This is a genomic window from Acinetobacter sp. SWBY1 (assembly GCF_002946595.1).
Lineage (GTDB): Bacteria > Pseudomonadota > Gammaproteobacteria > Pseudomonadales > Moraxellaceae > Acinetobacter > Acinetobacter towneri.
In genome coordinates, this window is sequence record NZ_CP026616.1 from 1,844,216 (window position 1) to 2,074,901 (window position 230,686).

Below are 230,686 nucleotides of genomic sequence, written 5' to 3' on the forward strand. Positions count from 1 at the left end.
GACCTTGGGCGGCTCGGAACAGCAGATCGCTATGCCGATTTGGCACTCATGATTGCTAACGCCGAAGAGAACTGGGCAGCGCCAGATGAAGCAGAGCGCGCCTTCGCTGTCCTATTCAATGTATTGGGGATCGAAGCCCCCGACCGCGAACGCCTTGCCTTCTATCTGCGATTGGACCCTCTGACTTGGGGTTGATGTTCATGCCGCCTGTTTTTCCTGCTCATTGGCACGTTTCGCAACCTGTTCTCATTGCGGACACCTTTTCCAGCCTCGTTTGGAAAGTTTCATTGCCAGACGGGACTCCTGCAATCGTCAAGGGATTGAAACCTATAGAAGACATTGCTGATGAACTGCGCGGGGCCGACTATCTGGTATGGCGCAATGGGAGGGGAGCAGTCCGGTTGCTCGGTCGTGAGAACAATCTGATGTTGCTCGAATATGCCGGGGAGCGAATGCTCTCTCACATCGTTGCCGAGCACGGCGACTACCAGGCGACCGAAATTGCAGCGGAACTAATGGCGAAGCTGTATGCCGCATCTGAGGAACCCCTGCCTTCTGCCCTTCTCCCGATCCGGGATCGCTTTGCAGCTTTGTTTCAGCGGGCGCGCGATGATCAAAACGCAGGTTGTCAAACTGACTACGTCCACGCGGCGATTATAGCCGATCAAATGATGAGCAATGCCTCGGAACTGCGTGGGCTACATGGCGATCTGCATCATGAAAACATCATGTTCTCCAGTCGCGGCTGGCTGGTGATAGATCCCGTCGGTCTGGTCGGTGAAGTGGGCTTTGGCGCCGCCAATATGTTCTACGATCCGGCTGACAGAGACGACCTTTGTCTCGATCCTAGACGCATTGCACAGATGGCGGACGCATTCTCTCGTGCGCTGGACGTCGATCCGCGTCGCCTGCTCGACCAGGCGTACGCTTATGGGTGCCTTTCCGCAGCTTGGAACGCGGATGGAGAAGAGGAGCAACGCGATCTAGCTATCGCGGCCGCGATCAAGCAGGTGCGACAGACGTCATACTAGATATCAAGCGACTTCTCCTATCCCCTGGGAACACATCAATCTCACCGGAGAATATCGCTGGCCAAAGCCTTAGCGTAGGATTCCGCCCCTTCCCGCAAACGACCCCCACCATACCAACAGCCCAAAACGCGATTTTTCTTTCCATGGTCATGCACTCCCACTTCATCGGAAAAAGGGCGGCCAGTTGGCCGCCCGTTGATCACATCGAGGCACCGTGCCCTTTCGACGCGGTGCGCGCCGGGGCGACGTTCGCCGCCTGCGCGTTGGTGGCCACGCCCCTGCCGTTGGCGTAAGCCACCGTGTAGGTGCGCCCGTCTACGATTTTCTCGCCCTTGGCTTCCAGCTCGGCGAAGGCCGAGCGCGGGTGTTCGACCACGCCCTTGCCGGAAAGCTGGTAGACCGCCTTGCTGTCACTGAACAGCACCTGCCCGGTGAAAGACGCATCTTTGCCGCTGCTGGCCTTGGTGGCCTCGCCGAGCTGGTAGATGCCCTTGGACAGACCGCTTTCCGGCAGCACTTTGAGCGTCGTCCACTCGCCTTTGATGACCTGATCTATCTGGCGGCTGCCGTTGAGCACGCACACCTTGCGCGAACCCTCGGGCATCATCTTGACCCCCGGCGCAGGGGTCGGGTTTTTCCAGCTCGGGGCTTGGTTATTCGCCATTACGTTGTTCTCCTTACGTCAGAAAAGAATACGGCCGCGAACGGCCGCGCCCTCAGTTGCAGCCTTTGCCGGACTGACCGGCCATCGGGTGCCCTTCCCACGTCGGCAGGATGATGTCCTTGGTCACCATGATGTTGAACTCGTAACCCGGACGGATTTCGAGCGTCGGCTGAATATTCATGTTGCGCTGTGCCATCTGCATACCGATCTGGCCCATCTGCTGGCCCAGCGAACCGGCGATGATTTGCGAACTGCTGTAGTTCTCGCCGTTGCTGGCTTGCGGCTGCGAGAGCTGGATACCGGCCGAGAAGACCGACAACAGCAAACCACTGCCGAAGATGCGGGCATAGTGGTTGTTCACCTTGTCGTTGAAACCAGCATAGCCACCCATGTCGGTGCCCGGCATGTTGTCAATCGAGATTGACGGGCACTGTTGCAAATAGGCTGACATGATAAGCTAAATATCTTATTTATTTCGAGATACAGCAGATGAATCCCTTCCATGGTCGGCACTTTCAAGGTGAAATCATTCTTTGGGCTGTTCGTTGGTATTGTAAATATGGCATCAGCTATCGTGAACTTCAAGAAATGCTCGCTGAACGGGGTGTGAATGTTGACCACACCACAATTTATCGTTGGGTTCAGCGTTATGCTCCAGAAATGGAAAAACGCTTACGCTGGTATTGGCGTAATCCTACAGATTTACATTCATGGCATATGGATGAGACTTATATCAAAGTGAAGGGGCGATGGACTTACCTGTATCGTGCAGTTGATCAACGTGGTCATACGATTGACTTTTACCTTTCCGCTAGACGGAACAGTAAATCAGCCTATTGTTTTTTAGGAAAAATCTTCAATACGGTGAAAAAATGGCAAATTCCACGGGTCATCAATACAGATAAAGCAGCGACCTATGGCCATGCTTTATCACGGTTAAAGCGAGAAGGAAAATGTCCAGTAGATATTGAGCACAGGCAGATTAAGTATAAAAATAATGTCATTGAATGTGATCATGGTAAGTTAAAGCGGATCATCAGGGCCACATTAGGATTCAAATCTATGAAGACGGCTTATGCCACAATTAAAGGTATTGAAGTCATGCGTGCACTACGTAAAGGACAAGCATCGTCATTTTATTATGGTCAGCCTCAAGGTGAAGTGTGTCTAATCAACAGGGTTTTCGGTCTCTAAGCACTTTTAAAAAGGAACTTCATCGACTCAAATCTCTATTTGCAACAGTGCCCGCTATTCCACGATAAACGATTGCGAGCATCAGGATATTAATATTTCGTTTTCCCCATTTCCAATTGGTTCTATCTAAAGTCAGTTGCACTTGGTCGAATGAAAACATATTGAAAATCAACTGAGAAATTTGACGATAATCAAAATACTGACCTGCAAAGAAGCGCTGCATACGTCGATAAAATGATTGTGGTAAACACTTGATGGGCAAGGCTTTAGATGCAGAAGAAAGATTACATGTTTGCTTTAAAATAATCACAAGCATGATGAGCGCAAAGCACTTTAAATGTGACTTGTTCCATTTTAGAGATTTGTTTAAGATAAGATATAACTCATTGAGATGTGTCATAGTATTCGTCGTTAGAAAACAATTATTGTGACATTATTTCAATGAGTTATCTATTTTTGTCGTGTACAGAGATTATTATAGAAGCCCCCATGAATAAATCGCTCATCATTTTCGGCATCGTCAACATAACCTCGGACAGTTTCTCCGATGGAGGCCGGTATCTGGCGCCAGACGCAGCCATTGCGCAGGCGCGTAAGCTGATGGCCGAGGGGGCAGATGTGATCGACCTCGGTCCGGCATCCAGCAATCCCGACGCCGCGCCTGTTTCGTCCGACACAGAAATCGCGCGTATCGCGCCGGTGCTGGACGCGCTCAAGGCAGATGGCATTCCCGTCTCGCTCGACAGTTATCAACCCGCGACGCAAGCCTATGCCTTGTCGCGTGGTGTGGCCTATCTCAATGATATTCGCGGTTTTCCAGACGCTGCGTTCTATCCGCAATTGGCGAAATCATCTGCCAAACTCGTCGTTATGCATTCGGTGCAAGACGGGCAGGCAGATCGGCGCGAGGCACCCGCTGGCGACATCATGGATCACATTGCGGCGTTCTTTGACGCGCGCATCGCGGCGCTGACGGGTGCCGGTATCAAACGCAACCGCCTTGTCCTTGATCCCGGCATGGGGTTTTTTCTGGGGGCTGCTCCCGAAACCTCGCTCTCGGTGCTGGCGCGGTTCGATGAATTGCGGCTGCGCTTCGATTTGCCGGTGCTTCTGTCTGTTTCGCGCAAATCCTTTCTGCGCGCGCTCACAGGCCGTGGTCCGGGGGATGTCGGGGCCGCGACACTCGCTGCAGAGCTTGCCGCCGCCGCAGGTGGAGCTGACTTCATCCGCACACACGAGCCGCGCCCCTTGCGCGACGGGCTGGCGGTATTGGCGGCGCTGAAAGAAACCGCAAGAATTCGTTAACTGCACATTCGGGATATTTCTCTATATTCGCGGTTCAGCAGGCATGTCCCCTTTGAGGGCGACCCGACGACAGGATAATCGACCTTATGGTGCGCAAATATTTCGGCACAGACGGTATTCGTGGCAAAGCCAACGAAGGCGCGATGACGGCGGAAACCGCCTTGCGCGTCGGCATGGCGGCTGGCCGTGTCTTTCGTCGCGGTGACCACCGCCATCGTGTCGTGATCGGCAAGGATACGCGCCTGTCGGGCTATATGCTTGAACCCGCGCTCACAGCCGGTTTCACCTCGATGGGCATGGACGTATTCCTTTTTGGCCCGCTGCCGACAACGTATAGGAAGAATAAACGCCCTTTTCACCCAAGTCCAACAGCTTTGGACCGCAGTTGACTCTTTCGACACCCCTGCGATGCAACCCAATCCGGCTGACGGGGAGCCAGCAACGCTGAAAATTTACCCTCCTCTTTCCCACTAGCGGCTCCTTTTCCGACAACCAGCACGGCGGATCCCTGCCGCGGCGCTGTGAACGCAGCATTTTGATTGGTATCGTTGGCCTTCAGGCTCGTCAGTCAAACAGACCCAGGAGCAGCTCAGCCGGTGGCGCCCGGCTTTCGGGTAACGCCCTGGTCCCGCTGGTTTCGGCTTTGTGCTTCAGGTGATCAAGGATCTGCTTGATCACTATAGGGTCTTCAATGCAGGCGATGACTTTCATGGCGCCGCCGCAGCCGCTGCAGGTCTCGATGTCGATATTGAAAACACGCTTGAGCCGTTGCGCCCATGTCATCGACGCTCGCCGTTGTGCTGGTGTTGCCGGTTCATCAGCCACCCTGACCTTGTTGCCCCTGCCCCGTTTTGCCGGCGTGACCAACGCCCGGTGCCGACTGTTGGGTGCGAACACCCCGTGGAAGCGGGTTAGGTTGACTCTGGGCTTCGGTACCAGGGCGGCCAGCCTTGCAATGAAATCCAATGGTTCGAAAATGACGTGCGTGGTGCCGTCCCGGTACGGCTGTTAGCGGCAATGTAAAAATGACCCCCCAACAGCATTTGAAAATTGACCCCCTTGGTTAATATAGTGGTCTTTTTGGACTGCTCAACATGTTAACTTTGGAGCAAGCAGTGACAATCCAAATACTTCATCAACAAGGTCAATCTATTAAGGCAATTAGCAGCGAACTCGGTATTTCTAGAAATACTGTGCGTAAATATTTACGATCTCAAGTAACACCTAAATATCAACGAACACAATCTAAAGTGAGTATTCTTGAGCCTTATAAACCGTATTTAATCAAACGTGTAAATGCCGCCGATCCAGAATGGATACCGGCTGTAGTGTTGTATCAAGAAATCTTGCAAAAAGGCTACACGGGGAAAATTAGAACTCTACAAAATTATCTCAATACATTAAAGCCAACTAAACAACCAGAGCCGATTAAGCGATTTGAGACTCAACCAGGTCAACAAATGCAGGTTGATTTCACAACAATTCGACGTCATCACACCACATTAAAAGCATTTGTTGCAACTTTGGGATACTCTAGAGCAACCTTTGTTAAGTTTTATGATCATGAACGTTCTGATGCATGGATTGATGGCTTAGAAAGTGCTTTTCAGTTCTTTGGTGGTGTTCCTAAAGATGTATTATTTGATAATGCTAAGGCCATTATCATTGAACGTGATGCTTATCAAGATGGTCAACATCGCTGGAATGCTAAATTACTTGATTGTGCTAAGAAATATAACTTCCGACCACGTGTTTGTAAGCCATATCGTGCGCAAACAAAAGGTAAAGTAGAACGCTTTAATAGTTATTTGAAATCAAGTTTTATCGTGCCATTAAAAGCAAGTTTAAAGGTGGTTGACCTTAGCTTAGATGTTGATATGGCAAATGCCTATATTGGTCGATGGCTTAGTGAAACAGCAAATCAACGCATTCATGCAACAACTAAAGAAAAACCAAGTACTCGTTTGCTTGAAGAACAACAATATTTTTCTTCATTACCTTTATTTAATGATGGTTCTAAAAAATCTGTAATTGATGATGTTAGCCCATCATCACTCATACCTCATGAGAGTGTTCAACACCCCTTATCAATCTATGATGAATTACTGGAGGTTTCTTAATGAATTTACAGTATGAGCGTATTGAACAGCTTTGCCGTCAGCTTGGTCTACAAACAGTGGCATCACAATGGTCACATCATGCACAACAAACCTTAGCAAAGGATAGCAGTTATGCAGATTTCGTTGAAGCTATGCTATTACATGAATACACAGCCAAGCAGCAACGTAGTCAACAGATTCTTTTACAACTTTCAGGTCTTACTCAAATCAAAACGTTGGAGGCTTATGATTTTAATTATGCTTTAGGTGCTCCAAAGTCGCAGTTGCTTGAACTATTTAATTTAAGCTTTATTCCAAGAGCTGAAAATGTTGTATTTATTGGTGCAAGTGGTGTTGGGAAAACACATCTATCAATGGCTTTAGGCTATAAGGCAATTATGAATAATATTAAGACTAAGTTTATTACTGCAGCTGATTTAATGTTGCAACTTAGCCTAGCTTATCAACAAGGTAAATTAAAAAACTACATGCAACGTGTTGTACTTGCTCCAAAGTTATTGATTATCGATGAAATAGGATATTTACCATTTGGTCGTGAAGAAGCAAATTTATTTTTTAATGTTATTGCCAAGCGCTATGAAAAAGGCAGTACGATTTTGACCAGTAATTTACCATTTAGCCAGTGGTCTAAATCATTCGCAGATGATGTTACTTTGACAGCAGCAATGTTGGATCGTTTATTACATCATTGTCATGTTGTACAAATATCTGGGGAAAGTTATCGTCTAAAAGATAAAAAGAGAGTAGGAATTCAACCACAAATTGAGTCTTAATAAATCATCAAAGGGGTCAATTTTACTTTGCTGTTTTTAAGGTAAAAGGGGTCAGTTTTAAATTGCCGTTGACACGGCGTCTTGAGCTGGTAGCGCACGTTGCCGCCTCGTGTTAACGACAGCCGCTTCTCGGATACCGCCGGGCGGCTGATGTACCGGCACAGCCGTTCGAGCTTCTTGCGTTCATCGGCCCTGGCCGCCACGCCGGCGTGCAGGCTGGACCCGGCTACCTTGCCAATCCCGTCACCGAACGGATCACCACTGGTCGGCAGAGTTTGCAAAGTGAACACCTTTCGCCCCGCCTGTGAACCGACAGCGATACGGTAAGTGATCGAGTGCCCCAGCAGGGGTGTCATCGGGTCGTCATCCACCGCATCCGAGGCCAGATAGCTGTTTTCGACATCCCGTTCCAGCAGGCCTTGCCGTTCCAGATAGCGACCCACCCGGTGGGCGATGGTGTGCGTCAGCTGGGTGAGCTCTGGGCTGGTCGGCGCCTTGACCCAGCGGAAACGCGCTGAGCCGTGGGATTGCTCGACATACACACCGTCGAGAAACAGCATGTGGAAGTGAACATTCAGATTGAGCGCCGATCCAAAACGCTGGATCAGGGTGACCGCGCCCGTCTTGGCCACTTGGTGGGTATGGCCCGCTTTCTTGACCAGGTGCGTGGCAATGACGCGGTAAACGATGCCCAGCACCCACCCCATGATCTCGGGCCGGCTGGCAAACAGGAAACGCAGCTGAAACGGGAAGCTCAACACCCACTGACGCATGGGTTGTTCAGGCAGTACTTCATCAACCAGCAAGGCGGCACTTTCGGCCATCCGCCGCGCCCCACAGCTCGGGCAGAAACCGCGACGCTTACAGCTGAAAGCGACCAGGTGCTCGGCGTGGCAAGACTCGCAGCGAACCCGTAGAAAGCCATGCTCCAGCCGCCCGCATTGGAGAAATTCTTCAAATTCCCGTTGCACATAGCCCGGCAATTCCTTTCCCTGCTCTGCCATAAGCGCAGCGAATGCCGGGTAATACTCGTCAACGATCTGATAGAGAAGGGTTTGCTCGGGTCGGTGGCTCTGGTAACGACCAGTATCCCGATCCCGGCTGGCCGTCCTGGCCGCCACATGAGGCATGTTCCGCGTCCTTGCAATACTGTGTTTACATACAGTCTATCGCTTAGCGGAAAGTTCTTTTACCCTCAGCCGAAATGCCTGCCGTTGCTAGACATTGCCAGCCAGTGCCCGTCACTCCGCGGTCTTCACTGCGTGATCGAGTTGATCGACACCCGCCGTGACACGCTCCATGAAGTGCCTGCCTGCGTCTGTTAGCCGAACGCCCCGCGCATGGCGCTCAAATAGCAGGACACCAAGGTTATCCTCCAGCGCTTTCACACGCGCGCTGACGCTCGACTGGCTGATACCAAGTGCCTTGGCCGCATGCCGAAAATTCAGATGCTCGGCGACGGCGATGAACTGAACAAGGGAAATGAGCGGTATCCTGCCAGACAGGATACCGACATTCACGAGGTTTCGATGGTTAGTGCGCCGCATCGGAGCGGGCCTGCTACCAGTCGTCGGTTAGACGACTGGCGACTTCTCGGTGGCAGCCCCACGGAGCCGAAGGAGCACCAGCCCCAACGAAACCAGTACCGCCATCGCCGTGGCGTAACAGATCACGGGCCACGCTGTGTCACCGTTTAAAAGTGCCACCGCCAATGTCCCGACAATGCTGACTATCAGGCTTTGAACGCAGAAGTAGAACGCGACCGCTGATCCCGCGATGTCGTCGAACTCTGCCAAAGCGCCGTTCGCGGTAACGGACACCGTGAAGACAATACCGACCGCGACAACCCACATCGGTAGGATGAAGGTGAGGAATGACGGCGAGCCGTAAAGTTCGCCGATCCCCAACAGGACCGCTCCGCAAACAAGCAACGCCATCCCACGCGCCACGCATCCTGCGATGCCCCATCTGGCGACAAAGGACTTCGCGAAACGGGTTGTCACGATCATTACAAGCGCGACAGTGGCGAAGGCAAAGCTGAATCCGATCTCGGAATATTCCGCTTGGCCTATGAGCACACGGGGAGCCGTCGAGAAGAAGACGAAGAAGGTGCCCATACCGGCGCTAAAGCCGACAGTGTAAACCCAAAAAGCCGGACTCGCGAAGATCGGCAAGACAGATCGGCGCGTCTTGACTTGATCCAGAGGGCGGGTTTCGTGCCACCTGAAACCCGCATTTAGGAGTGCGAGCATCGCCAGTATAGCCAAAGTAATGAATATCGCCTGCCATCCCAAGAACTCGCCGATCAATGCTCCGGCGATAGGGCCGAGCGCAGGCACGAACGCCAGCATCGAACTGAAAAGGCCGTAGATGACGACACCCTCAGGACGGTTGGCATAAACGTCGCGAACCGTCGCGAACGTCGCCACCAGCATGGCCGACGCGCCCACTGCTTGAAGTAGACGGAAAGCGACAAAGGCCGGTGCAGTTGAAGACCAAGCTGCTCCCAGAGACGCAATGACGAAAGCCGTTGCGCCCGCAAGTAGAATTGGCCGTCGCCCGATTCTGTCTGAGAGCGGACCAAAAATCACCTGGCCCACGCCGAGCATCACCATATAGAGGCTCAACGTGAGTTGGATCATAGCGGGCGTCGTGTTCAGGATGCCGGGCATCGCTGGAACGACAGGGAGATAAATATCCATCGCCAGTGAAGCGAGGATGTCGAAAGGAGCCATCAGCAGCAGTGCTGCCGGCAGCGTATAGGCCCACGCGGGGCGTGTGGTGGTCATGACGAATCAACCCTCGATTAAGGAATACCGGGCGACGTCTGCTCGTCAGCAATCAGATGAGACTAGCCTTACAGAGCGCCGCAACAACAATACTGGTTGTTGCGGCTTACTTGTCTGCTGACTTGGAATTTCCCATCTGATTACTCCACGCTTACGAATATGAATTGCTACATTTTATCCGATTATCTTTTGCTTCGCAATGCGGCATGGGCGCACTCAGCGTTCCAGCCCCCTCTGCCGCCCTAACTGCCACGACACCGACCCGCCCTGCACGATGCCCATAACCTCGCGGCCGAGTTGGCGGTCGATGATCGGCCGCCACGGGACAAGGGTGAACTCATGGGATTTCTCGACCACGGCGAACTTGCCGCTCGATAGATGCACGGTTCCGGTAAACTTGCCGCTGACGCTCTCGCCGTCCGTGGCGGCGCGGAACGGCAGGCCCTTACTCAAAGCCATATCCGATCCGACGCCGGCTACCTCGCGCTCCCGCAGGATGGCGAGAAGGTTGCGCCGGTAGAAGACGCGGCTGTCCCGGCTGCGGGTGGCGTCGCCCTGTTCGATATGGTGCTCGCGGCGCTGGTCCATGGCTTCGCGGACTTGTTGCCCGAAGCCGGTTGGCGCAAGGTCGGCCGTCTCGCCGTGGATCAGCCGCCGGTCCAGCCAGGTCGCGCCGTCCGATCCGATCTGTTTGTTCAGATCGACCGGGGAAAGGACGCGAACGCTGGCCTGACTGTCTCGGCCGGCGTCATGGGCGGCGGCACGGCTGACCAGATCATCGGGGATGCGCCATTGGTCGGCGTCGATCCGCTCGACGATACCGGCCCGGCGTAGCGCCTCCAGCCGGCGCACATGGGCATCGACATAGCCCTCATAGTCGCCGCCTGGAACGCGGCACGTATAGGAAGAATAAACGCCCTTTTCACCCAAGTCCAACAGCTTTGGACCGCAGTTGACTCTTTCGACACCCCTGCGATGCAACCCAATCCGGCTGACGGGGAGCCAGCAACGCTGAAAATTTACCCTCCTCTTTCCCACTAGCGGCTCCTTTTCCGACAACCAGCACGGCGGATCCCTGCCGCGGCGCTGTGAACGCAGCATTTTGATTGGTATCGTTGGCCTTCAGGCTCGTCAGTCAAACAGACCCAGGAGCAGCTCAGCCGGTGGCGCCCGGCTTTCGGGTAACGCCCTGGTCCCGCTGGTTTCGGCTTTGTGCTTCAGGTGATCAAGGATCTGCTTGATCACTATAGGGTCTTCAATGCAGGCGATGACTTTCATGGCGCCGCCGCAGCCGCTGCAGGTCTCGATGTCGATATTGAAAACACGCTTGAGCCGTTGCGCCCATGTCATCGACGCTCGCCGTTGTGCTGGTGTTGCCGGTTCATCAGCCACCCTGACCTTGTTGCCCCTGCCCCGTTTTGCCGGCGTGACCAACGCCCGGTGCCGACTGTTGGGTGCGAACACCCCGTGGAAGCGGGTTAGGTTGACTCTGGGCTTCGGTACCAGGGCGGCCAGCCTTGCAATGAAATCCAATGGTTCGAAAATGACGTGCGTGGTGCCGTCCCGGTACGGCGTCTTGAGCTGGTAGCGCACGTTGCCGCCTCGTGTTAACGACAGCCGCTTCTCGGATACCGCCGGGCGGCTGATGTACCGGCACAGCCGTTCGAGCTTCTTGCGTTCATCGGCCCTGGCCGCCACGCCGGCGTGCAGGCTGGACCCGGCTACCTTGCCAATCCCGTCACCGAACGGATCACCACTGGTCGGCAGAGTTTGCAAAGTGAACACCTTTCGCCCCGCCTGTGAACCGACAGCGATACGGTAAGTGATCGAGTGCCCCAGCAGGGGTGTCATCGGGTCGTCATCCACCGCATCCGAGGCCAGATAGCTGTTTTCGACATCCCGTTCCAGCAGGCCTTGCCGTTCCAGATAGCGACCCACCCGGTGGGCGATGGTGTGCGTCAGCGGCACTGTTGCAAATAACCACGAATGGTAAGCTGAAGACTGTTTTAGCTAAAGGTGCAGCATATGAATCCTTTCCATGGTCGGCATTTTCAGGGCGAAATCATTCTTTGGGCTGTGCGCTGGTATTGTAAATATGGCATTAGCTATCGTGAACTGCAGGAAATGCTGGCCGAACGGGGTGTGAATGTTGATCACACGACTATTTACCGTTGGGTTCAACGTTATGCTCCTGAAATAGAAAAACGTTTACGCTGGTATTGGCGTAATCCTACAGATCTGAGCTCGTGGCATATTGATGAAACCTATGTAAAAGTGAATGGACGATGGTCTTATCTGTATCGTGCAGTCGATCAACGTGGCGATACCATTGATTTTTATCTTTCTTCTAGACGTAATACCAAATCAGCATATTGTTTTCTTGGAAAAATTTTAAATAATGTGAAGAAGTGGCAAATTCCACAAGTGATCAACACGGATAAAGCACCCACATATGGACGTGCTTTATCACGGTTAAAACGGGAAGGTAAATGTCCACCAGACCTTGAGCACAGGCAGATTAAGTATAAAAATAACGTGATTGAATGTGATCATGGCAAGCTAAAGCGGATCATCAGGGCCACATTAGGATTCAAATCTATGAAGACGGCTTATGCCACAATTAAAGGTATTGAAGTCATGCGTGCACTACGTAAAGGACAAGCATCGTCATTTTATTATGGTCAGCCTCAGGGTGAAGTGTGTCTAATCAACAGGGTTTTCGGTCTCTAAGTACTTTTTAAAGGGAACATCATCGACTCAAATCTCTATTTGCAACAGTGCCCAGCTATGTCCGTGAAGGTGACATGATTGTTGTGCACTCTATGGATCGCTTCGCTAGGAGTCTTAAAGATTTAGTGACTGAGGTTGATCAGCTTGTAAAAAGGGGAGTGGCTATTCAGTTTGTGAAAGAGAATATTACATTTACGGCTCAGGCCACCCCGATGGATAATTTGATGTTGCAACTTGCAGATTATTGGATAAATCAGCCACTAATTCCTGTAAGCAGTTTACCAGTCACTCCTATTGCTAGTAGACCACTTTCAATTGAAACTAGGTATTTCACTCACTGGGTATATTAATGTTAATGGATTTGATGTTAATGAAATAAAGCCGAAACGCTGATAAAACTCCATCGCTTTTTTATCTTTAGCATGTATTACAACAAAATTAACACCAATAATTTGAGCAACTGTTGAAACTTGTTTAAGAGCATGGGCTAAAAGCACTTTCCCAATTCCTCGCCCCTGAACGGTTTGATCAACGGCAAAGCGACCTACAACTACACAAGGGAGCGGATAACGAGGTAATCGTTTAGTAAGCACAGTATCAACTACATCAAATCCTATGGATGTGCTGGATAAACAATAAAACCCTCTCACTTGTAGATCATCATCAATAGCAACATACGTTTTACTTGTTCCTGATTTCTGATGTTGGGATGCATACTGTTTTATGAATTTATTTAAATCATCTTGCCCGCAATTAAATGATTTTTTCTGATGATGGGCTTGTAAAACCTCAATTTTCATCTAATAAACTCATTAATTTTTTCATCTCATCATTTGCAGGGCGTGGGTTCTCAAGTATGTTCATTAACATATCTCGATCAGCATTATTTACTTTTAACTCATAATTAGATTTAAGTAATTCTTTTGCTCTTTCAAATGAGGATTGAAGCATAAAGGAACTTACACTGAGTCCCAATAAATTCGCAGCTTGTTCAATTACATTTTTTGCATCTACTGTTGAACGAATATTAATTCGTTCCGTTGCTAAGTTAGTCATATCCCACCCAACAAGTACATCAATTTGATGTACAAATTATAGCAGATTAAGATTGTGCTTCAAGATTCAAATTTGGATATTTTGTTTTGAATTATTTGAATAGAAAATCAATGGCCTACTACTATCCAAAATGAGTGGCAGGATTTGAATAAGAATAACTGGTAGGTTTACATAAGAATACTCAGCAACTTATGGGGGCTTTTGCCCAATTTGAACGAGAGATTATTTTAGAGCGCCAAAAAGAAGGGATTAAGATTGCAGCGGCTCAAGGTAAATATAAAGGTCGAGTCCATAAGTTAAATCAAGAGCAGGCTGAAGCTTTACGACACGCCTGGAAAGAAGGGAAATATCCATCGAAAGTCGATTTAGCTAAAGCTTTTGGTATTAGCAGACAGGCTGTCTATCGCTATTTGAAAAATGAAAATGTCATCGATAGACTTTATATTTGAAGCAACAGAAGACCTAAAGGGCTTTACTGGTATCCATTGATTGTTCAGCAACATTAAATAAAACCGTGGAACATTGATCAAAGAATAGGCGTGGAACGTGAACAATCATAAAAAAAGCCCATTCGAGGGTGAGTGGGCTATAAAACTGAAATCAACACATTGAATTATAACACAATTTAAAAAGTATTGCGTATAAGGTGTATTATGTTAATTTAGTTTTTCTAATTTAATCGATCTTTTGACCCATCTTTAATTCTTCAAGACCCGCCATACAACCAATATATGATTTTTGTTGATTTTCATAGAATTTATTAAAATCATCCAAACTAGAATCATCATCAAGATTGTTTTTTTTCACCCATTCTTTATAAGAAGAAAAATTCTGAATCACAAAATCTAATAAATTTATTCTAGTTTTGGTTAAGTCACACCACTTACTTTTAGATTCTATTTTTTCTGACAATGGAATTTTTTTATCATCATAATCCTTCGAATAGATCATATTATTAATTACGGCTTTATTGAGTTCACCATTTAAATTTTGATACTGTTTATCAAATTCTTCACTAGATAAAGCAAAACAACTACAACTAACGAATAACAGTATAAAGCTTAGTAATTTCATTATATTAAATGCCCTAAATTTTCATTTATTATAAAAGAAATTTCAACAAAGTCTTAGTCTATTTAACATAATGGTGGTTATACGCAGTCAAAAACTAAAAAGGTTGGCTGCTTATTTTTAAGTTTTGTTAAAATCTCTATCTCTGTTAGACGTTCATAGATCTTGATTAGATTACCATCAGGATTTTAATGCACAAGTCACATAAACACTCATCATACTAATGTCATCGAATAAGGTTAATAAACTAGCTCATGCCATCTACGCTCCTTTGCGCCTATTTGCGTAAATTAATAAATAGATTTCTATTGAGCTTTTTTTAATGTTTTTTAGTATCACCAACAATCTTGTCCATCAAGGCAAACAATAGGCCTGAAAGTACAAACGTCATATGAATAATCACTTTCCACATCAATCTATCAGCATCACCCTCGCTCATATCTTTGGGTATATCCATAAATGATTTAAGAAGATCGATAGCAGAAATGGCAACAATAGCACCAATGACTTTAAGTTTTAGGCCAGAGAAATTAGTTTTTCCCATCCATTCAGGACGATCCTCATGCCCCCCTGTATCAATTTTTGAGACAAAAATTTCGTAACCACTGAATATAATGATGAGTAACAAACTTGCGACCAATGCCATGTCGATAAGAGCTAACGCACCAACGATCACATCGGCTTCAGACGCACTGAGCACATGGGTGATCATATGCCACATTTCTTGGAAAAACTTGATAAATAATAAAATAATACCGAGCACTAATCCCAAATAAAATGGGGCTAGTAGCCAACGGCTATTAAATATGATTTTCTCTAATCTTTGCTCAGTTTTCTTTAGCATATGGATATCTTAAGGTTTTTGATGGTATTAATTATAAGGCTTAATATGATGAAAATCACATCATTGGTAATCGCAAATGCACTAATCATGCTTTCAAGACTGAATGAGACATTAAGGACTTCAAAGTATAAAAAACAATAATACCTTTCCTCATAATTGCGCTGGTTGCTTATGCTACTATAAAACTGAGCCTTCTATTGCTCAATTTTTTATGCCCATTTTTCTTAACGATTACTCTAATTTTTATAAGGAAACGCACTGATGTGGTTAGCAATGCTAGCAGTAGTAGTAGTAGGTCTAGCAATCTTGGTTTGGAGTGCTGATGTTTTTATTGATGGTGCCGTCGCTTTAGCTAATAAGCTGAATGTACCCAGCTTTTTGATTGGTGTCATCATTCTAGGTTTAGGCACTTCAGCACCAGAGATGATAGTGTCCATGTTAGCTGCTTTAGAAGGTAGCCCTGGGCTGGCATTGGGTAATGCTTATGGTTCTAACATTGTTAATATCGCCTTAGTATTAGGCGCAACGGTATTAATAAGTCCAATTATTATCCGAAAAAGTATTATCAATCGTGATATGCCTTTACTACTGTTGGTGACGGCAGTAGCTGCTTGGCAATTAAGCGATGGTGTCTTAGGTAATACCGACGGTATAGTATTGATAGTGCTTCTAGTCGTTGTCTTAGGCATACAAATCATCTTGAGCCTGCGTGAAGGCAACCACGAACATGAAGACGATACTGTAGAAGAAACTGCAAAGGCTGAACACAGTATGGCACAAGGTTTAGGTAGGTTATTTCTTGGTTTGTTCGTATTAATACTAAGCTCGCGCGCTATCGTTTGGGGCGCTACTGAACTTGCTACTTTATGGGGCTTGAGTGAGCTTATCATTGGTCTCACTATCGTCGCTATCGGTACGTCACTGCCTGAATTAGTTGCGAGCTTGTCGGCCGCACGTAAAGGTGAGCATGATATGGCTTTGGGTAATATTATAGGCTCTAACGTTTTTAATACTTTAGGAGTCGTAGGTATAGCAGCACTCATTGCGCCTATTACTCCGAGTAGCATTATTCTGTCGCGTGATATATTAGCGATGAGTCTCTTAACCTTACTACTGTTTGTGATGTGTCTATTTGCATTTAAAACCAAGCGTGTATTCGGTCGTACTTCTGGCACTACTTTAGTACTATTTTTCGTCGGCTATACTGTCTGGTTAATTCAGACGGTCAGTCTGTAGCAAGTTACTAATAATGGCACTGTTGCAAATAGAGATTTGAGTCGATGATGTTCCCTTTAAAAAGTACTTAGAGACCGAAAACCCTGTTGATTAGACACACTTCACCCTGAGGCTGACCATAATAAAATGACGATGCTTGTCCTTTACGTAGTGCACGCATGACTTCAATACCTTTAATTGTGGCATAAGCCGTCTTCATAGATTTGAATCCTAATGTGGCCCTGATGATCCGCTTTAGCTTGCCATGATCACATTCAATCACGTTATTTTTATACTTAATCTGCCTGTGCTCAAGGTCTGGTGGACATTTACCTTCCCGTTTTAACCGTGATAAAGCACGTCCATATGTGGGTGCTTTATCCGTGTTGATCACTTGTGGAATTTGCCACTTCTTCACATTATTTAAAATTTTTCCAAGAAAACAATATGCTGATTTGGTATTACGTCTAGAAGAAAGATAAAAATCAATGGTATCGCCACGTTGATCGACTGCACGATACAGATAAGACCATCGTCCATTCACTTTTACATAGGTTTCATCAATATGCCACGAGCTCAGATCTGTAGGATTACGCCAATACCAGCGTAAACGTTTTTCTATTTCAGGAGCATAACGTTGAACCCAACGGTAAATAGTCGTGTGATCAACATTCACACCCCGTTCGGCCAGCATTTCCTGCAGTTCACGATAGCTAATGCCATATTTACAATACCAGCGCACAGCCCAAAGAATGATTTCGCCCTGAAAATGCCGACCATGGAAAGGATTCATATGCTGCACCTTTAGCTAAAACAGTCTTCAGCTTACCATTCGTGGTTATTTGCAACAGTGCCCTTACTTCAAAGCCAAAATTTTTCGGGCACCATTAAGTACGAATAAAGAAACCAGTATGCCAATGATTAAGTCTGGATAAGCTGATCCCGTCCACGCCACGAGTACACCGGCAAATATAACGCCCATATTTACGACAACGTCATTCGCCGAGAAAATCCAACTGGCTTTCATATGTGCGCCATCTTCTCGATGACCAGAAATAAGATATAAGCATGTCACGTTAGCTATAAGTGCGAGCAGGCCAATAACAATCATGAGCGTTGATTCTGGCTCGCTTCCAAACATGAATCGTCTAATGACATCAATAATCACGATGACAGCAAGTAATAACTGAATCCAACCTGCGAAATGGGCTGCTTTCACTTGATATTTCGCAGCTTTTCCGACGGCATATAGCGCAATACCATAAACGGCTGCATCGGCAAACATATCTAGAGAATCAGCAATCAATCCTGTAGACGCAGCAATAATTCCGCTGATGAATTCTATAAAGAAAAGTAGAGCATTAATGCCTAATAACAGTTTAAGTACTTTAGCTTGTCTCACAGGATCAGGTTCATTAGGTATATCGCCTGAAGAAAGCTGTGTTTCATCAAGTTTCGCCCCAAAACCCAGTCCTTCAAGTTTGGCCGTAATTTGCTGACTCCCTTCATTATGGAAGACTTTCAGTTTTCGATTGGGAAGATCAAAAGTAAGACCTTTAACTGCTTCAATATCTGCAAGAGCCATACGGACCATTTGCTCTTCAGCAGAGCAATCCATTTTAGGAATGGTATAGGTACTTGTTTGCTTAGCCTGTTGATTGCTTATATAAGTTTCAGTCTTCACAAGCTTTGCACCAAAACCCAAAGCTTCAAGTTTGGTAGTTATATTTTCATCTTTTTGATTATGTAGAACCTTTAAAGACCGGTTAGGTAAATCAAAGATGAGTTTTTGAACACCATCAATTGAAGATAGCGCCATACGAACCATCTGTTCTTCCGCAGAACAATCCATTTTGGGAACTAAGTATTCACTCATGTAGTGCGAATTTTTTAAAACGTCTTCAGTGCTTAAATTTTCTTTGGGATCAGAACCACAACAGGATTGAGCGGTATCTTCACAACTGTTTGAAGTGTTACAGCAAGGAGATGAAGATTTTTCTTCTTCCTCTTCACCACAACAGCTAAGCGTATTATTACAATTCTTTGAATTGTTTGCTTCTGCAATTGATGGATGATTTTCTTGTTGAGATTTCTTATCTTTGCATGGTGTTTCTTTACTACATCCACAACCACTCATAATTATACCCATTAAAAAAATTTATAAACTTTGAATATTAGAATCCCTATAGTTACTATAGAGTCAAGATTTTTTGGAAATACCAACTCAATGCATTTAAAAATTGGTGAACTCTCTAAAAAAACCTCATGTTCAGTATTAACAATTAGGTTTTATGAAAAGGAAGGTTTAATTCCGGAACCCGAAAGAACGGAAGGAAATTACCGCCTTTACGATATAGGCTATGTTGAGCGAATTAAGTTTATTTTGAATTGCCGAACTTTAAATATGAGTTTGAATGAAATTCGTCAATTACTCACCTATAAAGATAATCCCAAGAAAAATTGTTCAGATGTGAATGAATTAATTGACTTACATGTCAGTGCTATCAGAGAAAATATAATCAAGCAACAAAAGATTATTGAACAATTATCTGATTTAAGAGGTACTTGTGATGGCTTATGTACAATTGACCAATGTGGAGTTCTAAAAAATCTAGCTTGATTATCTAGACGGCACTGTTGCAAATAACCACGACTGGTAAGCTGAAGACTGTTTTAGCTAAAGGTGCAGCATATGAATCCTTTCCATGGTCGGCATTTTCAGGGCGAAATCATTCTTTGGGCTGTGCGCTGGTATTGTAAATATGGCATTAGCTATCGTGAACTGCAGGAAATGCTGGCCGAACGGGGTGTGAATGTTGATCACACGACTATTTACCGTTGGGTTCAACGTTATACGAATCTAAAAATGGGAGCCTATAGCTCCCATTTTTATTGTTAAACGTTGAATCCTATATGTTTTCCTGTTGGAAGCTCTACATCAATACGGAGCTTCCCTCCCATTGCCTCAACATACTTTTTCAAGGTTGAAATCTTAAGATCATTGCCACGATTTTCTATTGCTGAAAGCGATGGCTGTTTTATTCCCAAAGTTTCAGCAAGCTCTTTTTGAGAAATTTCGAGTTCTTCACGAATAAGATGAAGCTGATTTTCTAGCAGTAATTCATCAGCCATTTTTTGAATACGGGCTTGGCTCTCTGGAGAGCGGCTAGCTAACAATTCTTGCAGAGTCTTAGCCATTAGATTTATCTCCTAGGGTAGTGAGATGAAGTTGGTATTGTTCATCTGCAATATCCAGCATGTCTTTATAAAAACGCTTTTTACCGCCTTTATCAGCAATACATAGAACAATAGCCTGTCGTAAGGGATCAAATGCGAAGAAAGCTCTTAAGGGTCTACCGCGATGTTGAACACGCAGTTCTTTCATATTGGTAAATTTAGACTCATACACAGTATCTACTAAAGGACGGCCTAAACTCGGTCCCTGCTGCTGTAGAACAACCAGGGCAGCTAGGACCTTCTCTTGTGTAGGTTCATCTTGCTGTTCAAGCCACTGATTAAATAGATCTGTCGTAATGACTGTCCACATACCACAACCAGAATATAGATTATAGTCTATATTTTAGGGGCATTATGTTTGTTTTGCAAATGAGAAAGGATAGGCAATAAAAAACCCCGGCATCCTGCCGGGGTTTTTCGTATTGGTTCGCTCGGTATAACTCCTGTCGTACCTTACAGTCCTTGTGCTTATCTATTGTTATTCTTGTATGGAACTTCCTGTTCCCGATGAGTTCATCATAGGAAAATTCACCTTTCCTGGACAGCCGTAAAGAACCGGAATTTACGTAAGCCCAGGCGTACAAAATAGCCTAAATTTTATCCACAAAAAATGTGGATAATTTTGGACATTGAGGCATTGATAAAATTTGAAAAACCTCAAAACTGACTATTTTTTAGTCAAATTTATTGGCAAGAAGTATCAAAACCGCTCATAAAAAAAGCCGACTTGTTTCAAAATCGGCTTTTTGGTCATTTTTGGATTTTTCTATTTTTATTAAGTGGTTGATATTTAGATTAATATACAAGTGTACTTCGCGTAACGCCCATTATGTTAAATAGAGGGAAAATCTATTTTTAAAGTGATAAAATTATTGCAGTTATTTTAAGAATAGCTGCTTTTGATACTTGATCATCTATCCTAATTAAAAACTGTTTTTTAATAATTTGGAATATAAATAAGATTTAGTTAAAATTAACATTATTCATATAAATTAACATTATGTATTACATTTACTAATAATTTAAAATAATTAGTAGAAAAAAATTATGTTTTAATTATTTCTTTGATTATATAAGTTGAGAGTAAAAAATGATTAATACGGAATTTTCAAAGTGTATTTCTGCATGTACAAACTGTTCACTTATTTGTACTGAATGTGCAACTTCTTGTTTAAAAGAAAAAGATTTAGAGATGATGCGTGAATGTATTCAACGTTGTCTAGAATGTGCAGATATTTGTCAGTTATGTGTGCGTATGCAACAACATAACTCACCTTTCCTCAAAGAGATTTGTGAGCTTTGTGCTAAGATCTGTGAATATTGTGCGGAAGAGTGTGAAAAACATTCACATGATTATTGTAAAAAATGTGCTGAGGCTTGCCGTCAGTGTGCAGAAGAATGTCGAAAAATTGCCATGTAAAATACTTCAATAATGTTAATTATATGGCTCTAGACTAACATAATCATTCTGCTAGTCTAGAGCCTTTCCTAAAATTAACATAATACACCTTATACGAAGGCAAAAATGGGAGCTATAAGCTCACTGCTGTCCCATAGTTTGCTTTAAATAAAAAAACCTGAGTCCTAACAGTTAAAATATGAGTGCAAACAAACACTTTAACGACCAGGATTCAGGTTTTGTCCCATCAGAATACCGTATTTCATGAGCTAATTAAACCTGTTGTGCGACAGGATTTTGAACAACTTGCTAAAGTACACCATGTTGGACAGAAATTTAGAGCGGCTTCCCGGTGGGATCAGTTTATTGCCATATTGATGTCTCAATTCTCTTGTAGGCAAAGTCTGAGAGATATTCAATCCAATTTGGAGTGCCAACAGGAAAAGCTAAGTCATCTCGGAGCAAAGTCTATTCCCCGAAGCACGCTGGCACGAATCAATGAGCAGCAGCCTGCTGCCTTGTATCAACAGCTATTTTACAAGTTGCTTAAATACTATGAACACTCAAAAGTAGCTCATAAATTTCGCTTTAAGAATCCCTTGTATTCCTTGGATGCCAGTCATATTGACCTGTCGCTTTCCTTATGTGAATGGGCCAAAGTTCACGACTCAAAAGCCAGCATGAAACTCAGTATAGGATTGAATCACAGCAATGATATTCCTGAGTTTGTTGCAGTTGAAAATGGCAAAGAAAATGACATGGTACAAGGCCGCAAATTCCAGTTTCCTGCTGGCAGCATTGTAGTTTTTGATAAAGGCTATGTCGATTACCAATGGTATGCAAATCTGACTGCTCAAAACATTGGATTTGTCACACGTTTTAGGCCTAAATCTGTGTATCAGGTGATCCAGCAACATCCAGTGCTTGAATCCAAAGGTATTCTAAAAGATGAAACCATTCAGCTGAATAGCGCACATGCCCTAAAAAGAAAAGCCCCAGTGTTAAGAAGAATTGAATATAGAGATCAGCAAAGTGGCAAGCACTTTAGCTTTCTCAGCAATAACTTTCATTTAGCCGCCTCCACCATTGCGGCGATTTATAAAGATCGTTGGAAAGTTGAGCTGTTCTTTAAGGCGATTAAGCAGAATCTCAAATTAAAAGCGTTTCTAGGCCGCAGCAGGAACGCAATTCAGACACAAATCTGGATTGCGATGATCGCCTATTTATTGGTGAGTTTCGCTCAACATTTAGGAAAAACAGGTTGGACAGTTCAACGTTTACTCAGAATAATTCAAGTGAACTTGTTTGAAAGAAGAACTTTAAAAGCTTTATTTTCACCCGATAAAATACCCATAAAACAAGAGGAAGCTCATTTGAGCTTCCTCTTGTGAAAAATTGTGGGACAGCAATGGCTATAAGCTCCCATTTTTAGTCTTTAATTCGCTTTTTCGCTTCGTCATAAACTATGCTATCAGCTCGTTTTCCGACGGTAATGAGCAGGATAACTACCTGATCATCTTTAACTTGATAGACAAGTCGGACACCAGCTTTTAATAATTTGATTTTATAGCAACCTGCAAGATCGCCTCTAAGCATATTCTTTGGAATATGTGGCTGCTCTATGACTTTGGCTAGTTTCTTTTTAAATTGATCTCGTATAGCAACAGGGAGTTTTTCCCATTCTGCTGTAAAGTCCTTGTGACGTAAAAGCTTATAAGTCATCTAATGTGACTTCCTCAAACATCTCTTTAGGATCATTAATGCGCTTACGGACAAGAGCTAATAATTCTTCATCTTCTTCCGAAAGCAAAGCTTTTTTGACAGGCAGTTTCCCAGTCGTAGCAACATACTCAAGAATACTAGTGAAGAAATCAGTAGGTGCAATACCTTGCTCTTTAAGGATTGAATAAGATTTTTCTTTAAGGGCTTCATCGATCCTGAAGTTAACAGTAGCCATCATATTTCCCAAGTATTTAATGTACTAGGAATATTGTAATGCAAATTGCATTACAAGTCGACTTCGCATAACAGCCATTATGTTAAATGGAAGGAAGCAAAATAAGTTAACATTTTGCTTCCGGCCACATTAAGCTAGAGTTTTATTTAAATAAAGCTATTTAGTAATCATTAAATTAATTAAAATCTAAATCTAACACCAGCTCCATATAACCAACCTTTCTCAGAGTTTGATTCTATTTGCCACGACGTTTCATCATTACCTTTTGAATACTCATAGGCAATGTCGATATACGGCATGATCTTTTTACTGATTTCATAGCGAGTTTCAAACCCTGCGGTTGCACTGCTTAAACCAGTTTTTTTCGCATATTTAGAGTCATCACTAAAGATAGCATCCAACTCTAAATAAGGTTGAATAATCAACTTTTGCGTAATCAGAAAATCACGTTCCGTTTCTAGGCTAAAGCCCGCATAATTGTCTTCTCCCGCATAGAGATAAGCATCAGTTTCAAAGAAATATGGCGCCATACCATGTAAGCCAATCACCGCATCAACATTTTCTTCGGTGTCTTTGCGATGATCATTGAGTTCAACTTTTTCACTACGATAACGTGCACCAATCTGTGCATCCCAAAAGTCTGAAATCATACGGCTATATAAAAGTTTGGCATCATAATGTGCATCATGCGATTCTTCTTTATCGGCATGAATTTTAATAAAAACCTTATTTTCATCTGTGCCAATACGGGTTTCAAACTCTGACTTTAAATCACCTGTGCCATCTTCATTGACAAGCCACTTATTGTCCACTGTCGTAATCGCATAAATTTGCGCACCGTGTTCTGAGCGATGATCATAATGCGAACTCTGCTGAGCATTCGCATCTGGTACATGATGTAAATGATTAACCGTAGATGTTGCCTGATGTTGTGCCTGATTCATTTGGCTATGGTTCATTTGAGAGCGATCCATTTGCATCGGCTGATTTTGACTAGAAGATGTAGCAACTGTCATTTTTTCAGGCGCACTATGATCTTCACCATTATGTGCCAAACCCACTGCACTGACCATCAACAAAGAGCTTGCTAAAACAGTTTTAGAAAAAAGATTAATGGTGCGCATGTTGATCTCCTTTCTGTACTTTTTGATCTTGCTGTTTCTCTGTTGATTTGTGATGCATTGGCTGATGACCTGCATGTTGATGGTTCATCGGTGCTGAATGTGCAGCATGATTCATTTTCCCCATCATCTGCATGTGTTGTGCATGCTCTTGTGGAGAATGCTGTGAATGATCCATCTCAGACATCGCTTGATGATTCATTGATGGTACATTTTTTCCATCAGTCTGAGCAGTTGAATGATGCCCTTCGTGCGCCAAACTTAAGCTTGTTAAACTCAATACCGCAACAGAAAAAAACGCTTTAAATACAAAATTAGTGATGTGCATGTCCAGCTCCTTTTTGCTCAGTTACTTGGTGAGTTTGAGTCGAATTTGTACCTTGAATTGGCGTTGTAGACACTTGTTCATCGCTAACATTTGCCACGATCAACTTGTTCATCATTCCTGCACTCATGTGATACAACAAATGACAATGGATTGCCCATTCGCCCAACTCATCCGCAGTTAATAAAGCAGTCACTGTTTTACCCGGTGGTACAATCAATGTGTGTTTATTCGGCATATCTACCGACTCTTGACCATTCTCCAACTGCATAAACATGCCATGTAAATGCATGGGGTGCGCCATCATACTGTCATTAATAAATTTGATACGGATACGCTCGCCATACTTCACTTTTAATGGCTCAGCATCGCTGAATTTTTTACCGTTAATCGTCCAAATATAACGCTCCATAGTACCGCCCAAACGCACTACTAATTCACTGCTAGCTTCACGAGTATCTTTTTGCGGTTCTAAAGATTTTAAATCACTATATTGCAAGGCTTTATTGCCCGCAGGTGTAGATGCATTTGCCCAACCATAAACCACTTGATCATTTTCTTGTGGTTTTGCTGTGCCATGCTGTGAATGATCCATTTTCGAGTGATCCATGCCTTGCATATCGCCATGGTTCATTTTTGAATGATCCATTTTCGAGTGATCCATGCCTTGCATATTGCCGTGGTTCATTTTCGAATGATCCATTCCTGCATGATCACCGCCACCATGTCCCATATCTTCCATGGTCAAAAGTGAGCGTGGACGTGGTGCAGGCATATGAATGCCATGTGTCATAGGATTTAATTCATTGTGCAGTGTACCAATCGCATAGCCTGCACGGTCAATTGACTCAGCTTCAATTTGATAATGTCCGCCTTTTGGCTCCACAATCACATCATAAGTTTCAGCTGTGCCAATACGAAACTCATCCACAGCAACAGGTTTTACAGGCTGACCATCAGCACTGACCACAGTCATTTTCAAGTTAGGAATACGGACATCGTAGAAAGACATCGCAGATGCATTCACAAAACGTAGGCGAATTTTTTCATTCGGTTTAAACATTCCTGTCCAATTTTGTTCAGGTGTTTTGCCATTAATGAGGAAGGTATAACCTGTAACATCCGACATGTCGGTTTTTAGCATACGCATCTGATTCCACATTTTGCGGTCAGACCATGTCGCTTTTATGCCATCACGTTTAACCTGCTTCCAAACATCACCCAAGGTTTCACGCTGATCTTGATAATATTCAGCTGAAATTTTAAGATCTTTCTGAATTTGATCACTGGTTTTTTCATGAAAATCTGACAACATCACCACATAGTCACGTTCAGCTTTTTCATGTGCTGCCAATGGTGTTTTACCTTTTGGATAAATCACAAAAGAACCATATAAGCCGTCCTGTTCCTGTCCTTTAGAATGAGCGTGATACCAATAAGTCCCGCTTTGGCGAATCTTGAATTTATAAACATACTCGCTTTGAGGCTTAATACCGTTAAAACCATTAAATCCCGGTACACCATCCATAATGCCCGGCAACAACAGTCCGTGCCAATGAATAGAAGAATCTTGGTTTTTTAAATTATTTTTCACGCGAATGATGGCTTCATCACCCTCTTCAAACTCAAGCAAAGGCGCAGGAAATTGACCATTTACGGTAATGCGCTTTACAGGCTTTCCAGTTGGGCTGACCACTGCTTCATCAATAACAAGCTGATATTCACGCACTTCGGCAAAAACCAAAGGCGACGATGCAAAACAAATACCTGCTAATAGGTACGAACTAATTTTATGAGACATAACTTAACCTTAATTTTTGAAAAATAAATAAATTTTAAAAAAATTGGTTAAGCTTTAGGGGGACGTAAAATTTCTTGCCAATACCCATTTAGATATTGGTTGGGGTAATAAAAATTAGGCTGATCTATAGAATAGAAGGTATCTAGGGGATCTAGCGAGCTTTGCAAAGAATGAAGACATGAGATCTGTGTCTGGCAGGATAAGCTAGAACATTCCTGACACTTTTTGTGATCTATATTCTGATTAAGAGCTAAATGATTATGGCAATCGGTATTCGTCTGTACTTCGTGATTAATACCATGTTGAGTGACTTGCTGTGCTTGATCTAAACAATGATCTTGGCTCATTTCAGTTTGCATATTGATATGCATTATCTTTACTGATGCAACAGACACACTACTCCATCCTATGGCAAAAACCATAAGAAAACAAAACCAAAGTTTTTTGGAGAGATGAGTCAACACGAATGCTATCTAGGAATAGAATTTAATCCAAAATATCTTAACGGAATTTCAAATATTTACAACTCAATATAATTTAGTAGTTTCTCTAAAATTAACATAATACACCTTATATGAAACACTTTATATTTATCATTAAATTTCAGTATATTAGATTAAGCCGCTCTAGGAAGTAAGGCACCAGAGCAGCTTTTTATTGATTATTCATGTTCCACGCTTAAAATTCGAACAGTGTTTCATGATTTTTATAAGTTAAACTAAATTTAGTTGCTAATCCCAATAGGCACTGTTGCAAATAGGCTGACATGATAAGCTAAATATCTTATTTATTTCGAGATACAGCAGATGAATCCCTTCCATGGTCGGCACTTTCAAGGTGAAATCATTCTTTGGGCTGTTCGTTGGTATTGTAAATATGGCATCAGCTATCGTGAACTTCAAGAAATGCTCGCTGAACGAGGTGTGAATGTTGACCACACCACAATTTATCGTTGGGTTCAGCGTTATGCTCCAGAAATGGAAAAACGCTTACGCAGGTATTGGCGTAATCCTACAGATTTACATTCATGGCATATGGATGAGACTTATATCAAAGTGAAGGGGCGATGGACTTACCTGTATCGTGCAGTTGATCAACGTGGTCATACGATTGACTTTTACCTTTCCGCTAGACGGAACAGTAAATCAGCCTATTGTTTTTTAGGAAAGATCTTCAATACGGTGAAAAAATGGCAAATTCCACGGGTCATCAATACAGATAAAGCAGCGACCTATGGCCATGCTTTATCACGGTTAAAGCGAGAAGGAAAATGTCCAGTAGATATTGAGCACAGGCAGATTAAGTATAAAAATAATGTCATTGAATGTGATCATGGTAAGTTAAAGCGGATCATCAGGGCCACATTAGGATTCAAATCTATGAAGACGGCTTATGCCACAATTAAAGGTATTGAAGTCATGCGTGCACTACGTAAAGGACAAGCATCGTCATTTTATTATGGTCAGCCTCAAGGTGAAGTGTGTCTAATCAACAGGGTTTTCGGTCTCTAAGCACTTTTAAAAAGGAACTTCATCGACTCAAATCTCTATTTGCAACAGTGCCCGGATAATTGGCGTAATTTCATAACGCCCTTCTTCACCACGCAGTCCCGTTAATACTTTTTTCTCAATAAATTTTTCTAATGCTGCATTTAGCTTTTTACGATCTTTGCTGTCATGATTCGTTAAAGGAATAAATGGAATTAAACTGCTCTGGATTCGCTCAACATCAATAATAATTTTTTGCTCACCCGCAGTTTCCCGCTCCTGATAATACTTCCGCAAAATAAGTAAAATTAAGGTGTCATATACAGTCAAAGTTCGTTTTCGTATCAGTACAGGAAAATCATCTAAAGGCTGGTTCTCATCTTCCTGTTCATCCTCAATACTTTCGAGATTGATGATATAAGCTACACCTTTCTTGGCATCCAAAACCAACTGGATATAAACCTCTGCCAAATGTCTACGAATTTCCGCTTCATATCGGCACAATAAATCAAAAAGTTTTAAGTTTTCTGCTGCAAGAATAACCCCTTGACGCATGAGATAGACCAATACGCGTCGGGCTGCATGTGGCATAAGCGCATCTGTATCACGATCCTGAGCATGCTCCATCTCTGTTTGATTATCTGCATGTTGTTCCTCTGCCCCAGTTGTAGGAAACGAATCTTCTACAGGCTGATTAGCTTGGATTTCTATATTTTTCTCTGAATTTGAAGATGGTCTGCGTACCATTTCAAAGAAGTTGTCATGTTGTTGTATCTTATTTTCTGATTGCATCTCGATCTCCTTAAAGTGCCAGCTCATCTATATTTTTGGGAAATAAATCTGCACTCAAGTAATACACTGGAATACTGGCCTGCAAATGCACACCTGAACGATCCTTAAGTTCAACTTGCTCGGTATGCTGCATTTGTGGTGCTTTAATGGCTTTTGCTATACGCAAATAAGCAACAAGTTCTTCAAGCCCCGCTTGTAAAGGATGTTCATGTGTTAAGTGGGCAATACTCATCACCCCTTTCTGTGCGAGCGTTTGATATACTTTTTCAGCAACAGCACGAACCCGTACATTGTCTAAGTACTTCAGCATCTGATCACTAGGTTCAGTCTTGTTTTGTTGCTCTTCGACCTCACGTGTATCCATATGTTCTGTGGGACTTTTTAAAGCAAGACTTTCAGGCGAATTCAGCTGGATGGAACCCACGGCTAAATCCACTTGTACTTCTGTTTTTAAATCACACTCCGATTCCAACAATGCCACTGCATTTTTTTCTAATTCCGACAACAACTGATCAATCAAACGGTTTTCCAATGCTGCACCACTTTCAATATAAGCTCTCAAACCTTCTTCTGTACGACGTCGGACTTGGAAAACTCGGCTACTTTCGCGTCCTAACTCACGCATTAACTGACCTAAATATTTACGTTGAGATTCGCTTAATTGTTGTGCAATAGGATGATTCAAAATACTGCGTAACTGCTCTCTAAACTCAGTAGAACGATCTTGATCCTGAAGTAATTGACAAAACCCATCAAAAGCACTGCCTGCATCACTTTGGGCAAGCAACTGCTCTTTTTCCATTAAGCTCAGCAATACTTCTCCACGTGAATAAGCACCACTAATCATATCTAGACGCAACTCTTTATCTCGTAGACGAATCTCATCTTCGACCCGTCTAAAATCGCCTGTAAGAATGGAAGCAAGTTGATAAATTTCTCGTATTCTTTCTTTTTGTTCTGATTCTTCTAATTGTGTAACAACACCCGCCAACAAAGCATCTATTTCATTTTGAATCACTAATTTTTTTTGTTCGAGCAACTCCACTCGTTCTTCAATATTTTCACTCAATGCGACCACAAAATCACGAACCGCATCCAGCACAATTCTTAAATGTGATGCTGTGGTATGGGTTGCTCGCTCATCCAAGCCCTGACAAAAACGTAATACGGTTTCGCTAATATCCGTTTTACTCAGCTTGCCATCTATTTCTCTGAGCCAGCCTGAATGAATCCAATGATTTAAATAATGCGCTGCATTATTTTCTGTCTGCCAAATACCCTGCTCACGACTAGATTTAATCAACTCATCCAAGACATTTCTTGCACGGCCATAAGGGACTTCATTTTGTTCTGCAAATAAGTCAACAATGAACGCTAAAATATGTGGTGCGTTATCTGCTCTTAATAATTTCCAAATTGAGTTTTCATGATATAAACGCCGATACTTGGCCTGTAACCCTAGAATATTCATGCCATTCCACATCATCTGTATGATGGTTATTTATTCTACAGTTATTTTTTAATCACCCAAGCAAATTACCAAGCAAGACGACACGAGTTGTCGCATAAAGTAAGATGATATAAACAATCACCTTACTTCATCGAAAAAAATAAAAAAACAAACCTTATCTAACTTCTTTGTGTACAGTGACAGTAACCTTAACCTACCTCTCCCCATACACCGTTGCAATCAAATGCTCCACCACTTGCGGCTCAGCCAAAGTCGAAGTATCTCCTAAACTATCCAATTCATTCGCTGCAATTTTCCGCAAAATACGGCGCATGATTTTACCTGAGCGGGTTTTAGGTAAAGCAGGTGCCCAATGCAGCGCATCAGGCGTTGCCACAGGCCCCAAAATTTTGCGAACCCAATTGACTAATTCTTCACGCAATTCCTCTGACTCGGGTGTACCAACTTGCAAAGTTACAAAGGTGCAAATCCCCTGTCCTTTAATCTCATGGGGCATACCCACCACTGCCGCTTCAGCCACAGCTTCATGCGCTACTAGGGCACTTTCAATTTCCGCAGTACCTAAACGGTGCCCCGAAATATTCAAGACATCATCCACACGCCCTGTAATCCAGTAATAGCCATCTTCATCACGGCGTGCACCATCTCCTGTAAAATACGCACCCGGATAGGTCGAAAAATACGCTTCAATAAAACGTGCAGGGTCGCCCCAAATACCGCGCATTTGCCCTGGCCATGAATCTTTCATAATTAAATTGCCTTCGGTCGCGCCTTCCAGTTCATTACCTTCGGCATCGACAATAGCAGGTTGCACGCCAAATAATGGGCGGGTTGCCGAACCGGGTTTCAGTGGCGTTGCACCCGGCAATGCTGAAATTAATATGCCCCCAGTTTCGGTTTGCCACCATGTATCTACAATTGGGCAACGTCCTTCACCTACTACGTTGTAATACCAGTTCCATGCTTCAGGATTAATCGGCTCACCGACTGAACCAAGTAAACGCAAGCTGCTGCGGTCACTTTCACGTACAAAACGATCTCCCTCTCGCATCATGGCGCGAATGGCAGTCGGCGCGGTATATAAAATGGTGATGTTGTGTTTATCGACAATATGCCCTGTGCGCGCCCAGCTTGGATAGTTCGGCACCCCTTCAAACATCACGGTAGATGTACCATTCGACAATGGCCCGTATAAGACATAAGAATGCCCTGTAATCCAGCCTACATCTGCGGTACACCAAAACACATCATCCTGTTTCAGGTCAAAGACTTCTCGAAACGTGCTATTCACATAGGTCAAATAACCGCCTGTGGTATGCAAAACACCTTTGGGTTTTCCAGTCGAACCCGAGGTATATAAAATAAATAGTGGATCTTCGGCATTCATCGGCTCGGGTGGGCAGATATCATTCACCGACATAATTTCCATGTGATACCACAAGTCGCGTTCAGGCAACATCTCAATCGGATTGCCTGTACGATGCACCACAATCACATTTTGCACACAGTCAGTACCTGCTACTTTTAGAGCGGCATCAACATTGGCTTTTAAATAAATTGGCTTACCACCACGCATGGCCGAGTCGGCAGTGACAATTAACTTGGCCTGACAATCTTCAATTCGGCTAGCCAAAGCATCGGGAGAAAAACCACCAAAAACCACACAATGCACTGCACCAATCCGCGCGCAGGCCAGCATGGCAATCGCAGCTTCGGAAACCATCGGCATGTACAGCACCACCCGATCTCCTTTTTGCACCCCGTTCTTTTTCAGTACGTTGGCAAAACGGCAGGTTTCATCATGCAAAGAAGCAAAAGAAACCACTTTATGTCGAGAAGGATGATCTCCTTCCCAAATAATTGCAGGTTTATGCGGATGTTCTTTTAAATGACGGTCTAAGCAATTGGCACTGACATTCAGTTGCCCATCGGCAAACCATTCAATTTTAAAATGCTCGGGGTCAAAGTTGGTATTTTTGACTTGAGTAAAAGGTTTAATCCAATCTAAGCGTTGGGCTTGCTCTGCCCAATAAGTATCAGGGTCATCTATAGATTGTTGATAGCGTTGAAAATATTCTGCCTCAGTGGTGCGGGCAGTCTTTTTAAATTCATCTGGAACAGGATATACGTCTTTCATCTGCTACTTCCTTGATGTTCTTGCATCTCTCACGAGATGTATGCCACGTTATTGATTATTATTTCTGCACATTTACAGTATGAACTTTCTTTTTTATGGCTCACCATTCGGCTTTAGTCGCATAAATTTTGTACAAACAAGAGCATGCCAAATCGTTGATCGAATGCCATGTCCTTGCATTCATACTTTTCAGGTTTACATTCCACTGTACTGCGCATTGCATTATTTTTAAAGAAAATATCGTCCAATAATCGCGAGTATTAACATTTTTTTACGCAGCCAATCATCCATGCCAACGACCCTGTCTTACAGATAAAACCACATACAACTAGCATTTTAAGCGCCAAAAAATAGTACGCTCATCACTTCTCTCCAAGTTGTCTAAAATACTCGCAAATAAGCATTGCTTCATTAACTAAATTGAGTTTTTCAGGCAAAATAGTCACTTCATTTTGAATTCGGAATTATCGTGGCAGAATCCAAACCCTCACTCAGTGAAGTTTCTGAAAACACCAGCCAGCTGTTGCAGGAAGCCACTGAAAAAACCACGCAAACCGTGATCAATCATACGGCCAAGTACAATGACGCCTACTCCACCATCGACAAAATTATGGAAGGATTTTGGGAGCGTGTGCCGTATTTAATGATTGCAGCCGTGGTGCTGATTCTGTTTTGGCTGCTTGCCCGTGTGTTTAAATGGTTTGTCCGCAAGACCCTAAACAATCGTTCCTATACCCGACAAAATCTGGTTTTGGTGCTGAATCGGGTCGGTAGTTCCGCAATTATTTTCTTTGGTTTTCTGATTGCGATGGTGATTGCAATTCCGGGTTTTACCCCAAGCCAACTGATGAGTGCTTTGGGTCTAGGCTCTGTTGCAATTGGTTTTGCTTTTAAAGATATTTTCCAGAATTTATTATCGGGTGTGCTGATTTTGATTGGCGAGCCATTTAAAATTGGTGATGACATTATCGTAAATAATATGGAAGGTACGGTAGAAGATATTCAGATTCGTGCCACCTTCCTGCGCTCTCCCGATGGACGTCGCATCGTGATTCCAAATGCTACGGTGTATACCAGTGCCGTGACGGTCAATACGGCTTATACCCGTCGTCGTTGCGAGTTTGTGGTCGGTATTGGTTATGAAGATGACGTACAAAAAGCCAAAGATATTATTTTGGCCATTTTAGACCGTGACATAAAAATCTTGAGCCAACCTGCATTTAGCGTCAATGTCACTGCCTTGGCCGATTTTTCGATTAATTTAAATGTGCGTTGGTGGGTAAATACGACGGAAACCACCACTTCAGCATCCATCAGTGAAGTGCAAGAACGGGTAATTGCCGCTTTTGCCGAACATCACATTTCGATTCCTTATCCTGTGCAGGAAGTGAAAGTTTATCGTGGTGATGCAGCAGTCAATGAAGATGATTCAGCCCGCACTAAACAAACGCCCTAAAACATAAGCAATCACAGTTTCAGTACGAATAATACGGTTGCCCAAGTGCCGCGCTTGGCAGCCGTTTTTTTCGAGCAAATCAATTTCGTAGGGAATAAATCCACCTTCTGGGCCAATCACAATACTGCATGGATGTTGGATGGCATGTGGCATAGCTTGATCGGTATAAGGATGCGCCACATAAGCAGAACAATCGGCAGAAATCAAACCGGGCAAAACATCTTCCACAAAGGGTTTAAAGCGTTTATAAAGTTGGATCTCAGGTGCAATGGTATCGCCTGCTTGTTCCAAGCCCAAAGTTACATATTGATCGAGCTGCTGCAAAAATGGCGTTTGCCAATAGCTTTTATCAACCCGATAGCTGTGCAGTAAAATAATTTTTTCCACACCTAACGTCACGCTATCCATAATTAAACGACGCAATACTTTGGGGCGCGGCAAAGCCACAATCAGGGTCACAGGCAGTTTTTTTGGGACAGCTTCTTCATGCAGGGCTTTGACTTGAATTCGCTGCTCGCTGACTTCCACCACTTCGGTCAAATAACGCTTGCCACCACGAATCCCGACTTTCAAGCTGTCACCGACTTGCACACCAACATGCGTATGCAAATGCTGCACTTGCCGCTGGGTGCTAATAGACCACACTTCATTTGTGGTCTGTCGCGGGTCAAGCAAAACGATATTCATATTTAAAGATACTGATTCATCACGTGAATATGCTCAGTTAAAGAGCCACGATTTTTATACATAATCACTTGAGCATTTTGATTCAGCTGTGCACGTAACGCAGGTTCAAACAACAATTGCGTTAACGTATTTACAGCTTGTTCAGCATCTTCGACCACATACACGGCTTCTGCTGCAACAAACTCATCCACAATACTTTGAAAGTTAAAATAATTTTTGCCCAATACCGTGGCGACATTTAAGGCCAAAGGCTCTAAAATATTATGCCCACCGCCAGGTTCATTCAGCGAACCACCGACATAACAGGCCTGACTTAAGGCGTACCACAACCACATTTCACCCATGCTATCGGCTAAATACACTTGTGTTTCGGGTTGAATCGCTTCAGCCAAACTACGGCGCTGCATATTAAGTTGCAGTTTTTTCACCTGCATAGCCACTTCATCAAAACGCTCTGGATGGCGCGGCACAACAATACATAACAGTTCAGGATGCTGTGCGAAATAAGGTTTCAGTGCAGTCAATAATTGCTGTTCTTCAGGCGCATGGGTACTGGCAAGGGTAATAATTTTGCGATGTACCAATTGCCATGTCTGTTGCAACTGCGCGGCTTGCTCTACAAAATCTTCTGGTGCAGTAATATCAAATTTAATATTACCCACCACTTTTGTACGCTCGGCAGGCATCCCCAATGCAATAAAACGCTGCTGTGTGGCAGGGTCTTGCGCCAAAAGTTGCTGCAATTTTTGCAACATGCCGCGAGTTAATCCTTTAACTTTGGCATAACCTTTGGCCGATTTTTCCGAAAGCCGCGCATTAATCAACAAACACGGGACTTGAAAATGCTGCGCCTGATCAATCAAGTTTGGCCATAACTCTGTTTCGACCAGTGCCAATAATTTAGGCTGATATTTCTGATAAAACTCACGAATTAAATGCACCTGATCGGCAGGTAAATACACAGCTTGAAATAAATCTAAATACGGTGCTTTTAAAAATAATGATTTGGCGCGTGCCTGCCCCGTTTTGGTGGTATTGGTGACTAAAACGGGATGTCCCACTTTTAAATAATGTTCAATTAAAGGTTGTGCGGCATTAGTTTCCCCCACCGACACCACATGAAACCAAATGGCATGTAAATTTTTAGCAGGCTGAAATGGGCCAAAACGCTCAAGCAGTTCTTGTTGTAATTGCTCAGGATGTTCGGCACGTTTACGAATACGTGACTGATAAATCGGTTTTAACAGCGCCAAGGCTGCGTTATACCAAAATGGAGTAGCCAAAAGATGCGCCCCAAAGAAAGATTATCGGCAAAATATAACAGAGCCACACGCGCATGTTAATTGCATGTGGCGCTATACTGGCTTTTATTCTACAGCGTGTTGTGTTTCCGCCAAAGTTGGATAATCGATATAGCCTTCTGCAACGGCTGTACCAATCATGTTTTCCAGCTTGAGTTCGTTTAAAGGTACATCTGCCAATAAACGCTCATACAAGTCTGGATTGGCAATATACGCCTTACCAAATGACACCGCATCGGCCTTGCCCGAAGCCAATAATTCCACGGCATCAGCACGACTTAAACGCATGTTCGCGATATATGGCACACCGCCTGAACGTACTTTCATTTCTTGGGAAATGCTGTCTTCGGCTAAATATTCGCGGGTAAAGAAAAAGGCGATTTTACGCTGCCCCAATTGCTGCATGACATAGCCAAAGGTTTCACGTGGATCATCATCTCCCATGTCGTGCTCATCGCCACGTGGTGCTAAATGCACACCGACTCGACCTGCGCCCCAGACTTCAATTAAGGCGTCCATCACTTCTAACAAGAAACGCGCACGATTTTCAACCGAACCACCGTATTCATCGTCACGTTGGTTGGTTTTGCTTTGCAGGAATTGATCAATCAAATAACCATTGGCTGCATGCAACTCTACCCCATCAAATCCTGCTTCTTTGGCACGGATGGCGGCTTGTTTATATTGCTCGGTAATGGTGTGGATTTCTGCAATTTCTAAGGCACGTGGCAACACATATTCACGTTTAGGACGCAACAAACTGACATAACCTGCTTGTTGTACCGCACTTGCCGATACTGGTGTTGCACCATTGAGTAAATCTGGATGTGAAACACGACCTACATGCCACAGTTGCGCCACAATCAAACCACCTTTGGCATGCACGGCATCGGTAACGAGTTTCCAACCCTGCACTTGAGCATCGGTAAACAATCCTGGGGTATTTAAATAACCATTGGCTTCTTCAGAAATTACCGTTGCTTCTGAAAGAATCAAACCTGCACTGGCACGCTGTGCATAATATTCTGCCATCATTGGCGTTGGAACACGGTCATCGCTGGCGCGGCTACGGGTTAAAGGTGCCATCACCACACGGTTTTTTAGATGCAGATCACCCAAAACTAAAGGAGAGTCTAATTCAGCCATTTTTGCCTCTAATCTCACAGTTAAAGTGAGTGTTTTAAATATTCGACATATTGCTGAATGAGTGCTTCATTACGAGAAAAATACGACCATTGTCCATATTTTTCTGCACGAATAAGACCTGCCTGTTGCAGTACCGATAAATGATTTGACATGGTCGATTGCGACACGTTGCCCAAACGCTCAATGTGTCCTGCACATACGCCACGCTTAAAGTCGCCACACTCATCTACCGACAAAAATTGTTCTGGTGCTTTTAACCATTCTAAAATTTGCCGACGGGTAGGATTGGCTAAGGCTTTAAAGATTAAATCGACATCCATCATTCAGACACATATTCGTAAATATAAGCCCAATTCAGCAGCTGCTTTTAATATATCGTATTTTTTCGATATTAATATCGTTTTTTTACGATTTATATAAATTTTTAAGCAACTCAACTGAATTGGGCAGGCTCATTATGATCTTACAGACCCTAACTTATAGACCCTGTTTTAAACTGGCTTCAATAAACTTATCTAAATCACCATCTAAAACTGCACCTGTATTTGAAGTTTCCACGCCTGTACGCAAGTCTTTAATACGTGAATCATCCAATACATAAGAGCGAATTTGGCTTCCCCAACCAATATCAGACTTCGAGTCTTCCAGTGCTTGAGCCGCCTCATTACGTTTACTCATTTCCAGTTCATACAACTTGGCACGTAACTGTTTCCACGCATGGTCACGGTTGGCGTGTTGCGAACGTTGGTTCTGACAAGCAACCACAATACCTGTAGGTGCGTGGGTTAAACGTACCGCAGAGTCAGTTTTGTTAATGTGCTGACCACCCGCACCCGATGCACGATACGTATCGGTACGAACATCGGCAGGGTTAATATCAATTTCAATATTGTCATCCACTTCTGGTGAAACAAACACTGCAGAAAATGACGTATGACGACGGTTACCTGAGTCAAATGGCGATTTACGCACTAAACGATGCACACCCGATTCAGTGCGCAACCAACCATAGGCATATTCGCCTTCTACGCGAATGGTCGCAGATTTAATCCCTGCCACATCACCATCCGATTCTTCCATCAATTCTGCTTTAAAGCCGTGACGTTCAATCCAGCGCATATACATACGCAACAGCATCGATGCCCAGTCTTGCGCTTCTGTACCACCCGAACCTGCCTGAATTTCGACATAGCATGGGTTTGGATCCATTGGATTGCTGAACATACGGCGGAATTCTAATTTCGCCAGTTCTTCTTCAGCAGAAGTCAATTCAGACTGCACATCCACCAATAAATCTTCATCATCGGCTTCAACGGCTAAGTCCAACATGGCTTGGGCATCTTCTAACTGTGTCGCCAAACCTTCTAGGACATGAATCACGTTTTCAAGCTCGCCCTTTTCTTTGGCCATGGCTTGCGCACGACTTTGATCATTCCAGATTGCAGGATCTTCTAACTCGCGGAGAACCTCTTCTAAACGCTCTTTTTTCAGATCGTAGTCAAAGATACCCCCGTAGTGTTTGACCACGTTCGTTCAAGTCTTTTAATTGGTTTAGATAAGGATTAATTTCCACGTAAATTCTCTCAATTAACAATGAAGCTCAATAGCCGATAATTGTAGCACAGACCTGTTCTGGCATTTCTACCCTGCTGCAAATTCCAGCATAACTTTTCAGCTTTTATAAGTTGAATGCTAAATATGGTTAAAAATAAAGATCGCTTTAAACTTTTAAAGTGAAAGCCTGATGATATCCAACCTAAAATAGCATGCACGATTAACACGGATATTTATCTTAATGGCCGATCTATCGCCCTGATTTTTTGCCTGACACATTCAGCTGAAAACATGCTTAAAAGTGGTGTATGGTAATTGCTTCAACCCGCCAAAATAAAACAAAGATGAAACAAGTTTGATTATTTAATGATCAACTTTAGTAAAATTCACAAAATACACATAGTTTTAATAAAACAAAACATTTAATTATTTCATTTATATTTCAATCACTTAAACTCAAAATATTACACAAATTTACGCTTGTAACAAAGCGGCAACTTTCCTGTGATTGACGCTGATTTTTTTTCGCCTAGACTGAAAGTTGTAACAAAAAATTTAACTGTTAACCAGATTTCAGAGGGGTACTTTCCATGAAAAAATTAGCAATCGCATCAGCCCTACTTTCAGCTTTGGCTATCACTGGTACTGCGAACGCATACCAAGCTGAAATTGGTGCATCAGCAGGACTGATTGATCCAGACAACGGCAGCTCAAGTGGTTCATTCGGTGTAGATGGTACTTATTACTTTAACCCTGTACAAACCCGTAATGCACCTTTGGCAGAAGCAGCGTTCCTTGATCGTGCTAGCAACGTAAATGCCAAATACCAATATGACGAAGTTGGCGACAATGAAGCGCATACTTATGGCGTAGGTGCAGAGTACTTTGTACCGAACTCAGACTTTTACTTAAGTGGTAATGTGAGCGGTCATGACTTGAAAGACAATGATGACCTAAACAATGATTTAACCACCTATGGTGCAGAAGTGGGTTATTTACCAGCACCGGGCTTGTTAATCGCAGCAGGTCTTAAAGGTTGGGATAATGACCGTGATGATGGTGTAGACCCGACTTTACGTGCTAAATACGTAACTACACTTTCAAATGGTAAAGACATCAACCTTGAAGCAGGTGCTGCTTTTGGTGATCTCGATGAATACAATCTTGCTGCAGATTACTTCATTGATAAAACGCTAAGTGTAGGTGTCGATTATTACAGCAACGATATCAACGATAATGATGAGTTTGGTGTGAGTGCACGTAAATTCTTTACACCACAAGTCAGCTTGGAAGGTCGTGTAGGCTTTGGTGAAGTTGGTAATGCTGACTACAACCGCTTTGGTGTCGCAGCTAAATATCGCTTCTAATCCCTCACATTAAAAGAAAAAAAATCCGCTCAAATTTGAGCGGATTTTTTTATTTGGATTACTGCTCCAAATGCACAATCTGCAACTGCAAACTCACATTGCCATTAAACACATTGCGCTCTAACTCATAAACCAAACGCACATCATCCCGCATCGGGTTAAATTCAAATTTATCTTTAGCACCAAACGCAATCGCATCAACCACTTGCCCATTGTCCAATGCCAAACGCAATTTTAAATGACTGTCCTTCAACCATCTAAAATCAACCACTTTAAACCGTCCCTCAAACACAGGCTGCGGAAACTTTTGTCCCCACGGTGCTAAATGCTGCAATAAATCTACCGTGTGTAAATCAAAAGCTTCTTGCGGCAATTCACCATCTGTCCACAGCACGGCATGAAATAAATCTGCATCCATTTGCGCAATGATCTGTTCAAAGACCTGTTTAAATTCTGCAAAGTGCGCCTTTTTAATGGTCAAACCTGCCGCAGCCGCATGTCCACCAAAATGACTGACCAAATATGGATATTGCTCTGCAACCAATTCAATGGTGTCACGTATGTGAATCCCCTCAATTGAACGGGCAGAGCCTTTAATATGCTCACCATCTTCATCGGCAGCAAATACAATCGCAGGGCGATGAAACTGTTCTTTTAAACGTCCTGCGACAATTCCAATCACACCTTGGTGCCAATGTTCTTCAAACATGATCAAGGCATGCGGTAAATCACTTTGATCTAACTGCAGCTTTTCCAATTCTGCCAGCGCATCTTGTTTAATTTGCCCTTCAACCTGACGACGTTCCTGATTCAAAGCATTTAACTGACGCGCCAAAGCATAGGCACTTTGCATATCCGCTGCCAGTAAACACTCAATTCCAATGTCCATGGTTTCCATGCGCCCTGCAGCATTAATGCGTGGCCCCAAGACAAAACCCAAATCCTGCGCTTTAAGCTGTGCGGGTTCACGTCCTGCCAAATCCAGCAATGCGCTAATCCCAGGACGACATAAATTCTGCTGTATCCGTTTTAAGCCTGCATCCACCAAAATACGGTTGTTATAATCCAGACTAGCGACATCGGCATAGGTGCCCAAGGCCACCAAATCTAAATATTGCGTTAAATTTGCAGCAGATTTACCCTGTTTTTTACGCTGACTGGATAAGTTCGCCAACACATAAAATGCCACGCCCACACCTGCCAAAGCTTTACTTGGAAAATCACAACCCAATTGATTCGGATTCACCACAGCCTCTGCATTTGGAGTGGCTTTTGTAGTGAGGTGGTGATCGGTGATGATGACCTGCATCCCCAAAGCTTGCGCACGCTCCACACCTGCATGACTGGAAATGCCGTTATCTACCGTAATTAATAAATCAGGTGCATAACGCTCAAAAGCCAAATCGGCAATGGCGGGGGTTAAGCCATAACCATATTTAAAACGGTCAGGTACTAAATACTGCACGTGTGCGCCCATTTCGCGCAATGCCAAAATCATGAGTGTGGTACTGGTCGCGCCATCGGCATCGTAATCGCCCACAATTACAATTTTTTTCTGCTGATCAATCGCCTGATCCATCAGCTGAATTGCTTCTGGTAGACCTTTCATGCTTGGAGCAAGCAAGTGCTTCAGTTTAAGTTCCAGCTCCTGCTCAGACGCAACGCCACGGCGCGCTAAAATTTGAGCAACAAATGTAGAGACGCCCTGAAAGTTTTCAGGGCGTGTAAGTAAAGGTCTTTGTTTTATTAGAATTTTTGACATAGTTTCCAGTGATTTAAGGCATCAAGCGTTGTAGTTTCCAGTCACCTTCAATTTTTTCATAAGCTAAGCGGTCATGCAAACGGTTCGGACGGCCTTGCCAAAATTCGTAATAATCAGGCTGCAAGCGGTAGCCACCCCAAAATACGGGTTTTTGCAATTCAGATTGATCACCCACTCGGGCATGCAAGTCTTGGAAACGCGCCTGTAGTTCTTCACGGCTGGCAATCACACCACTTTGCGGAGTGCTAATATGCGCAGCGATTTGGTTGTCACGTGGGCGTTTGTGATAATACGCTGTCGATTCTTGCTCATCAATTTTTTCGACATAACCGCTGACACGAATCTGACGTTCCAGTTCAGGCCAGTAAAATAACAATTCAGCATAAGGATTGGCCGCTAAATCCAACCCTTTTTGACTGTCATAATTGGTATAAAAGTCATAGCCTGCTTCGGTAGCTCCACGCAGCAACACAGTACGCACATGCGGACGACCTTGCGCATTGGCAGTCGCCAATGACATCGCATACGGTTCATGCAGCTTGGCTTCTAAGGCATGGTTAAACCAATTCAAAAACTGAATATGCGGATTGGCACTGACCTGTGCTTCTAGCAATTCACCTTTTTGGTAACTTAAACGCAGCTCACTTAAATCTTTAATTAAATCACTCACGATTTACCCCCCTTTTAGACGGCATGACGACGTACAGCATCGGCTAAATCTTTCGCCATTGCCTTCACTTCAGCCAAATCATCACCTTCCACCATGACACGAATCACAGGTTCAGTGCCCGATTTACGAATCAATAAGCGTCCACGACCTTTCAGCTGTTCCGTAGCACGGTCAAACTCTTCCACCAAGGCAGGAACAGTATACGGGTCAAACATATTTGCTAAGCGCACATTTTCCAGCACGTTTGGCAACAGTTTAAAATCTGCCACCAATTCATGCAGGGCTTTATTTTGTTCGACCATCACCGTTAACACTTGCAAAGCCGCAATAATTGCATCACCTGTAGTGCTCTTATCCAAAGTCAAAATATGCCCCGATGGCTCACCACCAATCACCCAGCCATTTTCTTCCAGACCTTGTAGCACGTAACGGTCACCGACATTGGCACGCAGTAATGGTACTTGGGCTTTTTCCAACGCTAATTCCAATGCCATATTGCTCATTAACGTCCCGACAATACCTGCAGGTTTTTTCGAGCCTTGTGTAGCAAGAATATATAAAATGTGGTCGCCATCAATTTGCTTGCCTTGACTGTCCACCAAAATCACACGGTCTGCATCACCATCAAATGCAACACCCAAGTCCGCCTGATGTTCAAGCACTGCTTTTTGCAAACTTTCAGGATGGGTTGAGCCGCAATTTTCGTTGATGTTTAAACCATTCGGCTCATTGTGAATAGCAATCACTTTCGCGCCTAATTCACGGAATACCGCAGGACCAACATTGTAGGCCGCACCATTGGCGCAATCGACCACAATGGTGAGGTCATTTAAATCTAAATGATATGGAAAGGTCGATTTACAAAACTCGATGTAACGCCCATTGGCATCTTTAACACGAACACTTTTACCCAAGTTGGCTGTATCTTCAATTTTTAATTCTTGCTGCAATTCTTGGTTAATTTCTTCTTGCAAGGCATCTGGTAGCTTTTTACCTTCGCCCGAGAAAAATTTAATCCCGTTATCAAAATATGGATTATGCGATGCTGAAATCACAATGCCTAAACTGGCATGCAGGGCACGGGTTAAGTGCGCAATAGCAGGCGTAGGCAATGGACCGAGCAAATGCACATAGACACCTGCGGCATTTAAACCCGCCTGTAATGCTGCTTCTAAAATATAGCCTGAAAGACGTGTATCTTTACCCAATACCACAATAGGTTTATTTTTTTTGGTGTGTTTTTTTAAAACTTTACCTGCTGCAAAACCTAGTTTTAATGCAAAATCAGGTGTAATTGGTAACTCTCCAAACTTCCCTCGAATGCCGTCTGTACCAAAATAACTCATATTGTTCTCACTTCTTAGGGGTGATCTTTATCATCACTTTTTTACTGCGAGTTACTTTACACCAAAAATGAAAAAGCCGTCACATTGATGACGGCTTTTATTTGAAAATGCTACTAAATATCAACCAACGCGATAGTTCATATTAACCAACGCGATAGTTCGGCGCTTCTTTAGTAATCGTCACATCATGCACGTGAGATTCCTGCATACCTGCTGCAGTAATTTTCACGAATTTAGCATTTTGGCGTAGATCTTCAATAGTTGAAGAACCTGTATAACCCATAGATGAACGTAAACCACCCATCATTTGATGCACGATGTTGCCCATTGGGCCTTTGTACGGTACACGACCTTCAATACCTTCTGGTACAAGTTTTTCTGCACCTGCTTTCGAGTCTTGGAAATAACGGTCTGCAGAACCTGTTGCACCTGCCATTGCACCCAATGAACCCATACCACGGTATGCTTTGTAGTAACGACCTTGGAAGAATTCAACTTCGCCCGGTGCTTCTTCAGTACCTGCAAGCAATGAACCGACCATAATGGTACTTGCACCTGCACCAATTGCTTTGGCCATATCACCAGAGAAGCGAATACCACCATCGGCAATTAATGGAATCTGTTCTTTCAATGCATTGGCAACAGCGTCAATTGCAGAGATTTGCGGCATACCAATACCTGCCACAATACGTGTGGTACAGATTGAACCTGGGCCAATCCCCACTTTCACTGCGTCTGCGCCTGCATCTAACAATGCCAAAGCAGCATCGCCAGTTGCAATGTTACCGCCAATTACTTGAACTTGTGGATAGTTAGCTTTTACCCAACGTACACGCTCAATTACGCCTGCAGAGTGACCGTGTGCAGTATCAACCACAATCGCATCGACACCTGCTTCAACCAATGCTTCTACACGGCTTGGTGTTTCTGCGCCTGTACCCACTGCAGCACCCACACGTAAACGACCTAAGTCATCTTTACAGCTGTTTGGATACAATTCTGCTTTACGGAAATCAGTGACCGTAATTAAGCCTTTTAATTCCTGCTGGTCATTCACCACCAAGACTTTTTCAATACGATGCTGTTGCAATAAAGCTTGAATGTTTTCTTTAGATTCGTCTTCGCGTACTGTCACTAAACGATCTTGACCTGTCATGATATTGCTGACAGGTTGTTCAAGGTTGGTTTCAAAACGTGTATCACGTCCTGTCACAATACCGACAACTTTGCCATCTTTCACCACAGGCACACCGCTGATGTTGTTGGCTTGAGTCAGCGCAATCAATTCACGTACTGTGGTTTCTGGGGTTACGGTAATTGGATCTTTCACCATACCCGCTTCAAATTTTTTCACACGGCGCACTTCGGCTGCTTGCGCAACGATGTCCATGTTTTTATGCAAAATACCAATACCACCGTTTTGCGCCATCGCAATTGCCATACGAGATTCAGTCACCGTATCCATTGCTGCTGAAACCAAAGGAATATTCAGGTCAATGCCGCGCGTAAAACGTGTCTTTAAGGAGACATCTTTTGGGAGAACAGTAGAATAGGCAGGGAGTAATAAGACATCATCGAAGGTTAACGCTTCTTGAACGATGGTCAGCATAACAGTCTCACTGGTAATTTCCGTGAGCCATTATAAACAAATCTGGGCACAAATTTCATTTGTTCTCTAAGAAATATTTTTTATTCTGCCCTTCTGGGGGATGCGACATGAAAAAATCGGTAATTTTCATCTAAAAATTGAAGTTTTCATCCTTAGTTTGCTTTTTAGCCGTGCAGGTTTAAAACTTGTGATGTTTCATTTTTCAGGCAGATAAAGCCGCTTCAATGTGAACCATGATTGGCTATTTATCCAAAATTAGCCGTAAAAAAAAGCAAAGCCGCAGCTTTGCTTTTTCAATCTGGATTGCGATCAACAACTTAAAGCACCATTAAACCACTTGATCGAAGTCATCATCATTCACAGAAATGGCTGGATCGACTTGCACAAATGGAATCATGTTATGCGCACGACGTGCTTTATTGCATTGATCATCGGCAATTTGCACTTCTTTACAAGAGCTGCTGCGTAATTCATAAATCCCGCAGCTCACTTGCTGTCCAACTTCACCTTCTAAAGCGACACAACGCGGCTGACTCTGATTGGTACCACACATGCATGAATAGACTGCTGTTACTGGTTCCGTGTAGTGCTCAGGCATATTCATGCCTTCAGCCCAATAAAATGAAACACGGAAATAAGCGCAACACGCGCCGCAGCTTAAGCAGGCATCTGCTGTAGGTACTTGAGACAACATTCGTTAAGTTCTCGTCATCAAAAAAATCGTTTTTGGGCGAAAATCTTAAAAAAAGTTGTTTTTGCACTCAAGTTTTTTTTACAGTTTTTTCAGCTTTTTTTGTCGCTTATTCAGGGCAGCTAAAAACGTGTTCGTCCATCAAATCGACGCCACATTCCAGTGTTTCAATCCAGTCTAAGAATTGATTCACCTGTTCTTTGCCCACAAATGGCGTACCGTGTTGCGGCACAATCATTTCAACGTCCATGGTGCGTACCATATTCACCCAGAGGCGAATCACTTTATTGGAACACATATAGCGCTGATGGAAGCCTTTCATCGCAGGAATATGCGCAGCAAAATCAGTCAATGGAATTGAAGCATCTTCCACCATTGACGCACCCATATCACCAGAAAATAAAATTTTGGCGATAGGATCATAAAACTGGAAATTACCAACAGAGTGTAAGAAATGCGCAGGCACAGCAATAATTTTAGACTCGCCCAAAGGAATTGCCTGACCTTCATCTGGCAGTTCCACCAAACGATCTAACCAGTTACCTTTCATACGGTCGCTCATAAAAGATGAGCTTAAGTGCGGCAAGAAACGCGCCCACAATTTTGATGCTACGATTTTTGCTTCGGTATAGACCAACCAACGCGGCATTGAAGTGATGATGTCTGGGTCTTGGTGCGATGCCATGACATAGTCAAGATTGGTCAAACGGGTATATTTGTTTAATTCCATGGTCAGTGGTACATAGGTCAGGTCGCCACCTGGGTCTAGCACTGCGGCACGGTTATTATCAATGATCAGAAATTGGTTGGCCTGAACACCTTCACCTTTGACCAAACTGGTAAAACTAATACATTTATGTGTCCCATTATCAAATAAGACCTGCGATGTTGTACGGTCAAATGCCATAACCAATCCCCAATTTTTTCATTTTAAAAATAGATTTTCTATCACTGAATAACATATAGCTATTTATGGAAAGTTACAATAAATAAAATGGCTCAGATTATCTGAAATATCAGTGAATTGCAGTACCATTCACATAAATAAATCCTGAGCAGTTTGCTCAGGATTTATGCATTTTAATGAATAATTTAGAATAAATAATGTTGCGCCAAAGTCGACACACCAATAATTAGGAAAATCAGTGCACCAATTTTATGAATTAAAGCAATTGGCAATCGGGTCGCTAATTTATTGCCAATAAATACCGCAGGTGCATTGGCCAGCATCATCCCCAAAGTGGTTCCAAGCATGACCCAAAACACGCTGTCATAACGTGCGGCTAAAGCCACTGTGGCAATTTGAGTTTTATCGCCAATTTCTGCCAAAAAGAACAATACAAAGGTCGCGCCAAATACACCGTATTTTTGCCACTTGTTGATGCTTTCAGTTTCATCATCTAGCTGGTCTGGAATAAGCATCCAAATCGCCATGCCAATAAAACCTAAAGACAAAATCCACAATAAAATTTCTGGGCTAAGTACCGTGGTAATCCACTGCCCTAAAACTGCAGAAAGTCCGTGGTTAATGAGTGTTGCCAGTAAAATAGCAACCAAGATTGGAGCAGGTTTACGAAAACGTGCCGCGAGTAATAAAGCCAATAGTTGGGTTTTATCACCCATTTCGGCTAAGGCGACAATGGCAGTCGAGATGAGGAATTCATACATGATGTTTTTCTCTGGCTAGCACACATACCAATGACCTATCCCTCCTGCTAGCCAAAATCTGCAGAGTGATAAATCAAAGGTCTTGCCAACAAAAGAAAGCTTGAAAAAGCAGACTTGGTTCTTTGCTATGATGACCATGTTCTGTGGAACAAATATGTTGACCATCACCTTTTTACTGCATTCAGTTGAAACAGAAATTAGTAAAAAGCGGCTACTCCCCAATGAAGTACAGCTATTCTAAACGGAATACTGCGGTTAAGCAAATTTAGCCGAATAACGGCAGTGACAAAAAACCCTGCCGCAGCAGGGTTTTATAAAGCTTTTCTGAGTTTAGAGCAGCAAGCTACGAATATCTGCCAACAACTGGGTCAGTTTATGGGTAAAACGTGCTGCATCTGCGCCATTAATTACCCGATGGTCATACGACAATGACAATGGCAACATCAAGCGCGGATCAAAGCCTTCACCATTCCAGACAGGCTGCATGGTCGCTGGTGAAATACCCAAAATCGCAACCTGCGGCCAGTTCACCAACGGCGTAAATGCCGTACCGCCAATCGAACCTAAACTGGTGATGGTAAAGTTTGCACCTTGTAAATCTTTAGGCGACAACTTTTTATCACGCGCTTTTTGACTCAACTCACCCAGTTCAATCGCAATTTGTTTAATCGATTTCTGATCTGGATTGCGTAGCACAGGCACGGTTAAACCATCAGGGGTTGCCACGGCAATGCCCATGTGGATTTCTTTACGCAGCAGCACAGACTTTTGATCATCTGCCAAATGCGCAGCGAAATATGGCTCATCTTTCAGCAAATGCGCTACAGCTTTGGCAATGAACGCCAAAATGGTCAGGCTGACACCTTCTTTTTTGAAGTTGGCTTTCAATTCACCGCGCCACGCTTCTAGCTCAGTAATATCGGCCAAATCAAATTGCGTGACTTGTGGGATGTAATTGTTCAGGGACAATTGCGGAATTGACACTTGTTGTAAGCGCGTCAAACCTTTTTCTTCCACGCCACCAAATGCAGTAAAGTCAGGCAGCTTTGGCAAACCTGTAACTTGCTGTGTTGTAGCAGCGACAGGAGCCGTCTGCGGCGCAGTAAGACGCGCTTTAACATAAGCCTTCAAGTCTTCTTTGAGTACACGTGCATGTGGGCCAGTGGCGTTTACATCGGCTAAAACGACACCCAACTCACGTGCCAGTTTACGCACAGCAGGACCTGCATACACTTTTGCATTGGCTTCATGTTGTGCCTTGCTCAGTTTATCTACATTCGTTTGCACGCTTGCTGCAACTGTCGTGGTTTGTGCTGTAGATGCAGCGCTGACTGCTGCCGATGCACTTGGTGCAGAGGCAACTTGGGCTGCTGCAACTGCGGTTGGTGCAGCTGCATCTGCAGTCACTATCGTCACTATGGCATTGCCCTGCGCAACACTTTGTCCTAATTCCACGTGGATGGCTTGAATCATGCCTGCAGTAGTACTTGGCACTTCAACTGTGGCTTTGTCCGACTCCACCACAATCAAACTTTGGTCAGCGGCAACTGTATCGCCTACGTGTACCAAAATTTCAGCAACTGTGGCTTTATCGACCCCTAAATCAGGTACTGCAACTTCAACCTGAGCTGATGCTGTAGTTGTTTGTGGTGGAGATGCAGTTGCTGCGCTCACTGTCGCGGCAGCCGCTTCTGCTGGTGCTGATTGAGGTGTTTCCACCTGTGTAACTGCGCTAGATGTGGCGGTTTTCACTTTCAGAATTACCACACCTTCTTTTACGGTATCACCCGTATTGATTTGGATGGCAGTGACTGTACCCGACACCGTACTCGGCACTTCTACCGTGGCTTTGTCTGACTCCACCACAATAAGGCTTTGATCAACATCAATCACATCGCCGACTTTTACGAGAATTTCCCCAACAACAGCTTTTTCCACACCAATGTCAGGTACTTGTACATCTACTTCTTGCGCAGTGTTTGATGTCGCTGAGCTTGGTTCTGCAGCGATCACTGGTTCAGCATCTTGCTTCGGTGCAGCATCTACTTGGGCTTGCGGTGCAGCAACTTCTGTAGCAGCTGCCGTTTGAGCTTCAGTTTCCAACTCAATCAGCACCGCACCTTCAGTCACTTCATCGCCTTGTTGTACCAAAATACTTTTCACCACCCCTGCAACGGTGCTGGGTACTTCAACAGAGGCTTTGTCTGATTCCAATAGGACAATGCTGTCATCAACTGCAATCGTGTCGCCAACTTTGACAAGAATATCTGCAACAGTGGCTTTATCGACACCAATATCAGGCGTTTGAATTTGCATGATCAGTGCTCCTCTTTGTAGTCAGCAACCGCTTGTACTTCAGGAACCGCTTGCGGTGCCCACGCGACAGGACGATCTGTATCTAACTCAAATGTCGAGATTGCATCTTTGACCAAACGCGCATCGACTTCGCCTTCATCAGCCAGTTTTTTCAAGGTGGCTACCACAATGTGTGCAGCATCGACCCCAAAGTAGCTACGCAAGTTACCGCGGGTATCGGAACGACCATAACCATCGGTACCTAAGGCAACAAATGGACGATTGTCTGGCAAGTAACCGCGAATTTGCTCGCTATAGGCGCGCATGTGATCGGTAGCAGACACGACAATGCCATCTTTGCCACGTAACTGTTGTGAGATCCACGGCTCTTTGCTTTCTTCAGCCAATGGATGCAAACGGTTGTATTCTTCACACGCCATACCATCACGCGCCAATTCATTAAAACTGGTCACACTGTAGACATTCGAGTGGATTTGATACTCTTCACGCAAGATTTTCGCCGCTTTGATGACTTCACGCAAAATCACACCTGAACCTAGCAATTGAACCGTGGCTTTTTCATCTTCCTGCAGTAAATACATGCCGCGCTTAATGCCTTCTTCCACACCTTGTGGCATTTCAGGATGCTCGTAGTTTTCATTCATTACGGTGAGGTAATAGAACACGCGCTCCTGATTGACATACATGCGTTGCAAACCATCATGCACAATCACGGCAAGCTCATAACCAAAGCATGGGTCATAGGACACACAGTTTGGAATAGTATTGGCTAAAATATGCGAGTGACCATCTTGGTGTTGCAAGCCTTCACCATTGAGTGTGGTACGTCCTGCAGTGGCACCCAACAAGAAACCTTGCGCCTGTGCATCACCTGCCGCCCATGCAATATCCCCAATACGTTGGAAACCAAACATGGAGTAATACATATACATTGGGATCATTGGTAAGTTATTGGTCGAATAACTGGTACCCAAAGCTGCCCAAGCACTCATTGCACCTGCTTCGTTAATGCCTTCTTGCAGCATGTGACCGTCTTTGGCTTCACGATAATGCATCAATTGTTCTTGGTCTTCAGGGGTGTATTTTTGCCCATGTGCGGCATAAATACCCAGTTGACGGAACATGCCTTCTAAACCGAAAGTACGTGCTTCATCGGGTACAATGGGTACCACACGGTCTTTAATGGCTTTTTCTTTGAGCAGGGCAGAAATCAAACGCACCATCACCATCGTGGTCGATTGTTCTTTGCCACCTGAACCTGCCAAGACTGAATCGAAAACTGATAATTCAGGAATTTGTAAAGCTTCGCTGTCTTTACGACGCGCAGGCAAATAACCACCCAACGCTTCGCGACGCGCTTTCATATATTTCAATTCAGGCGAATTTTCACTTGGACGATAGAACGGCACTTCTTCAAGTTGCTCATCGCTAAATGGCAAGTTAAAGCGGTCACGTACATATTTTAAAGAATCCAACTGCATTTTTTTGATTTGGTGGGTTTTGTTCACCGCTTCAATTTCATCAGACAAACCATAACCTTTGACAGTTTTGGCTAAAATGACCGTTGGCTGACCTTTAGCTTTGGTCGCTTCTGCATACGCCGCAAATACTTTGTACGGGTCGTGACCACCACGGTTCAGATTATCAATATCTTCATCGCTTAAATCTTTGACTAATTCTTTGGCTTCAGGATATTTACCAAAGAATTTCTCACGGGCGTATGCACCGCCTTTCACTTGCAAGCGCTGATAATCGCCATCCACCGCTTCTTCCATGATGGCTCTTAATGCACCTGTGTCGTCTTTGTCCAATAAAGCATCCCAATGACGCCCCCAGACCACTTTAATCACGCGCCAACCTGCGCCACGGAATAACGACTCAAGTTCTTGAATGATTTTACCGTTACCGCGTACAGGGCCATCTAAACGCTGTAAGTTACAGTTCACCACCCAAATCAGGTTATCTAGCTTTTCACGACCTGCCAGTGAAATTGCACCCAAACTTTCTGGCTCATCCATTTCACCATCGCCTAGATATGCCCAGACTTTACGGTCTTCTTCTTTAATTAAACCGCGGTTCATTAAATATTTTTGAATATGTGCCTGATAAATTGACATGATTGGACCCAGACCCATCGATACCGTTGGGAACTGCCAATAGTCAGGCATTAAATAAGGATGTGGATAGCTAGGTAAACCGTTACCGCCCACTTCACGGCGGAAATTATTCAATTGATCTTCGGTTAAACGCCCTTCTAAAAATGAACGGGCATAAATACCGGGTGCACAGTGACCTTGGTAGTAGATCATATCACCGCCAAAATGATCACTATTGGCACGGAAGAAATGGTTAAAACCAACATCATATAATGTGGCTGAAGATGCGAAACTTGCAAGGTGACCACCTAAATCATCACCTGTTTTATTGGCACGCAATACCATTGCCAACGCATTCCAGCGAATCAGGGCGCGAATACGACGCTCCATATCCTGATCGCCCGGCATGGCAGGTTGTTCTTCCACTGAAATGGTATTGAGGTAAGGAGTATTTAATCGCTGAATGGGTACATGCTTTGCAATTGCACGTTGGTACAGTTTTTCGAGTAAAAATGCTGCCCGTTCAGTACCCATATGTTGTAACACAGCATCAAAGGCGTCTTGCCATTCTTGGGTTTCTTGTGAGTCCGTATCACCGTAAAACGCCATAATTCACTATTCCTAAGCCTAATCGTATGCTTTATATGTATCATAATTTAGACTTTAGTAGATATGGCTAATCTTAAATGCGTATCCTGCATACTATTTAGAAAATAAATAGTGATTGACACTTTCTTACAGCAAATAACAAAAAACCGCCAATTTAGGCGGTTTTTTATACAATAAAGCAGATACTGCGTGTTATTATTTTTTTAGGTGATAAGTTGATGTCTGAAATGTCTCACTAGATTTCGCTAAAAGCTAAAACGTGAGTATAAAGAAAAGCGACCTTTGCCGCTTTAATTTCATGTTTTAATTTGTAGTTCGCGTGTAGTTTACAGTGAGTGTGGCTAGAGCATGAATTTCTAGCCAAAACATTACGGCAACATTGCTAAATAGGTAGAAGGGTTCTTACGTTGACCATCTTTCACTACTTCATAATGTAAGTGAGGACCTGTACAACGACCTGTACAACCTACGTTGGCAATATGTTCACCTGCTTCAACGCGGTCACCTACACGTGCGATTAAGCGTGAAGCGTGTGCATAGCGCGTGATATAACCATTGCCATGGTTAATTTCTACATATTGACCATAACCTGTGCCCCAACCTGACTTAGTCACAATACCTGGGCCAGTCGCATAAATTGGTGTACCGCTTGGTGCAGCAAGGTCTAAGCCTGAATGGTTTTCAGCACGACCACTCATGACACGACCGCCATAGTTCGAGCTAATACGTGCATTTGGTAATGGATGTGACACTAACCAAGCATAAGGATTTGAAGAAGCAAAACGGGTGCTGGTATTGGTACCGTATTTTTTTGCTAAAGACGCATTGTTTAATTCTGTAGTCTTTTCACGAAGCTTAACGGTCATCTGCGTTTGTGCAGGAACATCAATGTCTTGTGTTTCTGTATAAGAACCTTGTGACAAGGTGCGGGTTAATTGCTCAATACGATCAGTCGATGAATTTTGAGAATCTAACTCAACTAAATCAGCAAATGCGACAGATGCTGCCGAAGCTGCCAGTGAAAACGCTAATAAAATACGGCGCGAATGCATAAAAAAACCTCTTAACTGTTCTTACTTGAAGTTCCTTGTGATCTCTTCCTTGATATCTACTGAAAGGAGCGCATAAGATTAGGGCATAAACATGAAGGAATGATGTATGTCCGAACCTGTGAATCTCTTTCAACAAACAAGAAAACACATAAAAACAGGAAACCTAACGTTTCTCTCAACCCAAGTTGCTGCATGGCAGAAACTTGGCAAACTTATTCAACCTTTACTGCCGCAACCAGAGCAATGGCAGGTGGTTTGTTATCAACAAGGTGTCTTAACCATTACTGGAACGAATCAAGCGATGGTCAGTCAACTTGCTTATTTGCAAAAGCAATACATTACTCAACTGTCACAACTGCATGAACTGAAAGACATACAAAAAATTCAAGTTCGTTTAAGAGTTGAATCTCAAACGCCCCCAAAAAGCGAAAAGCCTTTAAGAACACTTAGTCCAGAAACTCAAGATATGTTACGAGGTGCTGCTGACTTTGTGAGCGACCCTAAGCTTAGCCAAGCTTTGTTACGTTTGGCAAGCAAAAAAAAATAATTGTTTGCAGAAAACACCAAAAACTCGTGCTCAAATTTGTGATGAAATTCACATATTATTGTTGTTACATTATAACGTAGTAAGAAAAGACAATGACTTATGTCACATGCACAAAAGTGATCGGGCAAGAATTTATGTCATCAAATGTTACAATTTCATAACTGCTTGGATCGCTCTGAACATTGCGTAATAACTGATTATTTAAGGCATGTCCTGATTTATAACCATCAAACTTGGCAATAATTTGATGTCCAAGCAAGTACAAATCCCCCACAGCATCTAAAATTTTATGCCGTACAAACTCGTCCGAGAAGCGCAAACCTTCTTCATTGACCACGCCTGTATCATCTACCCCAATGGCATTATCTAAACTCGCACCCAAAGCCAAATTATTGGCTTTTAAATAGTCCAAATCTTTCATAAAGCCAAAAGTACGTGCGCCACTGACTTCATAGACAAAGGTTTCTGTAGAAAAATCGATGGTGGCAGACTGATATTCTTTTTTAAAGGCAGGATGATCAAAGTCGATGGTGAAATTGAGCTGAAAACCTTCGTGTGGACTGAACACCGCACGTTTATCGTCAATTAATGCTTCTACAGGTTTTAAAATTTTGATGAACTTTTTCGCAGCATCCTGTTCTTTTAAACCGCCCTGCATCAACAAATAAATAAAAGGTCCTGCACTACCGTCCATAATTGGCACTTCAGAGGCAGACACTTCAATAATCAAGTTATCAATGCCCAACCCTGCAATTGCACTCATGACATGCTCGATGGTGCCAACTTTGGCATCATCCTGAACCAAATTCGAGCACATAAATGCTTCTTGAATCAGCATGGCATCGGCTGGAATATCGACAGGCGGATTTAAATCGATACGACGAAACACAATTCCCCCATCGGCATGATGCGGCACAAAGTTGATCAATACTTTTTGACCACTGTGCAGACCAATACCGCTCGCCTTGACGACACGTTGTAGGGTACGTTGTTTCAGCATGTTCTCAATTCATCTAAATTTTAAAACCGCTATACGTTAGCATATTTAGCCATTGATAAAAAACAAAAAAGGCAGTTTAAAACTGCCTTTTCCCGATCACACAATGAAATTGAGGATCTTGGCTTATTTACGCTGCTGATTTTTCAAATAGTCTTGAATACTCATCGGCGTTGGACGCGCAGAGCCTGATGTTGTTGTCGCACTAATTGCAGGCGCAGTTTCTGCCTGCTGACGCTGAATTGCAGGCACATCATCTTCTTCTACTGCCGCTGTTGGTGCTGCAGAAGTGGTTTGTGTCACGGTGCGTTTTGCAGGCTCTGGTGTATCGCCTGTGTTACGCGCTAAACCAGTAGCAATAACAGTCACGCTAATTTCGTCACGCGCTTCAGGATCAAATACCGTACCGTAGAATACTTGGGTTTGTTCGGTATCTGAAAGTTGATGAATCACGTCCATGATCTCTTCGATTTCACCGAAGGTCACATCATCACCACCCGTTACGTTAATCAACAAGCCTTTGGCATTGGCAATGGTTACGCTATCGAGCAATGGGCTACGAATCGCTTGTTCAGCCGCTTGACGCGCACGGTTTTCGCCACGACCTGAACCAACACCCATCATCGCATAACCACGCGTGCTCATTGCCGTTTTCAAGTCAGCAAAGTCAAGGTTGATGTGACCCGGACGCACCACCAAATCAAAAATACTGCGTACACCGTTCAACAAAACGTCATCGGCTTTTTTATACGCATCTTTCATTGAAATATCGCGGTAAACTTTCATTAAACGCTGGTTTGGAATAATGATTAAAGAGTCTACATGCTGCTCTAATGCCGCAATTCCTTTTTCCGCAGAAAGTAAGCGACGCTTACCTTCAAAGTTAAATGGCGTAGTCACCACACCAACGGTCAAAATACCCATTTCTTTGGCAATTTCAGCAACTACTGGCGCAGCACCTGTACCTGTGCCACCACCCATCCCTGCAGTCACAAACACCATGTCTGTACCTTCAAGTTGCTGACAAATTAGCTCGCGGCTTTCTTCTGCTGCAGTTTGACCCACTTGAGGATCGCCACCCGCGCCTAAACCACGTGTGCTTTGCTCACCTAGCTGGATTTTGAATTGCGAATTCATGCGATCCAATGCTTGTTTGTCCGTATTGGCACAAACAAATTTTACACCCTGAATATCCGACTCAAGCATGTGCTGCACAGCGTTACCACCTGCACCACCCACACCAAACACAGTGAAACGGGCTTGACCGTTGCTATCGGTTTGATCATCTATAAATTCAAATGAGGCCATGACCTTTAGATTTCCTAATACGTTATTGGCAGTCACTTAAGCCCGTATACTGCCTTGATCTTCATAAAAATTATTTTTAAGAATGCTGTTCAACTTCTGGCTTGTCAAGTACCAGTGATGATCCGTACAACTTCCTAACAATATTCCCAAAAAACTCAACTAAAAAATAGATTTTAACTTTTCGTTCAAGCCAGACCATGCCCGTCCGACACGCCCCCAAACCGATAAGGTTTCAGGGTCTTCATGTTCTACAATCGTGTCTTGAGTATAGTTTTGACTATAAAGCAATAAGCCTGAAGCTGTTGCATATTGTGAACGGCGTAAGGCGGCCTGATGCGGTTCATCGGCATAAACTTGTGAAGGATGATTCCCCAAGTGTGCCGAAACACCCAACATACGACGTACCAAGCTGATCATGCCTTCAATTTGTGAGGCATCACCCGCCAAAACCACACCATGATATAAACCATGAATGGCACCGCTCTTTTCGAGTTCCTGACGAATTTGTGCAAAAATTTCTTCATAACGCGCAATAATAATTTCCGCCAGTTCAATACGGCTAATGGTTTGCGGCCCATCAATGCCCTGAATCTGAATCATGTGATCAGGTTTGACCACTTTCATATCTACACAGCCATACAATAGCTTAATCCGTTCAGCTTCTTCAGTTGTGGTTTGTAACACCGCTGCAATATCGCGGGTGACATGCTCACCACCACGCTGCAAAGTGTGTGCCAAGGCCAAACGTCCATCTAAATAAACTGCAATACTGGTCGTACCTGCGCCAATATCTACCAGACACACACCGTATTCTTTTTCATCTTTAAGCAGACTGGCTTCTGCAGTGGCTAAATTTGACACCACCATTTTTTCGACACCAATATTGGCACCTTTTAAAGCACGGTCTAAATTCTGCATGGTGCTAATAGGCAACATCATCAATTGATAATGCCCCGTCATGCTATGTGCTGACATACGAATTGGGTTTTGTACCCATTCACCCGAATCATCTAAATCGAAACCGAGTGGTACTGCGCTCACCAAATAATGGTCTGAGGTGAGGTGACTGGCTTTGGCCAAGTCCAATGCGCGTACCACTTCACTGGTGGTAATGGTGTGATCACTACTTTCAATAGGTGTGCGACCTGAAGCATAAAAGCTTTTTAGCTCTGCACTAGGAATAGAAATCCATGCCGAATGCACACGGCATTCCGCCATATCTTCTGCTTCTTGCACGGCATTTTTAATTGCAGTAATCACTTTATCGAGACTGACAATTTTTCCTTTACTCATGCCTCGATTACGTGCGGTGGCCATACCAATGACTTGGATATTGTCTGGCGCATGGACCTTAGCAATCAAAACTGAAACTTTGTGCGTCCCAATGTCAATCGCAACAACCGAGGGAACAGCTTCACTCATTTATTCACTACCATTACCAGTATGTTTAATTTATGGCTTAATGCCTCTATTTTTTTAAAGCCCAATATTATGGCTTTGCTCTTATTCCCTCTGCAATGCTTGTGTCATCAATCGTTACAACAAAGTGACCATTTGCAATTTTTGGCGGAATTGAGTTTTTCCATTGAATGGCTAAACCATTGCGATAACGCAAATCGATGGCGGATATTTTAGACCATACAGGTTTCAAATCACTTTGTGCAAGATGCCCCAAGCGCTGCAGCTTACTCATGGTTTGATCTTTATCTACAATAACACGTAGACCTGAATCAAACTGCATAAACCACGTCATACGTTCTGTTAAATATAGTTCTTTTAAACGATCGTTGACGGGTAAGAATAATTGGTTAATTTCATTATAACGACGCATCATCATTTTAGATTGATGCGTTGGCCCGTGTAATAACGGTAAATGTTGATTATTTTGTGGCGTGACCTCGGTAAAGACTTCACCGCTGTCACTGAGCAAACGACCTGTCCCCCAACGTGCAATTGGATGACGCGGCATAACCCGCACACGAATAGCATTCGGCCACGCACGTGAAACCACCACTCGATCTACCCAAGACAACTCCAAAGCGGTATCGCGGATTTGCTCTAGGTCAGAGGTGAAATAGTTCTTGGTCATTACAGGGTTCACATGCGTCATCACTTGGCGGTATTCCGCATCTGAACGTGTACCCACTACATCTAGCTTGGCAATTTGTGCATCGGTCATGACTTTGTATAGCCCGTACGCACCCACTGCCAACACGAGCACCGCAACGCACAGCATTACCCAACCGCCAAAATGAATCAGCTTTTCTTTGGCTGTTGGCGGTTTGTCATGAATCGAGGTAATCGCTGCCCGTTTACGGCGCAAGGATGCAGGAAGTTGAGCCATATTTAGTGTGCTTCACCTGTAAGGGTTTGTGCCAAAATTGCCACACACAGCTCATCAAAACTATAGCCGACTGCATTTGCCGCTTTCGGAACTAAAGAGTGGCTGGTCATTCCCGGCACGGTATTCACTTCCAATAGCCAGAAATTGCCGTTCTCATCTTGCATGGCATCAATACGACCCCAGCCACTTGCACCCACGGCTTGGAAGGCACGTAATGCCAAAGCTTGTAACTGTTGCTCTTCGGCAGTGCTTAAACCACACGGAATACCGTATTGCACATCATTACGTTGATATTTGGCTTCATAATCATAGAACGCCACATCTTTCGGTGGTTCTAAACGAATAATCGGTAAAGCCTGACCATTTAACAGCACGATGGTAAATTCACGTCCTGTAATCCATTTTTCAGCCATAACAATAGCGTCATGTGCAGTTGCTTTCGCTACAGCATCGGCAAAGTCTTCTACTTTTTCGACTTTGCTCATGCCAATACTTGAACCTTCATGTACAGGCTTGATGATGAGTGGTAAACCCAATTCGACAACCACGTCTTCAATATTGGAATCTTTGCTAACAATACGATATGGCGCAGTTGGCAAGTCAGAACCTTGCCAAATTTGCTTGGTCTTCACTTTGTCCATGCCAATGGCTGAACCTTGCACGCCCGTACCGGTGTATGGAATATTCAACCATTCCAAAACACCTTGAATTTGACCATCTTCACCACCGCGCCCGTGTAACACAATAAAGGCACGATCATAATTGACCAATTCGGTCACGCTACGTGTTTGTGGATCAAATGCTTCTGCATTGACCCCAGAACGTAGCAGTGCTTCGAGTACTGCTTGACCGCTGTCTAGAGAAACCTCACGCTCAGCAGATTTTCCACCCAATAACACGGCAACTTTGCCGAACTTTGAAGCATTTGACACGTTTATATCCTTAAACTTTAAACTGGTCGATCAAATTCAAACATCACAGGTTGTGATTATTTTAAATATAAATGGTTTTGTGCAAGCTCGATTGAAATCGCCCCCACATTACCTGCACCTTGGGTCAATAACAAGTCATTGGCCTGTAACACTTGTTTCACAATATTCGGTAGATTGCCGTCATTTGGATCGACCAAAATTGGCTCAACCTGACCACGCAAACGAATACTGCGTGCCAAAGTACGGCTATCTGCGCCAACAATTGGTTTTTCACCCGCAGGATAAACATCGAGCAATAACAATTGATCGACTTGTGACAACACTTCCACAAAGTCATCAAAACAGTCACGGGTGCGACTAAAACGGTGTGGTTGGAACAACATCACCAAACGGCGATCAGGATGACTTTGACGCGCAGCTTTAATGGTGGCTTCCACTTCTTTCGGGTGATGTCCGTAGTCATCTACCAATTTCACATTGCCGTCTGCTACCTCAAACTCACCTTGTACTTGGAAACGACGACCGACACCGCTAAAGCCTTCTAAAGCACGGCAAATTGCACCATCAGAAACGCCTTCATCGGTGGCAATTCCAATTGCAGCCAAGGCATTCAATACGTTATGCAGCCCCGGTTGATTCACCGTCACGCGTAACGGTTCGCGGTCTTTACGCAGTACAGTAAAGTGTGTGCGCATGCCGTCTTGATCGACATCAATGGCACGAATATCGTTGTCTTCATTAAAACCATAGGTCAATACAGGGCGCCCGATACGCGGCATGATTTCACGAATATTGGCATCATCACCACACACCACAGCCAAACCGTAGAATGGCAGTTTGTGCAAAAATTGAATAAAGGTATCTTTTAAGGTATCGAAACTACCACCATAGGTGTCCATATGGTCGGCATCAATATTAGTCACCACAGCCGCCATGGGCTCTAAGAATAAAAACGATGCATCAGATTCATCGGCTTCTGCCACGATATAACGGCTCGCACCCAATGCTGCATTGACCCCAGTACGGTTTAGCAAGCCACCAATCACATAAGTTGGATCCATGTTTTCTTCGGCCAACATACAGGTAATTAAACTGGTGGTGGTGGTTTTACCATGCGTACCCGCCACTGCAATACCATGACGATAACGCATCAACTCGCCCAGCATTTCAGCACGACGCACCACAGGAATACGGGTGTCAATTGCTGCTTTAATTTCTGGGTTTTCTGGGTCAATTGCAGTAGACACCACCAAAACATTTGCGCCTTTAATATGGTCTGCCGCATGCCCAATATAAACCTTGATGCCGTTTTCTTCTAATTGCGCTGTGGTTTTTGAGGCTTTGATGTCTGAACCCGATACTTTATAGCCCTGGTTTTTCAAGACTTCGGCAATACCACACATCCCCGCGCCACCAATACCCACAAAATGAATGTGTTTGATACGGCGCATTTCAGGCACTTTGATTAATTTTTTCGCTTGATCAGCGGGTGTAGATGGAGACATATTTTACTCGAACAATGCTTGAATAAGACGAACCACGTGCTGAGTTGCATCTGGCTGTGCCTGCTGACGGGCTTTGACCGCCATTTCAGACAACAATTGACGATTCATTAACGGGGTTAATAATGTTGTTAAACTTTCGGGAGTCATACTGGCTTGCGGACAGATTTTTGCTGCACCCAAATCGGCTAAAAATTTGGCATTGGCAGTTTGGTGATCATCCACCGCACTAGGCAATGGTACAAATACTGCTGCAACACCTGCAGTCGCGACCTCGGTTACCGTGAGTGCGCCCGCACGACAAATAATTAAATCGGCATCACTATAGGCTTTGGCCATATCTTCAATAAAAGGCTGTACCTCAACCTGTAAATGGTCAGGCTTGTGTGCATAACGTGCCTGCGTCGCATCGGCATGGTTTTGCCCACATTGATGATAAACATCTAAAGCGACATTTAGTTGCTTTAACGCTTCAGGTACACATTCATTTAAGGCTTGTGCACCTAGTGAACCACCCACAATTAAAATACGAATTGGCAAGCCTGCTTTTTCACGTTCCTGATAGCGCCATGCAGGGCTTAAGGTCGCAGTGATTTCTTCACGAACAGGGTTGCCTGTGGTGACAATTTTGTTACTGTTTGGAAAGGTATTTGGGAAAGCCTGACACACGGTTTTTGCCACACGTGACAATTGAGTGTTGGTAAAACCCGCAACTGCATTTTGTTCGTGAATCAGCACAGGAATACCCAAAGCACGTGCTGCCAAGCCACCCGGCCCTGCCACATAACCACCAAAACCTGCAACAGCATCAACTTTTAATTGCTTCATGTAACGCACAGCACTGAGCGTTGCGCCTAAAATTTTAAATGGTGCAGCCAGTTTACGGATCAAACCGTTGCCACGTACACCTTGAATATTAATTTGGTAAATTGGGATATTATGATTTTTAAGCAGACGATTTTCCATGCCCGTTGGGGTCGCCAACCATGACACTTGAATCCCTTGTTGCTGTAATTGTTTTGCGACGGCCAAAGCGGGAAAAACATGTCCACCTGTACCTGCGGCCATCATCATGACATGTTTAGGCTGTTGTTGCTGTGCGTCAGTCACGGTTTAATTCTTCAACTCAAAATAAGGCAAATAAAAATCTTGTATAAGCTATCAATTGTAATCACAAACGCATGGGCTTGAAAGGTTATTTACTTTTTTTCACCAAGTGCTTGATTGTTTTTTTCTACAGATTTTCAAGTTTAAACTAGTTTTATTATTAATCTACGGAAAATGTTAAGTTTGATTCAATTTTACCTGCTTTGCTTGACCTATTTTGCAAAGTGTTTAAGTTGTTTTTTGTATCCACTTCTCTAAAAACAAAGCCGCCTTCAAATAGAAAACGGCTTTTGCATTGATACAGTAAGCATAAAGCCCAAACTTAGTTTGGACGACCTGCTTCAAGTACGGTAAATAAATCATCGGCAATCGATGTACCAAACTGCGCGTCAATTTCACGAATACACGTTGGACTGGTCACGTTGATTTCAGTGACATAGTTGCCAATCACATCCAATCCGACAAAAATCAAGCCTTTTTCACGTAAAAATGGTCCGACTTTGGCGGCAATGGCTTTGTCATTTTCAGTCAATGGACGTGCTTCGCCTAAACCACCTGCAGCTAAGTTGCCACGCACTTCGCCATTTTGTGGAATTCGTGCCAAACAATAAGGCACAGGCTCACCATTAACCATGAGGATGCGTTTATCACCATCTACAATTTCTGGAATATAGCGCTGCGCCATGATTGGCTGAGTGCCGTTGTTGGTCAGAATTTCAATGGTTGAGCCAATATTGACCCCATCTTGGTACAAACGGAAAATTCCCATGCCGCCCATGCCATCGAGCGGTTTAACGATCACATCACCATGTTGCTGAATAAATTCACGAATCAGGCTTTGTTGTGAAGTGACCAATGTCGGAACTTGTAGTTCTGGGAATTGAGTCGCAAACAGCTTTTCATTACAGTCACGCAGGCTTTGCGGCTTGTTGATGATCCATGCGCCTTCGCGTTCAGCTTGCTCTAAAATATATGTGGTATAAACGAAATTCATGTCAAAAGGCGGGTCTTTACGCATGAGAATGACATCATAATCAGCTAAGGATTCTTTGCGTTTTTCGCCCAATTCGTAATAATGGTTATAATCTTCAAAGACTTTGAGCGATGCAATCAGACCAAATGCCTTGCCCTGATCAATATATAAGTCTTGCTGTAATGCATAGCCCAAGGTATGCCCACGACGGCTTGCCGCCCATAACATCGCCATGGTTGAGTCTTTTTTCAAATTGACACTTTCGATGGGATCCATCACAACAAGTACGCGCATATTTCGGTGCTCTTTTGAAGAATTGAATAAGCAAAAGTATAGCGGAGTTTGGCTTTGGTTTTGCTGCAATTTTCGTAACGCTTTATCCACGATCATCATGCACTTAGGAGTATGCGATGCAACAAGCGATTATTGGTTTTCATTTAGATGAAGAAAATGATTGGGTCGCAGATTTGGCCTGCGGTCACGGGCAGCATGTGCGGCATAATCCGCCGTGGCAAAACCGCCCGTGGGTAATCACAGAGCAAGGGCGCAAGGAAAAGTTGGGGGTGATGCTCGAGTGTAAGAAGTGTGAGGAGGAGACACCAATCTAAATCACTGTCTCCTTAGTGTCTCCGATACAATAATATTTCTCAATTAAATTTGTTACATCCAAAACAATTTAAAGGGGAAACTGAAATGCCAAAATTAACTAAAGAACTCGTAGTAAACTGGCATATTACAGAAGCATGCAACTACAAGTGTGATTATTGCTTCGCAAAATGGGATAGCGATAGTAAAGAGGTTTTGCACTCTCAAATAAAAATTGAAACTCTAATTGAGCAAATTGAAAACATTAGACATATATTAAACAAATCAAGTCAAACCGTTTATTTTGATCAATTACGTCTCAATTTAGTCGGAGGCGAGACTTTTCTTTATATGAAACAATTGAAAAATATTATCAATTTATCAAAAAAGTATAATTTCAGGCTTTCTGCGATTACTAATGGCAGTCTATTCAATGAAATTGATATGAAGTTTATTGCTCAGAATTTTTCGTCATTAGGTATTAGTGTAGATTCTATAAATGAATACACCAATTTAGCTATTGGACGTACATCTAAGCAAAATACCTTTAATCCGTCTCAAGTTTTAACAGCTATCAATAAAATTAAAAAGTATAACCCTATGATAGAAATAAAAATTAATACTGTCGTCAATAAGCTCAACGCATCTGAGGATTTAAGCTACTTTATTTCTCAAATCCAACCTAATAAATGGAAAATTTTTAAACTTTTACCTGTTTATTCAAATAAATTAGATATCACAGAGCAAGAGTTTCATCAATTTATTGAAAAACACTCAAGCTTCAAGTCTATTATCAGTTCAGAGAATAATAATGACATGACTGAATCATATTTAATGATTGATCCACTAGGACGTTTTTTTCAAAATGGTTACACGAGTGGGTATAAATATAGTTCTCCATTATGGCAAGTTTCAGCAGAAACTGCATTAAAGCAAATAAAATTTGATTCTCAAAAATTTGTCAATCGTTATAAAAAAATCTTTTAATTAAAAAGTTAGAAGAAGCTCTTAAACTCCATAAGAGCTTTTTTTTCATCCCAAGAACACTCTTGTTCTAATAACTTAAATTCCATAAATACAATATATTTTTTAAACTCATCAATTGTTTCCTGACTGATACTCTGATTCATCATGCGATGTCTAGCTTTTTGTACTCTTTTGTAAAAACTTTCCCCTCGATTTTTCACATCAAATTCAGAACAAAATTCTCTTAAATTACCTTTATAACATTGCTCTAGAAGAGTATTAAATTTATCGGTAACCTCTGTACTGCTGCCTACCACTTCGGCATTCCCCCTGTGATCGATTCATATAATATTGTGTAGATTTCACCACTTTGTCATAATCAATTTGAATAAGCTTATTTATCACACATTCACAATACTGTTCTGTTTCTAACAAGCTTAAATTGGATGTTTGGAATATTCTAGCCTCACATGCTTTTTCAAATTTTTGAATATTTTTATCCGTCCATGAATTATTATCTACCAAACTTTTATATCCCATAAAAGCTACTGGCAACCCTATTAATGTAGCCCAAATCCAATTTTTATACTTATGCTGTTTTTCTGTACCATAAAACATTAAATGAGATTGACAACCGCCACATTGGTAAAGACCTGTTTTTCGAGAGTCGATGATTAACCTGTTATCACGTCCACATTTCGGGCAACGTATATACGCATACTTTTCTAATTCAGACATAATAAAAATAAAAAAAGGGTGATAAAACACCCTATTTTATATAAAAAATAATGATTTAGATACCATACTTCACACGGTACGCTTCCATTTTCGCCAAGGCATCTTTTTCACCTTTAGCATCCAAATAATTCATTAAATCTTTCATGGTAATTAAAGCATGCACAGGAATTTCCAACTCTTTTTGCACTTCCTGAATAGCAGACAAATCGCCCTGACCTTTTTCTTGACGGTCTAAAGCCACCAATACGCCCGCAATTTGTGCGCCTGCATTTTTCAAAATAGTCACCACTTCACGAATAGCCGTACCCGCAGTAATCACATCATCAATAATCCAAACTTTTTTGCCCTCAACCGCAGCACCCACCAACACACCGCCTTCGCCATGATCTTTGGCTTCTTTACGGTTAAACCCCCACGGCACACTTACGCCATGATTTTGCGATAAAGCCACTGCTGTAGCTGCCACAAATGGAATACCTTTATAGGCAGGCCCGAAAATAACATCTACATTTTTGCATTGCATGAGTTGATCTGCATAGCCCGAAGCCAATAGCGATAAAGCTTCGCCATCATTCAACAAACCTGCGTTAAAAAAATAAGGACTCACACGACCCGATTTTAAAGTAAACTCACCAAATTTAAGCACACCACGTGATAAGGCGAGTTCGATAAAAGCTTGCGGGTTAAATTGAGCTGGCGATGTCATGAGGTGCTCCAAATTAATACATTGAGGTAAGACCTGAGCATGATACCAAAGAGTAGCTATCCGAGTGATCAAAAAATTCTTCGAGTGGTTTCAATTAACGTCAATGGGTTGCGTTCATCGGTAAGCAAAGGCTTACTCGAATGGTTGGAAAAGTCTGAAGCAGACGTGATTTGCATGCAGGAAAGCCGCATCACACACGCCCAATGGACCGATAAATTTAAGCCAGAAGGCTGGCACACGCATCTTTTCCCTGCAGAACGCGCAGGCTACGCAGGGACAGCTATTTATAGCCGTTTGCCGTTTGTTTCTGTGCAAAATGGTTTAGGCTTTGAATTGGCCGATTCTCAGGGTCGCTTTATCAGTGCTGAATTTGATGTAGGACTGGATCACCCAATTTACATCTGTTCACTGTATTTGCCTTCTGGCTCTTCAGGTGAAGAAGCCCAAATGCGGAAAGATCACTTTTTAGAAGAGTATCAAAAAATTCTAAAACAGTGGCGTGAAGACAATAAATCGATCATTGTCTGTGGCGATTACAACATTGTGCATAAGCGCATTGATATTAAAAACTGGTCAGGTAACCAAAAGTCTTCAGGTTGCTTACCGCATGAACGTGCATGGTTAGATCATATTTATAATGACTTGGGCTATGTCGATACCTTCCGTGAAGTACGCCATGAAGCAGAGTTGTATTCTTGGTGGTCAAATCGCGGGCAAGCCCGTGCCAAGAACGTTGGTTGGCGGATTGATTATCATGCCTGTTCACCCGACTGGAAAGCACGCACTGTCAATGCTTGGGTGTATAAAGAAGAATGGTTTAGTGACCATGCTCCCGTGATTATTGATTATAAGATTTAGGGTCTATTGACATTTCATAAATGGTTTGCGCTGTAGGCTAAAACTGAGCAGATCAGGCATGAAACGCAGGGAATAGTGGGTCTATTGCCAAGTTTCATAACGCAATCTGAGAAAGTTTTAGCCACAGCCTGAGCAAAAACAAGCACTGCTTTGTTTGCAGCGCAAGGCGCAGCGAAGGACGAGCATATTTTTTTGCTGCTATTGCGTTATGTGCCAGTCATTTAGAATGGCTAAATTTCCTGTCCCATGCCTTATATCAGCTAAAAATATGCGTCGTCGCAAACATAGACGAATTGTCAATAGTCCCTTATTCACACAAATTTCACAGCCTACACGAGTGAACAGTTGTTCACTCAACTGAGGTTCAATTCGCACATAATCTGTCGACTTTGTGTATTTATCTTCAAGTCGATTCAGCGCATTATTGCATCACGGCAAAGGGACAGTCAGGATGACACAAAAGGATTGGAAGCCGAAGGATGGAAAGTAAACTAACTGGTTTTGGTTAGTTTCAAGGATGTAACAATGGACGTTAAAATGAGACCCGCATAATCAGGATGATTAAATGCGGGTTTTCTCTTTTTATCATCTTATTTTCTGTTTTGCGCTATTACTGTTGTTCTTCACTGTATTTTTTATTTTCACTTGAGTCTATTTTTATCAAGTTTTTCATTTTATTCTGTTTATGCGTCCCATTTTAGAGCGATCAAGTGTCAATTTGGTGACATCGGTATGACGTATTGATGACACATACCATTTAAACAGCCAATCATTGTTCACTGCAAGTTTCTAGCACTTAGCGCTGTTTTGGGCTAGGCTATAGCCAGTTTGATGATATTAACGTGAAAAAAATATGTTAAAAATTTATGGGATTAAGAACTGCAATTCAATGAAAAAAGCCTTCGATTTACTCAATGAATTGGGGCTAAGTTATGAGTTTCACGATTATAAAAAACAAGGGATCGATGCCGACACTGTCAAAAGTTGGTTAGATGCGCTTGGGCAAGATGTAGTACTGAATAAAAAAGGCACCACTTGGCGCAAACTCAGCGAAGCAGAACAGCAAGCTGCTTTGGCCAGTGAAGCCAACTTAATTGAAGCACTTTGCACTCACACCAGTTTAATTAAACGTCCTGTCTTAAAAACTGAATCAGGCTTTATTGCGGGTTTTGATGAAGCGGCTTATCGTGCTTTAGGTTAAGTTTAAAAAAATACCAATAAAAAACCTGCTCACATGGAGCAGGTTTTTTTATATCCTGTGCAATATGATTTCAACTGCACAGGTGGAATACATGCTTAGTTCGCACGAATCCATGTTTGGTTACGACCCAATGCCGCTACACCAATGAAACCACGCAATTCCAGTTTCTTACCACCATCGGCAAGTTTACCTTTTAGCTTGTAGGTTTTACCTGTTTGCGGGTCAAGAATTGAACCACCATCGTAGCTCGTGCCGCCTGTATTTTTCAGACCGCGAACAATGGTCAAACCTTTGAGTGATTTGTTGTGATACGGACCTTCACATTTTGTACAGGCATTTTCTTCACCAGGCGTTAAAATTGACTGAATGCTTGCGGTTAAAGTTCCATTTTTTTGCTCAGTAAATCTTACCGTGGCTTTGGGTTGTTTGGTTTTGTCGTCAATTGTTTTCCAAACTGTGCCGTTAAGCGGATCTGCAGCATTGGCCAAAGCGCTTAAACCTAACAGCCCGAATGCAAGTGCAATTTTTTTCATTGTTTTGTTTCCCTGGTCTACTATCAGACAACTTTATTATTAAAAAGTCACAACAAATTTGCAATTTTTGAATGTGACCGTTTAGTGTACCCTTGTAAATTATGTTGGTAAATACACAAATATCCGATCAAATAAAGAACAAGATGGAAAAATCATGAAGATTAACCCCATGTGGAAACAAATTATTACAGAGCAGTTTTTAAAAACCACCATTCGCAAACCAAGCCAATTTAATTTACCCCCCAATTCTGTACGTTTTGCACTAGAACAAATGTGCCGTTTATTTCCCATGCAAAAGTCGGTGCAGGTACGCGCGCTGCGTTTAGCAGGTCTGCATGCCGAAGAATTAAAACCACAGAATGCTGCAACACAGCTCATTTTTCATATTCATGGCGGGGCTTTTTTTCTGGGTTCGTTAAATACCCATCGAGCATTTTTGAGTCAAGTTGCGGCACGCACCCAAATGCAAGTGATTCATGTCGATTATCCGCTTGCACCTGAGCATCCTTTTCCACATGCTTTGGAAGCCGTGTTTGATGTCTATCAAAGTCTGTTGGCGCAAGGTATACACGCCAAAGATATTATTTTGTCAGGAGATTCTTGCGGTGCAAATTTAGCGTTGGCGCTAGCTTTAAAAATACGTGATGAGCAATTGCCGCAAGTGAGTGGCTTAATGCTGCTGTCACCATTTTTAGATTTAACCCTCACCAGTGAATCCTTGCGTTATAACAGCAAGCATGATGCCCTGCTGTCAATTGAAATGCTGGAAACAGGCATTGATTACTATGTACCGCCTGAACTTGATCGGGCAGACCCGCAAATTTCGCCATTGTTTGATGATTTACATGAATTACCACCAGTTTTAGTACAAATTGGCTCTAAAGAAATTTTGCTGGATGATGCAACACGTTTTAAAGAAAAAGCCGAACAGGCAGGCGTAGAAGTGCATTACAAACTCTACACGGGTATGTGGCACAATTTTCAAATGTTTTCACCGTGGTTTGAAGAAGCCAAACGTGCATTGGCAGATTTAGCAGAGTTTGCACATCGGCAAGATCAGAGCTAAGTTCAACCATAACAAGGCTTTGCTAACCAACCCTTTTAGCCGATCCATCTATATAAAAAAAGCTCAGCACCCTCAAGGCACTGAGCTTTTTTTATTGAAATAGTGGGTTAAATCGCCTGAATTTTTTGCATCGCATTGGCAACAGCTTGGTCTTTAAATTCCGACATACTCACCCCTTCAGCGCGAATAATTTCTACATCATTCACCCCTGTAAAGTTGAAGATGGTTTTCAAGAAATCTTCCTGAAAATCAGCAGGGCTATTATCACCATACACACCGCCACGGCTGCTGGCGATATAGGCTTTTTTCTCACCCGCCAAACCTACAGGCCCTTGCTCGGTATATTTAAAGGTTCTTCCCGCCACGCTAATGCGGTCAATCCATGCTTTTAAGGTTGAAGTCAAACCAAAGTTATACATGGCTGCACCCACCACCACGACATCGGCATCAATATATTGCTGGATGATTTTTTCACCTAAAGCCGCTTGTTCTGCATCCTGCCCCATTAAAATTTCGGCAGTTAAGTGCGGAATCGGCTGTTGTGCCAAATCTAAATAATCGACCTGTGCATTGCTATTTTTTGCAGTCAATTGTTGCACAATCGCTTGGCTTAACTGACGTGAAACTGAGTTTTCACCTAAAATACTCGAGTCGATGTGTAAAATTTTCATGGGGATGTTCCAATCTTGTATTCATTTAATAACGCTATTTTAATCGTGCAGCGTAAATAGAATAATTGGCAAAACTAAGACACTATGTTTTATTTTTGGAACAAAAAAGACCACTTTACCGCACAAAAACTTCCGCAGTATTTTTCCTAATCCTGCTTTTTCCAAGTCATTTTGCTGGTTTTTGATAAGGCTCTAAATAATTGACCCACATTGCTTCTTGTGATGCGGCGTGTACCCAAGCGCGCATAGCAGGATGCTGCATCACCCGCTGCATATAGTGTTGGCTGTTGGCACTTACAGGCAAGGCATAAGTCATAAAACGCGTCACCACAGGAGCATAAAACGCATCGGCAATGCTAAATTCACCACACAAGAAACCATCTGCTGCAGGACGTGCCGACCAAATGTGTTCAATGCGTGCCACATCCTGCCTTAAACCCGAATGTTCTTGCCATAATTTTGTACCCACTTCTGCTAAATTGGCGCGAATATTCATGCCACATAAACTGCGTAAATCGGTAAAACCGCTGTGCATTTCTGCGCTGATGCTACGCGCCCAAGCGCGTTGCTGTGCATCACGTGGCCAAAGTGCCTGTTCAGGATATTGCTCTGCCAAGTATTCGCAAATGGCGAGAGAATCCCAAATCAACATGCCCTGATCTAATAAGGCAGGCACTTTACCATTGGGGTTAATTTCTAGGACACGTTGTTTAAAATCGCCCTCGCCACGCTCGCATGGAAAGTTCAGTTGTATTTCTTCAAAAGCCAAATCAAACGCCTTCAGTACCAACCACGGGCGCATCGACCAGCTCGAATAGTTTTTATTGGCAATGTAGAGCTGCATCATGGCGATGATTCCTGTGTGGTTTGAAGTTGCTGCAGTTGATTTAACAAAGTGCTTTCGTTAAATGCACCCGTTAAACGTAGGCTGCGAATTTCTTGTTGTTGTGCATCCAAAAATAAAAAAGTAGGTGGCCCTAAAATTTCCCATTTATTCAGCAAAGCTTGATGACTGGCATCGTAATGGCTTAAATCGAGTTTAATTAAATAAAATTCTGCAAGTGCCTGTTTTACAGTGGAAGATGTCAATACCTGTTGCTCAATCGGACGGCACGCCACACACCAATCGGCATAGACATCTATAATCATGCGCTGATTTTTCGGAGCTTGGGCAAGTAACTGTTGTAATTCCGTTGCAGTCGTTGCACGGTGCCATTCTAAAACCGCATCGTTTTCCTGCTGCCAAAAACGCTGGCTGTGTTGATATTGGTTATAAATCAGATACGGCACCACCACCAATAACGCACTCAGATAAATCGCCCGCAGCGTACCATGATAGCCACTCAAACGATGCAGCACATAGCCGACAAAACCCACTCCAAGTGCCAAACTAAGCCATTGCATCCATGCTTCACCCAATAACGGACGAATAAAATACAATGCCAATGCCAACATAATAAAGGCAAACAGCACTTTGACTTGATGCATCCACAAACCTGCGCGTGGCAAAGCTTTTGCCCCAAGCACACTGGCCAACAATAACGGCGTACCCATGCCAAACCCGAGCGTAAATAGCAGCAACGCCCCCTGCATCTGACTTTGGGTTTGTGAAATAAACAATAACGCCCCTGCCAATGGCGCAGTCATGCATGGGCCGACCAAAAGTGCCGACAACATGCCCATGAGTGCAGCACCTGCCAAATTGCCGCCTTTTTGCATAGATTGCGCCTGATCGAGTCGATTGACCCAAGCACGTGGTAACTTGATCTCAAACAGTCCAAACAAATTTAAGGCAAACAACACAAACAGTAAACTAAAGGCAATTAAAGTAGCAGGTTGTTGTAACCAACGCTGAAAATTCAAACCTGCGGATGACGCAATTAAACCCAATATGGCATAAACCATTGCCATGCTACAGACAAAAACCAGAGTAATCGTCCACGCTTTGACACCTTTATGTTCACGCACCAACAAGGAGGTCAAAATGGGCAACATCGGCAAAGAACATGGAGTAAAGGCCAATAAAACCCCTAAACCAAAAAACAGTAGCAAGCCATAAGCAAATGAACTCTGTGCCAGTTTTTCTGACCACATTTGATCTTGTGCAGTGATGGGTTGCGCTGTCGCAACACTTGTTGAGGATGCTAGCGTGGAGTTGGCAGGTGTTGTCGAAAACACATTCTGGGTTGGGTTACTGTGTCCACCCCACAGATTTTTTTGTGCTGCGCTTTGATTGTCTAAAATCACCAAACCAGTGCTGTCTGTCTGAAATTCAATGCGCTGTGGTGGATAACAAAGTCGATCTTGCGCACAACCTTGCCAGCTCACTTGATAGCGCTGTGCAGCCTGCGTGGGAATTTTAAAACTGACTTTTTGATAATAAACCTGAGTATGTCCATAGTTTTCATCATAAACATCTTCTGCGGGAGGCAACTCTAAAGCCAGTATTTGCTGTCCATGCTCAACCTTAAATTGATGCTGATACAAATAATACTGTTCAGGCATGTTCCAGCGCAGTTCGGCTTGTTGGGGATTGACCGATTCAACGCTAAACTGAAAGGCTTGTTCGGGTGGGAGTAAAGGTGCTTCTGCGTGTAGGCTTAGCGAACACAATAAAAGTAGACTTGCGAGCAGACAAGATAAGCCCCTATTCATATAGCGAAAAATATCAGCCATTAGATCAACAGCAGCTTGCCAAAAGGTCTGAAATAAGGACTGCTTCATGTTCTGCTCGCCTCGGCATGAACTTTATTAGGATGAAAACGAATCTGCAGCAAGCTTGATGAGTTTAGCCTGCTGCAACATACAACGTATTTTAAAGCTTTAAATGGTTTAAATGGCTTAGAACAAGAACGCCATACCTAAACCTGCATGGTAACTTTTATCTGCACCGTCTAAATCTACACCGACACTGGCATCCAGCTGAGTGCGTTCATTCAGTGCGTAAATCACCCCCGAAGTTAAACCATATTCATTGTCCTGACTTTCTGCTTTACGATAGACCAATTCTGAAAAACCTGACCATTGATCGCTTAAACGATACTGAATATTGGGAATTGCTGTAACCGCCCAATCGCTATTTTGTACATCGTAACGCATGTTGATGCCTGTTTTTAACAGCTCACTGTATTGATAGCTGACTGCCGTACCCAAGCTATAAATATCATCTTCTTCGCTAAAGCCATCATTGCCTGTGGCAATTAGCGCTTGCAACAACACGGCCATAGAAAGTTTGTCATCATTTAAGTCAATGGCTTGTTTTAAACCAATGCTGACATCACCCAAACCATCATCTTCAACCGATTGACCTGCAGTTTTGCTTTTGCTCCATGCAGGCCCTTGCCAGCCCAGCTGTAACTCTAAATCTTGCGCCAAACCTGTACGTAACAGCATGTCAGCATTAAGGCGAGTAGTTTTAACTTTTTCGCCCGAAGCATCGTTACTTTCTTGATAACTTGCACTTGGCAAAGCCTGTTCCCAAGCCAGTTTCCCTACAGGTGTAATACCCGTACTCATTCCTGCACCAGGACGATCAAACTCAAAATCTGCCGCGCTCACCTGCATGCTGATGCCTGCCGCCACGATTAACCCAACTGTTTTTAATGCTGACATATTTTTATCTCTGCTCTTAGGCCAATTCTTTGCTCATTTTTGCGCCATAACGACGCAACAATTCTAAAGTCTGCTGTTCTTCTAGCAAAGCATCCGACCACTGAATTTCATCAAAATCACAATCAAACAATAAATCACTAATTGAAGATAAAATCGTTAAACCATCTTCATCTTTGCTGTTCGGATCGACTTTTTCATCTAATAAACGCTGTACCGCAGGAACACATGCTGCAGAAGCCGCATCCCACAATGGGCCGTAAATTTCTTCGGCATCCCATAAATGCAAATTCACTTTGGCTTGAATCAAGGCCTCTAAAATATCTAAATGCACTTGCAAATCTTGCTGTTTTTGCTGCTCTGTGAGTGGCTGACCTGCTTCATATGCTTCGCAGACTTTTTCCCACCATTGAAATAAACCATCTGACCAGACTGAAATTACAGGGCCTTTTTCGGCATCCATAAAGTTAGGGTCTAAACCGTCTGCCAATAGGCGTTGCACTTGGGCAAGGTCTAATTCTTCTATTGCTTGCACCAAGACTTGTTGTTGCGCAGTTAACATGCAGAGAGCTCTCTTATTCAATGTTTAATTTAGAACTATTATGCCCAATAAAGCGACATTTGTATGAGATAAATGTCAGCAAATCGTGAATTTAGTGCATTGGCTGCATGCAAACACAAAAAAGCCCCGCAAAATTTGCGAGGCTCTTGGAATCTGTCTGATCCTTATTCGTCGTCGCCACCAACATCTGTATCTACAAATTCTGGGCGAGCACCACGAGGATTCTCATTTTTCTCAAACGCATGTTCTAGGCTGCGTTTTAAACGGTCAATCGCACCGTGAATGGCTGTATCAATATTATGACCACGATGATTCACAACCACTGGTTTTAAACCTGCTGGACGTGCTTCAATCATACAACGAATGTCGTCATCACCGCCTTTTTCACCATTTTCATCACTAAAATGCACTGAAAAATGGGTAATACGCTCACTGTGGCGTTGGAATTCATTATTCAGTTCTTCACGAACGTAACTAATTAATCGATCACTGTTTTGAATGTTTTTATCGGTACGGATTTCAATGTTCATGATTTCATCCTCTTGCGTTCGTTATTTCTGAATCTTGTTGTGCCAAAATCTTACATATAATTTTATACATATACGTTTTAGCGTGTTTATAATGTGCTGTTTTTACAGCATAAAGTACATCTTCAACTTAGTTTGGAATAACTTCCTCCCGTTTGAATGATGAACACTTTTAATTCTGCAGAACTGTGTCCCTATACCTTGAATATCGGGCCTATCTAAAAAATATGCAAGCAATATTTATAGAAAAGCAGCAAAAGAATAACCCTTTTATCACCAATTTCAGCTTAGATGTTCAATAAGCGATCAATTTGGATAGCACTACGTTGTTCAATCTATTGCCAATAAGAAACTTGATGCTTTTAAAGGGTTTAGTTACATCTGCAATATTCGCCTTTGCATTTTGACCATTGGTTTTAAATCGTTTAAAAAACACTCAACCCAAAAACTGATAAAAAACACCCAAAAATGACCCGTCAATAATCGAATTTTGCTTTATTTTTGCTTAAGAATCTGTATCCTTGAAACGCTTTTCTTGGGGTCTTATTTTATGAAATTTACACATATTGCTGCGCTATGCGCTCTCTCTACTGCTGCCACATTCACACAAGCTGCGCCAGTTTGGCAAGATTTTAGCATTACAGGTTTATATGGTGAGAATTATGCTCATCCTGTTGGCATGGTTGATGATTTAGAGCAAACCACTATTACTGCTGAATATGCTGCTGGATTGAAATACGGTGATTTTTTTGCCTTTGCTGACCGTACCAATAATGATCTAAGTGGCAACGAAACTTATTTTGAAGTTGCACCACGTTTAAGCTTGGGTGCTGTTTCAGGCCAAAAACTGGCAGTCGGCCCAATTAAAGACGTTTTGATTGCAACGACTTGGGAAGGTGGTGAAGGCTTTAACAATTACCTATACGGTATTGGTTTTGATCTTGAGCTTCCATATTTCAAATATGCGCAATTGAACTTCTACAAAGCAGATAATGATAAAGATATCTCTCAAGATGATTATCAAATGACGTTTGCTTACGGTCTTCCATTTAAAGTCGGTGCTGAAGACTTTTTAGTAGATGGTTTCCTTGATTGGTCTACGGCTGAAAAAAATAATCATGCAAGTGAATTGAACTGGACATCTCAGTACAAATGGAATGTGGGTAAACACATTTCACCTGATACCAAACTATACGTGGGTATTGAACATTCTGTTTGGAACAACAAATACGCCATTAAAGGTTTAGACGAACACAATGTTAGCGCATTAGTCAAATATCACTTCTAAGCCAGTTTCATCTCTATTCAAAAAAGCAAGACTTCGGTCTTGCTTTTTTATTGGTCGTTAAAATTTTTCTATTGATATTTGCGTATAAAATTAGCATGCGACTCATTTGTACTTTACTCAAAACTCCGCTACATTTACTTTAAATTTCAAATAAAAAGCAATGTGACTTCACATGCAAAAAACCGATTTCATTATTCTGCTGTTTTGTGCGATTGCTGCAATTTTGCATGGCATGAGCGGTTTTGGTTTTCCTATGCTCAGTACGGCTGCGGTGGCGATGTTATATCCACTCAGTACTGCGGTTGCTTTGGTTCTGATTCCCTGTTTGCTTCTCAATATCTACATGCTGCGGGGCGATGCCACACAATCTATATTCAGCAGTTTATATGGCTACTGCAAAAAATATTGGGGTTTAATCTTCAGTGCGCTGATTGGCAGCTATTTGGGCGTCAGTTTGCTGCTCATTCTGAACGAAGGTTATTTAAAATTGGCAATGGGCGTACTGATTTTATTGTACGTGGCCGATCAATTTCGACAACGTCCTTTGCAAATTTCTGCCTCACTCAAAAATATGCTGATTTTTGGTTTTCTAGCAGGTGTGATTGGTGGAGCCACCAATGCCATGGCACCGTTTTTAATGATGTATTTGCTCAGCACCCAACACAGTAAAACCGATATTGTGGTGATTAGTAATCTTAATTTTATTGTCTCTAAACTCATTCAACTGGCAGTGTTATATCCAGTAATTCAACAATTTAGCAGCACACAATTTAAGGTTTTGGCGCTAATTTGCCTAATTTCTGTAGCAATGGTTTATGAGGGCAGTCTGATTCGTAAAAATATTTCTCAGGCTGTATTTAAGCACATTGTTTTTACTTTACTTAGTTTCATGGCTATTTACGCAATTGCTCAAGGATTAGCCATCATCACAAAACAGCCTGCATTGTTGATATAAATCAATAAAATGAACATAACAAATGGAAAATTATTTAGATTTTTTTTGGCTTAAATAATTTTTTACACCTATAATTAAGACTAGCTTAAAAAACAGTCTGTTAAGACTGCTTCGGTCGTTTGCACCGACCAATCTTCCAACTTTTCCTTTTATTCCATTTTTACGGAGCGAACTTCTATGGAAAATAACCATATAGAAGTGCCAGCCAGTATTAAGCGAAAAGAACTGATCAAGACTTGGGCCATTGTTATTCTTGCGACCCTGCTCTCTTTCGGTTTGTATAACGTCTTACCCTATGATGAAAACGCCAATAAGGGTCTAAGTCTGTTGCTTTTTATTGGTATTTTATGGCTCACCGAAGCGGTACACATTACCATTACAGCACTGTTAGTACCTGTGCTTGCTGTGGCTTTAGGTATGCCACTTGAAAATGCCAGCAAAGAACTTGTACCAATTTCAACCAAGCAAGCATTAGCAACTTTTGCAGACCCTGTCATTTTCTTATTCTTTGGTGGTTTTGCCTTAGCAACTGCGCTGCATATCCAAAAACTGGATCGTAAAATTGCGATGTGGATTATTTCCATGTCGGGCGGTCACTTGGGGATTTCGGTTTTATCTATTTTTGCGGTCACTGCTGCACTGTCAATGTGGATTTCCAACACCGCGACTGCAGCGATGATGTTACCACTGGCATTGGGCTTGTTGTCACACCTCGATGCCACTAAAGAACGTAAAACCTTCATTTTCATTTTATTGGGGATTGCCTACTCTGCCAGTTTAGGTGGTTTGGGTACTTTGGTCGGCTCTCCGCCAAACGCCATTGCAGCCAAAGCTTTAGACTATGACTTTGCTGACTGGATGAAAATTGGTCTACCAATGGTGCTGATTTTACTGCCAGCCATGTTGGTCAGCTTATATTTGGTATTGCGTCCAAATTTAAACCAGAAAATTCGTTTTGAAACTGAAGTCATTCCATGGACCAAAACCCGTGTTGCAACGATGATTTTATTCGCATGTACTGCAGTGGCATGGATTTTTGGTAAAAAACTTAGCGAAACCTTTGGTATTAGCCAACCCGATACATGGACTGCATTAGCTGCTGCATGTTTGGTGGTCATGCTCGGTACTGCAACGTGGAAGCAAGTATCTGACAATACCGATTGGGGCGTGTTATTACTGTTCGGTGGTGGTTTAACCTTAAGTGCGATCTTAAAAGATTCAGGCGCATCTTTGGTATTGGGTCAAACCCTTGCCAATACCTTTGGTGATACTTCGCCATTGGTAGTGATTTTTGCGGTGACCATCTTCATTATTTTCTTAACTGAATTTACCAGTAATACAGCGTCTGCTGCGTTATTGGTTCCTGTATTTGCTGCAATTGCAGACCAAATGGGTATTCCAAAAGAAATTTTAGTGGTGATTATTGGTATTGGTGCATCGTGTGCCTTTATGTTACCTGTGGCAACGCCACCAAATGCGATTGTATTTGGTACAGGTCAAATTAAACAAAGTGAAATGATGAGTGTGGGCATGGTGTTGAACGTCATGTGCGTATTTATTATTTCATTATTTGTATATTGGTTCTTTAGTTAAGGATCAATAAAAAATGGAGCACAAGATGCTCCATTTTTTTCGCCTCAATTTTAGAATATTTTTAATCATCAAATCATTACCTAAATAAATTCGCTATACTCAGGACATAATAATTTAGACACAATGAGGAGGGTTAAATGGCTAAGTTTTTAAATACGAGCGCGACCAATTTTTTCTTAGAAGAACTGATAAAAAATGCCAAAGAAAGGTTAATTTTAATTAGCCCATATTTACGTTTAAATGACCGTATTAAAGAGTTACTTGAAGATAAAGATCGACTCAAAATTGATATTCGAATCGTTTATGGAAAAAGTGATTTACATCCTGATGAAATAAAATGGATGCAAAAACTTGATTTTGTTCGGCTCAGTTTTTGTAAAAACTTACATGCTAAATGCTATCTCAATGAATCTGAATGTATTATTTCTAGTCTAAATCTTTATGAATTTAGCCAAATTAATAATAACGAAATGGGCATTTTGATTCGCAAATATGAAGATCAAGATGTCTTTAAAGATGCTTATGAAGAAGCACAACGTATTATTCGTATTAGTGATGAAGTTAGAATTAGTTTAGATGAAGTGAAAGCCGAACCAACCAATGAATCTGTTGAAGAAACCAATGACAATAATGTTGGTAAATTAACATCATCTAAACTTGCAGCAAAACATAAAATGAAAACCAATGAATTGTTGGCTCATTTTACCGAAAAAGGCTTATTAAATATCAATGATGCTGGAAAGCACATACTCACTCAACAAGGCAAAGACGTAGGTGCAGAATTTAAAACCAGTCAATATGGTGGATATTTTTTATGGCCTGAAAATATTGAATTATAAACACCAATCAAAATTACAATAAAAAGCATCCATTACTTTTTTGAAATAATGGATGCTTTTTCTAAATTAAATCAGCTTAAACCGCCAAATCGGCTAAATTACCTTTCTGCTCTAACCATACTTTACGGTCTGCAGAACGCTTTTTGGCCAGCAATTTATCTAATAAACCTGCAGTAAAATGACTGTCATCTAAATCAAGTTGCACCAAACGGCGTGTATTTGGATCCATCGTGGTTTCGCGTAGTTGACTGGCATTCATTTCACCCAAACCTTTAAATCGGGTAATTTGCGGATTTTTGGTTTTGGCTTTTTTAAGCGTATTTTCCAACTCATCTTCATCTAGCGCATAATGCACATCTTTACCGTCATCAATACGGAATAATGGCGGCATGGCGACGTATAAATGCCCATCTTCCACCAAGCTTGGGAAATGTTTCACGAATAAAGCACACAGCAAGGTAGCAATGTGTAAACCATCTGAGTCGGCATCGGCCAAAATACAAACCTTGCCGTAACGTAATTCAGACAAGTCATCACTGCCTGGGTCAACCCCAATCGCAATTGCAATATCGTGTACTACCTGTGAAGCCAAAACCTCGTCCGAAGATACTTCCCACGTATTTAAAATTTTTCCGCGAATTGGCATGATCGCCTGAAAGTTTTTATCGCGCGCTTGTTTGGCAGACCCCCCTGCAGAATCACCTTCTACAATAAACAGTTCCGATTCTTCACGGGTTTGCCCCACGCAGTCGGCCAGTTTACCTGGCAAGGCTGGGCCTGAAACAATTTTTTTACGTTCTACTTTTTTCGCCGCTTTTAAACGACGACCTGCTTTGGAAATAGCCATTTCTGCCAGTTGCATGGCAATGTCAGAGTTTTGGTTCAACCACAAGGCAAAGGCATCTTTGGCGATATTCTGCATAATACTTGCTGCTTCACGGCTCGATAAACGCTCTTTGGTTTGCCCTGAAAACTGCGGTTCTTGGAACTTTAACGATAAAATGTAGTTGACCCCATCCCAGACATCTTCGGCAGACAGTTTTAAATTGCGCGGCAATAAATTGCGTAATTCACAAAACTCGCGTAAAGCATCGGTCACACCAGAACGCAGACCATTGACATGCGTACCGCCTTGCGCAGTCGGAATCAAGTTGACATAACTTTCCTGAATTTGCTCGCCGCCTTCTACATTCCAGCAAATTGCAAATTCGGCACTGGCACGTTCTGCCTCGCCTGTCGCCACAAAAGCAGGGGCAGGTACAATCTCTCGATCTTCCAACTCATCCATCAAATAGTCGACTAGACCATTTTCAAACTGCCAGACAATTTCTTCATCGTTAATTTCATCAATGTAATGAATTTCTAAACCAGCAGCCAGTACAGCTTTGGCTTTTAAATTGTGTTTTAAGGCTTTAAGCGCAAATTTAGGCGAATCAAAATATTTAGCTTCAGGCCAGAAATGTACCAACGTACCCGAAGCACGTTTTGGCGCTTTGCCTTCCAAGACTTCTAAAGGTGCAGCGGCTTCGCCCTGATCAAAAGCCATTTTATACAGGTTGCCCTGACGCTGTACGGTCACTTCAACCCGACTGGACAAGGCATTCACTACAGAAATACCGACCCCGTGCAAACCACCCGAAAATTGGTAGTTGTCGGTGCTGAACTTACCGCCTGCATGCAGCTTGGTCAGAATAATTTCGATCCCGCTTTGCCCGTATTCTGGGTGAATATCGACAGGCATACCACGGCCATTGTCTTCTACCGACAAAGAGCCATCTTTATAGACTTTTACGGTAATTTTATTGGCATGCCCTGCAAGTGCTTCATCCACCGCATTATCAATAACTTCTTGCGCCAAATGGTTCGGACGTGTGGTGTCGGTATACATGCCCGGGCGACGACGTACTGGATCTAGACCAGATAAAACTTCAAGAGATTGAGCGGTATATTGAGACACGTTGTACTGTTTCCTTAAGCTAGGGAATCCGATAAAAATTGCAGTAACATCGGAATTTTGTCTGCAAAATCATCCATGGCATGATTGCCGTGCGCTTCAGTCATGATCATGGCCGAAGGTGAGGCAGCACTATAATAACGCTGCGCTTCACGATAATCCAAAACTTCATCGCCTTGTTGCAATAACACCAATATTTTGTCTGCATCTTGCGCAACTGGCAACGCAATGTCTGCTAAGTCATCCAATTGCGCTGCAGTTAAGCTCCAGTTCGGATGTACCACATAGGGCAGCACATCGCCAAACAAGTCCTGAAACAATTGCCATGGTCGCATAGCAGGGTTAATCACAACAGCAGGCACATGATGCTGTGCGACCAGTTGTGTCGCATAAAAGCCGCCTAGACTGCTGCCCACCAATGCCACATTGGGCAAACGTCGAATCAATGCCGATACGTTTGCCAAAACCGCTAAAGGTGGAGCATTTAAATCGGGCAAATGCATCTGAATATCAGGGCGATGCTGCTGCACATAGGCATACAATAGCTGCCCTTTCATGGACAAAGGACTGCTCTGAAAACCATGTAAATAAATTAAATTCATGCGTGACATTTCTAAGTAACACCATTCAATTTTTGGCTGATACAGCACTTATTTTGCGTTTTTAATTTAATTTTCATGGAAAAATGCAATTGTTAGACAAAAAGATGCGAACATCTTGGCATTCATCGGTATTTTACAAGGAGTTCAAGATGAACACGATAAAATAAAAGTATCGGGTTTGGTGACAATTCATCTAAAAATTTACAGTCCTGTAAATTCATGAAATGCCAACAGACCCTTGAGTTTATACCGCGAACCCAAGTAAAAATAAAGCGTTCGGTATATGGGAACACAAGGGGCAACACAGTATGCCAAGTTTAACACCGCTGCATGAAACCTATTGTAGATGGGACCGTACACCTCCAAGTCAGGCCGATATCTTAGAAGGCTTGGCACAGTTGGTCAGCACGCGCCTGAATGCCGTGATGAGCGAAGTGATTCAAACCATTCAGCGTGAAGTTTTGCTCAGCGTATTTGGCATGAGCGAACAACGCTCTCAAAAGTTTCAAAAAACTGCGACTTTTCAAAAGTTGTATAAGTTTACATTCCACAGCTTACAACAATACGGCTATCACTTTATTGCGCCTGGTTTACGTAAAATTATTGCACAATTTCCCAACTTACATGACAAGGCACTTACACCAAGCCTGCATTTTTTAGTCGGCGCACTGAATGGCATACTGGGAGATTATCTACTCGAACAGCAAAATCCGCTCGCCTTACCCATGGTGCTCTATGACCATTATGGCGAAGTTCAACAGGGCGATTTGTCTGGGCGTGTGGTAATTTTTGTGCACGGTTTATGCCGTAATCACCTCGATTGGACTACACATCAATTTGGTGGCTTTGGTGAAAAATTACTGGCTCAACGTGACCATAACACCATGCTATATCTAAATTACAATACAGGGCGTCGCATTTCTGCCAATGGCCGCAGTCTTGCCAATACCTTAGATGATTTAATTCAGCGTCATCCTCAAATTACCAGTATTGATTTAATTGGGCACAGCATGGGTGGCTTGGTGTCGCGCAGTGCGCTGTTTTACGGTAAGCAAAATTTGCAGCACTGGATTCACTTGGTCGAAAATCTGGTCTGCTTGGGTTCACCACATCATGGGGCTGTTTTGGAGCGTTTTGGTTTCCATTTACAGGAAAAATTAGGTCGCTTTCCTATTGTGAAAATTGTCGGGCATTTGGTCAACATTCGCAGCAACGGCATTTTAGATTTGCGCTATGGCAGTGTGCGAGATGATGACTGGGAACATAATCAGGCACGAATTGGACAGGTCGATGACAACCGCAAACCTGCACCTTTGCCGACCCATATTAATGCTTATTTCGTGGCAGGCAGCATTGAGTTTGAGAAAAAGCAGAACCTGACCCGCAAAGTCATTGGCGATTATTTAGTCAGTATAAAAAGTGCTTTGGGGGAACATCCTAACCCACGTTTTCAATTAAAACTGCCTGAATCGCACAAAGCTGTGTTCTATGGTCTGAACCACTTTCAGTTACAATATCATCCAAGTGTGGCAGAGCAATTGGTGAAATGGTTTTATCCTGCGCATGAAGAAGTACCAGAGCAGCAAATTCATGAATTTATTGGCGATTGGTCAAGTTTAGAAGGCATTGCCCTGACTTAAAATTTAAGACTCACCAACTAAAAATATAAAAAAAGCGCCATCTCAGTTTTGTAGATGGCGCTTTTTTAAATCCAATACCAGATAGACTGAACTTATTTTTTCTTGATTTTGCCAAATGAAGCAGGCGCAACAAAAGGATAGTTACGCAGTAATTGCCATAAACTGACCAAGGCCAACACACTAAAAAACAGCAATGACCATACTGGTAAAGACTGCCCCAAGAACGTCCAATCAATTACCGCACATTCGCCTGAACCCGACAGCACTTGCTGCAACACAGACTTCATTGGCAAAGCCTCAACCAAGTAATCCAGTCCCGGACCACAGCTTGGAACTTGATCGGGTGGCAGGTTTTGCAACCATACATGCCGTGCTGCCACACCCACTGACCATAAAATGCCAATACTGCCCAACAAGGCATATATGCGTTTGACCACATTGGAGCGTGGGTTATGCACAAAGGCAATCAACGACATTACACCCAAGGCAATTAAACCAACACGCTGAAACACACACAATGGACACGGTGCCAAACCTTGCACATGCTCCAAATACAATGCAAATGCCATCCCCACGACACTGGCTAAAAATAAAAAACCACTTAGCAGACGATAACTAATTTGCATGCTCGAGCCTCGGAATGATTAGCGATATTTTGCTAAATAGTCTGTAAAACTCAGACTATGTTCTTGTTCAAGTTGTTGTTGTTGCTGAATTGATTGTAGCGCAGCAGCATCAAAATAAGCCTGTGTTTCTGGGCTGAGTTGATGCTGTTCATATACATGCGCATGTTGCTGCGCCATATAGCTACCAAAGCCCCACGTTCCGCCATGACGAATGGTATCTGTAATCATGTGCGCAGACAGCGTTTCATCTACCTCATGTAAACGCACCATCATGTGTGTTAAGGCGTTCGAGTACAATTGGGTGTCATAACTTTGGTCAAGTAAAGCAGCCAAAGGTTGCATGGCAGTGACATAGTGCTGCCCCCACGCTTCAATTGGAGTTTTGACTTCACCTTCCTGAATTTGTGCATTTGGCGCACGACCACGATTAACCACTTCGGCCTGATTTTGCTCAATAATCGTTTGTTCTGCATCAAACAAGGCTGGGCTATCGCTCAGTAAACAATACAGCGCCAAGACTTCCAAAAAGCCTGCGGTATGTTCATCTATCCCAATTGGGCTATACGGATTAACATCTACCGCGCGTAATTCGACATAACCAATACCACGATTGGCAAGTGCTTGAGCTGGGGTTTCACCCTCTTGTGGCACTTGTTTTGGGCGCACTAAACTATAGTACTCATTTTCAATTTGCAGCACATGGTCATTAATTTGAATTGGCTCACCCGTGGCATCATCTAAACCTAAGCGGCTAAATGGCAAGTACGGGGTTTTTACGGCTTTTTGCAAACCATCCAAATAACCCGTTAAATCATTGTAATGAATACCAAGTTTTTTCTGCGCCGAGTTTTGATAGCCAAAGTTACCCATACGCAATGCAGTCGCATACGGTAAATACAACGTGCCTCTTAACAACGGCAGCAAATGATGTTCACGCCCCGTCATAAAACACTGACAAACCGATGGACTTGCACCGACTAAAAACATCACCAATGGTGTTAAACGAATAAAGTTACGAATTAAACCTAAATAACGATGACTACGATAATCTTGCAAACTCAGTGCTTTGAGCTGCTCATCACTTTCATGTTGTTGCAAGGCGGCAAATAAATGTTCAGGGAAGGATAAATTATAATGCACCCCTGAAATAGTCTGCATACGGCGACCATAGCGCACACCTAAACCACGGCGATACAAAGTTTTAAAGCGCCCAATATTGGAGCTGCCATATTGCGCCAGTGGAATACCGTCATCGGTTTCATCAAGCATACATGGCATCGACAGCGGCCAAAGTTTTTCACCTTCGCCTAAGTGCTGATGCACCACGCTATGAATATCTCGCAAATAATCAAGCGCGTGTTGAATGCTGCTTTGCGGTGGAGTAATGAACTCCATCAACGCTTCGGAATAGTCCGTAGTAATATGCGGATGTATGAGTGCCGAACCCAAGGCTTGAGGATGTGCTTGCTGCGACAAGAAGCCATCGCTTTGCATACGCAGACTTTCGCGTTCAATCCCGCGCAACATCCCTTGAAGCAACGCAGCGTCTACCCATGTTGGTAGAACATCTTGCGCATTTGGTTCGGGTTGACTCATTACACTCTCGCTTAATCCAATACACTACAAATACGACATAAACCACAGGCTGATTTTGGGTCGGTGGCAATTTTCTCTATCATGCAGATGATCTGAGATGAAATTGCTACCGTTCAAGTATAACTTGATTTGGCATCAGCACATGCGCTTGGGCTGTTTTTTCTAACAAAATGATGATTTTGGGGCATGCTGACATTTTATAAAGTGGTCAACGTCAATAAATTTTAATTTGGCAATTTTTTATCACAAAGTTGCACTATAAGACATGCTAAATTTGTGATTTTATAATCAAAAGAACAGAGGTAAATAATAAAGCGTATGAATTATCAAGATTTTTTAGATTTTTGGTTTTCTCCTGCTGCAGAACCGAACTGGTTTGTCAAAAGCGCAGAATTTGATGCCCTGCTCGCAGAAAAATTTACCGATGTACTGCAACAAGCGGCACAAGGAGAATTATGGACATGGCGCGAAACACCTGCAGGTCGTTTGGCTGAAATCATTGTTTTAGATCAATTATCACGTAATTTATACCGTAATGACTCGCGTGCCTTTGCCCAAGATGGAATGGCCTTGGTGTTGGCACAAGAAATGATTCACTTAAAATTGGATCAGGACTTAAACCCAACCGAACGTCGTTTTCTATATATGCCGTTTATGCACAGTGAATCCAAACATATTCACGAAGTCGCATTAACGTTGTTTGAAAGTTTGAATGACCCCACCGTGTTGGGCTATGAACTGAAACATAAAGTGATTATTGACCGTTTTGGACGTTATCCACATCGGAATCAGGTGTTGGGACGTCCTTCGAGTGCAGAAGAACTTGAGTTTTTAACCCAACCCAATAGCAGTTTCTAACTGGCGAGCTTGTCTTGGCTGGTTGATGTGTACAGGAGCTTTCACATGAAATATTCCCTACTCGGTCTTGCCCTTGCCAGCAGTTTGCTGTTTACAGGCTGTGCCACGACATCCTCTAAACCGCTCAGCTTTGAGCAGTTGGGGCAATACAGCACCACACCACTGAATGCGCAAACCTATCGGATTAGTTTTTTAGCGGGTCATAACATGAGTTTTGGCACTGCAGAAGAAATTACTTTGGTGAAAGCAGCACAAACCACGCTGCAACACGGTTTTCGCTTTTTTAAAGTTTTAGATGATCCGAGTAACCGTAGCCAGAAACCACCTAGACAAGCCGTGGTTTACCCTGCACCAAGTTACTATCCGTATAGCTATTCGCCGTATGGATATTATCATCGTCGCGCACCATTCTGGCCTGACCCATTCTATGATATGCCGCAAGTGGTGACCCTCGATCCGACTCAAGTGTCTTACACCATTCAGTGTTTTAAAGATCAAAAATCTGCACCTGAAGATGCCTTTGATGCGAGCCTAATTTTACAATCACTGGGGGCAAAATATGGTTTAAGTCCCACAGGACAACCATTACCCCCACCAACCTCTGCCCCTGCCGCGCCCTAATGAGATAAGGATGCCTGCATGAATACAGCGTCTGACCACACTTTTGCGAGCAGCTCGCAGCATAGCTCTCCGAGCCTGCAACGCAGTAAACGCTTTGCCACCATTGCTTTAGTGATTGCCGTGCTGGCATGGCTGGCATTAATGCTGACCGCAAAATTACTGCCTGAATATACGTGGTTGATTCACATTCTAATGCTGTCTGCCGAAGCAGGCGTGGTGGGTGGGCTAGCAGACTGGTATGCGATTACGGTGCTGTTTCGCAATCCTTTTGGCAAAATGCCAATTCCTAAATTCTTACGTGATCACACCGAAATTATTCCACGCAACAAAGACCGTATTGCCGAGTCGATGGGGCGCTTTGTGCAGGAAAACTTTTTATCGCCCCAAGTGGTACAAAAAAGCCTGCATAGCACTGACTTATCCTTAGCCGTGGGTAAATGGTTGGCGAATCCGCAAAATAATGCGCAAGTGACCCAAGTCATTCAGCAAACTGTACCGAAAATTTTTGAATTTGTCGGGCAAGAACAAATTGGGCGCTTTATTCAAAGCAACAGTGTGCAATGGGTTCGCAATACTCAGGTCAACCACTTGGCCAGTGAAATGCTGCGTGCGGTTTTGGAAAATGACTTCCATCAGGATGTGCTGCAACACGGTTTAGACCTTGCCCATGACTGGATGCTGAAACATCCTGAAAAAAGCCGTGAATTGACCCGTCAATTATTTAAAGAACTTGGCGTGTGGAAACTGGCCAAAGGTGCGAGCTGGATTGGAATTGATGTGCAGCAACGCACTATAGATTCTTTACTGCAACGGGTCGAATCCATGCTGGCAGACCCTGAACATCCTTGGCGACAAAAAATTGAAGAGGCTGGGCAGCAACTCATGTTACAACTGGCAGATAACAACAGCAGTGCCAGTCTGCGCCTAAATGACACTAAAAATGCCCTGTTAGACAGCCCACAAGTCTTGAGTTTTATCAGTGGTGCCGTGGTCATTCTCTGCAATGCGATTAAGGAAGATTTACAAAAACCTGATTCAGGAATTGCGCAAAACCTGCGTGTTGCAATTCAGCAAGTCGGTGAAAATATTATTGCCAATACCGCAGTACGTCAGTTACTGAATGAAAAAATGAGTACGATTGCGGTGAATTTGTCTGATCAATATAGTGAAAAAGTGATTCGTTTTATTAGTGAGCGTATTCATGAATGGGACTCACGCGAAATGATTGGCAAAATTGAAAACGAAGTGGGTGGTGATTTACACATGATTCGAGTCAATGGTGTGGTCGTAGGTGCATTTATTGGTCTAGGATTGGGGGTTATTCGGGCATTGGTGGAGTTGATTTGAGGCGAGTCTTTTATTTCACCCCATTACTTTGGCTTGAGCAAACGATCTGGTTGCTGAGTTAATGGCAGCTAAACTTTGTTATTTTCTATTTTTCGGGTTGTAAATTTAGGCAAAATTTATTATCTTAAAAATAAGGTCGCCTACCATACTTACGCATGAGTAGAAAAGGGATTTAAACTATAAATTTATAGTCATCAAATTATGTCTGAAATTTAATTTTCTTAAGTATCAACTCGTTTGGTTCTTAGCATTTAAACATGCGTTGCTAAAAGTCTTAAGACACCAAAAAATTCTTTGAATAAGAGTTTAGAGTTGAAGATAGAGAAAATTATGTCTATTCAAGAATTCGCATTTCAATTATCTAAAAAAGTTCAAGAACAACATGCTGTTAAGATTGGTCGTTCACATATTTATGAATTAATAGCATTAGATCAAGGCTATAAAACTTACAACGCATTTATTGCTCAAAACCTTTTACTCGGATCTGAATACGATGATTCTGAAGATTATTATCAACATGAATTAATTGATGCTCTAACTTTAGAAATATTGAACAATCCCCCTAAAACAGATTATTCAAATTATAACGAAGATGAACTGCATTGGGACGATTATGAAGGCCGTTCATTACTCGAGCATATTACAGAAATTATCATAAAACTTAAGAATCTCTTGAAAATCGATATTTCAGAAGAACTTTATTTATCAATTTCTAAAACTATCTATCGAGAACTTTTATGGCTAAATTTAGAAGCCATTAACTTTAGAAGCTTAAGAGAAGGGTTAAGCTATATCAATTTTGAAAATGGGCCTGTAACTGATCTAGAATTTGAAGACGAGTATATTGAGTTTTCACAAATAGAAGAACATTTCGAAAAAATACTTTCTTATGCAAAAGAACGAAACAATGTAGATGCTCATGCTTTAATCGGATCTTATTACCGATATTTAGCTAATCAGATTGCACCTTATGGTCGTTCTGGCTCAAATTTTGGAAGCCAATGGGACAACAATAAACAAAAATATATCCATTCTGACGAAACTAAGAAAAATAAGGTGGTGTTTCAACTATGTTCCCAGATAGTTGGTCTGCTGATAGGCTTAAGGTTGAGGTAGATGCTGCCTATAAGAATCGTCAGCCTGTTCCTAATAAACCTAATATGTGGCAAGGAAAAACACCAAGTGGGGTTGAAGTTACTGGTTATTTACAACCTAAAACTACTGTTTATCCAAAACCGCCGATGCAATAGAAGATTGGAGCGATATATGAAGATAAAGTTTTATTGGTATTTTGATGGTGTAGAACAACATAAATTAATGCCTGCAGTTGAAATTAAATGTGTAGATGAAAAGACCATTAATTGTTTGCATGGTGTATTAACTGATGATGCAGGAATAAATTCAATCGCATGGCTAGAAAAAGGGGTTGAAATATTTAAGGAAGGTGGAAATAGTTGTAATTCTACAATATGGGATCGTGATGCTTGGGGGAGTGAATATGTTGATGGTAGAGTTAAGCTATATTCACTCTATGACGATGAATACTATGTTTATTTATCTTTAGATTGTTTTATGGAAATTTTAAATGCATGGGTTGATTTTAATAAATCATCCCCAGATTTGGAAAATTATATTTATTTGGAAATATAATTTTTAATAAAATTTGAGTGGGTAAATAAGCCTGTGCTATCTAAAACCGAGTTAACTTTAGCTCGGTTTTTTCTACGAATATTCGACCAAACTAATTGAAAATTGACTATAGTAACCCGAATCGCGGATAAGAACTTGACTTGAAAAATAAAGGAACTAGAGCCTTTTTATGAGGTTCATTCTTCTTGTAATTCTATTGTTGAATAAAGCCCTAAGTGGCAGACTTGCAACAGGAATTAGTGGTAGGGAACGAATAGGAATAGGTGGTAGGTTTATGCAGGAATATGCACTCAGTATGAAGAATATATAAAACAAGCTGAATATTTTGAATCTTATAATCAAAACTCACCACTAAATCTAGATGAAATTAATTGGGATGCCGATACAGAAACAGTCTATAAACAAGTTCTATACTTGTGTAATCGTGGTGATATTGATGCAATTGAATATTTTCTTTACGAAAAAATGTTCAAAACTGATGAAGAAGCATGGCTATACATCTATATAGCACAACATTGTGATGTTGATTTTACTCAAGATGACTTCAGAGCTTACAATGCCTACACTGGAGAAGATTATGACGACTATGGGCCTATAGCAATTTCAGGTCGTGAAGCAATTCAGTATGCTATAAATTTGCCTGAGTTAAATAAAGAAAAAGACGATTTAGCTCGAAAGCTTGCCCAAGAGTTATTTGAAGAAATTTAATTTAGTATCTCAATTTATAATATCTAGGCAGAGTAAAACTTGAAGTGCGACATAAACCACCTAATTAATTTAAAGGGTTTATGGAGTATATAAAATTGTCATACCATCATCTTAACTTTGAAGATCGTACTGCATTAATGCTTGAGTCAAGAAAAGAAGGCTTTTCACCCAGAAAATTTGCTGAACTTATTAAAAGACATCCTAGTACGATCTATCGTGAACTTAAAAGAAATAGCATCAATGACGTTTATCAAGCTCGATATGCTTCTGATAACACCTTCGCTAGACGTAGACGTGGTCACAGAAAACTCAAAATCGACTCAATCCTTTGGAGATTTATTGTTGAAGCGATCCGTTGTTTATGGTCTCCTCAGCAAATATCGAAGCGTTTAAAGACATTTCCTGATTTGGATCAAACAATGAATGTAAGCCATACAACGATTTACTCAACTATACGAGCATTACCAAAGGGTGAGTTGAAAAAAGACTTATTATCCTGTCTGCGTCATGAAAATAAAAAGCGAAAAGCTAACGGTGAACCTAAAAAAGATTCTATATTACAGGATATTAAAACTATTCATGAGCGCCCAGCCGAAGTTCAAGAAAGAAAAATACCGGGTCATTGGGAGGCCGATTTAATTAAAGGTAAAGACAATAAAAGTTCGATAGCAACACTTATTGAACGAAATACACGGCTCTGTATCTTGGCAACATTACCTGATGCAAAGGCAGAATCAGTGCGCAAGGCTTTAACTGAAGCTCTGAAATATTTACCTGCAGAACTGCGTAAAACGTTGACCTATGACCGTGGACGTGAGATGTCAGAACATAAAATACTCGAAGAAGATTTAGGCATAGATGTATATTTCTGTGACCCACATTCACCCTGGCAAAAAGGCACATGCGAAAATATGAATGGTTTAATTAGGCAATATTTACCTAAAGGGATTGATTTAAATCAGGCAGATCAGCATTATTTAAATCAAGTTGCCATGTCACTGAACACTCGTCCTAGAAAAGCGTTAGATTGGCTTACACCATTAGAGAAGTTTGCTCAGCTTGTTGATTATCATAAGGCTTTTGAAACTGTCGCACCTCATGTTTGAATTCGCCCTAAAATGGGAGTTATTGCACTCCCATTTTTAGTTCTTGCAGATAATATCTCTGGGTATTTAACAAACTGGTCTATGAATCTTTAAATCCCTAAAATACCTATCCCCCATTTGCATTCACTCCTGAAAACGCTACGATGTAAAACAAGCTGCTGCCACAACCAGAACCCCACTATGCTCGATATTCACGCGAAACTGCCTGCTCAAGGTCTGAGTATTTTTAGTACCATGTCTAACTTGGCACAACAACTGAATGCCTTAAATTTATCGCAGGGTTTTCCCGACTTTCCCCCACCTGCAGCATTACTGGATGCTTTAAGCCAAGCCACACACGCAGGCTTCAATCAATATCCTTCGGGCGATGGTTACTTGCCACTACGCGAACAACTGGCACAGCAATTTTTACAGCGTGATCAGCTAATGCTTGACCCGATCAGTGAAATTACCATCACCCCAGGGGCAACACTGGCTATTTTTAGCATCATGCAAACCGTGCTGCAGGCAGGCGATGAAGTCATTATTTTTGATCCAAGTTATGACAGTTATGCACCCTGTGTAAAATTGTTGGGTGCAAAAGCCGTTCATATTCCGCTGCAGGCTCCACATTTTCAGGTGGACTGGAATATGGTCAAAGATGCGATTCATGCCAAAACCCGCATGATCATCATCAACACACCACATAACCCCACAGGCACAGTATGGTCAGCGCAAGATTGGCAGCATTTAATTGATGTTATTCAGGAACATAATATTGTGGTGCTGTCCGATGAAGTCTATGAACATTTGGTCTTTGATGCGCATCAACACCGCTCTGCACTGTCTTTTCCTGAGCTTAGGGAACGCAGTTTTGTCGTGGGTTCCTTTGGTAAAACTTTTCATGTCACAGGCTGGAAAACAGGCTACTGTGCGGCTGCACCTGCCTTAATGCAGCTCTTTCGCCAAGCCTATCAATTTATTAATTTCTGCGGAGTTAGCGCTGTGCAAGTGGCTTTGGCAAATTATATGCAGCAGCACCCTGAACATATTGCAGAACTGGCAAAGTTTTATCAGGACAAACGTGATTTGTTTAATCAAGGCATTGCCAATTCACGCTTTCAATTCAGCCCTGCACAAGGCACTTATTTTCAAAATTTAGATTACAGCAATATCCGTCCCGGCTTAAATGCTGTCGATATGTGCCATTTTCTAGCCGAGCAGCACGGCATTGTCGGTATTCCTGTGTCTGCATTTTATCAAACCCCACCCGATGATTTACGTTTAATCCGTTTCTGCTTTGCTAAAAAAACCGAAACCCTGTTGCGTGCAGGTGAAATTTTATCGGCAATTTAAGCGATGAAGCTCCACTGAAATGTCACTGAGTTACTGAAAAGCTAAGGCTTTTTATGACCAAATCATGCTAGGGTGAAATTTCAAACAACCGCATATTGAAGCGCAGGATTTGGCATGGCAAGACCTCAGGCACTGGTCGATCACCCTCAGCTTTGGAAAACCTTTTTGGTGTTTCTATTGCCACTGATTGCCACCAATATTTTGCAAAATCTTTCGGGCACCATTAACACGATTTTTGTCGGGCAAATGCTCGGTGTGGAAGCCATTGCTGCGGTGTCGGTATTTTTTCCCATTATTTTTTGCCTGATGGCCTTTGTGATTGGGCTTTCGGCAGGATCGACCGTGTTGGTCGGGCAAGCGTGGGGCGCACAAAATGTCGAAAAAGTGCGTTGTATTGTCGGTTCGACTTTATTTATGACCCTAATTGGCGGCAGTTTCATTGCCTGTTTGGGGGTGATTTTTGCCGAACAAATTTTAATATTATTAGGCACAGACCCTAAAGTGATGCATCTATCCCTGCCGTATGTGCAATGGATGTTGGCAGGCAGCCCACTGCTGTTTGTTTATATTATTTATACCTCTATTTTACGTGGAGTGGGCGATAGCCTTACGCCACTCATTGCCCTGAGTTTGACTAGTTTAATGGGATTGGTGATTACCCCCATCCTGATTGCAGGTTATTTTGGCTTTCCTCGCTTGGGCATTATTGCCCCTGCAATTGCCACCATTCTGGGCTATCTGGCTGTTTTAATTTTTTTGGTGATTTACCTGAATAAAAAGAATCATCCCTTAAAAATGGATGTGCATCTACTACGTCAAATTCGGCATCAACCCAATTTAAGCAAGGTGATTTTACGCTTAGGGATTCCCACAGGCTTACAAATGGTCACTACCTCTATGGCAGGTTTGGTGATTGTCGGTTTGGTCAATCGGCATGGTGCTGCGGCCACTGCCGCCTATGGTGCTGTCAATCAGGTGTTGAACTATATTCAATTTCCTGCGCTATCGATTGCCATAGCTGCTTCAATTTTTGCAGCACAAGCCATTGGTGCAGGCAAAGCCGAATTACTGGCTAAAGTTACCCGCACAGCCTTGGGCATGAATCTGCTAATTACAGGTATTTTAGTCACCTTGGGTTATTTATTTTCTAAATATCTGATGGCGCTGTTTATTACCGATCCTGCAGTGGTGGTACTGGGTCAGCAACTCTTATTTATTGTGTTATGGGCCATTTTATTTTTTGGTGCCAGTGCAATTTTTGCCTCTATTATGCGCGCCAGTGGCACAGTCAATGTGCCAATGATCATCAATATTTTAGCGATTGTTTTAATTGAAGTACCGTGTGCTTATTTCTTCAGTCAGTGGTGGGGTTTGCAAGGAATTTGGTATGCCTATGCCTTGGCATTTGTGAGTCTGTGCATCGGTCAAGGTGCGTATTATCAATTTGTCTGGAAGAAAAAAACCATTCAGGTTTTGGTCTGAATGGTCTGTTATATTTGTAAGTTAGATTAACCGCGTTTCTTGCCCAACTTAGTCGCCCATGCGGTAACTTTCTGATAACCCGTTGGAACAATACGCTGGATTAAATCCAAAGTTTTGGCATCATTACCAATCAATAAACGGCGCTTGTCTTTTTGTACCGCTTCTAAAATTTGGCGCGCCGCTTCTTCAGGCGGGCAACGCAATAATTTATTAAAAGCACGTGCCGATTTTTCAGGATTCATGCCCAAAGTGCGCATGCTGTCGTTCATTTTAGCATTGTTGGCAATATTGGTACGAATCCCGCCTGGATGCACGCTCAACGCACTCACACCACAATTTTCCAAATCCAATTCCTGACGCAAAGACTCGGTAAAACCGCGCACCGCAAATTTGGTTGCGTTATAAGCCGACTGCGTTGGCTGTGCAGTTAAACCAAATAAACTGGAAATGTTAATGATATGACCATCTCCCGTTTGTTTGATTAAAGGCAAAAATTCTTTGGTGCCATAGACCACACCCCAGAAATTAATACCAACAATCCACTCCAACTCTTCGTAACTTGCACCTTCTACGGTAGAACCCAACGCCACGCCTGCATTATTAAAAATCATATTGACCGAGCCGTGGTCTCGCACAGTTTCAGCTGCCCATTCGCGCATTTGTTCTAATTTAGAAACATCCACCTTTTTAATGGTCACGCGCACATTACTGTCTTTGAGCAAATCTACCGTCTGTGTCAAACCTTGTTCATTCACATCACTGAGCGATAAATGACAGCCTTGCTTCGCCAATAGAACAGCCAATTGCTGCCCAATACCCGAGCCTGCGCCTGTAATTGCGGCAACTTTATTTTTAAAATTTTTCATGTGATTTCCTTGAGTATGTGGCGTGCACAGTTCAGACCTGCTTGTTGTTTTGTAGGGCTGTGCGATGCGCTGTGGTTTAAATATAATTTTGACAATAAGTATTGTCAATATAAGCCAGTACGAATATCGCAAATGAATCTGAAAACATAGGTTTAACAGATAATTATTGCTAGTATAAAGCCTAATTACGGTTCTTATTTGGCTTAACTGAACATGACAGAACAACTGCCCGTGACTGCAGAAACAGAAAAAACCACCCAGAAACAACAAAAAGAACGTCAGTTTAAAGGCTTGTCTTTAACTGAGCGCAAACAGGCGCGTCGTGAAAAACTGATTGAGGCAGGTATTCAAGCCTATGGCACGCATGGTTTTTTTGCCGTGACCGTAAAAGATATTTGTACCGAAGCCAAACTAACCGAGCGCTATTTCTACGAATCCTTTAAAAAAAGCGAAGAACTGTTTCAGACCATTTTTTTAAAATTGATTGATGAATTACAGCAAAATGTCATGCAAGCCATTATGCAAGCCTCGGCTGATCCTAAAAAAATGATTGATGCAGGACTGACTGCTTTACTGACCACGCTAAAAAATAACCCGCAAATGGCACGTATTATTTATATTGATGCCATGCTGGTGCAAGAACTACATAACCAAGCCACCATTCACGAAACTATGTCGCGTTTTGACCGCATGATTCAGGCCTTTGTCATGCTGATGATGCCGCATTTAGACCGCCCCAACCGAGAAATTTCACTGGTAGCGACAGGCTTAAATGGTTATGTCACCCAAATTGCGATTCGCTGGGTGATGAGCGATTTCAAACAATCCATGGAAGATGTCTTGTCTTCTTGCCGTATTGTATTTTTATCGTTATTACAGACCTTTTCGGAAAAAGAGCAAGCTTTTGTGAAAGATTCTTCGACATTGTCATAAAATCGAAAAATATTCATAATATTTTTCAAATTCAGAGGGGTCTGCTGACATTTCATAAATGGCTTGCGCTGTAGACTAAAACTGAGCAGATCAGGCAGGGAATAGTGGGTCTATTGCCAAGTTTCATAACGCAATCTGAGAAAGTTTTAGCTACAGTCCTTCGGAACGAGCATGTTTTTTTTTGCCGCTATTGCATTATGAGTCAGTCACTTAGAATAACTAAATTTCCTGCCTCATGCCTTATATCAGCTAAAAAATCTTGCGAGATATATCTCTCACGTCGCAAACATAGACGAAGTGTCAGCAGACCCTATTTACTTTGACTGAATCTGTTCAGTTTTTTCATCAAATCGACACTACTTTGTCACAAATTATTGCAAAAATAGCCCATTCAACCCTTTCTGCAATGATACTGTCATAATTAATCTTTGTAATAAGCCTGTCATAAATAAAACGGCCCACCGTTAACATCTATAGGATATTGCGTTGTGAAAGATGACTACATTTTAATCGTCGATGACGAACTTCCAATTCGGGAGATGATCCATACCTCTTTAGATATGGCAGGCTTTCAGTGCTTACAAGCAGAAGATGCAAAACAAGCTCATCAGATGATTGTCGATCAACGTCCAGCGCTTATCTTGCTTGATTGGATGATGCCAGGCGGTGTCAGCGGTGTAGACTTGTGCCGTCGCCTAAAACGCGATGACAACCTTGCCGAAATTCCTGTGATTATGCTCACTGCACGTGGCGAAGAAGATCACAAAGTTCAAGGTTTAGATGCTGGCGCGGACGACTACATGACTAAGCCGTTCTCGACCCGTGAACTGGTGTCACGTATTAAAGCGGTCTTACGTCGTGCCAATGCCTTAAGCGGTGAAAAAACTATTGATGCCAACGGTTTAATTTTGGACCCAGTCAGCCAGCGTGTCAGTTTTGGTGACAATATTTTAGAAATGGGCCCAACCGAATATCGTCTATTGGCGTTCTTTATGACGCACCCAGAGCGCGCTTACACCCGAGCGCAATTGCTTGACCAAGTCTGGGGCGGCAATGTATATATTGAAGACCGAACTATTGATGTGCATATTCGTCGTTTACGTAAAGTTTTAGAACCGTATGGCGTAGACCGTTTTGTACAAACGGTACGTGGTACAGGCTATCGCTTCTCGACACGTGCGGATGTTGCTTTAGGCTAAAATTATTTTATGTACGAACCTTACCCAGTCCCTGAACTCGCCCGTGACCTCAAACAAGTTCGTTACAGCAGTTTATGGACTTTTGCCAAACAAGATTTTCGTTTATTGGCCTTTTTCCTAATTATTGCAAGCTTGATTGGTTTTGGGATTGGGTATTTTTGGATTTGTATTAGCCTCGCCTTTTTGCTGTTTTTTCTTCAGCAAATGCGCTCCCTCTATTTAGTTAATGATTGGATTTCCAATCGTCCTTATGATGTGCCGCCAAATCTGCATGGTATTTGGGGTGCATTACTGTTCAATGTTTATCGTTCACAACGTCAGGAACGTATCGTTCAGGCCGAAATGGTCGGGTTGATTGATCGCGCCCAGTCTTCATTGGTGGCGTTGGATGAAGCCGTGATGCTGATTGATGAAAATCATCAAATTGAATGGTGGAACCCTGCTGCTGAAAAGCTATTGGGTATTCAGCCTTTAGACCGTGGACGCAACATCCTCACTATTTTGCGCCAACCTAGTTTTATTGAATATTTTAATCATATTGATCAAGCACCTGACGGTTTAAAAATGAAATCTAGCGTGCATGAAGGGCAATATGTGCAAGTCAAAATGACCCAATTTGGTGGCGATAGCCGTTTGTTATTTGCCTACGACATGACCCGTATGCATAACCTTGAGCAAATGCGTAAAGACTTTGTCGATAACATTTCGCACGAATTGCGCACCCCACTAACTGTGCTGAGTGGTTATATCGAAACCTTTACCGATCAGGATGATATTAACCCGCGTTGGAAACGTGCTTTTGAGCAAATGCAGTCACAAACCCGACGCATGAACGCTTTGGTAAATGACCTGCTGCTGCTGTCACGTCTGGAAAATGAAAAAACCATCGCCAAAAATCAAATCATTGAAATGCCAAGTTTAATGAATCAATTATTTGACGATGCACATGCCTATAACGTCGATTATGGACATACACTCAACTTAAATATTGACAGTCATTATGATCTGATTGGTTCAGATGTAGAATTGGCCAGCGCCTTTAGCAACCTAATCACCAATGCAATTAAATACACCCCAAAAGGCGGGACGATTACCATTGGCTGGCATGATAATGGCAATCAAGGCTATTTTACTGTAGAAGATACTGGCATCGGGATTGATCCGAAACACTTACCACGCTTAACTGAACGCTTTTATCGTGTAGACAGCGCGCGTAGCCGACAAACAGGCGGCACAGGTTTAGGTTTAGCAATTGTGAAGCACGTTTTGATGCAGCATAATGCACACTTAGAAGTCGAATCTAAAGAAAATCAAGGCTCTATATTCAAAGCTGTGTTCCCGAAAGAGCGTTTGTATTACGAGATTTAATAGGAAAACTCTCCCCTCTTATAATAGAAGGGAGAGTCTATTTAAGTTAAATATCACGTTGTTGTAATTGCAGTGTTGGTTGTGTATGAAGCGTAGTCCATTCTTCAAAGCTCATCCACTGTTCTGTCCCGACTTCTGATAAACGGACTTGTTCAACCCAATTTGGATCTTCAGCCAACATAATAATTTCTTCTATTTTTACAGGACCTTTTGGTGTCGAATCAGATAATAAATAGAAGAATTTAGTTGTACTTGGCTTCCCCATATAAACATTTGCTTTATCTACAATTCCTTGTACTTGTTCACTAGACGCAATTTTTTTGCTTGTATCTGCTGCTTTATCCAATACAACTTTAGAGGTTGAGGCTAAGGCTTTAGAACCATCTACAATATTATCTTTTGCTGATTTAAATAAAGCATTCAAACGCTCTCCATCATCCATTTTAAAATCTTTTAAAATAGTTTGTTCTGCATTTTCTATTGTTAAATCAAGATATGGTGCTTCAGAAAAACCCATCCCGTTAGCAACAAAAATCGTAGGGATAGATGAACGATGTGAGTTATAAGCTTTCACGCGAGCATTATATTCATTGCGCCATTGAGAAATTTCATGTTCACATTGCTCAATATTTGTAATTAAGCGATGGTATTGTTGGTCTGCCTTTAAATCAGGGTATCTCTCAGCCATACCCTGTAAGTTCGTTAACATCATATTACTATCTTGATAACTAGAATAGATAGCATTCATTCCTGTTTCTTTAACTACTGTTAAATGTGTCAATTGCTCACTTTCTTGATAACCTCGAACAACATCCATAAGCTGATTAATTAAATTAACTTTTTTACTAATTGAGACAGAAATATTGGATAAAGACTCTTTAATATCATGCGCCTTACGCTGCAGCGAATTATAAGAAGTAAGAACCAAATAAATAATCGCTGCAATTAAGGCAAGTAAAATCCATAACCACATAAATAAAACCCTCACTTTATAATGCATCTGCCTACAAAATAGGCAGATATTTAATATTGAGGGATAATTGTAACGTTATAAATTGAAAATTAAAGCAAAAAGCCTAACTTTTTCCCCATTTCCACCACAGAGTTGGCTTTGAATTCGGCATCCCACTGCATTTTATTTTCTTCAAACAAAACAATCGCGGTTGAACCCAAATAAAAACGTCCTAATTCTGCACCTTTTTCAAGGAATAATTGGTGTTGATTCAGTTCCAAACGCCCCGATGGTTTGACCTTGCCTGTCGCCACGGTTTCAATGCCCGCTACAATCATGGCACCCACCAAAACAACCGCCATACGACCCAATTCGGTATCAAACAAACACACCATGCGCTCATTGCGGGCAAATAAACCCGGAATATTTTCGGCTGTGGTTTGATTGACAGAAAACAACTCACCTGGCACATATAAAGTTTCGGTGAGTGTGCCTGCAAAAGGCATGTGTACACGGTGATAATCGCGCGGAGATAAATACACGGTTGCAAATTGACCATTTTTAAATGGTTCAGCCAATTGCGGGTCGGCAATTAAGTTTTCAACAGTAAATTGCTGACCTTTGGCCTGAAAAATTGCCCCATCTTCAATTTTACCCAACTGTGAAATCGCCCCATCTGCAGGCGATACAATGCTGTTCGGATTGCTGTCAATTTCCCGCACACCCTGCTTTAAAGAACGGGTAAAAAATTCATTAAAAGATTTATATTTCAAGGCATTGCTTTGTTCTGCCAAAGACATATCAATGCCGTATTGCGCCTTGAATGCAGTGATCACCGCATTTTTGAGCACAGGATGCTCACTGGCTGCAAGTTTACCCACAACACGTGATAATTGATGTTGTGGCACAACGCGTTGTGCCTGAATGAAAATTTGTTTTTTTAAACGTGATGTGAGGCTCAAGACGGCAACTCTCCAGTAATAACAGGACTGTCAGGGCGGTTGCCCCATTCACTCCACGCACCATCGTAGGCCTGAATTTGCCAACCCAGTAATCTTCCTAAAATATAGGCCAGACCTGAACGGTGATGTGACTGACAATACACCACTACAGGCTCTTTGAGATTAAATCCGAGTTGTTCCAGACGCTGTCGTGTGCGTTCTAAGGGGTGCAATTTTAAATGATTTTCACGATTAAGGGCAGTACTCCATTCAAAATGCAATGCCCCAGGTATGTGACCACCGCGTCGTGCAGCCAAACGCAGCCCTGTATATTCATCTATAGTACGGCAATCCCACAGTTGTACCGACTGGTTTTGGCATTTCTGCAACAATTCATCATATTGAATACGATACTGATTTTGCGCTACAACAGGAGCAAGTGTACTGACAGGTTTCAGTGATTCAACTTCAGAAGTGGTCGGAAAACCTGCGGCCAACCAAGCATGAATACCGCCATTGAGCAAACTGGTATTTTCAAAGCCCAAACAGTGCAAGTTCCAAATCAGACGCCCTGCCCATGCACCGCCTTCATCATCATAAGCCACCACATGATGCTCAGGCGAGATATTCAAATACTGAATCAGCTCCTGCAAGGCTTCAGGTTCAGGCAATAGACCTGAAGCATCTTCATCCTGACGTAACAACATGCTCGGTTTGACCTGTAAGGCATGCGGCAGATGCAATTGCTCATACACCGAATTACGGCTTAAATCGACAATGCGTAATTTGTCATGTCCTAAAACGGGGACTAAATCTTCTGCTTCAATCAGCAGTCCAAAATCGAATGGTGAAGCGTTCATTTTTATGCTGTTCAGTCTGGTTGGCAATCCACTTTAACTTAGTATAGGTCATTTTTGGGCGCATGCTGTTTTTTTCATAACTTTCTCAGAATTTTAACAATCGCATGCTTTAATCTAGAAAAAAACCGAAGATTTTCTTCGGTCTTTTTTTCAGTTTTTTAGGCTTGTTGGTCTTTAAACTGGTGCCTGAATATCAAAAACTTGGCGCAAATATGCCAAGAAGGTGTCATTATCGGTCATGGTTTTACCAGGACTATCTGACAATTTCGCCACCGACTGACCATTACACTCGACCAGCTTCAACACAATATTCAGTGCCGTTTGCCCCATGTCATTGGTCAAATTGGTACCAATCCCAAAACTGACCTGAAAACGGTCTTTAAAGTACTGATGCAAGGCCCATGCTTTTTCAACACTCAATCCATCACTAAAGGTCAGCATTTTAGTTTTGCTGTCAATTTTCAGCTTTTTATAATGTGCATAGGCTTTATCGCCCCACGCATACGGGTCACCACTGTCATGTCGCAAACCATCAAATAACTTGGCAAAATACAAATCAAAGTCACGCAGGAAAGCATCCATCCCGACCACATCAGTCAAGGCAATGCCTAAATCACCCCGATATTCTTGCACCCAAGTTTCTAGTGCGGCTTTTTGGAAGTCACGTAAACGTACATCTAGCGCCTGAAATGCCTGTAAAAACTCATGTGCCATTGTCCCAATTGGGGTAATGCCTAATTCTTTAGCCAACAGTACATTACTAGTACCACGAAACACTTCAGGTACAGCTTGATGAAAAGCCGCAATCACGTGCTTTTGCCATGCAAAACTATAACGGCGGCGCGTACCAAAATCTGAAACCAAAAATGGTGGATCTTCAGGCAGTTGCTGCTGTTGGTAACTTTGAATCAGGGCAATTTTTTGCTGTAAACGGCGCTCACCTTCTGCCCAAACCTCATCATTACGGATGCGCTGAAAATACAGTTCATTGACAATTGCCAGGACAAAAATCTCGAACATCATGGCCTGTACCATCGGGCCTTCTACCCGAATATCCAAACGACCTTGCGCATCAATACTGGCGTGAATAAAACGACGCTTGAGCTGAAATAATTCTAAATAATCGACAAAGTCACTTTTAATAAAGCGTAAATTACGCAAATACTGCAATTCATCTTCTTTAAATTTCAACTGACACAAATGATCAAGCTGCGCATTCAACTCAGCTAAAATATCGCTCAGTGGATACGCGGTATCTTCAAGATTACGGCAGCGGAATTGATACACACTGTGCGTTTGCGGAAATTTATGCAGCACCACCTGTAACATGGTGAATTTATATAAATCAGTATCGAGCAGAGATTGAATAATGGGGGTCATAGGGATCATCATTTCGCGGTACTTCTTGCATTAAAGCATACTTTATTCAGCAAAAAAGGGCTTTTATCGACAATCTTGTTACAACTTTGCTGAAGTGTAGCCTTCCCAAGATATTTTACCTCTCTGCGGGCAGCTACCGTTCTGATGCTTTCGTGATTGATGTTAATGCACGCCAAAGTGCCTAAGTTTGCTACAATCTGCAGCCATCCCCCACACTGAGAAAATTAGTCCCCCATGCGCGCATTATTACAACGAGTTCTTGAAGCCAAAGTCGTGGTCGATGGTGAAATCACTGGCGAGATTCAACAGGGTATTTTGGTATTTTTGGGCTTAGGCAAAGACGATAATTTTGAGAAAGGCAAAAAGCTGATTGATAAAATTTTAAAATATCGTTTTTTTGATGATGAACAAGGCAAAATGGGTTGGAATGTCAGTCAGGCCAACGGCGGTGTGTTATTGGTTTCACAATTTACCCTCATGGCACAGACTCAAAAAGGTTTACGTCCTGATTTTGGCCCTGCGATGCCCCCAAACGATGCCAAAGCGCTGTATGAACAATTGGTGGACTATGCCAAAAGTCAGTTTGACAGGGTGGAAACAGGTATTTTCTCTGCCGATATGAAAGTGCATTTGGTAAATGACGGGCCTGTGACTTTTTGTTTGGAAGTCGAATAAATCACATATAAAAAAACCTCTGTCAAAAATTGATCAGAGGTTTTTGTTTGGGTCTGAGCAGCTTATTTACCCGTTTTTTGTTTAATAAACTGGCGTGCCATTTTAATTTTTTCTTTTACAGGTTTTGGTAGTTTAGGTGGAATCAATTTCGCTGCTTGGTTAAACCACACCAATAAGCCAAAATCACCTTCCATTTTAATGCTGCCATTTTGCATGCCTGTCATAAATGCAGTTGGATCACCTTTCATTAAGGTTTTTACGCCTTGCTCGCTGTCTGCAAACTGCAAAATAAAATCGGCTTTTTCTGCATCGCCTGCCACAGTGTCAATATGTCCATTGTTGACAATAATTTGACGCGCCATACCCAAGTCTGTGCCAATTTGAATACGGAACTGGCGTTCATGCACCAACTCAATAAATTTTGGACTGGTACGTGCCAGTTGTTTCATACGCAATGCCAAACCTGCCACGAGAAGGTCAAGTGGATCGGTGCTGACATCAACCAAAGGAAGTTTGACCACAGGAATTGCAGAAAGTTTCATGACAGTGAAGCCTATTGTAATTGTTGGATAATGAACAGACTCATCCTATCACAACTCCCGCTTTTTGCTGCAAGGCTTTGTATAACAATCTTTAGGAGGGTGTTAAAATTTTGTCGCTGTTTGGATGGCGCAAACTGCCGTACAGATAAAGCAAAAAAGATGCAAACCAGTTGCATCTTTTTAAAGTTTTTGAATTTAGTCTGTACGATTTAGCGGCTTGAGCACTGCTGCTGATCGTCTTCATAGACTGGGGTATGTTCGATATAGCGACGTTTTGCCAAAGCACGCTCTGCCCGACGGTCTTCTCGTAATAATAATAAAGTCACCAAAGTCATCGCCAAGAAAATTGCCGACAAGTAACTGTAGGTAATTGGCAGTTCAAATACGCTTTGCACACTGTAGCGCACCACTTCCAATAAACCCCAAAACACCATACCTGCCAACATAAAGTTTAACCAGCGACGATAAGGCGAAAAGAAAACAGCAATCAACGCAGCTGCGACGAGGCTTAAGCCTACAATGGTCGCTAAATTCGCTGTTAGCATAAAAACCTCCGTCTAAAGATGCAGCCTCTTTTTGAATTGGTCTGCGACTTCAAATACCGTTTAAATAAATAATGGATGTCGATTTAAATTCTATGTCTGCATTATGCTGCGTTTTCTAGATAAAAAAAGACTTGTATTTTTATAAAGCGACACACCTTGTCGCAATATTATATTGTCATTACATTTTTTAAATTTTGTAGTTTTCGGGAAGCTAAGCTAGCTCTTTATTCGCGTGTCATTACAAAAAAACACCTTATTTTTTTGCCTTAAAAAATATTTTTTTCATTCAATGCTGTTGCGGTTTTTATCGACAGTTTTTGTTTACCGTTCATCGTTATCTGCTGATTATACAAACAAAAAACGCAGCATGACTGCTGCGTTTTTTTCATTGAATTGTCATATTAGGCACGGTTCAAGTCTTTGTCATGCACGCCCAATAAGTACAGCACACCATCTAAGCCCACGCTTGAAATGGCTTGATTGGCGTTTTGACGTACCAACGGTTTAGCACGGAACGCCACACCTAAACCTGCAATAGAAAGCATTGGTAAGTCGTTCGCACCATCACCCACCGCAATGGCTTGTTCCAAAGAAATCCCCATTTTGTCTGCCAGTTCACGTAGCAATAATGCCTTACGCGCACCATCCACAATGTGACCTTTTACTTCGCCTGTAACCATGCCATTTTCCACATCTAGAATGTTGGCATGCACTTCATCAATCCCCAATTTTTCCTGCAGATATTCTGCGAAATATTGGAAACCGCCCGACAAAATAGCGGTGCGATAACCCAAAGATTTCAAGGTTGAAATCAGGCGTTCAGCACCTTCGGTCACGGTCAGACGTTCGGCAATTTTAGGCAACACAGCAGCATCTAAACCTTTGAGCAATGCTACGCGCGCGCGGAAACTTTGCTGAAAATCCAGTTCACCCTGCATGGCACGTTCGGTAATGTCCGCCACCTGATCGCCCACACCTGCCTCAATCGCCAACTCATCAATCACTTCTTGTTCAATGAGCGTTGAGTCCATGTCAAAACACACCAAACGGCGGTTACGACGGTAGGCATTGTCTTCTTGTACCGCGACATCCACACTCAGTTCATTCGACAGGCTTAAACACGCAGCACGCATGGCAACTGCATCTAGCATTTGTCCACTTAATCCAAACTGAATGCAAGCACGTTTAGGTTCATCTTCGGCTACATTAAGCTGTGGGCGACCCGACAAACGGGTTACAGTTTCAATGTTAAAACCTTGGCTAGATACAATATGCGTGACCGCCTGTAAATGTGAGGCATTCAGCTCTGGTGCCAGTGCAGTCACGATATAACGGGTACGACCGCCTTCTTTGACCCATTGCTCATATTCAGTTGCAGAGATTGGTTTAAAACGCACAGTTAAGCCAATATCATGTGCTAAAATCAGAATCTCCTTCATGGCTAAAGCAGTTGCAGTCTGGTCTTCTGATGCAACAACAATACCTAAAGTCAGTTGATTATGAATAACAGCTTGGCCAACATCTAAGATTTGTAAGGAATGAGCGGACAATACCTGCATTAATCGAGTAAACTGATTAGGTTGGTCAGGTCCTAAAAATGATATAAGAATGATTTCTCGCATGAATTGACTCGGGTCTGAGCTACAACTATTGTGAGAATCATAATCTAAATTGAATATAAATGCCTTGGAAGTTTTACCTTGAATGCGCCTAGACAAGGGCTATTTGCTAGCCTATTGATTGTAAGTTTTGCTTTTCACACCTTTTTATTGGTGCTTGCAACAACACACCAATTAAATGAAAACCGCGCCAATCAGGGGCAGTTAATGACCAGCCAACTGGTCACAGACAGCCTTTCTGAGTTGGAACCTGCCAATACAGTATCACTGGCATTATTGGTGAATCGTTATGCCACCAATCCAAGCATTGCTTCTATTCGTATTTTAGATGCGCAAAATCAGGTTTTGGCGACAGGTGGACAGTCACGTACCCGTGAAGGTGAAGTCTTTGTCCGCGATGCAATCATCAATGAAAAGAAAGTCGGCAGCATTGAAATTACCTTAATTCAGCCAAGTATTGGTGAAATTCTGCGTACCCAATGGTTAGCGACACTTTTATCATTATTGGTCCATGGCTTGTTATGGTTGGCTTATCGCGCGATTGCCCGTCCAAGTCGTAGTGAATATTTAGCACGCATTAATAATGAATCTCGCCTTAAACACGAATTACAATTATTGACGCAAGCCCTTGAACAAGAAAAACATCAAACGGCTTTGGCACTTGCGCAGGCACAGCAACAGCCTAAACCTGTGATGACGCCTAAAGCAAACAAAGCCATTGAGCAAAGCCAAGAGCAAAACAACATTGCGCTGAATATTCAGTTTTATGACCCGAAACAATTATTAGACACGGTCACGCAAAGTGTGTCTGTGCCTTATTTTAGCTTATGTCAGATTTTCCTGAACAAAAGCATTGAACTGTGCGTACAACACTACAAGTTAAACCGTTCCGACATTCAAACAGTACAACCATTCCATGAAGATGGCGCAACACTCAGTATTGCAGCCAATACACCAAATGCAGCAGCCTGTATGGCCATGATTGGCACGGTGTTCCAGTTATTGTCTGAAGTGCTGTATAAGCGTTATCGTGAAGAAAAGCGTTTTGTGTTGCAAACTCGCAGTGGTTTATCAACCGCAGTCGAAGCCATGCAGTTATCTGCAGTGCAGGCAGCAGAGCGTTTGGTGCATCAATTATCTGCTCGTGAAAATGCAGTGCATTTACCGAATGAATTACTAGATGAACTGTCTACGCATTATGAATTGGTGAGTATGCCAAATCCGACCAATGTGCTGATGCGCCATGCCTTTATGGTTAATGGCATGGACAGCCAATCGGCTGAGTTGGCGCAAAGCCTGCGAACTGAAATTCTAAAAGGCAAACATTCAAGAGCTTCTTAAAATAATCCATGAGATGCCTTAAAAGCATAAAAACCTGAGTATGCACACATACTCAGGTTTTTTATACTCACAGATGCTAGATCACATCCATTTACTGCAGCCCAATTTACACATTCAACTGCTTCTGCTCGACCAAATACATTTGCGCATTGTGTACAGCAGCCTGCCCCACCACAGCAGCTTTCTGCCATTCGCCATTGGCTTGTAGCTCCCACGCATTTTGATTGTCATGCAAATAACTCAGCAAGCCATCTTCTACAATACGCTGTTTAATTTTCTCATCCAAAATAGGGAAGCAAGTTTCCACCCGTGAAAATAAGTTGCGCCCCATCCAGTCTGCGCTGGCGCAGTACAATTTTTTTGCACCACCATGCTCAAAATAATACACGCGGGTATGTTCCAAAAAGCGTCCCACAATCGAACGGACATGAATACGCTCAGACATACCTTTCACTTTTGGAATCAAACAACAAATCGAGCGGATAATTAAATCGACCTGTACCCCTGCCTGCGAAGCACGGTACAAAGCCGTAATTAACTCAGGCTCAGTCAATGCATTGACTTTAATGATAATTCGGGCAGCTTTGCCTGCTTGTGCAAACCCGATTTCTTGTTCAATCAGTTTGAGCAATTCACTGTGCAAGGTAAATGGTGCATGCAGCAAGTTTTTTAATTTTGCCGATCTGCCCATGCCTGTGAGTTCCTGAAACACCCGATGCACATCTTCACAAATATCAGGATGTGTGGTCATCAAACCATAGTCGGTGTACATACGTGCATTGCCCGCATGATAGTTGCCTGTACCCAAATGCACATAGCGCACCAACTGATCTTGCTCACGACGCACAATCAAAATCATTTTGGCATGGGTTTTATAGCCGACAATGCCATACACCACCACTGCGCCTGCCTCTTGCAAGACGTTGGCGACCATAATGTTGGATTCTTCATCAAAACGTGCGCGTAGCTCGATCACGGCAGTGACTTCTTTGCCATTACGTGCGGCTTCTGCAAGTACCTGCACAATTTCAGAATCTGGGCCACTACGATACAGCGTTTGCTTAATCGCCAACACATTTGGGTCTTTCGCCGCTTCTTTGAGTAAATTAATCACCGGCTGAAAAGAGTCAAATGGGTGATGTAGCAACACATCCTGCTTTTTCAGAATCTCAAACATCGGTTTTTGCTTCCGAAATATTTTTGGAATCACAGGTGCAAAAGGTGGATATTTCAATTCAGGTCGGTCAAAACTACTGGTCAGACGCGACAGGTTAATCGGCCCGCTAATCCGATATAATTGCTGCTCATCTAAATCAAACTCTCTGAGCAAATAATCAATAATATCTTGCGGGCAATCATCTTCAATTTCTAAACGTACCGCACGCCCAAAACGACGTGACGATAATTCATCTTTTAAGGCAACTGCCAAATCATCGACATCTTCGGCCAAAATCAGGTCGGCATTGCGGGTCACTCGAAACGCATAGCAACCTGTGGCTTTCATGCCTGGGAACAGATCATTGATATGCTGCTGAATAATCGCAGTCAAGAAAATATGTTCAGTCACACTACCTGCCACTTCTTTTGGCAAATTGATTAAACGTGGCAAAGAGCGTGGCGCAGGCACAATCGCCATTTCAATTTCACGTCCAAAAGCATCTTTGCCTTGTAAACTGACAATAAAGTTCAGACTTTTATTGACCAAACGCGGAAATGGATGCGATGGGTCTAGGCTAATTGGCGTTAAAACAGGCTGTACCTGACGGGCAAAATAATCGGCAATCCACGCTTTATGTTTATCCACAATGTCATGGTATTGAATAAAGTGAATCCCTAAACTTTGCAGCTGCGGCAAAATGGCATAATTTAAAGTGTCGTATTGCTGCTTCACCGCCTGATGCACTTTATCAGACAGTTCTACCAAGACCTGTTCAGTCGGAATGGCATCTGGGGTACGGGTAATGGCATTCAAATCGAGTTGCTTCATTAAACCTGCAACGCGAATTTCAAAAAACTCATCTAAATTACGTGAAAAAATAATTAAAAAATTGAGTCGCTCTAAAATAGGTAACTCTGGGTCTAAAGCTTGCGCCAAGACCCGACGGTTAAACTCAATTAAAGAGAGTTCACGATTAAAATAAGTATCAGATGAATGCTGAAAGTGTTCCATATCTTCTCTATGCTGTTTTTAAGACAGTCTGCTTATTTCGCCTCTGTGCAAGGCATGGTAGGTAGAGATTATGACAATCATGTTACACCCACAATCAATCGCAGAACATTTCGTCAAAATTGGGTATATGTAAAAAATTGATTTTTATTTATTTTATTTTACATTTAATCTATTTTTATAGCAAAAAGGAAGATTTCGCCCTTCCCTTTCGCGGCCAGTTCGTTATCTAGTTTTAGCCAAGTAAGTGCTGACTTTGTACTCGCTGTACTCCTTGTGCCAACATCTGTTGCCATGCTTGTTCTAAAGAGCCATTTAAATCAATCGCTTTGGTGGCATCTTCAATCACATAGGTGCTAAAACCCAACTCACAGGCATCTATTGCCGTCCACGCCACACAAAAGTCGGTGGCAATGCCCACAATATAAACCGTATCAATTTCACGGGCTTTTAAATAGGCCGCCAAGCCTGTGGTGGTTTTGCGGTCTGCTTCCATGAAGGCAGAATAACTGTCTATTTGCTCGTGAAAACCTTTGCGTATAATCAATTGTGCTGTAGGCAAATCTAAATCTGGGTGTAATTCAGCATCAGCTGTGCCTTGCACACAATGCACAGGCCACAACACTTGCTCGCCATAACTGAGCTGAATCTGCTCATAGTCCTGTTTGCCTGCATGGTTGGCAGCAAAGGACACATGCGTTGCAGGATGCCAGTCTTGGGTGATCACAATGTTCTGAAACACACGTCCCAACGCATTAATGCAGGGAATAATTTGATCGGCATTTGCAACCGCCAAATTACCTCCTGGACAAAAACCATTTTGCACATCAACCACAATCAAGGCATTATTCAGCTGCTGCATGCTGTTTCCTTTCCCATCTTAAACGCTACCCTCAGCATAGCTGAAATTTAAGTCTGAGTTGTATCGCTTTGATAAAAATAAAAAGAATCGTTTTCGGCACAATGTTGATAGTTCGGTAGCTGTAACAATAATTGCCGTACAAAACGTGGATAGATTTTGGCTTTGCGTGCAGTCGCGGCATGAAAATAAAAATAAGGCAGTGGATGCCGAGTTAAATAATTGACCAAATGCTGTCGGGTTAAACGTATCACCTGAAAGGCATCAATACCTGCGTTGACATCTTCATAAGTAGCTTGATCGGCAAATGCCAGCCACGCGTTTTGTTTTGGAGAAGTCCGTGTTGCTCGAAAATGGCGTTTCAGTTCTAAAATAAATTCATATTCAATCAGATACAGCGAAAACTGCTGTTGATCCAACTGAAATTCTGCAATCAATTTTTTCTGCTTCAAATGATACTCTTATATTTACTGTTTTTTAGGACTTATTATACCCTGCTTGCGTCATTGCCACCCAGTAGAACAGGCAGCTTTGCGACAGTACTTGTCACACTTCATTCGAGCATTTTCTCTCAAAAATCAGCGATCAACATACAAAAAAATAGCCTGCAGGTGCAGGCTATTTGGTCTTTCAACTGTTCTCATCCTTTTAAACAGTTTGAATACGACGTACCAATAACAACATGAAAATGGCTGAAATAATAATACATGGAATGGCTGCTGAAATAACCCCAGCCGCACCAAAGCCTGCTGCCAACAACTGACCTGCAATAGCAGGGCCAAGCATTGCGCCTACACGACCAACAGCAGAGGCAACACCGACCCCAGTACCACGTACTTCGGTTGGGTAGACAATACTACCAAAAGCATATAACACGCTCTGACAGCCAATCACAAAAGCACCGACCAAAGCTGAAGCCATATACATTTGCATGAGTGAACCCGCTGCATTTAGAGCAAATAAACCTGCCAAAATACCACCATACATCAATAAAATCACGTAGGCTTTTTTCCAACGGTCGGTCAGCATGCCCAAAATTACAGTACCGACTGTCGCACTCACCATGAAATAGAACTGTGCAGTACTGCCTTCTTTACGCGAGAAACCTAATTCCATAAATAAAGATGGTAACCAGCTCAACATGATGTAAACCACCATCAAGGTAAAGAAGTAACTCACCCAAATAAATAAGGTACGCAATAAGTTTTGTGAATTAAACAAATCTTTAAAAGATGCTTTTGGCGCAGCATTTTGTGCTGTGACATCTTTACCTGCCGCTTGTGCTTTTAAGAATTCACGTGATTCTGGCAATAACCACATCATCAATGGAATGACAATAAATGGCAGCAAACCACCCAAATAGAAAATGTTTTTCCAGTTTGAGCCAAAATCTGTACTGGCAATTAAAGATAAAATGGCTGCACCCACAGGCATACCACAATACATCAAGCCCACAGCACGACCACGGTTTTGTGGCGAAACAGCTTCAGATGCCAAAGTAATTAAAATTGGCATGGCTGCCCCTAAACCCGCACCTGCCAAGAAGCGCACCGCCAATAGGCTTTCAAAGCTATTCACCCACACCGTACATAAGGTAAATAAAGCAAAGACTGCTGTAGACCAGATTAATACTTTTTTACGACCAATACGGTCTGCAAAACGTCCGCCAACCAAAGCACCTGGCAATAAACCTAAAATACCCGCACTAAAAAATACCCCAAGCTGCGAGCTGTCTAAACCAAAATGCTCACGGATACCTGCCGCAGCAATACCTGCTGCCTGAATATCCAGACCTTCAATCACTGCAATTAAAAAGCAGATCGCGACGGTAATAACCGCATGCCGCTGATCGCTATGTTGTGTTGATCTATCCATTGGGTCCCTCTACTAGAATTAGATAGCCATGTGAAAGCCTGCATCTTGCGCAGTTTTAAACTGCAGCAATAGCTATCAATAAGTGTTAGACCAAAGTGAATTTTTTCAGATCAGCGCAAACGTGTTGCGCAGCATGTAGAAAAAAACATAGCGAAAAAAACAATAAATCTGGCAAATTACACGCTATTTTCCCGCTTAAAGCAGTAAATTCAGCGCAAGATTTCTCACCATTTAAGAAGTCAGCGACAACATAGGTAGACTTAAAAGCTATTATTCTTAAGAATCAAAAATCAAAATATCCAGATTAAAACAGTCAGATATAAGAGCTATAAGGTCTGAATTGAGCGTTTTTTTATATAAATATCTAGGGTCTGTTGACAATTCATCTATGTTTGCGACGTGAGAGATATATCTCGCAAGATTTTTTAGCTGATATAAGGCATGAGACAGGAAATTTAGTCATTCTAAATGACTGGCACATAACGCAATAGCAGCAAAAAATATGCTCGCCCTGAAAGGCTGTGGCTAAAACTTTCTCAGATTGCGTTATGAAACTTGGCAATAGTCTCGCTATTCCCTGCGTTTCATGCCTGATCTGCTCAGTTTTAGCCTACAGCGCAAGCCATTTATGAAATGTCAACAGACCCTATATTCAGCGTTGTATTTCAAACTTGAGGCTAAAAAAGTGCTGATGAGGGTTGTGCCATACCAATGAAAATTTGGGTACAAAGGAGATGGTTATTATTTTTTTATTTTGAACAACAAGCTGCTGATCCTAAAATACTAAATTAAACAAAGTTTATGATTGCTTTGACGAAAGCATATTGTTCTGACACACTGAATCAGTCATAATTTGGCTAAGCATTATTTAATCAATTTGATTGAATTTTGACCCAAATCAAAATACTGCAACCATCCACATCTACCTTTTCTACACCTCTGTGGATGGAAAAATAGGATCTTTTTAAAAAATGACTCAGCAAGCACAGACCATTCAAGGCTCAATTGTCGCAATTGTCACCCCAATGTTAGAAGATGGCAGCGTAGATTGGAAAGGTCTCGAGAAGCTCGTTGAGTGGCACATAGAACAAGGTACCAACAGTATTGTTGCTGTAGGTACAACTGGTGAAGCATCGACCTTAAGTATGGAAGAGCACACCAAAGTGATCGCAGAAATTATTCGCGTCGCAAATAAGCGTATTCCTGTCATTGCTGGTACTGGTGCAAACTCAACGCATGAAGCCATCGAACTGACCAAAGAAGCACAACAATTGGGCGCAGATGCGGCCTTATTGGTAACGCCTTATTATAATAAGCCAACTCAGGAAGGTTTATACCAGCACTATAAAGCAATTGCAGAAGCAGTTAATTTACCTATCATTTTATATAATGTACCGGGTCGTACTGGTGTAGATATGTCAAATGAAACGGTCATCCGTCTTGCAGACATCCCAAATATTGTGGGCGTAAAAGATGCAACGGGCGATGTGCCACGTGGTCAGCAATTATTGGCTGGCCTAACAGGCAAAAACATGGTGGTGTATTCAGGCGATGACGCTACGGCATATCAATTGATGCTGCACGGTGCAAAAGGCAATATTTCTGTAACTGCCAATGTTGCACCAAAAGCCATGAGCCAAGTTTGCGCGGCTGCAATCGCAGGTGATGCTGCAGGTGCAGAGCAACAAAACAGTGCGATTGCAAATTTACACAATATTCTATTTTGTGAATCGAACCCAATTCCTGTGAAATGGGCACTTCATGAAATGGGATTAATTGGTACAGGAATTCGCCTGCCATTAACTCCGCTTGCAGAACAATATCGTGCACCGTTACGCGAAGCCCTTCAGGCTGCGGGTGTCATTCAATAAAAGAGCTTAGTATGATGCAATTACGTTTTGGTTTTATCGCCGCACTTTCAGTATTGAGTTTGGCTGGTTGTAGTTCTCTTGCCATCAATAATGGTTCATTGGACTATAAAGACGCCGCTACTTTAGCACCACTTCAATATCCAGAAGGTTCTGTGGTTCGACCTGCAACACCGTTGTATCCTGCACCAAGCGTTGACCCTTTAGCAACGGCAAATGCACCTAAGCTTGAAAATGCACGTGGCAACCGTTTTGCGATGCCACGTCCTGAAGCCATGCAAGCCAGCAGCAACACAGTTCAAGACAGTACGCAAATTGGACGTCCTCAACCCGTAGTTGACGGAAACCAAAATCCGTTGCTCAAAATTGATGGAAATTCTGCTACAATTTGGCAATACACACTTGCCACCCTCAGCAGTCTGAATTACAGCATTGTTGGTCAAAGTAAGAACCGTTACGAGGCAACCATTAAGGTCGATCAACAGATTTATGTCTTAAGATTGACCTCTGTCGGTTCGAGCAACAACCTAGCTGTATTCAATGCCGATAACAGCTTTGCAGATCAAGAAAAAGCTGCAGATCTGTTGGCCCAGATTTACCAAAATTGGCCAGCCTAGCCGTACTAGGCATTTTTTTTTGAAAAAGGTTCCCTCATGTTAAAACAAACCTTGCTCTATACTGGTAAAGCAAAATCTGTTTATACCACAGACAGTGCAGACCACCTGATTTTAGTCTTTCGTGATGATGCCTCTGCGTTCAATGGCGAAAAAATCGAACAACTAGATCGTAAAGGTAAGGTGAACAACCGTTTTAACGCCTTTATCATGGAAAAATTGGCTGAAGCGGGTATCGAAACTCACTTTGAAAAACTACTTACACCAAACGAAGTATTGGTGAAAAAGTTAGACATGATTCCTGTAGAGTGCGTTATTCGTAACTACGCTGCAGGTTCACTCTGCCGTCGTTTAGGTGTAGAAGAAGGTAAAGAACTGACCCCACCTACATTTGAATTGTTCTTTAAAGATGACGCTCTTGGCGACCCAATGGTAAACGAATCTCAAGCGATTGCTTTAGGTTGGGCCAATGCTGAACAATTGGCAAAAATGAAAGAATTAACTTACCAAGTCAACGATGTATTAAAAGCATTGTTTGATGCAGGTAACATGATTTTGGTCGACTTCAAACTTGAGTTTGGTGTATTCCACGACCGTATTGTGTTGGGTGATGAGTTCTCTCCAGACGGTTGCCGTTTATGGGACAAAGACACCAAGAAGAAACTCGACAAAGACCGTTTCCGTCAAGGTTTAGGCGGTGTGGTTGAAGCTTATGAAGAAGTTGCTGCACGTTTAGGCATCGACTTAGACAATATCTAATTCAAGCTTTTCAATTTTAAAAGCTGAATTCCCAAAACCGAGCAACATTGCTCGGTTTTTTGTATTTTGCTGTAGACCAAACAGGGTTTACAAACCAAATCTTTGAAAAAATCGCCCCATCCACAATGCCCAGTCTGTCTGCCTATTTTTAAATTTATCTGAATTTAAATTGTGTATTCTGCAATTCCGTGTATGCTTGTTGTCATACTAGAAAAATATGAAGTTCGTTTTAATCGTCTAAGTCCGTAGTTTTATTTTGTAATCCTTCGTTTGTTCAGATTTTAAGTCGCATCTTTTTCCCAGTTATTCCAAATCTTTTTTAGATTGCAACATATTAAAATTCAGCAGGATATTTCCCTATGTCAAATCCGACAATGAAAGGCACGGTAAAGTGGTTTAACGAAACTAAAGGTTTTGGTTTTATTCAACCAGAATCTGGTCCAGATGTGTTTGCGCATTTCAGCGAAATCGCACACTCAGGCTTCAAGACTTTACACGAAGGTCAGCAAGTTGAATTCAGCATTGCGCAAGGTCAAAAAGGCCCGAATGCTGTAAACATCAAACCGCTTTAAACCTTTGAATGCAGCACTCAAGGCTGCAAACAAATCTAAAAAAGCTCAAGTTGATTCTTGAGCTTTTTTTATGCCAATACTTTTACAAATATCTTTTCAGCTATACCAAATCGCTTAGGATTGAGTCTGCTGCCAACGACGTTGTTGTAAACGCTCACCTTCCACTTCACGTTTATTACGTGCCGACTCATACAACTTTGTGCCTTTCAGTTCAGGCGGCAAATAGTCCTGTAGCACAAAATGCTCTGGGTAATTGTGCGGATACAAATAATCTACGCCATAGCCTTGTTCTTTCATCAGTTTGGTCGGTGCATTACGCAAATGCAGTGGCACAGGTAAGTTGGCGGTTTTTTCAGCCAAATCCATGGCTTTATTAATTGCCAAATAAGTACTGTTACTTTTGGCACTGGTTGCCAAATATACTGCACATTGTCCTAAAATAATCCGCGCTTCGGGCATACCCAGCACTTGTACCGAGCGGAAACACTCGCCTGCCAATAACAAGGCATTCGGATTTGAATTGCCAATATCTTCCGAAGCAGCAATCAACATGCGACGCGCAATAAAGCTCGGGTCTTCACCGCCTTTGAGCATGCGCGCCATCCAATACAATGCAGCATCGGGGTCACTGCCACGAATTGACTTAATAAAAGCCGATACCAAATCATAATGTTGCTCGCCTGACTTGTCATAACGGGCAATGTTTTGTTGCGCAACCTTGACCACAATCGCGTTGGTGATGATATTTTCCACCTCGGGTTCAAAGGTGCTTGCCACCAAGTCCAGTAGGTTTAAAGCCTTGCGTGCATCACCTGCAGCAAACTGAATCAGAGCATCAAATTCTTCAATCTGAATATAACGGTCTTTTAAGAATTGATCTTGCTGAATGGCTTGAGTAAGCAAAGTCTGAATCGAATCGGCATCTAAAGCCTTTAAGGTATAGACCTGACAACGTGAAAGCAGCGCACTATTGACTTCAAAAGATGGATTTTCAGTGGTCGCACCAATTAAGGTGATTTTGCCCTTTTCCACCGCATTTAATAAGGCATCTTGCTGCGACTTATTAAAGCGATGAATTTCATCAATAAACACCACTGGTGTGAGCAAATCGCCGCCTTCGGCAATAATTTCACGCAGCTCTTTGACCCCAGTATTCAAGGCAGAAAGGCTGATAAAAGGACGATCTACCGCCTGCGCCAACAGCAAAGCGATGGTGGTTTTCCCCACCCCTGGTGGCCCCCAGAAAATAATTGAAGGCAAATGCCCCTGATCAATCATTTGGCGTAACGGCGCTTGCTCACCTAAAAGATGATCTTGACCAATAATTTGCGATAAATCGCGTGGACGCAAACGCTCAGGCAGTGGAATATGACTCTCTGACATCTTGTTATTTCTATACTTGACTTCAACCTAGTCTACTATGATCTCAAGCTTTGGAGTATTTCTAATCGTACCGATTTATCACTAAAACACGATTCACGGTTTGTTCTACAATATGAATTAACGCACCCAACGCACCACATAATCTTCTATGTCTTCTTCTGCAACATCCAATTCTGAAATACAGCGTCCTGCTGCAGATTTTTTGGCTTTAATCACACTTTGGCGTGAACCCGTATTCAAATAATGCCAAGATGGCAAATTTTTACCCTCTTTTAAACGGCGATAGGCACAACTTGGCGGCAACCAGTGAATTTTTTCTAGTTTTTCGGGGGTGAGTTGAATGCAATCGGGAACAGAGTCAAAGCGATTGGCATAATCTGAACAACGTGCTGTGTTACAATCCAGTAACTTGCATGCCACTTTGGTATAGGCCACTTCCTGCGTGTCTTCATCTTCTAGTTTGACCAAACAGCATAAACCGCAACCATCGCACAAGGCTTCCCATTCCGCAGTATTTAAGGCATTCAGCGGATAGTTTTTCCAAAATTCAGGTCGTAATTGATCAGACATAGCGCACAGAAAATAACAAAACTGCGTCATTATAACAGCCTTGTTTCAACTTGTTGCTTTTGTTTAGTCTTTAAATGAATCAAACACTTAACTCAAACAACTGAACATTTAATACACAAAAACAAAACACTGTACTGCGTTGATCTCCCTATACTCAATTCAGAAGCAATAAAAACACATGGAGAACAATTATGTTTCGTTGGGCTATAATCTTCGCAGTGATTGCGTTAATCGCGAGTTTACTTGGTTTTGGTGGTGTCGCTGGTTTATCCAAAGACTTTGCCATTATTTTATTGGTGATTGCTGTGATTTTGGCAATTGTTGGTTTCCTCTCTCGCGGAAAAATCTAGTGACCTCGTCTATAAATTCCTAAAAATCAGATAAAAAAGAAGGATTTTTCCTTCTTTTTTTATGTCCGCTTTTTACGCAACAAATGCCAATTTGGCTATTTTAAAAATATTTTCTCACATTTATAGGCAGTATTTACCCTGTTTTTAAAAATGCGTGCCATATTATTATGCTTTAATCATGGCATTGAAAACGATAAGGAATAAGGCATGGCTTTAGCAATCAAAACTCGCGAAATTGAATATACGGCTGCAGATGGCAGCAAACTGATCGGTTATTTTGCTGCACCAGAAACAGCACAAGCTGTCGCGGGGGTGATTGTCGCACCTGAATGGTGGGGACGTAACGAATATACCGAACAACGCGCGCGTGAATTGGCTGAACATGGTTTTGCAGCCTTAGCAATTGATATGTATGGCGATAAAAAAGTCACCACTACCGCAGCCCAAGCCAATGAATGGATGATGCAAACTTTTGCAGATGCCGACACAATTGTGACTCGTGCGTCTGCAGCTTTGGACACTTTAGCTGCCCAACCTGAAGTAAATCGCGATAAACTTGCTGCAATTGGTTTCTGCTATGGCGGCAAAGTCGTTCTGGATTTGGCTCGTTCTGGCGCAGCATTAAAAGCCGTGGTGACCTTCCACGCCAACCTCAGCCCGAAAGCCCCTGCACAACAAGGTCAGGTGCAAGCCGAGATTTTGGTGTTGCATGGTGAGCTAGACAGCATGGTGACTTTAGACGATGTTGCAAGTTTCCGTGAAGAAATGCACGCGGCTCAAGTTGAGCATGAAGTGATTATTTTTGAAGATGCCAAACACGGTTTTAGTAACCCTCAAGCCGATGAACGTGCCAAAGCCAATGGGGTCGATTTAGGCTACAACGCATCGGCAGAGCAGCAAGGTTTAGCGGCAATGTACGAAGTGTTGAATCGTCGTTTAACAGATTAATCTGCTGTTCACATTACGCAACATATACTCAACGCAAGCCAAGAAAATTTTAAAGAAGAGGATATAACAATGACTGAGCAATGCCCTTATTGCAATTTTGATGATTATGATGTTTTGGCAAAAAATGAATTTGGGGTCATTTTGCCTGAACCCAATGCCCTATCTAAAGGACATTGCGTAATTATTCCAATACGTCATGTGGGTTCTTTTTTTGAAGTCACCGACAAAGAGCGTAAAAGCCTGATGTCTTTATTAGAATTGGCGCGCAATGAGTTGCACTTGCGTCATCAACCTGCAGGTTTCCATGTGGGTTTTAATGATGGCGATGTGTTTGATGCTAAATCTGAGCATTTACACATCCACATTATTCCACGCTATGAAGGTCAGACCTTAAAATTGGATAACCGTTGGGGTATGAGCGGTCAAATTTAAACCACGACTCGTTTTATCCCAAACCAAGTGAAACCAAACCTAAAGAAGAAGATGCACGCTCATCTTCTTTTTTTATGCACGTAATTCCCACGCCAGTTTGGCTATACTAAGCCGCTACTTTACAAACTGGGTTCGCATGACTGCTTTTTCATTTTCCGATGCTCTCCTCACGTGGTTCGATCAACACGGACGCCATGACCTGCCGTGGCAAGTCGCCGATGATCCCTATGCGGTGTGGGTGTCTGAAATCATGCTGCAACAAACTCAGGTCAAAACCGTATTGCAATATTTTGAGCGTTTTTTGCAGCGCTTTCCGACAGTGCAAGATTTAGGACGCGCAACTTGGGATGAAGTTGCACCATATTGGGCAGGTTTAGGCTATTACGCCCGCGCCCGTAACTTGCACAAAGCAGCAGCCATTGTGGCTCAACAAGGATATTTTCCAAACACACTAGAACAGTGGATGGCTTTGCCGGGCATTGGTCGCTCTACGGGCGGTGCCATGATGTCGCTGGGTTTACGCCAATACGGCGTGATTATGGATGGCAACGTCAAACGGGTGTTGGCACGTTTTTTTGCTATTGAAGACGATTTGTCTAAACCTGTGCATGAACGTGCCATGTGGCAACTGGCAGAACAACTCTGCCCCGAAGTGCGTAATCACGACTATACTCAGGCTATTATGGATTTGGGCGCCACCATTTGTACCCCCAAAAAACCACTGTGCTTATATTGCCCAATGCAACAACACTGCAAAGCACATCAACAAGGTTTAGAGCAGGAATTGCCCTTTAAAAAACCGAAAAAAGCCGTACCCGTTAAATCTGCACAGGTCTTAGTACTGCAATGCGCAGATCAGTGGTTATGGCAACAACGTCCCAATACAGGACTTTGGGGTGGACTATGGTGTTTGCCTGTCATTGAAGATGCACAGGCTTTTGAGCAACTGTGTCAAAGCTTGAGCCTTAAACAGGTACAGCAACGCGCACAGATTTCACATAGCTTTACCCATTTCACTTGGCAGCTTGAAGCACTGTGTTTTCAGGTCGATGCTGATCTACAAGAACACTTGGCAATAGAACTGAATGCAGATTGGTATAGTCCGCAACAAGCCAGCGATTTGGGCATTCCGACGGCCATGAAAAAATTGATCTCGGCAATCAATCTGTGACATAGTCAAGCATCGTGATGAATGAAATCTTTGCTTTCACTGCCATTACAAGGATGTCTTATGTTTCGATGGATTGCTGTTTTAAGCCTGTCACTCTTTACCTTATTGATTGCGGCCTGTAGTTGTGCACCGAAACGTCCTAGTACCCCACTCCCGCCTGCCTTGGTGCAAAAACTCAATCAAATGAGTTTAAAAACTCGCTTGCCCATTCCTGTGCAGGGCATTAAAGCGCATCAGTTGAATGACACTTGGGGTGCATCTCGTAGTAGCGGACGTTTGCATGAAGGCATTGATATTCTTGCCGCCAAAGGCAGCAAAGTGTATAGCGCTACAGAAGGTTTAATTGCAGACTTACGCGATAATCGCTTAGGTGGTAAAGTAATTTGGATATTAGGGCCTGCAGGCACTTGGCATTACTACGCACACTTGGATGGACATAAACGCGGTTTAAACGTGGGCGATTATGTCAAGGCAGGAACGCATATTGGCTATGTCGGCAATACAGGCAACGCCCGACACACTGCCGCACATTTGCATTACGGACTTTATTTAAATGGTAAAGGACGCGGTGCGGTCAATCCTTATCCTTATTTACGTTAATTTTGTTAGGAACATTTCATGTCTGAAGCCTTGATAAATCGATTGGTGGAATTTGCAGAATCTGGCAATCAACAAAAAATTGTATTGGCAGGACAAGTCCATCAAGGCTGGGTCATGGAAATTACTGAAGATGCCCTGCTCATCAGCACAGGTTATTCAGATAAAGTTGGTAAAGACAACTGGATTTCCTTTCACGATCTGCAACAGGCAGAACTATATTATTGGGATAACCAACATGACCAATGGGCAGCATTTCAGCTTTAAGTCCGTCCCATTCACATCTATTCAGCTATCTATTCAACAAGGAGCATGACCCATGACGATACAACGCTGTGGTTGGTGTTCCGATGATCCGCTCTATATTGCCTATCATGATTTAGAGTGGGGACAAGCTGTATTTGCCGAAGTGCATTTATTTGAAATGCTGTGTTTAGAGGGACAGCAAGCAGGCTTGTCTTGGATTACTGTATTAAAAAAACGTGAAGCGTATCGTCAGCATTTTTTTCAATACAGCATTGCTGAAATTGCCGCCTTCAGTGATGATGATATTGCGCTCAAATTACAAGATGCTGGATTGATTCGACATCGAGGTAAATTACAAGCAATTCGTGACAACGCACGTGCATGGCAAAAACTAAAAGACGCCGATATAAACGTCGTGACATGGCTTTGGGGTTTTGTTGCACAGCAACCTATTAGGAATGATGTACCTGACTATCGTCTTGCGCCTGCACAAACCGACGCTAGTGTTGCCATGTCGAAAGCCCTAAAGAAAAATGGTTTTAAATTTGTAGGCCCGACCACCTGCTATGCTTTTATGCAGGCTGTGGGCATGGTCGATGACCATGAAAATCACTGTCACTTTAAAACAACATCTTAAAGCAACATCCAAGCTTTAGTATTCAAAACTGCTCAACCCATAATAGCAAGATCACCAATCAATACAGTCAGCCTTATGACAAGGACGGTGCAATATGAGTAATACCATTCGAGCCTATGCCGCAATGCAGGCAGGTGAAGCCCTGCAAGCCTATCAATTTGATGCGGGTGAACTGCAGGCGCATCAGGTAGAAGTCAAAGTCGAATATTGTGGCTTATGCCATTCCGATCTTTCAGTCATTCAAAATGACTGGCATTCCTCAGTATATCCTGTGGTGGCAGGACATGAAATTATTGGCACGATTACTCAATTGGGCAGTGAAGCCAAAGGTTTAACCGTGGGGCAACGTGTAGGCATTGGCTGGACTGCAGACAGTTGCCAACACTGCGATGCCTGTATTGCAGGCGAACAAGTGCTGTGCAGCAATGGCACCACCGCAACCATTGTGGGACATGCAGGTGGTTTTGCCGATAAAGTCCGTGCAGGTTGGCAGTGGGTCATTCCATTACCCGATGAGGTCGATCCTGTCAGTGCAGGGCCTTTGCTCTGTGGTGGAATTACCGTATTTGATCCGATCTTGAAACACCAAATTCAAGCAGTGCATCATGTTGCCGTGATTGGTATTGGTGGCTTAGGCCACATTGCAATCAAACTCTTAAAAGCATGGGGCTGTGAAATTACCGCCTTTAGTACCAACCCCGACAAAACTGCAGAATTGTTGGCCATGGGGGCAGATCATGTGGTGAACAGCCGTGATGCCGCTGCGCTTAAAACCCAACGTGGCAAATTTGACCTGATTTTAAGTACGGTAAATGTGAGCTTGGACTGGAATGCCTATTTAAGCACGCTGGCACCGCATGGCACTATTCACATGCTAGGTTTAACGCTAGAACCCATGCCCATTAAGGCAGGCAGCTTGATTGGTGGTGCAAAATCAGTTACGGGATCATCAACAGGTTCACCCAAAGCTCTGCGTCAATTACTTCAATTTGCAGCACGCAAACAGATTGCCCCGCAAGTCGAAGTTTTTCCAATGTCACAGATCAATCAGGCAATTGAACATTTGCATCAGGGCAAGGCACGCTATCGGGTTGTGTTAAAGGCCGACTTTGACTGACTTTTAAGATAAGTCATGATAGTCAAATATATTTCTATCTTTATTTAGGTAAAACCGCTCATCTAAAAACCTAGATCACATGAGGATACTCGGAAGTGTCATCCACAACCTGCGTAGCATTAGACCATTATTGTTTCTGCGAAATAATGAATGAGATACAAGAATTAAACAGGTTTTGTGGATGACAATGGTTTTGCCCACTTTTGCCGAAACAAAAGTGGGTCGAACCGAAGGTTAATCCTATTATTGGACAACAACCCATCAGGACGCTGTCTTGATCATTTATGCGATTACAATAAAAATTTACCTACAGCCCAAACGCAATCTGACTTTTCTTAAATGACCCACATCTAGTCCTGAATTGATAAGATTTATGTATAAAAAATGTTTTAGATATTCAGTCTGTTATAGAATAAACTGCGTAAGCAGCATATATTAAAAAGTTGAATCGACACAGGCTGCAAAGCCACGTGCCAAACTAGAAAAGTCTGTGAAAAAGTCTGCTAAGATGAATGCTGCTTTTTTAACTATAAAATGAATTTGAGAAAACCTATGAGTAAAGCCTTACCCATCGCTGTTGCTGTAATTTTAGGCGGTGCTGCACTTGTTCCTGTTTATTATGCCTCTCAAAACCCAGCAGTGGCGACCTCTAAAGCGTCGGCAAATGCTTCTGCGGTTGAAAAAATCAGCTACGCTTTGGGTTATGAAGTGGCACATCAAACCCCACCAGAGCTAGACATCAACAGCTTTGTAACAGGTGTGCGTGAAGGTCATGCGCGTAAACAACCTGCCTACACCGAAGAAGAATTACAAAAAGCCTATGAGCAATTCCAGCAAGAGTTGCAACAAAAACAAGCCACTCAAGCGCAAGCTGCACAAACAGCCAGTGATTCATTCTTAACTGAAAATGGCAAAAAAGCAGGCGTACAAACCACAGCTTCTGGCTTGCAATATCAAGTGATTAAAGAAGGCACAGGCAAACAGCCAACGGCAAGCTCTGTGGTCAAAGTGCACTACACGGGTAAACTGGTCGATGGCAAAGTATTTGACAGCTCGGTACAACGTGGTGAGCCAATTGAATTCCCACTGAATCAAGTCATTCCGGGCTGGACTGAAGGTTTACAGCTCATGAAGGAAGGCGGTAAAGCTACGCTGTATATTCCATCGAAACTGGGCTACGGCGAACAAGGTGTACCAGGCATGATTCCTGCCAACAGCACCTTAATTTTTGATGTTGAACTGATTGAAGTGAAATAACAACATCACCCTTTCAGGAGAGCTTGGCTCTCCTGTATGGTCTTAGGACGAAAAGAATGAAAAAACACCTTGCCCTTGTGTGTATCGCACTGCTCAGCAGTGGCAGTTTTGCCAAAACCGTGACCAATAAAAGTCCTGTTGCAGATCAGGTTGGTTATAGCTTTGGTTATTTAATGGGGCGCAGCAATGCGGAAACCTTAAAAGATATTGATCTCGAAGCCTTCATTGCTGGCTTAAAAATGGCAACACAAGACCAAGCCGCCAGTTTAAGCGATGAAGAAATGGCACGAGTGCTGACTCAATTCAAAAAGCAAGCCGAAGCCAAACAACTGATTGAGCTTAAAAAAGTAGCCGATAGCAATGCTAAAATTGGGCAAGCCTTTTTAAACAATAATGCCAAAAAGGCAGGGGTCAAAGTCACCAAGTCTGGCTTGCAATATCAAGTCTTACAGGCAGGTACGGGCAAATCACCCAAAGCCACCTCTACCGTTAAAGTCCATTATGAAGGTCGTTTAATTGATGGTACGGTATTTGACAGTTCTATCGCCCGCGATCAAGCTGCAGAATTTCAGGTCAGCCAAGTCATTCAAGGTTGGACTGAAGGCTTACAACTCATGAAAGTTGGTGCCAAATATCGCTTCTTTATTCCTGCTGCTCTAGCCTACGGTCAAATTGGCTCAGGCGATGCAATTGAGCCAAACAGCACGCTTATTTTTGATGTGGAACTTTTAGAAATTGTAAAATAATCCAAAGCCGCATCATCTTTAAACAAAAAAATACCGCAATTTAAATTGCGGTATTTTTTCAGATCAACTTCGCTTCATTAAGGTTTTAAATGACGTGGTCTAAAACCCGTTGCCAACAATCCAACCCCATAGGCCACTACGCCCACCACACACAGCGCAGTGACTTCTGCCACACGCATCCATTGTGATACATCACCGTTATACCAAGTTAAGGCATACCACAACGCAGCAATCATCACGGCATTTGCCACTGCAAACTGCACCATGAGTTTTTTCCAGTGCGCACCAAAACGGAAAATCTTGCGTTGATGCAAATAGAAATACAACATGCCTGCATTCACCAAAGCCGAACCTGATGATGCCAGTGCCAATGCCATGTGTTCAGCTTGCCAGTCAATCAGTTTAAAGAAGCCAATAAACACCACGTTTAAAATCGCATTGGCAGCCACAGCCATTAAACCCACACGTACTGGTGTTTTGGTGTCTTGCTGTGCATAAAAACCCGGTGCAAAGACTTTAATCAGCATGAATGAAATCACCCCTGCACTCATACATTGCAAGGCCAAAGCGGTCATTTGCGTATCTTTAAAACTAAACTGACCACGCTCAAACAAGGCTTGGATAATAGGCGTTGATAACATAAACAGTGCAATACTGGCAGGGACACCTACCAAAATAATCACCCGTGCAGCCCAGTCCATCATGCCGCGGAATTTATCCATATTTTGTTCTGCATGACGCGCAGACAGTGACGGTAAAATGACCGTCCCAATCGCTACACCAATTAAGCCCAAAGGTAGCTCTGTCATACGTTCCGCACTATACAACCACGACACCGAACCATCCTGCATAAAAGATGCCCAAATGGTGTTGAGTAGCAGGTTAATTTGCGTGACCGATACCCCAAATAAAGCAGGCAGCATCAGCTTCATAATCCGATCCACCCCTTCATGCTTGAAATCAACTTTAGGGGGAATCAGCAGCTTTTTACGCCATAGTTCTGGAATTTGAATCGCAAGTTGTAAAGCACCCGCGATAATCACCGCCCAACCCAGTGCCATAATCGGCTCTGCCATGTACGGTGTGAGCCATAATGCACCTGCAATCATCGCCACATTCAGCAATACAGGCGCAAAGGCAGGCGTGGTAAATGAGCCATAGCTGTTCAAAATACTGCTGGCAAATGCCGTCAGCGACATAAACAACAAATAAGGAATGGTCAGGCGGAACATATCGGTGGCTAGCGCAAACTTTTCAGGGTCGCTATGGAAACCCGGTGCGTAGATATACATCACCGCAGGCGCAGCCACCATGGCGGTAAAGGTTAGCCCTGTCATTACCGTCATTAAACAGCCAAAAACCCGACTAATTAAAATTTGTACTTCGGCATGAGTGCGGCTGGTTTTATATTCGGTCAATACAGGAATAAATGCCTGCGAAAACGCCCCTTCGGCAAATAGTCGCCTGAAAAAGTTCGGAATGCGAAACGCCACCACAAAGGTATCGAAATCTTTACCTGCACCAAACACATTCAGCAACACCACATCACGGACTAATCCTAGCACCCGTGACAGCATGGTCATTGCACTGACAATAAAGGTCGATCGCCAAAGCGCCATCGTTACCACCCAATCAAAAAATTAGTCGCTATTGTAATCAAAGCATCAACAAAGTTTTGTTATTGATTGATCAATTTTTTCTGTGAAGTCGAAGCTTTAAGTTGAGATAACTGTTCACGAAAATACGGCCAGTCAAAATACGGCCCTGGATCAGTTTTGCGTCCTGGCGCAATATCAGAATGTCCTGCAATATGCTGCTGAATACTCGGATAGGCCTGCTGCAAACTGTGTACCACCTGCACCAAACTCTGATATTGCGCTGTTTCAAAAGGCAAGTCATCACTGCCTTCTAACTCTATCCCAATTGAATAATCATTACATTCAGGTTGCGCCAAATAACTAGAACGCCCCGCATGCCACGCCCGATCTGCAAAATTAACAAATTGCAGCACCTCGCCTGTTCTTAAAATTAGCAAATGTGCCGAAACCTGCATGCCGTGAATGGTCTGAAAATAAGGATGCTGCGACCAATCCAGTTGGTTCTGAAAAAATTGCTCAATATAACCACCACCAAATTGTGACGGCGGCAAACTAATATTGTGAATGACCAGCAATTGAATCTCTTGGTCTGTCGGACGGGCGTTGAAATTCGGAGATGGGACTTGTCTTGCTCCCAATAATTGACCCTCAACCACCTGAAACGACGGCACATGCTGCATAAGGCAATCCCCAAATCATTAGAATAGAAAACTAGAACAGAAATTTCAGTTTAATGCCAACACGTGACAATGAACATCTTAAATTACACCCGAACGTGGCTAAAAAACACATCCAGACGCAGAACAGTGTTAATATAACGCGCAATTTTCATGGGCAAGATCGACACGGAAAATCTTATGAGCATCTCTCCAGCTTTGCTTGAACAATCCATCCAAATCAATATTCAGCAAGCCTTGCAAGAAGATATTGGTGATGGTGATATTACCGCATTATTGACCCCTGAAGATGAGCAGGCCACTGCTACGATTATAAGCCGTGAAGATATGATTTTGGCAGGTCAACCGTGGGTCAATGCCTTAATCCAAGCATACGATGCCAATGTGCAAGTCACGTGGTTAAAAAATGATGGCGACCACGTTGCTGCCAATGAAGCCTTTTTGAAATTGGCAGGTTCTGCACGCAGCCTGTTAACTGTAGAACGCCCTGCGCTGAATTTTGTGCAAACCCTGTCTGCTGTTGCGACCAAAACCGCAGCCTATGTACAACAACTTGAAGGCTTAAACACCAAACTGCTAGATACCCGTAAAACCTTACCTGGTTTACGCATTGCACAAAAATATGCTGTCTCGGTCGGTGGGGGACAAAACCATCGTTTAGGTTTGTTTGATGCCTTTTTGATTAAAGAAAATCATATTATGGCTGCAGGTGGCATTACTCAAGCAATTGCCAAAGCACATGCAATTGCTCCGGGCAAACCTGTAGAAGTTGAAGTGGAAACTTGGGATGAATTGAATCAAGCCCTTGAAGCCAATGCTGATATTGTAATGTTGGATAACTTTAGCCAGCAACAAATGATTGATGCGGTCAAGCATGTAGCTGGTCGTTGCAAACTTGAAGCGTCAGGCAACATCACCATTGAAAATTTACGTGAAGTGGCCAGCACAGGCGTAGATTATATTTCGATGGGTGTTTTAACCAAAGATGTCAAAGCTGTGGATTTATCAATGCGTTTTAATGCGTAAACGATTGCTTTTAAAGAGACTGTAAACTTAAGGGTGCAATCTGCGCCCTTAATTTTACCAAAAATTGATTTTGAGGAGGCCTATGAGCCTCCTTTTTTATGCCTCAATTTTGAATTTAATCATCGTCCTTGTTGTCGTTGTCGTTGTCGTTGTCGTTGTCGTTGTCGTTGTCGTTGTCGTTGTCGTTGTCGTTGTCGTTGTCGTTGTCGTTGTCGTTGTCGTTGTCGTTGTCGTTGTCGTTGTCGTTGTCGTTGTCGGAAGCTTGACCGAGTACACTACGATTGTCTTCATTTTCACGTTCAGTACGTGAATCACATGCAGTTAAAAACAACATCATGGCAGACATTACAATAATCAGTAGCTTCATGCTTTCTTCCTCTTTTCATACAGTTTTCCATCTTAAAAGAACTCATCCTGCAATATTGTAGCTTTTTGCTTCATGCCTCCTATCCCAATCCACGCGTCATCCATAAAAAACGCATCCGAAGATGCGTTTTGAACAGTCCTGCAATCTTAGAAAACTTGGCTTACCAACCCAAAGCCTGCTGCTGTTTTTTCACCAATTCCTGAATGCCTTTTTCTGCCATTTCTAACATGGCATTACACTGCTCGCGAGTAAACGGCTTATCTTCAGCAGTCCCCTGAATTTCAATAAACTCACCTGCTTGGGTCATCACCACGTTTAAATCGGTCTGGCAATTGGAATCTTCTTCATAGCACAAATCCAATAACACTTGGTCTTGGTATATACCTACAGAAATTGCAGCCACTAAACCCTTTAATGGATCATGCTTAATTTTTTTCTTTTCTAGCAACACATTCATGGCATCAATCAACGCTACTGCTGCACCTGTAATGGCTGCCGTACGCGTACCACCATCGGCCTGAATCACATCGCAGTCAATAGTAATGGTGTTTTCGCCCAGTTTTTTCAAATCAACCATAGCACGTAAGCTACGACCAATTAAGCGCTGAATTTCCTGTGTACGCCCGCTTTGTTTACCACGTGCCGCTTCACGGTCACTACGGGTATGCGTTGAACGTGGCAACATGCCATATTCTGCAGTTACCCAACCTTGTCCCTGCCCTTTTAAAAAACGCGGTACAGAGTTATCAATACTTGCAGTACACAAAACTTTGGTATGACCAAACTCTACCAACACTGAACCTTCAGCATAGCGAGTATAGTTACGGGTAATTTTTACCTCACGTAATTGATCTAAAGCTCGTTGGTCAATACGCATAATGTGTCCTATTTTTGACTCAAATAAATTGCCCGCAAGTATAACAGATGCCACCGCGCAGGTCGCTTATCCAAAGCTTGTCGTGTTCTGTTTCGGTAAATTTTAGCTGTATTTTATAAGGTGGCTTCATTCATCTTTTAGTATTATCCTGAAACACAGGTTTTTGTTAGACTGCGTGGCACTTGCAGAATCAGGAAATACAATGTCGATTCGGGAAGAACGAAAACAACAAAGTCGTCAGGCAATTTTTGATGCAGTGCTACACCTCAGCAGCGCAGGGCGTGCATTTAGTAGCATTAGCTTAAGAGAAATTTCACGACAGATTGGACTCGTGCCCACCGCGTTTTATCGGCATTTTCAAGACATGGATGAATTGGGGCTAGATTTGGTCGATCAGGTTGCCTTGCACATTAAAGGAATTTTAAATCAATTGGGTCAAGACTATTTGTACCAACCCAATGCACAGACCGAAACGGCACTGACCCTGTTTTTTAAATCGGTCGATCATCACCCACAACAATGGATTTTTTTAATTTCCGAACGCTGGGGCGGTTCCGCTGTTTTACGGCAAGCCATTGCCCGTGAAATTGATTTTTTAATTGAAGATTTAGCTAATGAATTACAACGGGTCGAAAGTGTACAACATTTTCAGCATACTGAAGACTTGCACATTCTGGCCAATATTTTAATTAATTTATTATTAAATTGGGCAATGAGCTGGATTGGTTTAGAACGCCAATTTGAAGCCGAAAAATTAGTAAAACAACAGCAGCGTTTTATTCAACAAACCATTACCCAAGTACATTTATTATTTCGTGGCGTTTATCACTGGCAACGTCCACAGCCTGTCACAGATTAAACATACAACAGGCTTTTAACCTGCATTAAAAAAACCGCAATGACATTGCAATCATTGCGGTTTTTAGCGATGCGCTGCCGATTCAGCATCACATCATCTTGTTATTGCATCTGCTTATTTCTTGGCTTTACGCTCTTGATCAACCAAGTAGTTGACTACTTGAATCACTTTGCCGTTATCGCCTTGCACAATGTATTTACCATTTACCACTACCGCAGGCACACCCGTCAATTGGTACTGACGCGCCAATTGTTTAGCTTGTGAAATTTTAGAGGTGATCGCAAACGAGTTAAACATACTGTTAAATTTCGCTTCAGGTACACCATATTTCACAAAGAATTTAGCCTGTGATTGCTGGTCAAAAATTTGCTGGCCTTTGTCATGAATGGCATGGAAAAGTGGCAAGTGAGTTTTCTTGCGCACACCCAAAGCTTCAGACACATAATAACCACGTGCATTCATTTCCCAAACAGGGTTCATGGCCGCAGGGGTACGCACAAAATTCACATCTTTAGGTAACTGGCGTAACCATGTTTGCATATATGGTTCTAAAGTAAAGCAGTGACCACAGCCATACCAAAAGAACTCACGCACTTCAATTTTACCCGGTACATCAACCTTACCTGGGTTAGCGACAACGCTATAATCTTTACCTGCTACAAAATTTGCCGCCATAGTGCTACCAGAAATAGCAAAGATGGCAGTTGCCAAACTACCTAAAAGGAATTTTTTCATTGCGTTTATAATCCTCTAAATCATTCTGTTTAGTGTATGGCAACACTATAAATCAATTATGCCGATTTCGTTTTCCTTCTGTGAACTTTTTTACAGCTTTTATCGCTTTTTTTAGAATTAACGCTACACTAGGATTTATACATATTTTTACTATCATCACGATTAAATTGAGGTGACACCCATGTCGCATTTGAATGTTGATCCACAAGAAATTGCCAAATTTGAAGCATTTGCTGCCATATGGTGGGATCAGCATTCCGAGTTCCGCCCTCTGCACATGATTAATCCATTACGCTTAAACTGGATTGATGAACACGCAGGCGGCTTGGCAGGCAAAAAAGTACTAGATGTCGGCTGCGGTGGTGGTATTTTGGCTGAAAGCATGGCGCGTCGCGGTGCCAATGTGCTTGGAATTGATATGGGCGAGGCACCTTTAAACGTGGCACGCCTGCATGCAGAACAAGAAGGCGTACACAATATTGAATATCTCCAAATTCCTGTTGAACAACTGGCTAATGAGCAAGCTGGTCAATACGACGTGGTGACTTGCATGGAAATGTTAGAGCACGTACCCGACCCTGCCTCAATTATTCAAGCCTGTCAAAAACTGGTCAAGCCAGGTGGTCATGTATTTTTCTCGACCATTAACCGCAACCCTAAATCATACCTATTTGCCATTATTGGGGCAGAATACGTGCTGCGCATGCTGGCCAAAGGCACACACGATTATCATAAATTTATTAAACCCTCTGAATTGGCACATGACATTCGCCAAGCAGGTTTGAAACTAAAAGATATGACGGGCTTACACTACAACCCGCTCACCAAGCGCTATTGGTTAGCACCAAATGTGGATGTGAACTACATGGTCTACACGGTCAACGAGGCAACAAAATGAAGGCGGTTTTATTTGACCTCGATGGTACCTTAATTGATACCGCTGCAGATTTTATTCGCATCATTCAAGATATGTGCCGCGACAAAGGCTGTGAAATAGTGGCAGCAGACGCCATTCGCACACAGGTATCTGAAGGTGCACGGGCAATGGTCAAACTGGTCTACCCAGAACTTGAGGTAGATGACCCTGTTTTTTTGGCCCATCGACAGCGCTTTTTAGACCTGTACGGCGCAGATATTGCAGTCGAAACTGATCTGTTTGAAGGCATGTATCCCTTGCTTGAAGCGTTAGAACAGCGTCAAATTCCGTGGGGCATTGTGACCAATAAACCGCGTTGGCTTAGCGAAGCGCTGCTCAAAGCACTGAATTTAACTGAACGCTGTGCCGTTTTGGTCTGCCCTGAAGATGTTAGCCGTACCAAACCAGACCCAGAACCTATGTATTTGGCGGCCAAACAGATTGAAATTGCCCCAGAACATTGTATTTATGTAGGCGACCATCCACGTGATATAGATGCTGGTCGTCATGCCAATATGTATACGATTTTAGCCGCTTACGGTTATTTACCGTTACAACACAAAGATAACTTAACAGCATGGCAAGCAGATTGTATAGTAGATTCAGTGACTGAATTACATACGGTTTTAAACAAAATGGTGTTACAGGTTAGTACGCAAAACAGCAGCACCAATGCTTGAATCTATTCTGCAAAGCGATGACATGAAACTCAACCCATAAGCAATCAGAAATGAACAGGAGGGAGCCCATGAAATATTCAGAATATCAACCTCGTCCCGATCTTCTCAAAGATCGTATTATCCTCATTACAGGTGCGGGTGATGGTATTGGACGAGCGGCTGCCCTCAGTTATGCACTACACGGAGCAACCGTGGTACTGCATGGTCGTACTCTCAATAAACTTGAAGTGATTTATGACGAAATTGAAAGTTTAGGCGCACCGCAACCTGCAATTTTGCCACTACAGCTTTCGAGTGCTTCACCGCGAGATTATGAATTACTAGTCGATACCCTAGACAAACAATTCGGACGTTTGGATGGTATTTTGCATAATGCGGGCATTTTGGGTGAACGGACTGAGTTAGCGAATTACCCTGCCGATGTTTGGGATGACGTCATGGCCGTGAATTTACGTGCGCCATTTGTACTTACTCAGGAATTATTGCCGCTTTTAGCAAAATCGGAACATGCTTCAGTGGTGTTTGCCAGTTCAGGTGTAGGTCGTGAATCACGTGAACGCTGGGGTGCTTATTCGGTGTCTAAAATTGCAATTGAAGCAGTGAGTCAATTATTTGCCAAAGAAAACGTGCATCCGAATATTCGCTACAACTGCATTAACCCGGGTGCGACCCGTACGGCCATGCGCGCCAAAGCCTATCCTGATGAAGATCCAAAAACTTTACCTACACCCGATGCCATCATGCCGGCCTATTTATATTTAATGGGCGATGACAGTTTGCACATGAATGGTCAAAGTATTGATGCACAGGATTAGTCCTGTCATTTGATTCTAAGAAAGGAAGCGCTTGCTTCCTTTTTTATGGACTTAACCTAGCATATTGCCAATTTTTGCACATTGATTTGCGATAAAATGGCATCACACAAGCATTTTGAGGTTTTTATCCTGCCTATTTTTGACAGCACAAAGCCTGATTACCATGCTTCCACATTTCCATTCAACCTCAACGATGCAGAGAGCAACATGACTGAATTAAACAACATCACCGTGACACCACTTGAAGATGGTATGGTGTCTTTATTCATTGATGGTCAGCCTATTTCTGAAAAATATGGCATGAAGTTTGAAGCCAGCATCGTAGATGACATTCAGGCACTCGACAACGGTCAGAAAATCAAACTGTTTGATCAGTTTGTGTTTTCACATACCGATCTTAATTTTGAACATGCTTACCACTATGTCACAGGCATTGAAAAATTGGACGATACCTACAAAGTGGTTAAAAACTTTGTTTATCGTATTAAAATTGAAGGGCAACCTGAAATTGAACACGTGATTACCAAACAAGGTACACCAATGAGTACTGAAGATGTGCGTGAATTTATCAATGCACATATTCAAAAATCACTGACCGACTACACCGATTTAAACTACGCCTATTAAGCAAAAATCACGGCAACGGCGGAACAAATCGTTTTATCAGATTGTTTTCATAAAATTATACGGTTTTTCAAATCAATATAAATCACCTATGCTTGATATATCTCCACAACAAGCATTAGGTAAATTGTGATGAATGATATTCAACGTAAAACTGCCGTGATTCAAAGTATTGAAAGCTTACAATTAGGTCAGCATTTAATTGCGGCTTTAGATGATCGTGAAACAGCCGAAAGTATTGCCATCGCTGTGCAAACATTACAAGGCTTAACTGAACATTGGAACTAGAGCAGACCATAGCAGTACGCTGCTATGGTGATGCCTCATCCTTTCCTTAGCACAACGAAAAGCATCCTGCCCCTATTTTCTGAGCAATGCTTGCTGCAAATTTCGTATTTTGTCGCATAATAGAATCAATGCCACGCTGCATCCTGCAGATGCGTATTTAAAAAATTCATGTGCTTTCTTCACAGTTTCTCTGCATTTAATGGCTAAAGTATGAACTGTGAAATAGAGATAAAAGATGAGGGGTTTACATGAAAAAGATTTTGACAGTTCTGGCAATGTCTTTCAGTGCTTTACTAAGCAGCAATTTTGCAACTGCCGCTCCTCAATTTGATCGAGACTCTGCTGACCATCCTCGTCACCAAGCACACAATAAACGTGAATTTCGTGCCGATGCTGAAGAGCGTATGCAAGACAAACGCCGCATGCGTGAAGAACGTGGTGTAAAACGTCTACAGCAACATAAATGGCAAACGGGTTATGTCATGCCGCAGCATTATCGTGGCAATGGTTATAAAGTCGATTATCAGGAACATAACTTGCCCCGCCCTGAACGCAAACAACAATGGTATAAAATCAACCAAGACTACATTTTGGTCGATGTCGAAAACCACCATATTTTGCGTATCGCAGGTTTATAGATCTACTGTTACGCGTACACAAGCTCTAAATCCATAGCCCAAAGTCCACTTTGGGCTTTTTTTATAGAGTGATGTCCCACACTCATCACATTGCTGTGAAATATCCCGCTCGGGCTCTCCTTGTTTTCTCCATAAAATTCACAATTCACCTCAATTTCCACCATCGTTTATCTTGAGTATTTGATTAATTTGGACACATCAACCCATATTTAAAACTGAAGGTAAATCCCATGAAAAAATTACTCAGCACCTTAGCACTGTCTTTAAGCGCAATCATGGCAACATCGGCCATGGCAGCACCCGACCATCGTTATGATGATCGTCGTCATCAAGCGAGTGCCACCTATAAACATCACGACAAGCGTTGGGACAATCCACGTCATCATGCACAGTGGGAACAAAAGCGTTATGATCAAAAACGCGTGAATCCAAGTCGTGACTGGCGTGTAGGTCAAAACCTCCCACGCGGATATGATGCGAACCGCTACAAAGTCAGTGATCGTGAAGCACGTCGTTTACCCAACACAGGTCGTTATCAGCAGTGGTATAAAGTCAACGGTGACTATGTGCTGATTAATGAGCGCACCCAGCGTATTATTCGTATTATTGGCTAAAACCGTTCAGCCTGAGCTGAAAAATAGCATTTCTCCACAACACCTGAAGCACCATTCAGGTGTTTTTTTATATTTAGTCTTCCGCTGCAGAATTTTTTGATTAGAATCAAAGACAGCACCATCGATCATTACAGCAGGCCAACGAATGACTCCAACTGAAAACCCGCACAGCACAACCTTACAATATGTGCATTGGTTTAGACATTCTGCGCCTTATATCAATGCCCACCGCAATAAAACCTTTGTGATTATGTTCGATGGTGAAGCGGTTTTGCATGAAAACTTTCAGCACATTATTCATGATATTGCCCTACTACACTCGCTTGGTATTCGTTTGATTTTGGTACATGGTGCGCGTCCACAAATTAATCAAAACTTAAAATTCAGCCAAATTGATACACCGTTTCATTTGCAACGTCGTGTCACCACTCGTGAATCTTTATCGTGTGTCATGAATGCTGTCGGTTCAATTCGCCTGCAAATTGAAGCCTTATTGTCGATGGGGCTAGCTAACTCCCCTATGTACGGCGCACGGATTGATGTGGTGTCGGGTAACTTTATCACCGCCAAACCGTATGGCATTCGTGATGGGGTCGATTATCAACTGACTGGCGAAGTCCGCACTGTAGATGTCGATGCCATTCAACGCCATTTAGAAAATCATAATATTGTGTTGCTCGGTCCAACAGGTTATTCCACCACAGGTGAAGTGTTTAACTTGTTGGCTGAAGAAGTGGCAACTAAAACTGCCATTCAATTAAAAGCTGACAAACTGATTTTCTTAGGCGCGCAGCACGGTTTGCAGAATGCCGAAGGTCAATTGCAACGTGAAGTTCATCCGCAACATTTAAATCCATATATTGAAGATGCTCAGCGACATCATCCTGAATTGGCTTTACACTTAAATGCAGCCCAAGATGCCTCATTAAACGGCGTACATCGGGTACATCTCATTTCCTATGCCTACGATGGTGCTTTACTCGAAGAACTGTTTACCCGTGATGGTTCAGGGACGATGGTGAGTGATGCACATTATGAAGAAGTGCGTACGGCCAATATTCAGGATGTAGGCGGTTTGATTCGTTTATTACGTCCTTTAGAAGAAGAAGGCGTGTTGGTATATCGTTCACGTGAGCGTCTGGAAAATGAAATTGGACAATTTGCAGTGATTGAACGTGACGGCATGATTCTCGCCTGTGCCGCCTTGTACCCCATTCCGACCACAGGTCATGAACTCAAGTCGGCCGAAATTGCCTGTGTCGCGGTGCATCCTGCTTATCGTAAATCCAACCGTGGTCGCCAAATTCTGGATTATTTAGAAGATAAAGCCAAAACCATGGGTATTCAGCAATTATTTATTTTAACCACTCGCACCGCACACTGGTTTTTAGAACAGGGCTTTGCACCTGCCAGTGTCGATGATTTACCCGATGCACGTCAGGCTTTATATAACTATCAACGCAACTCAATTGTGTGTAAAAAACGGCTCTAAGCGAAACTTTTGGTACGCTGAATGACACAGCACAATCAAAACCCAGAAATGTTTCACGTGGAACATGCTGCCGATTAAATCAGGTCATCACACCTATACCTGTCAGCACGACAGTGTAGGGATGATCAAAATTGGCAGCACTCACACCACTGTTTAGTTTTTTTAAATAAAATTGATGCAAGGCAGGAAGAAACTTTACTTTTATCATTTATATAAAAAATTCAAAAAACTTATTCATTCAGTCAAAAAATACAAAAGCAAGATACTCCCCCTCTGTAACTATGCTTTTAACGGATTTAATAGCTAAGCTACAGAATAAACTAAAAATATTTTAAAAATACATCTTTAAAGGATGCACAAGCCTGATGATTTGCCGTACAATTAATAATTCCCTTTTTTCATTGTTTTAAAATTACGAATGGAACAAAAAAAGAGTACACAAAAACGCCATCAGCTTCTCAATGCTGCACTCGACGTATTTTCCTTATACGGGTTTAGCGGTGCAAGTTTGGATGAAATCGCACAAATTGCAGAAATGCATAAGTCGAATATTTTCTATTATTATGAAAATAAAGAGGCGCTCTATGTTGAAGTACTGACCACAGTACTACAAAAATGGCTTGCGCCTTTACAAATGCTTGAAGCCGAACTTGAGCCAGAAGAAGCGATTACCAATTATCTGTTACAGAAAATTGAGGTTTCCCGTACTCAACCGAAAGCATCACGTCTATTTGCTTTAGAAGTGATTCAAGGTGCGCCACATATTCAGGAAATTTTAAAAGGTCCTCTGAAAAAACTGGTAAAACGCAAAGCCAAAGTCATTACCATGTGGCAAGAACAAGGCAAACTGTCGAAACAGATTGACCCTGAACTGCTCATTTTGAATATTTGGGCCATTACCCAAAACTATGCTGACTTTGCCACACAAATGGAAATGGTCACAGGTAAAACCTTGCGTAACCGCAGTATGCTGCAACGCGTTTTACAACACACGGTTCACATGATGTTGTACGGTATTGTGCCTCGTCAGGACGAAATCAATGCTACAGAAGCAACTGTTGTCACGGCTGAACCAGCACAGGAAGCGCAAGAATAATCGCGCCAACCTGAACAAATATCCGAATTTAGCTCACGACCCTAGTTTTTACTCGGGTCGTGGCGTTTTGGGCAACTGTATTACTTAACACTTTGATATAACGATAATAATTTTTGTGCGCCTAGCAACAAGTTTTCTTCCCAGTCTAAATGTGCCGTATCATTGGCACCATCGGTAATATATTTGACCGACAACATGCGCACGCCTAGTTTTTTACAGACTTTGGCAATCGCATAGCCTTCCATGTCAACCAACTGACACGGCACTTTCGGTGTCCCCGTTTCAAAACTATCGCCTGTACCGCAAATTCCGTTAGGTAAATGCTCAAAATAGCGTTCCAGCTCAATTTCTGCAGGATGCTCCTGATCCATAGGCGTCACCCCCACCTGAAAACCCAACGGTGAAACATCCATATCTCGCTGTACAAACTGACTCACTTCCACCAAAGCATGCGCATCAAAATGGGAGCTGCCCGCAGTGCCTAAATTGAGCAAGGTTTTACAGCCTGTTTTCTGAATCACTTCAAAGGCTTTAAATGCGGCATTCACTTTACCAATGCCACTGTAATGCACCTGAATCCCAGCTTGCTCAAACAAGCCTTTAGACTCACTGGGCAATGCCATAATTAAAGCAAAATCAGAATTCATAGCCATCTACTCGTGCAGTTCATTAAAACCGCCCCATTAGAAAAGAAATTTGAATGCGGTGCAAACCCGATTGCGATTTGCAGATTAAATTGTCGGATTTTGCCTGATTTTTCGATAATTTTTCAGGTTAAAAACACAACAACAAGACGAAAGCGCGAGAATATGGCAATATATAGCTCTTACAAATTTTCAACTTTCATTCGACCATGCAGCTGCTCCGCCTGAATGCTTTATCTTCTACCACCGACTTAGCTCAAACTGCCGTGACCATTGGCAATTTTGATGGTGTGCATGTCGGTCATCAGGCGATGATTCAACAGCTCAAAGAAGTTGCTGCTATGCAACAACTCAAAACCGTGGTGATGCTGTTTGAACCTCAACCACTGGAATTTTTTAAAGGTTACGATGCTCCACCACGCATCAGCTCGTTGCGGGAAAAAGTCGAATATCTGACTGAATTGGGCATCGACTACATTGCAGTAGCGAAATTTGACAATCATTTCCGCAGTTTAAGCGCCGAAGCCTTTGCAAAACTTTTAAAAGATACCCTGAATGCCTCGCATTTGGTCTTGGGTGATGACTTCCATTTTGGTAAAAACCGCCAAGGCAATAGCGAGTTTTTGCGCAACTATGGCTTTCAGGTCACCAATTTAAACACCATTGAACTAAATGGTGAGCGTGTTAGCTCAACCCGTATTCGTCAAACTTTACAAGCAGGCGATTTGGCACTGGCAGCCAAACTGCTTGGACGCCCATATAGCATTACAGGGCGCGTCCAATATGGCGATCAAATTGGTCGCACACTTGATTTTCCAACCATTAATGTGCGCTTAAACCGCCATAAACCCTGCTTAAATGGCATTTATGGCGTTGAAGTGGTGTGTGAAACCACCGCTTTAAGTGAAAAAGTCAAACATGATCATCCCGATAAAACGGGTGTTGCAGGCTACAGCCCGAACAGTCTGTTTGGTGCAGGACATGTGGGTACGCGCCCAGCCATCCAACAAGTACAGCCCGAATGGCGATTAGAAGTACATTTCCCCAATGTTTCTGCTAATCTGTATGGCTTATTAATGCGGGTCACATTTTTAAACTATTTACATGGCGAAAAAAATTACCCTTCGCTTGAAGCACTCAAAGCGGGAATTGATGATGATGTTGAAAAACTTCTTGAATTTCGACAAGATCATCCAAATTTCCCTTTTTAATTTACCCTAAATATTTAATGTAAAACGCGTCAGTCCATGGGCTGATTCAACTGGAAGACAACTTGCATGAGCGATAAGCAAACTCCTGAAAATGCAGTGGATTATAAAGCCACGCTAAACCTCCCAGGTACTGAATTTGCAATGAAAGCAAATCTCGCAGTACGTGAAGCGAAATGGTTAGAAGAGTGGTATGCCGACAACATTTATCAGCAGATTCGTGCATCGCGTATTGGCAAGAAAAAATATGTGCTTCACGATGGCCCTCCGTATGCCAATGGTCAAATTCACTTGGGTCACGCGGTCAATAAAGTCCTGAAAGACATTATTATTAAAAGCCGTGTCATGGATGGTTTTGACGCACCCTACGTTCCGGGTTGGGACTGTCACGGTTTACCAATTGAACTTAAAGTAGAAGAAAAAGTGGGTAAGGTGGGTGTAAAAGTCGATGCTTCGACTTTCCGTAAAGCCTGTCGCGAATATGCTTACACCCAAGTCGAATTACAGAAAAAAGACTTCGTGCGTATGGGTGTATTTGGTGATTGGGACAATCCTTACCTCACCATGAACTTCAAGCAAGAAGCCGACATCGTACGTTCACTCGGTGCGATTGCTAAAGCAGGCCATATCGAACCTGGTCTAAAACCTGTGAATTGGTGTCTAGATTGTGGTTCTGCACTGGCAGAAGCCGAAGTTGAATATGAAGATAAAAAATCCGATGCGATTGATGTCGGTTTTGCTGTTGTTGATTTAGCCGATTTATCTGCACGTTTGGGCGTTCAAATTACCGATGCAACAGATATCGTGATTTGGACCACAACACCGTGGACATTGCCTGCTAACCAAGCTGTTGCCTTGCATGCCGAAATTGAATATCAATTGGTAAAAGCACGTAGCGATGAAAAAGCAGCACAAAACTTTATTTTAGCCAAAGAATTAGTACAGTCTGCAACTGAACGCTATGGCTTTAACAGCTATGAAGTGTTGGCAGACTTTACTGGTGACAAACTTGAAAACCTGATCTTGCAACACCCACTAATTCAAGACCGTCAAGTACCTGTCATTTTAGGTGAACACGTCACCGCTGCCAGCGGTACCGGTGCAGTACATACCGCACCTGGTCACGGTGTGGACGACTATAAAGTCGGTTTACAATACAACCTAAAAGTCGATAATCCGGTTGGTGGCAATGGTGTTTATTTACCAACCGCACCAATTTTTGCAGGCGAGCACATTTACAAAGCCAACCCACAAATTATTGCGGCTTTGGCAGAAAGCAATAAGCTGTGGGCACATCACCCAATCAAACACAGCTACCCACACTGCTGGCGTCATAAAACTCCAATTATTTTCCGTGCGACACCACAATGGTTTATCAGCATGGATAACCAAGGTTTACGTCAAGGTGCATTGAATGCGATCGAAAATGAGATCAGCTTCGTGCCAGATTGGGGTAAAAACCGTATTCAAGCCATGATTGAAGGCCGTCCAGACTGGTGTATTTCACGTCAACGTACTTGGGGTGTGCCAATTCCATTCTTCGTACACAAAGACACCAACGAATTACACCCTCGTACACCTGAATTGATTGAAGACGTTGCAAAACTGATCGAGCAAGAAGGGATTGATGGCTGGTACAACCGTGAAGCCAAAGACTTCATTGGTGATGATGCCGAGCACTACAATGCAGTACGCGATACATTAGACGTATGGTTCGACTCAGGCACGACCCACTACGCCGTACTACGTGAGCGTGAAGAGTTGCAAGACCCAGCCGATTTATATCTTGAAGGTTCAGACCAACACCGTGGTTGGTTCCAATCTTCATTACTCACCTCGATTGCAATCAATGAACGCGCACCATATAAAGGCTTGTTAACACACGGCTTTGTGGTGGATGAAAAAGGTCGCAAAATGTCGAAATCGTTGGGTAACATTATTACCCCACAAGACATTATTAAAGACATGGGTGCAGACGGCCTACGCTTCTGGATTGCATCGGCGGATTATCGCTATGAAATGACCGCAGGTAAGGAAATCTTTAGCCGTGCCTCTGACGGTTATCGTCGTATCCGTAACACCTTGCGTTTCTTGTTGGCCAACTTAAATGGCTTCAAACCCGCTACAGATGCACTGCCTGTAGATCAGTTGATTGCACTGGATCAATACATCCTGCAACGTGCCGCAGAAGTACAGAAAACCATTCAGCAAGCCTATGAAGATATGAACTTCCATATCGTAACCAGTGCGCTGACCAACTTCTGTATTAATGACTTGGGTGGTTTCTACCTCGATATCATCAAAGACCGTCAGTACACCACCAAAGCAGACTCGCAAGCACGTCATTCTGCACAAACTGCTTTGTATCACTTGGTTCAGGCTTTCGTTCGCTGGATGGCACCAATCTTAAGCTTTACGGCACAAGAAGCATGGCCACTCATTCCTGAGCAATCAGAAAAATATGTCTTCACTGCAGAATGGTATGACATTCCAGTGGCTTCTGAAGCCAACATCTTGGCAGAAGCGGAATGGCAAACCCTAATTGCAGTTAAATCTGCCGTCAATAAATTCATTGAAGCTGCACGTACTGCCAAAACCGTTGGTTCCAACCTGTCTGCTAAAGTTGAGCTTTGGGCGAATGACGAACTCAAAGCCGTATTGGATAAACTAGGCGATGAGCTGCGTTTTGTTCTGATTACTTCACAAGTGATTGTGAATAGCTTTGATGCTGCACAAGGCGAAGCCTCTGATTTAGATGGCTTGAACGTGAAAGTTTCTGCAGCAGATGGCGAAAAATGCGTACGTTGCTGGCATGTACTCCCTGATGTGAATACACATTCTGCACATCCAGGTTTGTGCTCACGTTGTATTATCAACCTTCCAACAGGTCAAGGCGAAGAGAGAAAATATGCCTAATCCACAACACAAAAAGGGCTTACTCCAGTTCTATCCACATAATTTATGGTGGGTGGGCTTGTCCATTGTCGCGATTATTCTCGACCAATGGACCAAATGGATTGCAGTATCGCATCTGAATTACGCAGATCCAGTGCCTGTATTGCCCTTTTTGAATTGGACTTTACTGCATAACTATGGCGCTGCCTTTAGTTTCTTGTCCGATGCAGGTGGATGGCAACGTTATTTCTTTACCTCACTGGCAGGTTTAGTGTCTGTAATTTTTGTATTTTGGCTAATGCGTATGCCAAAAAATGTCATCGTACTGCCTTTGGCGATTGCCTTGATTTTAGGCGGTGCGATTGGGAATTTAATTGATCGGGTCAGTCTTGGCTACGTGGTCGATTTTATTCACGTGTACTACAACAACAGCCACTTCCCTGCCTTTAATATTGCAGACAGTGCCATCACACTTGGCACCATTCTGCTGTTAATTGATACGTTTTTCCTAGAAAAGCACCGAATTGAACGAGCGCAGGCGCAACATGACTGAAATTATTAATCCAAATGATGAAACTCGTATTGAAGATGGCTCAAAAGTCGAATTGCACTTTTCTGTCGCCATTGAAAATGGTGTAGAAATTGACAACACCCGTAGCCGCGCTGAACCTGTAAGTTTGGTCATGGGCGATGGCAGCCTATTACCTGGTTTTGAAAAGTCATTATTTGGTTTACGTGCAGGTGACCGTCGTACCGTGAGTCTTCCACCTGAAGAAGCATTTGGTCCATGGAATCCTGAAAACGTACAAACTTTTGATACGGTTAAATTTGAGCAACATCCAGTTGAAGGACACATGATTGAATTTGAAGATAAAGCCAAACAAAGCCTCTATGGCGTGGTGAAATCTGTCAACGATGATGTGACTGAAGTAGACTTTAACCACCCTTTAGCGGGTAAAAATATTACCTTTGAAGTTGAAATCTTTAGAGTGACCCCAGCAGGACAACAAGGTATTAAGTTGATGTAATCAATTTGCATACTTACTGCATCTTTCTGCTGTTCAAATCTCCCAAGTACAAGAAAATGAATTTGGGAGATTTTTTATTGAATAAGATAATTATTAAATATAATCAAATACTTAAAATTAAATAAATCCAGTTTATTGATCTATATTTTACCGATATATCGTTGTACGTTTTAGCTTACATGCACTGCAGAAAATTGACGCTAGGCAAAGATCAGCTTTCATTTTATATTTAACACATACAGAAACAGGATGTTTCTAAAAGCAAGAATAACAATAATAAATAATATAACGGCAGGACGCTGAAAGGTATAACAGGAGTAATACCTAAACATAAATCTGAAAAAGCCCCGACATGATGTTGGGGCTTTTTTCTATTTGTTTTTTGTCCTACTTTGAAATAAGTTTAGACCTGAAGAAATTTATTTTATGGAGCCACCAATTTAAGCAATCTGGCAGATTGACCATCTTCAATCACCCAAATATTGCCATCCTGTGCTTGAAGTACGCCACGAATCCGCTGACCCATCTCGATACGCTGTAACTCCCGAACAGACTGTGCTTGCGTATCCACCACAATAATTGCTTTTGAAGATAAACCACCAAGAATCGCTTTATGCTTCCAATGTGGGAATACATCTCCCGTATAAAACATCAAACTTGAGGAAGAGATGACTGGCGTCCAATCCAGAACAGGGGCTGTAAATTCAGGACGAGTTGCATGGTCTGGAATGGGCAACCCATTATAATGATCACCATTCGACACCAGTGGATAGCCATAGTTTTCGCCCTTGACAATCAGATTCAACTCATCGCCACCTTTAGGTCCCATTTCTGCAACCCAAAGCTGCCCTGCGGGATCGAATGCCATGCCTAAAGGGTTGCGATGCCCCAAACTCCAGACTTGCTTGGCAATCTCTCCATGTGTTTGAAATGGATTGTCTAAAGGGGTTGTGCCATCTGCATTTAGACACAAAATTTTGCCTAAATTAGATTTTAAATCCTGAGCAGGTTCAAACTTTTGTCGCTCACCAGAACTTATCCACAATTTGCCATCTGCACCAAACTTTATACGATGCGCATAGTGCCCCTGTCCCGATACTTTCGGCACTTGCTGCCAGATTCTTTGAATTTGGGTGAGTTTTGGCGTGGGTTTGGCATCTAATACAAGCTTGCCCCGAATCACGACTGCACCGTAACCACCCGCACCCGCTTCGGCATAACTTAAATAAATCTGCTGATTCTGTTGAAATTCAGGATCTAAAATGACATCACCCAAACCACCTTGTCCGCCATAGGCGACTTCAGGGATAGCTTGAACATCTAAGCTTTGACCTGTTTTTGGATCAAAAAGTTTTAATTTCCCCGCTTTTTCTGTAATTAATAGGCGTCCATCGGGTAATTCTGCCAATGCCCACGGCTCATTAAAATCTGCAATTGGCTGTATTTGATAGCGTTGTAAATTTTGTGCAGAAGTTGATTTTGACTCTAAAGCAGCCGTGTTCTGTTTCGGCTCAACTTGCGCATTACACCCTGTAGTTAAACCCAATACAACTAGACATATAAATCCATAGTATTGCCGATTTATCTTGAGCATCCTAATTGCTCCTCTATTCATTCAATCTTTGCTTGTGCTAATCAAGACATCATAATCAATGAAATGTACCTCGTGCACAGTAGAAATGTAGCGATACACACTTTCTTACTTAAATCTTCTACAAAGTGAATAGGCAAAAAAATTAAGGAGCAATGCTCCTTAATTTCAAAGTCCCAAAACACTAACGATCAATTAACTATAAGATCGGCTGGCTTTTTTAACCACGCTTGGCTCACTCACCACCTGTGATGTACTTTGTAAACGAATCAGTGCTACTGCAATTGCACCAATCACTGCAGGAATCGCCACCGCCAAAAAGTTCATTTTATGTGGTAAATCCATGCCCAAAAGTACGCCAATAATAATAGGGCCTACAATCGCACCGACACGCCCCACTGCAGAAGCACAGCCGATACCTGTAGAACGAATCGTAAGTGGATAATACTGAGCAACAAAGCTATATAATAAAATACTGCTGCCAATGGCAGAAGCACCTGCTAAGCCCACCAATAAATAAATCACAGGCTGTGGTGAATTAAAGCCTAGACCCACTAGAGAGAATGCGCCCAATAAAAACATGCCAATAATCACAGGTTTTAAGTGGAAACGGTCTGCTAAAATCCCGCCACTGATGGTTCCGATCACAGCACCAATGTTCATCGCCATTAAGAACATTAAACTGTTACCCAGCGAATAACCTGCTGCCATCATCAGTTTTGGCAACCAACTGCCCAAAGCATAAACCATCAACAAACACATAAAGAAGCAGCACCAAAACAGCAAAGTACTCATGCCACTGTTATTTTTAAATAAGGCTGCAATTGAGGCATCTGCGGTTTGTACTTCATTTAATACAAATTGTGTTTGTGGGCTGATATTTTCTTGTGGGCTAATTTGCTGGACGATGTGACGCGCTTTTTCATGTTGCTGTTTTTTCACCAAAAAAGTTAAAGATTCTGGTAAGAAAAACCACAATAAAGGCAAAATAAGTAACGGTAATCCCGCAATATAGAACATCACTTCCCAGCCAAAGCTAGGCGTCAACCATGCACCAAGTAAGGCTGCCATAATGCCGCCCACGGCATAGCCGCTGAACATGGTGGTAACTAAGGTACTACGCATTTTTTGTGGTGCATATTCAGAGGTTAAAGCCACGAGGTTAGGCAATACCCCGCCAATCCCTAAACCTGCAATAAAACGTAAAATACCAAACTCTGTTGGGTTGGATGCAAAGCCGCCCCAAAAAGTAAAGCCACTAAATAACGTCACACAAATTAATATGACATTTTTACGGCCAATTTTGTCTGCCAACATGCCAAACAGCATGGCGCCAAACATCATGCCTGCCAGTGCCGTACTCGCAAGCATACCTGCCTGTACAGCCGTCATATTCCATTCTTGCATCAGTAGTGGTAAAGCCACACCGTTAATCGCCAAATCATAACCGTCAAAAATAACGACAAATACGCACCAAAGTACAATTTTTAAATGAAAAGGTTTAAACTTTGCTTGATCCACTACAGCATTCACATTCATTGTTGTTGCTGTCATTTTTCCCTCACCTCCAATTGTGAGCTTTTTATTTTATAAAAAATGAATAGTTATTCACTTTTGTATATAAAATGAATCAATATTCACTTTTTGTCTACAGCAAAAACTTAACTCTGGTTAATTTTCTTAAAAACCTAGACTAAAGTTGTAGATAAATTCGACCAAATAGACTTGCAGTAATTTATGATATTTTGATATATGCTATATTTTTCACATAATTTATTATTGTAAATATATTGTTTTAAACTTCTTTCTTCTACTTTTCTTCTTAATATTTTCTTTTTGCATAAAAAAACACCCCCAACGCTAGTTGAGGGTGTTTAGAATAATGAGCTGGCGATGACTTACTCTCACATGGGTAACCCCACACTACCATCAGCGCGAAGAGGTTTCACTTCTGAGTTCGGGAAGGGATCAGGTGGTTCACTCTTGCTATTGTCGCCAGCACAACTGTTTACGGAGACTTGCATTGGTCTTATTCACGATGGTGATGCACTGCGTTTTCCGAATCTGTAACAGATTGGGCTGTATTGGGTCTGAATTTTATTGTTTAGCGTTAACTAAATCAAGATCAGTCTGAATTGACTGATTGGATTTGAATCGATTGAGCATACAACCCCAACTGTTTGGGTGTTGTATAGTCAAGCCTCACGAGCAATTAGTATTGGTCAGCTTCACATATCGCTATGCTTCCACATCCAACCTATCAACGTCGTAGTCTTCAACGGCTCTTTAGGAGGCATAAAGCCTCGGGGAAATCTTATCTTGAGGTAGGCTTCCCGCTTAGATGCTTTCAGCGGTTATCCCTTCCGAACATAGCTACCCGGCGATGCGACTGGCGTCACAACCGGTACACCAGAGGTTCGTCCACTCTGGTCCTCTCGTACTAGGAGCAGATCCTCTCAAATTTCCAGCGCCCACGGTAGATAGGGACCGAACTGTCTCACGACGTTCTAAACCCAGCTCGCGTACCTCTTTAAATGGCGAACAGCCATACCCTTGGGACCTGCTTCAGCCCCAGGATGAGATGAGCCGACATCGAGGTGCCAAACACCGCCGTCGATATGAACTCTTGGGCGGTATCAGCCTGTTATCCCCAGAGTACCTTTTATCCGTTGAGCGATGGCCCTTCCATACAGAACCACCGGATCACTAAGACCTACTTTCGTACCTGCTCGACTTGTGGGTCTCGCAGTTAAGCGCGCTTTTGCCTTTATACTCTACGCGTGATTTCCGACCACGCTGAGCGCACCTTCGTACTCCTCCGTTACTCTTTAGGAGGAGACCGCCCCAGTCAAACTACCCACCAGACATGGTCCTCGTCCCGGATAACGGGACAGAGTTAGAACCTCAACATTACCAGGGTGGTATTTCAAGGACGGCTCCACTCGGACTAGCGTCCAAGTTTCAAAGCCTCCCACCTATCCTACACAAGTAAGGTCAAAGTTCAATGTCAAGCTGCAGTAAAGGTTCACGGGGTCTTTCCGTCTAGCCGCGGGTACACCGCATCTTCACGGCGAATTCGATTTCACTGAGCCTCTGCTGGAGACAGCGCCGCCATCATTATGCCATTCGTGCAGGTCGGAACTTACCCGACAAGGAATTTCGCTACCTTAGGACCGTTATAGTTACGGCCGCCGTTTACTGGGGCTTCGATCAAGAGCTTCGCTTACGCTAACCCCATCAATTAACCTTCCAGCACCGGGCAGGCATCACACCCTATACGTCCACTTTCGTGTTTGCAGAGTGCTATGTTTTTAATAAACAGTTGCAGCGGCCTGGTTTCTGAGGCTGTCGACAGCTCAAGGAGCGAGTCCTATCACCATCAACAGCGTACCTTCTCCCGAAGTTACGGTACCATTTTGCCTAGTTCCTTCAGCAGAGTTCTCTCAAGCGCTTTGGTCTACTCGACCTGACCACCTGTGTCGGTTTCGGGTACGATTCCAGTGTAACTGAAGCTTAGAGACTTTTCCTGGAAGCAGGGTATCAGCCACTTCACTGTACAAGTACAGCTTGCTATCAGATCTCAGCATAGAGCACCCCGGATTTGCCTAAGATGCATGCCTACTTCCTTTCACCTGGACAACCAACGCCAGGCTGACTTAACCTTCTCCGTCCTCTCATCGCATTACACTGAAGTATTGGAATATTAACCAATTTCCCATCGACTACGCCTCTCGGCCTCGCCTTAGGGGTCGACTCACCCAGCCCCGATTAACGTTGGACTGGAACCCTTGGTCTTTCAGCGAACGGGTTTTTCACCCGTTTTGTCGTTACTCACGTCAGCATTCGCACTTCTGATACCTCCAGCAGACTTCTCAATCCACCTTCTTCGGCTTACAGAACGCTCCCCTACCACGCATAATAAATTATGCATCCGCAGCTTCGGCACATAGTTTTAGCCCCGTTACATCTTCCGCGCAGGCCGACTCGACTAGTGAGCTATTACGCTTTCTTTAAAGGGTGGCTGCTTCTAAGCCAACCTCCTAGCTGTCTATGCCTTCCCACATCGTTTCCCACTTAACTATGATTTTGGGGCCTTAGCTGGCGGTCTGGATTGTTTTCCTCTTGACTACGGACGTTAGCACCCGCAGTCTGTCTCCCGGATAGTACTCATTGGTATTCGGAGTTTGCATCGGTTTGGTAAGTCGGGATGACCCCCTAGCCGAAACAGTGCTCTACCCCCAATGGTATTCGTCCGAGGCGCTACCTAAATAGCTTTCGGGGAGAACCAGCTATCACCGAGTTTGATTAGCCTTTCACCCCTATCCACAAGTCATCCCCTGGCTTTTCAACGACAGTGGGTTCGGTCCTCCAGTTAGTGTTACCCAACCTTCAACCTGCTCATGGATAGATCACCCGGTTTCGGGTCTATACCCAGCAACTATACGCCCTATTAAGACTCGATTTCTCTACGGCTCCCCTATTCGGTTAACCTCGCTACTGAATATAAGTCGCTGACCCATTATACAAAAGGTACGCAGTCACCAAACAAGTTGGCTCCCACTGCTTGTATGCATGCGGTTTCAGGATCTATTTCACTCCCCTCACAGGGGTTCTTTTCGCCTTTCCCTCACGGTACTGGTTCACTATCGGTCAGTCAGGAGTATTTAGCCTTGGAGGATGGTCCCCCCATATTCAGACAAGGTTTCACGTGCCTCGCCCTACTCGTCATCATTATGTGTGCCCTTTCGTGTACAGGACTATCACCCACTATGGTTGCACTTCCCAGAGCATTCCACTAAAACACACATAACTTAATGGGCTTTTCCCCTTTCGCTCGCCGCTACTGAGGGAATCTCAATTGATTTCTTTTCCTACGGGTACTGAGATGTTTCACTTCCCCGCGTTCGCTTCGTATGACTATGTATTCATCATACGATACCTACCTTAAGGTAGGTGGGTTTCCCCATTCAGAAATCTCCGGATCAAAGGATATTTGCCGCCTCCCCGGAGCTTTTCGCAGGCTATCACGTCTTTCTTCGCCTCTGACTGCCAAGGCATCCACCACATGCACTTAATTACTTGACTATACAACCCCAAACAGTCGTTAATCCCTACAAGTAGGATTAAGACAATTAAATAAATAATCAATGATTTATTTAATCTACAGTTCAAAGTCTCGTGCACTTAAGCACTGTACAGCTTCAATCTAAATTCATATACCAAAACGCTTGATTCAGTTAATTTGCTAGTTCTCATTTCAATTCGTAATTAAACCGTAACACCGAAGCATTACTGTCAATCTTGAATTAAATGAGTTGAACAATTTATTTCAGACTCAATTTTTGCCAATCTGTTAATGAATTAATGCGTCTTCGTCAGATCGCACTAAATACTGTGATATTTAAATCACAGAACTTAATAAACCATCAAATCTAATCATTCGATCTTTTATTAAGTTCTGCAATCTTTAGCTTAAAGCTCCAGTATATGTGTGCCTGCGCACAGCATAGCTGTTTGCTTAAATTTTAAGGAAAAGCCTTAAAGCAGTGCTTTAAGTTTTCTGATCTTAAAATTTGGTGGAGACTAGGAGAGTCGAACTCCTGACCTCCTGCGTGCAAAGCAGGCGCTCTACCAACTAAGCTAAGTCCCCAGCTTATCAATAAGTCAATGTTTCTGATTTCCGTTTACTCTGCAATCTCTTGCGTCGTCAGTAGTGGTGGGTCTGACAAGACTTGAACTTGTGACCCCACGCTTATCAAGCGTGTGCTCTAACCAACTGAGCTACAGACCCTCAGATACATCAATGAAGAACAACTTGTTGTGGATTCTTACCAATCGTCAATCTTTCGTTAAGGAGGTGATCCAGCCGCAGGTTCCCCTACGGCTACCTTGTTACGACTTCACCCCAGTCATCGGCCACACCGTGGTAAGCGTCCTCCTTGCGGTTAGACTACCTACTTCTGGTGCAACAAACTCCCATGGTGTGACGGGCGGTGTGTACAAGGCCCGGGAACGTATTCACCGCGGCATTCTGATCCGCGATTACTAGCGATTCCGACTTCACGCAGTCGAGTTGCAGACTGCGATCCGGACTACGATCGGCTTTTTGAGATTAGCATCACATCGCTGTGTAGCAACCCTTTGTACCGACCATTGTAGCACGTGTGTAGCCCTGGCCGTAAGGGCCATGATGACTTGACGTCGTCCCCGCCTTCCTCCAGTTTGTCACTGGCAGTATCCTTAAAGTTCCCATCCGAAATGCTGGCAAGTAAGGAAAAGGGTTGCGCTCGTTGCGGGACTTAACCCAACATCTCACGACACGAGCTGACGACAGCCATGCAGCACCTGTATGTAGATTCCCGAAGGCACCAATCCATCTCTGGAAAGTTTCTACTATGTCAAGGCCAGGTAAGGTTCTTCGCGTTGCATCGAATTAAACCACATGCTCCACCGCTTGTGCGGGCCCCCGTCAATTCATTTGAGTTTTAGTCTTGCGACCGTACTCCCCAGGCGGTCTACTTATCGCGTTAGCTGCGCCACTAAAGGATCAAATCCCCCAACGGCTAGTAGACATCGTTTACGGCATGGACTACCAGGGTATCTAATCCTGTTTGCTCCCCATGCTTTCGCACCTCAGTGTCAGTATTAGGCCAGATGGCTGCCTTCGCCATCGGTATTCCTCCAGATCTCTACGCATTTCACCGCTACACCTGGAATTCTACCATCCTCTCCCATACTCTAGCTAACCAGTATCGAATGCAATTCCCAAGTTAAGCTCGGGGATTTCACATTTGACTTAATTAACCACCTACGCGCGCTTTACGCCCAGTAAATCCGATTAACGCTCGCACCCTCTGTATTACCGCGGCTGCTGGCACAGAGTTAGCCGGTGCTTATTCTGCGAGTAACGTCCACTCTTCTCAGGTATTAACCAAGAGAGCCTCCTCCTCGCTTAAAGTGCTTTACAACCAAAAGGCCTTCTTCACACACGCGGCATGGCTGGATCAGGGTTCCCCCCATTGTCCAATATTCCCCACTGCTGCCTCCCGTAGGAGTCTGGGCCGTGTCTCAGTCCCAGTGTGGCGGATCATCCTCTCAGACCCGCTACAGATCGTCGCCTTGGTAGGCCTTTACCCCACCAACTAGCTAATCCGACTTAGGCTCATCTATTAGCGCAAGGTCATAAAGAGCCCCTGCTTTCTCCCGTAGGACGTATGCGGTATTAGCATCCCTTTCGGAATGTTGTCCCCCACTAATAGGCAGATTCCTAAGCATTACTCACCCGTCCGCCGCTAGCTCAGTTACCGAAGTAACCTCGCCCGCTCGACTTGCATGTGTTAAGCCTGCCGCCAGCGTTCAATCTGAGCCATGATCAAACTCTTCAGTTAAAATCATTTTGAAGTTTTAATCTAAACTTCCAAATCTGGCTCATCAATTTTCTGACTTAAATTTCGCTCAAATAAACTTCGAGTAATTTAAACCAATCGATCAATGAAATATCTTCGATCAATCAATCAGTAAAAATCCACACAAGTTGTTCTTCATAATCTCTTAATGATCTCAATTTCTGCCTCGTCAGCAGAAATTTTAACGCAAAACACTTCTAACAACTTAACCCTGTAAGCTAAGTTCGTAGGCTGTTTCGCGTCGGGATGGGTGCATTCTAGGGGATTTCAAAATCTTTGCAAGCCCCAAATTAGAATATTTTTCACGTATGTATTTTTTTTCTACAAAAATGCTTGGTTTTTTAATTTTTTAGCTATTTTTTCATCAAATTTAAATAAAAACTCTCCTCTACAATGCAGAGAGGACTTTTTTTATCCATACTTTTATGGGTTCAAATCGGTCAAGTTTTGAAGACTGCAATCAACGATTGCCAATGTATATGATTCGTTTCATCTTACGACATCTAAAAAATTTTACATCTCAGTTAAAAATGCTTTTGCATTATCCAAAATAATATTCCTACATACGGCGTACATCTAGCATTGATTTCATGTCAGCTTGGTGGTTTTGTCCGTTAATTCAAAGTTGATGCTTAGCATTTGCATTACCGACTTCAAGTTGACAAACCTACTCTTCTATTCGGCAAGTTTAGATCGCGCCATCCACATGCACTACTTACAAGATGTTTTACCATATATAAGTAGCTTTGAAATTTGAATTAGGTCTTAAAGTTTTAAGAATATTTTTATAAAACAAAGAGAAGTAATCTTACATTTTACCTTTAGATATAAACCACAACAAAACTAGAGGCAAAAAAAAGAAAGAGATCTCTCCCAAAATCTCTCCCTCGGAGTTGAATCTATATGCGATCCATATATCATTATTATAGTTATACGAAAAAAAGAGTCCCTTGGGGAAGGGACTTGTAAATTGTGGAGCTATAGTTATAAGTACCCTCTAGATCTGTTTTGTACACTGTGTCTAGATGGGTAAATCTTATACATAACTGAGCAAAAATGCAAGCTACTTGGCAAAATTTAAGTGTTGTTTTTATAAGGTTTTTTTTGAATTTACTTATTCATATAATTAATATACCAAACAGAAAATAAAAGCAGACCGAAGCCTGCTTTTATTTCAATCACTTAGAATGGACCTAGTCCGTAAATGTGACTTTGGCAATGGCTTTTTTGCCCGCCTGAATAATGTGTGTTGCGTTTTCTTTGACCGAGAAACCCGCATCGACCACATTCCAATCTACTTTCACTGCGCCACGTGCCACAGCATCTTTGGCTTGCGCAGCATTTTTAGTTAAACCTGCAGCACGTACAATAGAAGCAATAAATAATTCGCCACCAAATTCAGCACGTGAAATCGTTACTTCTGGCGTACCTTCAGGTAATTCACCTTCGGTAATAATATTACCCGCACCTTTATGGGCATTGGCTGCGGCTTCGCTGCCGTGGAAACGCTCAACCAATTCGAGTGCCAAAATCTTTTTGATTTCTTGCGGATTACGACCTTCTGCCATTTCTTTAAGCAAAATTTCAATTTCATCCATCGACTTGAAGCTGAGTAACTCAAAATAGCGCTCAATCAGACTATCAGGCATCGACAAGACTTTTTGATACATCGCACCCGGTGCATCAAATACGCCAATATAGTTGCCTAAAGATTTAGACATTTTATTCACGCCATCTAAACCTTCAAGAATTGGCACAGTAATACAAACTTGCGCTTCCTGATCATAACGACCTTGCAAGGTACGTCCCATCAACAAGTTAAAGGTCTGGTCTGTACCGCCCAATTCTACATCGGCTTGTAATGCCACCGAGTCATAACCTTGTACCAACGGATACAAAAATTCGTGAATCGCAATCGGTTGCTGGTTGTTATAACGCTTGGTGAAGTCATCACGTTCCAACATACGCGCTACGGTTTGCTGCGATGCCAACTGAATTAAGTCTGCTGCAGTTTTTGTTGCAAACCATTCAGAGTTAAACACCACTTTGGTTTTATTTGGATCAAGAATTTTAAAAACTTGTTCCTGATACGTTTTGGCATTTTCCAAGACTTTTTCACGTGACAACGGCGGACGTGTAGCACTTTTACCTGTTGGGTCACCAATCATGGCAGTGTAATCGCCAATCAAGAAAAATACTTCGTGACCTAAGTCTTGGAATACTTTTAATTTATTGATTAATACCGTATGCCCCAAGTGTAAATCAGGTGCAGTCGGGTCAAACCCCGCCTTAATTTTTAAAGGACGATTCTCTTTTAATTTCTTTAGAAGATCTTCTTCAGAAATAATTTCATGCGTGCCTCGTTGAATGAGAGCAAGTTGTTCTTCAGCCGGCAGGAAATTTGACATCACGAAATCCAAACACATCAGTTATTCAATTTGTGCGATATACTAACACTTTTTCAGCATATTGCAGGCTATAGAATAACCATGACAGCGATCTATATTGGGGTAATGACGGGCACAAGTATGGATGGTGTCGATCTTGTTGCTGCTTCTTTTGATCCACTGCAACTCCACGCGACCCTGACTTTGCCGTTTGATCCCGATTTACGTGACGAACTCATGGCACTGACTTTGCCAGGTGACAATGAAATTGACCGCATGGGCAAAGCAGATGTGGCTTTAGCCACCATGATTGGACATGGTATTAACAGCCTGATTGAAAAAAATAAACTGGATAAATCTCAAATTAAAGCGATTGGTTCGCATGGCCAGACCATTCGTCATCGTCCTGAACATGCTTTTACTTTACAAATTGGTGATCCGAACATCATCACCGAAATCACCCAAATTCCTGTAATTTCAGATTTTCGTCGTCGTGACATGGCTGCAGGCGGACAAGGCGCACCGTTAGTGCCCGCTTTCCATCAAAACTTATTCCAACATCCGAGTATTCATCGGGTAATTTTAAATTTAGGCGGCATTGCCAATGTCAGTTTGTTGCCTGCAGGACAGCCCGAAGCAGTATCGGGTTTTGATACAGGGCCTGCCAATATTTTAATGGATGCTTGGTGTGAGCGTTACACAGGACAACCTTATGATGAAAATGGCAATTGGGCTGCGTATGGACATCCGATTCGCAGCTTGTTAGATCGTTTACAAGCCCATGCTTTTTTCTCTAAAGAACCACCCAAAAGTACAGGGCGCGAAGACTTTAACTTGGAATGGCTAGATGAACAGGTTGCCGATTGGCGCAATGATGTGGAATATGACGAGCTGGAAGATAATCCTGAAAATATTCAAGCGACTTTATTAAAGCTCACCACCCGCGCGATTAAAAAAGCCATTTATCGTTCAGGCATGGATACAGGTGAAGTCTATGTCTGTGGCGGTGGTGCCTATAATTCTTATTTGCTAGAGCAATTGCGCTGGCGTTTGCGCAAACATCAATGGACTGTACAAAGTACAGCCGATTTAGGGCTAAACCCAACATGGGTCGAAGCCACCGCCTTTGCTTGGTTGGCAATGCGTTTTTGTCAGCAATTAAGTGGCAATTTACCTGCGGTCACAGGGGCTAAAGGTGATCGCATTTTAGGTACCATGACTTTGGTTTAAGGATGCACTTTTAAACCAGATCAGTAGCAACAAAAAAGCCTTTCCTCTTCTATATAGGAAAGGCTTTGATCATTTTGAGTGCATCAATCTACTTTTTCAGATGCTGATACTCAAAAATATTTAAATCATACTTAGATTGAGAATGAAGAACCACAACCACAAGTCGTGGTTGCATTCGGGTTTTGTACCACAAAACGCGAACCTTCCAAGCTTTCAATATAGTCCACTACCGAGCCAACTAAATATTGATAGCTGAGTGAATCGACCAGCATTTTTACATCGCCATTCACAAATTCTGCATCATCTTCATTTTGGCTTTCCGCAAAGTTAAAGCCATAAGAAAATCCTGAACAACCGCCACCTGTCACATATACACGTAGCATTAAGTCTTGATTACCTTCACTGTCACGCAATTGGCGAACTTTTTTAGCAGCGTTGTCGGTGAGCTCAAGTGCTTGGGCATTCATGATGGATTTTCCTCAGGTACAATTCAGATGTCTTTTCTGCAAAAAGACCACTTATCAAGTATAGCATACTCAATATTGGGACGGTGATGCAGAATTAAAGTGAATTCTGAGTAATTACCTCAAGATTCTCCAATTATTTGTAATTTTCGTCCTGCAAGCCACATTCAAAATTGGTTGGCGCTTCTTTACAGCGGAATTGCCACAATAATTTCATCATGCGTTTGTCATAAACACCACGTTTAGTTAAATCAATCCGCGATTCACGCATCATTTTTTGATAACCCGGTTGATCTGCTGCAGGCACTTGCATCCAATATTTTGCAGGAATATCGGCTTTCATTTTGCCTAAAATACCAAAGGCACGTGGTAACTGCCCTTTCACCCATTCACGTGATTTTTGCCCAAAACCTGCAGGGAATTTATCTGGGCGGATAATAATATTGCCCGTGACCTGTAAAATTGGATAATTCACAATCGCGCCTTTAGTGCCTAAGCCTTTATGTAGTTCCAAAGGACGGAATACTGCAGCAGGCGCACCAATAATATCGACCTGACCATTGTTAAATTTACTGCCAAAATTGGTGACATCGGCACTGACTGCTTGCGCACCAATTTGCTGTACCATAATTTTTTGCGCTTGGTCATAATCTAAAACAGCAATTTTTTTCCCCGCGGCTTTGGCGACACTATTAATACTGCGGTCATTCACCATCAAAAAGGCATCGCCCACAGGAATGACACCTGCAACTTCATACTGACCATTGCGCATATATTTAGCGAAAGCAGGACTTGCCAAACCTTGCATGACTTTGACTGCCAGTTTTAAATCTGGAATCGCGCCAATTGCATCCAATGAGCCTGTAAAATGGTTAAATTGACGACCACGCATGCCCGTCACACTAATACCATCACATTTTCCTGCTTTAAAATCTTCTGCAATCACGCCTTCGTTTTGACCTACGCGTAACTCAATCTCTGCACCCCAGTTTTTGGCCGCCAATTGATAGTCTTGCATTAAGTTATAGACATCACCGTTTTTACCGACCAAATCGAATACACAGACCACTTGTTTGGCCTGCGCTGCACTAGCGACTAAAGATAAGCCTGCGCCAAATAATAAAGCTTGCGTCCATTGTTTCATTTCTAGTTCCTTCCATTTTTTGTTTTTCTGCGCACAGTTGATCCAAACCTTCAATTTAGTATCACTGTTCTTTTATCAAGCTCAGATTAGCGAATTTTGATTTTTTGGCTGATATGGCTCAATTGACGAATCTTTCATTATAAAAAACCTAGAGATCTAGGCTTTTTTATTAAAAATCAATCTATTCACCACCTAGTGAACATTCAAAATTGGTTTTTTCGACAGAACAACGAGCGCGTTTTAACACACTCATCATGGCAGGGTCATAAATGCCGCGTTTGGTCATATCCATACGTCCATCACGCAGCATTTTTTGATATTTGGTTTTATCTTCTGCGCTCAAGTTCATTTTATATTTGGCTGGAATCTCACCTTCCAAACGATTAATCATACTCATCGCTTTAGGCAGATTTTTTACAAACCAATCTCGTGATTTTTGCCCAAAGCCCGCAGGGAATTGTTCAGGACGAATCACAAAGTCTGCGGTCACTTGTAATACAGGGAAATTAAACATTGCCCCGTTATTGCCTAAACCTTTGTAGATTTCTAAAGGTTTGTACGCATAGGCAGGCGCACCGACCATATCGACCTGACCATTGTTAAACTTCGCCACAAAGTTAGATACATCAGAAATGACGGCTTGCGCGCCTACACGCTGCACCATAATTTTTTGTGCATCGTCATAGCCCAATACCGCAAACTTTTTCCCTGCTGCTTTTTCAATCGAGCTGATGTTCTTGTCGCGCACAAAAATAAAGGCCGAACCTAAAGGTGAAATACCCGCAACTTCATATTTCTTGCCACCTAAATTGGTAACCATTTTCGCTGCATTACGTTGATCTAAAGCAAAGCTGATGGCACGTTGTGCAATCGCATTACTTGGCGCACCACCTAAAGCATCAATCGAGCCTGCAAATTTATTGTATTGGCGAGCACGCATGGCGGTCATAAATACCCCATCACATTTGCCTGCTTTAAAATCATTGTCTGCGACAGCTTCATCCTGACGTGGAATTAAATTGACTTCTGCACCCCAGCCTTTTGCTGCTAGCGCCCACTCTTGTGCCATCTGAAAAGATTCACCTGACTTACCCAGTAAGTCAAAGACACATACATCTACTTTTGCTGCTTGCGCCTGAGCACTGAAACCGATCGCTGCGAATGCTGTCAATGTTGCGCTGACCCATATTTTTTTCATTGTTTCGATCCTTCTACAGATTTTTTTATTTTTGAGTGTCCGTACACGAAACAAATATTAAGCAAGTTCAAATTAAAAAAATAGAGCATTTACTCGAATTTCATCTGTCAATTCTGCCAAAACCTTATACTGCCTTATTTAAGCGATCATTTTTATTTCATAATTCACTTATATTTTATAGATTTAGATCAAAATAAAGATCATTTCCAACATGCACGTATTTTGTGCTTGTTTACAAAGTCATAAAAAAAGCCTGTTGTTAGATCATAATTTTTAAACATCACAAGAGAGATTTTTCGCAAATCACAAATAAAACTGGGCTTATTTTTGTTTTCTGGTGGGCTTCCATTAGAATATGCCCAACTTTTGTTGTGACCAGTAAACACCATGATTCAACTTGACCAAGTTTCTTTACGCCGCGGTGGACGTGTTTTATTTCAAAAAGCGTCTATGCAAATCCATCCAGGCTGGAAAGTCGGTCTTACAGGTGTCAATGGTGCAGGAAAATCCAGTTTATTTGCTGCGCTTTTAGGTAGTTTAACCCCAGACGAAGGTACGTTGAGCCGTCCGCAAGGCTGGACTGTGGCGCACATGGCACAGGAAGTTAAAGCATTGGATTTGCCTGCGATTGATTTTGTGCTGTCGGGTGATGAAGAATACTGGAACATTCAACAACAACTGCAACATCCTGAACAATTAAATAATGACCAACTTGCACATTTGCATGGTCGTTTTGATGAAATTCATGGCTATACCGCACCCGCCAAAGCCGCACAACTGATGGCAGGTTTAGGTTTTATGGAACATCAAAACAGCTTGGCGGTCAGTAGTTTTTCTGGTGGATGGCGCATGCGTTTAAATTTGGCGCGTACCTTAATGAGTCGCTCCGAATTATTATTACTGGACGAACCAACCAACCACTTAGACTTAGATGCAATTTTATGGTTAGAAGACTGGCTTAAAGCCTATGCGGGAACTTTGGTGCTGATTTCCCATGACCGTGATTTTTTAGATGCCATTACCGATCATATTTTACATATTGAAAATAGTGAACTGACTTTATATACAGGCAATTATTCAACCTTTGAAACCACACGCAGTGAACGCTTGGCACAACATCAACAAGCGTATGAAAAACAATTAGAAACCCGTGCACATTTACAAAAATATATTGATCGTTTTAAAGCCAAAGCCACCAAAGCACGGCAGGCACAAAGCCGTATCAAGCAATTGGAACGCATGCAATTGCTTGCCCCTGCGCATGTAGATACACCATTTACCTTTAGTTTCCGTGAACCGACCAAAATGAGCTCACCCTTACTGACCTTGGAACAAGTCAGCATTGGTTATGCAGACAAAGTGATTGCCAGCAAAATTAACCTACAAATTACCCCGACCAGTCGTATTGGTTTATTGGGGATGAACGGCGCAGGTAAATCGACCTTAATTAAATCCTTAGTGGGTGAATTGGCGTTATTGGCAGGTACTCGCAAAGCCTCAGAATTACTCAATATTGGCTATTTTGCACAGCATCAAATGGATGCTTTGGATGATAGCGCCAGCCCGATGCTACAACTGGCACGCATTGCCGATAAAAAAATCAGCGAAGCCACTTTACGCGCCTTTTTAGGCAGTTTTGGTTTTAGTGGCGAACGTATGGACACGCCTTGTGAAAGTTTTTCAGGAGGTGAACGTGCACGTTTGGCTTTGGCTTTAATTGTCTGGCAACGTCCTAACGTACTGATTCTGGACGAACCGACCAACCATTTAGACTTAGATATGCGACATGCCTTAACCATGGCATTACAGGATTATGAAGGTGCAGTGGTATTGGTGTCACATGAACGTCAATTAATTGCCAGTGTCTGCGATGACTTACTCTTGGTTCATGCAGGACAATGCACAGAATTTGAAGGCGATTTACAAGATTATGCCCAATGGTTACGCCAAGCTCGTGCAGACATGCTTAAGCAAGGTACATCCAACACAGCTCCATCCAATCCAAGTCCAGTGGTTGAGAACAAAACTAACCTAGTCAAAGTAGATAAAGAAGCTCAACGCAAACTGGCAGCACAACGCCGTGAACAAACTCGCCCTATTCGTAAAAATATTGAAAAATACGAAGCGCAAATTGAAAAAATTCAACCGCGTCTGACTGAAATTGAAACCGAACTGGCAGATCCTGCCCTTTACGATGCCAACCGTAAAGATGATTTGCTCAAACTCATGAATGAGCAAAATGATCTGAAAACCAAATTGGCGCAGGCAGAAGAACAAATGCTTGAATTGATGATGGAATTGGAAGAACTCGAAAGTAGCTTTGAATAGCCATACCGATGAGATTTTAACGCTATGCTAAATAGGGTTAAATCTCATCATATTTCGTAGAATATGCATTGTGTATGTTCCATACTTATAAGACACATTCGTAATAGTTTTAATCTTTAGTTTATCTTCACAATAACCACGCAAAGAAATTTAAGTCACTCTCTGCGTTTGTTTATTTTTACTTATCAATCTTGCACCACAGCATAGTTGTATGACACCCCCACCCTGAATAAAAGTAAGACAGCATAGCTACCAAGCAAGAAGTTTTGAATTTAAAACTCAGTGTGATTTTTAAATTCAAAATCTACAATTTAAATTTAAAAGCAAAAAACTTAGTTATCCACAACTCAAACTAACTGTTATTTTAAATTCAAAACTCTAATTAAAGCCAAATCAATCCATTCTTTCATGGTTATTTTGAGTCATTGAATCTCAGTGATTCACAGAAAATCGCTGCTACTCGGCAGTAATTTTTGCTTTGCTAATACATAATTCTTGTATTTTCCAGCCCTGAATATAGCGCCAGATTTCTTGAATATACCCTTGATCATCCGCCAAACCAATTTGAATCCGACAGTTAACCTGCTCACGGTCAAATGCATATTCTTCAGAATCGACATTGGGTTTTTGTGGCTTCCATACCCCATTTTTAATTGCATGCTGAATTGTGGCATAACGTGTTTCACGATTTTCCACACGTGATTCTGCCGTATAAACGACTTTAAAATCGTCATCTTCATAGTGTGCTAACAGCTCCACATTGCCAGTAAAAAAAGCATTCACCCATGCATCACGTGCTTGTTCTAATTGATTATCCATCTTAATGATTCTCCTATATTTTTGGCTTAATGTAGCTCAGCATGACAGAACAATAAGTCAGTTTTATAAAAGTTATTTGGATGAATCACGACAACAACAAAAGCCAAACATAAAAAAGCACTCCGTAGAGTGCTTATGGTTATGCGGATGATTTGGACGAATTAAGCGTCAATATCTGCATTTAAGGCATTTTCTTCAATAAAGGCACGACGTGGTTCTACATCATCGCCCATTAAGCAAGAGAACATGCGGTCTGCTTCAATGGCATCATCAATGGTGACTTGCAACATATTGCGGTTTTCTGGGTCCATCGTGGTTTCCCAAAGTTGTTCCGCATTCATCTCACCCAAACCTTTATAGCGCTGAATCATCATGCCGCGACGCGAGTCCTGCAAAATGTGTTGCCACACTTGATGGAAATTGTTGACCGTAATTTTACGTTCGCCTTTTTCCAAATACGCACCTTCTTCAAGCAGCGTAAACCAGCTTTTTGAATTTTTCAGCAAACGTGCATATTCAGCTGAACCCAGCAAACCTGTATCTAGTAAATAAGTATGGGGCAAGTTGTGCACATATACCGTGATTCGTGGCCAATACGTTGCAGATTTTTGACCATCCGCATCTTCTTTTTCAAACTGTTCGATGCTTAATTCAGGACGCAAACCTGGCTGTAATCGTTCAATGCTTTGACGTAATTGCTCGCCCCATTGTTGTACATACGCCTGATCTGCTGCTTGATCAATTTTAAAGGCATCTAATTCTAATAAACCATCCAACAGACTTGCAGGATAACGCAGCGTTAAACGGCTCAAACTCTTTTGTGAAGTTTGATAATCAGCAATGACTTTGGCTAAAGCCTCACCACGAATTGCAGGTGCATCAGCACTCACATGCAGCTCCAATTCATCAATCGCATTAGAAATTAAATAGGTTTCTAAAGCATCGTTATCTTTGATGTATTGTTCCTGCTTGCCTTTTTTCAGCTTATACAATGGTGGCTGTGCGATATAAATATGACCACGCTCAACCAATTCTGGCATTTGACGGAAGAAGAAGGTCAATAGCAAGGTACGAATGTGTGAACCATCTACGTCAGCATCGGTCATGATGATGATTTTGTGATAACGCAGTTTGTCTGGGTTATATTCTTCACGACCAATACCACAGCCCAAAGCGGTAATTAAAGTACCTACGTCTGCCGATGAAATCATCTTGTCAAAACGGGCACGTTCCACGTTCAGGATTTTACCTTTCAGTGGCAAAATTGCCTGCATTTTACGGTTACGACCTTGTTTAGCCGAACCACCTGCAGAGTCACCCTCGACTAGATATAATTCAGATAATGCAGGGTCTTTTTCCTGACAGTCAGCCAATTTACCAGGCAAACCTGCAATATCCAAAGCACTCTTGCGGCGCGTCATTTCACGGGCTTTACGCGCCGCATCACGGGCACGCGCTGCATCAATAATTTTACCCGCAATGGATTTTGCCGCTTGTGGATTTTCCAATAAATATTCAGAGAAAGATTTATTCATGGCCTGCTCAACAGCAGGTTTCACTTCACTCGATACCAATTTTTCTTTGGTCTGTGATGAGAATTTTGGATCTGGCACTTTGACCGACACAATCGCGGTTAAACCTTCACGTGCATCATCACCCGACACCACGACTTTTTCTTTTTTCAGGATATTTTCGCTTTCCATGTAGTTGTTTAACCCACGGGTTAGCGCAGCACGGAAGCCTGCCAAGTGCGTTCCACCGTCTTTTTGTGGAATGTTATTGGTAAAGCAACGTACGTTTTCCTGATAGGAATCATTCCACTGCAAAGCAACTTCTACGGTAATTCCGTTTTCAGCCTGTGTCGTGAAATGGAAAATTTCATTCAGATGGGTTTTGCCTGCATTGATATATTTCACAAATTCAGACAAACCACCTTCATAGTCAAAAATATGTTCTAAATTAACACGTTCATCACGCAATACAATACGCACGCCCGCGTTTAAGAAAGACAATTCACGCAATCGGCGTGCCAAAATATCCACATTAAAAATGGTTTGGCTAAAGGTTTCAGCACTTGGCCAAAAACGCACAGTCGTACCTGATTGCTCAGTGTCGCCCACTACTTTTAAAGGATATTGTGGATCACCATGGCGGTATTCCTGTTGGTGAATTTGACCCGCGCGTTTAATCGTTAATTCAAGTTTACTCGATAAAGCATTGACCACCGACACACCAACGCCGTGCAAACCGCCCGACACTTTATAACTGTTGTCATCAAACTTACCACCTGCGTGCAGAATGGTCAGAATGACCTCTGCTGCAGAGACACCTTCTTCAGGGTGAATATCGGTTGGGATACCACGACCATTGTCAGATACGCTGACAGATTCATCTTCATGGATAGTCACCAAAATTTCATCACAATGACCCGCCAAAGCTTCATCAATAGCGTTATCGACTACCTCGAACACCATGTGATGCAAACCTGTACCATCATCTGTATCACCGATATACATGCCTGGGCGTTTACGAACAGCATCTAGGCCACGCAATACTTTGATACTAGAGGAATCATAAGCCTTTTCATTGGTTTGTTCTGTAGTAGAGACAGATTGATCTTCTGAACTCATGGTTTCTCCCTAGTGAAAAATAGGTCTATCCAAAGATAAAAAAATTATTGCTCAACAGCCTGCACCGTTCCGTGATCGACCTGAAATAAGCGATAAGGAATCGACAACGCTTGTAAGTGTTGTTGCACGGATTGATGATCTAAAGTGGTAATAAAAACTTGACTACCCAATTGGCTTAATCGTTCAATTAAACGTTGTTGTGCGCTTAAATCTAATTCTGCTGTCAGATCATCTAATAATACCACAGTTTCCTTATTAGACGCATGCAGCATTGCAATCTGTGACAGTTTTAATGCCATAATCAATAGCTTTTTCTGCCCACGTGACAGCACCACATCGGCATCACCCATTGGGGTTTTTAAGCGTAAATCGGCGCGGTGTGGCCCATATTCGGTATAGCGACGTTCCACATCTTTTTGATGATAATTGCACAGATCATTCAACAAGCCTGTTTCGGTATGAAAGCCTGCGCTGTATTCCAGACTAATGTGTAAATCAGGCAATAAATACTGTAAATCTTGTGCAAAAAATTGCTGCCATTGTTCCACCGTTCCCAAACGCTGCCGATGCAAAATCTCACCATAATCACTGAGCATTTTGTTCCACGGTTCCAAGTCCGACAGACTTAAATGTCGCTGTGATTTAAGCAAACTATTACGTTGTTTTAAGGCACGTGAATAATATTGCCAAGCGTGATAAAACTCTGGTTCCACGTGGAACATCAACCAGTCCAACAGTTGCCGTCGTGGTTTTGCACCATGGTCAATAATATCGGTACTGAGTGGATCAATATGTTGTAAAGGCAGAATTTTAGCCAATTGCCCTTGGGTCGCAACAGGGTCGCCATTGACCTTAATCAACTGCTCACCCGATGCCATTTTTTGCATGCCAATTTTTTCAGTCAATGACTGAGCAAATACAATCGCATCTTGGCTACTGTTCTGAATGTAATTTTTAGGAATATGGGTGCGAAAAGAACGCCCTGTCGCCAATAAATGAATCGCTTCTAAAATCGAGGTTTTACCCGAACCATTTTGCCCATAAAAGACGTTAAACGGCTGCAACTCATGAAGTGCAACCGCTTTTAAGTTCCGAACACGCTCGATATGTAAACGCGTAATATGCATGATTCAGCTAGATTTAATCTTGAAATAAACCGCTCACTTAAACACGCATTGGCATCACAACATAGGTTTGATCTTGATGTGCTGGATCTTGTACCAATACCGATTGATTGGCTTCGGTCATGGTCATCGATACATCATCGCCATCCAATGCCCCTAATACGTCCAATAAATACTGTGCGTTAAATGACATTTCTAACGGTGAATCGGCATATTGAATCGCTAAATCTTCAATTGCTTCATCTTGTTCTGGGTTATTGGCACGTAATTGCAAGGTGTCCGCACTAAAATTCAGGAATACGCCACGCAATTTTTCATTACTTAAAATCGCCACACGCTGTAAAGATTGTTTAAATACATCATGCGCGATCAGCACGTTTTTATCACCACCACGTGGAATCACACGGCGATAATCTGGGAACTTACCATCAATTAATTTAGTGGTAAAACGCACGGTAATTTCTGCTTGTTCTTTGTCACGGCTTGGGGTGCGAATGGTCACATTCAGCAATTCACGCCCAATTAAAAGTGCCAGTTGTTCATCTTCAATGCTCAGCAAACGCTGCAATTCAGCCACAGCTTTACGCGGCACAATGGCTTGAATTAATTGAGTAGCTGTCGAAGATGCCGCTGTTTCACACAAGGCCAAACGGTGACCATCTGTGGTCACAGCACGCAATTGGTTTTCATCAATTTCTAACAAAGTACCCGTTAAATAAAAGCGTACATCCTGCACTGCCATCGCAAACGCAGTTTTTTCAAACAAACGCTTCAGCTCACGCTCAGTAACCGTCACTTGCGTACCTTGAGCATTTTCTGTAGCCAATAATGGATAATCTTCCGCAGGCAAAGTACCTAATACAAAGCGGCTATTGCCCGATTTTAAAATACAGCGCTGATCTTCAGTGATTTGCAAATCAATCAAAGCTGCGCTTGGTAAAGATTTACAAATATCCATCAGTTTACGTGCAGGCACTGTGGTTTCCCCTGCCTGTAAACATGCCCCTTCAGTCAGATTCGTACTGGCAACCAATTCCACTTCCAAGTCCGAACCAGTAATGGTTAAGGCTTGCTCAGTCACCTGAACTTTGACATTGGATAAAATATTTAAGGTATGGCGACGTTCAACCGCTCCTACGACATGTGACAGAACATTCAGTAAGCTTTCTTTCGCGATTTTTAAACGCACGGTACATTCCTCTAACAACTGAAGATTGGAGTATAAAATAGGTTTTTTAGCAGTGTACTATGCGGCAAAAGCTGCCGCATGGCAAGAACAGAATTTGAGCAAATTCGGTCAACTTTGCAACAATCGTTGCAGGTTTTTATAGTCTTCGTTAAAGATCGGATCTTCTTCGCGCAGGCTTTGTACTTTTTCGCAGGCATGCATCACGGTACTGTGATCTCGCCCACCAAATGCCATACCAATTTCAGGGAAACTGTCGCCTGTCAGCTCACGTGCCAAGCCCATTGCCAACTGACGTGGACGCGCATAAATACGGGTACGTTTTGGCCCCACCAATTCTTTGAGCGGAATACGGAAATATTCACTCACGACTCGCTGAATATTTTCGGTACTGATGGTACGTGCGCGAATTGCCAAGACATCTTTTAAAGATTCACGTACCACATCTAGATCGATTGGGGTGCCTTTAAAACGGGAAATTGCCACCACTTTATTGAGTGCACCTTCAAGTTCACGCACATTGGCCACCACTTGCTGGGCAATAAATAAAGCACAGTTACGTGGTAAATCTACGGCGCTGCTTTCAGCTTTCTTTAATAAAATTTCAATTCGGGTTTCAATATCTGGCGGTTCTACCCCGACTGATAAGCCCCAAGAAAAACGTGACACCAAACGTGCATCCAATTCGGTTAATTCTTTTGGATAACGGTCTGAAGTCAAAATAATCTGTTTAGATTCATCCAATAAAGCGTTAAAGGTATAGAAAAACTCGACCAAACTGGCTTCTTTACCTGCCAATAAGTGAATGTCATCCACCAATAACAAATCTAAAGAGCGGCAGTTTTTCTTAAATTCTTCAACCTTGCCCTGCTGCAAAGAGCTGACAAAATCCTGCACAAAACTTTCTGCAGTCATGTACATCACCCGTGCATTCGGTTTGGCTTGCAACAAAGCATTGCCCACCGCTTGCATCAAGTGAGTTTTACCCAAACCTGTTGGGCCATACAAAAATAATGGGTTGTGCTGTGAAGCCCCCAATTGGGTCAATACCTTGCGACAGGTTTCCGCAGCCATTTGGTTAGAACGACCTTCCACAAATAAGGAAAAGGTAAATAACGGATTGAGTTGGCGTTTACGGCTTTTTGCAGAACTTTCTTCTTTTTCACGTTTAGGCTTGGCCACAGGCGCAGGGCTAGATTCCAGCGCAGCAGTAGTGGTAGCAGGTTGTTCACTGGCCGATAAAATTGCACCTGGACGCGAATCGACTAAAATTTCGACCTTACGCACGCGTCCCTCAGACAACTGCTCTGCCAAAATAGTAATCAATTCCAGATGATGTTCTTGAATGTAACGCGTCCAATAAGGATTAGGCGCATAAAGTTTTAATGTATCTTCAACTTCTTCTGCCACCAATGGGCGAATCCACATTGTAAAGACATTTCCAGAGAGCTCTTGTCGCAAGCGATTTAAGCAGTCCGTCCAAAGCATGTGAAACCCCTATCTAATCCATTTTTAAATTTAAAACTTCTCTCGACCGCCTGAGCGGGTCGCCATTCTAACCAAGTTATCCACATCTGTCATGACAAAATCAGCAAAATTGCTCAAAAAAGGAATCATTAAACCTGAATTTAAATTTGAAACGTGGTGTGGATAAGTTTATCCGCAAGGTGTGGATAAAATATAGCACAAAGTTATCCACATAGTATTAAAATTATAGAAACACAGATATCCACAATTCAAAATTTTGTTTTATAATAGAAAAAGTGGGTTTTCAACAGAAAAATGCGTCCCTAATAGTAATAAATTTAAATTTATAAATTTGAATTTATTTATAAGAAACGTTGCAACTGTGGATAATTCAATCTGAGTTTAAATTTAAATTCAAAACCGAAAATTTTAAAATTAAACAGAATAAGCTTGTGGATAATTATGTGAATAATACTGTTAATAACTTATTAGTCAAGCATAAACAATTACTTATCTTGTGTATACTTTAATTTGTATGATCAACCAGTCAATTGAGCGAAAACTTGTTAAAAAGAAAAATTTAGGCTTATTTTGCAAGAAACCGTGTTTTTCATTGACAGCTCAAGCAATGAGCACTAAAATCGCGGACCTTTATAGAAAGATCATTTTTGGAGTTTCGATATGAAACGTACATTTCAACCATCTGAATTAAAGCGTAAGCGCGTTCATGGTTTCCGTGCTCGTATGGCTACTAAAGCTGGTCGTCAAGTATTGGCTCGCCGTCGTGCAAAAGGTCGTCACAGCTTAACTGTTTAATACAGTCACGCTGAACCGACTCTTGGGTGTTATGACAACACTTTATAGCTTCAGCACAGAGTTGAGATTACGCTGTGCTGCCGATTATAAAGGTGTGTTTGATGGTGCGCTTTTTAAAGTGCATCAACCCCATTTCTTATTTCTTGCAAAACATTCCGAACTGCCGAATAGCCGTTTGGGTCTTGTCGTTGCAAAAAAGAAAGTGCGTCGTGCACACGAACGAAATCGAGTAAAACGACTTGCTCGCGAAAGTTTTCGCTTACACCAACAGCAATTAAATGACTTAGATATTGTGGTAATGCCCAAAGTTGGGGTAGATACGGTATCTAATGCGGAATTGCATCAGCAATTACAATTTGCTTGGCAGAAGTTACAACGTCTCGCCAAAAAGCATTCAAAAATAGCTCCCTCCCCACAAAAGTAGAGATGGCCAATGGTACTTTTACTGCATTGGTTGATACGTTTCTATCAGATCGCGATTAGTCCTTTATTGGGACCACGCTGTCGCTATATTCCAACATGTTCTCAATATTCTTTGGAAGCAGTCCATACGCATGGTGCTGTACGTGGTGTGTGGCTGGCTACAAAACGTATTTGTCGTTGTCATCCGTGGGGTGGTTCGGGCTATGATCCGGTGCCGCCAAAAGTCATTCGTTTTATTTCATTTCAGCAAATAGATTCTCAAACGCATCACATTACTGTACCCTTTCGTGATCGTTTATTGAACCAAAATCACTCTAACCACTTGGGGTAATAGATATGCAACAATGGGCCAGGTTTGCAATTCTCGGGGCCATGTTTGTCGTCGCATATTTGCTCATTTTGGCGTGGCAAAAAGATTATGGAAATGCTGAAACAGCACCGCAGCAAAAAACTGCCGTTGTTTCACATGAAGTGTCTGCAGATTTGCCGAATGCCCAAACGGCTACAGCAGCTTCTGATGTACCGCAAGCAAATATTCCTGCACAGCAAACAACTGATGCCACAGCACCTGTAAGTCAGCAGCTTATTTCAGTACAAACTGACCTTTATCATCTTTGGATCAATCCGAAAGGTGGTGATATTGTTCGTGTTGAATTACTCAATCATGACAAAAATAAAGACAGTGACGATCCTTTCGTCATGCTGGAAAGCGATGCTAAGCGCACCTATGTCGCGCAATCTGGGTTAATCGGGCTGAATGGTCCAGACAGTAGCCGTAATGGCCGCCCAAGCTATGAAATTGAAAAATCGACTTATAGCTTAGCCGATGCCAAAGAAAGCAAAAATAAAGCGGGTGAAACAGTTAAAACTTTAACTGTCCCAATGGTATATAAAACTGCCGATGGTGTAGAAATCATTAAAACCTTTAGTTTTACTGAAGGTGAATATCCTGTGCTGGTGAATCACAAAGTGATTAACCGCAGCAGCCAAAACTGGCAAGGTCAGATGTTTGGTCAGTTGAAACGTGATAATTCAGATGATCCAGGCAAGTCAGATCAAGGTATTTTTACCTTGGGTACTTTCCTTGGCGGCGCATGGGGAACACCTGAAGAACACTACAACAAGTTGAAATTTGACAATTTTAATGACGAAAAATTGAATGTCGATGCAACAGGTGGTTGGGTGGCCGTGGTTCAGCACTATTTCGTGAGTGCATGGGTTCCGGGGCAGTTAAAATTGACGCAGGCCGATGGTCAACCGTATGCAGCGAAGTTGGAATCACGTAAATCTAGCGATGAAATGAACATCATTGGTTTTACCTCGCCAACCATTAATGTCCCTGCAGGTACGGTGGCAGAAGTTGATGCGACCTTCTACTCTGGTCCAAAAATTCAGTCTGAATTGAAAGATTTGGCGACAGGTTTGAACCAAACTGTGGATTATGGCTGGTTATGGCCAATTGCAAAATTATTGTTTATTGGTTTGCAATTCTTCCATGGTTTAGTGGGCAACTGGGGTTGGTCAATCATCTTATTAACCGTTCTTGTCAAACTGATTCTTTGGCCGTTATCGTCTAAGAGCTATCGTTCTATGGCGAAAATGCGTGTGATTGCACCAGAAATGCAGCGCATGAAAGAAGAATTTGGCGAAGACCGTATGCGTTTCTCGCAAGAAATGATGGCACTTTATAAACGTGAACAAGTGAATCCACTGTCAGGTTGTTTGCCATTGTTACTACAAATGCCAATTTTCCTTGCCTTGTACTGGGTATTGATGGAATCGGTAGAGTTACGCCATGCACCGTGGTTAGGTTGGATTCAAGACTTATCGGCAATGGACCCTTGGTTTATCTTGCCATTGTTGATGGGTGTGACCATGTATGTTCAACAAATGTTGAACCCACAGCCAACAGATCCAATGCAGGCAAAAATCTTCCGCATTATGCCTGTGGTATTTACCGTATTCTTATTGTTCTTCCCTGCAGGTCTAGTTCTGTACTGGATTGTCAACAACTTGATTACGATTTTGCAGCAAAGCTTGATCAACAAAAGTGTTGAAAAAGACCGCGCTAAACGAGAAGAGGCAACTCCAGTCAATTAAGTATGGCTGAGCTGCTGAATAAATCCGCTTAAGATGGTAATCTTAGGCGGATTTTTCTTTGCATATATTTTGAAAGTTTTAGGTGAATTTTATGTATAACCGCAGCACCATTGCCGCAATCGCGACTCCACCTGGCCGTGGTGGTGTGGGGGTGATTCGCCTGTCGGGATCCAAAGCCTATGCGATTGCCGCAGCCTTGACCCAAAAAGACTTACCCAAAGCACGTTACGCAGGTTTTCGCCAGTTTTACGATGCAGCCAATGAAGTCATGGATGAAGGTTTGGTGATTTGTTTCCCAAATCCTCATTCATTTACTGGCGAAGATGTGGTGGAACTACAAGGGCATGGTGGCCCAGTGATTCAAAATGCTTTATTGGCACGTTTACTGGAACTCGGTGCAACAGCTGCCAAAGCGGGTGAATTTTCGATGCGCGCCTTTGAAAATGGCAAGCTGGATTTGGTACAGGCCGAAGCCATTGCCGATTTAATTGATGCCACTTCACAAGCCGCTGCGCGTTCTGCAGTGCGTTCCCTTCAAGGGGCTTTTTCCACCAAAGTGAATACTGTGCTAGAACAGTTAATTCATTTACGTTTGCATGTTGAAGCTGCTATTGATTTTCCTGAAGAAGAAATTGACTTTTTGGCCGATGGGAAAATCCTTAATTTGCTAGATGAAGTGGCTACTTCAGTGACTGCTGTGCAACAATCTGCGCGTCAGGGACAATTGTTGCGTGAAGGTCTGCAGGTGGTGATTGCGGGCAAACCGAATGCAGGTAAATCTTCCTTACTCAATGCCTTGGCGGGTATTGAACGTGCGATTGTGACCGATATTGCAGGGACTACTCGTGACGTATTGCATGAAAAAATTACCCTGAATGGCTTACCAATTACCCTGACCGATACCGCAGGTTTACGTGAAACAGGGGATATTGTGGAACAGGAAGGGATTCGCCGTGCGATTAAAGAAATTGAACAGGCAGATTTATTGTTATTGGTCTATGACTTGAGCCAAAACGAAGATCCGTTGCAATTGGCACAGCATTATTTTGCGGAACATATTGAACCGAAGCGTTTGATGTTGATTGGCAATAAATGTGATTTAACTGGTGTACAAGCTACAATTTCAGATTTTAAAGGGTTTAGACATATTACTGTGTCGGCCAAACAAGAAACAGGTGTTCAATCGCTCATAGAGGCGATTACAGCGCATGCAGGCTTTCAGCCTGAAGAAGATACCTTTATTGCACGTACCCGTCATTTAGACGCAATGAAGCGCACCCAGCAGTATTTGGCTGAGGCACGTGAGCAATTGGTGGTCTTTCATGCGGGGGAATTAGTGGCCGAGTCGTTACGTCTTGCGCAGAATGCTTTGGGTGAAATCACTGGCGACTTCTCTGCAGATGATTTGTTGGGAAAAATTTTTGGATCCTTCTGCATAGGAAAGTAATCTCACTTTTAGCCCATATTCCAATACACTCAAGTAAGTATTAATATAAAAAAAATAGCATTAACTTTTAATAGCTTAGTGCTTTTTTTATTTTTCTGGTATTTACTATAATTTTTTTTAAAAAAGCACTTTGTAAATTGTTTTAGTATCATTTTAGTCACAAGCGTTGGTTCAAATCACTCAAGACTTTTTAAACCGCAGCATTTGAAGCTATGATGAGAAAATAATTAAAGATTGGCGCTCAATAAAATCCTAAACGCACGAGATGAAATCTCTGATGGAGATTTTTGGATGTTTGAACTGGTATTTTTACGTGAAATACTCATTTCTTCGGTTCATTTTCTGCAATTGTCACTTGAAGCCATTTCTGTGATTTGTGTGATGATTGGTCTACTTAAAACTTTATTGGTGTTGGTTCAGTTAAAATCAGGGCGTACTGCACGTTAATGTTTTGGGGATTGGCTTGCGACGTCGCTTGAATTTCAGTTGGCTGCAGACATTTTAGCCACTAAGGTAGATCAAGATTAAATTGGCGATCATTGCTGTCATTCGGACTTTTTAGAATTATTTTTTGATCAAAGAGGTAGAGCATCAAACCATCAATGAAAAATAATGGCTGCTGAGTTTGAGATCAAACAGAAGACATAGTCCTAGTCATCTACAAAGTTTGAATATTTGAATAAACTCAGCTGATCCAAACCTTGTCCTGATTTTAGTTTGTCGTTTAGATGAAACTTCATCCTAAAACAGGTTTGTTCTGCAATTGGCGATACCAAATAATGATGTAGCCACACAGTAAGCAGATGGCTGCACAAAAGCTAAGTACGGCGGTGGTTAAACCGAAATGATCGGCCAGATAACCGACTGCAATAATTGGCAGAATCGTGCCTAAATAGCCCACAAATAAATAGGTCGACATCACTGCAGCACGATTCTGCAGATTGGTCATGGCATGAATTAAACCAAAAGCGCCAATCAATGCCAACCCGTGTCCTATGCCTAGCAGCACATCACTCACAAAAAATAGAAAACTCCAGTGTAAATACATGCATAAACCGAGTACCAATAAACTCAATAACAGCAAATACAGCCCATAATTTAGACATTTTTGTGCAGGAATGGCTTTAGAAAAATACTGCACCAGCGCTGAAATCAGCAAAATACAGGTGATGGCCAAACCACTGACCAAAGGCCCGTGCCACGGAATAATCACTTGCACAAAAGAGGGAGAGAGCGAAGCAAATAAACTAAAGGCAGCAAAGGCACAGAATGCGGTTAAACCTGTAATATAAAATTCTGCATGAAAGCGTGGTTCTGGGCGTTCTAATTTTGGGGCAATCGAGAAGGCTTGTGGCGTAAATTCAGGCGGTGCTAAACGTAACAATCCAATAAAACACAGTACTGCACCCAAAATGACAGGAATATATGGACTAAACAAAGGCGCTGCTGAAAATTGTGCCACACCACCACCGAGCAAAGGACCTAAGCCAAACCCGACTGCGGTAATGACTGAACTGAGCTGTGGCGCATGTGCTTTATGTGATTCGGGGATACTCCACATTAAGCCAATTAACGCCGATGTAGTCATAAGACCTGAAGCAATTCCAATCACAAAACGCCCCAAAGCAAGCCAAAGTGCATTGGTGGCAAACATAGACAGAATCAGTCCGAGGGTGATGATCACTAAACCCAATTCTAAGGTTTTTAAGAAGCCGATACTGTTGCTGGTACGCCCTAAAAAGAGCAAGGTAGCCAAACAACCGAGCATATACGCCACAAAAATAAAGGTGATATGGCTGGGTAAAAGCTGCCACAATTCCTGATAAATTGGATACAGCGGGCTTGCAAGTGCCGTGCCCATGGTGCCAATAATCAGGGCGAGGCTGATCATCACGAAAGGATGCCAAGATTGAGATTGAGTCATAAAAAACTCGATTGATGGCTAAACTGTTGAGTTTAGTCTCATATAGTGAGAAATGTCACTCAGTGTAAAGACAAGCCTTGAATCTGGTCAAGCCTATTTGTGTTTAAGCATAGCGTTTTAGCAGTTTCATAAACTCTTCCAGTTCATGTTCATCAATCGCGCATTGATCACCAATCACATGATGGCGTAAATGCGATTCGATTAACTCATTCATCAAACCATTGACCGCACCTTTAATGGCTGCGACTTGTTGTAAAACTTCAATACAGCCATGATCAGGATTGTGAAGTGCTTGTTCCACTGCCCCAATTTGCCCTTGTAGACGTTTGACGCGATTTAAAATTTTCTTATCTGTATGTAAATGACCCAACACATCACCTCAATTTCTATATACTCTAGGAGAGTATATTTAACAATGATTTCCCATTATGCGTCAGCAACACTCTCATCGTATCCATCCACATCAATTCGATCAAGGCAATCCGCTGGCGCAGAATAAAATATTATATGCGGCTTTGCTGACGGCTGTCATGATGTTCTTGGAAATCTTGGGTGGCTGGATTTTTCATTCCATGGCTTTGCTGGCAGATGGCTGGCACATGAGTTCACACATGCTGGCGCTAGGTTTGGCTTATTTTGCCTATCGGGCAGCACGTCATTATGCAGCCGATACGCGGTTTAGTTTTGGTACATGGAAAATTGAAATTTTAGCTGGCTATAGCAGTGCCATTTTATTGGTGGTGGTGGCTGCATTTATGGCAATTCACTCTATCGAGCGTTTATTTTTTCCTGTCGATATTCAGTATAACCAAGCTATTCCAATTGCAATTTTAGGGTTATTGATCAATTTGATTTGTGCATGGTTATTACATGAAGATGATCACCATCACCATCACCATCATGAGCATACGCATGACAGCCATGACCTGAATCAAAAAGCCGCCTTTATGCATGTGGTGGCAGATGCGGTGACTTCAATTTTTGCGATTATTGCTTTAATTGCGGGTAAATATTGGGGCTGGGATTTTCTAGATGCACTGTTAGGTATTGTTGGTTCAATTTTAGTGGCGCGTTGGGCGATAGGTTTGATGCAGGAAACAGGGAAAACATTGCTGGATGCAGAAATGGATCATCCTGTGGTGGATGAAATTCGTGAAGTGATTGCAGAGTTACCAGTCAGTGTGATGATCACAGACTTGCATGTTTGGAAAGTCGGACAGGGTAAATTTTCCTGTATTTTGGCATTGGAAACCGCACACGATTTAGACGCAGATCAAGTCCGCACCGCCCTCGCCATTCATGAAGAAATTGTGCATATTTCAGTAGAAATTAATCCGCCATCAGGCTTGAATGTTCCACGTGAAACCTAAAGCGTTGCATAGCAAAAACGAGTTGTAGCAATTGCGTAATTCTGGCTTAAAAATACTGAATTCTGTGCAGCTTTCAGCTTAGAATCAGGCTAAATTTACTTTTAGATGAAACACATGATTAAACAATTGAGTTTAGCTGCCTTAATGGGATTATGCAGCGCCGTGAGCATGGCCGATGTTGCAACGGTTAGTAAAAATGTCAAACAACAGCATCCGCAACTGAAATTAGATAATATTCAAGCCACAGAAATGAAAGGTATTTATAGCGCCTCTATGGATGGTCAAGTGGTGTATTTGAATGAAGATGCGCAACATATTTTGGCGGGTTCAATGATTCGTTTAAAGGATCAGCATAACTTAACCAAAGATTTATTGATCCAACAAAACAGTGTGGATTGGAAAAAGTTACCGTTACAAGATGCGATCAAAAGTGTGCGAGGTACGGGAAAACGTCAGATTGCGATCTTTTCTGACCCAAATTGCCCATATTGTAAACAGCTTGAGGCTGAACTGAAAAAGCTGGACAACATTACAATCTATACCTTTATTTTGCCGTTAAAAGCGCAATCTGTTGCGCCATCTAAACAGGTGTATTGTGAGAAAAACCCTGCTCTTGCTTGGGAAAACCTGATCACAAAAGCACAATTGCCTACAAGTCAAAGCAGTTGTGCCAACCCTGTGGAGCGCAACATTGTTTTAGCGCATCGTTTAGGTGTAAACGGTACGCCTGCGATTATTTTCTCGAATGGCTTTAAAGTTATGGGAGCATATCCTGCGGCACAAATTGAACAGATTTTTAAAGAATTTGGTCTTTAAGAACGGCTAATTTTTTATCTGATATTGGCAACTAAAATTGTGTAGTGTGTATCGGAGCAAACCTGAAATTTGTGATTGCGAAGTAGATATAAAAAAACCGCCTCAATTTTTAGGCGGTTTTTTTATTGAGAGAGAAGATGTTTGACTGAAAAATTACAGTCGTTAATACAGGATTTAAGCACGCGATTTTTTCATGAACGTATTATAAATAAATAGAATAATCAGCGCACCAATGATGGAGGCAATAAAGCCTGCGGCAGAACCATCACCGTACAATCCCATCATACGCCCTGCATAGGTTGCCAATAAAGACCCTGCAATCCCAAGTAAGGTGGTGACAATAAACCCTGCTTTATCATCTCCAGGATGAATCGCGCGGGCGATTAGACCTGCAATAAAACCCACCACAATTGCGACAATTAATGACCACATGAGCAGCTCCTTGTTATCTTTGTTTATGTTTTACATCATGTTTCAGACTTATCTTTGCCGAAAAATCCCAAGGAAAATAGTCGAATAATGCTACAGCATGTAGTGTTTTTGTCCTGTTAGATAGATGAAATGCAAATTTCAGCCATAAAAAAAAGTAATCTGAAACGATCACTTTTTTAAAGCGAGGCGTATTTGTTTTATAAGCCAATTTCGCCAATAAACGGAATATGACGATATTTTTGGTCATAATCCAAGCCATAACCGACAATAAACTTATCTTCAATTTCAAAGCCCATAAATTTAACTTCAAGCTCAATTTCACGGCGTGATGGCTTGCTAATTAAGGTACACAGCTCAATTGAATTTGGCTCACGGGTTTGCAAAATTTCCATCACTTTATTTAGGGTGTTGCCCGAGTCGATAATATCTTCAACCACCAAGACATCTTTACCGCGAATTTCACCATCCAAATCTTTTAAAATTTTCACATCACGCGATGACACAGTACCTCCGCCGTAGCTGGATACAGTCATAAAATCCAGTTCATGCGGCTTTTGAATGGTGCGGCATAAATCTGCCATGAACAATACAGAACCACGTAATAAGCCAATTAAAACCAACTCTTTGTCGCTATTGGCATAGTGAGCATTAATTTTTTGACCAAGTTCCTGAACTTTTGTTTGGATTTCTTCTGCAGAAATCAAAACCTGCATTTCAACTGTCATGGGTAGATACCTAAAAAGCAAAAATAAAAAAGGTGTTGACCTGCAACACCCCAAAATATGCGCTAATTTTAATATATCTTGCGCGATGTTGCACGTGCTTGCATGGTTAAAATAGCATCATTTTTGTGCTGAGTGAGAATCTGAGCGTAACAACAAAGCACAACCGAGTATCAGCATTGCCCATCCGATGGGTTTTATATACGAGGATTGCGCAGGTTTAGCCACCTGCTGCTGAGTTTTGATTGGGTTGGTAGTAGGCACGTTGTCCATAAATATAGGTCGCATGAATATTACGGTCATCTGCTAAAGTAATGAGGGCAAATAATGCATCTTCAAGATGTTTGGAACGTTGTTGTCGTAAGCGTTGTAAAGCGGTGGCATTTAAATCCAGCACCACAAAATCGGCTTCTTTGCCTACCTTAAAATTCCCCAGCTTATCGTCTAAGTCCAAAGCTTTGGCAGCACCTAATGTGGCGTGATACAACGCTTCAAAAGCAGAGAGTTTTGCCCCTTGCAGTTGTTGTACTTTATAGGCTTCATTGAGGATATGCAGTACATTAAACGTGGTGCCTGCGCCAATATCTGTACCTAAACCGACCTTCACCTGTCGCTCCCAAGTTTTATGCAGCGGAAATAAACCGCTGCCCAAAAATAAATTGGAGCTTGGACAAAAGGCAATTGCAGAATCGGTATGATGCAGACATTGCCATTCATGTTCTTCTAAATGCACACAATGCGCAAAAACCGAACGTGAACCTGTTAAACCATAGTGATGATAAACATCTAAATATCCATTTTGCTCTGGAAATAATTGTTTCACCCACGCAATTTCATTGTGATTTTCACTTAAATGGGTATGTACATAAACATCGGGATATTCGGCTTTAAGTTGCCCTGCCCGCGCCAGTTGCTCAGGGCTAGAAGTCGGTGCAAAACGTGGCGTAATCGCGTAGAGATTACGTCCTTTTCCATGCCATTTTTCAATCAACGCTTTAGAGTCTGTATAGCCTGAGTCTGCACTGTCACACAATGCTTCAGGTGCATGCCGATCCATCAGCACTTTACCTGCAATTAAACGCATTTGATGTTGTGCTGCCGCTTCAAACAACGCATCTACCGATTCAGGATGTACCGTACAAAACACCAAAGCTGTGGTGGTGCCATTTTTCAGTAATTCCTGCACAAAAAAATGTGCAATCTGATCGGCATAGGCTTTATCTGCAAATTGCAGTTCAGTCGGAAAAGTATAAGTATTTAGCCATTCCAGTAATTGTTCACCATACGCGCCAATCATTTCGGTCTGTGGAAAATGAATATGGGTGTCGATGAAGCCAGGCACAATGAGATGGTCAGGATAATGTTGGAACTCTGTGTTGGCGTTTAGCTGTACCTGCCCTTCTTGCCATGAACCAAACCACTGAATTTTGCCTTGTTCACAAATTAATAAGCCATCGTCTACATAACGGACTTGTTCTGAAATTTGATCAGCTTGGCTGGTACAGTTTTTGAAATCAAGAAAGCGACCACGAATTGCGGTGCGTTGTACAGGAGATGGCATAAAACAACCTACATTTTTCATTTTTTCAAGAGATTGTACCTTAAATGTGGCTTGTAGCAGTATGATAAAATTTATCGTACGGTAAATTAAAACTTAGCTCAATTGATATAAAAAAGCCCTCTCGAAAGAAGGCTTGCAACGATGATGAGGACTGTTAAATTTTATAATGTGGTTTCATGGTGTTTTCGACTATGTCGAATTGATAACCACGCAGTGATTGTCAGTACGAGTACAATAAAGCCGAGTGAAATCCAGATAGGCATGTGGAATACATCTAACATCAGCATTTTAAAGCCAATAAATAGTAAAATTAAACCCAGTCCATACGGTAAATAATGCATTTTAGTGGCTGCGCCTGAGAGCAAGAAAAACATGGCACGTAAGCCCAAAATAGCCATAAGATTTGCAGTGAGTACAATAAACGGATCGGTAGTCACGGCAAAAATTGCAGGGATAGAATCCACGGCAAAAATAACGTCAGATGCTTCGACCAAAATTAAAACTAAAAATAATGGCGTTGCCCAAAGTACACCATTTTGGCGCACAAAAAACTGATCTTTTTCCAGTGTTGGGGTAATACGCATGTGTTTGCGTAGCCATTTCAACAACGCCATATCTTCAATATTGCTGGCTTCTTGCTCTGGACCTTTTAAGAATTTAAAGCCTGTGTAGACCAAAAATGCGCCAAAAATATACAAAATCCAGGAGAATTCTTGTACAAACCAAGCTCCAATAAAAATAAAAATGGTTCTGAGAATAATTGCGCCCAGTACGCCGTAGAGTAAAATTTTACGCTGTAAGCCCGGTGGGATGGCGAATGCGGCGAAGATCATCAACCAAACGAATACATTATCAATCGCCAGTGATTTTTCCAGCAAATAACCCGCAAAGTATTCCATGACTTTGGTGTTGGCGACTTCTAGCCCAACGCTGTGTTTAAGATACAGCCATAAACCGCCACCAAATAAAGCTGCCACACTGACCCAGGCGATACTCCAATACGCAGCGGTTTTGACTTTGACCGATTCGCCTGCTTTTTGTTTAAAGCCTAAGAAGTCAATGGCGAGCATGACTGCAACAATTGCAAAAAAGACCAGATATAGCCATAAATTGCCGATGGATTCCATACAATCTCCACATCCAACAACTGGCCACAAAAAAACCTTGACCTGTTGTCAGATGATTTCAAACATCTGTAACAACATGATCAAGGTCTTGCCTACATAGAGCGGACTTGTATCAACAAGTATGTGCACTATGCTCAGCGTCCGACTTTTTGCAAAGTGTAATGACGAAACGCTGACACGTTAAAGTTATATTTTAACGCTTGGAGGAGGCTACTCCCCTTGTTCAACATAATTTGGGATTAGGACGCTGCCTAAATCTGCGTAAAGAATTACATAATTTTAAGTGTTGTGCAATTTATTCTGTATGGTAAATCACTTTAATTTGTACAAATTCAGCACAATATTTCGTAAAGAGTGTGGCAAATTGAAAAAATAGATTTAGTTTGATAGGTGGACTTATGCAAATTCAACATCAAGAAACCCAACGCGGTGGCGAGTTTTTTATTGAACGAGATGGTCGGCATATCGCTGAAATTACTTATCAATATCAAGATGATCACACTATTTTAGCAGATCACACTTGGGTCGATCTGACATTACGGGGTCAAGGGGTTGCCCGTCAGCTATTAGATATTTTGGTCGCCTTTGCACGTGAAAAGCAGCTAAAAATTGTACCCGTGTGCTCTTATATTGAGACGGCTTTTGAAACAGATACACAATATGCCGATGTCGTGGCTTAAAAAATATTATTTTTTAATCGCTATAGTTGAGCTTACCTGTTTTTCTACAAACACTTTTTTAAAGTAGATCAACAGGTAAGGTATTGCATGCATTCCAATCAGCATGCTGAATAAGAAGAATTTGAGCATCACCGAATCATTCAGTGCAATACATAAACCACTGATAAGCGCAATACAAAACCAGTGGAAAAAAAATGAGCTCACCCACTGCTTTAAACTTAGCCCTAATACAAAAGATGAAATGAGTATATTTGTTTCTTCATTTAGACCTAAACGGTGAAAGCCAATCAGCATGCAAAAATAAACAATTAATAAAAATGATGTGGTAAGCACGTCTTTGAGCATGACTTTCTCCAAAACTAAACCAAAACCGTACTTTCAATGTAATGTATGTTAAAAGATGCTACACATACACCATAGTGGTAAACGTAAGGTTGAATTGTCAGTCATAAATTACAATTGATTAAAAAATAAACAAAACCACAAAATAATGAGTGATTATTTGAGTCTATTATCTTAATTTCATGACTACTTTTACATTAACAAGAGTGTGATATGTTAATCAGGTTGTGTTATGCCAGTACCCGAGCGGAGCATCAAAATGATTTACTCCAAGAAATCAGTGATATTTTGGCAACAGCTCGTCAATTTAATGCTGCACAACACATTAATGGGGTACTTTATTATGCTGAGGGTCATTTTTTTCAGTGTTTAGAAGGTGAACAACAGCAGCTCGAGCAATTATTTGAGCGTATTCAACAGGACCCGCGCCATCGTGATGTCTTTCGCTTCCCTGACCAAATACTTGAGCATGTCCATTTTTCAGAATGGTCTATGAAATATGTGCATAGACATAGTCAAATTTCGAGTTTATTTAAAAAGCTCGGCTTTGATGTTTTTCTACCACATCGTTTGGATGAAAAGACGGTACAGCAATTTTTAGCTTTACTTTTGGATTTAGAACAAACCATCTTGCCTGAAAAATCTCAACGGGGTTATAAAAATAGAGGTTATTCAAACTTTTTCTAAATTTAGTTTGTAGGGTATTAGGGTCATTTGCCTCTCTCTATTGAAAACGGTTTAAATATTAAAAAGCCAATCTAAAGTATACAGATGGCTTTTTTATCATGCATAAAGCCAAGATTATTCGTAATTAATCATCACTTTCATGGCATTTTCATCTGAAGCATGTTTAAACACATCATAGGCTTTTTCAAATTCAGAGAATTTAAAATGGTGCGTTGCCAGTTTTTCTAAAGGCAATTTGCCTGAACAGCAGGTTTTTAACAGCATGCCTGTCGTATTGGCATTCACCAAACCCGTAGTGATGGTTAGGTTTTTAATCCAGAGTTTGTTTAACTCAAAATTTACCGACTTACCATGTACGCCCACATTGGCAATATGTCCGCCCTCTTTCACGACATTTTGGCAAATATCCCAAGTGGCTTCGACACCTACAGCTTCCATGGCACAGTCTACCCCGCGACCACCTGTAATCTCTAAAATACGTTGTACCGCATCTTCTTTGGCAGAGTTAATGGTATAGGTTGCACCCAACTCTTTTGCCATCGCCAAGCGGTTATCGTCCATATCGACTGCGATAATTTGTGCAGGAGAATAGAACTGTGCGGTAAGCAGACAACCCATGCCAATTGGACCTGTACCCACAATTGCAATGGTATCACCAGGTTTAACATTGCCGTATTGCACACCAATTTCATGTGAAGTTGGCAATACATCAGACAAGAAAACCGCAACTTCTTCATTTAAACCTTCAGGCAGCAAATATAAAGAAGTGTCTGCAAATGGAGTACGGACATATTCAGCATGAGTACCATCAATCATATATCCCATGATCCAACCGCCTTCATTTTGGCAGTGTGCATAGAGTTGTTTTTGACAGTTTTCACAAGTACCACAACGGCTGACACAAGAAATAATCACCTTGTCGCCTTTTTTGAAATTTTTGACTGCCGAACCGACTTCTTCAACAATCCCGATGCCTTCGTGACCTAAAATACGGCCATCAAATTGCCCTGTCTTGGCAACTGCAGTGTCTTGAATTTCTGGGTTTTTACCTTTCCAAATACCTAAGTCAGTACCGCAAATTGTAGTTTTGGTGAGACGAATCACGGCATCTGTTGGTTGTAAAATTTCTGGACGTGGGCGTTCTTCAAAACGAATATCATTGGCGCCGTGGTAGACCATGGCTTTCATTGTTTTTGACATTGTGACCATCCTTCTTAGTAATGATGATGAAAGACATCCAGCAGCCAACCTGTAGCAACCGTCATGCTCGCAGGATGTAATCTTTTTAAAGTAACAGGTCAAGATGACAAGTTCATGAGCAGTATTGTTGCTTTTAATAATTATAATATATAAGTTTATAATTAATATAAAAATCCCCTATTTTTTGCCAAAAACAGGGGATTTTTTTTGAAAGAGTTTTAAATCAGTTTAAGCGATTTTAAGCCGTGTGTTGCAACGCTTGAATGAGTTTTTGATGTAAACCACCAAATCCACCATTTGACATAATCACCACTGCATCGCCCTCACCTGCTTGGCTCACGATTTTTTGAATAATTTCATCCAAAGTATTGGCCACCACTGCATGATTGCGAGCAGCCGCAACCACAGGCTGTAAATCCCAGTCTAAACCTTCAGGTTGATACCAAATCACAGCATCCGCTAAACGTGCTGAATCTGCCAAGCCCTCTTTATGACTGCCCATGCGCATGGTGTTGGAACGTGGTTCAATAATCGCCCAAAGCTTACGCTCACCCAAACGCTTACGTGCGCCGTCCAGTGTGGTTTCAATTGCGGTTGGATGGTGGGCAAAGTCATCATAGACTTCAATGCCGCGTATGGTGCCTAATAACTCCATACGGCGTTTCACCCCACCAAAATTGGACAGCGCTGCACATGCGGTTTCAATTGCAACCCCAACATGCTCTGCTGCGGCGATGGTTGCCAAGGCATTGGCGACACTGTGTTGCCCTGTCATATTCCAGCGCACTTCACCTTGTAGCACACCATTTTTCAGAACTTTAAAATGTGAACCATCTGCTGCAAGTTGTTCTGCATACAGTTCCGCTTGTGGATCTGTATTGAGCGAAGTACGTAGCACAGGTGTCCAGCAACCCATTTCTAACACTTCATCAATATGGGTTTCTGTAATTGGGGCAATAATGCGCCCTTCACTTGGGATGGTACGCACCAAATGATGGAATTGTTTTTGAATTGCGGCCAAATCATCAAAAATATCGGCATGGTCAAATTCAAGGTTATTTAAAATGGCGGTTTTAGGATGGTAATGTACGAACTTGGAGCGTTTATCAAAAAACGCAGAGTCGTATTCATCGGCTTCGACACAGAAATACTTGCCTGCACCCAAACGTGCACTTTCACTAAAGCCTAACGGAACGCCGCCAATTAAAAAGCCCGGTTCTAAGCCTGCCTGATCCAATACCCACGCCAACATGGTGGTGGTGGTGGTTTTGCCGTGCGTGCCTGCAACGCCCAGTACGTGTTTGCCTTGCAAGACATGATCGGCCAAAAATTGCGGGCCAGAAATATACGGTAAACCTGCATTCAGCATGTATTCAACCGCATCAATCCCACGTTTCATGGCATTGCCCACAATCACTAAATCTGGATGCGGTTGTAAATGGCTGCGGTCATAACCTTGCATTAAGGTAATGCCTGCATTTTCCAGTTGAGTCGACATCGGTGGATAGACGTTTTGGTCTGAACCTGTGACGGTATGTCCTAAATCGCGGGCCAAAAGTGCCAAAGAGCCCATAAATGTGCCACAAATACCCAAAATATGCAGATGCATTCCGCCTTACTCCACTGCTTTTATAGACACATCACGTATTTTTGTGCTGTTGTCGTGATTAATTTGATTTGAAGCAACGATAGCAAGGGTTTTGGCGAAAAGATAGTGATTCTTGTATCTCATTTCAGGGATTTTTCAGCGCTGAATCTGCGCCAAAGGATGTAAAAAATTGCTGCTCTTGCATTTTTTATGGCAAATAGCTCGTAAAATAAAACTGAATTTTTAAGATAGTACGACACAATGTCTTCAGCACTTTTACTTTTGGTGATTGCAAACTGTTTTATGACCTTGGCGTGGTATGGTCATCTCAAGTTTTTACCACATGATGCGCCGCTGTGGCAGGCAATTTTATTCAGTTGGGTGATCGCCCTATTTGAATACAGTTTGATGATTCCTGCTACCCGTTTGCTGGCGCAGCATGGCTGGGCGGTAGGTCAAATGAAAATTACCCAAGAAGTTGTGACTTTATTGGTGTTTGTACCGTTTATGATTTTTCTGTTTAAGCAACCTTTTAAACTAGATTATTTATGGGCAGCCTTATGTTTATGTGGTTGCGTGTATTTTGTATTTCGTGCGCCTTAAAGACGAGTTTTAGCTCGCTTGAATAGCTTTAGGTTCACCTATTTTGTTTAACTGTTTTCAATTCTTTAAAATAACCCGATAAAAATAATCAAAAAAGTCGGTTGAGTCGCCGTGTTCAATTTTAACAAGTCGAAAAATCAGTCTATAATGTGGAGTTCTTATTCAAGCTTGGCTTTCTCGCCTGAATTTCTCTTTCCTTAGTTTCGTTTCTGGAATATTTGTAATGAACGCGGCCGCTGCACAAGACGCTCCTCTCGTTGGAATTATCATGGGTTCTCAATCGGATTGGGCAACTCTCGAACACACTGCCAATATGCTGAAGCAGCTTGGTGTCCCATTTGAAGCGGAAGTCGTTTCTGCACACCGTACCCCAGATCGCTTATTTGAATATGCTGAACAAGCGCGTGATCGTGGCATTCAGGTGATTATTGCAGGCGCTGGTGGTGCCGCACACTTACCAGGTATGTGTGCAGCTAAAACTGATTTACCTGTTTTAGGTGTGCCAGTGAAATCTTCAATTTTAAATGGTGTCGATTCATTACTTTCAATTGTGCAAATGCCTGCGGGTATTGCGGTAGGTACATTGGCTATTGGTCCTGCGGGAGCAACCAATGCGGCAATTATGGCAGCCCAAATTTTAGGTTTAACCCGTCCAGAGATTGCACAAAATGTTGTCAATTTCCGTGCCGCGCAAACTGAGAAAGTTTCAAGCAACAATATTCCAGGTCAGGCTTAAGCGGGACAATTACTATGGATAAGACCATCGGTATTTTTGGTGGCGGTCAATTGGGTCGCATGATGGCACAAGCGGCTTTACCCTTAAATATTCAATGTACCTTTTTTGAAGCCAGTCCAGATTGCCCAGCGGCAACCTTGGGTCAGGTTTTTGCCAGCAAAAGCGAAAATAGCCTACAAGATTTTATACACAGTGCCGATGTATTCAGCCTTGAGTTTGAAAATACTCCGTTGGCTGATGTTGATGTATTGATTAAGCACAAAGACTTGCATCCACCACGTCAGGCTTTGGCAATTGCCCAAAACCGCTTGCTGGAAAAAGGCTTATTTGATGAATTGGCGATTCCTGTTGCGCCGTACCAAGCCGTCAACTCGCTGGAAAGTTTACAGGCTGCTGTAGCTGAACTCGGTCTGCCAATTGTGCTAAAAACCGCAACAGGCGGCTATGATGGCAAAGGTCAGTTTGTCTTGCGCAGTGCAGATCAGATTGAACAAGCATGGGCAGAACTTGGCCCTGCAGGCAGCTTGATTGCAGAAAGTTTTGTTACTTTTTCACGTGAAGTATCTATTATTGCGGTGCGTGGTCAAAATGGTGAAGTAAAAACTTGGCCATTGGCAGAAAACCATCATCACAACGGTATTTTATCGCATTCGATTGTACCAGCACCAAACAGCGCAGACTTACAGCCTGTGGCGCAAGACTACATCACTCGCCTGCTCAATCACTTAAATTATGTTGGTGTATTAACGCTAGAGCTATTTGTCACTGACAAGGGCTTGTATGCCAATGAGATGGCACCTCGTGTGCATAACTCAGGTCACTGGTCAATTGAAGGCGCGGTGTGTTCGCAGTTTGAGAACCATATTCGTGCTGTAGCAGGTTTACCGTTAGGCTCAACTGAAGTGGTACGTCCAACGGTGATGGTCAATATTATTGGTCAGCATCCCAAAACTGAAGATGTGTTGGCATTGAATGGCGCACATTTGCATTTGTACAATAAAACTGAGCGTGAAGGCCGTAAAATTGGGCATATTACTTTAATGCCGAATGATGCCGCTGAATTGACAGATTTATGCCGCCAATTGGCAAAAATTTTACCAAATCCATTGGCGCTCAGTGCTGATATGAGCTTGTAAATTTAAAAATGACACCAAAGCGCTCATCACGATGAGCGCTTTTTTATACTTTCACGTTTTTATTCTGCCTATTTTTAAGGTGTTCTACCGTTAATCTGTCTAGGATTGACGCTGTAATTTTAGGTTGATTAAGATAGATCAGGCTGAATAAGCAACCATCACCGTAGCAAAGCAATACTTAAAATAAAAATGCGCACAAGTCTGATGGGAAACAGATGATAATTATGAATTCAAAACTTTAAATTCAAATAGCGCGTTTTAAATTTAAAGCGATGCTTCAACTTTGAATTTAAATATCAGAAATGAATTTAAAGATAGATCTGCAGTTTTGAATTTAAATAAAGTAGCGGCTCTTTTGATCTTTAAATTTAAAAAGCTACTTTTAAATTCAAAGCAATACATCGTAAATATGCAGTGAATGTCGTGTTTTGTGGGTAACTTGGGTTGGTTTAATTTGAATTTAAACTTTTAAATTTAAAAGTCTTATCATGTGTTGTGATTTTGAATTTAAAAATGTGAGATGCTGTACTTGTGGATAAGTGTTTTAAATTTAAAATGAGAAAATGAATTTAAAACTGTGTAAATGAATTTAAAGTTACAGATTTTCATCTGATCTCTGTGGCTGAAGGTGTTATGGTAAAGCCAAGATTTAAATTCAAAACACATCAAAGGGTATTATGCATCGTTTCGCTGTGATTTTTGCGACAGCTGCAATGGCAGCTACTCAGGTTCAGGCAGAACTAATTATCAATGGAAAATCTGTCACCGTAACACCAACGGTCAGTACATCTGCAAATTTTCAACCACAAAACCATTTTCAAAGTTGTTTGGCCAATTTACGCAGCCAAGCCATTGCCAAAGGGGTGAGTGGTAGCAGTTATGATCGCTATACTCAAAATCTCAGTCCAGATTATTCAGTCATTGAGCGTTTAAATTACCAACCTGAATTTTCTACGCCAATCTGGGATTATCTCTCAGGCTTGGTCGATGATGAGCGCGTGCAGGCAGGACAGCAGAAATTGGCACAGCACCGTGATGTGCTCAATCGTGTTGCAGCAGCCTATGGCGTACCTGCAGAAACCGTAGTGGCGGTTTGGGGTGTAGAAAGTAACTTTGGTGCGATTTCAGGATCCTATCCATTATTGCAAGCGCTAGGTACCTTGAGCTGTGAAGGACGCCGTCAAAGCTATTTCCGAGGTGAGTTTTTTACCACCATGCGTTTATTGCAACGTGGTGATGTCACTGAATCACAATTAAAAGGCTCATGGGCAGGGGCGTTTGGGCATACTCAGTTTATGCCATCGACCTATGATGAGTTGGCGGTCGATTTTGATGGTGATGGTCGCCGTGACTTAGTATCTAGTATTCCAGATGCTTTGGCTTCCACCGCTAACTTTTTAAAACGTCGCGGCTGGCAAACAGGGCAGCCGTGGGGCTTTGAAGTCAAAGTGCCTGCAGGCATGTCTTTGAGTGGTGAAGGGCGACGCAATAAAAAATCCCTCAGCAGTTGGGTTAATCGTGGGTTGACTCGTGCAGATGGTTCGGCATTAATTCAGGGCAATTTATCGGGCAGTAGTCAGGCAGGCTTGATGGCACCTGCAGGTGCGAATGGCCCTGTATTCTTAGTGTTTAGAAACTTCGATGCCATTTATAGCTATAACGCAGCAGAAAGTTATGCCTTAGCGATTGCGCATTTATCAGATCGTTTAATGGGGCAGTCTGCATTCCGCACCGCTTGGCCAACCGATGATGCAGGTACATCCCGCGCAGAACGCCGTGAAATTCAACGCTTTTTGTTAAGTCGTGGTTATGACATTGGTGAAGTGGATGGTTTAATTGGCGACAAAAACCGTCAAGCGATTCGTCAGGAACAGACTCGACTCGGCTTGGCTGCAACAGGTCGGGCAGGGCAGCAAATTTTAAGAGCGTTTCGTAATGAAGCGGCCAAACAAATGATGCAATAAGTTGTTGCTATTGCATAAAAAAGGTCTGCAAATGTGCAGACCTTTTTAATTTTTGTCTTAAAACAGGGGATTAAGGTTCAATTTTCACTGCTTCAAGCAAATCAAAAATCACAGTCGTGACATCTTGGCTTAATTCTTTGTTATTAAAAATTTCATAAGCTGAAATGGTGATGTCGGTATCACTTGGCAGCAAACGCTGTTCTTCTTCAATCAGGTGTTCAATTGGTAATAAGGTCTGTCTAACCTCAAGATGCAAAATATCTTTGTATTCAATATTTTCATCTTCAAGTTCAATCACTTGCTCATTAAAATACGGCAATAAAATCGAGTGGAGACAAGGTTGAAGCTCAACAATATCAAAAATTTCGATATCACGGCTTTGTTCAATCGTGCTGATGTGGTCATTTACTTCAATCAGGATATGGTAGTAACTCACATGAATCTCCACAGATCGTTCAGGGTTATACAGAGCCTTCACAATAACATGAAATGAGTAAATTTGCTGCCTTTGCACGTGTAATGGATATGCAACTATCGTACAGGGTGAGGGGAGTTTTGTGTTTTAGTCACTTCAGTTTGCCAGATTGCTCAATGCCGTGCATGGAGTAAATCGAGATCGGCAGGGCGCAGTTGGAAATTCTGCAACTGCTGATCTTTTAGCATTGGATACATTAAGGCATAAGGGTCGTTATGGTGTGCTAAACCCAAAGCATGACCAAATTCATGCGCCAAAGTTAGACGTAAATCATCTTTAGATTGAAACTCATAAATCCGAATGGCCTGACCATCAAAGCTGCCTTTATCAAATAAACGTGGTTGAAAACGTGCATTAAATTGCTGGATGGATACATCAATGTCTTGATTAAGTTGATTGAGGGCATCGACTTGTTGATTGAGCTGGTTAATTTGCTGATTAAATTGCGCTATTTCGTGTTCTAAACTCCACATGTGTTGCTGGATTTCTTGTTTTTTGGCTGCAAAAATTTCCTGTTGCGAAGGATGTAGCCCACCACTTTGGTTAATTTGCTGTACTTGACGATTGTATTGTTCAAGTTGTTGTTCAAATAGCATTTTTTTTGCATCAAGTTGTTGATTTTTATCTGCAATTTCTTGTTTTAGTGCTTGAATATTTTGGTTTTGATTGTTCCAGTGTTGTTGGCGTTGTTCAATGGCTGTAAGTTGTTGTTGGCGTTGGTTTGATTCATCTTGACGTTGATCATAAATCAAGTGAATGGCGAGCTTGGCGTTCGGGTCATATACAAAATAATCTTGTCCCGTCCCTTGTTTCCAAATATGGGTGGCTTCCTGACTCAGTTGTAGTAAATCGGCATGGCTTAAGCCAAAACGCGGATCGACTTCAGCAATACGATAACGTAAGCGAGTATCTAAAGGATGTTTTAAATGATCTAGTGCAGTATTGTGTCGTGTATGAGGATGTTGAATATTTTGATAAATCAGCAAGATAGAAAACAGTATGATTGCACCCAATAGAAACAAACGCATTGCTAGCGGCATCCTTTTTTGGGTTTACTGTAGCCGAAAGTAGGGCAGAAACTCAATCTATTTGCAGTTAGAGCATCATTTTATCTATTGTACTCGGTTGAGCGTCCAATTGTCTGTGCTCTTTCATTTAAATCTTGAAGTCAGTGTATGGATATCGAAAAGAAAAACCGCGCTGCAATTGCTTGCAGCGCGGTTTTTGATGTGCGTTAAAGCGACAAATTATTTTTTATCATCTTTGACTTCAGTGAATTCAGCATCGACTACGCCATCATCGGCTTTTTGACCTGCATCGCCTTGGAATGCATTCGGGTCAAAACCTTGTGCACCGCCTTGACCTTGTGCAGCTTCATACGCACGTTGCGTAATTGGCATGATGATGTTTTGAAGCGCTTCAGTTTTCGCTTTGATCGCATCTACATCATTTTCTTTAGTGCTGGCTTCAAGCTCAGTCACTGCTGTTTCAATCGCAGTTTTTTCATCGGCAGTCACTTGTTCACCAAGGTCTTTTACTGCTTTTTGAGCAGAAGAAACTAAAGCATCCGCTTCGTTACGTGCTTTTGCAAGTTCTTCAAACTTACGGTCTTCTTCAGCATTTGCTTCAGCATCTTTAATCATCGCTTCAATTTCAGCATCGCTCAAACCAGAGTTTGCTTTAATTTGAATCGATTGTTCTTTGCCTGTGCTCTTGTCTTTTGCAGACACTTTCAAGATACCGTCAGCGTTAATGTCGAACGAAACTTCAATTTGTGGCACACCGCGTGGCGCTGGTGGAATGTCACCTAATTGGAAGTTACCCAACAATTTGTTTTGTTGAGCCATTTTACGCTCACCTTGGTAAACTGAAATGTCTACTGCAGGCTGGTTGTCTGCCGCTGTTGAGAACACTTGAGATTTCTTCGCAGGAATCGTGGTGTTTTTCTCAATGATTGGCGTCAACACGCCACCCATAGTTTCAATACCAAGCGTTAACGGAGTTACATCTAGAAGCAATACGTCAGTTTTGTCACCAGACAATACGGCACCCTGAATTGCTGCACCAATTGCAACAGCTTCGTCTGGGTTTACGTCTTTACGTGGCTCTTTGCCAAAGAATTCTTGTACTTTTTGTTGTACAAGTGGCATACGTGATTGACCACCCACCAAAATCACGTCAGAGATGTCAGAAGTTGAAAGTCCTGCATCTTGTAGCGCAACTTTACATGGCTCAATGGTACGAGCGACTAAATCAGCAACCAAACCTTCAAGTTTGGCGCGAGTCACGTTCATCACCAAGTGCTTCGGACCTGTTGCGTCTGCAGTGATATATGGCAAGTTGATTTCAGTCGCATTTGAAGATGAAAGCTCGATTTTTGCTTTCTCAGCCGCTTCTTTCAGACGTTGTAATGCCAATGGATCTTGTTTCAAGTTGAAGTTTTGCTCTTTTTTGAACTCTTCAACCAAGTATTCGATCAAGGCATTGTCAAAGTCTTCACCACCAAGGAAGGTATCACCGTTGGTTGATAACACTTCAATTTGTTGGTCGCCATCAAGGTCTGCAATTTCAATGATCGATACGTCAAAAGTACCACCACCCAAGTCATATACAGCAACTTTACGGTCGCCTTCTTTCTTGTCCATACCAAATGCAAGCGCAGCAGCAGTTGGTTCGTTGATGATACGTTTAACTTCTAAGCCTGCAATTTTACCCGCATCTTTGGTTGCTTGGCGCTGTGCATCGTTAAAGTACGCAGGTACAGTAATCACGGCTTCAGTAACTGTTTCGCCCAAATAATCTTCGGCAGTCTTTTTCATCTTTTTCAAAGTTTCTGCAGAAATTTGCTGTGGTGCAAGTTTCTTGTCATTCACTTCAACCCAAGCATCGCCATTGTCTGCTTTGATGATTTTGTAAGGCACAAGACCAATGTCTTTTTGTACCGCTTGGTCTTCATAACGACGACCAATCAAACGCTTAATTGCGAATAATGTGTTTTTCGGGTTAGTTACAGCCTGACGCTTTGCAGATTGACCTACAAGAATTTCGCCATCTTTATAAGCAATAATAGATGGAGTTGTACGTGCGCCTTCTGCGTTTTCAATTACTTTAACTTTGTCGCCTTCAAGTACCGCTACACATGAGTTAGTTGTACCTAAGTCAATACCAATGATTTTAGCCATTTGGATGTTTCCTCAAAAATTCTTTTGCAATGTTTTCACTTGTTATTCGATATGAGAGCCAATCAAAATTTTTCAAGTTGTTTAGATGAAAATTTTTTATCAACTCTCGATTTTATAAGGCTTAAGCGCCAACCATCACCATTGCAGGGCGGAGTAAGCGACCATGTAAGGTGTAGCCTTTTTGTAATACGTTGCCAATTTCATTGGCTTTTGCATTTGGATCAATCCCTACGGCTTGATGCAGGTCTGCATTGAAACCATTGGCTGTATCAATCACCACCACACCAAACTTTTCTAAAGTGGTCAGTAATGATTTCAAGGTCAGTTCCACACCTTCAGACAAGGCAGTTTTTTCATCACCATTGGCGGCAATAGCACGCTCAAGGTTGTCTACAGAATCCAATAATTCTTTAGCAAACTTTTCTAAAGCAAACTTTTTAGCTGTATCTGCTTCACGTTCTAAACGCTCTTTGGTTTTTTCCGCTTCGTAAACTGCATTGGCAGTACGTGCTTTTTCCAATTTTAGGTTTTCTTCAAGTTTGCTCAGTTGTTCTTGTAAAGACTCAACGGAAACTTCTGCTTGCTCAGTATCTTGCGCTGTTTGTTGTTCCGTCTGCTCTTGCTCAAGGTCTTGAGTTTGTTCGTTCTGCTCAGTTGCCATTGATTTACTCCGTTTAAATGGGTTTTTAAACATGTACAGTCCTTTGGCGTCAGTGCTAACTGCGTTATTGCTGAACTGCCATGGTTAGAGAAGTTCGTAATTAGCTAAGAAATCGGGGCAGGGCTGGCAAAATTCAAGCGTGCCAGTAGATTAATTTTCATTGCCATGAAATTTGGTCAAAACAATACATTTTGAATCAAGATGTCGGCGGATGAATGAAGCAAATTAAACTTTGAAACTTATAATATTTTTTTGTTTAAAAAAGTATGGTAATAGGGAGCTGATTATTCAGCTAAACCAGTGCTTTTATTACGGAGATAGCTAAAAACACTGTTTTATCAACAGGATTCGACTGGGTGTTTGTTCACTATATTGTGCATGCGTATGATTAGAGTTTTTAAGTTTTGGTTGATTAATCGCTAAAACAACTTAATCGAGAGTAATTATATATTTTACACAAAACCTAACACTGCTTATTCTTTGCGCATAGATGCTATATCGCTGTAGTTTCTTGTGTATTGCTAAATGTGTTTTCGGGGCTTATCTAACTTCTGAATAAGCCCTTTTTTTACCTCATTTGTTTTGCTTTGCTGCAAGACTCAATCACGATCACGTCGTTGTTCACGGTCTTTACGGTTTTCCTGCCAGCGCTTTTGTTGTGCATCACGTTGTTGTTGCCAGCGTTTACGTGCTTCCTCACGCTTTTTTTGTTCAGCTTCAATTTGCTGCTTACGCTTTTGCTCAAGCAGTTTACGCTGCTGTTCCGATAAGCGTTTACGCTGCTGTTCCGATAAGCGTTTACGCTGCTCTGCTAAACGTTGTCGCTCTTGTTCATAGCGTTGTTGCTGTAATTGCTGTTGTCGTTTTTGTTCCCATTCACGACGTTCTAGTTCACGTTTACGACGCTCTAACTCAACCCGATTTTTACCTTGTTGATATTCCCAACGCTGCCGATCATTGTCATAACGTCGATGATCATCATCATAGCGACGGTCATAGCGTGGCTCATATCGTCCATCGTAGTAACCTTCGTCAGGCACGACCACGCAACCTACGGCTAAAATGGCAGTTGCGCACGAAAGTAAGATCAATTTTTTTGTCATGCTCTGCCTCCTGAGCCGATGAGGTAAATTTGTCTGAAACATCAATCATAGACCGCAATAGTGTCAATGACAGCGTCATAAAAGCAGGGTAGCGTATAGGTAATTTGAATGTGTATAACGATTGAAGCACTTGTATAACAAAATGGTCACTGTGCTGTTGATCATGAAGAAATTATGAAGCGTTTAGGCAAATCATGCAGACATATAAAAAGGAACAGGCATGCAAATTTTGAATTCATCTCTCAAAAATAAATTGCACAAAGGACAAGGTGCTGCTGCACGTGCATTAAATAAGTTACCAAGTCGAGTACATCATACTTTGGCTCAAGCTTTGGGTTATCCGTATCATTATCCAGACCTTGATCCATTTATTAAATGCATGATGGCGGCACAATTAAAACAAGGGAAAATTGGTTTTATTGGTGCTGACCCTGTACAGTCTAGACAGGCATTTGATCGACAAATGCAATCTATTCTGAGTACTCCAACTGCGGTCAAACGAGTTGAAGAAATCCGTTTAAACTTAGCCAGTGGCAATATCGCAGCGCGTTATTATCATCCTGCACCACATAAAAAATTGCCTTTAATCGTGTTTTATCATGGTGGTGGTTTTGTGGTGGGTGGTTTAGACAGTCATGACGAATTTTGCCGCTTAATGGCGGTACATGCCCATGCACAAGTGTTGAGTGTGGAATATCCACTCGCGCCTGAAGCTAGTCCACAGCAGATTATTCAAGTCTGTGAAGATGCTTTGGCATGGGCATATCAACATCGTCGAGAAATGAAAATTTTAAAAAATCGCATAGCGGTGGCAGGCGATAGTGCGGGTGGTAATATTGCAGCGGTGGTTGCACAGCGTAGTGCTCATTCAGCCTATGCACCTGACGCACAATTTTTAATTTATCCAGCCTTAGATTTTAAGAGTCGCCATCCTTCATTCTTTGCTTATAAAGATGGTTTGGTGCTGACGGGGCAAGATATTGATTTTGTCACACAGCACTATGTCACACAGCATCAGGTCGCTTTGGATGATCCAATTATTTCGCCAACTTTTGGCAAATTGAAAAAACTGGCACCTGCCTTTGTGGTCACAGCAGGACATGACGTTCTGCATGATGAAGCAGAAATTTATGCACATAAATTACGTCAGCATGCTGTCACGGTAAAATATGTAGAATATTTAGATCAAACACATGGTTTTATTAGCATGACCTTTGCGTCGCGTCGCGCCAAAAAAATCAGCATTGAAATGTGTAAAAACTTTAGAAAATTTTGGGATCGACCACGTAGCTAAATCTTAGGTTGGTTTTGTTCATCTGTTTCACGTGGAACAATTAAACCAGAGTAGAGATTTCGGCTTCAGGAAAAGTCAGCTCGAATTCAGGCACGTAAAAACCGTTGATGAAGCGTGTCTGATTAAAATCAGGAAACAAACTTGGATTCGATTGCCAAGATGTATATTTGAGTGGAATTAATCTGCCGCGAAAAGAAGGATTAAATTGATAGGATTTCCCTTGCCATGTTTGCTGAATTTTTAAAAGTGCAGCAGGGATGTAGCGACTATCAATATAAAAGCCGTGTTGCTTATTACATTTTTCAAGTTGAATGGCGAGTTGCAAATCTGCGTGTTGTATTTTGCAACTTATCTGTCGATCTTGAATATTCCAATCAAAGCTTGCCAGTTGTTTAGGAATGCCCCAAAGTTGTTGTCCGTGTTGCACAGAAGACTCGGTTGAAACGAAAATTTTAGGAATAGTAGATAAACGACGCTGCCTAAATAAAGGATGATCTAAAATCAGCAGCTCATCGTAAGCACCAATGGGGCTAGCGTGATAACGCACCCACATGACTTGAACAAGACGTCCTAAAAAAGAAGGTGTTAAGCCAAAAGGTTGTGCCTGTTTTAAAAATTGTGGGCTGAGCCAATAATTTAAAATATAGGCTTCACCTTGAAGTTGCCAAGGTGCTGGACACAGTCGGCTCTGATCTGAATTATTTTTATACATAAGTTTTCCAGCGTGATAAAAAATAACCACTGATTTATTCGCATAATCTTATTAATATAGATGCAATGCAAATACAACACAGATGGATTGGTCAGCAAATGTTAAAACAAAGTGTGTTTACCATGGCAGCAATGCTTATCAGCTTCAATACGATGGCAGCCAACACCGTGGTAGAAATGACAACCAGCATGGGCAATATTGAAATCGAACTGTTTAATGACAAAGCCCCAGTTTCTGCAAAGAACTTTGAAAACTATGCCAAGTCAAACTTCTATAACGGTACGATCTTCCATCGTGTTATCCCAGGCTTTATGGTGCAAGGCGGTGGTATGGATGCCAATATGCAAGAAAAGCCAACCAAAGCGACCATTCGTAATGAATCAAGTAATGGATTGAAAAATACCCGTGGTACCTTGGCAATGGCACGTATGAATCATCCTGATTCTGCCAGCAGCCAATTCTTTATTAATGTGGTAGATAACGATTTCTTAAATCGAAGTCCACGTAACGCAGGCTATGCGGTATTTGGTCAAGTCACTAAAGGTATGGATGTTGTCGATAAAATTGTAAAAGTACCAACAGGCAACTATGGCATGCATCAAAATGTACCGAAACAAGCGGTAAAAATACTCAGTGTGAAAGTGAAAGAGGCTGCCCCAACAAAATAAGCGGATTTAGATTGCAAAAATATGAAAAACATATTTTTAATTTAAAATTATAGGGTTAGTGCGAGTTTTGTGTGTTTTTGAACCAAAATGGTGCGTAAAAATCCAACACTCGTGAAAACAAGCAGTTAAAAGCACTTGCACGTGTAGGAAATTGCCCTATAATGCACACATCCCGACGCGAAACAGCCTACGAACTTAGCTTACAGGGTTAAGTTGTTAGAAGTGTTTTGCGTTAAAATTTCTGCTGACGAGGCAGAAATTGAGATCATTAAGAGATTATGAAGAACAACTTGTGTGGATTTTTACTGATTGATTGATCGAAAATATTTCATTGATTGATTGGTTTAAATTACTCGAAGTTTATTTGAGCGAAATTTAAGTCAGAAAATTGATGAGCCAGATTTGGAAGTTTAGATTAAAACTTCAAAATGATTTTAACTGAAGAGTTTGATCATGGCTCAGATTGAACGCTGGCGGCAGGCTTAACACATGCAAGTCGAGCGGGCGAGGTTGCTTCGGTAACTGAGCTAGCGGCGGACGGGTGAGTAATGCTTAGGAATCTGCCTATTAGTGGGGGACAACATTCCGAAAGGGATGCTAATACCGCATACGTCCTACGGGAGAAAGCAGGGGCTCTTTATGACCTTGCGCTAATAGATGAGCCTAAGTCGGATTAGCTAGTTGGTGGGGTAAAGGCCTACCAAGGCGACGATCTGTAGCGGGTCTGAGAGGATGATCCGCCACACTGGGACTGAGACACGGCCCAGACTCCTACGGGAGGCAGCAGTGGGGAATATTGGACAATGGGGGGAACCCTGATCCAGCCATGCCGCGTGTGTGAAGAAGGCCTTTTGGTTGTAAAGCACTTTAAGTGGGGAGGAGGCTTACCTGGTTAATACCTGGGCTAAGTGGACGTTACCCACAGAATAAGCACCGGCTAACTCTGTGCCAGCAGCCGCGGTAATACAGAGGGTGCGAGCGTTAATCGGATTTACTGGGCGTAAAGCGCGCGTAGGTGGTTAATTAAGTCAAATGTGAAATCCCCGAGCTTAACTTGGGAATTGCATTCGATACTGGTTAGCTAGAGTATGGGAGAGGATGGTAGAATTCCAGGTGTAGCGGTGAAATGCGTAGAGATCTGGAGGAATACCGATGGCGAAGGCAGCCATCTGGCCTAATACTGACACTGAGGTGCGAAAGCATGGGGAGCAAACAGGATTAGATACCCTGGTAGTCCATGCCGTAAACGATGTCTACTAGCCGTTGGGGGATTTGATCCTTTAGTGGCGCAGCTAACGCGATAAGTAGACCGCCTGGGGAGTACGGTCGCAAGACTAAAACTCAAATGAATTGACGGGGGCCCGCACAAGCGGTGGAGCATGTGGTTTAATTCGATGCAACGCGAAGAACCTTACCTGGCCTTGACATAGTAGAAACTTTCCAGAGATGGAAAGGTGCCTTCGGGAATCTACATACAGGTGCTGCATGGCTGTCGTCAGCTCGTGTCGTGAGATGTTGGGTTAAGTCCCGCAACGAGCGCAACCCTTTTCCTTACTTGCCAGCATTTCGGATGGGAACTTTAAGGATACTGCCAGTGACAAACTGGAGGAAGGCGGGGACGACGTCAAGTCATCATGGCCCTTACGGCCAGGGCTACACACGTGCTACAATGGTCGGTACAAAGGGTTGCTACACAGCGATGTGATGCTAATCTCAAAAAGCCGATCGTAGTCCGGATCGCAGTCTGCAACTCGACTGCGTGAAGTCGGAATCGCTAGTAATCGCGGATCAGAATGCCGCGGTGAATACGTTCCCGGGCCTTGTACACACCGCCCGTCACACCATGGGAGTTTGTTGCACCAGAAGTAGGTAGTCTAACCGCAAGGAGGACGCTTACCACGGTGTGGCCGATGACTGGGGTGAAGTCGTAACAAGGTAGCCGTAGGGGAACCTGCGGCTGGATCACCTCCTTAACGAAAGATTGACGATTGGTAAGAATCCACAACAAGTTGTTCTTCATGACGATGTATCTGAGGGTCTGTAGCTCAGTTGGTTAGAGCACACGCTTGATAAGCGTGGGGTCACAAGTTCAAGTCTTGTCAGACCCACCACTACTGACGAAGCAATTATGCAGAAGAAGATACATCGAATCACAGATGATAAGCTGGGGACTTAGCTTAGTTGGTAGAGCGCCTGCTTTGCACGCAGGAGGTCAGGAGTTCGACTCTCCTAGTCTCCACCACGTACTTTTTAAGTACGGGATAAGCTAAAGATTACAGAATTTAGTAAATAGGTTAAATCGTAAAGATTTAATGATTTATTAAATTCTGTGATTTATCACAGTGAACTACTCGCTGACGAGGCGGTAGGAAATCATTAACAGATTGGCAAAAATTGAGTCTGAAATAAATTGTACAACTCATTTAATTCAAGATTGACAGTAATACTTCGGTGTTACGTTTTAATTACGAATTGAAATGAGAACTAGCAAATTAACTGAATCAAGCGTTTTGGTATATGAATCTAATTGAAGCTGTACAGTGCTTAAGTGCACAAGACATCAAACTGTGAATTAAATAAATATTTTATATTTATTTAATTGTCTTAATCCTACTTGTAGGGGTTAACGACTGTTTGGGGTTGTATAGTCAAGTAATTAAGTGCATGTGGTGGATGCCTTGGCAGTCAGAGGCGAAGAAAGACGTGATAGCCTGCGAAAAGCTCCGGGGAGGCGGCAAATATCCTTTGATCCGGAGATTTCTGAATGGGGAAACCCACCTACCTTAAGGTAGGTATCGTATGATGAATACATAGTCATACGAAGCGAACGCGGGGAAGTGAAACATCTCAGTACCCGTAGGAAAAGAAATCAATTGAGATTCCCTCAGTAGCGGCGAGCGAAAGGGGAAAAGCCCATTAAGTTATGTGTGTTTTAGTGGAATGCTCTGGGAAGTGCAACCATAGTGGGTGATAGTCCTGTACACGAAAGGGCACACATAATGATGACGAGTAGGGCGAGGCACGTGAAACCTTGTCTGAATATGGGGGGACCATCCTCCAAGGCTAAATACTCCTGACTGACCGATAGTGAACCAGTACCGTGAGGGAAAGGCGAAAAGAACCCCTGTGAGGGGAGTGAAATAGATCCTGAAACCGCATGCATACAAGCAGTGGGAGCCAACTTGTTTGGTGACTGCGTACCTTTTGTATAATGGGTCAGCGACTTATATTCAGTAGCGAGGTTAACCGAATAGGGGAGCCGTAGAGAAATCGAGTCTTAATAGGGCGTATAGTTGCTGGGTATAGACCCGAAACCGGGTGATCTATCCATGAGCAGGTTGAAGGTTGGGTAACACTAACTGGAGGACCGAACCCACTGTCGTTGAAAAGCCAGGGGATGACTTGTGGATAGGGGTGAAAGGCTAATCAAACTCGGTGATAGCTGGTTCTCCCCGAAAGCTATTTAGGTAGCGCCTCGGACGAATACCATTGGGGGTAGAGCACTGTTTCGGCTAGGGGGTCATCCCGACTTACCAAACCGATGCAAACTCCGAATACCAATGAGTACTATCCGGGAGACAGACTGCGGGTGCTAACGTCCGTAGTCAAGAGGAAAACAATCCAGACCGCCAGCTAAGGCCCCAAAATCATAGTTAAGTGGGAAACGATGTGGGAAGGCATAGACAGCTAGGAGGTTGGCTTAGAAGCAGCCACCCTTTAAAGAAAGCGTAATAGCTCACTAGTCGAGTCGGCCTGCGCGGAAGATGTAACGGGGCTAAAACTATGTGCCGAAGCTGCGGATGCATAATTTATTATGCGTGGTAGGGGAGCGTTCTGTAAGCCGAAGAAGGTGGATTGAGAAGTCTGCTGGAGGTATCAGAAGTGCGAATGCTGACGTGAGTAACGACAAAACGGGTGAAAAACCCGTTCGCTGAAAGACCAAGGGTTCCAGTCCAACGTTAATCGGGGCTGGGTGAGTCGACCCCTAAGGCGAGGCCGAGAGGCGTAGTCGATGGGAAATTGGTTAATATTCCAATACTTCAGTGTAATGCGATGAGAGGACGGAGAAGGTTAAGTCAGCCTGGCGTTGGTTGTCCAGGTGAAAGGAAGTAGGCATGCATCTTAGGCAAATCCGGGGTGCTCTATGCTGAGATCTGATAGCAAGCTGTACTTGTACAGTGAAGTGGCTGATACCCTGCTTCCAGGAAAAGTCTCTAAGCTTCAGTTACACTGGAATCGTACCCGAAACCGACACAGGTGGTCAGGTCGAGTAGACCAAAGCGCTTGAGAGAACTCTGCTGAAGGAACTAGGCAAAATGGTACCGTAACTTCGGGAGAAGGTACGCTGTTGATGGTGATAGGACTCGCTCCTTGAGCTGTCGACAGCCTCAGAAACCAGGCCGCTGCAACTGTTTATTAAAAACATAGCACTCTGCAAACACGAAAGTGGACGTATAGGGTGTGATGCCTGCCCGGTGCTGGAAGGTTAATTGATGGGGTTAGCGTAAGCGAAGCTCTTGATCGAAGCCCCAGTAAACGGCGGCCGTAACTATAACGGTCCTAAGGTAGCGAAATTCCTTGTCGGGTAAGTTCCGACCTGCACGAATGGCATAATGATGGCGGCGCTGTCTCCAGCAGAGGCTCAGTGAAATCGAATTCGCCGTGAAGATGCGGTGTACCCGCGGCTAGACGGAAAGACCCCGTGAACCTTTACTGCAGCTTGACATTGAACTTTGACCTTACTTGTGTAGGATAGGTGGGAGGCTTTGAAACTCGGACGCTAGTTCGAGTGGAGCCGTCCTTGAAATACCACCCTGGTAATGTTGAGGTTCTAACTCTGTCCCGTTATCCGGGACGAGGACCATGTCTGGTGGGTAGTTTGACTGGGGCGGTCTCCTCCTAAAGAGTAACGGAGGAGTACGAAGGTGCGCTCAGCGTGGTCGGAAATCACGCGTAGAGTATAAAGGCAAAAGCGCGCTTAACTGCGAGACCCACAAGTCGAGCAGGTACGAAAGTAGGTCTTAGTGATCCGGTGGTTCTGTATGGAAGGGCCATCGCTCAACGGATAAAAGGTACTCTGGGGATAACAGGCTGATACCGCCCAAGAGTTCATATCGACGGCGGTGTTTGGCACCTCGATGTCGGCTCATCTCATCCTGGGGCTGAAGCAGGTCCCAAGGGTATGGCTGTTCGCCATTTAAAGAGGTACGCGAGCTGGGTTTAGAACGTCGTGAGACAGTTCGGTCCCTATCTACCGTGGGCGCTGGAAATTTGAGAGGATCTGCTCCTAGTACGAGAGGACCAGAGTGGACGAACCTCTGGTGTACCGGTTGTGACGCCAGTCGCATCGCCGGGTAGCTATGTTCGGAAGGGATAACCGCTGAAAGCATCTAAGCGGGAAGCCTACCTCAAGATAAGATTTCCCCGAGGCTTTATGCCTCCTAAAGAGCCGTTGAAGACTACGACGTTGATAGGTTGGATGTGGAAGCATAGCGATATGTGAAGCTGACCAATACTAATTGCTCGTGAGGCTTGACTATACAACACCCAAACAGTTGGGGTTGTATGCTCAATCGATTCAAATCCAATCAGTCAATTCAGACTGATCTTGATTTAGTTAACGCTAAACAATAAAATTCAGACCCAATACAGCCCAATCTGTTACAGATTCGGAAAACGCAGTGCATCACCATCGTGAATAAGACCAATGCAAGTCTCCGTAAACAGTTGTGCTGGCGACCATAGCAAGAGTGAACCACCTGATCCCTTCCCGAACTCAGAAGTGAAACCTCTTCGCGCTGATGGTAGTGTGGGGTTACCCATGTGAGAGTAAGTCATCGCCAGCTCATTATTCTAAACACCCTCAACTAGCGTTGGGGGTGTTTTTTTATGTAGAAAGAAAGTATTAAGAGGAATAAAAAAACCCTTAAATATAATTTAAGGGTTTTAAACTTATATAAATATCAGATGCTTAGAAATGTGCTTCTAAACCTAAATATGGGCCTTTAAACTCTAATTGAGTTTCCTGATTGGAATCTTGATTGAGCTTAATATCTAAAATGCGATAACCTGCTTTTAAACCAACATTGACTAAAATGGCATCTATAAAGTTATATTTAATTTCTGCCTGAGCATCACGAACTTCATTGTCGCTATTTTTGGCATAGTTAGCTTCAGCTTTGGCACTTAAACCTGTAAATGGTAATTTGACCGCTGCTTCTGCATACAGCATAGGTAAAGTTTCACTGACGTCTTGTGTCGAAAACAAATTCGATCTTAAGTCGCCTTCAAGTACTTTGGCACCAAATCCAACATCTGCGGCAACAATGTTATCTAAAATTTCATAATATAAAATGAAGTCTGAGTAATCTAAATCTAGTTGATTGATTTTTACACCAGCAGCGCTTTGCTCGCTTTCGGCCTGCAAATTGGCATGTTTAATTTTAGCATTGGGTAAAAATGGTACTGGATGCTCTACTGCTAGACTGAAGGGTAAGGCAAAATCATCATCCAAGTTTGGTGATAACTGAGCCTGATTCCAGTCTGCGCTATATTTCCAATAATCTACGCTGGCTTTTACCCCAATAATATCGGCATGAACCGCTGAACAACCAATTAAGCTGCATGCTAAAGCAAAACGTTGTAATGTAAGCATATCAACCCTAGTATTTTTCATCATCATTTGGGATGAATGGTTTAGTGTTGTGATGTTCTCGTGACAAAAAATCATGTGAAATATTGTCCAACTTAGCGCATCATACATTTTCTTGAATCAAAATTCTTGTAAAAATATAGCCTAATTCGCGCCAAAAATAGAGGATTTCAGTATGCAAAATACCCATCCACCTGTCGATTACCCGCTCTATCTTGCCAATAAAGCCGTAGAAACAGGGCAATGGTTAGCCGTTCAGCATAAATATTCTCAAAAAGTATATGCGCGTGTTGCACTTGCCGATGAAAAAAGTATTGAAAAGGCCATTCGTGCAGCCGTAAAAGCAGAAGCTGAAATGGCAAAATTACAGCCCTTTCAAAAACAAAAAATTCTGTTGCATTGTGTGCAGCGTTTTCAAAACATGCGTGAAGAATTGGTCGAGATTTTAATTGCTGAAGGTGGAAAGCCACGTTTGGCCGCGATGGCAGAAGTTGAACGTTTAATTAATACCTTCCAAATTGCTGCAGATGCAGTGTCTCAAGTAGATGAAGGACGAATTTTACCGTTGGCGGTGACGGCTGCTGCTGCGAATTATCAAGGGATGGTTAAGCATGTACCCATTGGTGCTGTGTCTTTGATCAGCCCTTTTAATTTTCCGTTGAATTTAACTGCACATAAAATTGCGCCCGCGATTGCTGCAGGTTGCCCTTTTGTATTAAAACCTGCCAGCGCCACGCCTATTTCAGCATTGAAAATTGCAGAAGTGTTGGCTGAAACAGATTTACCTAAAGGTGCGTTTTCAGTATTACCTTGTGAGCGTGAGCAAGCCGATGTTTTAGTGACTGATGACCGTTTTAAACTGCTCAGTTTTACCGGTTCAGATGTGGTGGGTTGGGATATGAAAGCCCGCGCAGGACGAAAAAAAGTAACGCTAGAGTTGGGCGGCAATGCAGCGGTGATGATTGAACCCGATACTGAACTGAATGATGCATTGATTCATCGCTTAATTAGTGGGGCGTATAATCATGCAGGACAGGTGTGTATTAGTGTGCAACGTATTTTGGCGCATGACGACGTGTATGCTGAACTGAAAAAGAAACTTGTGAGTCAGCTTAAGAAAATTAAAGCAGCAGATCCTGATTTAGACAGCACTTTGGTCGGGCCAATGATTAAGGAAGCTGAAGCGCAGCGCTTGAAAAAGTGGATTGATAAAGCGGTGAAAAAAGGCGCAAAAATATTGGCAGGTGGCGAGCTGAAAGGTGTGATGTTTGAACCGACTTTATTGGAACAGGTCGATCCAAACTTGGAAGTTTATAAAGATGAAGTTTTTGGCCCTGTTGCCATTTTGGAAAAATATTCATCTTTTGAGCAAGGGATTGCACGTATCAACCAAAGTCGTTTTGGTTTACAGGCGGGTATTTATACACAAAGCTTGGAAAAAATGCTGTATGCATGGGATCAGTTACAAGTTGGTGGGGTGATTATTAATGATATTCCATCGTTCCGTGTGGACAATATGCCTTATGGTGGCGTGAAAGATTCGGGTTTAGGGCGAGAAGGGATTCAATCTGCTATTCGGGATATGCAGGAAGAGCGTTTATTGGTAATTAAGCGTTAAGTATCTGATCTAATGATGCATCGTTATAAATAAAGAGAAAGGATGAGTTAACTCTGAATTTTGAGATGATTGATTACAGCGCTGTGGTTTGGTGAATAATAAGCTACAGCGCTGCTATAATAGATGAAAAGTAAAACAACTCAAATAGCACCAACATTACATTCCAAATAGTTATATGATTTATAACCAAAAAATCAAGTCAAAATGGAGTGGAATTTGAACGTTTGATTAAAAAAATGCATACAAAAAGCATCTTTCTAAGCAGAATTTACAGAAAAATTGTTCAAAAATGAGTATTGTTAAGCCATACAAAAGCGCAATATTGGGCAAAGACTTTAAGCAAGATTTTCCGAATATTTCGCTGTTTGACCTTTAGAATTTGATGCTCAAAAGGTGTGACTCTAAAGCAAACACCCAGATTTTCATTTTTTGCAGGATATTTTTTGCGTGCGCTAAAGTACCGTTATATAAAGTAAATTTAAGCTAATGAAAAAGCAAGTTATTTATATAAAAGGTCAGAATTAAAAAACAAGCAGCAAAAAATAACCTGAAGTTTAGGTGTTCTATGACAGATTCTCGTGAGAGTTGGTCCGCGCGATCAGGCTTTATTATCGCAGCCATTGGTTCTGCGGTCGGGTTGGGCAATATTTGGCGTTTCCCTTATGTTGCCTATGAAAATGGCGGCGGCGCATTTTTAATCCCTTATTTAATTGCGATCTTTGCCGCAGGTTTGCCATTGCTGTTTTTGGACTATGCAGTTGGGCATAAATACCGTAAAGCACCACCAACCGCTTATAAAAAGCTCATGAACAGTGAAGCATTGGGCTGGTGGCAGGTGATGGTGACTTTGCTGATTGGTATTTACTATGCCAGCGTATTGTCTTGGGCAGGCAGTTATATGTTCTATTCCATTGGTCAGCAATGGGGAACAGACACTGAAAAATTCTTTTTCACAAGCTACTTACAAAATGGTGAAGGCTTAGCCTTTGGTTTTGTACCAACCTTATTTATTGGTCTAGTCATCGTATGGACGGTGGTGATGTTCATTTTATACGGCGGGGTGAAAAAAGGGGTTGAGCTGTCAAATAAAATCTTTATACCACTTTTGCTGATTTTGTTCTCTATTCTCGTGGTTCAAGCGTTACGTTTACCGGGTGCAGTCGATGGCTTAAATGCTTTCTTTACGCCTAACTGGGAAGCGATGGCGAACTATAAAGTATGGTTAGCTGCCTTTGGTCATATCTTCTTCTCACTTTCAGTGGGTTTCGGGATTATGTTGACCTACTCATCTTACCTAAAACGTAAAACCAACTTGACTGGTTCAGGCTTGGTGGTTGCACTTGCAAACTCATCTTTTGAAATTTTAGCGGGTATTGGTATTTTTGCTGCGCTTGGTTTCATGGCGTACAGCGCAGGTTCATCGGTAGATGAAGTGGTTTCGGGCGGTATTGGTTTAGCTTTTATTGCATTCCCGAAAATCATTTCAAGCTTGGGTGCAGGTGGCGATTTATTTGGTTTCTTATTCTTCGCCTCATTGACGGTTGCAGGGGTGACCTCAATGGTGAGTATTCTGCAAGTACCCATTGCTGCGTTCCAAGACAAGCTGGGTTGGTCGCGTAAGCGTGCAGTAACCATTATTGCGGGTGGTTCAGCTATTGTTTCAACCATTTTATTCTCTACCCACAGCGCGATCACTTTTGTCGACATCATTGACTACTTTGCCAACAACATTGGTATTGTTGGTGGTGGTTTATTGTCGATCATTTTGGTGACTTGGTTCCGTCGTCCATTGCTCAAAGAATTGCAGCAACACGTTAACCAATACTCAAGCATTAAATTGGGTTGGGGCTGGAATTTCCTATTAACCATCGTGACTCCGCTTTCATTGCTCGTGGCTTTAGGCTTAACCCTGAAATCTATTTTTGCAGAAGGCTATGGTGGTTATCCATTACACATTTTACTCACCGTGGGTGGTGGTACCGTAGTGCTCTTTATTATTGGCGCGGTATTGCTTAGCCGCTTAAAAGATCACGACGCAGCGGAGAAATAAGATGAATACATCTGCATTGGTGATGTTGATTATTTCAACAGTGGTACTTTGGGGTGGTTTAGTTTTGGCGATGATTCACCTGATCAAAAACCCAGATGAACTCGAAGACTAAGCATTTTGCTGAAACGGGTGCGATGCTGTAAAGCATTGCACTGGCTAACTAAATTAACCCTTGATTGATTCAAGGGTTAATTTTTTGGAAAGGCTATTAAATGAGAAGAATCGTTAAAACAGAAACAGCTTAGGCGGTTTTTTCAATACGACAATAATAAAAACCATCCCCGCGTCCTTGTTGCGGCAATAATTGGCGTCCATACAGTTGTGGAATGCCCCAATCTGCATCAATTTTGACTTCTTTGGCATTTTGATGTTCGGCAAAGAATTGCTGCATTTGCTGTTCATTTTCGGCTTTTAAAACCGAGCAGGTAATGTAAAGCAAGGTGCCACCAACTTTGAGTTGCTGCCACATCTGCTGCAAAATCTGTTGCTGTAATGCCACCGTTTGCTGAATATCGCTAGATTGACGCAGCAAACGAATATCTGGATGGCGACGCAAGACTCCAATTGCAGAACACGGTGCATCCAATACAATACAGTCCACTGCTTCACTGGCATTCCATGTGGTTGCATCGGCAGCCAAAATTTCAACTTGCGCTTCTTGATTCAGTTGCAGACGTTCTAGATTTTCGCTGACACGTAACAGACGTTTGGTATCCTGATCTATGGCAATCAATTTTTTAGGCTGAAATTTTTCAAGCAGATGCGCTGTTTTACCACCGGGTGCTGCGCAGGCATCGACTACCACTTTGCCATCTAAATTTGGCAAGAGCGTTGCACACAGTTGGGCATGTTCGTCCTGTACGGAAAATACGCCTTCATCAAAACCAGGCAAGTCTGGAATGTGCACATTTTGCAGCATCACAATACCGACTTCAGACACGGTGCAAGCTTCTGCAGCAATCTCTTGTTCCTGCAAAATTTCTAAATAGTCATCACGGCTGATTTGGCGTGTATTGACTCTTAAAGTCAGAGGCGCGGTTTGCTTTAAAGTTTGCGTCAGTTGTTCTTGTTGTTCAGGCCAATCTTTTTTCAGACGTTTATACAACCAACTTGGCAAACCATGTGCCTGCGCCAAAGCCTTTTGAAATTCCGATGTTTCACGTGAAACACGACGCAGAATTGCATTCACCACACCGCTGAGTGCTTGATAGCCCAATTGTTTGGCTGCAGTTACGGTTTCAGAAATTGCGGCATGACTGGCTACACGAGTACAAAGCACTTGATATAAGCCGACATATAAACAGGTTTCAACAGTTTCATTGTTGAGTGGTTTCACCAACAGCGGCAAAGTAATGCTTTTTAGGGCATACCATTGACGCAAAGTGCCCAAAACCAGTTCATGAAACAAGGCGCGGTCACGTTCTGCGACTTTACTTAAATGTGCAGGTAAAACGCTCGCCAATGATTGCCCTTGTTGTACAGCCAATAGCGTACGGATGACTTGGGCACGCAAGTTCAAATGTGAGTTGCCTGATTCAGAATGGCTCATGCGAGAACTTGTCCTGTTTGAAGTTTTTGAGTTTGAATGATTTGCACAGGATTCAGCGGTTTAGCGCCTGACCATTGCAACGAGCTTAAGCATACCGCTTGTTGATCGCCACAAGCGACGTGTACGCCTTGTTTGTCCAGTTTTAAAATTGTGCCTGCAGCTTTGCCTTGTGCAGATTCATCCGATAATGCTGAACCCCAAACGCGCAAGTTTTGTGTTTCATCTAAAGGGATAAACGCCACCGGCCACGGGTTAAAGGCACGGATATTACGGTCAATTTCGGCTGCAGTTTGTGACCAGTCAATTTGTGCTTCGGCTTTGGTCAATTTGTGTGCATAGACCGTCAAGGCTTCATCTTGCACTTCACGCGCGGCTAAATAGTCTTGCAATTTTTGTTCTGAAGCCAGTACTTCAACAATTGCTTTGGCACCTTGCTGCGCCAGTTTGTCATGTAAAGTGGCAGAGGTGTCTGTGGCAGTAATTGGGCATAGGGTTTTATACATCATATCGCCCGTATCTAAGCCTGCAGCCATTTTCATAATGGTGATGCCTGTTTCGGTATCACCTGTGGCAATCGCGCGCTGAATCGGCGCTGCACCACGCCAACGTGGCAATAACGAACCGTGAATATTCAAGCAGCCATATTTAGGAGTATCTAAAACCACTTGCGGCAAGATTAAACCATAGGCCGCAACCACCATCACATCGGCATTCAATGCAGCCAATTCTTGTTGGGCCGCCAGACCTTCTTCAGTAGATGATTTAAAATGCAAAGGTTGATAGACAGGAAGATCGTGTTGTAGTGCCAATTGCTTCACCGCAGATGCTGTGAGTTTTTGTCCGCGTCCTGCTTTACGGTCAGGCTGGGTGTAAACCGCGACAATCTCATGTTCGGTGTTCAGGAGTGCTGCCAAAGCGCTTGCAGCAAATTCAGGCGTACCTGCAAAAACGATTTTCAATGGAAATCAACCCATAGTTTTAGATGACGCGGCAATTATAACAAATTGCGGCTCAAAGGTCGGAACGGGTTGTAACAAATCCACCTTGTCGCTGTGCTATAAATTATTATGATAAAAATTAGTAATGCAAAATTTAAAAATTATTCATGAAAGTTTTGTATTGCATTCAGTATGATCAACAAGGTGCTGTGGGTTCTCGTCACTTTTTATCCATCATAAAGTTGGTAAAGCAGCAGCCTTACTACCTCAAGCTGTAGTAAAATAGAAAGACTCTTAAACTATTTTGCAGTGATACAGATCTTGCAAACAGTATTATTTCGCCAGAATGAATTTCAGATTCATTTCAGCACAACCAAGTTGGAACTTTATAATGCCTGACTATCGTTCAAAAACATCGACACACGGAAGAAATATGGCGGGTGCACGCGGCTTATGGCGTGCAACGGGTATGAAAGACGAAGATTTCGGTAAGCCGATTATTGCGGTGGTCAACTCATTTACCCAATTTGTACCTGGCCATGTGCATTTAAAAGACCTCGGTCAAATGGTGGCAGAGCAAATTCAGGCGGCAGGTGGTGTTGCCAAAGAATTTAACACCATTGCTGTAGATGACGGGATTGCCATGGGTCATGACGGCATGTTGTATTCATTGCCATCGCGTGACTTGATTGCCGACTCGGTAGAATACATGGTCAGCGCACACTGCGCCGATGCAATGGTGTGTATATCCAACTGTGACAAAATTACCCCAGGGATGCTGATGGCTGCTATGCGTCTGAACATTCCAGTGGTGTTTGTGTCTGGCGGCCCAATGGAAGCAGGTAAAGTCAAAATTCGTGGCAATGAACACGCGATTGACTTGATTGACGCGATGATTGTGGCGGCAGATGACAACTATACGGATGAAGAAGTTGCTGAATATGAGCGTTCTGCATGTCCAACTTGTGGTTCATGCTCAGGGATGTTCACTGCAAACTCAATGAACTGCTTAACAGAAGCTCTAGGTTTATCTTTACCGGGCAACGGCTCAATTCTAGCAACTCACGCCAACCGTAAAAAACTGTTTGATAAAGCAGGTCAGTTGATTGTGGAATTGGCGAAACGCCATTATGAACAAGACGATTACAGCGTATTGCCACGTTCAATTGCAACCAAAGCATCTTATGAAAATGCTATGACGTTGGACATTGCCATGGGCGGTTCAACCAACACCGTATTGCACTTGTTGGCGGCTGCCAATGAAGCAGGTGTGGATTTCACCATGGATGATATTGACCGTTTATCACGCAAAGTACCTGTTTTGTGTAAAGTTGCACCTGCAAAACAAGACGTTCACATGGAAGATGTACACCGGGCGGGCGGTATTATGTCTATTTTAGGTGAGCTGGATCGCGCAGGTTTATTGGACACTTCAGTAGGCACAGTTCACGAAGCGACTTTAAAAGATGCTTTGGATAAATGGGACATCATCCGTACCGAAAATGAAGACGTTTACCAGTTCTTCCGTTCTGCACCGGGCGGCGTACCCACCCAAACAGCATTCTCACAAGACCGTTACTATTCACGTTTAGATGGTGACCGTGACAATGGTGTGATTCGTAATGCAGAACACGCCTTCTCTAAAGATGGTGGTTTGGCGGTACTTTACGGCAACATTGCTTTGGATGGCTGTATTGTCAAAACTGCAGGGGTAGATGATTCCATTTTGAAATTCAACGGCACAGCACGTGTTTTTGAAAGTCAGGATGCTGCAGTAGACGCGATTTTGGGCGGTAAAATCACAGCGGGTGATGTGGTGGTGATTCGCTACGAAGGCCCACGTGGTGGCCCAGGTATGCAAGAAATGCTCTATCCAACCAGCTATTTGAAATCGAAAGGTTTAGGTAAAGAATGTGCCTTACTGACTGATGGTCGTTTCTCGGGCGGTTCTTCAGGTCTTTCAATTGGTCACGTTTCTCCAGAAGCGGCTGAAGGTGGTGCGATTGGTCTAGTTGAAGATGGTGACCGTATCGAAATTGATATTCCAAACCGCAGCATTCACTTGGCGATAGATGACGCAACCATGGCGGCACGTCGTGAAGCGCAAGAAGCTAAAGGCTGGCATCCTGCAGAAGAACGTCCACGTAAAATTTCTAAAGCGTTGAAAGCCTATGCTATGCACACTACCAGTGCGGCAAAAGGTGCGGTACGTGAAATCTAAGCAGTACTTAGCAATTTAAGCTGCCACAAAAAAGCACTCCAAAATTGGGGTGCTTTTTTATGAGCCTGCCAATGAGCAATGTCAGTATCGCAGCAAATTTGAGCAATGAAATTAGACAGGCATTTTCGTTTACATCCTGCCCGCTTTCGATACAATGAAAAATAAAATAAATCGTCATGATGAGCACGTCATTTCACCCATCTTGCTAAGGAATCAGCCATGAGTAAACAGAATATCCGCGAACATTCAGCCGAAGTCTATGAAGGCATTGAAAATGCACCTGCACGCTCCATGATGCGCGCGGTCGGTTTTAAGGATGAAGATTTTACTCGTCCATTTATTGGCATTGCATCGACTTGGGCCAATGTCACACCATGTAATATGCATATTGATGGCTTGGCGCGCGAAGCAGAAACAGGCGTGAATCAGGCGGGTGGTAAAGGCATTATTTTCAATACCATCACCATTTCAGATGGTATTTCAAACGGCACCGAAGGCATGAAATATTCATTGGTTTCACGTGAAATCATTGCCGACTCAATTGAAGCGGTGGTGGGCTGTCAGGCCTATGATGGTGTGATTGCAATTGGTGGCTGCGATAAAAACATGCCGGGCTGCATTATGGGACTGGCGCGTTTAAACCGTCCGGGCTTGTTTGTTTATGGCGGCACTATTAAACCGGGTGCAGGACATACCGATATTATTTCGGTGTTTGAAGCCGTGGGTCAGCATGCCAAAGGTGAAATTAACGAAATTCAGGTCAAACAAATTGAAGAAGTGGCTTTGCCAGGTGCAGGCTCTTGTGGTGGCATGTACACCGCGAACTCTATGGCATCGGCCATTGAAGCATTGGGCATGAGTTTACCAGGGTCTTCGGCACAAGAAGCTGTTTCTCAAGATAAAATGGATGACTGCCAACGTGCAGGCGAAGCAGTCATGAATCTGTTACGTCTGGATATTAAACCACGTGACATTATGACCAAATCTGCCTTTGAAAATGCCATTAAAGTGCTGATTGCTTTGGGTGGATCGACCAATGGTGTACTGCATTTAATTGCCATGGCACATTCTGCAGGGGTTGAACTGACACTGGATGATTTCGTGCGTATTGGTCAGGAAACCCCAGTGGTGGCCGATGTACGTCCATCGGGCAAGTATTTAATGTCGGAGCTGATTGCCATTGGCGGAATTCAACCATTGATGAAACGTATGTTAGATGCAGGCATGCTCGATGGTTCTTGCTTAACGGTTACAGGTAAAACTTTGGCAGAAAACTTGGCCGATGTTGCCGATTATCCTGAAGGTCAGCAAATTATTTTACCGTTTGATGCACCAATCAAAAAAGATTCGCACTTGGTGGTTTTAAAAGGCAACTTATCACCTACGGGCGCAGTGGCAAAAATTACAGGCAAAGAAGGCTTGTATTTTGAAGGCCCTGCACGCGTTTTTGAAGGTGAAATTGGCGCGATGCGCGGTATTTTAGATGGCGAAGTGCAAGAAGGTGAAGTGGTGGTGATTCGTGGTGAAGGCCCTAAAGGTGGCCCGGGTATGCCAGAAATGCTGAAACCAACTTCTGCAATTATTGGCAAAGGTTTGGGTAATTCAGTCGCGTTAATTACCGATGGACGTTTTTCGGGTGGCAGTCACGGTTTTGTGATTGGGCATGTGACCCCAGAAGCGTATGAAGGCGGGCCAATTGGTCTGGTGAAAAATGGCGATAAAATTTCGATTAATGCCGAAACCCGTGAAATGACTTGGCATGTGTCGGAAGAGGAAATGGCAGCACGTAAAGCGGCATGGGTCAAACCAAAGCCAAACTATACCCATGGTGCATTGGCGAAATTTGCTAAATTGGCATCGGGCGCAGAAAAAGGTGCAGTGACTGATCTGAATTTAGAGGTCTAATTGATCATTTTTATATGAATTGATATAAATCCTTGTGTACTATTGAAGGACGAGCGCACATGATTTGCATGTGGCTTGTCCCCAAACCACAAGGATTTTCTTTTTAGAGGCTGATCTCATGTCACTGTTACGCCGTTGGTTCGATCCGATCAGATCGAGTTGGTTTTATCAAAAACCATCTCGGCAAGCGGTGTTGCCCACGGAACACGGACTGAGTGTGCATTTGCGTCTAGATGATGTATATAGCTATTTGGCGGTACAGGAGTTGCCGCAATTAGAAGATATTCTGGCCGATGAATTAAAACCTTTAACCGTGGTGATTTCGCGGCAAAGTGGCGATGCACCGAATCAAATGTCGGCTGCAGAATGGCAAAATTACTGTATTCAAGATGCACAAATTCTTGCCAAACAACATCGGTTTAGTTTTCACGATACCCCTGAATCACCGACTGCAGAAGCCTTAATGCAGGCAGAAACCATTTTGCGGCATACGCCGTTACGTGGTCAGGATTTTTTGTATTTACTCGAAGATGTGTTCCACATGCTGTGGCAAAAGCAGTCGGGTAAATTACGCACTTTATATGCCATGTCCAGCCGTCATCATCAAATTCAGGATTTTCCTGAACGGGTTTTTGATGATGCACCTGTATTGGCCAGTTATTTTGAGTTTGGTGGACGTAAATATCATGCGGTCGATGATTTATTGCGTTTGACACGCCGTTTAAAACAACAAAAATTACTCACCGATAATCCTATTTTCTTGATCAATCACATTGAATGGCGAGAACATTTAATTAGTGATGCCGAAGAACTCAATGAAATTCAGGCACTCGACCCTGAACTGGATTTGTATATTGCACTGGAAGACCCGATTTCTTGGTTGTTATTGGCGTATATCAAAGAAGAATTAGCTGCCTATTACAATATCCATTTGAATGTGTATCCCTTGTCTTATCATGGACGCGACTGGTTTGACTGGAGTTTGGCAACACGTTTATCTAAACGTACTGATGTTGCGTTTACGCCGTTTTGCCGCCCGACTGAGCAGGCGACTTATCAAATGGCACAACTGTATTACAGTGCGCCTGAAGAACAGCGTGTGGATGCCATGTATCGCATTTTGCAGGCGGTATGGACGAGGGGACAGGATTTATCCTTTAAAGCGCATTTTGAGCGTATGCAGCGTGAACTGGAGTTAGATCAACTGACCACAGCCGATGTGACCGAGTTGCTCAAAGAAAACGATATGCTGTGTGAAATGAAATCTCAGCCCGATTTTCCTGTGTTGGAATTGCGCATAGATGGGCAAAGCTACGTGTTTAACAGCTTATATCGGGTGTGGATGATTGAAAGTATTTTCAGTAATGTGTTAGAAGAAAAGTATAAGAGTAATTAACTATAACTAAAAATATAGACAAATATTTGCATAAGTGCTCATTTTGTCTATGTCGATTCAGTAGTGGCAAGGTGGGTATTTATTAGAGATTTAAATGATTATCTTTTGTATTTTAGGTGAGTGTCTTGGTATATTAGCATCCATATCTATTGATTATCCAATCCCTTAACCTAGGCATGACTTTGTGAAATTAACACGCATTCATCACTGTAAAAACTTGAATGTGCAAAAGTACAAACAGCTTGAGAAACAAGCTGTTTTACTTGGTCGTATTCGTAGCGAGGTGTGGGCTAAATATGGTGCTATTTCAGGTTTGAATATCAGTGACAGAGCTATTCGTGATGCGTGGATGAAAGAAAGTCGTGACTTTGGTGTTTCTGCAAATGCGTGGAAAGAAACCCTGCGTGACTGTATGGGTGATATTAAAGCCTATCGAGAAGCATCAAAAGACAAAGTAAAGCAGGCGATCCGAAAACGCACCTCCTGTAATAATGAACAAAAAAGACTATACACCTTGCTTAAAAAAGATGAATGGATGACTGATAATTTCCTCCATCGTCAAATGCGTAATCACTTTAAGCATGGTGTTAATCACACACATAATCAAATTATTGTTCGTGCGGATATGTGTAAAACCTTTGAGTTAAATGGTCAATGTTGGCTTAAAGTACCAAGCCTAATCCCTCGACAAACCATTAAAATCCCATTAAATACGACTGTTGATTTTGCACCGCAAGGCACATTAAGAATTATTCTAAAAAATGGCAATATTGAAGTTCATTCAACCTATGATGCAGTTGAAACACAAGATTGTGGTCAGGAAACAGTAGGTGTTGATAAAGGGTACTCAGAAGCTTTTGTGGACTCTGATGGCGATGTATATGGGAGTGGTCTAGGCAAGCTGATCTCAAGTGAATCAGATTATTTAAATCAAAAGTACAAGCACAGAAACAAGCTCAGAGCGATTGCTAAAGCTAAACCACACAAGAAACAGAAAATTGAGTTAAATAATCTAGGTCGAAAAAAACTAGATAAGCGACAAGATACTCAAAAAGCAAAGCTCAAAACATTAATATTTACAGCAACTCACAAGTTGGTTGATAAAGCCAAAGTGATTGTTGCGGAAGATTTAACATCCCCAATTCAAAGTAAACGCAACTATGGCAAAAACACCAATAGACGCTTAAATACATGGGCTAAAGGTTTGTTAGCTAATGCCCTAACAGGTATATCTCACCGTAGAGGTTCTACGGTGCATCTAGTCAATTCTGCATATACTTCGCAAAGTGATTCTTTCTTGCATGGCCTTTTAATAGGTACACGTAAGGGAGATCGTTTTCACCGTTTCAATGGGGAAGTTGTGCAAGCTGATTGGAATGCTGCGAGAAACGTGCTTGCAAGATTAAACGACAATGAGATAAGTCGTTATACGCCTTACAAAACTGTAAAGCGTATATTGCAAGAACGGACTGACCGCTACAAGTCGGAACTGACCGACTCAGGCTCTAGTTACACGCTTGGCAACAAGACATTAACAGAGTGCGAATTAGTCCTTGAGTATGTTTGAATACATTTTAAGGAACAGTGAAAACGAAACCGAAACTGAAAGTGTAGCCCAAGCCCATGAACAATGAAAAAGTAAACTCATTACAACAAGCACGTGACAAAATAGACCAAATTGATGTGGCTTTAATTGAACTGATTGCATCGCGTCAGTTTTATGTCGATCAGGCCATGCGCCATAAACAGACTGTGGAAGATGTACAGTCACCGCAGCGCGTGAAAGAAGTGATTGAAAAAGTCCGTACTTTGGCTGTGCAACATGCAGTCGATCCTGACATGGTCGAGCGTTTGTATCACGATATGATTCAGCATTTTATTCAGCGTGAATTAAAAGAATTCCGTCCTTAATTGATCTATCCCTAAGTTTGGGCGATGCTTCAAACGCAGCCCAAACTTTGCGTTTTTGTGGTAAAAACGCGTATTTATATGCCATCTTGGTATTCAAAGCATAATTTTTAAAAATAATTTGCTTATTTTTTCTGAAGGTGGTTTTAAGCGCAAAGCCTTGCCTGTCTTGGCTTTGCTGGGTTTTTAAAAAGTATTGGTAAAAAAAAGAATATGATTTTATTACATTTTTTAACATTGTAAGTTTGCTTTATTTTAAAAAGTATATATATTGTATATACATCTTTTGCAAAGCAGTCTTTATTTTGGAGAGATCAGCAATGAACGAGCAAATCAAAAAAATAAAGACAGGCAAGAAAGATGGACAACTTTTAATTCGTATTAATAGTACTGAACGTGATGAATTTATTCGTTTATGTGAAGAACTTGATACTAGTGCTGCTCGTGAATTAAGAAAATTTATTCGTAGTTTTGTGAAACAACACAATGGCAACGAATAGCCTTACTAAGGAGTAATACCATGGCTAAGCAAGTTAAATCTTTGAAGCAACAAATCAAAGCACGTTTGAAAAAGATTTCAAAACATAAAGGCAAATTGAAGCAACTTAAGCAAGAGCTTAAAAAACAGAAATAAGCCAAGTAAAAGCATTATCTCTTAAAAACGGTTCATTCTAGACAGACCGTTTGAGGTAAAAAAAGACCGAACAATCACTGTTGTTCGGTCTTTTTGCATTGTTTCGGCATTTGCTTAGGTTCAAGCAAATGACCGCAAGTTCTGATTAAGAGGGATCACGCAAACTAAAGAACCAGTTCAGGAACAAGGCTGCAAAAGTTGCTGTCCCAATCCCGCCCAAGTTAAAGCTGCCCAATTGCAACGCAAAGTCACCCGTTCCTAAAATAATGGTCACGGCAGCCACCATCAGATTTTTGTTTTTAGAAAAATCGACTTTGTTTTCAATCCAGATTTTCGCGCCAGCAATGGTAATCAAACCAAATACCACAATCGAAGCGCCCGTTAAAATGGCGGTAGGAATGGTATGGATGATTGCCCCAAATTTTGGTGATAAGCCAAGGAAAATAGCAAAGACCCCCGCCACCACAAAAATAATCGTGGAATACACGCGGGTAACAGCCATCACCCCAATGTTTTCACCATAGGTAGTCATACCCGGTGCACCGACACCACCTGCAAGGGTTGTGGCAACACCATCGGCTACAAAGGCTTTACCAATGTGTGGATCGAGGTTTTCACCAGTCATGGCACCTACTGCTTTAATGTGTCCCAAGTTCTCTGCCACCAAAATGAAGGCAATTGGGGCAATAATCAGCATGGCATTCACATCAAATACAGGCGCATGAAAGTCTGGTACGCCAAACCAAGCGGCTTGCTGAATCGGTGCGAAGTTAATTGGCGTCCCCCAACCCATGACATTGGTGACTACAAAATAGATCAGATACGATATGAGCAAGCCAATCAGGAGCAAGAGGCGTTGCAGTAAACCTTTGGTAAATACGGCAATCATGCCCATACATAGCACAGTCACCAAGGCCATCCACATATTAAATGGATTGCCTGCAACCGCTTTGACCGTGACAGTAGCAAGGTTTAAACCAATGATCATCACCACCGCACCTGTCACCACAGGTGGCATTAATTTTTCAATCCAGCGGGTGCCAGTAGCCATCACCAAAAAGCCAATCAGGGCATATAAAATACCGCAGGCAATAATCCCGCCTGCCGCAACCCCAATATTGGCATTTAAACCGCCTGCTGCGCCTGCATAGCCTGTGGCAGCAATCACCACCCCAATAAAGGCAAAGCTTGAGCCTAAATAACTTGGAACACGCCCACCTGTCATGAAAAAGAACAGGATGGTACAAATCCCTGACATTAAAATGGCAAGGTTCGGATCAAAGCCCATTAAAAAAGGTGCAAGTACAGTGGCACCAAACATGGCAAATGCGTGTTGTATCCCCAATACAACGGTTTGTGCAGGCGGTAGATACTCATTGGTACCTACAGGACGTGCATCAATGCTGCCTTCATAAGGGCGCCATTTGGGAAACCAATTGGACATAAAGTAAGCACTCAAAAGCTAAATTGAGCACATCATACTCTTGTATTGCCTAAATTTTTTAAAAATTTTGCCAGAAAACAGATCAGCTGTTTATTTTTAGGATTAAATTTTACTATTTGATAAAATTTACATTTAATATAAATAAGTAATTTTATTTATAAATTTAAAGAATGTATTGCAGTCACTTAGTGATAGTCGCAGTTTAAAAAAAATTGTATGACCTGCGATTTTTGTTTGTATTTTATACAAAATTAATATTCATGATTCAATATCTTGCTGCACATTATTACGTCCACTTTGCTTGGCTTTATACAGCGCAGCATCAGTACGCTGAATTAATTCATGTTGATCTGCATGATAAATATATAAGGCACTTAAACCAAAACTTGCGGTAATTTGAATCTCATGTTCTGCATAGGCAATACGATGTTGTTCAATGGCAATTCTGCAGCGTTCCAGTACATTTTGGGCAATTTGCGGTGAGGTATTGGAGAAAATAATCATAAATTCTTCGCCACCAAAACGTCCGATAATATCTTCACTGCGTAGATTTTTTTGCAAAATTTTTGGAATTTGCTTGAGTACCTGATCCCCTCCATCGTGTCCATAGCGATCATTTACTTGCTTAAACCAGTCTAAATCGAGCAGGGCAAGGCAGATGTGTTCTTTGTTTTGCCCCGCCAATTGTTTTTGATTCACCAGTTGGTTGAATTTTATGCTTAAACCGCGTCGGTTGAGAGTTTGGGTGAGTGGATCAAGCAGAATTAGTTGTTGCTGATGTTCTTCATGAATCATCCAGCGTCCCAAAAAAGTATTAAATAAAATGGCCAACAGAACACCAATGATGGTGCTGCCAATCAAGTTATTGATGAGCATGAAATTTTGGAATTCCGCACTGGTAAACGTATAGGGCTGAAAAACGGGCGCATAGGGGATAATATTGCGCAAGGTCAGCAAAGAACCACCGTAAAATACCACCAAGCAGGGAATGGTGCCCCAAAAGATAATGCTGCGTTTAAACAACAATAAGCCTGTAAAAATGGAGCCAATGGTAAATACGCCTGTGAGTACCGTCATTTGACCCAGAAAATAGCCAATACTCATGAGTGAGCTGCTATAAAAGCCTAAACACAGAATTGGAAAATAATAGAGTGTGGTCTGATTTTCAGTAATACGATAGCTGATGACATATAAAGACCAAGGCAATCAGCAAATACAATATTAAACAACCCAATACCCATGGCAGCATGTATGGGGTAAACAGGGGTTGGCTTTGACTGAGCCAAAGTACCACTAAAAAGAGTAAATGAAAGAAAAAAACCAAGCCACTGACGACACGTGATTTTTGGATGTTATTTAAACTGAGGAGATTTTTATACCCTTGAAAAAATTAAAAATTTTTAGCTTTAATAAAGTCGTCATTGTAGAGCTTTCTGGCATAGGCAAGTCCAAACTCTTATTTATTGTCTAATCTAAGCATAATTCAAATAAGTTGAGACAGAAATCATAAAAAATGCCAGTTATCATGTTTTTTTATGATTTTTTCTACTTAGCCTAATATGTAGTCATCCGTCCCAAATCATGTTTAAGTGAGTGAATGAGCCACAAGCAGAGTATGACTCTGCTTGTTGTGCTATTCATAGAGGCTTAACCTGTATTTCGTAAGCCTGCTGCAATCCCTGCAATGCTTACCATGAGGGCATGATCGACAGGGGTATGTTCGGCATGCTGTTCTGCCAAATACAAACGACGACGTTTCATCAATTCTGCCTGTAGCAAATGCAGTGGCAATAAATACGGTTTACGCACCCGCATCGATTGATCGAGCACATCATTACTGCTGAGCAATTGTGATTCACCTTTAAGGGTCAGTAAAGTCGTCACGGCATCACGCAGACGTTGACGGAGTTGCTCACCGAGTTCTTTCAGGTCTTCGTCATCGGTCAGGTGTGACTCATAATACAATGCAATATTGCTGTCGGCTTTAGACAACACCATTTCCAACATATCAATTAAAGTCTGGAAATAAGGCCAATCGCTAAGCATTTCATCTAAAGTGGCTTTTTGTCCCTGATCGATTGTTTGGTTAATTGCCGCGCCTGTCCCTAACCAAGCAGGTAGCATCAGACGGATTTGCGTCCATGCAAACACCCACGGAATGGCACGCAAGGATTCAATTCCGCCGCTGACTTTACGTTTTGCAGGACGTGAACCGAGCGGCAACATTTGCAATTCCAGCTCTGGCGTAACGGTGCGTAAATATTTCACAAAATGAGGGTTTTCACGCACAGTTTGACGGTAGACCTGTACCGAAAGTTCGGTCATGTTATGCATGAGCTCGCGCCATTCAGCCTTCGGCACAGGTGGTGGCATCAGCGTCGCTTCTAAGGTTGCAGCGGTGTAGACTTCCAGATTTTGTAAGGCAACCCCTTCAAGTCCAAATTTAAAACGAATCATTTCACCTTGTTCGGTGACGCGGATTGCACCTGAAATAGAACCCGGTGGTTGTGAGAACAATGCTTGTTGCGTTGGCGCACCGCCACGGCTGATGGAACCACCACGACCATGGAATAAAGTCAGCTGCACAGCATGTTGCTGCGCTACCGCAGTCAGTTCTTCCTGCGCGCGGTACTGTGCCCAGTTGGCAGACATGAAACCTGCATCTTTGGCGGAGTCTGAGTAGCCAATCATCACCTCATGTTTGCCCTGAATATGCTGCTTGTACCAATGCATATTAAATAGGGTATTCATGGTCTGAGCAGCCCCATCCAAGTCTTTCAGGGTTTCAAACAGTGGCACCACACGTAAAGGATGCTGAATGCCTGCTTCTTTTTGCAACAATAATACCGCCAACACATCACTTGGATATTCCGCCATGGAAATAATATAAGCACCCAAACTTTCCTGCGGCTGTGCAGCCAGAGTGCGCATGGTGGCAAATACTTCTTGCACATCGGGATGTTGAATCAGGCTTTGTGCAGGTTCCTGCATGAATTTTGGCAATAACGGACGTTTGCTTTGCAGCTCTTGAAGCAAAAAGTTCTGACGTGCTTGTTCAGTCCATGTTTCAAAATTGCCCAAACCTAAATATTCGGTAATGGCAGAAATGGCTTGGCGATGACGTCCTGACTCTTGGCGAATATCCAGTTTTAGCAATTCAATACCAAAACAGTTGACCCGATGAATCAGATCCAACAATTTGCCGTTCGCAATGTCTGATAATTGGCAAGCCGTCAGCGAGCGATAACACAGCAATAAAGGCTGTAACAACTCATCTTTGCTTTTGATGACCAAACTGTCATCTGCATCTTTGCCTTGCAGTTTCGCTGCTAACCAGTCGCGGGTGGCTTTTAGGCGTTCGCGGGTGTCGCGTAAATATTCACGGTACGGCTCGGCATGAAAATGTCCCAAAGCATCTGCCAATTCTGGGCTGCATTGCTGAATGGAAAGTTCCCAACGCAGGTTTTCAATATCACGTAAATACAGTTCTGCTGCTTTCCAGCGTGACAGCCACAGCACTTCTTGAGTAACTTTATGAGTGACATTCGGGTTACCATCGCGGTCACCGCCCATCCAAGAGGCAAAACGCACAGGCGCAACATTCAGCGGCAGGCTTTGCCCACAATGTTCCTGCACAATGCTGTCTAATTCACGCATGAATTTAGGTACCGCATTCCACAGGGTTTGTTCGATGGTGGTAAAGCCCCATTTGGCTTCATCGACAGGGGTCGGGCGATGTTGGCGAATTTCATCGGTTTGCCAAGCCGAGCTGATCAGCTGTTTTAAATCTGCCAAAACTGCCTGACGTTCACGTGGTGTCAGTTTTTGCTGATCCATTTTAAACAAGCAGTCATTAATATCGTCATATTTTTGAATGAGGGTACGACGGCTGACTTCAGTCGGATGCGCAGTTAAAACCAACTCAATTTTTAGCTCGCAGACTTGTTGAAAGAGTGTTTCTGCAGAAATTTGGTTGTCTTTAAACTTGATAAATAAGTGATCTAGCGGGTTTGGAGAAACGCCATTTTCATCAAATTCGCTTTGGCGACGGCTGCGCACCACATGGTATTGCTCGGCAATGTTGGCAAAGTTCAGGAAGTGGGTAAAGGCACGGGTCAGCGGTAAGATTTCATCATCTTCGAGGCTTAAAAATAGTTGTTCGAGCTGTTTTTCTGCTTCGGCTTGTCCATCACGTGCGCCTTTAGATAATGCTCGAATTTGTTCGACCTGATTAAACAAATCTTGTCCTGCGTGTAACTTGAGGGTTTCGCCCAGCAAGTTCCCAAGTAAGCGTACGTCATCGCGTAGAGGAGCATCAATTTGTTGAATCATTCGTTGTTCTCCATGTTCTGTGTTTTTCTACTCTAAAAAGACTATACCCCGATTTATCTACAATCCAAGCGGGCTATCTACAAAAGTTGCATGGATTTTGCGCATCTGAGCTTATAGTACCAAGCAGCAGTATTTAGGAGAGAAATACAGGGTGGGAGATTAGGCTTTTAGAGCATAACGCAGCATAAAAATTTCAATGGCGTGATTAATAATGTGCTGACATTCTGTTGGATTGGGTACGGCTCTTACACCAAGTAAGACTTCATGGTGGCGTAAACCATGCAGGAGCGACACAATCAGTTCAGTTTGAGTTTTGGGCGCATCTGCTTCAATAAACTGCAATGCAACGGCTTGGCGGAAGAAGTTTTCCCACATGGCTCTGAGTTTGGCATGTGAGGCATTGTAAAACTGTAATGCCAACGGATTTTGCTCAGAGGCCAGTTCCATCAATAAGTGTTCTAGCTTAATTGCCTCAGGCATATTCACCAAAGTTAAGGACAGTTCACAGGCTTGGTATAACGCTTGCCTAAAATCGCTATTTGCGCTTAAGTGCGAGGGCTGGGCATTAAGCAGGCTTTCACAGGTTTCTTCAATGGCGCAGGAAAATAAGGTGGCTTTGTCTTGAAAGTGATTATAGACCGTTAATTTGGTCACGCCTGCTTCACGTGCAATCTGATTCATACTCGAACCATGAAAGCCCAACTTTAAAAACAAGTGTTTTGCCGACATTAAAATACGTTGGCGTTTTTCTAAATCTTTTGGTCGTCCGACATTAAGCTGCACTAGTTGATCCTAATTTACACCTGTAAATCTTGAAATGACGCTGCAGTTTTTAATTAGTGTACCCAGTGGTATATTAATTAAAAACTAATCAATTTAATATAGGGCCTGCTGATATTTCATAAATGATTTGCGCTGTAGGCTAAAACTGAGCAGATCAGGCATGAAACGCAGGGAATAGCGAGACTATTGCCAAGTTTCATAACGTAATCTGAGAAAGTTTTAGCCACAGCCTTTCAGGACGAGCATATTTTTGCTGCTATTGTGTTATGAGCCAGTCATTTAGAATGACTAAATTTCCTACCTCATGTCTTAAATCAGCTAAAAAATATGCGTCGTCGCAAACATAGACGAAGTGTCAGCAGCCCCTATCGTATTCTGCCCTAAAAATGAATTTTAAATAAGAGCGAACCTGATGAACATAATTCAGAATGCCATTGCCAGCCTGATGCTGCTGTGCTGTATCACCCTAATGGGATGCAGCAAGCAAAAAACCGAGGTTGAACAGGAAGTCCCTTTAGTGATGGTGACGCAACCGAGCAGTTTGCATACAGAACAAAAAAGCTATGCAGGCGAGGTACAAGCACGTCAGCAAACTGCTTTGGCATTTCGGGTTGCAGGGCAAGTTACACAGCGTTTTGCTGATGTGGGAGATCGGGTTAAGGTTGGGCAAGTCTTAGCAACCCTGGATGTGCAAGATGCAACATTACAGCTCAATGCCGCACGTGCGCAACTCGAAAGTGCGCAATCTGCTGCAAAAGTTGCCAGTGATGAATTGCAACGTTTTCAGCAATTGTTACCCATGAACGCAGTCAGCCGCTCGCAATATGATGCAGTCAAAAACCAGTATCAACATGCCATGGCGCAGTTGAAACAGGCGCAGTCCAATTATGCGGTTAGCAGTAATCAAACCGATTATAACCAGTTACGTGCCACAAAAAATGGCGTGATTACTGAACGCAATATTGAAGTTGGGCAGGTTTTAGCGGCAGGGCAGGTCGCTTATCAATTGGCGATTGATGGAGAACGTGAAGTCGTGATTGGCGTGCCTGAACAAGCAGTTGCTGATATTCGGGTCGGGCAAGAGGCAACTGTCAGTTTATGGTCACAACCTGATAGCCGTTTTACAGGTAAGGTTCGAGAAATTTCCCCTGCGGCAGATCAGTCGCGTACTTTTAAAGTCAAAGTGGCTTTACGCGAAGGCAATGCACAGATTCAATTGGGGCAAAGTGCGCGGGTATTTCTGACTCGCCAAGCCAATCAGGGTTTATATGTACCTTTATCAAGCGTATCGGCAACGGGGCAACAAGCTTTTGTTTTGGTTTTGCAGACGGATTCAACCGTGCGCCAAGTTCCTGTTACCTTGGGCGCTTATGGACGGGACAGCGTGCCTGTACTCAGTGGCTTGCAGCCGCAAGATTATGTGGTGATGGGTGGGGTACATTTACTGCGTGATCGACAAAAAATCCGCCCGATTAACCGTGACAATCAAGCTGTACAGGCAGTCAATCCAACTGCTCAGGCAGCTCCTGCTGCTACACAGACGGAGCGTTAAAATATGAATTTTAACTTATCCGAATGGGCGCTGAAAAATAAAGGTCTAGTGGTCTACTTGATGTTGCTGTTGGGTATTGTCGGGATTTTTTCCTATTCCAAATTGGCACAAAGTGAAGATCCGCCATTTACCTTTAAAGTGATGGTGATTCAAACCTATTGGCCAGGAGCGAGTGCCAAAGAGGTATCCTTACAAGTCACTGACCGTATTGAAAAAGAATTGATGAGCACGGGCGATTATGAACGCATCATGGCCTATTCGCGTCCGGGCGAGTCCATGGTGACTTTTATTGCCAAAGATTCCATGCGTTCCAGCCAAATTCCAGATGTCTGGTATAAGGTGCGTAAAAAGGTCAATGACATTCGCCATGAATTGCCACAAGGGGTACAAGGCCCATTTTTTAATGATGAATTTGGCGACACTTTTGGTAATATTTATGTGCTGACAGGCGCAGACTATGATTACGCCACCCTCAAAGAATATGCCGACCGTTTGCAACTACAATTGCAGCGGGTCAAAGATGTGGCCAAAGTCAATTTGGTCGGTTTGCAAGACCAAAAAATCTGGATTGAGTTGTCTAATACCAAAGCCGCACAACTCGGCATTCCTGTTACCGCCATTCAGCAAGCCTTACAACAACAAAACAGCATGGCAAGCGCAGGTTTTTTTGAAACGGAGTCTGACCGTATTCAGGTGCGGGTCAGCGGGGCATTG

At 42.7% G+C, this 230,686-nt stretch carries 210 protein-coding genes, 4 tRNA genes, 6 rRNA genes, 10 pseudogenes and 1 riboswitch (2 of these 231 cut by a window edge); of the genes and pseudogenes, 108 read left to right on the forward strand and 122 right to left on the reverse strand.

Features of this window, described 5'->3' with window-relative positions:
- Positions 1 to 195, forward strand: partial view of an aminoglycoside O-phosphotransferase APH(3'')-Ib gene (gene aph(3'')-Ib, locus C3Y93_RS08880; RefSeq protein WP_001082319.1) — the 3' portion only. 609 nt of this gene lie to the left of the window's left edge; the window shows 195 of its 804 coding nt (coding positions 610-804); its start codon lies beyond the left edge, outside the window; the stop codon is at positions 193 to 195.
- A complete protein-coding gene (locus C3Y93_RS08885; protein WP_000480968.1) occupies positions 195 to 1,031 on the forward strand; it encodes an aminoglycoside O-phosphotransferase APH(6)-Id in 837 nt (278 codons plus the stop codon). Before aph(3'')-Ib ends, C3Y93_RS08885 begins: the two co-directional genes overlap by 1 nt.
- Positions 1,032 to 1,230: 199 nt before the next feature.
- On the opposite strand, the gene C3Y93_RS08895 is transcribed toward C3Y93_RS08885, so the two are convergent.
- Both C3Y93_RS08895 and C3Y93_RS08900 read right to left on the reverse strand, forming a co-directional pair.
- On the reverse strand, positions 1,231 to 1,695 hold the full coding sequence (locus C3Y93_RS08895; protein WP_042088840.1) for a KfrB domain-containing protein: 465 nt from the start codon (positions 1,693 to 1,695) through the stop codon (positions 1,231 to 1,233).
- Between the two features lie 52 nt (positions 1,696 to 1,747).
- Positions 1,748 to 2,146: a TrbI/VirB10 family protein gene (locus C3Y93_RS08900; RefSeq protein WP_200462922.1), complete on the reverse strand. Its 399-nt coding sequence runs from the start codon at positions 2,144 to 2,146 to the stop codon at positions 1,748 to 1,750.
- Between the two features lie 38 nt (positions 2,147 to 2,184).
- Here C3Y93_RS08900 and C3Y93_RS08905 point away from each other — a divergent pair, with 38 nt between their 5' ends.
- Positions 2,185 to 2,889 carry an IS6-like element IS1008 family transposase gene (locus tag C3Y93_RS08905; protein WP_001067790.1) on the forward strand — a complete coding sequence of 235 codons (705 nt, stop codon included), beginning with the start codon at positions 2,185 to 2,187 and terminating at the stop codon, positions 2,887 to 2,889.
- Positions 2,890 to 2,941: 52 nt separating this feature from the next.
- Here the strand turns inward: C3Y93_RS08905 and C3Y93_RS08915 are convergent.
- A pseudogene (locus tag C3Y93_RS08915) lies at positions 2,942 to 3,289 on the reverse strand (IS4 family transposase); the annotation flags it as partial.
- 89 nt (positions 3,290 to 3,378) lie between these two features.
- Between C3Y93_RS08915 and sul2 the strand changes: the two are divergent.
- Both sul2 and C3Y93_RS08925 read left to right on the forward strand, forming a co-directional pair.
- Positions 3,379 to 4,194 carry a sulfonamide-resistant dihydropteroate synthase Sul2 gene (sul2, locus tag C3Y93_RS08920; protein ID WP_001043260.1) on the forward strand — a complete coding sequence of 272 codons (816 nt, stop codon included), beginning with the start codon at positions 3,379 to 3,381 and terminating at the stop codon, positions 4,192 to 4,194.
- 86 nt (positions 4,195 to 4,280) lie between these two features.
- Positions 4,281 to 4,583 (forward strand): phosphoglucosamine mutase, encoded by a 303-nt coding sequence (locus tag C3Y93_RS08925; protein ID WP_000251875.1) that lies wholly within the window; start codon positions 4,281 to 4,283, stop codon positions 4,581 to 4,583.
- A 175-nt stretch (positions 4,584 to 4,758) separates the two neighbouring features.
- Here the strand turns inward: C3Y93_RS08925 and C3Y93_RS08935 are convergent.
- Positions 4,759 to 5,199: pseudogene (locus tag C3Y93_RS08935) on the reverse strand (transposase); the annotation flags it as partial.
- 89 nt (positions 5,200 to 5,288) lie between these two features.
- On the opposite strand from C3Y93_RS08935, the gene istA reads away from it, so the two are divergent.
- Together istA and istB are read left to right on the forward strand one after the other, a co-directional pair.
- Complete coding sequence (gene istA, locus C3Y93_RS08940) at positions 5,289 to 6,314, forward strand: IS21-like element ISEc57 family transposase (RefSeq protein ID WP_104852212.1); 1,026 nt, start codon at positions 5,289 to 5,291, stop codon at positions 6,312 to 6,314.
- Entirely contained in the window at positions 6,314 to 7,087 is a 774-nt protein-coding gene (istB, locus tag C3Y93_RS08945; RefSeq protein ID WP_104852211.1) for an IS21-like element ISEc57 family helper ATPase IstB, read from the forward strand. The genes istA and istB overlap by 1 nt, the downstream gene beginning before the upstream one ends.
- A 74-nt stretch (positions 7,088 to 7,161) precedes the next feature.
- Here istB and C3Y93_RS08950 read toward each other — a convergent pair.
- From C3Y93_RS08950 to C3Y93_RS08970, 5 genes and pseudogenes are all read right to left on the reverse strand, one after another.
- Positions 7,162 to 8,217 (reverse strand): annotated as a pseudogene (locus tag C3Y93_RS08950) (IS91-like element ISVsa3 family transposase); the annotation flags it as partial.
- 111 nt (positions 8,218 to 8,328) lie between these two features.
- On the reverse strand, positions 8,329 to 8,634 hold the full coding sequence (locus C3Y93_RS08955) for a LysR family transcriptional regulator (protein WP_001255015.1): 306 nt from the start codon (positions 8,632 to 8,634) through the stop codon (positions 8,329 to 8,331).
- 27 nt (positions 8,635 to 8,661) lie between these two features.
- Positions 8,662 to 9,876: a chloramphenicol/florfenicol efflux MFS transporter FloR gene (floR, locus tag C3Y93_RS08960; protein WP_000214119.1), complete on the reverse strand. Its 1,215-nt coding sequence runs from the start codon at positions 9,874 to 9,876 to the stop codon at positions 8,662 to 8,664.
- A gap of 216 nt (positions 9,877 to 10,092) precedes the next feature.
- On the reverse strand, positions 10,093 to 10,977 hold the full coding sequence (locus C3Y93_RS14460) for a DUF3363 domain-containing protein (RefSeq protein WP_001447541.1): 885 nt from the start codon (positions 10,975 to 10,977) through the stop codon (positions 10,093 to 10,095).
- A gap of 30 nt (positions 10,978 to 11,007) precedes the next feature.
- Positions 11,008 to 11,838: pseudogene (locus tag C3Y93_RS08970) on the reverse strand (IS91-like element ISVsa3 family transposase); the annotation flags it as partial.
- A 63-nt stretch (positions 11,839 to 11,901) separates the two neighbouring features.
- On the opposite strand from C3Y93_RS08970, the gene C3Y93_RS08975 reads away from it, so the two are divergent.
- Together C3Y93_RS08975 and C3Y93_RS14415 are read left to right on the forward strand one after the other, a co-directional pair.
- Complete coding sequence (locus C3Y93_RS08975; RefSeq protein ID WP_001067784.1) at positions 11,902 to 12,606, forward strand: IS6-like element IS1006 family transposase; 705 nt, start codon at positions 11,902 to 11,904, stop codon at positions 12,604 to 12,606.
- A gap of 53 nt (positions 12,607 to 12,659) precedes the next feature.
- Positions 12,660 to 12,842: pseudogene (locus C3Y93_RS14415) on the forward strand (recombinase family protein); the annotation flags it as partial.
- Positions 12,843 to 12,917: 75 nt separating this feature from the next.
- Here C3Y93_RS14415 and C3Y93_RS08985 read toward each other — a convergent pair.
- Positions 12,918 to 13,406, reverse strand: coding sequence for a GNAT family N-acetyltransferase (locus C3Y93_RS08985; RefSeq protein ID WP_004733307.1), 489 nt, complete (start codon positions 13,404 to 13,406; stop codon positions 12,918 to 12,920).
- Positions 13,396 to 13,662: a DUF1778 domain-containing protein gene (locus tag C3Y93_RS08990; protein ID WP_004733309.1), complete on the reverse strand. Its 267-nt coding sequence runs from the start codon at positions 13,660 to 13,662 to the stop codon at positions 13,396 to 13,398. The genes C3Y93_RS08985 and C3Y93_RS08990 overlap by 11 nt, the downstream gene beginning before the upstream one ends.
- A 185-nt stretch (positions 13,663 to 13,847) precedes the next feature.
- On the opposite strand from C3Y93_RS08990, the pseudogene C3Y93_RS08995 reads away from it, so the two are divergent.
- A pseudogene (locus C3Y93_RS08995) lies at positions 13,848 to 14,111 on the forward strand (helix-turn-helix domain-containing protein); the annotation flags it as partial.
- A gap of 226 nt (positions 14,112 to 14,337) precedes the next feature.
- Here the strand turns inward: C3Y93_RS08995 and C3Y93_RS09000 are convergent.
- The 3 genes from C3Y93_RS09000 to C3Y93_RS14590 form a co-directional block, all read right to left on the reverse strand.
- On the reverse strand, positions 14,338 to 14,736 hold the full coding sequence (locus C3Y93_RS09000) for a hypothetical protein (protein WP_026438543.1): 399 nt from the start codon (positions 14,734 to 14,736) through the stop codon (positions 14,338 to 14,340).
- Between the two features lie 316 nt (positions 14,737 to 15,052).
- Entirely contained in the window at positions 15,053 to 15,577 is a 525-nt protein-coding gene (locus C3Y93_RS09005) for a TIGR00645 family protein (protein ID WP_104472915.1), read from the reverse strand.
- Positions 15,571 to 15,666: a hypothetical protein gene (locus C3Y93_RS14590; protein WP_394803983.1), complete on the reverse strand. Its 96-nt coding sequence runs from the start codon at positions 15,664 to 15,666 to the stop codon at positions 15,571 to 15,573. The genes C3Y93_RS09005 and C3Y93_RS14590 overlap by 7 nt, the downstream gene beginning before the upstream one ends.
- 172 nt (positions 15,667 to 15,838) lie before the next feature.
- Here C3Y93_RS14590 and C3Y93_RS09015 point away from each other — a divergent pair, with 172 nt between their 5' ends.
- Positions 15,839 to 16,813 carry a calcium/sodium antiporter gene (locus tag C3Y93_RS09015; protein WP_005103529.1) on the forward strand — a complete coding sequence of 325 codons (975 nt, stop codon included), beginning with the start codon at positions 15,839 to 15,841 and terminating at the stop codon, positions 16,811 to 16,813.
- A gap of 67 nt (positions 16,814 to 16,880) precedes the next feature.
- Here the strand turns inward: C3Y93_RS09015 and C3Y93_RS09020 are convergent, their stop codons facing one another.
- Both C3Y93_RS09020 and C3Y93_RS09025 read right to left on the reverse strand, forming a co-directional pair.
- Positions 16,881 to 17,585 carry an IS6-like element IS1006 family transposase gene (locus tag C3Y93_RS09020; protein ID WP_001067784.1) on the reverse strand — a complete coding sequence of 235 codons (705 nt, stop codon included), beginning with the start codon at positions 17,583 to 17,585 and terminating at the stop codon, positions 16,881 to 16,883.
- Between the two features lie 63 nt (positions 17,586 to 17,648).
- Positions 17,649 to 18,929: a cation transporter gene (locus C3Y93_RS09025; protein ID WP_005105969.1), complete on the reverse strand. Its 1,281-nt coding sequence runs from the start codon at positions 18,927 to 18,929 to the stop codon at positions 17,649 to 17,651.
- Positions 18,930 to 19,019: 90 nt separating this feature from the next.
- Between C3Y93_RS09025 and cadR the strand changes: the two genes are divergently transcribed.
- Entirely contained in the window at positions 19,020 to 19,412 is a 393-nt protein-coding gene (gene cadR, locus C3Y93_RS09030; RefSeq protein ID WP_104852708.1) for a Cd(II)/Pb(II)-responsive transcriptional regulator, read from the forward strand.
- 72 nt (positions 19,413 to 19,484) lie between these two features.
- Positions 19,485 to 19,646: pseudogene (locus C3Y93_RS09035) on the forward strand (IS6 family transposase); the annotation flags it as partial.
- A 41-nt stretch (positions 19,647 to 19,687) separates the two neighbouring features.
- On the opposite strand, the gene C3Y93_RS09040 reads toward C3Y93_RS09035, so the two are convergent.
- Complete coding sequence (locus C3Y93_RS09040; RefSeq protein WP_005237493.1) at positions 19,688 to 19,990, reverse strand: helix-turn-helix domain-containing protein; 303 nt, start codon at positions 19,988 to 19,990, stop codon at positions 19,688 to 19,690.
- On the reverse strand, positions 19,983 to 20,339 hold the full coding sequence (locus C3Y93_RS09045; RefSeq protein WP_004668307.1) for a type II toxin-antitoxin system RelE/ParE family toxin: 357 nt from the start codon (positions 20,337 to 20,339) through the stop codon (positions 19,983 to 19,985). The genes C3Y93_RS09040 and C3Y93_RS09045 overlap by 8 nt, the downstream gene beginning before the upstream one ends.
- Positions 20,340 to 21,119: 780 nt before the next feature.
- Between C3Y93_RS09045 and C3Y93_RS09050 the strand changes: the two genes are divergently transcribed.
- Together C3Y93_RS09050 and C3Y93_RS09055 are read left to right on the forward strand one after the other, a co-directional pair.
- Positions 21,120 to 21,449, forward strand: a complete 330-nt coding sequence (locus C3Y93_RS09050) for a four-helix bundle copper-binding protein (RefSeq protein ID WP_004827037.1) — start codon at positions 21,120 to 21,122, stop codon at positions 21,447 to 21,449.
- 218 nt (positions 21,450 to 21,667) lie between these two features.
- Positions 21,668 to 22,819, forward strand: a complete 1,152-nt coding sequence (locus tag C3Y93_RS09055) for an IS4-like element ISAbe18 family transposase (RefSeq protein ID WP_058951619.1) — start codon at positions 21,668 to 21,670, stop codon at positions 22,817 to 22,819.
- A 37-nt stretch (positions 22,820 to 22,856) separates the two neighbouring features.
- On the opposite strand, the gene C3Y93_RS09060 is transcribed toward C3Y93_RS09055, so the two are convergent.
- The 5 genes from C3Y93_RS09060 to C3Y93_RS09080 form a co-directional block, all read right to left on the reverse strand.
- Positions 22,857 to 23,150, reverse strand: a complete 294-nt coding sequence (locus C3Y93_RS09060; protein ID WP_000221358.1) for a type II toxin-antitoxin system RelE family toxin — start codon at positions 23,148 to 23,150, stop codon at positions 22,857 to 22,859.
- The gene (locus tag C3Y93_RS09065; protein ID WP_000246755.1) at positions 23,140 to 23,385 is read right to left on the reverse strand and encodes a type II toxin-antitoxin system RelB/DinJ family antitoxin; all 246 of its coding nucleotides are present in this window, start codon (positions 23,383 to 23,385) and stop codon (positions 23,140 to 23,142) included. The genes C3Y93_RS09060 and C3Y93_RS09065 overlap by 11 nt, the downstream gene beginning before the upstream one ends.
- 179 nt (positions 23,386 to 23,564) lie before the next feature.
- Complete coding sequence (locus C3Y93_RS09070) at positions 23,565 to 24,509, reverse strand: copper resistance protein B (protein ID WP_104852709.1); 945 nt, start codon at positions 24,507 to 24,509, stop codon at positions 23,565 to 23,567.
- On the reverse strand, positions 24,496 to 24,834 hold the full coding sequence (locus tag C3Y93_RS09075; protein WP_004897649.1) for a hypothetical protein: 339 nt from the start codon (positions 24,832 to 24,834) through the stop codon (positions 24,496 to 24,498). The genes C3Y93_RS09070 and C3Y93_RS09075 overlap by 14 nt, the downstream gene beginning before the upstream one ends.
- Positions 24,821 to 26,632 carry a copper resistance system multicopper oxidase gene (locus C3Y93_RS09080; protein ID WP_034583971.1) on the reverse strand — a complete coding sequence of 604 codons (1,812 nt, stop codon included), beginning with the start codon at positions 26,630 to 26,632 and terminating at the stop codon, positions 24,821 to 24,823. Before C3Y93_RS09080 ends, C3Y93_RS09075 begins: the two co-directional genes overlap by 14 nt.
- 806 nt (positions 26,633 to 27,438) lie before the next feature.
- Between C3Y93_RS09080 and C3Y93_RS09090 the strand changes: the two genes are divergently transcribed.
- On the forward strand, positions 27,439 to 28,143 hold the full coding sequence (locus tag C3Y93_RS09090; RefSeq protein ID WP_104852710.1) for an IS6-like element IS1008 family transposase: 705 nt from the start codon (positions 27,439 to 27,441) through the stop codon (positions 28,141 to 28,143).
- A gap of 27 nt (positions 28,144 to 28,170) precedes the next feature.
- On the opposite strand, the gene C3Y93_RS09100 is transcribed toward C3Y93_RS09090, so the two are convergent.
- From C3Y93_RS09100 to acs, 3 genes are all read right to left on the reverse strand, one after another.
- Complete coding sequence (locus C3Y93_RS09100) at positions 28,171 to 28,911, reverse strand: DUF4194 domain-containing protein (protein WP_104852711.1); 741 nt, start codon at positions 28,909 to 28,911, stop codon at positions 28,171 to 28,173.
- A gap of 10 nt (positions 28,912 to 28,921) precedes the next feature.
- On the reverse strand, positions 28,922 to 30,382 hold the full coding sequence (locus C3Y93_RS09105; RefSeq protein ID WP_104852712.1) for a DUF3375 domain-containing protein: 1,461 nt from the start codon (positions 30,380 to 30,382) through the stop codon (positions 28,922 to 28,924).
- A gap of 193 nt (positions 30,383 to 30,575) precedes the next feature.
- Entirely contained in the window at positions 30,576 to 32,519 is a 1,944-nt protein-coding gene (acs, locus tag C3Y93_RS09110) for an acetate--CoA ligase (RefSeq protein WP_104852713.1), read from the reverse strand.
- Between the two features lie 469 nt (positions 32,520 to 32,988).
- Here acs and C3Y93_RS09115 point away from each other — a divergent pair, with 469 nt between their 5' ends.
- A complete protein-coding gene (locus C3Y93_RS09115) occupies positions 32,989 to 33,975 on the forward strand; it encodes a mechanosensitive ion channel family protein (protein WP_004974276.1) in 987 nt (328 codons plus the stop codon).
- Here C3Y93_RS09115 and C3Y93_RS09120 read toward each other — a convergent pair.
- The 5 genes from C3Y93_RS09120 to prfB form a co-directional block, all read right to left on the reverse strand.
- Positions 33,949 to 34,662 (reverse strand): 16S rRNA (uracil(1498)-N(3))-methyltransferase, encoded by a 714-nt coding sequence (locus tag C3Y93_RS09120; RefSeq protein ID WP_104852714.1) that lies wholly within the window; start codon positions 34,660 to 34,662, stop codon positions 33,949 to 33,951. The two genes, C3Y93_RS09115 and C3Y93_RS09120, sit on opposite strands and share 27 nt — an antisense overlap.
- Before the next feature lie 2 nt (positions 34,663 to 34,664).
- Entirely contained in the window at positions 34,665 to 35,945 is a 1,281-nt protein-coding gene (locus tag C3Y93_RS09125) for a 3-deoxy-D-manno-octulosonic acid transferase (protein WP_104852715.1), read from the reverse strand.
- An 84-nt stretch (positions 35,946 to 36,029) separates the two neighbouring features.
- Positions 36,030 to 37,109: an alkene reductase gene (locus C3Y93_RS09130; protein ID WP_096901672.1), complete on the reverse strand. Its 1,080-nt coding sequence runs from the start codon at positions 37,107 to 37,109 to the stop codon at positions 36,030 to 36,032.
- A gap of 20 nt (positions 37,110 to 37,129) precedes the next feature.
- On the reverse strand, positions 37,130 to 37,429 hold the full coding sequence (locus tag C3Y93_RS09135; protein WP_019837093.1) for an ArsR/SmtB family transcription factor: 300 nt from the start codon (positions 37,427 to 37,429) through the stop codon (positions 37,130 to 37,132).
- Positions 37,430 to 37,586: 157 nt separating this feature from the next.
- Positions 37,587 to 38,682, reverse strand: a protein-coding gene (gene prfB, locus C3Y93_RS09140; protein ID WP_104852716.1) for a peptide chain release factor 2 whose coding sequence is annotated in 2 segments (ribosomal slippage) — positions 37,587 to 38,609 and positions 38,611 to 38,682 — 1,095 coding nt in all. Because the reading frame shifts where the segments join, the coding sequence is not laid out codon by codon here.
- Between the two features lie 571 nt (positions 38,683 to 39,253).
- Between prfB and C3Y93_RS09145 the strand changes: the two genes are divergently transcribed.
- Positions 39,254 to 40,030, forward strand: a complete 777-nt coding sequence (locus tag C3Y93_RS09145) for a putative porin (protein WP_004974263.1) — start codon at positions 39,254 to 39,256, stop codon at positions 40,028 to 40,030.
- Between the two features lie 58 nt (positions 40,031 to 40,088).
- Here the strand turns inward: C3Y93_RS09145 and recJ are convergent, their stop codons facing one another.
- The 10 genes from recJ to C3Y93_RS09195 all read right to left on the reverse strand — a co-directional run bounded on the left by recJ (position 40,089) and on the right by C3Y93_RS09195 (position 53,849).
- Positions 40,089 to 41,792: a single-stranded-DNA-specific exonuclease RecJ gene (recJ, locus tag C3Y93_RS09150; protein WP_104852717.1), complete on the reverse strand. Its 1,704-nt coding sequence runs from the start codon at positions 41,790 to 41,792 to the stop codon at positions 40,089 to 40,091.
- Positions 41,793 to 41,805: 13 nt separating this feature from the next.
- A complete protein-coding gene (pdxH, locus tag C3Y93_RS09155) occupies positions 41,806 to 42,462 on the reverse strand; it encodes a pyridoxamine 5'-phosphate oxidase (protein WP_104852718.1) in 657 nt (218 codons plus the stop codon).
- A 14-nt stretch (positions 42,463 to 42,476) separates the two neighbouring features.
- Positions 42,477 to 43,808 carry a phosphoglucosamine mutase gene (gene glmM, locus C3Y93_RS09160; protein ID WP_104852719.1) on the reverse strand — a complete coding sequence of 444 codons (1,332 nt, stop codon included), beginning with the start codon at positions 43,806 to 43,808 and terminating at the stop codon, positions 42,477 to 42,479.
- A 142-nt stretch (positions 43,809 to 43,950) separates the two neighbouring features.
- Positions 43,951 to 45,417, reverse strand: coding sequence for an IMP dehydrogenase (gene guaB, locus C3Y93_RS09165; RefSeq protein ID WP_004974257.1), 1,467 nt, complete (start codon positions 45,415 to 45,417; stop codon positions 43,951 to 43,953).
- Positions 45,418 to 45,745: 328 nt separating this feature from the next.
- Positions 45,746 to 46,111, reverse strand: a complete 366-nt coding sequence (locus C3Y93_RS09170; RefSeq protein WP_004974255.1) for a YkgJ family cysteine cluster protein — start codon at positions 46,109 to 46,111, stop codon at positions 45,746 to 45,748.
- Positions 46,112 to 46,217: 106 nt separating this feature from the next.
- Complete coding sequence (locus C3Y93_RS09175) at positions 46,218 to 47,015, reverse strand: MBL fold metallo-hydrolase (protein ID WP_004974253.1); 798 nt, start codon at positions 47,013 to 47,015, stop codon at positions 46,218 to 46,220.
- Positions 47,016 to 47,200: 185 nt separating this feature from the next.
- On the reverse strand, positions 47,201 to 47,776 hold the full coding sequence (locus C3Y93_RS09180) for a TMEM165/GDT1 family protein (protein WP_004974251.1): 576 nt from the start codon (positions 47,774 to 47,776) through the stop codon (positions 47,201 to 47,203).
- A 72-nt stretch (positions 47,777 to 47,848) separates the two neighbouring features.
- Positions 47,849 to 48,008: riboswitch (yybP-ykoY riboswitch) on the reverse strand.
- 98 nt (positions 48,009 to 48,106) lie between these two features.
- Complete coding sequence (locus tag C3Y93_RS09185) at positions 48,107 to 50,092, reverse strand: 2-oxo acid dehydrogenase subunit E2 (protein ID WP_104852720.1); 1,986 nt, start codon at positions 50,090 to 50,092, stop codon at positions 48,107 to 48,109.
- A 2-nt stretch (positions 50,093 to 50,094) separates the two neighbouring features.
- On the reverse strand, positions 50,095 to 52,797 hold the full coding sequence (aceE, locus tag C3Y93_RS09190; protein ID WP_004974248.1) for a pyruvate dehydrogenase (acetyl-transferring), homodimeric type: 2,703 nt from the start codon (positions 52,795 to 52,797) through the stop codon (positions 50,095 to 50,097).
- A 368-nt stretch (positions 52,798 to 53,165) separates the two neighbouring features.
- Positions 53,166 to 53,849, reverse strand: a complete 684-nt coding sequence (locus C3Y93_RS09195; RefSeq protein WP_096901653.1) for a M23 family metallopeptidase — start codon at positions 53,847 to 53,849, stop codon at positions 53,166 to 53,168.
- A 106-nt stretch (positions 53,850 to 53,955) separates the two neighbouring features.
- Between C3Y93_RS09195 and C3Y93_RS09200 the strand changes: the two genes are divergently transcribed.
- Positions 53,956 to 54,396, forward strand: a complete 441-nt coding sequence (locus C3Y93_RS09200; protein ID WP_104852721.1) for a DciA family protein — start codon at positions 53,956 to 53,958, stop codon at positions 54,394 to 54,396.
- A 97-nt stretch (positions 54,397 to 54,493) separates the two neighbouring features.
- Here C3Y93_RS09200 and lpxC read toward each other — a convergent pair whose 3' ends face one another.
- From lpxC to gshB, 8 genes are all read right to left on the reverse strand, one after another.
- Positions 54,494 to 55,396 (reverse strand): UDP-3-O-acyl-N-acetylglucosamine deacetylase, encoded by a 903-nt coding sequence (lpxC, locus tag C3Y93_RS09205; RefSeq protein ID WP_104852722.1) that lies wholly within the window; start codon positions 55,394 to 55,396, stop codon positions 54,494 to 54,496.
- A 123-nt stretch (positions 55,397 to 55,519) separates the two neighbouring features.
- Positions 55,520 to 56,701 carry a cell division protein FtsZ gene (gene ftsZ, locus C3Y93_RS09210; protein ID WP_004974238.1) on the reverse strand — a complete coding sequence of 394 codons (1,182 nt, stop codon included), beginning with the start codon at positions 56,699 to 56,701 and terminating at the stop codon, positions 55,520 to 55,522.
- Between the two features lie 159 nt (positions 56,702 to 56,860).
- Entirely contained in the window at positions 56,861 to 58,123 is a 1,263-nt protein-coding gene (gene ftsA, locus C3Y93_RS09215; protein ID WP_004974236.1) for a cell division protein FtsA, read from the reverse strand.
- Positions 58,124 to 58,190: 67 nt separating this feature from the next.
- Entirely contained in the window at positions 58,191 to 59,045 is an 855-nt protein-coding gene (locus C3Y93_RS09220; protein WP_104852723.1) for a cell division protein FtsQ/DivIB, read from the reverse strand.
- A 2-nt stretch (positions 59,046 to 59,047) separates the two neighbouring features.
- Positions 59,048 to 59,977, reverse strand: coding sequence for a D-alanine--D-alanine ligase (locus tag C3Y93_RS09225; protein WP_104852724.1), 930 nt, complete (start codon positions 59,975 to 59,977; stop codon positions 59,048 to 59,050).
- 56 nt (positions 59,978 to 60,033) lie between these two features.
- Entirely contained in the window at positions 60,034 to 61,482 is a 1,449-nt protein-coding gene (gene murC, locus C3Y93_RS09230) for a UDP-N-acetylmuramate--L-alanine ligase (RefSeq protein ID WP_104852725.1), read from the reverse strand.
- 3 nt (positions 61,483 to 61,485) lie between these two features.
- On the reverse strand, positions 61,486 to 62,589 hold the full coding sequence (murG, locus tag C3Y93_RS09235) for an undecaprenyldiphospho-muramoylpentapeptide beta-N-acetylglucosaminyltransferase (protein WP_104852726.1): 1,104 nt from the start codon (positions 62,587 to 62,589) through the stop codon (positions 61,486 to 61,488).
- A 319-nt stretch (positions 62,590 to 62,908) separates the two neighbouring features.
- The gene (gshB, locus tag C3Y93_RS09240; RefSeq protein ID WP_104853266.1) at positions 62,909 to 63,853 is read right to left on the reverse strand and encodes a glutathione synthase; all 945 of its coding nucleotides are present in this window, start codon (positions 63,851 to 63,853) and stop codon (positions 62,909 to 62,911) included.
- Between the two features lie 116 nt (positions 63,854 to 63,969).
- Here gshB and C3Y93_RS09245 point away from each other — a divergent pair, with 116 nt between their 5' ends.
- Positions 63,970 to 64,167 (forward strand): DUF3565 domain-containing protein, encoded by a 198-nt coding sequence (locus C3Y93_RS09245; RefSeq protein ID WP_004974221.1) that lies wholly within the window; start codon positions 63,970 to 63,972, stop codon positions 64,165 to 64,167.
- Between the two features lie 85 nt (positions 64,168 to 64,252).
- Positions 64,253 to 65,131: a viperin family antiviral radical SAM protein gene (locus C3Y93_RS09250; protein WP_004974219.1), complete on the forward strand. Its 879-nt coding sequence runs from the start codon at positions 64,253 to 64,255 to the stop codon at positions 65,129 to 65,131.
- A gap of 8 nt (positions 65,132 to 65,139) precedes the next feature.
- Here C3Y93_RS09250 and C3Y93_RS09255 read toward each other — a convergent pair whose 3' ends face one another.
- Genes C3Y93_RS09255 through pyrE form a run of 3 tightly spaced genes read right to left on the reverse strand, consistent with a single transcriptional unit; the run spans position 65,140 to position 66,554 of the window.
- A complete protein-coding gene (locus tag C3Y93_RS09255; RefSeq protein ID WP_004974218.1) occupies positions 65,140 to 65,427 on the reverse strand; it encodes a hypothetical protein in 288 nt (95 codons plus the stop codon).
- On the reverse strand, positions 65,396 to 65,848 hold the full coding sequence (locus tag C3Y93_RS09260; protein ID WP_004974216.1) for a hypothetical protein: 453 nt from the start codon (positions 65,846 to 65,848) through the stop codon (positions 65,396 to 65,398). Before C3Y93_RS09260 ends, C3Y93_RS09255 begins: the two co-directional genes overlap by 32 nt.
- Before the next feature lie 55 nt (positions 65,849 to 65,903).
- Complete coding sequence (gene pyrE / locus C3Y93_RS09265) at positions 65,904 to 66,554, reverse strand: orotate phosphoribosyltransferase (protein WP_096901637.1); 651 nt, start codon at positions 66,552 to 66,554, stop codon at positions 65,904 to 65,906.
- Positions 66,555 to 66,593: 39 nt separating this feature from the next.
- Between pyrE and C3Y93_RS09270 the strand changes: the two genes are divergently transcribed.
- Together C3Y93_RS09270 and C3Y93_RS09275 are read left to right on the forward strand one after the other, a co-directional pair.
- Positions 66,594 to 67,412: an exodeoxyribonuclease III gene (locus tag C3Y93_RS09270; RefSeq protein ID WP_096901635.1), complete on the forward strand. Its 819-nt coding sequence runs from the start codon at positions 66,594 to 66,596 to the stop codon at positions 67,410 to 67,412.
- 853 nt (positions 67,413 to 68,265) lie between these two features.
- On the forward strand, positions 68,266 to 68,613 hold the full coding sequence (locus tag C3Y93_RS09275; RefSeq protein ID WP_026438350.1) for a Spx/MgsR family RNA polymerase-binding regulatory protein: 348 nt from the start codon (positions 68,266 to 68,268) through the stop codon (positions 68,611 to 68,613).
- Positions 68,614 to 68,708: 95 nt separating this feature from the next.
- Here C3Y93_RS09275 and C3Y93_RS09280 read toward each other — a convergent pair whose 3' ends face one another.
- Entirely contained in the window at positions 68,709 to 69,146 is a 438-nt protein-coding gene (locus C3Y93_RS09280) for a DUF2147 domain-containing protein (protein ID WP_004974208.1), read from the reverse strand.
- A gap of 154 nt (positions 69,147 to 69,300) precedes the next feature.
- Here C3Y93_RS09280 and C3Y93_RS09285 point away from each other — a divergent pair, with 154 nt between their 5' ends.
- Entirely contained in the window at positions 69,301 to 70,212 is a 912-nt protein-coding gene (locus C3Y93_RS09285; RefSeq protein ID WP_104852727.1) for an alpha/beta hydrolase, read from the forward strand.
- A gap of 107 nt (positions 70,213 to 70,319) precedes the next feature.
- Here C3Y93_RS09285 and C3Y93_RS09290 read toward each other — a convergent pair whose 3' ends face one another.
- The 6 genes from C3Y93_RS09290 to C3Y93_RS09315 form a co-directional block, all read right to left on the reverse strand.
- Complete coding sequence (locus tag C3Y93_RS09290; protein WP_096901633.1) at positions 70,320 to 70,883, reverse strand: FMN-dependent NADH-azoreductase; 564 nt, start codon at positions 70,881 to 70,883, stop codon at positions 70,320 to 70,322.
- A gap of 166 nt (positions 70,884 to 71,049) precedes the next feature.
- Positions 71,050 to 71,730, reverse strand: coding sequence for a glutathione S-transferase family protein (locus tag C3Y93_RS09295; protein WP_104852728.1), 681 nt, complete (start codon positions 71,728 to 71,730; stop codon positions 71,050 to 71,052).
- Positions 71,727 to 73,559: a protein-disulfide reductase DsbD gene (gene dsbD / locus C3Y93_RS09300; RefSeq protein WP_171287421.1), complete on the reverse strand. Its 1,833-nt coding sequence runs from the start codon at positions 73,557 to 73,559 to the stop codon at positions 71,727 to 71,729. Before dsbD ends, C3Y93_RS09295 begins: the two co-directional genes overlap by 4 nt.
- Before the next feature lie 165 nt (positions 73,560 to 73,724).
- Positions 73,725 to 74,495, reverse strand: a complete 771-nt coding sequence (locus C3Y93_RS09305) for a transporter (protein ID WP_104852730.1) — start codon at positions 74,493 to 74,495, stop codon at positions 73,725 to 73,727.
- Between the two features lie 16 nt (positions 74,496 to 74,511).
- The gene (locus C3Y93_RS09310; protein WP_004974192.1) at positions 74,512 to 75,054 is read right to left on the reverse strand and encodes an ankyrin repeat domain-containing protein; all 543 of its coding nucleotides are present in this window, start codon (positions 75,052 to 75,054) and stop codon (positions 74,512 to 74,514) included.
- A 164-nt stretch (positions 75,055 to 75,218) separates the two neighbouring features.
- Positions 75,219 to 75,584 carry an HPF/RaiA family ribosome-associated protein gene (locus C3Y93_RS09315; RefSeq protein WP_004974190.1) on the reverse strand — a complete coding sequence of 122 codons (366 nt, stop codon included), beginning with the start codon at positions 75,582 to 75,584 and terminating at the stop codon, positions 75,219 to 75,221.
- 547 nt (positions 75,585 to 76,131) lie between these two features.
- On the opposite strand from C3Y93_RS09315, the gene C3Y93_RS09320 reads away from it, so the two are divergent.
- The 4 genes from C3Y93_RS09320 to C3Y93_RS09335 all read left to right on the forward strand — a co-directional run bounded on the left by C3Y93_RS09320 (position 76,132) and on the right by C3Y93_RS09335 (position 80,256).
- Positions 76,132 to 76,869 carry an outer membrane protein OmpK gene (locus C3Y93_RS09320; protein WP_104852731.1) on the forward strand — a complete coding sequence of 246 codons (738 nt, stop codon included), beginning with the start codon at positions 76,132 to 76,134 and terminating at the stop codon, positions 76,867 to 76,869.
- Positions 76,870 to 77,041: 172 nt separating this feature from the next.
- Positions 77,042 to 77,824, forward strand: a complete 783-nt coding sequence (locus tag C3Y93_RS09325; RefSeq protein WP_104852732.1) for a sulfite exporter TauE/SafE family protein — start codon at positions 77,042 to 77,044, stop codon at positions 77,822 to 77,824.
- Positions 77,825 to 78,001: 177 nt separating this feature from the next.
- Positions 78,002 to 79,417, forward strand: a complete 1,416-nt coding sequence (locus C3Y93_RS09330; protein ID WP_104852733.1) for an SLC13 family permease — start codon at positions 78,002 to 78,004, stop codon at positions 79,415 to 79,417.
- Between the two features lie 137 nt (positions 79,418 to 79,554).
- On the forward strand, positions 79,555 to 80,256 hold the full coding sequence (locus C3Y93_RS09335) for a phospholipase D family protein (protein WP_004974184.1): 702 nt from the start codon (positions 79,555 to 79,557) through the stop codon (positions 80,254 to 80,256).
- 76 nt (positions 80,257 to 80,332) lie between these two features.
- Here the strand turns inward: C3Y93_RS09335 and parE are convergent, their stop codons facing one another.
- Together parE and C3Y93_RS09345 are read right to left on the reverse strand one after the other, a co-directional pair.
- Positions 80,333 to 82,213: a DNA topoisomerase IV subunit B gene (parE, locus tag C3Y93_RS09340; protein ID WP_104852734.1), complete on the reverse strand. Its 1,881-nt coding sequence runs from the start codon at positions 82,211 to 82,213 to the stop codon at positions 80,333 to 80,335.
- 14 nt (positions 82,214 to 82,227) lie between these two features.
- Positions 82,228 to 82,812: a YqiA/YcfP family alpha/beta fold hydrolase gene (locus C3Y93_RS09345; RefSeq protein WP_026438348.1), complete on the reverse strand. Its 585-nt coding sequence runs from the start codon at positions 82,810 to 82,812 to the stop codon at positions 82,228 to 82,230.
- 308 nt (positions 82,813 to 83,120) lie between these two features.
- On the opposite strand from C3Y93_RS09345, the gene C3Y93_RS09350 reads away from it, so the two are divergent.
- Positions 83,121 to 84,452, forward strand: coding sequence for an alpha/beta fold hydrolase (locus C3Y93_RS09350; RefSeq protein ID WP_104852735.1), 1,332 nt, complete (start codon positions 83,121 to 83,123; stop codon positions 84,450 to 84,452).
- 92 nt (positions 84,453 to 84,544) lie between these two features.
- On the opposite strand, the gene C3Y93_RS09355 is transcribed toward C3Y93_RS09350, so the two are convergent.
- Positions 84,545 to 85,078: a disulfide bond formation protein B gene (locus C3Y93_RS09355; protein ID WP_104852736.1), complete on the reverse strand. Its 534-nt coding sequence runs from the start codon at positions 85,076 to 85,078 to the stop codon at positions 84,545 to 84,547.
- 18 nt (positions 85,079 to 85,096) lie between these two features.
- Positions 85,097 to 86,674, reverse strand: a complete 1,578-nt coding sequence (gene gshA / locus C3Y93_RS09360; RefSeq protein ID WP_104852737.1) for a glutamate--cysteine ligase — start codon at positions 86,672 to 86,674, stop codon at positions 85,097 to 85,099.
- Between the two features lie 318 nt (positions 86,675 to 86,992).
- Here gshA and C3Y93_RS09365 point away from each other — a divergent pair, with 318 nt between their 5' ends.
- From C3Y93_RS09365 to C3Y93_RS09410, 10 genes and pseudogenes are all read left to right on the forward strand, one after another.
- Entirely contained in the window at positions 86,993 to 87,532 is a 540-nt protein-coding gene (locus C3Y93_RS09365; RefSeq protein WP_104852738.1) for a DUF924 family protein, read from the forward strand.
- Positions 87,533 to 87,577: 45 nt separating this feature from the next.
- A complete protein-coding gene (locus C3Y93_RS09370; RefSeq protein ID WP_104852739.1) occupies positions 87,578 to 88,153 on the forward strand; it encodes a CC0125/CC1285 family lipoprotein in 576 nt (191 codons plus the stop codon).
- Positions 88,154 to 88,171: 18 nt separating this feature from the next.
- A complete protein-coding gene (locus C3Y93_RS09375; RefSeq protein WP_104852740.1) occupies positions 88,172 to 89,500 on the forward strand; it encodes a DUF445 domain-containing protein in 1,329 nt (442 codons plus the stop codon).
- 330 nt (positions 89,501 to 89,830) lie between these two features.
- Positions 89,831 to 90,568, forward strand: a pseudogene (locus tag C3Y93_RS09380) (hypothetical protein); the annotation flags it as partial.
- Positions 90,569 to 90,570: 2 nt separating this feature from the next.
- Complete coding sequence (locus tag C3Y93_RS09385) at positions 90,571 to 90,750, forward strand: EndoU domain-containing protein (RefSeq protein WP_104853267.1); 180 nt, start codon at positions 90,571 to 90,573, stop codon at positions 90,748 to 90,750.
- A gap of 16 nt (positions 90,751 to 90,766) precedes the next feature.
- Entirely contained in the window at positions 90,767 to 91,150 is a 384-nt protein-coding gene (locus C3Y93_RS09390) for a hypothetical protein (RefSeq protein ID WP_104853268.1), read from the forward strand.
- Between the two features lie 291 nt (positions 91,151 to 91,441).
- Positions 91,442 to 91,858: pseudogene (locus tag C3Y93_RS09395) on the forward strand (hypothetical protein); the annotation flags it as partial.
- A 137-nt stretch (positions 91,859 to 91,995) separates the two neighbouring features.
- Positions 91,996 to 92,964, forward strand: coding sequence for an IS30 family transposase (locus C3Y93_RS09400; protein WP_228761473.1), 969 nt, complete (start codon positions 91,996 to 91,998; stop codon positions 92,962 to 92,964).
- 180 nt (positions 92,965 to 93,144) lie between these two features.
- On the forward strand, positions 93,145 to 94,299 hold the full coding sequence (locus C3Y93_RS09405; RefSeq protein ID WP_026438346.1) for a methionine aminotransferase: 1,155 nt from the start codon (positions 93,145 to 93,147) through the stop codon (positions 94,297 to 94,299).
- Between the two features lie 114 nt (positions 94,300 to 94,413).
- The gene (locus C3Y93_RS09410) at positions 94,414 to 95,781 is read left to right on the forward strand and encodes an MATE family efflux transporter (RefSeq protein ID WP_104852741.1); all 1,368 of its coding nucleotides are present in this window, start codon (positions 94,414 to 94,416) and stop codon (positions 95,779 to 95,781) included.
- A gap of 26 nt (positions 95,782 to 95,807) precedes the next feature.
- Here the strand turns inward: C3Y93_RS09410 and C3Y93_RS09415 are convergent, their stop codons facing one another.
- Entirely contained in the window at positions 95,808 to 96,647 is an 840-nt protein-coding gene (locus tag C3Y93_RS09415) for an SDR family NAD(P)-dependent oxidoreductase (RefSeq protein ID WP_104852742.1), read from the reverse strand.
- Positions 96,648 to 96,860: 213 nt separating this feature from the next.
- On the opposite strand from C3Y93_RS09415, the gene C3Y93_RS09420 reads away from it, so the two are divergent.
- From C3Y93_RS09420 to phoR, 3 genes are all read left to right on the forward strand, one after another.
- The gene (locus tag C3Y93_RS09420) at positions 96,861 to 97,580 is read left to right on the forward strand and encodes a TetR/AcrR family transcriptional regulator (RefSeq protein WP_004974164.1); all 720 of its coding nucleotides are present in this window, start codon (positions 96,861 to 96,863) and stop codon (positions 97,578 to 97,580) included.
- A 488-nt stretch (positions 97,581 to 98,068) separates the two neighbouring features.
- Positions 98,069 to 98,779 (forward strand): phosphate regulon transcriptional regulator PhoB, encoded by a 711-nt coding sequence (gene phoB, locus C3Y93_RS09425; RefSeq protein ID WP_004974162.1) that lies wholly within the window; start codon positions 98,069 to 98,071, stop codon positions 98,777 to 98,779.
- Positions 98,780 to 98,788: 9 nt separating this feature from the next.
- Positions 98,789 to 100,147 (forward strand): phosphate regulon sensor histidine kinase PhoR, encoded by a 1,359-nt coding sequence (phoR, locus tag C3Y93_RS09430; protein WP_104852743.1) that lies wholly within the window; start codon positions 98,789 to 98,791, stop codon positions 100,145 to 100,147.
- A 46-nt stretch (positions 100,148 to 100,193) separates the two neighbouring features.
- Here phoR and C3Y93_RS09435 read toward each other — a convergent pair whose 3' ends face one another.
- The 4 genes from C3Y93_RS09435 to pncB all read right to left on the reverse strand — a co-directional run bounded on the left by C3Y93_RS09435 (position 100,194) and on the right by pncB (position 104,280).
- Complete coding sequence (locus tag C3Y93_RS09435) at positions 100,194 to 101,120, reverse strand: LemA family protein (RefSeq protein ID WP_158660398.1); 927 nt, start codon at positions 101,118 to 101,120, stop codon at positions 100,194 to 100,196.
- 89 nt (positions 101,121 to 101,209) lie between these two features.
- A complete protein-coding gene (gene asd / locus C3Y93_RS09440) occupies positions 101,210 to 102,061 on the reverse strand; it encodes an archaetidylserine decarboxylase (protein ID WP_104852745.1) in 852 nt (283 codons plus the stop codon).
- Complete coding sequence (locus C3Y93_RS09445; protein WP_004974146.1) at positions 102,058 to 102,900, reverse strand: sulfurtransferase; 843 nt, start codon at positions 102,898 to 102,900, stop codon at positions 102,058 to 102,060. The genes asd and C3Y93_RS09445 overlap by 4 nt, the downstream gene beginning before the upstream one ends.
- A gap of 174 nt (positions 102,901 to 103,074) precedes the next feature.
- Positions 103,075 to 104,280 (reverse strand): nicotinate phosphoribosyltransferase, encoded by a 1,206-nt coding sequence (gene pncB / locus C3Y93_RS09450; protein WP_104852746.1) that lies wholly within the window; start codon positions 104,278 to 104,280, stop codon positions 103,075 to 103,077.
- Positions 104,281 to 104,514: 234 nt separating this feature from the next.
- On the opposite strand from pncB, the gene dtd reads away from it, so the two are divergent.
- Positions 104,515 to 104,955 (forward strand): D-aminoacyl-tRNA deacylase, encoded by a 441-nt coding sequence (dtd, locus tag C3Y93_RS09455; protein ID WP_104852747.1) that lies wholly within the window; start codon positions 104,515 to 104,517, stop codon positions 104,953 to 104,955.
- 62 nt (positions 104,956 to 105,017) lie between these two features.
- On the opposite strand, the gene C3Y93_RS09460 is transcribed toward dtd, so the two are convergent.
- The 3 genes from C3Y93_RS09460 to serB form a co-directional block, all read right to left on the reverse strand.
- A complete protein-coding gene (locus C3Y93_RS09460; protein ID WP_004974140.1) occupies positions 105,018 to 105,497 on the reverse strand; it encodes a hypothetical protein in 480 nt (159 codons plus the stop codon).
- 209 nt (positions 105,498 to 105,706) lie between these two features.
- Positions 105,707 to 106,042, reverse strand: coding sequence for a ciprofloxacin tolerance protein AciT (gene aciT / locus C3Y93_RS09465; protein ID WP_004974137.1), 336 nt, complete (start codon positions 106,040 to 106,042; stop codon positions 105,707 to 105,709).
- A 401-nt stretch (positions 106,043 to 106,443) separates the two neighbouring features.
- Positions 106,444 to 107,664: a phosphoserine phosphatase SerB gene (serB, locus tag C3Y93_RS09470; RefSeq protein ID WP_004974136.1), complete on the reverse strand. Its 1,221-nt coding sequence runs from the start codon at positions 107,662 to 107,664 to the stop codon at positions 106,444 to 106,446.
- Between the two features lie 78 nt (positions 107,665 to 107,742).
- On the opposite strand from serB, the gene C3Y93_RS09475 reads away from it, so the two are divergent.
- Positions 107,743 to 109,002, forward strand: coding sequence for a hypothetical protein (locus tag C3Y93_RS09475; protein ID WP_104852748.1), 1,260 nt, complete (start codon positions 107,743 to 107,745; stop codon positions 109,000 to 109,002).
- A 106-nt stretch (positions 109,003 to 109,108) separates the two neighbouring features.
- Here the strand turns inward: C3Y93_RS09475 and ppk1 are convergent, their stop codons facing one another.
- The 4 genes from ppk1 to mhpT form a co-directional block, all read right to left on the reverse strand.
- Entirely contained in the window at positions 109,109 to 111,172 is a 2,064-nt protein-coding gene (gene ppk1 / locus C3Y93_RS09480; protein WP_096901494.1) for a polyphosphate kinase 1, read from the reverse strand.
- Between the two features lie 232 nt (positions 111,173 to 111,404).
- A complete protein-coding gene (gene pncA, locus C3Y93_RS09485; protein ID WP_104852749.1) occupies positions 111,405 to 112,031 on the reverse strand; it encodes a bifunctional nicotinamidase/pyrazinamidase in 627 nt (208 codons plus the stop codon).
- A gap of 47 nt (positions 112,032 to 112,078) precedes the next feature.
- Entirely contained in the window at positions 112,079 to 112,480 is a 402-nt protein-coding gene (locus C3Y93_RS09490; protein WP_104852750.1) for a hypothetical protein, read from the reverse strand.
- A gap of 196 nt (positions 112,481 to 112,676) precedes the next feature.
- Positions 112,677 to 113,903, reverse strand: coding sequence for a 3-(3-hydroxy-phenyl)propionate transporter MhpT (gene mhpT, locus C3Y93_RS09495; protein WP_104852751.1), 1,227 nt, complete (start codon positions 113,901 to 113,903; stop codon positions 112,677 to 112,679).
- A gap of 971 nt (positions 113,904 to 114,874) precedes the next feature.
- On the opposite strand from mhpT, the gene dapA reads away from it, so the two are divergent.
- From dapA to C3Y93_RS09515, 4 genes are all read left to right on the forward strand, one after another.
- Positions 114,875 to 115,774 (forward strand): 4-hydroxy-tetrahydrodipicolinate synthase, encoded by a 900-nt coding sequence (dapA, locus tag C3Y93_RS09500; RefSeq protein WP_104852752.1) that lies wholly within the window; start codon positions 114,875 to 114,877, stop codon positions 115,772 to 115,774.
- Between the two features lie 14 nt (positions 115,775 to 115,788).
- A complete protein-coding gene (locus C3Y93_RS09505; protein ID WP_026438344.1) occupies positions 115,789 to 116,388 on the forward strand; it encodes a hypothetical protein in 600 nt (199 codons plus the stop codon).
- 36 nt (positions 116,389 to 116,424) lie between these two features.
- Positions 116,425 to 117,144, forward strand: a complete 720-nt coding sequence (gene purC / locus C3Y93_RS09510) for a phosphoribosylaminoimidazolesuccinocarboxamide synthase (RefSeq protein ID WP_004974116.1) — start codon at positions 116,425 to 116,427, stop codon at positions 117,142 to 117,144.
- 359 nt (positions 117,145 to 117,503) lie between these two features.
- Positions 117,504 to 117,716: a cold-shock protein gene (locus C3Y93_RS09515; RefSeq protein WP_004974113.1), complete on the forward strand. Its 213-nt coding sequence runs from the start codon at positions 117,504 to 117,506 to the stop codon at positions 117,714 to 117,716.
- Between the two features lie 114 nt (positions 117,717 to 117,830).
- Here C3Y93_RS09515 and C3Y93_RS09520 read toward each other — a convergent pair whose 3' ends face one another.
- Together C3Y93_RS09520 and C3Y93_RS09525 are read right to left on the reverse strand one after the other, a co-directional pair.
- Positions 117,831 to 119,099 carry a replication-associated recombination protein A gene (locus C3Y93_RS09520; protein ID WP_004974112.1) on the reverse strand — a complete coding sequence of 423 codons (1,269 nt, stop codon included), beginning with the start codon at positions 119,097 to 119,099 and terminating at the stop codon, positions 117,831 to 117,833.
- 117 nt (positions 119,100 to 119,216) lie between these two features.
- Positions 119,217 to 119,669 (reverse strand): YcgN family cysteine cluster protein, encoded by a 453-nt coding sequence (locus C3Y93_RS09525; protein ID WP_104852753.1) that lies wholly within the window; start codon positions 119,667 to 119,669, stop codon positions 119,217 to 119,219.
- 191 nt (positions 119,670 to 119,860) lie between these two features.
- On the opposite strand from C3Y93_RS09525, the gene C3Y93_RS09530 reads away from it, so the two are divergent.
- The 10 genes from C3Y93_RS09530 to C3Y93_RS09575 all read left to right on the forward strand — a co-directional run bounded on the left by C3Y93_RS09530 (position 119,861) and on the right by C3Y93_RS09575 (position 127,170).
- Positions 119,861 to 120,019: a DUF1328 domain-containing protein gene (locus C3Y93_RS09530; protein ID WP_004974108.1), complete on the forward strand. Its 159-nt coding sequence runs from the start codon at positions 119,861 to 119,863 to the stop codon at positions 120,017 to 120,019.
- 207 nt (positions 120,020 to 120,226) lie between these two features.
- The gene (locus tag C3Y93_RS09535) at positions 120,227 to 120,967 is read left to right on the forward strand and encodes a dienelactone hydrolase family protein (RefSeq protein ID WP_104852754.1); all 741 of its coding nucleotides are present in this window, start codon (positions 120,227 to 120,229) and stop codon (positions 120,965 to 120,967) included.
- A 69-nt stretch (positions 120,968 to 121,036) separates the two neighbouring features.
- Entirely contained in the window at positions 121,037 to 121,399 is a 363-nt protein-coding gene (locus tag C3Y93_RS09540; RefSeq protein ID WP_104852755.1) for an HIT family protein, read from the forward strand.
- A gap of 136 nt (positions 121,400 to 121,535) precedes the next feature.
- Positions 121,536 to 122,570 (forward strand): A/G-specific adenine glycosylase, encoded by a 1,035-nt coding sequence (mutY, locus tag C3Y93_RS09545; RefSeq protein WP_104852756.1) that lies wholly within the window; start codon positions 121,536 to 121,538, stop codon positions 122,568 to 122,570.
- A gap of 60 nt (positions 122,571 to 122,630) precedes the next feature.
- Positions 122,631 to 123,170, forward strand: coding sequence for a M23 family metallopeptidase (locus C3Y93_RS09550; RefSeq protein ID WP_104852757.1), 540 nt, complete (start codon positions 122,631 to 122,633; stop codon positions 123,168 to 123,170).
- An 18-nt stretch (positions 123,171 to 123,188) separates the two neighbouring features.
- Entirely contained in the window at positions 123,189 to 123,434 is a 246-nt protein-coding gene (locus C3Y93_RS09555) for a hypothetical protein (RefSeq protein ID WP_104852758.1), read from the forward strand.
- 52 nt (positions 123,435 to 123,486) lie between these two features.
- Positions 123,487 to 124,050, forward strand: coding sequence for a DNA-3-methyladenine glycosylase I (locus C3Y93_RS09560; protein WP_104852759.1), 564 nt, complete (start codon positions 123,487 to 123,489; stop codon positions 124,048 to 124,050).
- Between the two features lie 94 nt (positions 124,051 to 124,144).
- The gene (ahr, locus tag C3Y93_RS09565) at positions 124,145 to 125,167 is read left to right on the forward strand and encodes an NADPH-dependent aldehyde reductase Ahr (RefSeq protein WP_104852760.1); all 1,023 of its coding nucleotides are present in this window, start codon (positions 124,145 to 124,147) and stop codon (positions 125,165 to 125,167) included.
- 552 nt (positions 125,168 to 125,719) lie between these two features.
- Complete coding sequence (locus C3Y93_RS09570; protein WP_004974091.1) at positions 125,720 to 126,424, forward strand: FKBP-type peptidyl-prolyl cis-trans isomerase; 705 nt, start codon at positions 125,720 to 125,722, stop codon at positions 126,422 to 126,424.
- A gap of 56 nt (positions 126,425 to 126,480) precedes the next feature.
- On the forward strand, positions 126,481 to 127,170 hold the full coding sequence (locus C3Y93_RS09575) for an FKBP-type peptidyl-prolyl cis-trans isomerase (RefSeq protein WP_004974089.1): 690 nt from the start codon (positions 126,481 to 126,483) through the stop codon (positions 127,168 to 127,170).
- Between the two features lie 77 nt (positions 127,171 to 127,247).
- Here C3Y93_RS09575 and murJ read toward each other — a convergent pair whose 3' ends face one another.
- Both murJ and ampD read right to left on the reverse strand, forming a co-directional pair.
- Positions 127,248 to 128,798, reverse strand: coding sequence for a murein biosynthesis integral membrane protein MurJ (gene murJ, locus C3Y93_RS09580; RefSeq protein ID WP_171287394.1), 1,551 nt, complete (start codon positions 128,796 to 128,798; stop codon positions 127,248 to 127,250).
- Positions 128,799 to 128,848: 50 nt separating this feature from the next.
- Positions 128,849 to 129,448: a 1,6-anhydro-N-acetylmuramyl-L-alanine amidase AmpD gene (gene ampD, locus C3Y93_RS09585; RefSeq protein ID WP_104852762.1), complete on the reverse strand. Its 600-nt coding sequence runs from the start codon at positions 129,446 to 129,448 to the stop codon at positions 128,849 to 128,851.
- 177 nt (positions 129,449 to 129,625) lie between these two features.
- On the opposite strand from ampD, the gene nadC reads away from it, so the two are divergent.
- Positions 129,626 to 130,471 carry a carboxylating nicotinate-nucleotide diphosphorylase gene (gene nadC / locus C3Y93_RS09590; protein ID WP_104852763.1) on the forward strand — a complete coding sequence of 282 codons (846 nt, stop codon included), beginning with the start codon at positions 129,626 to 129,628 and terminating at the stop codon, positions 130,469 to 130,471.
- Between the two features lie 115 nt (positions 130,472 to 130,586).
- On the opposite strand, the gene C3Y93_RS14370 is transcribed toward nadC, so the two are convergent.
- Together C3Y93_RS14370 and rph are read right to left on the reverse strand one after the other, a co-directional pair.
- Positions 130,587 to 130,838 (reverse strand): hypothetical protein, encoded by a 252-nt coding sequence (locus C3Y93_RS14370; protein WP_171287395.1) that lies wholly within the window; start codon positions 130,836 to 130,838, stop codon positions 130,587 to 130,589.
- A gap of 160 nt (positions 130,839 to 130,998) precedes the next feature.
- Positions 130,999 to 131,715: a ribonuclease PH gene (gene rph, locus C3Y93_RS09600; protein WP_019837013.1), complete on the reverse strand. Its 717-nt coding sequence runs from the start codon at positions 131,713 to 131,715 to the stop codon at positions 130,999 to 131,001.
- A 202-nt stretch (positions 131,716 to 131,917) separates the two neighbouring features.
- On the opposite strand from rph, the gene C3Y93_RS09605 reads away from it, so the two are divergent.
- Positions 131,918 to 132,574 (forward strand): TetR family transcriptional regulator, encoded by a 657-nt coding sequence (locus tag C3Y93_RS09605; protein WP_104852765.1) that lies wholly within the window; start codon positions 131,918 to 131,920, stop codon positions 132,572 to 132,574.
- Between the two features lie 114 nt (positions 132,575 to 132,688).
- On the opposite strand, the gene C3Y93_RS09610 is transcribed toward C3Y93_RS09605, so the two are convergent.
- Positions 132,689 to 133,309: a thiol:disulfide interchange protein DsbA/DsbL gene (locus tag C3Y93_RS09610; protein ID WP_004974070.1), complete on the reverse strand. Its 621-nt coding sequence runs from the start codon at positions 133,307 to 133,309 to the stop codon at positions 132,689 to 132,691.
- A 181-nt stretch (positions 133,310 to 133,490) separates the two neighbouring features.
- On the opposite strand from C3Y93_RS09610, the gene ubiG reads away from it, so the two are divergent.
- From ubiG to C3Y93_RS09650, 9 genes are all read left to right on the forward strand, one after another.
- Complete coding sequence (gene ubiG / locus C3Y93_RS09615; protein WP_104852766.1) at positions 133,491 to 134,207, forward strand: bifunctional 2-polyprenyl-6-hydroxyphenol methylase/3-demethylubiquinol 3-O-methyltransferase UbiG; 717 nt, start codon at positions 133,491 to 133,493, stop codon at positions 134,205 to 134,207.
- Positions 134,204 to 134,905, forward strand: a complete 702-nt coding sequence (locus C3Y93_RS09620) for an HAD family hydrolase (protein ID WP_104852767.1) — start codon at positions 134,204 to 134,206, stop codon at positions 134,903 to 134,905. The genes ubiG and C3Y93_RS09620 overlap by 4 nt, the downstream gene beginning before the upstream one ends.
- A 68-nt stretch (positions 134,906 to 134,973) precedes the next feature.
- Entirely contained in the window at positions 134,974 to 135,720 is a 747-nt protein-coding gene (locus C3Y93_RS09625) for a YciK family oxidoreductase (protein WP_019837018.1), read from the forward strand.
- Between the two features lie 207 nt (positions 135,721 to 135,927).
- A complete protein-coding gene (locus tag C3Y93_RS09630) occupies positions 135,928 to 136,347 on the forward strand; it encodes a hypothetical protein (RefSeq protein ID WP_104853269.1) in 420 nt (139 codons plus the stop codon).
- 129 nt (positions 136,348 to 136,476) lie between these two features.
- Positions 136,477 to 136,632: a hypothetical protein gene (locus C3Y93_RS14375; RefSeq protein WP_171287396.1), complete on the forward strand. Its 156-nt coding sequence runs from the start codon at positions 136,477 to 136,479 to the stop codon at positions 136,630 to 136,632.
- Positions 136,633 to 136,880: 248 nt separating this feature from the next.
- The gene (locus tag C3Y93_RS09635; RefSeq protein ID WP_104852768.1) at positions 136,881 to 137,270 is read left to right on the forward strand and encodes an RcnB family protein; all 390 of its coding nucleotides are present in this window, start codon (positions 136,881 to 136,883) and stop codon (positions 137,268 to 137,270) included.
- 230 nt (positions 137,271 to 137,500) lie between these two features.
- Positions 137,501 to 137,884, forward strand: coding sequence for an RcnB family protein (locus C3Y93_RS09640; protein WP_004974051.1), 384 nt, complete (start codon positions 137,501 to 137,503; stop codon positions 137,882 to 137,884).
- A 145-nt stretch (positions 137,885 to 138,029) separates the two neighbouring features.
- The gene (argA, locus tag C3Y93_RS09645) at positions 138,030 to 139,376 is read left to right on the forward strand and encodes an amino-acid N-acetyltransferase (protein WP_004974049.1); all 1,347 of its coding nucleotides are present in this window, start codon (positions 138,030 to 138,032) and stop codon (positions 139,374 to 139,376) included.
- Positions 139,377 to 139,794: 418 nt separating this feature from the next.
- Complete coding sequence (locus C3Y93_RS09650) at positions 139,795 to 140,472, forward strand: TetR family transcriptional regulator C-terminal domain-containing protein (protein ID WP_104852769.1); 678 nt, start codon at positions 139,795 to 139,797, stop codon at positions 140,470 to 140,472.
- Between the two features lie 80 nt (positions 140,473 to 140,552).
- On the opposite strand, the gene C3Y93_RS09655 is transcribed toward C3Y93_RS09650, so the two are convergent.
- On the reverse strand, positions 140,553 to 141,119 hold the full coding sequence (locus tag C3Y93_RS09655; protein WP_004974047.1) for a hypothetical protein: 567 nt from the start codon (positions 141,117 to 141,119) through the stop codon (positions 140,553 to 140,555).
- A 206-nt stretch (positions 141,120 to 141,325) separates the two neighbouring features.
- On the opposite strand from C3Y93_RS09655, the gene ribF reads away from it, so the two are divergent.
- From ribF to C3Y93_RS09675, 4 genes are all read left to right on the forward strand, one after another.
- Positions 141,326 to 142,327, forward strand: a complete 1,002-nt coding sequence (gene ribF, locus C3Y93_RS09660) for a riboflavin biosynthesis protein RibF (protein ID WP_104852770.1) — start codon at positions 141,326 to 141,328, stop codon at positions 142,325 to 142,327.
- Between the two features lie 66 nt (positions 142,328 to 142,393).
- Entirely contained in the window at positions 142,394 to 145,240 is a 2,847-nt protein-coding gene (gene ileS / locus C3Y93_RS09665; RefSeq protein ID WP_104852771.1) for an isoleucine--tRNA ligase, read from the forward strand.
- Complete coding sequence (gene lspA, locus C3Y93_RS09670; protein WP_104852772.1) at positions 145,233 to 145,772, forward strand: signal peptidase II; 540 nt, start codon at positions 145,233 to 145,235, stop codon at positions 145,770 to 145,772. The genes ileS and lspA overlap by 8 nt, the downstream gene beginning before the upstream one ends.
- Complete coding sequence (locus C3Y93_RS09675; RefSeq protein ID WP_004974037.1) at positions 145,765 to 146,247, forward strand: FKBP-type peptidyl-prolyl cis-trans isomerase; 483 nt, start codon at positions 145,765 to 145,767, stop codon at positions 146,245 to 146,247. The genes lspA and C3Y93_RS09675 overlap by 8 nt, the downstream gene beginning before the upstream one ends.
- Positions 146,248 to 146,671: 424 nt before the next feature.
- Here the strand turns inward: C3Y93_RS09675 and C3Y93_RS09680 are convergent, their stop codons facing one another.
- The 8 genes from C3Y93_RS09680 to tyrS all read right to left on the reverse strand — a co-directional run bounded on the left by C3Y93_RS09680 (position 146,672) and on the right by tyrS (position 157,670).
- Positions 146,672 to 147,841, reverse strand: a complete 1,170-nt coding sequence (locus tag C3Y93_RS09680) for a PQQ-dependent sugar dehydrogenase (RefSeq protein WP_104852773.1) — start codon at positions 147,839 to 147,841, stop codon at positions 146,672 to 146,674.
- Between the two features lie 192 nt (positions 147,842 to 148,033).
- Positions 148,034 to 149,392 carry an MFS transporter gene (locus tag C3Y93_RS09685; protein ID WP_104852774.1) on the reverse strand — a complete coding sequence of 453 codons (1,359 nt, stop codon included), beginning with the start codon at positions 149,390 to 149,392 and terminating at the stop codon, positions 148,034 to 148,036.
- 331 nt (positions 149,393 to 149,723) lie between these two features.
- A 5S ribosomal RNA gene (gene rrf, locus C3Y93_RS09690) occupies positions 149,724 to 149,838 on the reverse strand.
- Between the two features lie 191 nt (positions 149,839 to 150,029).
- Positions 150,030 to 152,923 (reverse strand): 23S ribosomal RNA (locus C3Y93_RS09695).
- 489 nt (positions 152,924 to 153,412) lie between these two features.
- A tRNA-Ala gene (locus C3Y93_RS09700) sits at positions 153,413 to 153,488 on the reverse strand.
- Between the two features lie 64 nt (positions 153,489 to 153,552).
- A tRNA-Ile gene (locus tag C3Y93_RS09705) sits at positions 153,553 to 153,629 on the reverse strand.
- 59 nt (positions 153,630 to 153,688) lie between these two features.
- A 16S ribosomal RNA gene (locus tag C3Y93_RS09710) occupies positions 153,689 to 155,226 on the reverse strand.
- Positions 155,227 to 156,437: 1,211 nt separating this feature from the next.
- Positions 156,438 to 157,670 carry a tyrosine--tRNA ligase gene (tyrS, locus tag C3Y93_RS09715; protein WP_162495524.1) on the reverse strand — a complete coding sequence of 411 codons (1,233 nt, stop codon included), beginning with the start codon at positions 157,668 to 157,670 and terminating at the stop codon, positions 156,438 to 156,440.
- A 63-nt stretch (positions 157,671 to 157,733) separates the two neighbouring features.
- Here tyrS and C3Y93_RS09720 point away from each other — a divergent pair, with 63 nt between their 5' ends.
- On the forward strand, positions 157,734 to 158,861 hold the full coding sequence (locus C3Y93_RS09720; RefSeq protein WP_004969740.1) for an anhydro-N-acetylmuramic acid kinase: 1,128 nt from the start codon (positions 157,734 to 157,736) through the stop codon (positions 158,859 to 158,861).
- A 131-nt stretch (positions 158,862 to 158,992) separates the two neighbouring features.
- Here the strand turns inward: C3Y93_RS09720 and erpA are convergent, their stop codons facing one another.
- The 3 genes from erpA to C3Y93_RS09735 form a co-directional block, all read right to left on the reverse strand.
- Positions 158,993 to 159,328 carry an iron-sulfur cluster insertion protein ErpA gene (erpA, locus tag C3Y93_RS09725; RefSeq protein WP_104852776.1) on the reverse strand — a complete coding sequence of 112 codons (336 nt, stop codon included), beginning with the start codon at positions 159,326 to 159,328 and terminating at the stop codon, positions 158,993 to 158,995.
- A gap of 133 nt (positions 159,329 to 159,461) precedes the next feature.
- Positions 159,462 to 160,469 carry a putative solute-binding protein gene (locus tag C3Y93_RS09730; protein ID WP_104852777.1) on the reverse strand — a complete coding sequence of 336 codons (1,008 nt, stop codon included), beginning with the start codon at positions 160,467 to 160,469 and terminating at the stop codon, positions 159,462 to 159,464.
- 181 nt (positions 160,470 to 160,650) lie between these two features.
- Entirely contained in the window at positions 160,651 to 161,667 is a 1,017-nt protein-coding gene (locus C3Y93_RS09735; RefSeq protein ID WP_004969750.1) for a putative solute-binding protein, read from the reverse strand.
- A gap of 387 nt (positions 161,668 to 162,054) precedes the next feature.
- Between C3Y93_RS09735 and C3Y93_RS09740 the strand changes: the two genes are divergently transcribed.
- On the forward strand, positions 162,055 to 163,995 hold the full coding sequence (locus C3Y93_RS09740; protein ID WP_104852778.1) for an ATP-binding cassette domain-containing protein: 1,941 nt from the start codon (positions 162,055 to 162,057) through the stop codon (positions 163,993 to 163,995).
- Between the two features lie 456 nt (positions 163,996 to 164,451).
- Here the strand turns inward: C3Y93_RS09740 and C3Y93_RS09745 are convergent, their stop codons facing one another.
- The 5 genes from C3Y93_RS09745 to dnaA form a co-directional block, all read right to left on the reverse strand.
- Positions 164,452 to 164,814 carry a hypothetical protein gene (locus C3Y93_RS09745; protein WP_104852779.1) on the reverse strand — a complete coding sequence of 121 codons (363 nt, stop codon included), beginning with the start codon at positions 164,812 to 164,814 and terminating at the stop codon, positions 164,452 to 164,454.
- 161 nt (positions 164,815 to 164,975) lie between these two features.
- Complete coding sequence (gene gyrB, locus C3Y93_RS09750) at positions 164,976 to 167,444, reverse strand: DNA topoisomerase (ATP-hydrolyzing) subunit B (protein ID WP_104852780.1); 2,469 nt, start codon at positions 167,442 to 167,444, stop codon at positions 164,976 to 164,978.
- A gap of 44 nt (positions 167,445 to 167,488) precedes the next feature.
- Entirely contained in the window at positions 167,489 to 168,571 is a 1,083-nt protein-coding gene (gene recF, locus C3Y93_RS09755; protein WP_004969757.1) for a DNA replication/repair protein RecF, read from the reverse strand.
- 37 nt (positions 168,572 to 168,608) lie between these two features.
- A complete protein-coding gene (gene dnaN, locus C3Y93_RS09760) occupies positions 168,609 to 169,757 on the reverse strand; it encodes a DNA polymerase III subunit beta (protein ID WP_004969759.1) in 1,149 nt (382 codons plus the stop codon).
- Between the two features lie 108 nt (positions 169,758 to 169,865).
- Positions 169,866 to 171,242 carry a chromosomal replication initiator protein DnaA gene (dnaA, locus tag C3Y93_RS09765; protein ID WP_004969761.1) on the reverse strand — a complete coding sequence of 459 codons (1,377 nt, stop codon included), beginning with the start codon at positions 171,240 to 171,242 and terminating at the stop codon, positions 169,866 to 169,868.
- 660 nt (positions 171,243 to 171,902) lie between these two features.
- Here dnaA and rpmH point away from each other — a divergent pair.
- The 7 genes and pseudogenes from rpmH to C3Y93_RS14515 form a co-directional block, all read left to right on the forward strand.
- On the forward strand, positions 171,903 to 172,037 hold the full coding sequence (gene rpmH / locus C3Y93_RS09770) for a 50S ribosomal protein L34 (RefSeq protein ID WP_000831329.1): 135 nt from the start codon (positions 171,903 to 171,905) through the stop codon (positions 172,035 to 172,037).
- Positions 172,038 to 172,068: 31 nt separating this feature from the next.
- Positions 172,069 to 172,461 (forward strand): ribonuclease P protein component, encoded by a 393-nt coding sequence (gene rnpA, locus C3Y93_RS09775; protein ID WP_104852781.1) that lies wholly within the window; start codon positions 172,069 to 172,071, stop codon positions 172,459 to 172,461.
- Positions 172,462 to 172,470: 9 nt separating this feature from the next.
- Positions 172,471 to 172,791 (forward strand): membrane protein insertion efficiency factor YidD, encoded by a 321-nt coding sequence (gene yidD, locus C3Y93_RS09780; RefSeq protein WP_004969767.1) that lies wholly within the window; start codon positions 172,471 to 172,473, stop codon positions 172,789 to 172,791.
- 5 nt (positions 172,792 to 172,796) lie between these two features.
- Positions 172,797 to 174,560 (forward strand): membrane protein insertase YidC, encoded by a 1,764-nt coding sequence (gene yidC, locus C3Y93_RS09785; protein ID WP_004969769.1) that lies wholly within the window; start codon positions 172,797 to 172,799, stop codon positions 174,558 to 174,560.
- A 91-nt stretch (positions 174,561 to 174,651) separates the two neighbouring features.
- Complete coding sequence (mnmE, locus tag C3Y93_RS09790) at positions 174,652 to 176,007, forward strand: tRNA uridine-5-carboxymethylaminomethyl(34) synthesis GTPase MnmE (RefSeq protein ID WP_104852782.1); 1,356 nt, start codon at positions 174,652 to 174,654, stop codon at positions 176,005 to 176,007.
- Positions 176,008 to 176,298: 291 nt separating this feature from the next.
- Positions 176,299 to 176,454: a hypothetical protein gene (locus tag C3Y93_RS14465; protein ID WP_228153763.1), complete on the forward strand. Its 156-nt coding sequence runs from the start codon at positions 176,299 to 176,301 to the stop codon at positions 176,452 to 176,454.
- Positions 176,455 to 176,487: 33 nt separating this feature from the next.
- A pseudogene (locus tag C3Y93_RS14515) lies at positions 176,488 to 176,535 on the forward strand (hypothetical protein); the annotation flags it as partial.
- A 208-nt stretch (positions 176,536 to 176,743) separates the two neighbouring features.
- Here C3Y93_RS14515 and C3Y93_RS09800 read toward each other — a convergent pair.
- Complete coding sequence (locus C3Y93_RS09800) at positions 176,744 to 177,931, reverse strand: MFS transporter (RefSeq protein WP_171287397.1); 1,188 nt, start codon at positions 177,929 to 177,931, stop codon at positions 176,744 to 176,746.
- Between the two features lie 103 nt (positions 177,932 to 178,034).
- The gene (locus C3Y93_RS09805; protein WP_004969779.1) at positions 178,035 to 178,301 is read right to left on the reverse strand and encodes a metal/formaldehyde-sensitive transcriptional repressor; all 267 of its coding nucleotides are present in this window, start codon (positions 178,299 to 178,301) and stop codon (positions 178,035 to 178,037) included.
- A 58-nt stretch (positions 178,302 to 178,359) separates the two neighbouring features.
- Between C3Y93_RS09805 and dmeF the strand changes: the two genes are divergently transcribed.
- The gene (gene dmeF, locus C3Y93_RS09810; protein WP_104852784.1) at positions 178,360 to 179,301 is read left to right on the forward strand and encodes a CDF family Co(II)/Ni(II) efflux transporter DmeF; all 942 of its coding nucleotides are present in this window, start codon (positions 178,360 to 178,362) and stop codon (positions 179,299 to 179,301) included.
- A gap of 168 nt (positions 179,302 to 179,469) precedes the next feature.
- The gene (locus C3Y93_RS09815; RefSeq protein WP_372238852.1) at positions 179,470 to 180,117 is read left to right on the forward strand and encodes a DsbC family protein; all 648 of its coding nucleotides are present in this window, start codon (positions 179,470 to 179,472) and stop codon (positions 180,115 to 180,117) included.
- A gap of 174 nt (positions 180,118 to 180,291) precedes the next feature.
- Here the strand turns inward: C3Y93_RS09815 and C3Y93_RS09820 are convergent, their stop codons facing one another.
- From C3Y93_RS09820 to C3Y93_RS09835, 4 genes are all read right to left on the reverse strand, one after another.
- Positions 180,292 to 180,549, reverse strand: coding sequence for a GlsB/YeaQ/YmgE family stress response membrane protein (locus C3Y93_RS09820; RefSeq protein WP_004969785.1), 258 nt, complete (start codon positions 180,547 to 180,549; stop codon positions 180,292 to 180,294).
- A 197-nt stretch (positions 180,550 to 180,746) separates the two neighbouring features.
- The gene (gene hpt, locus C3Y93_RS09825; RefSeq protein WP_004969787.1) at positions 180,747 to 181,274 is read right to left on the reverse strand and encodes a hypoxanthine phosphoribosyltransferase; all 528 of its coding nucleotides are present in this window, start codon (positions 181,272 to 181,274) and stop codon (positions 180,747 to 180,749) included.
- Between the two features lie 217 nt (positions 181,275 to 181,491).
- Positions 181,492 to 182,832, reverse strand: coding sequence for a guanine deaminase (gene guaD / locus C3Y93_RS09830; RefSeq protein WP_104853270.1), 1,341 nt, complete (start codon positions 182,830 to 182,832; stop codon positions 181,492 to 181,494).
- A 161-nt stretch (positions 182,833 to 182,993) separates the two neighbouring features.
- Positions 182,994 to 183,959 (reverse strand): TerC family protein, encoded by a 966-nt coding sequence (locus tag C3Y93_RS09835; RefSeq protein ID WP_104852786.1) that lies wholly within the window; start codon positions 183,957 to 183,959, stop codon positions 182,994 to 182,996.
- Positions 183,960 to 184,357: 398 nt separating this feature from the next.
- Here C3Y93_RS09835 and C3Y93_RS09840 point away from each other — a divergent pair, with 398 nt between their 5' ends.
- On the forward strand, positions 184,358 to 184,639 hold the full coding sequence (locus tag C3Y93_RS09840; RefSeq protein ID WP_004969793.1) for a GNAT family N-acetyltransferase: 282 nt from the start codon (positions 184,358 to 184,360) through the stop codon (positions 184,637 to 184,639).
- 6 nt (positions 184,640 to 184,645) lie between these two features.
- Here C3Y93_RS09840 and C3Y93_RS09845 read toward each other — a convergent pair whose 3' ends face one another.
- Positions 184,646 to 184,984, reverse strand: coding sequence for a hypothetical protein (locus C3Y93_RS09845; RefSeq protein WP_104852787.1), 339 nt, complete (start codon positions 184,982 to 184,984; stop codon positions 184,646 to 184,648).
- A gap of 210 nt (positions 184,985 to 185,194) precedes the next feature.
- Between C3Y93_RS09845 and C3Y93_RS09850 the strand changes: the two genes are divergently transcribed.
- The gene (locus C3Y93_RS09850) at positions 185,195 to 185,668 is read left to right on the forward strand and encodes a BLUF domain-containing protein (RefSeq protein ID WP_104852788.1); all 474 of its coding nucleotides are present in this window, start codon (positions 185,195 to 185,197) and stop codon (positions 185,666 to 185,668) included.
- A gap of 114 nt (positions 185,669 to 185,782) precedes the next feature.
- Here C3Y93_RS09850 and C3Y93_RS09855 read toward each other — a convergent pair whose 3' ends face one another.
- Positions 185,783 to 186,868, reverse strand: a complete 1,086-nt coding sequence (locus C3Y93_RS09855) for a zinc-dependent alcohol dehydrogenase family protein (RefSeq protein ID WP_104852789.1) — start codon at positions 186,866 to 186,868, stop codon at positions 185,783 to 185,785.
- A gap of 238 nt (positions 186,869 to 187,106) precedes the next feature.
- Positions 187,107 to 188,477 (reverse strand): UDP-N-acetylmuramate:L-alanyl-gamma-D-glutamyl-meso-diaminopimelate ligase, encoded by a 1,371-nt coding sequence (mpl, locus tag C3Y93_RS09860; protein WP_104852790.1) that lies wholly within the window; start codon positions 188,475 to 188,477, stop codon positions 187,107 to 187,109.
- A 240-nt stretch (positions 188,478 to 188,717) separates the two neighbouring features.
- On the opposite strand from mpl, the gene C3Y93_RS09865 reads away from it, so the two are divergent.
- From C3Y93_RS09865 to C3Y93_RS09880, 4 genes are all read left to right on the forward strand, one after another.
- Positions 188,718 to 189,059, forward strand: coding sequence for a DMT family protein (locus C3Y93_RS09865; protein WP_019836196.1), 342 nt, complete (start codon positions 188,718 to 188,720; stop codon positions 189,057 to 189,059).
- A 223-nt stretch (positions 189,060 to 189,282) separates the two neighbouring features.
- Positions 189,283 to 189,795: a 5-(carboxyamino)imidazole ribonucleotide mutase gene (gene purE, locus C3Y93_RS09870; protein ID WP_004969800.1), complete on the forward strand. Its 513-nt coding sequence runs from the start codon at positions 189,283 to 189,285 to the stop codon at positions 189,793 to 189,795.
- 14 nt (positions 189,796 to 189,809) lie between these two features.
- The gene (locus C3Y93_RS09875; RefSeq protein WP_104852791.1) at positions 189,810 to 190,931 is read left to right on the forward strand and encodes a 5-(carboxyamino)imidazole ribonucleotide synthase; all 1,122 of its coding nucleotides are present in this window, start codon (positions 189,810 to 189,812) and stop codon (positions 190,929 to 190,931) included.
- 677 nt (positions 190,932 to 191,608) lie between these two features.
- Positions 191,609 to 192,895 (forward strand): lytic murein transglycosylase, encoded by a 1,287-nt coding sequence (locus C3Y93_RS09880; RefSeq protein ID WP_104852792.1) that lies wholly within the window; start codon positions 191,609 to 191,611, stop codon positions 192,893 to 192,895.
- 70 nt (positions 192,896 to 192,965) lie between these two features.
- On the opposite strand, the gene C3Y93_RS09885 is transcribed toward C3Y93_RS09880, so the two are convergent.
- The 5 genes from C3Y93_RS09885 to C3Y93_RS09905 form a co-directional block, all read right to left on the reverse strand.
- Positions 192,966 to 193,343: a hypothetical protein gene (locus C3Y93_RS09885; RefSeq protein WP_162164695.1), complete on the reverse strand. Its 378-nt coding sequence runs from the start codon at positions 193,341 to 193,343 to the stop codon at positions 192,966 to 192,968.
- 140 nt (positions 193,344 to 193,483) lie between these two features.
- Positions 193,484 to 194,398: a matrixin family metalloprotease gene (locus C3Y93_RS09890; protein WP_004969807.1), complete on the reverse strand. Its 915-nt coding sequence runs from the start codon at positions 194,396 to 194,398 to the stop codon at positions 193,484 to 193,486.
- Between the two features lie 219 nt (positions 194,399 to 194,617).
- A complete protein-coding gene (dnaK, locus tag C3Y93_RS09895; RefSeq protein ID WP_104852793.1) occupies positions 194,618 to 196,552 on the reverse strand; it encodes a molecular chaperone DnaK in 1,935 nt (644 codons plus the stop codon).
- A 121-nt stretch (positions 196,553 to 196,673) separates the two neighbouring features.
- Positions 196,674 to 197,213 carry a nucleotide exchange factor GrpE gene (grpE, locus tag C3Y93_RS09900; RefSeq protein ID WP_004969812.1) on the reverse strand — a complete coding sequence of 180 codons (540 nt, stop codon included), beginning with the start codon at positions 197,211 to 197,213 and terminating at the stop codon, positions 196,674 to 196,676.
- A 599-nt stretch (positions 197,214 to 197,812) separates the two neighbouring features.
- Positions 197,813 to 198,316: a hypothetical protein gene (locus tag C3Y93_RS09905; protein WP_104852794.1), complete on the reverse strand. Its 504-nt coding sequence runs from the start codon at positions 198,314 to 198,316 to the stop codon at positions 197,813 to 197,815.
- A gap of 220 nt (positions 198,317 to 198,536) precedes the next feature.
- On the opposite strand from C3Y93_RS09905, the gene C3Y93_RS09910 reads away from it, so the two are divergent.
- Positions 198,537 to 199,610 (forward strand): alpha/beta hydrolase, encoded by a 1,074-nt coding sequence (locus tag C3Y93_RS09910; protein WP_104852795.1) that lies wholly within the window; start codon positions 198,537 to 198,539, stop codon positions 199,608 to 199,610.
- 40 nt (positions 199,611 to 199,650) lie between these two features.
- Here C3Y93_RS09910 and C3Y93_RS09915 read toward each other — a convergent pair whose 3' ends face one another.
- Positions 199,651 to 200,322: an acetoacetate decarboxylase family protein gene (locus tag C3Y93_RS09915; RefSeq protein ID WP_104852796.1), complete on the reverse strand. Its 672-nt coding sequence runs from the start codon at positions 200,320 to 200,322 to the stop codon at positions 199,651 to 199,653.
- 98 nt (positions 200,323 to 200,420) lie between these two features.
- Between C3Y93_RS09915 and C3Y93_RS09920 the strand changes: the two genes are divergently transcribed.
- The 6 genes from C3Y93_RS09920 (at position 200,421) to rrf (C3Y93_RS09945) (ending at position 206,836) form a co-directional block, all read left to right on the forward strand.
- On the forward strand, positions 200,421 to 200,990 hold the full coding sequence (locus C3Y93_RS09920; RefSeq protein ID WP_004969822.1) for a peptidylprolyl isomerase A: 570 nt from the start codon (positions 200,421 to 200,423) through the stop codon (positions 200,988 to 200,990).
- A 435-nt stretch (positions 200,991 to 201,425) separates the two neighbouring features.
- Positions 201,426 to 202,963: ribosomal RNA gene (locus tag C3Y93_RS09925) — 16S ribosomal RNA — on the forward strand.
- A gap of 61 nt (positions 202,964 to 203,024) precedes the next feature.
- Positions 203,025 to 203,101: transfer RNA gene (locus tag C3Y93_RS09930), tRNA-Ile, on the forward strand.
- Positions 203,102 to 203,156: 55 nt separating this feature from the next.
- A tRNA-Ala gene (locus C3Y93_RS09935) sits at positions 203,157 to 203,232 on the forward strand.
- 404 nt (positions 203,233 to 203,636) lie between these two features.
- Positions 203,637 to 206,530: ribosomal RNA gene (locus C3Y93_RS09940) — 23S ribosomal RNA — on the forward strand.
- A gap of 191 nt (positions 206,531 to 206,721) precedes the next feature.
- Positions 206,722 to 206,836, forward strand: a 5S ribosomal RNA gene (rrf, locus tag C3Y93_RS09945).
- A gap of 125 nt (positions 206,837 to 206,961) precedes the next feature.
- Here the strand turns inward: rrf (C3Y93_RS09945) and C3Y93_RS09950 are convergent.
- Positions 206,962 to 207,645, reverse strand: a complete 684-nt coding sequence (locus tag C3Y93_RS09950) for a TIGR04219 family outer membrane beta-barrel protein (protein WP_104852797.1) — start codon at positions 207,643 to 207,645, stop codon at positions 206,962 to 206,964.
- A gap of 172 nt (positions 207,646 to 207,817) precedes the next feature.
- On the opposite strand from C3Y93_RS09950, the gene C3Y93_RS09955 reads away from it, so the two are divergent.
- The 3 genes from C3Y93_RS09955 (at position 207,818) to C3Y93_RS09965 (ending at position 211,422) form a co-directional block, all read left to right on the forward strand.
- On the forward strand, positions 207,818 to 209,260 hold the full coding sequence (locus C3Y93_RS09955) for an aldehyde dehydrogenase family protein (RefSeq protein WP_104852798.1): 1,443 nt from the start codon (positions 207,818 to 207,820) through the stop codon (positions 209,258 to 209,260).
- A gap of 565 nt (positions 209,261 to 209,825) precedes the next feature.
- Positions 209,826 to 211,310, forward strand: coding sequence for a sodium-dependent transporter (locus C3Y93_RS09960; RefSeq protein ID WP_104852799.1), 1,485 nt, complete (start codon positions 209,826 to 209,828; stop codon positions 211,308 to 211,310).
- Position 211,311: 1 nt separating this feature from the next.
- On the forward strand, positions 211,312 to 211,422 hold the full coding sequence (locus tag C3Y93_RS09965; protein WP_004970370.1) for a methionine/alanine import family NSS transporter small subunit: 111 nt from the start codon (positions 211,312 to 211,314) through the stop codon (positions 211,420 to 211,422).
- Positions 211,423 to 211,551: 129 nt separating this feature from the next.
- Here the strand turns inward: C3Y93_RS09965 and rsmB are convergent, their stop codons facing one another.
- Positions 211,552 to 212,859, reverse strand: coding sequence for a 16S rRNA (cytosine(967)-C(5))-methyltransferase RsmB (rsmB, locus tag C3Y93_RS09970; protein WP_104852800.1), 1,308 nt, complete (start codon positions 212,857 to 212,859; stop codon positions 211,552 to 211,554).
- On the reverse strand, positions 212,856 to 213,818 hold the full coding sequence (gene fmt, locus C3Y93_RS09975; RefSeq protein ID WP_104852801.1) for a methionyl-tRNA formyltransferase: 963 nt from the start codon (positions 213,816 to 213,818) through the stop codon (positions 212,856 to 212,858). The genes rsmB and fmt overlap by 4 nt, the downstream gene beginning before the upstream one ends.
- A gap of 370 nt (positions 213,819 to 214,188) precedes the next feature.
- Between fmt and ilvD (C3Y93_RS09980) the strand changes: the two genes are divergently transcribed.
- The 5 genes from ilvD (C3Y93_RS09980) to C3Y93_RS10000 all read left to right on the forward strand — a co-directional run bounded on the left by ilvD (C3Y93_RS09980) (position 214,189) and on the right by C3Y93_RS10000 (position 221,230).
- On the forward strand, positions 214,189 to 216,018 hold the full coding sequence (gene ilvD / locus C3Y93_RS09980) for a dihydroxy-acid dehydratase (protein ID WP_104852802.1): 1,830 nt from the start codon (positions 214,189 to 214,191) through the stop codon (positions 216,016 to 216,018).
- A gap of 219 nt (positions 216,019 to 216,237) precedes the next feature.
- Positions 216,238 to 217,923 (forward strand): dihydroxy-acid dehydratase, encoded by a 1,686-nt coding sequence (gene ilvD / locus C3Y93_RS09985; protein WP_004970362.1) that lies wholly within the window; start codon positions 216,238 to 216,240, stop codon positions 217,921 to 217,923.
- 118 nt (positions 217,924 to 218,041) lie between these two features.
- On the forward strand, positions 218,042 to 219,319 hold the full coding sequence (locus C3Y93_RS09990) for a hypothetical protein (protein WP_104852803.1): 1,278 nt from the start codon (positions 218,042 to 218,044) through the stop codon (positions 219,317 to 219,319).
- A gap of 184 nt (positions 219,320 to 219,503) precedes the next feature.
- The gene (locus C3Y93_RS09995; protein ID WP_104852804.1) at positions 219,504 to 220,886 is read left to right on the forward strand and encodes an IS200/IS605 family accessory protein TnpB-related protein; all 1,383 of its coding nucleotides are present in this window, start codon (positions 219,504 to 219,506) and stop codon (positions 220,884 to 220,886) included.
- 56 nt (positions 220,887 to 220,942) lie between these two features.
- Positions 220,943 to 221,230: a chorismate mutase gene (locus C3Y93_RS10000; protein ID WP_004970358.1), complete on the forward strand. Its 288-nt coding sequence runs from the start codon at positions 220,943 to 220,945 to the stop codon at positions 221,228 to 221,230.
- Here the strand turns inward: C3Y93_RS10000 and C3Y93_RS10005 are convergent.
- Positions 221,196 to 221,465 (reverse strand): hypothetical protein, encoded by a 270-nt coding sequence (locus C3Y93_RS10005; RefSeq protein WP_104852805.1) that lies wholly within the window; start codon positions 221,463 to 221,465, stop codon positions 221,196 to 221,198. The two genes, C3Y93_RS10000 and C3Y93_RS10005, sit on opposite strands and share 35 nt — an antisense overlap.
- An 82-nt stretch (positions 221,466 to 221,547) precedes the next feature.
- On the opposite strand from C3Y93_RS10005, the gene C3Y93_RS10010 reads away from it, so the two are divergent.
- Complete coding sequence (locus C3Y93_RS10010; protein ID WP_004970356.1) at positions 221,548 to 221,727, forward strand: hypothetical protein; 180 nt, start codon at positions 221,548 to 221,550, stop codon at positions 221,725 to 221,727.
- 279 nt (positions 221,728 to 222,006) lie between these two features.
- On the opposite strand, the gene C3Y93_RS10015 is transcribed toward C3Y93_RS10010, so the two are convergent.
- From C3Y93_RS10015 to C3Y93_RS10030, 4 genes are all read right to left on the reverse strand, one after another.
- A complete protein-coding gene (locus C3Y93_RS10015) occupies positions 222,007 to 223,305 on the reverse strand; it encodes a solute carrier family 23 protein (protein WP_104852806.1) in 1,299 nt (432 codons plus the stop codon).
- A gap of 258 nt (positions 223,306 to 223,563) precedes the next feature.
- On the reverse strand, positions 223,564 to 224,511 hold the full coding sequence (locus tag C3Y93_RS10020; protein WP_158660399.1) for a GGDEF domain-containing protein: 948 nt from the start codon (positions 224,509 to 224,511) through the stop codon (positions 223,564 to 223,566).
- 441 nt (positions 224,512 to 224,952) lie between these two features.
- Complete coding sequence (gene ppc, locus C3Y93_RS10025) at positions 224,953 to 227,637, reverse strand: phosphoenolpyruvate carboxylase (protein ID WP_104852808.1); 2,685 nt, start codon at positions 227,635 to 227,637, stop codon at positions 224,953 to 224,955.
- Positions 227,638 to 227,796: 159 nt separating this feature from the next.
- A complete protein-coding gene (locus C3Y93_RS10030; RefSeq protein ID WP_104852809.1) occupies positions 227,797 to 228,420 on the reverse strand; it encodes a TetR/AcrR family transcriptional regulator in 624 nt (207 codons plus the stop codon).
- Positions 228,421 to 228,832: 412 nt separating this feature from the next.
- Between C3Y93_RS10030 and C3Y93_RS10035 the strand changes: the two genes are divergently transcribed.
- The gene (locus C3Y93_RS10035; protein ID WP_104852810.1) at positions 228,833 to 229,972 is read left to right on the forward strand and encodes an efflux RND transporter periplasmic adaptor subunit; all 1,140 of its coding nucleotides are present in this window, start codon (positions 228,833 to 228,835) and stop codon (positions 229,970 to 229,972) included.
- Between the two features lie 3 nt (positions 229,973 to 229,975).
- A protein-coding gene (locus tag C3Y93_RS10040) for an efflux RND transporter permease subunit (RefSeq protein ID WP_104852811.1) crosses the window boundary here: on the forward strand, positions 229,976 to 230,686 show its 5' portion. The gene runs 2,424 nt beyond the window's last position; only the first 711 of its 3,135 coding nucleotides appear in the window; the start codon lies at positions 229,976 to 229,978; its stop codon lies off the right edge, out of view.

Excerpts from the sequence above, each read along its gene's own strand:
- C3Y93_RS09335 (WP_004974184.1), top strand. The coding sequence starts at position 79,555 with ATGGCTAAGTTTTTAAATACGAGCGCGACCAATTTTTTCTTAGAAGAA.
- C3Y93_RS09075 (WP_004897649.1), bottom strand. The coding sequence starts at position 24,834 with ATGCACATCACTAATTTTGTATTTAAAGCGTTTTTTTCTGTTGCGGTA.
- C3Y93_RS08895 (WP_042088840.1), bottom strand. The coding sequence starts at position 1,695 with ATGGCGAATAACCAAGCCCCGAGCTGGAAAAACCCGACCCCTGCGCCG.
- C3Y93_RS09520 (WP_004974112.1), bottom strand. The coding sequence starts at position 119,099 with ATGTCAGAGAGTCATATTCCACTGCCTGAGCGTTTGCGTCCACGCGAT.
- C3Y93_RS09575 (WP_004974089.1), top strand. The coding sequence starts at position 126,481 with ATGAAAAAACACCTTGCCCTTGTGTGTATCGCACTGCTCAGCAGTGGC.
- C3Y93_RS10005 (WP_104852805.1), bottom strand. The coding sequence starts at position 221,465 with ATGTTAAAAAATGTAATAAAATCATATTCTTTTTTTTACCAATACTTT.
- C3Y93_RS09835 (WP_104852786.1), bottom strand. The coding sequence starts at position 183,959 with ATGGAATCCATCGGCAATTTATGGCTATATCTGGTCTTTTTTGCAATT.
- C3Y93_RS09745 (WP_104852779.1), bottom strand. The coding sequence starts at position 164,814 with ATGGATAATCAATTAGAACAAGCACGTGATGCATGGGTGAATGCTTTT.
- C3Y93_RS09330 (WP_104852733.1), top strand. The coding sequence starts at position 78,002 with ATGGAAAATAACCATATAGAAGTGCCAGCCAGTATTAAGCGAAAAGAA.
- C3Y93_RS09460 (WP_004974140.1), bottom strand. The coding sequence starts at position 105,497 with ATGAAACTTTCTGCAATTCCTGTGGTCAAACTTCCTTTGGTTGATGTC.
- C3Y93_RS09220 (WP_104852723.1), bottom strand. The coding sequence starts at position 59,045 with ATGGCTCAACTTCCTGCATCCTTGCGCCGTAAACGGGCAGCGATTACC.
- ilvD (WP_004970362.1), top strand. The coding sequence starts at position 216,238 with ATGAGTAAACAGAATATCCGCGAACATTCAGCCGAAGTCTATGAAGGC.
- aceE (WP_004974248.1), bottom strand. The coding sequence starts at position 52,797 with ATGGCGTTTTACGGTGATACGGACTCACAAGAAACCCAAGAATGGCAA.
- C3Y93_RS09915 (WP_104852796.1), bottom strand. The coding sequence starts at position 200,322 with ATGTATAAAAATAATTCAGATCAGAGCCGACTGTGTCCAGCACCTTGG.
- C3Y93_RS14370 (WP_171287395.1), bottom strand. The coding sequence starts at position 130,838 with ATGAAGCTACTGATTATTGTAATGTCTGCCATGATGTTGTTTTTAACT.
- C3Y93_RS09845 (WP_104852787.1), bottom strand. The coding sequence starts at position 184,984 with ATGCTCAAAGACGTGCTTACCACATCATTTTTATTAATTGTTTATTTT.
- C3Y93_RS08985 (WP_004733307.1), bottom strand. The coding sequence starts at position 13,406 with ATGAAAATTGAGGTTTTACAAGCCCATCATCAGAAAAAATCATTTAAT.
- dmeF (WP_104852784.1), top strand. The coding sequence starts at position 178,360 with ATGCGTCAGCAACACTCTCATCGTATCCATCCACATCAATTCGATCAA.
- C3Y93_RS09815 (WP_372238852.1), top strand. The coding sequence starts at position 179,470 with ATGGCCGATGTTGCAACGGTTAGTAAAAATGTCAAACAACAGCATCCG.
- ppc (WP_104852808.1), bottom strand. The coding sequence starts at position 227,637 with ATGATTCAACAAATTGATGCTCCTCTACGCGATGACGTACGCTTACTT.
- C3Y93_RS09100 (WP_104852711.1), bottom strand. The coding sequence starts at position 28,911 with ATGCAATCAGAAAATAAGATACAACAACATGACAACTTCTTTGAAATG.
- dtd (WP_104852747.1), top strand. The coding sequence starts at position 104,515 with ATGCGCGCATTATTACAACGAGTTCTTGAAGCCAAAGTCGTGGTCGAT.
- C3Y93_RS09015 (WP_005103529.1), top strand. The coding sequence starts at position 15,839 with ATGTGGTTAGCAATGCTAGCAGTAGTAGTAGTAGGTCTAGCAATCTTG.
- ampD (WP_104852762.1), bottom strand. The coding sequence starts at position 129,448 with ATGCAGCATGTGCCGTCGTTTCAGGTGGTTGAGGGTCAATTATTGGGA.
- ftsZ (WP_004974238.1), bottom strand. The coding sequence starts at position 56,701 with ATGGCCTCATTTGAATTTATAGATGATCAAACCGATAGCAACGGTCAA.
- C3Y93_RS08925 (WP_000251875.1), top strand. The coding sequence starts at position 4,281 with ATGGTGCGCAAATATTTCGGCACAGACGGTATTCGTGGCAAAGCCAAC.
- gyrB (WP_104852780.1), bottom strand. The coding sequence starts at position 167,444 with ATGAGTTCAGAAGATCAATCTGTCTCTACTACAGAACAAACCAATGAA.
- C3Y93_RS09420 (WP_004974164.1), top strand. The coding sequence starts at position 96,861 with ATGACAGAACAACTGCCCGTGACTGCAGAAACAGAAAAAACCACCCAG.
- tyrS (WP_162495524.1), bottom strand. The coding sequence starts at position 157,670 with ATGTGTTTGGATTTCGTGATGTCAAATTTCCTGCCGGCTGAAGAACAA.
- C3Y93_RS09685 (WP_104852774.1), bottom strand. The coding sequence starts at position 149,392 with ATGACAGCAACAACAATGAATGTGAATGCTGTAGTGGATCAAGCAAAG.
- C3Y93_RS09005 (WP_104472915.1), bottom strand. The coding sequence starts at position 15,577 with ATGCTAAAGAAAACTGAGCAAAGATTAGAGAAAATCATATTTAATAGC.
- istB (WP_104852211.1), top strand. The coding sequence starts at position 6,314 with ATGAATTTACAGTATGAGCGTATTGAACAGCTTTGCCGTCAGCTTGGT.
- glmM (WP_104852719.1), bottom strand. The coding sequence starts at position 43,808 with ATGAGTTATTTTGGTACAGACGGCATTCGAGGGAAGTTTGGAGAGTTA.
- yidC (WP_004969769.1), top strand. The coding sequence starts at position 172,797 with ATGCAACAATGGGCCAGGTTTGCAATTCTCGGGGCCATGTTTGTCGTC.
- C3Y93_RS09105 (WP_104852712.1), bottom strand. The coding sequence starts at position 30,382 with ATGAATATTCTAGGGTTACAGGCCAAGTATCGGCGTTTATATCATGAA.
- C3Y93_RS09305 (WP_104852730.1), bottom strand. The coding sequence starts at position 74,495 with ATGTCAGCATTAAAAACAGTTGGGTTAATCGTGGCGGCAGGCATCAGC.
- purC (WP_004974116.1), top strand. The coding sequence starts at position 116,425 with ATGTTAAAACAAACCTTGCTCTATACTGGTAAAGCAAAATCTGTTTAT.
- C3Y93_RS09505 (WP_026438344.1), top strand. The coding sequence starts at position 115,789 with ATGCAATTACGTTTTGGTTTTATCGCCGCACTTTCAGTATTGAGTTTG.
- C3Y93_RS09060 (WP_000221358.1), bottom strand. The coding sequence starts at position 23,150 with ATGACTTATAAGCTTTTACGTCACAAGGACTTTACAGCAGAATGGGAA.
- C3Y93_RS09405 (WP_026438346.1), top strand. The coding sequence starts at position 93,145 with ATGCTCGATATTCACGCGAAACTGCCTGCTCAAGGTCTGAGTATTTTT.
- ahr (WP_104852760.1), top strand. The coding sequence starts at position 124,145 with ATGAGTAATACCATTCGAGCCTATGCCGCAATGCAGGCAGGTGAAGCC.
- C3Y93_RS09415 (WP_104852742.1), bottom strand. The coding sequence starts at position 96,647 with ATGAAAAATTTTAAAAATAAAGTTGCCGCAATTACAGGCGCAGGCTCG.
- C3Y93_RS09270 (WP_096901635.1), top strand. The coding sequence starts at position 66,594 with ATGATACCAAAGAGTAGCTATCCGAGTGATCAAAAAATTCTTCGAGTG.
- C3Y93_RS08900 (WP_200462922.1), bottom strand. The coding sequence starts at position 2,146 with ATGTCAGCCTATTTGCAACAGTGCCCGTCAATCTCGATTGACAACATG.
- C3Y93_RS09720 (WP_004969740.1), top strand. The coding sequence starts at position 157,734 with ATGACAGCGATCTATATTGGGGTAATGACGGGCACAAGTATGGATGGT.
- C3Y93_RS09310 (WP_004974192.1), bottom strand. The coding sequence starts at position 75,054 with ATGTTAACTGCGCAACAACAAGTCTTGGTGCAAGCAATAGAAGAATTA.
- C3Y93_RS09275 (WP_026438350.1), top strand. The coding sequence starts at position 68,266 with ATGTTAAAAATTTATGGGATTAAGAACTGCAATTCAATGAAAAAAGCC.
- C3Y93_RS09145 (WP_004974263.1), top strand. The coding sequence starts at position 39,254 with ATGAAAAAATTAGCAATCGCATCAGCCCTACTTTCAGCTTTGGCTATC.
- dapA (WP_104852752.1), top strand. The coding sequence starts at position 114,875 with ATGACTCAGCAAGCACAGACCATTCAAGGCTCAATTGTCGCAATTGTC.
- C3Y93_RS14465 (WP_228153763.1), top strand. The coding sequence starts at position 176,299 with ATGTTTGAACTGGTATTTTTACGTGAAATACTCATTTCTTCGGTTCAT.
- C3Y93_RS09570 (WP_004974091.1), top strand. The coding sequence starts at position 125,720 with ATGAGTAAAGCCTTACCCATCGCTGTTGCTGTAATTTTAGGCGGTGCT.
- C3Y93_RS08885 (WP_000480968.1), top strand. The coding sequence starts at position 195 with ATGTTCATGCCGCCTGTTTTTCCTGCTCATTGGCACGTTTCGCAACCT.
- recJ (WP_104852717.1), bottom strand. The coding sequence starts at position 41,792 with ATGTCAAAAATTCTAATAAAACAAAGACCTTTACTTACACGCCCTGAA.
- C3Y93_RS09620 (WP_104852767.1), top strand. The coding sequence starts at position 134,204 with ATGAAGGCGGTTTTATTTGACCTCGATGGTACCTTAATTGATACCGCT.
- C3Y93_RS09350 (WP_104852735.1), top strand. The coding sequence starts at position 83,121 with ATGCCAAGTTTAACACCGCTGCATGAAACCTATTGTAGATGGGACCGT.
- C3Y93_RS09065 (WP_000246755.1), bottom strand. The coding sequence starts at position 23,385 with ATGGCTACTGTTAACTTCAGGATCGATGAAGCCCTTAAAGAAAAATCT.
- mpl (WP_104852790.1), bottom strand. The coding sequence starts at position 188,477 with ATGCATCTGCATATTTTGGGTATTTGTGGCACATTTATGGGCTCTTTG.
- C3Y93_RS09245 (WP_004974221.1), top strand. The coding sequence starts at position 63,970 with ATGCAACAAGCGATTATTGGTTTTCATTTAGATGAAGAAAATGATTGG.
- C3Y93_RS09820 (WP_004969785.1), bottom strand. The coding sequence starts at position 180,549 with ATGTGGTCATTAATTGTCGCAATTGTGGTGGGTTTTATTGCAGGTCTA.
- ilvD (WP_104852802.1), top strand. The coding sequence starts at position 214,189 with ATGCCTGACTATCGTTCAAAAACATCGACACACGGAAGAAATATGGCG.
- C3Y93_RS09965 (WP_004970370.1), top strand. The coding sequence starts at position 211,312 with ATGAATACATCTGCATTGGTGATGTTGATTATTTCAACAGTGGTACTT.
- C3Y93_RS09890 (WP_004969807.1), bottom strand. The coding sequence starts at position 194,398 with ATGCGTTTGTTTCTATTGGGTGCAATCATACTGTTTTCTATCTTGCTG.
- C3Y93_RS09865 (WP_019836196.1), top strand. The coding sequence starts at position 188,718 with ATGTCTTCAGCACTTTTACTTTTGGTGATTGCAAACTGTTTTATGACC.
- C3Y93_RS14590 (WP_394803983.1), bottom strand. The coding sequence starts at position 15,666 with ATGATTAGTGCATTTGCGATTACCAATGATGTGATTTTCATCATATTA.
- C3Y93_RS09735 (WP_004969750.1), bottom strand. The coding sequence starts at position 161,667 with ATGAAAAAAATATGGGTCAGCGCAACATTGACAGCATTCGCAGCGATC.
- C3Y93_RS09905 (WP_104852794.1), bottom strand. The coding sequence starts at position 198,316 with ATGACAAAAAAATTGATCTTACTTTCGTGCGCAACTGCCATTTTAGCC.
- mutY (WP_104852756.1), top strand. The coding sequence starts at position 121,536 with ATGACTGCTTTTTCATTTTCCGATGCTCTCCTCACGTGGTTCGATCAA.
- C3Y93_RS09535 (WP_104852754.1), top strand. The coding sequence starts at position 120,227 with ATGGCTTTAGCAATCAAAACTCGCGAAATTGAATATACGGCTGCAGAT.
- pncB (WP_104852746.1), bottom strand. The coding sequence starts at position 104,280 with ATGACCCCCATTATTCAATCTCTGCTCGATACTGATTTATATAAATTC.
- C3Y93_RS09880 (WP_104852792.1), top strand. The coding sequence starts at position 191,609 with ATGCATCGTTTCGCTGTGATTTTTGCGACAGCTGCAATGGCAGCTACT.
- C3Y93_RS09605 (WP_104852765.1), top strand. The coding sequence starts at position 131,918 with ATGTCGATTCGGGAAGAACGAAAACAACAAAGTCGTCAGGCAATTTTT.
- C3Y93_RS09040 (WP_005237493.1), bottom strand. The coding sequence starts at position 19,990 with ATGGCTAAGACTCTGCAAGAATTGTTAGCTAGCCGCTCTCCAGAGAGC.
- C3Y93_RS09540 (WP_104852755.1), top strand. The coding sequence starts at position 121,037 with ATGACTGAGCAATGCCCTTATTGCAATTTTGATGATTATGATGTTTTG.
- lpxC (WP_104852722.1), bottom strand. The coding sequence starts at position 55,396 with ATGCTGAAACAACGTACCCTACAACGTGTCGTCAAGGCGAGCGGTATT.
- ftsA (WP_004974236.1), bottom strand. The coding sequence starts at position 58,123 with ATGAGTGAAGCTGTTCCCTCGGTTGTTGCGATTGACATTGGGACGCAC.
- C3Y93_RS09285 (WP_104852727.1), top strand. The coding sequence starts at position 69,301 with ATGAAGATTAACCCCATGTGGAAACAAATTATTACAGAGCAGTTTTTA.
- C3Y93_RS09325 (WP_104852732.1), top strand. The coding sequence starts at position 77,042 with ATGCAAAAAACCGATTTCATTATTCTGCTGTTTTGTGCGATTGCTGCA.
- C3Y93_RS09200 (WP_104852721.1), top strand. The coding sequence starts at position 53,956 with ATGTCCGAACCTGTGAATCTCTTTCAACAAACAAGAAAACACATAAAA.
- C3Y93_RS09435 (WP_158660398.1), bottom strand. The coding sequence starts at position 101,120 with ATGTGGTTATGGATTTTACTTGCCTTAATTGCAGCGATTATTTATTTG.
- C3Y93_RS09855 (WP_104852789.1), bottom strand. The coding sequence starts at position 186,868 with ATGTCAAAAACAATGAAAGCCATGGTCTACCACGGCGCCAATGATATT.
- C3Y93_RS09120 (WP_104852714.1), bottom strand. The coding sequence starts at position 34,662 with ATGAATATCGTTTTGCTTGACCCGCGACAGACCACAAATGAAGTGTGG.
- dsbD (WP_171287421.1), bottom strand. The coding sequence starts at position 73,559 with ATGGCTGATATTTTTCGCTATATGAATAGGGGCTTATCTTGTCTGCTC.
- ileS (WP_104852771.1), top strand. The coding sequence starts at position 142,394 with ATGAGCGATAAGCAAACTCCTGAAAATGCAGTGGATTATAAAGCCACG.
- C3Y93_RS09920 (WP_004969822.1), top strand. The coding sequence starts at position 200,421 with ATGTTAAAACAAAGTGTGTTTACCATGGCAGCAATGCTTATCAGCTTC.
- mhpT (WP_104852751.1), bottom strand. The coding sequence starts at position 113,903 with ATGGATAGATCAACACAACATAGCGATCAGCGGCATGCGGTTATTACC.
- C3Y93_RS09025 (WP_005105969.1), bottom strand. The coding sequence starts at position 18,929 with ATGAGTGGTTGTGGATGTAGTAAAGAAACACCATGCAAAGATAAGAAA.
- C3Y93_RS09560 (WP_104852759.1), top strand. The coding sequence starts at position 123,487 with ATGACGATACAACGCTGTGGTTGGTGTTCCGATGATCCGCTCTATATT.
- C3Y93_RS09650 (WP_104852769.1), top strand. The coding sequence starts at position 139,795 with ATGGAACAAAAAAAGAGTACACAAAAACGCCATCAGCTTCTCAATGCT.
- C3Y93_RS09515 (WP_004974113.1), top strand. The coding sequence starts at position 117,504 with ATGTCAAATCCGACAATGAAAGGCACGGTAAAGTGGTTTAACGAAACT.
- guaD (WP_104853270.1), bottom strand. The coding sequence starts at position 182,832 with ATGCCATCTCCTGTACAACGCACCGCAATTCGTGGTCGCTTTCTTGAT.
- rph (WP_019837013.1), bottom strand. The coding sequence starts at position 131,715 with ATGCGTATTGACCAACGAGCTTTAGATCAATTACGTGAGGTAAAAATT.
- cadR (WP_104852708.1), top strand. The coding sequence starts at position 19,020 with ATGCATTTAAAAATTGGTGAACTCTCTAAAAAAACCTCATGTTCAGTA.
- C3Y93_RS09875 (WP_104852791.1), top strand. The coding sequence starts at position 189,810 with ATGGATAAGACCATCGGTATTTTTGGTGGCGGTCAATTGGGTCGCATG.
- C3Y93_RS09290 (WP_096901633.1), bottom strand. The coding sequence starts at position 70,883 with ATGAAAATTTTACACATCGACTCGAGTATTTTAGGTGAAAACTCAGTT.
- C3Y93_RS09800 (WP_171287397.1), bottom strand. The coding sequence starts at position 177,931 with ATGACTCAATCTCAATCTTGGCATCCTTTCGTGATGATCAGCCTCGCC.
- C3Y93_RS09740 (WP_104852778.1), top strand. The coding sequence starts at position 162,055 with ATGATTCAACTTGACCAAGTTTCTTTACGCCGCGGTGGACGTGTTTTA.
- gshA (WP_104852737.1), bottom strand. The coding sequence starts at position 86,674 with ATGAGTCAACCCGAACCAAATGCGCAAGATGTTCTACCAACATGGGTA.
- C3Y93_RS09910 (WP_104852795.1), top strand. The coding sequence starts at position 198,537 with ATGCAAATTTTGAATTCATCTCTCAAAAATAAATTGCACAAAGGACAA.
- C3Y93_RS14460 (WP_001447541.1), bottom strand. The coding sequence starts at position 10,977 with ATGCTGCGTTCACAGCGCCGCGGCAGGGATCCGCCGTGCTGGTTGTCG.
- istA (WP_104852212.1), top strand. The coding sequence starts at position 5,289 with ATGTTAACTTTGGAGCAAGCAGTGACAATCCAAATACTTCATCAACAA.
- hpt (WP_004969787.1), bottom strand. The coding sequence starts at position 181,274 with ATGACAGTTGAAATGCAGGTTTTGATTTCTGCAGAAGAAATCCAAACA.
- C3Y93_RS09390 (WP_104853268.1), top strand. The coding sequence starts at position 90,767 with ATGAAGATAAAGTTTTATTGGTATTTTGATGGTGTAGAACAACATAAA.
- C3Y93_RS09410 (WP_104852741.1), top strand. The coding sequence starts at position 94,414 with ATGGCAAGACCTCAGGCACTGGTCGATCACCCTCAGCTTTGGAAAACC.
- C3Y93_RS10015 (WP_104852806.1), bottom strand. The coding sequence starts at position 223,305 with ATGTCCAATTGGTTTCCCAAATGGCGCCCTTATGAAGGCAGCATTGAT.
- C3Y93_RS10010 (WP_004970356.1), top strand. The coding sequence starts at position 221,548 with ATGAACGAGCAAATCAAAAAAATAAAGACAGGCAAGAAAGATGGACAA.
- C3Y93_RS09730 (WP_104852777.1), bottom strand. The coding sequence starts at position 160,469 with ATGAAACAATGGACGCAAGCTTTATTATTTGGCGCAGGCTTATCTTTA.
- C3Y93_RS14375 (WP_171287396.1), top strand. The coding sequence starts at position 136,477 with ATGAATGATATTCAACGTAAAACTGCCGTGATTCAAAGTATTGAAAGC.
- C3Y93_RS08990 (WP_004733309.1), bottom strand. The coding sequence starts at position 13,662 with ATGACTAACTTAGCAACGGAACGAATTAATATTCGTTCAACAGTAGAT.
- murC (WP_104852725.1), bottom strand. The coding sequence starts at position 61,482 with ATGTCTCCATCTACACCCGCTGATCAAGCGAAAAAATTAATCAAAGTG.
- ribF (WP_104852770.1), top strand. The coding sequence starts at position 141,326 with ATGCAGCTGCTCCGCCTGAATGCTTTATCTTCTACCACCGACTTAGCT.
- C3Y93_RS09295 (WP_104852728.1), bottom strand. The coding sequence starts at position 71,730 with ATGATGCAGCTCTACATTGCCAATAAAAACTATTCGAGCTGGTCGATG.
- C3Y93_RS09090 (WP_104852710.1), top strand. The coding sequence starts at position 27,439 with ATGAATCCCTTCCATGGTCGGCACTTTCAAGGTGAAATCATTCTTTGG.
- C3Y93_RS10035 (WP_104852810.1), top strand. The coding sequence starts at position 228,833 with ATGAACATAATTCAGAATGCCATTGCCAGCCTGATGCTGCTGTGCTGT.
- C3Y93_RS09000 (WP_026438543.1), bottom strand. The coding sequence starts at position 14,736 with ATGAAATTACTAAGCTTTATACTGTTATTCGTTAGTTGTAGTTGTTTT.
- C3Y93_RS09445 (WP_004974146.1), bottom strand. The coding sequence starts at position 102,900 with ATGAACGCTTCACCATTCGATTTTGGACTGCTGATTGAAGCAGAAGAT.
- C3Y93_RS09610 (WP_004974070.1), bottom strand. The coding sequence starts at position 133,309 with ATGAAAAAATTCCTTTTAGGTAGTTTGGCAACTGCCATCTTTGCTATT.
- C3Y93_RS09175 (WP_004974253.1), bottom strand. The coding sequence starts at position 47,015 with ATGGCATTTGACCGTACAACATCGCAGGTCTTATTTGATAATGGGACA.
- C3Y93_RS09250 (WP_004974219.1), top strand. The coding sequence starts at position 64,253 with ATGCCAAAATTAACTAAAGAACTCGTAGTAAACTGGCATATTACAGAA.
- C3Y93_RS09130 (WP_096901672.1), bottom strand. The coding sequence starts at position 37,109 with ATGGCTGAATTAGACTCTCCTTTAGTTTTGGGTGATCTGCATCTAAAA.
- yidD (WP_004969767.1), top strand. The coding sequence starts at position 172,471 with ATGGTACTTTTACTGCATTGGTTGATACGTTTCTATCAGATCGCGATT.
- C3Y93_RS08905 (WP_001067790.1), top strand. The coding sequence starts at position 2,185 with ATGAATCCCTTCCATGGTCGGCACTTTCAAGGTGAAATCATTCTTTGG.
- C3Y93_RS09050 (WP_004827037.1), top strand. The coding sequence starts at position 21,120 with ATGATTAATACGGAATTTTCAAAGTGTATTTCTGCATGTACAAACTGT.
- mnmE (WP_104852782.1), top strand. The coding sequence starts at position 174,652 with ATGTATAACCGCAGCACCATTGCCGCAATCGCGACTCCACCTGGCCGT.
- nadC (WP_104852763.1), top strand. The coding sequence starts at position 129,626 with ATGAGCATCTCTCCAGCTTTGCTTGAACAATCCATCCAAATCAATATT.
- lspA (WP_104852772.1), top strand. The coding sequence starts at position 145,233 with ATGCCTAATCCACAACACAAAAAGGGCTTACTCCAGTTCTATCCACAT.
- pyrE (WP_096901637.1), bottom strand. The coding sequence starts at position 66,554 with ATGACATCGCCAGCTCAATTTAACCCGCAAGCTTTTATCGAACTCGCC.
- grpE (WP_004969812.1), bottom strand. The coding sequence starts at position 197,213 with ATGGCAACTGAGCAGAACGAACAAACTCAAGACCTTGAGCAAGAGCAG.
- floR (WP_000214119.1), bottom strand. The coding sequence starts at position 9,876 with ATGACCACCACACGCCCCGCGTGGGCCTATACGCTGCCGGCAGCACTG.
- ubiG (WP_104852766.1), top strand. The coding sequence starts at position 133,491 with ATGTCGCATTTGAATGTTGATCCACAAGAAATTGCCAAATTTGAAGCA.
- C3Y93_RS09625 (WP_019837018.1), top strand. The coding sequence starts at position 134,974 with ATGAAATATTCAGAATATCAACCTCGTCCCGATCTTCTCAAAGATCGT.
- C3Y93_RS09640 (WP_004974051.1), top strand. The coding sequence starts at position 137,501 with ATGAAAAAATTACTCAGCACCTTAGCACTGTCTTTAAGCGCAATCATG.
- ppk1 (WP_096901494.1), bottom strand. The coding sequence starts at position 111,172 with ATGGAACACTTTCAGCATTCATCTGATACTTATTTTAATCGTGAACTC.
- C3Y93_RS09950 (WP_104852797.1), bottom strand. The coding sequence starts at position 207,645 with ATGCTTACATTACAACGTTTTGCTTTAGCATGCAGCTTAATTGGTTGT.
- phoR (WP_104852743.1), top strand. The coding sequence starts at position 98,789 with ATGTACGAACCTTACCCAGTCCCTGAACTCGCCCGTGACCTCAAACAA.
- C3Y93_RS09840 (WP_004969793.1), top strand. The coding sequence starts at position 184,358 with ATGCAAATTCAACATCAAGAAACCCAACGCGGTGGCGAGTTTTTTATT.
- rnpA (WP_104852781.1), top strand. The coding sequence starts at position 172,069 with ATGACAACACTTTATAGCTTCAGCACAGAGTTGAGATTACGCTGTGCT.
- C3Y93_RS09850 (WP_104852788.1), top strand. The coding sequence starts at position 185,195 with ATGTTAATCAGGTTGTGTTATGCCAGTACCCGAGCGGAGCATCAAAAT.
- rsmB (WP_104852800.1), bottom strand. The coding sequence starts at position 212,859 with ATGAGCCATTCTGAATCAGGCAACTCACATTTGAACTTGCGTGCCCAA.
- C3Y93_RS09180 (WP_004974251.1), bottom strand. The coding sequence starts at position 47,776 with ATGTATGAATTCCTCATCTCGACTGCCATTGTCGCCTTAGCCGAAATG.
- C3Y93_RS10000 (WP_004970358.1), top strand. The coding sequence starts at position 220,943 with ATGAACAATGAAAAAGTAAACTCATTACAACAAGCACGTGACAAAATA.
- aciT (WP_004974137.1), bottom strand. The coding sequence starts at position 106,042 with ATGCTAACAGCGAATTTAGCGACCATTGTAGGCTTAAGCCTCGTCGCA.
- C3Y93_RS09045 (WP_004668307.1), bottom strand. The coding sequence starts at position 20,339 with ATGTGGACAGTCATTACGACAGATCTATTTAATCAGTGGCTTGAACAG.
- C3Y93_RS09185 (WP_104852720.1), bottom strand. The coding sequence starts at position 50,092 with ATGCAAATTCAAACGCCTGATATTGGTGTCGATAAAGCCACTGTTGCA.
- C3Y93_RS09525 (WP_104852753.1), bottom strand. The coding sequence starts at position 119,669 with ATGTCTGATCAATTACGACCTGAATTTTGGAAAAACTATCCGCTGAAT.
- serB (WP_004974136.1), bottom strand. The coding sequence starts at position 107,664 with ATGCGAGAAATCATTCTTATATCATTTTTAGGACCTGACCAACCTAAT.
- C3Y93_RS09315 (WP_004974190.1), bottom strand. The coding sequence starts at position 75,584 with ATGAACATTGAAATCCGTACCGATAAAAACATTCAAAACAGTGATCGA.
- C3Y93_RS09370 (WP_104852739.1), top strand. The coding sequence starts at position 87,578 with ATGAAATATTCCCTACTCGGTCTTGCCCTTGCCAGCAGTTTGCTGTTT.
- C3Y93_RS09280 (WP_004974208.1), bottom strand. The coding sequence starts at position 69,146 with ATGAAAAAAATTGCACTTGCATTCGGGCTGTTAGGTTTAAGCGCTTTG.
- C3Y93_RS09675 (WP_004974037.1), top strand. The coding sequence starts at position 145,765 with ATGACTGAAATTATTAATCCAAATGATGAAACTCGTATTGAAGATGGC.
- C3Y93_RS09955 (WP_104852798.1), top strand. The coding sequence starts at position 207,818 with ATGCAAAATACCCATCCACCTGTCGATTACCCGCTCTATCTTGCCAAT.
- C3Y93_RS09320 (WP_104852731.1), top strand. The coding sequence starts at position 76,132 with ATGAAATTTACACATATTGCTGCGCTATGCGCTCTCTCTACTGCTGCC.
- C3Y93_RS09680 (WP_104852773.1), bottom strand. The coding sequence starts at position 147,841 with ATGCTCAAGATAAATCGGCAATACTATGGATTTATATGTCTAGTTGTA.
- C3Y93_RS09990 (WP_104852803.1), top strand. The coding sequence starts at position 218,042 with ATGTCACTGTTACGCCGTTGGTTCGATCCGATCAGATCGAGTTGGTTT.
- C3Y93_RS09960 (WP_104852799.1), top strand. The coding sequence starts at position 209,826 with ATGACAGATTCTCGTGAGAGTTGGTCCGCGCGATCAGGCTTTATTATC.
- erpA (WP_104852776.1), bottom strand. The coding sequence starts at position 159,328 with ATGAATGCCCAAGCACTTGAGCTCACCGACAACGCTGCTAAAAAAGTT.
- rpmH (WP_000831329.1), top strand. The coding sequence starts at position 171,903 with ATGAAACGTACATTTCAACCATCTGAATTAAAGCGTAAGCGCGTTCAT.
- C3Y93_RS09400 (WP_228761473.1), top strand. The coding sequence starts at position 91,996 with ATGCTTGAGTCAAGAAAAGAAGGCTTTTCACCCAGAAAATTTGCTGAA.
- recF (WP_004969757.1), bottom strand. The coding sequence starts at position 168,571 with ATGCATATTACGCGTTTACATATCGAGCGTGTTCGGAACTTAAAAGCG.
- C3Y93_RS09260 (WP_004974216.1), bottom strand. The coding sequence starts at position 65,848 with ATGTCTGAATTAGAAAAGTATGCGTATATACGTTGCCCGAAATGTGGA.
- C3Y93_RS09630 (WP_104853269.1), top strand. The coding sequence starts at position 135,928 with ATGACTGAATTAAACAACATCACCGTGACACCACTTGAAGATGGTATG.
- C3Y93_RS09135 (WP_019837093.1), bottom strand. The coding sequence starts at position 37,429 with ATGGATGTCGATTTAATCTTTAAAGCCTTAGCCAATCCTACCCGTCGG.
- C3Y93_RS09080 (WP_034583971.1), bottom strand. The coding sequence starts at position 26,632 with ATGTCTCATAAAATTAGTTCGTACCTATTAGCAGGTATTTGTTTTGCA.
- C3Y93_RS09355 (WP_104852736.1), bottom strand. The coding sequence starts at position 85,078 with ATGCAAATTAGTTATCGTCTGCTAAGTGGTTTTTTATTTTTAGCCAGT.
- C3Y93_RS09635 (WP_104852768.1), top strand. The coding sequence starts at position 136,881 with ATGAAAAAGATTTTGACAGTTCTGGCAATGTCTTTCAGTGCTTTACTA.
- C3Y93_RS09555 (WP_104852758.1), top strand. The coding sequence starts at position 123,189 with ATGTCTGAAGCCTTGATAAATCGATTGGTGGAATTTGCAGAATCTGGC.
- C3Y93_RS08975 (WP_001067784.1), top strand. The coding sequence starts at position 11,902 with ATGAATCCTTTCCATGGTCGGCATTTTCAGGGCGAAATCATTCTTTGG.
- C3Y93_RS09375 (WP_104852740.1), top strand. The coding sequence starts at position 88,172 with ATGAATACAGCGTCTGACCACACTTTTGCGAGCAGCTCGCAGCATAGC.
- C3Y93_RS09365 (WP_104852738.1), top strand. The coding sequence starts at position 86,993 with ATGAATTATCAAGATTTTTTAGATTTTTGGTTTTCTCCTGCTGCAGAA.
- gshB (WP_104853266.1), bottom strand. The coding sequence starts at position 63,853 with ATGCGCGTACTTGTTGTGATGGATCCCATCGAAAGTGTCAATTTGAAA.
- C3Y93_RS09170 (WP_004974255.1), bottom strand. The coding sequence starts at position 46,111 with ATGTTGTCTCAAGTACCTACAGCAGATGCCTGCTTAAGCTGCGGCGCG.
- C3Y93_RS08955 (WP_001255015.1), bottom strand. The coding sequence starts at position 8,634 with ATGCGGCGCACTAACCATCGAAACCTCGTGAATGTCGGTATCCTGTCT.
- argA (WP_004974049.1), top strand. The coding sequence starts at position 138,030 with ATGACTCCAACTGAAAACCCGCACAGCACAACCTTACAATATGTGCAT.
- C3Y93_RS09070 (WP_104852709.1), bottom strand. The coding sequence starts at position 24,509 with ATGCGCACCATTAATCTTTTTTCTAAAACTGTTTTAGCAAGCTCTTTG.
- C3Y93_RS09530 (WP_004974108.1), top strand. The coding sequence starts at position 119,861 with ATGTTTCGTTGGGCTATAATCTTCGCAGTGATTGCGTTAATCGCGAGT.
- C3Y93_RS09345 (WP_026438348.1), bottom strand. The coding sequence starts at position 82,812 with ATGAATTTAATTTATTTACATGGTTTTCAGAGCAGTCCTTTGTCCATG.
- dnaA (WP_004969761.1), bottom strand. The coding sequence starts at position 171,242 with ATGCTTTGGACGGACTGCTTAAATCGCTTGCGACAAGAGCTCTCTGGA.
- C3Y93_RS09020 (WP_001067784.1), bottom strand. The coding sequence starts at position 17,585 with ATGAATCCTTTCCATGGTCGGCATTTTCAGGGCGAAATCATTCTTTGG.
- purE (WP_004969800.1), top strand. The coding sequence starts at position 189,283 with ATGAACGCGGCCGCTGCACAAGACGCTCCTCTCGTTGGAATTATCATG.
- C3Y93_RS09550 (WP_104852757.1), top strand. The coding sequence starts at position 122,631 with ATGTTTCGATGGATTGCTGTTTTAAGCCTGTCACTCTTTACCTTATTG.
- dnaK (WP_104852793.1), bottom strand. The coding sequence starts at position 196,552 with ATGGCTAAAATCATTGGTATTGACTTAGGTACAACTAACTCATGTGTA.
- C3Y93_RS09385 (WP_104853267.1), top strand. The coding sequence starts at position 90,571 with ATGTTCCCAGATAGTTGGTCTGCTGATAGGCTTAAGGTTGAGGTAGAT.
- guaB (WP_004974257.1), bottom strand. The coding sequence starts at position 45,417 with ATGCTGACCATCGTTCAAGAAGCGTTAACCTTCGATGATGTCTTATTA.
- sul2 (WP_001043260.1), top strand. The coding sequence starts at position 3,379 with ATGAATAAATCGCTCATCATTTTCGGCATCGTCAACATAACCTCGGAC.
- acs (WP_104852713.1), bottom strand. The coding sequence starts at position 32,519 with ATGAAAGACGTATATCCTGTTCCAGATGAATTTAAAAAGACTGCCCGC.
- pncA (WP_104852749.1), bottom strand. The coding sequence starts at position 112,031 with ATGCAGCAGCTGAATAATGCCTTGATTGTGGTTGATGTGCAAAATGGT.
- C3Y93_RS09655 (WP_004974047.1), bottom strand. The coding sequence starts at position 141,119 with ATGAATTCTGATTTTGCTTTAATTATGGCATTGCCCAGTGAGTCTAAA.
- C3Y93_RS09195 (WP_096901653.1), bottom strand. The coding sequence starts at position 53,849 with ATGCATTCGCGCCGTATTTTATTAGCGTTTTCACTGGCAGCTTCGGCA.